At 73.1% G+C, this 225,169-nt stretch carries 221 protein-coding genes and 3 pseudogenes (2 of these 224 only partly in view); 63 read left to right on the top strand and 161 right to left on the bottom strand.

The features are described from left to right. Positions 1-279, top strand: the final stretch of a protein-coding gene (locus tag ACFPGP_RS05060) for a malate dehydrogenase (protein ID WP_378587708.1). The gene continues 705 nt to the left of window position 1, outside the view; only the last 279 of its 984 coding nucleotides appear in the window; its start codon lies beyond the left edge, outside the window; it ends in the stop codon at positions 277-279. A gap of 55 nt (positions 280-334) precedes the next feature. Here ACFPGP_RS05060 and ACFPGP_RS05055 read toward each other — a convergent pair whose 3' ends face one another. The 5 genes from ACFPGP_RS05055 to ACFPGP_RS05035 all read right to left on the bottom strand — a co-directional run bounded on the left by ACFPGP_RS05055 (position 335) and on the right by ACFPGP_RS05035 (position 5,263). Continuing rightward, positions 335-742 (bottom strand): DUF3017 domain-containing protein, encoded by a 408-nt coding sequence (locus ACFPGP_RS05055; protein WP_378587705.1) that lies wholly within the window; start codon positions 740-742, stop codon positions 335-337. Between the two features lie 4 nt (positions 743-746). Further along, positions 747-1,598, bottom strand: a complete 852-nt coding sequence (locus ACFPGP_RS05050) for a bifunctional methylenetetrahydrofolate dehydrogenase/methenyltetrahydrofolate cyclohydrolase (RefSeq protein WP_378587703.1) — start codon at positions 1,596-1,598, stop codon at positions 747-749. A 23-nt stretch (positions 1,599-1,621) separates the two neighbouring features. Beyond that, complete coding sequence (purH, locus tag ACFPGP_RS05045) at positions 1,622-3,175, bottom strand: bifunctional phosphoribosylaminoimidazolecarboxamide formyltransferase/IMP cyclohydrolase (protein WP_378587701.1); 1,554 nt, start codon at positions 3,173-3,175, stop codon at positions 1,622-1,624. Next, a complete protein-coding gene (gene purN / locus ACFPGP_RS05040; protein WP_378587699.1) occupies positions 3,172-3,792 on the bottom strand; it encodes a phosphoribosylglycinamide formyltransferase in 621 nt (206 codons plus the stop codon). The genes purH and purN overlap by 4 nt, the downstream gene beginning before the upstream one ends. Positions 3,793-3,979: 187 nt before the next feature. Beyond that, complete coding sequence (locus ACFPGP_RS05035; protein WP_378587697.1) at positions 3,980-5,263, bottom strand: cell division protein PerM; 1,284 nt, start codon at positions 5,261-5,263, stop codon at positions 3,980-3,982. A gap of 92 nt (positions 5,264-5,355) precedes the next feature. On the opposite strand from ACFPGP_RS05035, the gene ACFPGP_RS05030 reads away from it, so the two are divergent. Further along, positions 5,356-7,200, top strand: a complete 1,845-nt coding sequence (locus ACFPGP_RS05030; RefSeq protein WP_378587694.1) for a hypothetical protein — start codon at positions 5,356-5,358, stop codon at positions 7,198-7,200. Positions 7,201-7,626: 426 nt separating this feature from the next. Here the strand turns inward: ACFPGP_RS05030 and sucD are convergent, their stop codons facing one another. The 3 genes from sucD to ACFPGP_RS05015 all read right to left on the bottom strand — a co-directional run bounded on the left by sucD (position 7,627) and on the right by ACFPGP_RS05015 (position 10,292). Continuing rightward, positions 7,627-8,511 (bottom strand): succinate--CoA ligase subunit alpha, encoded by an 885-nt coding sequence (sucD, locus tag ACFPGP_RS05025; protein ID WP_378587691.1) that lies wholly within the window; start codon positions 8,509-8,511, stop codon positions 7,627-7,629. A gap of 40 nt (positions 8,512-8,551) precedes the next feature. Beyond that, positions 8,552-9,727 carry an ADP-forming succinate--CoA ligase subunit beta gene (gene sucC / locus ACFPGP_RS05020; RefSeq protein WP_378587688.1) on the bottom strand — a complete coding sequence of 392 codons (1,176 nt, stop codon included), beginning with the start codon at positions 9,725-9,727 and terminating at the stop codon, positions 8,552-8,554. A 148-nt stretch (positions 9,728-9,875) separates the two neighbouring features. Next, positions 9,876-10,292, bottom strand: a complete 417-nt coding sequence (locus ACFPGP_RS05015; RefSeq protein WP_378587686.1) for a cobalamin B12-binding domain-containing protein — start codon at positions 10,290-10,292, stop codon at positions 9,876-9,878. 364 nt (positions 10,293-10,656) lie between these two features. On the opposite strand from ACFPGP_RS05015, the gene ACFPGP_RS05010 reads away from it, so the two are divergent. Further along, positions 10,657-11,556 (top strand): M23 family metallopeptidase, encoded by a 900-nt coding sequence (locus tag ACFPGP_RS05010; protein ID WP_378587684.1) that lies wholly within the window; start codon positions 10,657-10,659, stop codon positions 11,554-11,556. A 17-nt stretch (positions 11,557-11,573) separates the two neighbouring features. Here ACFPGP_RS05010 and ACFPGP_RS05005 read toward each other — a convergent pair whose 3' ends face one another. The 9 genes and pseudogenes from ACFPGP_RS05005 to ACFPGP_RS04965 form a co-directional block, all read right to left on the bottom strand. After that, positions 11,574-11,705 carry a hypothetical protein gene (locus tag ACFPGP_RS05005; RefSeq protein ID WP_378587682.1) on the bottom strand — a complete coding sequence of 44 codons (132 nt, stop codon included), beginning with the start codon at positions 11,703-11,705 and terminating at the stop codon, positions 11,574-11,576. A 229-nt stretch (positions 11,706-11,934) separates the two neighbouring features. After that, positions 11,935-12,108 (bottom strand): annotated as a pseudogene (locus ACFPGP_RS05000) (class I SAM-dependent methyltransferase); the annotation flags it as partial. 217 nt (positions 12,109-12,325) lie between these two features. Further along, positions 12,326-14,704: an alkaline phosphatase D family protein gene (locus tag ACFPGP_RS04995; protein ID WP_378587679.1), complete on the bottom strand. Its 2,379-nt coding sequence runs from the start codon at positions 14,702-14,704 to the stop codon at positions 12,326-12,328. A gap of 108 nt (positions 14,705-14,812) precedes the next feature. Next, positions 14,813-17,242, bottom strand: coding sequence for a DNA helicase PcrA (gene pcrA / locus ACFPGP_RS04990; RefSeq protein WP_378587676.1), 2,430 nt, complete (start codon positions 17,240-17,242; stop codon positions 14,813-14,815). 100 nt (positions 17,243-17,342) lie between these two features. Beyond that, positions 17,343-19,022: a formate--tetrahydrofolate ligase gene (locus ACFPGP_RS04985; protein WP_378587674.1), complete on the bottom strand. Its 1,680-nt coding sequence runs from the start codon at positions 19,020-19,022 to the stop codon at positions 17,343-17,345. A gap of 75 nt (positions 19,023-19,097) precedes the next feature. Next, positions 19,098-19,328: a formate dehydrogenase subunit delta gene (locus tag ACFPGP_RS04980; RefSeq protein ID WP_378587672.1), complete on the bottom strand. Its 231-nt coding sequence runs from the start codon at positions 19,326-19,328 to the stop codon at positions 19,098-19,100. After that, positions 19,321-22,149: a formate dehydrogenase subunit alpha gene (gene fdhF / locus ACFPGP_RS04975; RefSeq protein WP_378587670.1), complete on the bottom strand. Its 2,829-nt coding sequence runs from the start codon at positions 22,147-22,149 to the stop codon at positions 19,321-19,323. The genes ACFPGP_RS04980 and fdhF overlap by 8 nt, the downstream gene beginning before the upstream one ends. Beyond that, positions 22,146-23,699: a formate dehydrogenase beta subunit gene (locus tag ACFPGP_RS04970; protein WP_378587667.1), complete on the bottom strand. Its 1,554-nt coding sequence runs from the start codon at positions 23,697-23,699 to the stop codon at positions 22,146-22,148. Before ACFPGP_RS04970 ends, fdhF begins: the two co-directional genes overlap by 4 nt. Next, positions 23,700-24,200: an NADH-quinone oxidoreductase subunit NuoE family protein gene (locus tag ACFPGP_RS04965; RefSeq protein ID WP_378587665.1), complete on the bottom strand. Its 501-nt coding sequence runs from the start codon at positions 24,198-24,200 to the stop codon at positions 23,700-23,702. Between the two features lie 140 nt (positions 24,201-24,340). On the opposite strand from ACFPGP_RS04965, the gene ACFPGP_RS04960 reads away from it, so the two are divergent. Then, entirely contained in the window at positions 24,341-24,871 is a 531-nt protein-coding gene (locus ACFPGP_RS04960) for an XdhC family protein (RefSeq protein WP_378587662.1), read from the top strand. Between the two features lie 26 nt (positions 24,872-24,897). Here the strand turns inward: ACFPGP_RS04960 and ACFPGP_RS04955 are convergent, their stop codons facing one another. The 5 genes from ACFPGP_RS04955 to ACFPGP_RS04935 all read right to left on the bottom strand — a co-directional run bounded on the left by ACFPGP_RS04955 (position 24,898) and on the right by ACFPGP_RS04935 (position 29,048). Continuing rightward, on the bottom strand, positions 24,898-25,257 hold the full coding sequence (locus ACFPGP_RS04955; RefSeq protein ID WP_378587659.1) for a hypothetical protein: 360 nt from the start codon (positions 25,255-25,257) through the stop codon (positions 24,898-24,900). A gap of 81 nt (positions 25,258-25,338) precedes the next feature. After that, complete coding sequence (locus ACFPGP_RS04950; RefSeq protein ID WP_378587656.1) at positions 25,339-26,766, bottom strand: APC family permease; 1,428 nt, start codon at positions 26,764-26,766, stop codon at positions 25,339-25,341. A gap of 74 nt (positions 26,767-26,840) precedes the next feature. Beyond that, positions 26,841-27,065, bottom strand: coding sequence for a hypothetical protein (locus ACFPGP_RS04945; RefSeq protein WP_378587653.1), 225 nt, complete (start codon positions 27,063-27,065; stop codon positions 26,841-26,843). Further along, complete coding sequence (locus ACFPGP_RS04940) at positions 27,062-27,730, bottom strand: LuxR C-terminal-related transcriptional regulator (RefSeq protein WP_378587651.1); 669 nt, start codon at positions 27,728-27,730, stop codon at positions 27,062-27,064. Before ACFPGP_RS04940 ends, ACFPGP_RS04945 begins: the two co-directional genes overlap by 4 nt. Further along, entirely contained in the window at positions 27,723-29,048 is a 1,326-nt protein-coding gene (locus ACFPGP_RS04935; RefSeq protein ID WP_378587649.1) for an ATP-binding protein, read from the bottom strand. Before ACFPGP_RS04935 ends, ACFPGP_RS04940 begins: the two co-directional genes overlap by 8 nt. Positions 29,049-29,191: 143 nt before the next feature. On the opposite strand from ACFPGP_RS04935, the gene ACFPGP_RS04930 reads away from it, so the two are divergent. From ACFPGP_RS04930 to ACFPGP_RS04900, 7 genes are all read left to right on the top strand, one after another. Then, positions 29,192-30,460, top strand: coding sequence for a PspC domain-containing protein (locus tag ACFPGP_RS04930; RefSeq protein WP_378587647.1), 1,269 nt, complete (start codon positions 29,192-29,194; stop codon positions 30,458-30,460). Next, on the top strand, positions 30,457-30,840 hold the full coding sequence (locus ACFPGP_RS04925; RefSeq protein ID WP_378587645.1) for a hypothetical protein: 384 nt from the start codon (positions 30,457-30,459) through the stop codon (positions 30,838-30,840). Before ACFPGP_RS04930 ends, ACFPGP_RS04925 begins: the two co-directional genes overlap by 4 nt. Positions 30,841-30,913: 73 nt before the next feature. After that, positions 30,914-31,456 (top strand): YbaK/EbsC family protein, encoded by a 543-nt coding sequence (locus ACFPGP_RS04920; RefSeq protein WP_465263247.1) that lies wholly within the window; start codon positions 30,914-30,916, stop codon positions 31,454-31,456. Between the two features lie 137 nt (positions 31,457-31,593). Further along, positions 31,594-31,764, top strand: a complete 171-nt coding sequence (locus ACFPGP_RS04915) for a hypothetical protein (protein ID WP_378587640.1) — start codon at positions 31,594-31,596, stop codon at positions 31,762-31,764. Positions 31,765-31,797: 33 nt separating this feature from the next. Next, on the top strand, positions 31,798-32,283 hold the full coding sequence (locus ACFPGP_RS04910) for a DUF6328 family protein (protein WP_378587638.1): 486 nt from the start codon (positions 31,798-31,800) through the stop codon (positions 32,281-32,283). A 53-nt stretch (positions 32,284-32,336) separates the two neighbouring features. Beyond that, positions 32,337-34,052 (top strand): ABC transporter ATP-binding protein, encoded by a 1,716-nt coding sequence (locus ACFPGP_RS04905; protein ID WP_378587636.1) that lies wholly within the window; start codon positions 32,337-32,339, stop codon positions 34,050-34,052. Next, positions 34,049-35,803, top strand: a complete 1,755-nt coding sequence (locus tag ACFPGP_RS04900; RefSeq protein ID WP_378587634.1) for an ABC transporter ATP-binding protein — start codon at positions 34,049-34,051, stop codon at positions 35,801-35,803. Before ACFPGP_RS04905 ends, ACFPGP_RS04900 begins: the two co-directional genes overlap by 4 nt. A gap of 143 nt (positions 35,804-35,946) precedes the next feature. Here ACFPGP_RS04900 and npdG read toward each other — a convergent pair whose 3' ends face one another. Beyond that, positions 35,947-36,624 (bottom strand): NADPH-dependent F420 reductase, encoded by a 678-nt coding sequence (npdG, locus tag ACFPGP_RS04895; protein ID WP_378587631.1) that lies wholly within the window; start codon positions 36,622-36,624, stop codon positions 35,947-35,949. A gap of 100 nt (positions 36,625-36,724) precedes the next feature. On the opposite strand from npdG, the gene ACFPGP_RS04890 reads away from it, so the two are divergent. From ACFPGP_RS04890 to ACFPGP_RS04855, 8 genes are all read left to right on the top strand, one after another. Further along, positions 36,725-37,753: an LLM class F420-dependent oxidoreductase gene (locus ACFPGP_RS04890; RefSeq protein ID WP_378587629.1), complete on the top strand. Its 1,029-nt coding sequence runs from the start codon at positions 36,725-36,727 to the stop codon at positions 37,751-37,753. Next, entirely contained in the window at positions 37,741-38,646 is a 906-nt protein-coding gene (locus ACFPGP_RS04885) for an oxygenase MpaB family protein (RefSeq protein WP_378587627.1), read from the top strand. Before ACFPGP_RS04890 ends, ACFPGP_RS04885 begins: the two co-directional genes overlap by 13 nt. After that, positions 38,643-39,782, top strand: coding sequence for an acyl-CoA dehydrogenase family protein (locus tag ACFPGP_RS04880; RefSeq protein WP_378587624.1), 1,140 nt, complete (start codon positions 38,643-38,645; stop codon positions 39,780-39,782). The genes ACFPGP_RS04885 and ACFPGP_RS04880 overlap by 4 nt, the downstream gene beginning before the upstream one ends. Positions 39,783-39,886: 104 nt before the next feature. Next, complete coding sequence (locus tag ACFPGP_RS04875; protein WP_378587623.1) at positions 39,887-41,740, top strand: AMP-dependent synthetase/ligase; 1,854 nt, start codon at positions 39,887-39,889, stop codon at positions 41,738-41,740. Between the two features lie 151 nt (positions 41,741-41,891). Beyond that, positions 41,892-44,042: an MMPL family transporter gene (locus tag ACFPGP_RS04870; RefSeq protein ID WP_378587621.1), complete on the top strand. Its 2,151-nt coding sequence runs from the start codon at positions 41,892-41,894 to the stop codon at positions 44,040-44,042. A 55-nt stretch (positions 44,043-44,097) separates the two neighbouring features. After that, the gene (locus ACFPGP_RS04865) at positions 44,098-46,641 is read left to right on the top strand and encodes a bifunctional FO biosynthesis protein CofGH (RefSeq protein WP_378587618.1); all 2,544 of its coding nucleotides are present in this window, start codon (positions 44,098-44,100) and stop codon (positions 46,639-46,641) included. 69 nt (positions 46,642-46,710) lie between these two features. Then, positions 46,711-47,979: a glycoside hydrolase family 3 N-terminal domain-containing protein gene (locus ACFPGP_RS04860; protein ID WP_378587615.1), complete on the top strand. Its 1,269-nt coding sequence runs from the start codon at positions 46,711-46,713 to the stop codon at positions 47,977-47,979. A gap of 176 nt (positions 47,980-48,155) precedes the next feature. Beyond that, positions 48,156-49,451 (top strand): PKD domain-containing protein, encoded by a 1,296-nt coding sequence (locus tag ACFPGP_RS04855; protein ID WP_378587613.1) that lies wholly within the window; start codon positions 48,156-48,158, stop codon positions 49,449-49,451. A 42-nt stretch (positions 49,452-49,493) separates the two neighbouring features. On the opposite strand, the gene ACFPGP_RS04850 is transcribed toward ACFPGP_RS04855, so the two are convergent. From ACFPGP_RS04850 to ACFPGP_RS04740, 23 genes are all read right to left on the bottom strand, one after another. Next, on the bottom strand, positions 49,494-49,736 hold the full coding sequence (locus tag ACFPGP_RS04850) for a hypothetical protein (protein ID WP_378587611.1): 243 nt from the start codon (positions 49,734-49,736) through the stop codon (positions 49,494-49,496). Position 49,737: 1 nt separating this feature from the next. After that, complete coding sequence (locus ACFPGP_RS04845) at positions 49,738-50,268, bottom strand: DUF4234 domain-containing protein (RefSeq protein WP_378587609.1); 531 nt, start codon at positions 50,266-50,268, stop codon at positions 49,738-49,740. A gap of 71 nt (positions 50,269-50,339) precedes the next feature. Further along, a complete protein-coding gene (locus tag ACFPGP_RS04840) occupies positions 50,340-51,629 on the bottom strand; it encodes a guanine deaminase (protein ID WP_378587607.1) in 1,290 nt (429 codons plus the stop codon). Next, positions 51,626-52,438 (bottom strand): xanthine dehydrogenase accessory protein XdhC, encoded by an 813-nt coding sequence (gene xdhC / locus ACFPGP_RS04835; protein ID WP_378587604.1) that lies wholly within the window; start codon positions 52,436-52,438, stop codon positions 51,626-51,628. Before xdhC ends, ACFPGP_RS04840 begins: the two co-directional genes overlap by 4 nt. Continuing rightward, the gene (locus ACFPGP_RS04830) at positions 52,435-54,822 is read right to left on the bottom strand and encodes a xanthine dehydrogenase molybdopterin binding subunit (protein ID WP_378587601.1); all 2,388 of its coding nucleotides are present in this window, start codon (positions 54,820-54,822) and stop codon (positions 52,435-52,437) included. Before ACFPGP_RS04830 ends, xdhC begins: the two co-directional genes overlap by 4 nt. Further along, complete coding sequence (locus ACFPGP_RS04825) at positions 54,819-56,246, bottom strand: xanthine dehydrogenase small subunit (protein WP_378587599.1); 1,428 nt, start codon at positions 56,244-56,246, stop codon at positions 54,819-54,821. Before ACFPGP_RS04825 ends, ACFPGP_RS04830 begins: the two co-directional genes overlap by 4 nt. Before the next feature lie 228 nt (positions 56,247-56,474). After that, complete coding sequence (locus ACFPGP_RS04820) at positions 56,475-57,287, bottom strand: bifunctional allantoicase/(S)-ureidoglycine aminohydrolase (protein WP_378587597.1); 813 nt, start codon at positions 57,285-57,287, stop codon at positions 56,475-56,477. Beyond that, the gene (gene allB / locus ACFPGP_RS04815; RefSeq protein WP_378587594.1) at positions 57,284-58,657 is read right to left on the bottom strand and encodes an allantoinase AllB; all 1,374 of its coding nucleotides are present in this window, start codon (positions 58,655-58,657) and stop codon (positions 57,284-57,286) included. The genes ACFPGP_RS04820 and allB overlap by 4 nt, the downstream gene beginning before the upstream one ends. After that, positions 58,647-58,970, bottom strand: a complete 324-nt coding sequence (gene uraH / locus ACFPGP_RS04810) for a hydroxyisourate hydrolase (protein WP_378587591.1) — start codon at positions 58,968-58,970, stop codon at positions 58,647-58,649. The genes allB and uraH overlap by 11 nt, the downstream gene beginning before the upstream one ends. Before the next feature lies 1 nt (position 58,971). Then, positions 58,972-59,505 carry a 2-oxo-4-hydroxy-4-carboxy-5-ureidoimidazoline decarboxylase gene (uraD, locus tag ACFPGP_RS04805; protein WP_378587589.1) on the bottom strand — a complete coding sequence of 178 codons (534 nt, stop codon included), beginning with the start codon at positions 59,503-59,505 and terminating at the stop codon, positions 58,972-58,974. Further along, positions 59,502-60,362 (bottom strand): factor-independent urate hydroxylase, encoded by an 861-nt coding sequence (pucL, locus tag ACFPGP_RS04800; protein ID WP_378587586.1) that lies wholly within the window; start codon positions 60,360-60,362, stop codon positions 59,502-59,504. Before pucL ends, uraD begins: the two co-directional genes overlap by 4 nt. Before the next feature lie 10 nt (positions 60,363-60,372). Next, the gene (locus ACFPGP_RS04795; RefSeq protein WP_378587584.1) at positions 60,373-61,725 is read right to left on the bottom strand and encodes a DUF6986 family protein; all 1,353 of its coding nucleotides are present in this window, start codon (positions 61,723-61,725) and stop codon (positions 60,373-60,375) included. A 78-nt stretch (positions 61,726-61,803) separates the two neighbouring features. Then, positions 61,804-62,184 (bottom strand): VOC family protein, encoded by a 381-nt coding sequence (locus ACFPGP_RS04790; protein ID WP_378587583.1) that lies wholly within the window; start codon positions 62,182-62,184, stop codon positions 61,804-61,806. After that, positions 62,181-62,816 carry a LutC/YkgG family protein gene (locus ACFPGP_RS04785; protein WP_378587581.1) on the bottom strand — a complete coding sequence of 212 codons (636 nt, stop codon included), beginning with the start codon at positions 62,814-62,816 and terminating at the stop codon, positions 62,181-62,183. Before ACFPGP_RS04785 ends, ACFPGP_RS04790 begins: the two co-directional genes overlap by 4 nt. Further along, positions 62,809-64,239: a lactate utilization protein B gene (locus tag ACFPGP_RS04780; RefSeq protein ID WP_378587578.1), complete on the bottom strand. Its 1,431-nt coding sequence runs from the start codon at positions 64,237-64,239 to the stop codon at positions 62,809-62,811. Before ACFPGP_RS04780 ends, ACFPGP_RS04785 begins: the two co-directional genes overlap by 8 nt. Further along, positions 64,236-64,961: a (Fe-S)-binding protein gene (locus ACFPGP_RS04775; protein WP_378588098.1), complete on the bottom strand. Its 726-nt coding sequence runs from the start codon at positions 64,959-64,961 to the stop codon at positions 64,236-64,238. Before ACFPGP_RS04775 ends, ACFPGP_RS04780 begins: the two co-directional genes overlap by 4 nt. Before the next feature lie 113 nt (positions 64,962-65,074). Then, the gene (locus tag ACFPGP_RS04770; protein WP_378587576.1) at positions 65,075-66,259 is read right to left on the bottom strand and encodes a fibronectin type III domain-containing protein; all 1,185 of its coding nucleotides are present in this window, start codon (positions 66,257-66,259) and stop codon (positions 65,075-65,077) included. Positions 66,260-66,577: 318 nt separating this feature from the next. Then, entirely contained in the window at positions 66,578-68,146 is a 1,569-nt protein-coding gene (guaA, locus tag ACFPGP_RS04765) for a glutamine-hydrolyzing GMP synthase (RefSeq protein ID WP_378587573.1), read from the bottom strand. A 62-nt stretch (positions 68,147-68,208) separates the two neighbouring features. Beyond that, positions 68,209-68,790 (bottom strand): hypothetical protein, encoded by a 582-nt coding sequence (locus tag ACFPGP_RS04760; RefSeq protein WP_378587571.1) that lies wholly within the window; start codon positions 68,788-68,790, stop codon positions 68,209-68,211. Positions 68,791-69,126: 336 nt separating this feature from the next. Next, positions 69,127-70,881 (bottom strand): GMC oxidoreductase, encoded by a 1,755-nt coding sequence (locus tag ACFPGP_RS04755; protein WP_378587568.1) that lies wholly within the window; start codon positions 70,879-70,881, stop codon positions 69,127-69,129. Beyond that, a complete protein-coding gene (locus ACFPGP_RS04750) occupies positions 70,881-72,503 on the bottom strand; it encodes a succinic semialdehyde dehydrogenase (protein WP_378587565.1) in 1,623 nt (540 codons plus the stop codon). The genes ACFPGP_RS04755 and ACFPGP_RS04750 overlap by 1 nt, the downstream gene beginning before the upstream one ends. Before the next feature lie 234 nt (positions 72,504-72,737). Beyond that, a complete protein-coding gene (locus ACFPGP_RS04745; RefSeq protein ID WP_378587562.1) occupies positions 72,738-73,610 on the bottom strand; it encodes a hypothetical protein in 873 nt (290 codons plus the stop codon). Between the two features lie 121 nt (positions 73,611-73,731). After that, complete coding sequence (locus ACFPGP_RS04740; RefSeq protein ID WP_378587561.1) at positions 73,732-75,450, bottom strand: glycerol-3-phosphate dehydrogenase/oxidase; 1,719 nt, start codon at positions 75,448-75,450, stop codon at positions 73,732-73,734. Positions 75,451-75,514: 64 nt separating this feature from the next. On the opposite strand from ACFPGP_RS04740, the gene ACFPGP_RS04735 reads away from it, so the two are divergent. After that, complete coding sequence (locus ACFPGP_RS04735) at positions 75,515-75,952, top strand: pilus assembly protein CpaE (RefSeq protein WP_378587558.1); 438 nt, start codon at positions 75,515-75,517, stop codon at positions 75,950-75,952. On the opposite strand, the gene ACFPGP_RS04730 is transcribed toward ACFPGP_RS04735, so the two are convergent. From ACFPGP_RS04730 to guaB, 4 genes are all read right to left on the bottom strand, one after another. Further along, complete coding sequence (locus tag ACFPGP_RS04730) at positions 75,930-78,701, bottom strand: alpha-amylase family glycosyl hydrolase (protein WP_378587555.1); 2,772 nt, start codon at positions 78,699-78,701, stop codon at positions 75,930-75,932. The two genes, ACFPGP_RS04735 and ACFPGP_RS04730, sit on opposite strands and share 23 nt — an antisense overlap. Positions 78,702-78,790: 89 nt before the next feature. Further along, positions 78,791-79,894 carry a GuaB3 family IMP dehydrogenase-related protein gene (locus ACFPGP_RS04725; RefSeq protein ID WP_378587552.1) on the bottom strand — a complete coding sequence of 368 codons (1,104 nt, stop codon included), beginning with the start codon at positions 79,892-79,894 and terminating at the stop codon, positions 78,791-78,793. Between the two features lie 51 nt (positions 79,895-79,945). Further along, positions 79,946-80,530, bottom strand: a complete 585-nt coding sequence (locus tag ACFPGP_RS04720; RefSeq protein WP_378587549.1) for a dihydrofolate reductase family protein — start codon at positions 80,528-80,530, stop codon at positions 79,946-79,948. Between the two features lie 4 nt (positions 80,531-80,534). Further along, the gene (guaB, locus tag ACFPGP_RS04715) at positions 80,535-82,058 is read right to left on the bottom strand and encodes an IMP dehydrogenase (RefSeq protein ID WP_378587546.1); all 1,524 of its coding nucleotides are present in this window, start codon (positions 82,056-82,058) and stop codon (positions 80,535-80,537) included. Between the two features lie 92 nt (positions 82,059-82,150). On the opposite strand from guaB, the gene ACFPGP_RS04710 reads away from it, so the two are divergent. Further along, on the top strand, positions 82,151-83,716 hold the full coding sequence (locus ACFPGP_RS04710) for a hypothetical protein (protein ID WP_378587543.1): 1,566 nt from the start codon (positions 82,151-82,153) through the stop codon (positions 83,714-83,716). Here the strand turns inward: ACFPGP_RS04710 and ACFPGP_RS04705 are convergent. After that, positions 83,641-84,588, bottom strand: coding sequence for a TolB family protein (locus ACFPGP_RS04705; RefSeq protein WP_378587541.1), 948 nt, complete (start codon positions 84,586-84,588; stop codon positions 83,641-83,643). The two genes, ACFPGP_RS04710 and ACFPGP_RS04705, sit on opposite strands and share 76 nt — an antisense overlap. A 326-nt stretch (positions 84,589-84,914) precedes the next feature. On the opposite strand from ACFPGP_RS04705, the gene ACFPGP_RS04700 reads away from it, so the two are divergent. Together ACFPGP_RS04700 and ACFPGP_RS04695 are read left to right on the top strand one after the other, a co-directional pair. After that, entirely contained in the window at positions 84,915-85,490 is a 576-nt protein-coding gene (locus tag ACFPGP_RS04700) for an RNA polymerase sigma factor (protein ID WP_378587538.1), read from the top strand. Then, a complete protein-coding gene (locus ACFPGP_RS04695) occupies positions 85,487-86,317 on the top strand; it encodes a hypothetical protein (RefSeq protein ID WP_378587536.1) in 831 nt (276 codons plus the stop codon). Before ACFPGP_RS04700 ends, ACFPGP_RS04695 begins: the two co-directional genes overlap by 4 nt. Before the next feature lie 342 nt (positions 86,318-86,659). On the opposite strand, the gene groL is transcribed toward ACFPGP_RS04695, so the two are convergent. The 5 genes from groL to ACFPGP_RS04670 form a co-directional block, all read right to left on the bottom strand. Then, on the bottom strand, positions 86,660-88,288 hold the full coding sequence (gene groL / locus ACFPGP_RS04690; protein ID WP_378587533.1) for a chaperonin GroEL: 1,629 nt from the start codon (positions 88,286-88,288) through the stop codon (positions 86,660-86,662). 106 nt (positions 88,289-88,394) lie between these two features. Next, a complete protein-coding gene (gene groES / locus ACFPGP_RS04685) occupies positions 88,395-88,688 on the bottom strand; it encodes a co-chaperone GroES (protein WP_378588095.1) in 294 nt (97 codons plus the stop codon). A gap of 202 nt (positions 88,689-88,890) precedes the next feature. After that, positions 88,891-89,391 carry a GNAT family N-acetyltransferase gene (locus ACFPGP_RS04680; RefSeq protein ID WP_378587531.1) on the bottom strand — a complete coding sequence of 167 codons (501 nt, stop codon included), beginning with the start codon at positions 89,389-89,391 and terminating at the stop codon, positions 88,891-88,893. A 29-nt stretch (positions 89,392-89,420) separates the two neighbouring features. Continuing rightward, entirely contained in the window at positions 89,421-89,966 is a 546-nt protein-coding gene (locus tag ACFPGP_RS04675) for a SigE family RNA polymerase sigma factor (RefSeq protein WP_378587528.1), read from the bottom strand. A 110-nt stretch (positions 89,967-90,076) separates the two neighbouring features. Then, positions 90,077-92,377 (bottom strand): ATP-binding protein, encoded by a 2,301-nt coding sequence (locus ACFPGP_RS04670; RefSeq protein ID WP_378587525.1) that lies wholly within the window; start codon positions 92,375-92,377, stop codon positions 90,077-90,079. A 107-nt stretch (positions 92,378-92,484) separates the two neighbouring features. On the opposite strand from ACFPGP_RS04670, the gene ACFPGP_RS04665 reads away from it, so the two are divergent. Further along, on the top strand, positions 92,485-93,666 hold the full coding sequence (locus ACFPGP_RS04665; RefSeq protein ID WP_378587523.1) for a class I SAM-dependent methyltransferase: 1,182 nt from the start codon (positions 92,485-92,487) through the stop codon (positions 93,664-93,666). 28 nt (positions 93,667-93,694) lie between these two features. On the opposite strand, the gene ACFPGP_RS04660 is transcribed toward ACFPGP_RS04665, so the two are convergent. The 3 genes from ACFPGP_RS04660 to ACFPGP_RS04650 all read right to left on the bottom strand — a co-directional run bounded on the left by ACFPGP_RS04660 (position 93,695) and on the right by ACFPGP_RS04650 (position 96,626). Then, the gene (locus ACFPGP_RS04660; RefSeq protein WP_378587520.1) at positions 93,695-94,723 is read right to left on the bottom strand and encodes a cobalamin B12-binding domain-containing protein; all 1,029 of its coding nucleotides are present in this window, start codon (positions 94,721-94,723) and stop codon (positions 93,695-93,697) included. A gap of 158 nt (positions 94,724-94,881) precedes the next feature. Further along, on the bottom strand, positions 94,882-95,511 hold the full coding sequence (locus ACFPGP_RS04655; RefSeq protein WP_378587518.1) for an MBL fold metallo-hydrolase: 630 nt from the start codon (positions 95,509-95,511) through the stop codon (positions 94,882-94,884). Then, the gene (locus ACFPGP_RS04650) at positions 95,511-96,626 is read right to left on the bottom strand and encodes an S-(hydroxymethyl)mycothiol dehydrogenase (protein WP_378587515.1); all 1,116 of its coding nucleotides are present in this window, start codon (positions 96,624-96,626) and stop codon (positions 95,511-95,513) included. The genes ACFPGP_RS04655 and ACFPGP_RS04650 overlap by 1 nt, the downstream gene beginning before the upstream one ends. A gap of 215 nt (positions 96,627-96,841) precedes the next feature. On the opposite strand from ACFPGP_RS04650, the gene ACFPGP_RS04645 reads away from it, so the two are divergent. Further along, positions 96,842-97,411, top strand: a complete 570-nt coding sequence (locus ACFPGP_RS04645; RefSeq protein WP_378587512.1) for a SigE family RNA polymerase sigma factor — start codon at positions 96,842-96,844, stop codon at positions 97,409-97,411. Then, positions 97,408-98,610: a hypothetical protein gene (locus tag ACFPGP_RS04640; RefSeq protein WP_378587509.1), complete on the top strand. Its 1,203-nt coding sequence runs from the start codon at positions 97,408-97,410 to the stop codon at positions 98,608-98,610. The genes ACFPGP_RS04645 and ACFPGP_RS04640 overlap by 4 nt, the downstream gene beginning before the upstream one ends. A 3-nt stretch (positions 98,611-98,613) precedes the next feature. Here ACFPGP_RS04640 and tsaD read toward each other — a convergent pair whose 3' ends face one another. Next, positions 98,614-99,660 carry a tRNA (adenosine(37)-N6)-threonylcarbamoyltransferase complex transferase subunit TsaD gene (gene tsaD / locus ACFPGP_RS04635; RefSeq protein ID WP_378587507.1) on the bottom strand — a complete coding sequence of 349 codons (1,047 nt, stop codon included), beginning with the start codon at positions 99,658-99,660 and terminating at the stop codon, positions 98,614-98,616. A gap of 104 nt (positions 99,661-99,764) precedes the next feature. Between tsaD and ACFPGP_RS04630 the strand changes: the two genes are divergently transcribed. Next, on the top strand, positions 99,765-101,375 hold the full coding sequence (locus ACFPGP_RS04630; protein WP_378587504.1) for an HAD family acid phosphatase: 1,611 nt from the start codon (positions 99,765-99,767) through the stop codon (positions 101,373-101,375). Between the two features lie 28 nt (positions 101,376-101,403). Beyond that, positions 101,404-102,141, top strand: coding sequence for a GNAT family N-acetyltransferase (locus ACFPGP_RS04625; protein WP_378587501.1), 738 nt, complete (start codon positions 101,404-101,406; stop codon positions 102,139-102,141). Here the strand turns inward: ACFPGP_RS04625 and rimI are convergent. The 7 genes from rimI to ACFPGP_RS04590 form a co-directional block, all read right to left on the bottom strand. Further along, positions 102,138-102,596, bottom strand: coding sequence for a ribosomal protein S18-alanine N-acetyltransferase (rimI, locus tag ACFPGP_RS04620; protein ID WP_378587499.1), 459 nt, complete (start codon positions 102,594-102,596; stop codon positions 102,138-102,140). The genes ACFPGP_RS04625 and rimI overlap by 4 nt on opposite strands. Beyond that, complete coding sequence (tsaB, locus tag ACFPGP_RS04615; RefSeq protein ID WP_378587496.1) at positions 102,593-103,231, bottom strand: tRNA (adenosine(37)-N6)-threonylcarbamoyltransferase complex dimerization subunit type 1 TsaB; 639 nt, start codon at positions 103,229-103,231, stop codon at positions 102,593-102,595. The genes rimI and tsaB overlap by 4 nt, the downstream gene beginning before the upstream one ends. 100 nt (positions 103,232-103,331) lie before the next feature. Continuing rightward, entirely contained in the window at positions 103,332-103,895 is a 564-nt protein-coding gene (locus ACFPGP_RS04610) for an isochorismatase family protein (RefSeq protein ID WP_378587493.1), read from the bottom strand. Continuing rightward, positions 103,892-105,292, bottom strand: coding sequence for a tRNA (adenosine(37)-N6)-threonylcarbamoyltransferase complex ATPase subunit type 1 TsaE (gene tsaE / locus ACFPGP_RS04605; protein WP_378587491.1), 1,401 nt, complete (start codon positions 105,290-105,292; stop codon positions 103,892-103,894). Before tsaE ends, ACFPGP_RS04610 begins: the two co-directional genes overlap by 4 nt. Continuing rightward, positions 105,289-106,413 carry an alpha/beta fold hydrolase gene (locus tag ACFPGP_RS04600; protein WP_378587488.1) on the bottom strand — a complete coding sequence of 375 codons (1,125 nt, stop codon included), beginning with the start codon at positions 106,411-106,413 and terminating at the stop codon, positions 105,289-105,291. The genes tsaE and ACFPGP_RS04600 overlap by 4 nt, the downstream gene beginning before the upstream one ends. After that, entirely contained in the window at positions 106,410-107,573 is a 1,164-nt protein-coding gene (gene alr / locus ACFPGP_RS04595) for an alanine racemase (protein WP_378587485.1), read from the bottom strand. Before alr ends, ACFPGP_RS04600 begins: the two co-directional genes overlap by 4 nt. 43 nt (positions 107,574-107,616) lie before the next feature. Beyond that, complete coding sequence (locus tag ACFPGP_RS04590) at positions 107,617-109,023, bottom strand: NAD(P)H-hydrate dehydratase (protein ID WP_378587483.1); 1,407 nt, start codon at positions 109,021-109,023, stop codon at positions 107,617-107,619. Positions 109,024-109,158: 135 nt separating this feature from the next. Here ACFPGP_RS04590 and ACFPGP_RS04585 point away from each other — a divergent pair, with 135 nt between their 5' ends. Further along, positions 109,159-110,124, top strand: a complete 966-nt coding sequence (locus ACFPGP_RS04585) for a hypothetical protein (RefSeq protein WP_378587480.1) — start codon at positions 109,159-109,161, stop codon at positions 110,122-110,124. Positions 110,125-110,140: 16 nt separating this feature from the next. On the opposite strand, the gene ACFPGP_RS04580 is transcribed toward ACFPGP_RS04585, so the two are convergent. Together ACFPGP_RS04580 and glmS are read right to left on the bottom strand one after the other, a co-directional pair. Beyond that, positions 110,141-110,494 (bottom strand): holo-ACP synthase, encoded by a 354-nt coding sequence (locus ACFPGP_RS04580; RefSeq protein ID WP_378587478.1) that lies wholly within the window; start codon positions 110,492-110,494, stop codon positions 110,141-110,143. 16 nt (positions 110,495-110,510) lie between these two features. Then, entirely contained in the window at positions 110,511-112,355 is a 1,845-nt protein-coding gene (gene glmS, locus ACFPGP_RS04575; RefSeq protein WP_378587476.1) for a glutamine--fructose-6-phosphate transaminase (isomerizing), read from the bottom strand. A 78-nt stretch (positions 112,356-112,433) separates the two neighbouring features. Between glmS and coaA the strand changes: the two genes are divergently transcribed. Next, entirely contained in the window at positions 112,434-113,417 is a 984-nt protein-coding gene (gene coaA, locus ACFPGP_RS04570) for a type I pantothenate kinase (protein ID WP_378587474.1), read from the top strand. Positions 113,418-113,423: 6 nt separating this feature from the next. Here coaA and ACFPGP_RS04565 read toward each other — a convergent pair whose 3' ends face one another. The 6 genes from ACFPGP_RS04565 to rplM all read right to left on the bottom strand — a co-directional run bounded on the left by ACFPGP_RS04565 (position 113,424) and on the right by rplM (position 118,550). After that, positions 113,424-113,939: a glycine cleavage system transcriptional repressor gene (locus ACFPGP_RS04565; protein ID WP_378587471.1), complete on the bottom strand. Its 516-nt coding sequence runs from the start codon at positions 113,937-113,939 to the stop codon at positions 113,424-113,426. A gap of 22 nt (positions 113,940-113,961) precedes the next feature. Next, on the bottom strand, positions 113,962-115,014 hold the full coding sequence (locus ACFPGP_RS04560; RefSeq protein WP_378587468.1) for a GNAT family N-acetyltransferase: 1,053 nt from the start codon (positions 115,012-115,014) through the stop codon (positions 113,962-113,964). A gap of 2 nt (positions 115,015-115,016) precedes the next feature. Then, a complete protein-coding gene (locus ACFPGP_RS04555; protein WP_378587465.1) occupies positions 115,017-116,027 on the bottom strand; it encodes a GNAT family N-acetyltransferase in 1,011 nt (336 codons plus the stop codon). A gap of 167 nt (positions 116,028-116,194) precedes the next feature. Next, entirely contained in the window at positions 116,195-117,541 is a 1,347-nt protein-coding gene (gene glmM / locus ACFPGP_RS04550) for a phosphoglucosamine mutase (RefSeq protein ID WP_378587462.1), read from the bottom strand. Between the two features lie 14 nt (positions 117,542-117,555). Beyond that, positions 117,556-118,077 carry a 30S ribosomal protein S9 gene (rpsI, locus tag ACFPGP_RS04545; RefSeq protein WP_378587459.1) on the bottom strand — a complete coding sequence of 174 codons (522 nt, stop codon included), beginning with the start codon at positions 118,075-118,077 and terminating at the stop codon, positions 117,556-117,558. A 29-nt stretch (positions 118,078-118,106) separates the two neighbouring features. Next, positions 118,107-118,550 carry a 50S ribosomal protein L13 gene (gene rplM, locus ACFPGP_RS04540; RefSeq protein WP_378587457.1) on the bottom strand — a complete coding sequence of 148 codons (444 nt, stop codon included), beginning with the start codon at positions 118,548-118,550 and terminating at the stop codon, positions 118,107-118,109. Between the two features lie 278 nt (positions 118,551-118,828). On the opposite strand from rplM, the pseudogene ACFPGP_RS04535 reads away from it, so the two are divergent. Next, a pseudogene (locus tag ACFPGP_RS04535) lies at positions 118,829-119,569 on the top strand (citrate/2-methylcitrate synthase); the annotation flags it as partial. Positions 119,570-119,639: 70 nt separating this feature from the next. Further along, entirely contained in the window at positions 119,640-119,900 is a 261-nt protein-coding gene (locus ACFPGP_RS04530; RefSeq protein WP_465263249.1) for a phosphatase PAP2 family protein, read from the top strand. Here ACFPGP_RS04530 and ACFPGP_RS04525 read toward each other — a convergent pair. From ACFPGP_RS04525 to truA, 5 genes are read right to left on the bottom strand one after another with little or no spacing between them, the layout of a single operon-like run. Beyond that, the gene (locus ACFPGP_RS04525) at positions 119,887-120,438 is read right to left on the bottom strand and encodes a hypothetical protein (RefSeq protein WP_378587454.1); all 552 of its coding nucleotides are present in this window, start codon (positions 120,436-120,438) and stop codon (positions 119,887-119,889) included. The two genes, ACFPGP_RS04530 and ACFPGP_RS04525, sit on opposite strands and share 14 nt — an antisense overlap. Further along, positions 120,435-121,487 (bottom strand): L-glyceraldehyde 3-phosphate reductase, encoded by a 1,053-nt coding sequence (gene mgrA, locus ACFPGP_RS04520; protein ID WP_378587451.1) that lies wholly within the window; start codon positions 121,485-121,487, stop codon positions 120,435-120,437. The genes ACFPGP_RS04525 and mgrA overlap by 4 nt, the downstream gene beginning before the upstream one ends. 28 nt (positions 121,488-121,515) lie before the next feature. Beyond that, positions 121,516-121,965, bottom strand: a complete 450-nt coding sequence (locus ACFPGP_RS04515) for a Clp protease N-terminal domain-containing protein (RefSeq protein WP_378587448.1) — start codon at positions 121,963-121,965, stop codon at positions 121,516-121,518. A 7-nt stretch (positions 121,966-121,972) separates the two neighbouring features. Further along, a complete protein-coding gene (locus ACFPGP_RS04510) occupies positions 121,973-122,584 on the bottom strand; it encodes a class I SAM-dependent methyltransferase (RefSeq protein WP_378587445.1) in 612 nt (203 codons plus the stop codon). Continuing rightward, the gene (gene truA / locus ACFPGP_RS04505) at positions 122,577-123,431 is read right to left on the bottom strand and encodes a tRNA pseudouridine(38-40) synthase TruA (RefSeq protein ID WP_378587443.1); all 855 of its coding nucleotides are present in this window, start codon (positions 123,429-123,431) and stop codon (positions 122,577-122,579) included. The genes ACFPGP_RS04510 and truA overlap by 8 nt, the downstream gene beginning before the upstream one ends. A 57-nt stretch (positions 123,432-123,488) precedes the next feature. Between truA and ACFPGP_RS04500 the strand changes: the two genes are divergently transcribed. Continuing rightward, positions 123,489-125,153, top strand: a complete 1,665-nt coding sequence (locus ACFPGP_RS04500; RefSeq protein WP_378587442.1) for an NAD(P)/FAD-dependent oxidoreductase — start codon at positions 123,489-123,491, stop codon at positions 125,151-125,153. Positions 125,154-125,221: 68 nt separating this feature from the next. On the opposite strand, the gene ACFPGP_RS04495 is transcribed toward ACFPGP_RS04500, so the two are convergent. Next, a complete protein-coding gene (locus ACFPGP_RS04495; protein WP_378587440.1) occupies positions 125,222-126,142 on the bottom strand; it encodes a PfkB family carbohydrate kinase in 921 nt (306 codons plus the stop codon). Between the two features lie 31 nt (positions 126,143-126,173). Between ACFPGP_RS04495 and ACFPGP_RS04490 the strand changes: the two genes are divergently transcribed. The 3 genes from ACFPGP_RS04490 to ACFPGP_RS04480 are packed head-to-tail and all read left to right on the top strand — an operon-like array spanning position 126,174 to position 128,354. Then, positions 126,174-126,530 carry a GntR family transcriptional regulator gene (locus ACFPGP_RS04490; RefSeq protein ID WP_378587438.1) on the top strand — a complete coding sequence of 119 codons (357 nt, stop codon included), beginning with the start codon at positions 126,174-126,176 and terminating at the stop codon, positions 126,528-126,530. Further along, positions 126,527-127,333, top strand: coding sequence for a ceramidase domain-containing protein (locus ACFPGP_RS04485; protein WP_378587435.1), 807 nt, complete (start codon positions 126,527-126,529; stop codon positions 127,331-127,333). The genes ACFPGP_RS04490 and ACFPGP_RS04485 overlap by 4 nt, the downstream gene beginning before the upstream one ends. 58 nt (positions 127,334-127,391) lie before the next feature. After that, positions 127,392-128,354, top strand: a complete 963-nt coding sequence (locus tag ACFPGP_RS04480) for a ketopantoate reductase family protein (protein WP_378587433.1) — start codon at positions 127,392-127,394, stop codon at positions 128,352-128,354. A gap of 6 nt (positions 128,355-128,360) precedes the next feature. Here ACFPGP_RS04480 and ACFPGP_RS04475 read toward each other — a convergent pair whose 3' ends face one another. From ACFPGP_RS04475 to ACFPGP_RS04420, 12 genes are all read right to left on the bottom strand, one after another. Next, complete coding sequence (locus ACFPGP_RS04475) at positions 128,361-129,860, bottom strand: CoA-acylating methylmalonate-semialdehyde dehydrogenase (RefSeq protein ID WP_378587430.1); 1,500 nt, start codon at positions 129,858-129,860, stop codon at positions 128,361-128,363. Positions 129,861-129,911: 51 nt separating this feature from the next. Continuing rightward, entirely contained in the window at positions 129,912-131,099 is a 1,188-nt protein-coding gene (locus ACFPGP_RS04470) for a Gfo/Idh/MocA family protein (protein ID WP_378587428.1), read from the bottom strand. A gap of 44 nt (positions 131,100-131,143) precedes the next feature. Beyond that, on the bottom strand, positions 131,144-133,048 hold the full coding sequence (gene iolD, locus ACFPGP_RS04465; protein WP_378587425.1) for a 3D-(3,5/4)-trihydroxycyclohexane-1,2-dione acylhydrolase (decyclizing): 1,905 nt from the start codon (positions 133,046-133,048) through the stop codon (positions 131,144-131,146). A 16-nt stretch (positions 133,049-133,064) separates the two neighbouring features. Next, entirely contained in the window at positions 133,065-133,997 is a 933-nt protein-coding gene (iolB, locus tag ACFPGP_RS04460; protein ID WP_378587422.1) for a 5-deoxy-glucuronate isomerase, read from the bottom strand. Further along, positions 133,994-134,914, bottom strand: coding sequence for a Cgl0159 family (beta/alpha)8-fold protein (locus ACFPGP_RS04455; protein WP_378587419.1), 921 nt, complete (start codon positions 134,912-134,914; stop codon positions 133,994-133,996). The genes iolB and ACFPGP_RS04455 overlap by 4 nt, the downstream gene beginning before the upstream one ends. A gap of 24 nt (positions 134,915-134,938) precedes the next feature. Next, positions 134,939-135,919, bottom strand: a complete 981-nt coding sequence (iolC, locus tag ACFPGP_RS04450; protein ID WP_378587416.1) for a 5-dehydro-2-deoxygluconokinase — start codon at positions 135,917-135,919, stop codon at positions 134,939-134,941. Next, on the bottom strand, positions 135,916-136,893 hold the full coding sequence (locus ACFPGP_RS04445; RefSeq protein ID WP_378587414.1) for an SDR family oxidoreductase: 978 nt from the start codon (positions 136,891-136,893) through the stop codon (positions 135,916-135,918). Before ACFPGP_RS04445 ends, iolC begins: the two co-directional genes overlap by 4 nt. Before the next feature lies 1 nt (position 136,894). Then, positions 136,895-137,953, bottom strand: coding sequence for an inositol 2-dehydrogenase (iolG, locus tag ACFPGP_RS04440; protein WP_378587411.1), 1,059 nt, complete (start codon positions 137,951-137,953; stop codon positions 136,895-136,897). Further along, a complete protein-coding gene (locus tag ACFPGP_RS04435; protein WP_378587408.1) occupies positions 137,950-138,807 on the bottom strand; it encodes an ATP-binding cassette domain-containing protein in 858 nt (285 codons plus the stop codon). The genes iolG and ACFPGP_RS04435 overlap by 4 nt, the downstream gene beginning before the upstream one ends. Next, positions 138,804-139,862, bottom strand: coding sequence for an ABC transporter permease (locus ACFPGP_RS04430; protein WP_378587406.1), 1,059 nt, complete (start codon positions 139,860-139,862; stop codon positions 138,804-138,806). Before ACFPGP_RS04430 ends, ACFPGP_RS04435 begins: the two co-directional genes overlap by 4 nt. Before the next feature lie 100 nt (positions 139,863-139,962). Next, positions 139,963-140,937 carry a sugar ABC transporter substrate-binding protein gene (locus tag ACFPGP_RS04425; RefSeq protein WP_378587404.1) on the bottom strand — a complete coding sequence of 325 codons (975 nt, stop codon included), beginning with the start codon at positions 140,935-140,937 and terminating at the stop codon, positions 139,963-139,965. A gap of 43 nt (positions 140,938-140,980) precedes the next feature. Beyond that, the gene (locus ACFPGP_RS04420) at positions 140,981-141,904 is read right to left on the bottom strand and encodes a TIM barrel protein (protein ID WP_378587401.1); all 924 of its coding nucleotides are present in this window, start codon (positions 141,902-141,904) and stop codon (positions 140,981-140,983) included. 140 nt (positions 141,905-142,044) lie between these two features. Between ACFPGP_RS04420 and ACFPGP_RS04415 the strand changes: the two genes are divergently transcribed. Then, positions 142,045-142,833: a GntR family transcriptional regulator gene (locus tag ACFPGP_RS04415; protein WP_378587398.1), complete on the top strand. Its 789-nt coding sequence runs from the start codon at positions 142,045-142,047 to the stop codon at positions 142,831-142,833. Between the two features lie 68 nt (positions 142,834-142,901). Here the strand turns inward: ACFPGP_RS04415 and rplQ are convergent, their stop codons facing one another. From rplQ to rpsJ, 33 genes are all read right to left on the bottom strand, one after another. After that, positions 142,902-143,498, bottom strand: coding sequence for a 50S ribosomal protein L17 (rplQ, locus tag ACFPGP_RS04410; protein ID WP_378587396.1), 597 nt, complete (start codon positions 143,496-143,498; stop codon positions 142,902-142,904). Between the two features lie 54 nt (positions 143,499-143,552). Continuing rightward, on the bottom strand, positions 143,553-144,569 hold the full coding sequence (locus ACFPGP_RS04405) for a DNA-directed RNA polymerase subunit alpha (protein WP_284536116.1): 1,017 nt from the start codon (positions 144,567-144,569) through the stop codon (positions 143,553-143,555). A gap of 101 nt (positions 144,570-144,670) precedes the next feature. Beyond that, entirely contained in the window at positions 144,671-145,279 is a 609-nt protein-coding gene (gene rpsD / locus ACFPGP_RS04400; RefSeq protein ID WP_378587392.1) for a 30S ribosomal protein S4, read from the bottom strand. A gap of 35 nt (positions 145,280-145,314) precedes the next feature. Then, a complete protein-coding gene (gene rpsK, locus ACFPGP_RS04395) occupies positions 145,315-145,722 on the bottom strand; it encodes a 30S ribosomal protein S11 (protein ID WP_378587391.1) in 408 nt (135 codons plus the stop codon). 68 nt (positions 145,723-145,790) lie between these two features. Further along, entirely contained in the window at positions 145,791-146,168 is a 378-nt protein-coding gene (rpsM, locus tag ACFPGP_RS04390; RefSeq protein WP_378587389.1) for a 30S ribosomal protein S13, read from the bottom strand. 155 nt (positions 146,169-146,323) lie between these two features. After that, entirely contained in the window at positions 146,324-146,437 is a 114-nt protein-coding gene (gene rpmJ, locus ACFPGP_RS04385; RefSeq protein ID WP_056862094.1) for a 50S ribosomal protein L36, read from the bottom strand. A gap of 24 nt (positions 146,438-146,461) precedes the next feature. Further along, positions 146,462-146,683 (bottom strand): translation initiation factor IF-1, encoded by a 222-nt coding sequence (gene infA / locus ACFPGP_RS04380; RefSeq protein WP_036490070.1) that lies wholly within the window; start codon positions 146,681-146,683, stop codon positions 146,462-146,464. A gap of 256 nt (positions 146,684-146,939) precedes the next feature. After that, positions 146,940-147,980, bottom strand: a complete 1,041-nt coding sequence (locus ACFPGP_RS04375; RefSeq protein ID WP_378587385.1) for an LLM class flavin-dependent oxidoreductase — start codon at positions 147,978-147,980, stop codon at positions 146,940-146,942. Between the two features lie 61 nt (positions 147,981-148,041). Further along, positions 148,042-149,034, bottom strand: coding sequence for a TerC family protein (locus ACFPGP_RS04370; RefSeq protein WP_378587383.1), 993 nt, complete (start codon positions 149,032-149,034; stop codon positions 148,042-148,044). A 60-nt stretch (positions 149,035-149,094) separates the two neighbouring features. Further along, the gene (gene map, locus ACFPGP_RS04365) at positions 149,095-149,913 is read right to left on the bottom strand and encodes a type I methionyl aminopeptidase (RefSeq protein WP_378587381.1); all 819 of its coding nucleotides are present in this window, start codon (positions 149,911-149,913) and stop codon (positions 149,095-149,097) included. 25 nt (positions 149,914-149,938) lie between these two features. Further along, the gene (locus ACFPGP_RS04360) at positions 149,939-150,514 is read right to left on the bottom strand and encodes an adenylate kinase (RefSeq protein WP_378587378.1); all 576 of its coding nucleotides are present in this window, start codon (positions 150,512-150,514) and stop codon (positions 149,939-149,941) included. Between the two features lie 154 nt (positions 150,515-150,668). Continuing rightward, a complete protein-coding gene (gene secY / locus ACFPGP_RS04355; protein WP_378587375.1) occupies positions 150,669-151,964 on the bottom strand; it encodes a preprotein translocase subunit SecY in 1,296 nt (431 codons plus the stop codon). Positions 151,965-152,139: 175 nt separating this feature from the next. Then, on the bottom strand, positions 152,140-152,580 hold the full coding sequence (rplO, locus tag ACFPGP_RS04350) for a 50S ribosomal protein L15 (RefSeq protein WP_378587372.1): 441 nt from the start codon (positions 152,578-152,580) through the stop codon (positions 152,140-152,142). A gap of 1 nt (position 152,581) precedes the next feature. Beyond that, positions 152,582-152,764, bottom strand: coding sequence for a 50S ribosomal protein L30 (rpmD, locus tag ACFPGP_RS04345; RefSeq protein ID WP_165228353.1), 183 nt, complete (start codon positions 152,762-152,764; stop codon positions 152,582-152,584). After that, the gene (gene rpsE, locus ACFPGP_RS04340; RefSeq protein ID WP_378587368.1) at positions 152,764-153,381 is read right to left on the bottom strand and encodes a 30S ribosomal protein S5; all 618 of its coding nucleotides are present in this window, start codon (positions 153,379-153,381) and stop codon (positions 152,764-152,766) included. The genes rpmD and rpsE overlap by 1 nt, the downstream gene beginning before the upstream one ends. A gap of 34 nt (positions 153,382-153,415) precedes the next feature. Further along, positions 153,416-153,799, bottom strand: a complete 384-nt coding sequence (gene rplR, locus ACFPGP_RS04335) for a 50S ribosomal protein L18 (RefSeq protein ID WP_378587365.1) — start codon at positions 153,797-153,799, stop codon at positions 153,416-153,418. 2 nt (positions 153,800-153,801) lie between these two features. Then, positions 153,802-154,341, bottom strand: a complete 540-nt coding sequence (rplF, locus tag ACFPGP_RS04330) for a 50S ribosomal protein L6 (RefSeq protein WP_378587363.1) — start codon at positions 154,339-154,341, stop codon at positions 153,802-153,804. A 31-nt stretch (positions 154,342-154,372) separates the two neighbouring features. Further along, positions 154,373-154,792 (bottom strand): 30S ribosomal protein S8, encoded by a 420-nt coding sequence (rpsH, locus tag ACFPGP_RS04325; protein ID WP_378587361.1) that lies wholly within the window; start codon positions 154,790-154,792, stop codon positions 154,373-154,375. Between the two features lie 70 nt (positions 154,793-154,862). Then, positions 154,863-155,048: a type Z 30S ribosomal protein S14 gene (locus ACFPGP_RS04320; protein ID WP_011757321.1), complete on the bottom strand. Its 186-nt coding sequence runs from the start codon at positions 155,046-155,048 to the stop codon at positions 154,863-154,865. 1 nt (position 155,049) lies between these two features. Beyond that, positions 155,050-155,619: a 50S ribosomal protein L5 gene (gene rplE / locus ACFPGP_RS04315; protein WP_378587358.1), complete on the bottom strand. Its 570-nt coding sequence runs from the start codon at positions 155,617-155,619 to the stop codon at positions 155,050-155,052. Then, positions 155,619-155,984 carry a 50S ribosomal protein L24 gene (gene rplX, locus ACFPGP_RS04310; protein WP_465263246.1) on the bottom strand — a complete coding sequence of 122 codons (366 nt, stop codon included), beginning with the start codon at positions 155,982-155,984 and terminating at the stop codon, positions 155,619-155,621. Before rplX ends, rplE begins: the two co-directional genes overlap by 1 nt. Beyond that, positions 155,984-156,352 (bottom strand): 50S ribosomal protein L14, encoded by a 369-nt coding sequence (gene rplN, locus ACFPGP_RS04305; RefSeq protein ID WP_378587355.1) that lies wholly within the window; start codon positions 156,350-156,352, stop codon positions 155,984-155,986. Before rplN ends, rplX begins: the two co-directional genes overlap by 1 nt. A gap of 69 nt (positions 156,353-156,421) precedes the next feature. Beyond that, positions 156,422-156,700, bottom strand: coding sequence for a 30S ribosomal protein S17 (gene rpsQ / locus ACFPGP_RS04300; RefSeq protein ID WP_378587352.1), 279 nt, complete (start codon positions 156,698-156,700; stop codon positions 156,422-156,424). Beyond that, positions 156,697-156,936: a 50S ribosomal protein L29 gene (gene rpmC / locus ACFPGP_RS04295; protein ID WP_378587350.1), complete on the bottom strand. Its 240-nt coding sequence runs from the start codon at positions 156,934-156,936 to the stop codon at positions 156,697-156,699. Before rpmC ends, rpsQ begins: the two co-directional genes overlap by 4 nt. Next, complete coding sequence (rplP, locus tag ACFPGP_RS04290) at positions 156,936-157,355, bottom strand: 50S ribosomal protein L16 (protein ID WP_378587349.1); 420 nt, start codon at positions 157,353-157,355, stop codon at positions 156,936-156,938. Before rplP ends, rpmC begins: the two co-directional genes overlap by 1 nt. Before the next feature lie 3 nt (positions 157,356-157,358). Further along, positions 157,359-158,201 carry a 30S ribosomal protein S3 gene (gene rpsC / locus ACFPGP_RS04285; RefSeq protein WP_378587346.1) on the bottom strand — a complete coding sequence of 281 codons (843 nt, stop codon included), beginning with the start codon at positions 158,199-158,201 and terminating at the stop codon, positions 157,359-157,361. Then, positions 158,201-158,626, bottom strand: coding sequence for a 50S ribosomal protein L22 (gene rplV / locus ACFPGP_RS04280; protein WP_378587343.1), 426 nt, complete (start codon positions 158,624-158,626; stop codon positions 158,201-158,203). Before rplV ends, rpsC begins: the two co-directional genes overlap by 1 nt. Further along, the gene (gene rpsS, locus ACFPGP_RS04275; RefSeq protein ID WP_378587340.1) at positions 158,623-158,904 is read right to left on the bottom strand and encodes a 30S ribosomal protein S19; all 282 of its coding nucleotides are present in this window, start codon (positions 158,902-158,904) and stop codon (positions 158,623-158,625) included. Before rpsS ends, rplV begins: the two co-directional genes overlap by 4 nt. 5 nt (positions 158,905-158,909) lie before the next feature. Continuing rightward, on the bottom strand, positions 158,910-159,746 hold the full coding sequence (gene rplB / locus ACFPGP_RS04270) for a 50S ribosomal protein L2 (RefSeq protein WP_378587337.1): 837 nt from the start codon (positions 159,744-159,746) through the stop codon (positions 158,910-158,912). Between the two features lie 23 nt (positions 159,747-159,769). Continuing rightward, positions 159,770-160,075 (bottom strand): 50S ribosomal protein L23, encoded by a 306-nt coding sequence (rplW, locus tag ACFPGP_RS04265; protein WP_378587334.1) that lies wholly within the window; start codon positions 160,073-160,075, stop codon positions 159,770-159,772. After that, positions 160,072-160,863 (bottom strand): 50S ribosomal protein L4, encoded by a 792-nt coding sequence (gene rplD, locus ACFPGP_RS04260; RefSeq protein ID WP_465263245.1) that lies wholly within the window; start codon positions 160,861-160,863, stop codon positions 160,072-160,074. The genes rplW and rplD overlap by 4 nt, the downstream gene beginning before the upstream one ends. Continuing rightward, a complete protein-coding gene (gene rplC / locus ACFPGP_RS04255; protein ID WP_378587331.1) occupies positions 160,860-161,525 on the bottom strand; it encodes a 50S ribosomal protein L3 in 666 nt (221 codons plus the stop codon). The genes rplD and rplC overlap by 4 nt, the downstream gene beginning before the upstream one ends. 11 nt (positions 161,526-161,536) lie before the next feature. After that, complete coding sequence (rpsJ, locus tag ACFPGP_RS04250) at positions 161,537-161,845, bottom strand: 30S ribosomal protein S10 (protein ID WP_008360994.1); 309 nt, start codon at positions 161,843-161,845, stop codon at positions 161,537-161,539. A 459-nt stretch (positions 161,846-162,304) separates the two neighbouring features. Here rpsJ and ACFPGP_RS04245 point away from each other — a divergent pair, with 459 nt between their 5' ends. The 6 genes from ACFPGP_RS04245 (at position 162,305) to ACFPGP_RS04220 (ending at position 168,204) form a co-directional block, all read left to right on the top strand. Further along, on the top strand, positions 162,305-163,030 hold the full coding sequence (locus ACFPGP_RS04245; protein ID WP_378587328.1) for a tetratricopeptide repeat protein: 726 nt from the start codon (positions 162,305-162,307) through the stop codon (positions 163,028-163,030). Positions 163,031-163,112: 82 nt separating this feature from the next. Continuing rightward, a complete protein-coding gene (locus tag ACFPGP_RS04240) occupies positions 163,113-164,198 on the top strand; it encodes a DUF7847 domain-containing protein (RefSeq protein ID WP_378587326.1) in 1,086 nt (361 codons plus the stop codon). Further along, positions 164,195-164,818: a DUF4129 domain-containing protein gene (locus tag ACFPGP_RS04235; protein WP_378587324.1), complete on the top strand. Its 624-nt coding sequence runs from the start codon at positions 164,195-164,197 to the stop codon at positions 164,816-164,818. Before ACFPGP_RS04240 ends, ACFPGP_RS04235 begins: the two co-directional genes overlap by 4 nt. Next, positions 164,815-165,918 (top strand): DUF4350 domain-containing protein, encoded by a 1,104-nt coding sequence (locus ACFPGP_RS04230; RefSeq protein WP_378587321.1) that lies wholly within the window; start codon positions 164,815-164,817, stop codon positions 165,916-165,918. Before ACFPGP_RS04235 ends, ACFPGP_RS04230 begins: the two co-directional genes overlap by 4 nt. Further along, the gene (locus tag ACFPGP_RS04225; RefSeq protein WP_378587318.1) at positions 165,915-166,901 is read left to right on the top strand and encodes an AAA family ATPase; all 987 of its coding nucleotides are present in this window, start codon (positions 165,915-165,917) and stop codon (positions 166,899-166,901) included. The genes ACFPGP_RS04230 and ACFPGP_RS04225 overlap by 4 nt, the downstream gene beginning before the upstream one ends. Positions 166,902-166,911: 10 nt before the next feature. After that, complete coding sequence (locus ACFPGP_RS04220) at positions 166,912-168,204, top strand: DUF58 domain-containing protein (RefSeq protein ID WP_378587315.1); 1,293 nt, start codon at positions 166,912-166,914, stop codon at positions 168,202-168,204. 9 nt (positions 168,205-168,213) lie between these two features. Here ACFPGP_RS04220 and ACFPGP_RS04215 read toward each other — a convergent pair whose 3' ends face one another. After that, on the bottom strand, positions 168,214-169,209 hold the full coding sequence (locus ACFPGP_RS04215) for a stage II sporulation protein M (protein ID WP_378587312.1): 996 nt from the start codon (positions 169,207-169,209) through the stop codon (positions 168,214-168,216). 175 nt (positions 169,210-169,384) lie between these two features. Between ACFPGP_RS04215 and ACFPGP_RS04210 the strand changes: the two genes are divergently transcribed. Together ACFPGP_RS04210 and ACFPGP_RS04205 are read left to right on the top strand one after the other, a co-directional pair. Beyond that, positions 169,385-170,215 carry an alpha/beta fold hydrolase gene (locus ACFPGP_RS04210; protein WP_378587309.1) on the top strand — a complete coding sequence of 277 codons (831 nt, stop codon included), beginning with the start codon at positions 169,385-169,387 and terminating at the stop codon, positions 170,213-170,215. A gap of 4 nt (positions 170,216-170,219) precedes the next feature. Continuing rightward, complete coding sequence (locus ACFPGP_RS04205; RefSeq protein WP_378587306.1) at positions 170,220-171,026, top strand: RDD family protein; 807 nt, start codon at positions 170,220-170,222, stop codon at positions 171,024-171,026. On the opposite strand, the gene ACFPGP_RS04200 is transcribed toward ACFPGP_RS04205, so the two are convergent. The 3 genes from ACFPGP_RS04200 to ACFPGP_RS04190 all read right to left on the bottom strand — a co-directional run bounded on the left by ACFPGP_RS04200 (position 171,010) and on the right by ACFPGP_RS04190 (position 174,069). Continuing rightward, positions 171,010-172,137: a hypothetical protein gene (locus tag ACFPGP_RS04200; RefSeq protein WP_378587303.1), complete on the bottom strand. Its 1,128-nt coding sequence runs from the start codon at positions 172,135-172,137 to the stop codon at positions 171,010-171,012. The two genes, ACFPGP_RS04205 and ACFPGP_RS04200, sit on opposite strands and share 17 nt — an antisense overlap. Then, the gene (locus ACFPGP_RS04195; protein WP_378587301.1) at positions 172,134-172,634 is read right to left on the bottom strand and encodes a SigE family RNA polymerase sigma factor; all 501 of its coding nucleotides are present in this window, start codon (positions 172,632-172,634) and stop codon (positions 172,134-172,136) included. Before ACFPGP_RS04195 ends, ACFPGP_RS04200 begins: the two co-directional genes overlap by 4 nt. Before the next feature lie 91 nt (positions 172,635-172,725). After that, positions 172,726-174,069 (bottom strand): MFS transporter, encoded by a 1,344-nt coding sequence (locus ACFPGP_RS04190; RefSeq protein WP_378587298.1) that lies wholly within the window; start codon positions 174,067-174,069, stop codon positions 172,726-172,728. Positions 174,070-174,163: 94 nt separating this feature from the next. Between ACFPGP_RS04190 and ACFPGP_RS04185 the strand changes: the two genes are divergently transcribed. Next, positions 174,164-174,511, top strand: a complete 348-nt coding sequence (locus ACFPGP_RS04185; RefSeq protein WP_378587295.1) for a hypothetical protein — start codon at positions 174,164-174,166, stop codon at positions 174,509-174,511. A gap of 12 nt (positions 174,512-174,523) precedes the next feature. On the opposite strand, the gene trmB is transcribed toward ACFPGP_RS04185, so the two are convergent. Continuing rightward, the gene (trmB, locus tag ACFPGP_RS04180) at positions 174,524-175,252 is read right to left on the bottom strand and encodes a tRNA (guanine(46)-N(7))-methyltransferase TrmB (protein ID WP_378587292.1); all 729 of its coding nucleotides are present in this window, start codon (positions 175,250-175,252) and stop codon (positions 174,524-174,526) included. Between the two features lie 128 nt (positions 175,253-175,380). Between trmB and ACFPGP_RS04175 the strand changes: the two genes are divergently transcribed. Next, positions 175,381-175,851 (top strand): GyrI-like domain-containing protein, encoded by a 471-nt coding sequence (locus ACFPGP_RS04175; RefSeq protein ID WP_378587289.1) that lies wholly within the window; start codon positions 175,381-175,383, stop codon positions 175,849-175,851. Between the two features lie 87 nt (positions 175,852-175,938). On the opposite strand, the gene tuf is transcribed toward ACFPGP_RS04175, so the two are convergent. The 7 genes and pseudogenes from tuf to ACFPGP_RS04140 all read right to left on the bottom strand — a co-directional run bounded on the left by tuf (position 175,939) and on the right by ACFPGP_RS04140 (position 183,828). Continuing rightward, the gene (tuf, locus tag ACFPGP_RS04170; protein ID WP_378587286.1) at positions 175,939-177,132 is read right to left on the bottom strand and encodes an elongation factor Tu; all 1,194 of its coding nucleotides are present in this window, start codon (positions 177,130-177,132) and stop codon (positions 175,939-175,941) included. Between the two features lie 90 nt (positions 177,133-177,222). Then, a complete protein-coding gene (gene fusA, locus ACFPGP_RS04165) occupies positions 177,223-179,283 on the bottom strand; it encodes an elongation factor G (RefSeq protein ID WP_378588087.1) in 2,061 nt (686 codons plus the stop codon). 132 nt (positions 179,284-179,415) lie between these two features. Beyond that, on the bottom strand, positions 179,416-179,886 hold the full coding sequence (rpsG, locus tag ACFPGP_RS04160) for a 30S ribosomal protein S7 (protein ID WP_378587283.1): 471 nt from the start codon (positions 179,884-179,886) through the stop codon (positions 179,416-179,418). Position 179,887: 1 nt separating this feature from the next. After that, positions 179,888-180,262, bottom strand: coding sequence for a 30S ribosomal protein S12 (gene rpsL, locus ACFPGP_RS04155; protein WP_028636428.1), 375 nt, complete (start codon positions 180,260-180,262; stop codon positions 179,888-179,890). A gap of 204 nt (positions 180,263-180,466) precedes the next feature. Then, positions 180,467-181,738, bottom strand: a pseudogene (locus ACFPGP_RS04150) (MFS transporter); the annotation flags it as partial. Between the two features lie 27 nt (positions 181,739-181,765). Further along, the gene (locus ACFPGP_RS04145) at positions 181,766-182,215 is read right to left on the bottom strand and encodes a MarR family winged helix-turn-helix transcriptional regulator (protein ID WP_378587279.1); all 450 of its coding nucleotides are present in this window, start codon (positions 182,213-182,215) and stop codon (positions 181,766-181,768) included. A gap of 107 nt (positions 182,216-182,322) precedes the next feature. Further along, on the bottom strand, positions 182,323-183,828 hold the full coding sequence (locus ACFPGP_RS04140) for an NCS2 family permease (RefSeq protein WP_378587276.1): 1,506 nt from the start codon (positions 183,826-183,828) through the stop codon (positions 182,323-182,325). A gap of 71 nt (positions 183,829-183,899) precedes the next feature. On the opposite strand from ACFPGP_RS04140, the gene ACFPGP_RS04135 reads away from it, so the two are divergent. Next, positions 183,900-184,226: a DUF2530 domain-containing protein gene (locus ACFPGP_RS04135; protein ID WP_378587273.1), complete on the top strand. Its 327-nt coding sequence runs from the start codon at positions 183,900-183,902 to the stop codon at positions 184,224-184,226. A 10-nt stretch (positions 184,227-184,236) separates the two neighbouring features. Then, complete coding sequence (locus tag ACFPGP_RS04130; protein WP_378587270.1) at positions 184,237-184,869, top strand: class I SAM-dependent methyltransferase; 633 nt, start codon at positions 184,237-184,239, stop codon at positions 184,867-184,869. Here the strand turns inward: ACFPGP_RS04130 and ACFPGP_RS04125 are convergent. Beyond that, on the bottom strand, positions 184,866-185,642 hold the full coding sequence (locus ACFPGP_RS04125; RefSeq protein ID WP_378587267.1) for a DUF3027 domain-containing protein: 777 nt from the start codon (positions 185,640-185,642) through the stop codon (positions 184,866-184,868). The genes ACFPGP_RS04130 and ACFPGP_RS04125 overlap by 4 nt on opposite strands. A 119-nt stretch (positions 185,643-185,761) precedes the next feature. On the opposite strand from ACFPGP_RS04125, the gene ACFPGP_RS04120 reads away from it, so the two are divergent. After that, positions 185,762-187,171, top strand: a complete 1,410-nt coding sequence (locus tag ACFPGP_RS04120; RefSeq protein WP_378587264.1) for an MFS transporter — start codon at positions 185,762-185,764, stop codon at positions 187,169-187,171. Positions 187,172-187,183: 12 nt separating this feature from the next. On the opposite strand, the gene ACFPGP_RS04115 is transcribed toward ACFPGP_RS04120, so the two are convergent. After that, positions 187,184-187,579, bottom strand: coding sequence for a cold-shock protein (locus ACFPGP_RS04115; RefSeq protein WP_378587261.1), 396 nt, complete (start codon positions 187,577-187,579; stop codon positions 187,184-187,186). 66 nt (positions 187,580-187,645) lie between these two features. Further along, positions 187,646-189,097, bottom strand: coding sequence for an ATP-dependent sacrificial sulfur transferase LarE (larE, locus tag ACFPGP_RS04110; protein ID WP_378587258.1), 1,452 nt, complete (start codon positions 189,095-189,097; stop codon positions 187,646-187,648). Positions 189,098-189,249: 152 nt separating this feature from the next. On the opposite strand from larE, the gene ACFPGP_RS04105 reads away from it, so the two are divergent. After that, entirely contained in the window at positions 189,250-191,361 is a 2,112-nt protein-coding gene (locus ACFPGP_RS04105; protein WP_378587255.1) for a S8 family serine peptidase, read from the top strand. Between the two features lie 134 nt (positions 191,362-191,495). On the opposite strand, the gene ACFPGP_RS04100 is transcribed toward ACFPGP_RS04105, so the two are convergent. Beyond that, on the bottom strand, positions 191,496-193,112 hold the full coding sequence (locus tag ACFPGP_RS04100; RefSeq protein ID WP_378587252.1) for an AMP-binding protein: 1,617 nt from the start codon (positions 193,110-193,112) through the stop codon (positions 191,496-191,498). Between the two features lie 40 nt (positions 193,113-193,152). Between ACFPGP_RS04100 and ACFPGP_RS04095 the strand changes: the two genes are divergently transcribed. Then, on the top strand, positions 193,153-193,932 hold the full coding sequence (locus ACFPGP_RS04095) for an inositol monophosphatase family protein (RefSeq protein WP_378587249.1): 780 nt from the start codon (positions 193,153-193,155) through the stop codon (positions 193,930-193,932). A gap of 3 nt (positions 193,933-193,935) precedes the next feature. Here the strand turns inward: ACFPGP_RS04095 and ACFPGP_RS04090 are convergent, their stop codons facing one another. Genes ACFPGP_RS04090 through ACFPGP_RS04080 form a run of 3 tightly spaced genes read right to left on the bottom strand, consistent with a single transcriptional unit; the run spans position 193,936 to position 196,690 of the window. Beyond that, complete coding sequence (locus ACFPGP_RS04090) at positions 193,936-194,865, bottom strand: RDD family protein (protein WP_378587246.1); 930 nt, start codon at positions 194,863-194,865, stop codon at positions 193,936-193,938. Next, on the bottom strand, positions 194,862-195,872 hold the full coding sequence (locus ACFPGP_RS04085; RefSeq protein WP_378587243.1) for an FHA domain-containing protein: 1,011 nt from the start codon (positions 195,870-195,872) through the stop codon (positions 194,862-194,864). Before ACFPGP_RS04085 ends, ACFPGP_RS04090 begins: the two co-directional genes overlap by 4 nt. Continuing rightward, positions 195,869-196,690 carry a PP2C family protein-serine/threonine phosphatase gene (locus ACFPGP_RS04080; protein WP_378587241.1) on the bottom strand — a complete coding sequence of 274 codons (822 nt, stop codon included), beginning with the start codon at positions 196,688-196,690 and terminating at the stop codon, positions 195,869-195,871. The genes ACFPGP_RS04085 and ACFPGP_RS04080 overlap by 4 nt, the downstream gene beginning before the upstream one ends. Before the next feature lie 36 nt (positions 196,691-196,726). On the opposite strand from ACFPGP_RS04080, the gene ACFPGP_RS04075 reads away from it, so the two are divergent. From ACFPGP_RS04075 to ACFPGP_RS04060, 4 genes are read left to right on the top strand one after another with little or no spacing between them, the layout of a single operon-like run. Further along, positions 196,727-199,009: a helicase-associated domain-containing protein gene (locus tag ACFPGP_RS04075; RefSeq protein ID WP_378587238.1), complete on the top strand. Its 2,283-nt coding sequence runs from the start codon at positions 196,727-196,729 to the stop codon at positions 199,007-199,009. Positions 199,010-199,050: 41 nt separating this feature from the next. Beyond that, complete coding sequence (locus tag ACFPGP_RS04070; RefSeq protein ID WP_378588084.1) at positions 199,051-199,569, top strand: CGNR zinc finger domain-containing protein; 519 nt, start codon at positions 199,051-199,053, stop codon at positions 199,567-199,569. Positions 199,570-199,591: 22 nt separating this feature from the next. Further along, positions 199,592-200,359 (top strand): putative protein N(5)-glutamine methyltransferase, encoded by a 768-nt coding sequence (locus tag ACFPGP_RS04065; RefSeq protein ID WP_378587235.1) that lies wholly within the window; start codon positions 199,592-199,594, stop codon positions 200,357-200,359. Between the two features lie 50 nt (positions 200,360-200,409). Further along, positions 200,410-202,053, top strand: coding sequence for a DNA repair helicase XPB (locus ACFPGP_RS04060; protein WP_378587232.1), 1,644 nt, complete (start codon positions 200,410-200,412; stop codon positions 202,051-202,053). A gap of 66 nt (positions 202,054-202,119) precedes the next feature. Here ACFPGP_RS04060 and ACFPGP_RS04055 read toward each other — a convergent pair whose 3' ends face one another. After that, entirely contained in the window at positions 202,120-203,295 is a 1,176-nt protein-coding gene (locus ACFPGP_RS04055; RefSeq protein ID WP_378587229.1) for an MFS transporter, read from the bottom strand. Between the two features lie 89 nt (positions 203,296-203,384). Next, a complete protein-coding gene (locus tag ACFPGP_RS04050; RefSeq protein ID WP_378587227.1) occupies positions 203,385-204,020 on the bottom strand; it encodes a hypothetical protein in 636 nt (211 codons plus the stop codon). A gap of 134 nt (positions 204,021-204,154) precedes the next feature. Between ACFPGP_RS04050 and ACFPGP_RS04045 the strand changes: the two genes are divergently transcribed. From ACFPGP_RS04045 to ACFPGP_RS04035, 3 genes are read left to right on the top strand one after another with little or no spacing between them, the layout of a single operon-like run. Next, positions 204,155-205,042 (top strand): oxygenase MpaB family protein, encoded by an 888-nt coding sequence (locus ACFPGP_RS04045; protein WP_378587225.1) that lies wholly within the window; start codon positions 204,155-204,157, stop codon positions 205,040-205,042. A gap of 60 nt (positions 205,043-205,102) precedes the next feature. Next, a complete protein-coding gene (locus ACFPGP_RS04040) occupies positions 205,103-207,133 on the top strand; it encodes a HelD family protein (RefSeq protein ID WP_378587222.1) in 2,031 nt (676 codons plus the stop codon). Beyond that, positions 207,126-207,731 (top strand): HD domain-containing protein, encoded by a 606-nt coding sequence (locus tag ACFPGP_RS04035; protein ID WP_378587219.1) that lies wholly within the window; start codon positions 207,126-207,128, stop codon positions 207,729-207,731. The genes ACFPGP_RS04040 and ACFPGP_RS04035 overlap by 8 nt, the downstream gene beginning before the upstream one ends. Before the next feature lie 63 nt (positions 207,732-207,794). Here ACFPGP_RS04035 and ACFPGP_RS04030 read toward each other — a convergent pair whose 3' ends face one another. The 5 genes from ACFPGP_RS04030 to ACFPGP_RS04010 form a co-directional block, all read right to left on the bottom strand. Next, complete coding sequence (locus ACFPGP_RS04030; RefSeq protein ID WP_378587216.1) at positions 207,795-208,073, bottom strand: DUF4031 domain-containing protein; 279 nt, start codon at positions 208,071-208,073, stop codon at positions 207,795-207,797. A 4-nt stretch (positions 208,074-208,077) separates the two neighbouring features. Next, entirely contained in the window at positions 208,078-208,800 is a 723-nt protein-coding gene (locus ACFPGP_RS04025; protein WP_378587213.1) for a copper homeostasis protein CutC, read from the bottom strand. A 72-nt stretch (positions 208,801-208,872) separates the two neighbouring features. Continuing rightward, the gene (locus ACFPGP_RS04020) at positions 208,873-209,592 is read right to left on the bottom strand and encodes a GntR family transcriptional regulator (RefSeq protein ID WP_378587211.1); all 720 of its coding nucleotides are present in this window, start codon (positions 209,590-209,592) and stop codon (positions 208,873-208,875) included. Positions 209,593-209,733: 141 nt separating this feature from the next. Then, a complete protein-coding gene (locus ACFPGP_RS04015) occupies positions 209,734-212,265 on the bottom strand; it encodes an ABC transporter permease (RefSeq protein ID WP_378587209.1) in 2,532 nt (843 codons plus the stop codon). A 3-nt stretch (positions 212,266-212,268) separates the two neighbouring features. Then, positions 212,269-213,036: an ABC transporter ATP-binding protein gene (locus ACFPGP_RS04010; protein ID WP_378587206.1), complete on the bottom strand. Its 768-nt coding sequence runs from the start codon at positions 213,034-213,036 to the stop codon at positions 212,269-212,271. A gap of 141 nt (positions 213,037-213,177) precedes the next feature. On the opposite strand from ACFPGP_RS04010, the gene ACFPGP_RS04005 reads away from it, so the two are divergent. After that, a complete protein-coding gene (locus ACFPGP_RS04005) occupies positions 213,178-213,624 on the top strand; it encodes an SRPBCC family protein (protein ID WP_378587203.1) in 447 nt (148 codons plus the stop codon). 76 nt (positions 213,625-213,700) lie between these two features. Continuing rightward, complete coding sequence (locus ACFPGP_RS04000; protein WP_378587201.1) at positions 213,701-214,057, top strand: hypothetical protein; 357 nt, start codon at positions 213,701-213,703, stop codon at positions 214,055-214,057. Between the two features lie 42 nt (positions 214,058-214,099). On the opposite strand, the gene ACFPGP_RS03995 is transcribed toward ACFPGP_RS04000, so the two are convergent. Beyond that, a complete protein-coding gene (locus ACFPGP_RS03995; RefSeq protein ID WP_378587198.1) occupies positions 214,100-214,291 on the bottom strand; it encodes a hypothetical protein in 192 nt (63 codons plus the stop codon). A gap of 102 nt (positions 214,292-214,393) precedes the next feature. Between ACFPGP_RS03995 and ACFPGP_RS03990 the strand changes: the two genes are divergently transcribed. Beyond that, positions 214,394-215,023 (top strand): alpha-ketoglutarate-dependent dioxygenase AlkB, encoded by a 630-nt coding sequence (locus ACFPGP_RS03990; protein WP_378587195.1) that lies wholly within the window; start codon positions 214,394-214,396, stop codon positions 215,021-215,023. Positions 215,024-215,032: 9 nt separating this feature from the next. Here ACFPGP_RS03990 and ACFPGP_RS03985 read toward each other — a convergent pair whose 3' ends face one another. Together ACFPGP_RS03985 and ACFPGP_RS03980 are read right to left on the bottom strand one after the other, a co-directional pair. Further along, a complete protein-coding gene (locus ACFPGP_RS03985; RefSeq protein WP_378587193.1) occupies positions 215,033-215,596 on the bottom strand; it encodes a LemA family protein in 564 nt (187 codons plus the stop codon). A gap of 46 nt (positions 215,597-215,642) precedes the next feature. Next, complete coding sequence (locus ACFPGP_RS03980; protein WP_378587190.1) at positions 215,643-217,400, bottom strand: DUF2207 domain-containing protein; 1,758 nt, start codon at positions 217,398-217,400, stop codon at positions 215,643-215,645. An 89-nt stretch (positions 217,401-217,489) separates the two neighbouring features. Here ACFPGP_RS03980 and ACFPGP_RS03975 point away from each other — a divergent pair, with 89 nt between their 5' ends. Then, positions 217,490-218,788 carry an MFS transporter gene (locus ACFPGP_RS03975; protein ID WP_378587187.1) on the top strand — a complete coding sequence of 433 codons (1,299 nt, stop codon included), beginning with the start codon at positions 217,490-217,492 and terminating at the stop codon, positions 218,786-218,788. Here the strand turns inward: ACFPGP_RS03975 and ACFPGP_RS03970 are convergent. From ACFPGP_RS03970 to ACFPGP_RS03945, 6 genes are all read right to left on the bottom strand, one after another. After that, entirely contained in the window at positions 218,775-219,548 is a 774-nt protein-coding gene (locus ACFPGP_RS03970) for an SRPBCC family protein (RefSeq protein ID WP_378587183.1), read from the bottom strand. The two genes, ACFPGP_RS03975 and ACFPGP_RS03970, sit on opposite strands and share 14 nt — an antisense overlap. Before the next feature lie 7 nt (positions 219,549-219,555). Then, the gene (locus ACFPGP_RS03965) at positions 219,556-220,410 is read right to left on the bottom strand and encodes an FAD binding domain-containing protein (RefSeq protein WP_378587180.1); all 855 of its coding nucleotides are present in this window, start codon (positions 220,408-220,410) and stop codon (positions 219,556-219,558) included. Next, entirely contained in the window at positions 220,407-222,872 is a 2,466-nt protein-coding gene (locus ACFPGP_RS03960) for a xanthine dehydrogenase family protein molybdopterin-binding subunit (RefSeq protein ID WP_378587177.1), read from the bottom strand. The genes ACFPGP_RS03965 and ACFPGP_RS03960 overlap by 4 nt, the downstream gene beginning before the upstream one ends. After that, complete coding sequence (locus ACFPGP_RS03955; protein ID WP_378587174.1) at positions 222,869-223,339, bottom strand: (2Fe-2S)-binding protein; 471 nt, start codon at positions 223,337-223,339, stop codon at positions 222,869-222,871. The genes ACFPGP_RS03960 and ACFPGP_RS03955 overlap by 4 nt, the downstream gene beginning before the upstream one ends. Before the next feature lie 119 nt (positions 223,340-223,458). Next, on the bottom strand, positions 223,459-224,703 hold the full coding sequence (locus ACFPGP_RS03950) for a transcriptional regulator (RefSeq protein ID WP_378587172.1): 1,245 nt from the start codon (positions 224,701-224,703) through the stop codon (positions 223,459-223,461). Between the two features lie 105 nt (positions 224,704-224,808). Further along, positions 224,809-225,169: the final stretch of an XdhC family protein gene (locus tag ACFPGP_RS03945; protein WP_378587169.1), read on the bottom strand. The gene runs 785 nt beyond the window's last position; 361 of the gene's 1,146 nt are visible here — the last part of the coding sequence; its start codon lies beyond the right edge, outside the window; it ends in the stop codon at positions 224,809-224,811.

The raw sequence follows: 225,169 nt of genomic DNA, 5'->3' as shown, positions 1-225,169 counted from the left end.
TCGTCCGCCGCCTCGGCCGCCTCCGCCACGATCGACGCGGCCCGCGACTGGCTGCTCGGCTCCGCCGAGGGCGACTGGGTCTCGATGGCCGTCGTCTCCGACGGCTCGTACGGCGTGCCCGAGGGCCTGATCTCGTCGTTCCCGGTCACCACCTCTGGCGGTGACTGGTCGATCGTCCAGGGCCTCGAGATCGACGACTTCTCCCGCTCCCGGATCGACGCCTCCACCGCCGAGCTGGCCGAGGAGCGCGCCGCCGTGCAGGAGCTCGGCCTCATCTGACGCACCCCCACGCTGACCCGCCGTTGGTTAACGGCGGGTCAGCGTCATTTCGGGGTCAGAGGACCGGGGGCTCGGGGATCGAGCCGGCGAGGAGGATCAGGGCGGCGCCGGTGACGGCGAGCATCCCGACGTCCACGAGGCGGTGGCGGACGGCGAGCATGCCGGCGTCCTGGCGGCGCAGGACCAGGCGGACGCCGGCGGCGAGCAGCAGGGCCATGCCGATCCAGCGGACGCCCTCGCGCCAGTCACCGAGGGCGGAGATGCCGATGCCGACGAAGACGATGCCGAGCACCAGCAGGTAGAACGCGCCGCCGATGGTGGAGGGGTAGCGCCGCGGCTCCCACGAGTCGGCGGCCGGGGGTCCCGGCACGGGCGTGGGGGCCTCCTCGGCCGTGGCCGGGTCCGCGATCGGCACGCCCTCCCCCTCGTCGGGGGGATCCGGGACCGCACGCAGGTGGCTCACGGCGTCAGCCGAGCCGCTGCTCGGCGATCCCCACGATGTTGGACAGCAGCATCGCCCGGGTCATCGGTCCCACGCCACCGGGGTTGGGCGACACCCAGGCCGCGACGTCCCAGACGTCGTCCGCGACGTCGCCGGCCAGCTTGCCGTCGACCCGCGAGACACCCACGTCGAGCACGGCCGCGCCGGGCTTGACCATGGCCCCGGTGATGATGCCGGGCACGCCGGCGGCCGCGACCACGATGTCGGCGCGGCGCACGTGGTCGGCGAGGTCGCGGGTGCCGGTGTGGCAGAGGGTCACGGTGGCGTTCTCGCTGCGCCGCGTGAGCAGCAGCCCCAGCGGGCGGCCGACGGTCACGCCACGGCCGACCACGGCGACGTCGGCGCCGGCGATCTCCACGTCGTGGCGGCGCAGGATCTCCACGATCCCGTTCGGCGTGCACGGCAGCGGCGCCGCCTTGCCCAGCACCAGCCAGCCGAGGTTGGTGGGGTGGAGGCCGTCGGCGTCCTTGGCCGGGTCGATCAGCCCGAGCACGGCGTTCTCGTCGCGGCCCTTGGGCAGCGGCAGCTGCACGATGTAGCCGGTGCAGGCCGGGTCGTCGTTGAGCGCCCGGACGGCGTCCTCGATCTCCTCCTGGGAGGAGTCGGCGGGGAGGTCGATGCGGATCGACTCGATGCCGACCTCGGCACAGTCCTTGTGCTTGCCGTTGACGTACCAGCGCGAGCCAGGGTCGTCGCCGACGAGGATCGTGCCGAGGCCGGGACGGACGCCGGCCTCGTGGAGCGCGGCGACGCGGGACTTGAGCTCGTCCTTGATCGCCGCCGCGGTCGCGGTGCCGTCGAGCCTCTGTGCGGTCATGCGGACATCCTCTCAGCGACGGGTCAGTGGAAGAAGTGGCGCGTGCCCGTGAAGTACATCGTGACCCCGGCCGCCTTCGCGGCCTCGACCGTGAGCTCGTCGCGCACCGAGCCACCGGGCTGAACGATGGCGCGGACCCCGGCGTCGATCAGGATCTGCGGGCCGTCCTCGAAGGGGAAGAACGCGTCGGAGGCCGCCACCGACCCCGCGGCCCGCTCCCCCGCGCGCTCGACGGCCAGGCGGCAGGAGTCCACGCGGTTGACCTGGCCCATGCCGACACCGACCGAGGCGCCGTCGCGGGCCAGCAGGATCGCGTTGGACTTCACGGCGCGGCAGGCGCGCCACGCGAACGCGAGGTCGCGCAGGGTCGCCTCGTCGGCCGCATCTCCGGCGGCCAGCGTCCAGGTGGCCGCGTCGTCGCCCGGCGCGTCGACGTGGTCGACCTGCTGCACGAGCAGGCCGCCGCTGACCTGGCGCTGCTCGGTGCGCGAGGGCTCCTCGTCGAGCGGGCAGACCAGGATCCGGATGTTCTTCTTGGCGGCGAGCACCTCGACCGCGCCGTCGTCGTAGCCCGGCGCCACGACGACCTCGGTGAAGACCTCGGCCACCTGCTCGGCCATCGCGACCGAGACCGGCCGGTTGGTGGCGATCACGCCACCGAACGCCGACACCGGGTCGCACGCGTGCGCCCTGCGGTGTGCCTCGGCCACGTCGGCGCCGACCGCGATGCCGCACGGGTTGGCGTGCTTGATGATCGCGACCGCCGGCTCGTCGAAGTCGAGGGCGGCGCGGCGCGCGGCGTCGGTGTCGACGTAGTTGTTGTACGACATCTCCTTGCCGTGCAGCTGCTCGGCGTGCGCGAGCCCGGACCCCGTGCCGTCGCCGTAGAGCACCGCCGCCTGGTGGGGGTTCTCGCCGTAGCGCAGCGTCGCCAGGCGCTCGTAGGTCGCCCCGGTCGTGGCCGGCCAGCCGTCCTCGGCCGGCACCAGCGTCGTGGCCATCCACTGCGCCACCGCCACGTCGTACGCCGCGGTGTGGGCGAACGCCTCGGCGGCGAGCGCCTGCCGCTCGGCCAGGGTGAAGCCGCCCTCGCGCGTGGCCCGCAGCACGTCGTCGTAGCGCTCCGGGGAGGTGACGATCGCGACCGACGGGTGGTTCTTCGCGGCCGCGCGCACCATCGACGGCCCGCCGATGTCGATCTGCTCGACGCACTCGTCGGGCGACGCGCCCGACGCGACGGTCTGGGTGAAGGGGTAGAGGTTGGAGACCACGAGGTCGAAGGGCTCGACGCCGAGGTCGGCGAGCTGCTGCACGTGGGTCTCGAGGCGGCGGTCGGCGAGGATGCCCGCGTGCACGCGGGGGTGCAGGGTCTTCACGCGCCCGTCGAGGCACTCCGGGAAGCCGGTGAGGTCCTCCACCTTGGTCACGGGCACGCCGAGCGACTCGATCAGGCGCGCCGAGCCGCCGGTCGAGACCAGCGCGACCCCCGCCTCGTTCAGGCCGCGGACGAGGTCCTCCAGCCCGGTCTTGTCGTAGACGGAGACGAGCGCCCGCGCGAGCGGGATCCGGTCGTTCATCGGCCGAACCGCACCTTCCTGTCAGTGATCGTGAAACCTTCTCGGGCCATCCGGCCCACGTTCTCGACGAGCATCGCCCGCTCGGCGGTCTTGATCCGCTCGTGCAGCGAGTCGACGGTGTCGTCGTCGTGCACCTCCACCGCGGCCTGCGCCACGATCGGGCCGGTGTCGACGCCGTCGTCCACCACGAACAGCGTGCACCCCGTGACCTTCACGCCGTACGCCAGGGCGTCGGCGGGGCCGTGCATGCCGGGGAACGACGGCGACAGCGCGGGGTGGGTGTTGAGCACCCGCCCGCCGAAGCGGTCGAGGAAGTCGCGGCCGACGAGCTTCATGAAGCCGGCGCACACCACCAGGTCGGGCTCGTGGGACGCGACGCTGGCGGTCAGCGCGGCGTCCCACGCGGCGCGGTCGGGGTGGTCGGCGAGCCGGTGCACGAACGTCGGGACGCCGGCACGCTCCGCGCGCGCCAAGCCCTCGATCCCGTCGCGGTCCGCACCCACGGCGACCACGGACGCGCCGTACGACGGGTCGGCGCAGGCGTCGAGCAGCGCCTGGAGGTTGGTGCCGGAGCCCGAGACGAGCACCACCAGGCGGGCGGTCGGGGCGGTGGGCACGGGCGGAGTCTAGGACGTGACGCCCGTTGCGGCGGCGTCGGGAGCGGAGTCCTCGCGCCGCATCTGGCAAGGCGGAGGCGCGAAGGCGGGACGGAGTCCCGACGAGTTGCCGACAACGCCGCCAGATCGGATGCGCGGCTCCGCGCACCGGGCGCCGGAGCGGGCGTCGCGTCCTGGGGGCTTCGGGTCACGCGTCGGCCCGGGCGTCACGCAGCGACCGGCGCTGCCACCACACCATCGCGAGGCCGCCCAGCAGGCCGCCGATCCCGAAGGAGGTGATCGCGTGCACGAGCACGTCGCCGACGAAGGGGTGGACGTCGTGCATCCGGCCCGGCCCGACCGAGCCCCCGGCCAGCCGCGACAGCACCGCGAGGAGGACGCCCGCGGCGACCCCGCCCACACAGCCGCGCAGCGCGCCCTCCTCCCAGCGGACGGTCGGGAACCTGCGCTGCACGCGCGCCGCCGCGACGGCCGCGACCAGCACGGGGACGGTGAGCAGCCAGGGCGTCCATGCCGGCGTCTGCCCGTCGTCGGGCAGCGCCGCCAGCAGGGGGAACATCGGCATCGCCCCGAGCACCACCACGGTGGGCGAGACCACCGTGCCGGTGCCGAGGGCGAAGCCGGGGCCGAGCAGGTAGGACCCGGAGAACAGCACCGCGTTGGGCAGCACCAGCCCCGACGCGGCGAGGAACAGCACGGACTCACCGCCGCCGAGCCCCAGCTGGGTCAGCACGTTCGCGGCCGTACCCCAGTCGAGCAGCAGCGCGAGCACCAGGGCCACGACCGAGGCGAGCAGGAAGGTCGTGACGACGGAGAGGCAGGTGCGGGCGGCCACCCGGGCGGAGGGCGGCACCCACGCGGCCCAGATCGCCGCGCGCCCCGAACCCGTCGCGATCGCCGGTGCACCGAAGCACAGCACCAGCAGCGCAGCCCCGAGGAGGGCCCACGCCAGCGACGGCGAGGTCGCCGCGGTCGAGGCCAGGGCGGCGGTCAGCGCCACCACCACGAGGTAGCCGGAGAGGAAGCCGAGCACGGCGACGGGGACGGTCCAGTCGCGCTCGCCGTCGCTGATCGCAGCGGCATCGGGCCCGTGACCGGAGATCGACTCCCCGACGCGGAGGCCGACCCGCCAGGCCGACCAGGCGCAGGCGGCGGTGAGCAGCAGGGGCACCACGGTGATCGAGACCCCGTCGACGTGCACGCCGGACCCGTGGGCGGTCAGCCAGCCGAGCGCGCCCACGCGGAGGCCCTCGCGGGGCTCGCCGTGGCTGCCGGCGTCGCTGAGGAACCACCCGACCACGCCGAGCGCGAGGCAGACCAGCAGCGGGGCGCCCGCAGCGACCACCCCACCACCGGTGGCGACCGCGACCAGCGGCCGCCGGTGACGAGGATCACTCCCGGGGTCGCGCGAGGGCGCCGACCGGCGAGCAGGGTCCTGGGTGAGGCCGAGCGGGGAGAGCAGCGAGGTCATGTCCCGGTCATCATCGCCCGCCCGCGCGGCAGATCCGGGCACCCCACGCCGGTGTGCGTGGAGGCCGCCGCTCCCGTACCGTGGACGACGCGATGAGCAGGACCTCCCCCCGCACGGATCTCGACTTCGAAGCGTTCTACAAGCACGCCCGCGGTCGGCTCCTCCTCCAGACCTACGCGCTCACCGGTGACCTCCCGGCGTCCCGGAGCGCGGTCAAGGACGCCTTCAGCCACGCCTGGCACCACTGGCGCAAGGTCTCGCGGCTCGAGGACCCGGAGGCGTGGGTGCGCCCGCACGCCTGGTCGCACGCCCAGCGGCTGCACACCACCCGGATCTGGCACCGTGACAAGTCGCTCGACCCCGAGCGCCGGGCCACGCTCGAGGCGCTCGCCAAGCTCCCGGTGAGCCAGCGGCGGGTGCTGCTGCTCAACGAGCTCAGCGCCACGTCGCTGCCCGACATGGCCCGCGAGGTCGGGCTGCCCCTGGCCGAGACCGAGCGGCAGCTGCAGGCGGGCACGGCGGCGTTCTCCGTCGAGCGCGACGTTCCCTCGACCGCGATCCGCGGCCTGCTCGAGGACCTCCGCACCCAGACCGAGGACACCTCGTGGCCCCGCGGGTCCATCGTCCGGCGCGCCGGCGACCGGCGCCGGCGCTCCCACACGCTGATCGGCGTCGCCGCCGCGGTGGTCGCGGTGATCGCCAGCGGCGCGGTCGCCACCGACGCGGGTGGCGCCCAGCCCGACATCGACCGCGTGGACCGGTCGGCCGACGACTCCGCGCCAGCCGCCCAGGTCGAGGTGGAGCCGCTGCCCGAGTCGGCGATGCTCGACGCCGACCAGGTCGACGCGCACCTGCCCGGGCGCGGCTGGCAGGTGGTCAGCACCGACGGCAACACCGAGGGCGACGGGCTCGTGATGCCCTGCCAGCAGGAGCGCTTCGCCGACCCGCACGGCGCCGCCGCGCTGGTCCGCACCTTCGAATCGCAGGCGGGCGGCACGACCATGCACGCCGTCCAGTCGACCGAGCTCTCGCGGACCACCACCGGCGCCCAGCGGGCCTACGACGCGTCGCTCGAGTGGTTCGCCGGCTGTGCGGACGGGCGGGCCCACCTGGTCGCGACGTACGACGTCGACAACGTCGGCGACGCCGCGACGGTGATGGTGCTGCGGACCTGGCTCGGCGACACCCGCACGGTCGTCGCCGGCGTGACCCGGAGCGGCCGGATGACCACCACCACCGTGATGACCTCACCCAGCACCGACCCGGTGCCGGCGACCGCTCCCGGCGGGCTCCTGGCCGCGGCGGTCAACACGCTCTGCGGCGAGGACGGCGGCGGGGCCTGCGCCACCGACGTCGAGATGCACACCCGCGCCCCCGTGCCGGTCGGCGTCGCCCCCGGCATGCTCGCCGAGGTGGACCTGCCGCCGGTGACCGGCGTCGACGAGCCGTGGATCGGCACCGAGCCACGGCAGGCGATGACCAACACCGCCGCCACCCAGTGCGACCGCACCGACTTCACCGGGGACGCCGTCTCGCACGCGCTCACCCGGACCTACCTCGTCCCCGAGGCCGACGGCCTGCCCGACTCGTTCGGCGTCACCGAGACCGTCGGCACGCTGGAGGCGTCGCGGGCGCGGGCGTTCGTCGCGGGGGTCCGCGACCGCGTGGACAAGTGCGCCGAGCGCGACCTCGGCACCGAGGTGACCCGGCTCGGCCGTGCGCGCTCGGGCGAGGCCGAGATGGACGTCTGGCGGATGACGACGGAGCTGAGCGACGACCAGAGCGTCGTCTACCTGATGGGCACCGTCCGCCGCGGCACCTCGGTCGCCCAGGTGTGCTTCATCCCGGCACCCGGCGCCACCATGGGCAACGACGCCTTCGTGGCGCTCGTGCGCCGCGCGGGCGAGCGCCTCGGCGCCATGCCGCCGCCCGCCTGATCCACGGCTGGTCCCGGTCCCGGTCCCTCGGTCCCGTCAGGCTGAGGACCTTGGACCCTGCTCCACCTCGACCACCCCGCCTAGCGTGGGACACAGCCGACGACCGATGGGTTCGGAGGTGGGCCCGACAGGGACGCAGGACGACGCCATACGTGGCAGGCAGGGTGCCGACGGCAGCAGCCGGCGGCCCCACGTGCCGGAGGTCCTACCAGTTCCCGAACGTGGTCCGCTCCCGGCGGCAGGCCCACCGGTCGCCGGCTCACCCCGGCTCGCTGCCATGGGCCCTGCGCGACCCCGACCCCGTCGCCGTGCCCGAGGCAGCGGCCAGCCGAGGGCGGCGGATTCGCAGGCAGCGGAAATGCGGACCAGCCGCCCTCGGCCCTTTCCGGGGCCGGGAGCGGCTGGTCGGTCGAGCCCGGCGGCGCGTCAGCGCGACTCGATGATCTCCCGCATCAGCGCGGCGGTCTCGGACGGCGTCTTGCCGACCTTGACGCCGACGGCCTCGAGGGCCTCCTTCTTGGCCTGGGCGGTGCCCGACGAGCCGGAGACGATGGCGCCGGCGTGGCCCATGGTCTTGCCCTCGGGGGCCGTGAAGCCGGCGACGTAGCCGACGACGGGCTTGGTCACGTGCTCGGCGATGTACGCCGCGGCACGCTCCTCGGCGTCGCCGCCGATCTCGCCGATCATCACGATCGCCTCGGTCTCGGGGTCCGCCTCGAACGCCGCGAGGGCGTCGATGTGGGTGGTGCCGATGACCGGGTCACCGCCGATGCCGATGCACGACGAGAAGCCGTAGTCGCGCAGCTCGTACATCATCTGGTAGGTCAGCGTGCCCGACTTCGAGACCAGGCCGACCGGGCCGGCGTGGGTGATCGTGGCCGGGATGATGCCCGCGTTGGACCGACCGGGGCTGATCAGGCCCGGGCAGTTGGGACCGATGATCCGCGTCGTGCCGGAGGCCTCCGCGTGGGCGCGGAACTCGGCGGTGTCGTGCACGGGCACGCCCTCGGTGATCACGACGGCGAGCCCGATCCCGGCGTCGATCGCCTCGAGCGCGGCCGCCTTGGTGAAGGCGGGGGGCACGAACAGCACGGAGACGTCGGCGCCGGTCTTGTCCATCGCCTCGGCGACGGTCCCGAAGACCGGGACGTCGGTCTCCTCGATGGTGACGGTCTCACCCGCCTTGCGCGGGTTCACCCCGCCGACGACCTGGGTGCCGGACGCCAGCATCCGGGTGGTGTGCTTCATGCCCTCGGAGCCGGTCATGCCCTGGACGATGACCTTGCTGTTCTCGGTGAGCCAGATGGCCATGGGTGTTCTCTCTCCTCGGCTTTCGGTGCCCGTCGGGCCGTCAGGCGTTCTGCAGGTCGTGGGCGAGCTCGGCGGCCTTGTCGGCGGCGCCGTCCATGGTGTCCACGAGGGTCACCATCGGGTGGTCGGCCTCGAGGAGGATCCGGCGACCCTCCTCGACGTTGTTGCCGTCGAGCCGCACGACGAGGGGCTTGGTCTCCTCGTCACCGAGCTTCCGCAGGGCGCCGACGATGCCGTTGGCCACCGCGTCGCAGGCGGTGATGCCGCCGAAGACGTTCACGAAGACCGCCTTGACCTGCTCGTCGCTGATGATGATGTGGAGGCCGTCGGCCATCACGTCGGCCGAGGCGCCGCCGCCGATGTCGAGGAAGTTGGCGGGCTTCACGCCACCGTGCTTCTCCCCGGCGTACGCCACGACGTCGAGGGTCGACATGACCAGGCCCGCGCCGTTGCCGATGATGCCGACCGAGCCGTCGAGCTTGACGTAGTTGAGGTCCTTCTCCTTGGCCGCGAGCTCGAGGGGGTCCTCGTCCTCGACGAGCTCGAACGACGCGTGGTCCTCGTGGCGGAACTCGGCGTTGGCGTCGAGCGAGACCTTGCCGTCGAGCGCCTCGAGGGTGCCGTCACCGAGACGGACCAGCGGGTTCACCTCGACCAGCGTGGCGTCCTCCTCCACGAAGACCTGCCAGAGCTGCTGCACGACCCCGACGGCCTGCTCGGCGACCTCGGCCGGGAAGCGGGTGGCCTCGACGATCTCGCGGGCCTTGGCCTCGTCCACCCCGACCTGCGGGTCGATGGCGACCTTGGCGACGGCGTCGGGGTTCTCCTTGGCGGTCACCTCGATCTCCACGCCGCCCTCGATCGAGGCGATGCAGAGGTAGTTGCGGTTCGCGCGGTCGAGGAGGAAGGAGAAGTAGTACTCCTCGGCGATGTCGGCGGCCGGCGCGATCAGGACGCGGCGCACGGTGTGGCCCTTGATGTCCATGCCGAGGATCTCCTCGGCCTTCGCCACGGCGTCCTGCGGGTCCTGGGCGAGCTTGACGCCACCGGCCTTGCCGCGCCCGCCGATCTTCACCTGGGCCTTGACCACGACCCGGCCGCCGTTCTGCTCGGCGGCGGCGGCGGCGTCGGACGCCTCGGTGATCACGGTGCCCAGGGTCACCGGCACGCCATGCTTCGCGAAGAGCTCCTTCGCCTGGTACTCCATCAGGTCCACGAGTGGCCGATCCTTCGATGTCGAGGAATGGGGTGGGGAGGAACCCCCCGGGCACCCTAGTCCGGTGGCGCCGGTCACAGCGAGGTCGGGGAGGCGTGACCTCGGGCACGCGCGACGGGCGGTCGCCGGAGCGGGACGGGCGGTCGCCTCAGCGCTGCGACTCGGCCGCGAACCGCTCGGCCACCCAGCCGGTGATCTCGTGCGTCGAGGCGCCGGGGGTGAACACCCGGGCCACGCCCATCTCCTCGAGCACCGGGATGTCCTCGGCGGGGATGATGCCGCCGCCGAAGACCACGATGTCGGAGGCGTCGCGCTCCGCGAGCAGGTCGAGCAGCGTGCGGAAGAGGGTCATGTGGGCGCCGGAGAGGACGGAGAGCCCGATCAGGTCGGCGTCCTCCTGGATCGCGGTCTCCACGATCTGCTCGGGGGTCTGGTGCAGCCCGGTGTACACGACCTCGTGCCCGGCGTCGCGCAGGGCGCGGGCCACGATCTTCGCGCCGCGGTCGTGCCCGTCGAGGCCGGGCTTGCCGACGACGATGCGGACGCGGGGCGTGGGCGTGACCATGCGCGAAGGGTAACCCTGGTCACCCTTCCGGCCGGACACGGGTGCCGGACCGCGGCCGCCGAGGGCCGTGCCGCACTGGTCCGGACCAGCCGGTGACCCGGACCGGTCTGGACCGGAGCGTGGACGGGAACCGATCGGGGAACAATTTGTCAACGAATCGTCAAGAAATCTGCGAGCCTCGAGGTGGTGGCCCCGAGTTTCCCCGGCCGTTGCGTATCCGTTACAGTCGGCTCTCGTTGCCCCCGTCGTACCCGCAGGTACCCCGAGCAGCGCCCCCGTAATCCTGCACCACCCGCACGACCTCGACCCGCAAGAACGAGTACCACCGAGCGAACCCCCCGAGCCACGGAGCACATCGAATCCCATGGGTGACCACCGAGCGGCCCGCCGCGCCCCGCGCCGGCGACCCTCGACGACGGCTGTCACCCCGGCGCGCCGGGCGGAGACCGCCGCCGAGCTGACGGCGGTCCGGGCCACGGGTCCGGGCAAGCGCAAGGCTTCGCGCCGCGAGGTCGCCAGCAAGCCGCGCCTGCGTCTCCCCTCGCTCCCCGTCGTCGCCGGTGTGGCCGCCCTCGCGATCGCCACCGGCGGCGCCGTCAGCGTCTCGCCCGCCGAGAGCGCCACCGACGGCGGCTTCGTCCGCGCCAGCGCCATGAGCGGCGCCTCGGGCACGGCGTCCGCGAACCTGCTCGAGGACCGCAGCGCGACCGTCAGCCGCGACTCCCGCCGCGACGCCGCCCAGGACGCCGCCGCCGCCGACCTGGTCGCCCAGGCCGAGGCCCAGGCCAAGCAGCGCACCGAGGCCCTGAGCCAGTTCGCCGAGCAGGCCGAGAAGCAGGCGGCCAAGCTCAAGCTCAACGCGTGGGTGCTCCCGGTCGACGTCGTCCAGATCACCGCGGAGTTCGGCGAGTACGGCCTGTGGGCGAGCTACCACACCGGCATCGACTTCAACGGCGAGGTCGGCGACCCGATCTACGCCATCGCCGGTGGCACCGTCACCTCCGCGGCGTACGACGGGTCCTACGGCAACAAGACCGTGATCACGCTCGATGACGGCACCGAGATCTGGTACTGCCACCAGACCTCGTTCCTGGTCTCGCCCGGCGAGACCGTCGCCCCCGGCGAGCAGATCGGCACCGTCGGCGCCACCGGCCACGTGACCGGCTCGCACCTCCACGTCGAGGTGCACCCCGGCGGCGGTGACGCGGTCGACCCCCGCGAGGCCTTCCTCGTGCACGGCATCACCCTGCCGCCGCGTTCCTGACCGGGGCAGCCGGCGCGTCAGCGGTGCGCGGTCATCACGAGCAGGTGCCAGTCGAGCACCACGCGACCTCGGTCGTCGCAGTGCTCCGCAGCGCTGGCGGCGAGCGCGGCGAGCATCTCCCCCACCTCCGCGCGGGTCAGACCCGGCACCGGTCCGAACGCCTGCCGGTAGGCGAGGTAGGCCTCGACCGGAGTCGTGGACGACGCCCAGGCGGACGTCCTCGACGCAGACGTCGCGCCACCCCGTCCTCCCGAGCCGCTCGGTGACGTCGGCCCGCGTCGTCGGCACCCGCGGCGCCGTGCCCGACCTCGCCCGCGCGGCGTTCAACAGGTCGAGCTCTCGGTAGTCGTTCCCCCAGGTGACGGCCACGAGCCGGCCGTCCGGACGCAGCAGGCGCCGTGCTGCAGCAGCACCGCGATCCGTGTCCTGGGACGGCCCGAGCGAGGAGACGACCACGTCGGCTGACTCATGCGGGAGGTCGAGGTGCTCGACGTCGGCCACCTCCCACCGGACGCCTGCTGCCGCCCGGAGGCACGTTCGGGCCTCCAGCACGCGGACCCGCTGCGGTGACGTCCCACGTCCATCATCGGCCGGGACACGTCGGTGGCGAGGTAGCTGGCGCAGCGCGGGGCCAGCAGGGGGTGAGGGCCCCGTGCCCGCCGAGAGCTCGACGACGTCTGCGCAGCCGAGGTCACGGTCGCGCGCCGTCCGGTCACGGACGAGGCGGTCGTACGCCACGGCGACGTCGTCGTCGCTGAGCGTGGCAGCCTCAGAGGTCGTCCACACTCAGCTCCACGGGGAAGCCCGGGTACTGGGCGGCGCCTTCTCGCGCCGGGTCCACGTTCCACGGCCAGCACTCGAGGACGACGGTGCGCGCAGCCGGGTCTATCCGCGCGATGCCGTACCCCTCGCGCTTCAGGTTTCGGTCACCGAGGTCGCTTCCCGGGTACTCGGCGCTGAACGCCGCTCGGCTGACCCTTGGCTGGACGACGGCGAGCACGTCGAGCTCATGGCCGAAGGCGTCCACCCAGCGCCCGGTGTTCGGCTGGCCGTGGCTGCCCGGTAGCGGCCCGGGTTCGAACCAGCGCTGGAACGACGACCCGGCCGCGGGGACGGTGAACTGGTAGGGGCCGGTGAACGGGCCTCCGGGCGGATCGTCCGGACGTTCGTGCCGGGCCAGGCTCCCGGTGTGCTGGTCACCTGAGAGCACGAGGCCACCCGCGGCTGCGATCAGCGTGAGCGCCCGGTCCCGCCCTCCCTGGGGCCAGCCGCCGCTGTCCCGGTCGACCATGGGAGCGCCCTCGAGGTCGGTCTGCAGGCAGGCGAAGGTCGTCTGGCTGAGCACGATCTTCGGTTGCCCCGGGTGCTGGGTCGGCCACGTCTCGAGGAAGAGCTCCTGCCGGTCGCCGAGCAGGTCCCGCTCGGAGTCCGGTCCCGGGCCACCCGGCGCCGACTTGAATTTGCGATCCTCGAGCACGGCGAAGCTGACTCCACCGAAGCTGAAGCTGCCGAAGTACACGGTGATGCCCTGCGCCACCGGGGTGGGGTCGAACGGGTCCGGATCGTGCTGGCACTGGATCCGCTGCATGGTGTTCACCCAGGTCGCCGACATCTGGTAGCCACCGTTGATGACGCCGCGAGTGGCAGGCACTCCGCCGGCTCCCCACAGGTTGGTCTGGTAGACGTCGTGATCGTCGACCAGCACCACGGTGGGCGTCGACCGGGTGAGGCTGCGGAAGGCCAACAGCCACAGCAGGTACTTGCCGAGGGCGTCCAGCTCCGGGTTGTCCGAGTCGAGGGCCTCCGTGGGACTGTTCTGGTAGTACTGGTCGCCGTGCGCGACCAGGAGGTCGGGCTGGTGCGCGCCCACGGCGTCCACGACCTCGCGGAACGGGAAGTACACGTTGCGCTGGGAGTACCGGCCGAGGAACGACTCCCCGGGAAGGCGTGGGGGCCCGATCGCGGGACCGTCCGTGCGCCAGTGCGTCGCCTTGGTGCAGTTGACGGAGGCCACGACGAGCGGACGGCCGGTCGGCTCCCTCGGGATGGTCCCGTGGTACGGCGATGCGGGCCATCCCGCCGCCACCACGCGGTACCTGGTCGATCGACCGGTGTCCCACGGCAGCCGGAACGCGGCCGTCCATCCCGGGCCCACCGGCTCCGTGGCGACCGTGGCCCAGAGGCCCTCCCGGAGGACCTGCAGCCTCACGAACGGTGTCCTGGTCAGGTCGACAGGCATCAGCTGGGCCGTCATCTTGAGCAGGCCGGCAGAGGTGCTGAACAGGGTGCCGACAACCGGCCCGACGCCCCGGTCCACGAAGTGCCGGACACCCGGCCCCCGGAGGTGGCAACCGGAGAACCAGTACCGCGCTTGCGAACCGGCAGCGGCTGACGAGATGAGGCCCACGCCACCCGTCACGGCTGCCCGCTTCACGCCGTCACGGCGAGCCAGGCCGAGCAGCCGCCCGGTCCGCCGGTCCGACGCACGCAGCTCCAGGCGCACCCGGCCATCACCGTCGGGCCGGATCCGGAGGCGCAGGAGGACGTCCTCCCTGGAGTCCCGACGGGCGCCGACCGACCGTCGGGAGGACGCGAGCTCCGCGTAGGCCCGGGGATGGGCGTCATCGGTGTGCTCCCGGAATCGGACCGTGCCGTCGGACTCGAAGACGGCCAGCAGTCCGCCTCCCGTGCCCGAGGAGCTGCCGACGAGCATGCGGACCCGCCAGTCGTCTCCGGCGACACCGGTCCCCACGAGGAAGCCGGAGAAGCCCGGTCCCGCGCGGAGCGTGCCGGTCCGCACCGTGAGGTCCGCGTAAGTCCCGGTGATCTCGGACGTCAGGTGGGCAACGGTCCGGCCCATCCGCTGCCCCTGGGGGGCCACACACTCCAGCCGCGTCCCGCGGCGGACCCAGTCCTGGAACCGGTTGGCCCACCACTCGGGACCCAGCCAGCGGCTCCAACGCTCCGGGGCTGCGACCGCCGTACCGGCACCGTTCACCCCGGCCAGGGCGGAGGCTGCAGCGGCCGCTCCGAAGAGGAACGCCCTGCGGTCGACGCGGGCAAGGCTCTCCAGCCAGGTGCTGGTTGCCTCGTGCTCGCCCATCTCGCCGTCGTCCCGGTCATCGTCCACCAGACGCGTTCGTGCCATCGCCTGCGACCATACGTACCTGTCGAGCCGTGTCGGCAGGGTCAATGGTCACCGGTTCGGGGTACGCCGCGGGGTTCTCGACGGCCGTCGCGGAGGGCGGCGGCCCGGTCAGAGCTTCTCGACCGGGGCGTAGCGCAGCAGGAGGCGCTTGACGCCCTCGGAGCCGAAGTCGATCGAGGCCACCGTCTTGTCCGCGACGCCCTCGATCGCCACGACGGTGCCGAGGCCGAAGGAGTCGTGGACGACGCGGTCGCCGGGCTCGAGCGAGGGGATCTCGCGCGCGGGCTTGGACTTCGCGGCCGCGTCGGCGCGCAGGGCGGCCGAGGAGAAGTTGCGGCGCCCGGCCTCGGTCGGGGTGCCGAGGCGGGCAGCGCTGCCGGAGGCGAGGTCGGGACGGCTCCAGCGCGTCTGCGCGGCCTCGGTGCGCCGCCAGTCGACGAGGTCGACGGGCAGCTCGTCGAGGAACCGGGACGCCGGGTTGTGGGCCGGGGCGCCCCACGCGGAGCGGATCACGGCCCGGGAGACGTAGAGCCGCTGCTGGGCGCGGGTGACGCCGACGTAGGCCAGCCGGCGCTCCTCCTCCAGCTCGGGCTGGTCACCGAGCGAGCGCGAGTGGGGGAAGACGCCGTCCTCGAGGCCGGTGAGGAACACGACCGGGAACTCCAGCCCCTTCGCCGTGTGCAGCGTCATCAGCGTGACCACGCCGCCGTCGTCCTCGTCGGGGGCGTCGGGGACCTGGTCGGCGTCGGCGACCAGGGCGACCCGCTCGAGGAAGTCGGACAGCCCCGGGGCGACCTGGCCGGCGTCGATGTCGGCGGGATCGGCCGACGGGCCGGCCACGGGGTCGTCGGAGAACTCGCGGGCCACGGCCACGAGCTCGGCGAGGTTCTCGAGGCGGGTGGCGTCCTGCGGGTCGTCGGAGGCCTCGAGCTCGACGAGGTAGCCGGAGCGCGCCAGCACCGACTCGAGGATCACGTCGGCCCGCTCCCCCGCGTCGACCATCGACTGCAGCTCCTCGACCAGGCCGACGAAGCCCTCGATCGCCCTCAGCGACCGCGACGCCAGCCCGGGCGCCTCGTCGGCACGGCGCAGCGCCTCCCAGAAGATGATCCGCTCGCGGTCCGCGAGCGCCTGCACGCAGGCCACGGCCCGGTCGCCGATGCCTCGCTTGGGGGTGTTGAGCACCCGGCGCAGCGAGATCTCGTCGGCGGGGTTGACCAGCATCCGCAGGTAGGCCAGGGCGTCGCGCACCTCGCGGCGCTCGTAGAAGCGCACGCCGCCGACGACCTTGTAGGGCATGCCGAGGCGGATGAACACCTCCTCGAACACCCGTGACTGGGCGTTCGTGCGGTAGAAGACGGCCACGTCGCCGGGACGCACCTCGGCGTCGTCGGTGAGCTTGTCGATCTCCTCGGAGACGAAGCGGGCCTCGTCGCGCTCGTCGTCCGCGACGTAGCCGACGATCCGGGCGCCGTCGCCGGCCTGCGACCACAGCCGCTTGGGCTTGCGGCCCTTGTTGTGGCCGATCACGGCGTTCGCGGCGTTCAGGATGGTCTGGGTCGAGCGGTAGTTCTGCTCGAGCAGGATCGACGTCGCGTCGGGGAAGTCCTGCTCGAAGTCGAGGATGTTGCGGATGTTGGCACCGCGGAAGGCGTAGATCGACTGGTCGGCGTCGCCCACGACCATCAGCTCGGCCGGCTCGACCCGCTCGGTCGGCTGACCCTCGACGTCGACGAGCTCGGGGTCGTCGGCGCAGAGCTGGTGGATGAGGGCGTACTGCGCGTGGTTGGTGTCCTGGTACTCGTCGACGAGCACGTGGCGGAACCGGCGCCGGTAGGTCTCGCGCACCTCGGGGAAGGCCTGGAAGAGGTGCACGGTGTGCATGATCAGGTCGTCGAAGTCGAGGGCGTTGGCCTCGCGCAGCCGCCGCTGGTAGAGCGCGTACGCCGCGGCCATCGTCTCCTCGAAGGAGTTGCGGGCGTCCTTGGCCGCCTCCTCGCTGTCGCGCAGCTCGTTCTTCTGGTTGGACATCCAGTGCAGCAGGGCGCCGGGCTGGTAGCGCTTGGGGTCGAGGTCGAGGTCCTTGCACACCAGCGTCATCAGCCGCTTGGAGTCGGCGGCGTCGTAGATCGAGAAGTTGGACTTGTAGCCCAGCTTGTCGATCTCCTTGCGGAGGATCCGCACGCACGCCGAGTGGAACGTCGAGACCCACATGATGCGGGCGCGGCCGCCGACCAGCGCCTCGACGCGCTCCTTCATCTCGGCGGCGGCCTTGTTGGTGAAGGTGATCGCGAGGATCGAGCCGGGGTGGGCCTTGCGCTCGGAGATCAGCCAGGCGATCCGGCGGGTCAGCACCCGGGTCTTGCCCGAGCCCGCGCCCGCGACCACGAGGAGCGGGGCCCCCGCGTGCACCACGGCGGCGCGCTGGGGCTCGTTGAGCCCGTCGAGCAGCTCCTCGGCGGTGGGCCCGCGCCGGGTGGTGCGGGGCTCGGGGGGCGCGAGGCTCTCGAGTCCGGGGAGCGGGGAGGAGGTCGTCATCTCGGCCTCAACCCTACGGGCCCGGACCGACAGACCCGCCCGCCGTCCCGGACGGGGGGCCGGGACGGTGGGCGGGCGGTCTGGCGTGGTGGTCGCGGGATCAGGAGAGCCCGACGATGGTGCCGTCCTCGAGCAGGTCGATCCGGCTCGACGCGGGCACCTTGGGCAGCCCGGGCATCGTCATCACGTCGCCGCAGATCACCACCACGAAGCCGGCGCCGGCCGACAGGCGCACCTCGCGGACGTGCAGCGTGTGCCCGCTCGGGGCGCCGCGCAGGGCCGGATCGGTGGAGAAGGAGTACTGCGTCTTCGCGATGCAGACCGGCAGGTGGCCGTAGCCCTCGGCCTCGATCCGCGCCAGCCGGCGCTCGGCCTTCGCGTCCCAGCTGACGCCCTCGGCGTCGTAGAGCCGGCGGGCCACGGTGGCGACCTTCTCGGCGAGCGGGAGGTCGTCGTCGTAGGTGAAGCCGAACTCGTGCGGGGAGGGCTCGTCGAGCACCGACAGCACGCCCTTGGCCAGCGAGATGGCCCCGTCGCCGCCGTCGGCGAAGTGGGTGGCCGCAAAGGCCTGGACGCCCTCCTCGGCGCAGAGGTCGACGACCTTCTCCATCTCGCTCTCGGTGTCGGCCGGGAACCGGTTCACGGCGACGACCACCGGTACGCCGAACACCTCGCGGATGTTGCGGAGGTGGCGACGGAGGTTCTCCATGCCGCGCTCGACGGCGGCGACGTCCTCCTCGCCGAGGTCGGCGACGGCGACGCCGCCGTGGTACTTCAGCGCCCGCACCGTCGCGACCACGACCGCGGCGTCGGGCCGCAGCCCGGACTTGCGGCACTTGATGTCGACGAACTTCTCGGCGCCGAGGTCGGCCCCGAAGCCGGCCTCGGTGACCACGATGTCGGCAAGCCGCAGTGCCGAGCGCGTGGCGACGACCGAGCTGCAGCCGTGGGCGATGTTGGCGAAGGGGCCGCCGTGCACGAAGGCCGGCGCCCCCTCGAGGGTCTGCACGAGGTTGGGCGCCAGGGCGTCACGGAGCAGCACGGTCATCGCGCCGGCGGCGTCGAGCTCGCGCGCCGTGACCGGCTGCTTGCTGCGGTTGTAGCCGATCACGATGTCGCCGATCCGCTTCTTCAGGTCGGCCCACGACTCGGTGAGGCAGAAGATCGCCATCAGCTCGGAGGCGACCACGATGTCGAAGCCGTCCTGGCGGGGGAACCCGTTGGCCACGCCGCCGAGGCCCACGGTGATGTCGCGCAGGGCGCGGTCGTTGAGGTCGACGACGCGCTTCCAGGTGACCGTGCGCACGTCGATGTCGAGGGCGTTGCCCTGGTGGACGTGGTTGTCGATGAGCGCCGCGAGCAGGTTGTTCGCGGCCGCGATCGCGTTGAAGTCGCCGGTGAAGGCGAGGTTGATGTCGGACATCGGCACCACCTGGGCGTAGCCGCCACCGGCGGCGCCGCCCTTCATGCCGAAGACCGGGCCCATCGAGGGCTCGCGCAGGCAGGCGACGGCCCTGTGGCCGAGTCCGTGCAGGGCGTCGGTGAGGCCGACGGTGGTAGTGGTCTTGCCCTCGCCCGCCGGGGTCGGGCTGATGGCGGTCATCAGGACCAGCTTCCCGAGCGGACGGTCCTCGAGGGTGGCGAGGTAACCGAGGTCGACCTTGGCCTTGTGGTGGCCGTAGGGCACGAGGTGCTCGGGCTCGATGCCGAGGGTCTCGCGGGCGACGTCGGTGATGGGGCGCAGGGTCGCTGCGTTGGCGATCTCGATGTCGGACAGCACAGGGGTTCTTCCTTCTGCTCGGGCTGCTCGGGGCGGCACGGGTGGTGCGGGGTGGTGCGGCAGGTGCGGGGCCGGTCAGGCCGGCGGCGGGTCCAGGGCGGCGAGGACCAGCGGGTCGAGGCGGTCGGGGTCGGTCGCGACCTCCTCGACCAGGGCGGTGCGCATGCGCGGCTCCCAGAACTGGTCGAGGTGGGCGGCCACGGCCCGCGCGGCCTCCGGCGGCGGCAGGTGGGCGAACTGGCGGGCGATGTCGTTGGCGAGCCGGACCACGGGCGGCACCGCGGCGGTCACCTGCGGCTCACCCACGGCCGCTCATGGCAGCGTCGGCCGGCACCGGTGCGGCGTCCTCCTGGTGCTCCTCGCGCTCGGCGGCGCGGGCGGGCGCGACCTGGACGGCGGTCACCTTGTACTCCGGGCAGTTGGTCGCCCAGTCGGAGTTCTCGGTGGTGACCACGTTGGCGCCGCTGACCGGGTGGTGGAAGGTCGTGTAGACGACGCCCACCGGCATCCGGTCGGCCAGCACGGCGCGCATCGTCGTGGCCCCGACCCGGCTGCTCAGCGTCACCACGTCGCCGTCGGAGATGCCGCGCACCTCGGCGTCGTGCGGGTGGATCTCCAGCACGTCCTCGGCGTGCCAGACGACGTTCGCCGTACGCCGGGTCTGGGCGCCGACGTTGTACTGCGAGAGGATCCGGCCGGTCGTGAGGATCAGCGGGTACTTGCGGGTGCTGCGCTCGGTGGTGGCGACGTAGGGCGTGGTGACGAACCGGCCGAGCCCGCGGGCGAAGGTCTCCTCGTGCATGATCGGCGTGCCGGTCGGGTGCTCGGCGTTGCACGGCCACTGCACGCTGCCGACCCGGTCGAGCAGCTCGAAGGAGACGCCCGCGAACGTCGGTGTGGTCGCGGCGATCTCGTCCATGATCTGGCTCGCGTCGTCGTAGTGCATCTCGTGACCCATCGCCTGTGCGATCTCGCAGGCGACCTCCCACTCGTGCTTGCCGGTGCGCGGCGGCATCACCGGGCGCACCCGGTTGATCCGGCGCTCGGCGTTGGTGAAGGTGCCGTCCTTCTCCAGGAACGACGTGCCGGGCAGGAAGACGTGCGCGAACCTCGCCGTCTCGTTGAGGAAGAGGTCCTGGACGACGAGCAGGTCGAGCGCCGAGAGCGCCGCCTGCACGTGGGCGGTGTTGGGGTCGGACTGGGCGAGGTCCTCGCCCTGCACGAACAGCGCGCGGAACGAGCCGTCGAGCGCGGAGTCGAACATGTTCGGGATCCGCAGCCCGGGCTCGGAGAGGATCGTGGAGCCCCAGAGCTGGTCGAAGGTGTTGCGCACGTCGGGGTCGGAGACGTGGCGGTACCCGGGCAGCTCGTGGGGGAAGGAGCCCATGTCGCAGGAGCCCTGCACGTTGTTCTGGCCGCGCAGGGGGTTCACACCCACGCCGCGGCGGCCGATGTTGCCGGTGGCCATCGCGAGGTTGGCCATGCCCATCACCATCGTGGACCCCTGGCTGTGCTCGGTGACGCCGAGGCCGTAGTAGATCGCCGAGTTGGGTCCGGCGGCGTAGAGCCGCGCGGCGGCGCGCACCTCGGCCGCGGGGACGCCGGTGATCTCCTCGAGCGCCTCGGGGCTGTTCTCCTCGAGCGCCACGAAGGCCGCCCACTCGTCGTAGCCCTCGCACCGCGAGGAGACGAACGACTCGTCGGTCAGGCCCTCGGTGACCACCACGTGCGCGAGCGCGTTGACGACCGCGACGTTGGTGCCGGGGTGCAGCTGGAGGTGGTGGTCGGCCTGCACGTGCGGGGTGCGGACCAGGTCGATGCGGCGCGGGTCGATCACGACCAGCTTGGCGCCCTCGCGCAGCCGGCGCTTCATCCGGGAGGCGAAGACCGGGTGGCCGTCGGTGGGGTTCGCGCCGATCACGACCATGACGTCGCAGTCCTCGACCGACTTGAAGTCCTGGGTGCCGGCCGAGGTGCCGAAGGTCTGCTTGAGGCCGTAGCCGGTCGGGCTGTGGCAGACCCGCGCGCAGGTGTCGACGTTGTTGTTGCGGAAGCCGGCGCGCACCAGGCGCTGCACGGCGTACACCTCCTCGTTGGTGGTGCGCGAGGAGGTGATGCCGCCGACGGCGCCGACGCCGTGCTCGGCCTGGATCTCGGTGAAGCGGCGGGCGACGTGGCCGATCGCCTCCTCCCACGAGACCTCGCGCCACTCCTCGTCGATGCTGTCGCGCAGCATCGGGAACAGCACGCGGTCGGGATGGCTGGCGTAGCCGAAGGCGAAGCGGCCCTTGACGCAGGAGTGGCCCTCGTTGGCGCCGCCGTCCTTATGGGGCACCATCCGCACCAGCTCGGTGCCCTTGAGCTCGGCCTTGAACGAGCAGCCCACGCCGCAGTAGGCGCAGGTGGTGAGCACGGTGCGGGTGGGCATGCCGAGCTCGACGACCGCCTTCTCCTGCAGCGTGGACGTCGGGCAGGCCTGCACGCAGGCGCCGCACGAGACGCACTCGGACTCGAGGAAGCTCTCGCCGCCGGCGCTGACCTCGGACTCGAAGCCCCGCCCGGCGATGGTCAGGGCGAACGTGCCCTGCACCTCGCCGCACGCCCGTACGCAGCGCGAGCAGGCGATGCACTTGCTCGGGTCGAAGTCGAAGTAGGGGTTGGAGGTGTCCTTCTCGGCGTCGAGGTGGTTGGCACCCTCGTAGCCGTAACGGACCTCGCGCAGGCCCACCACGCCAGCCATGTCCTGCAGCTCACAGTCGCCGTTGGCCGGGCAGGTCAGGCAGTCGAGCGGGTGGTCGGAGATGTAGAGCTCCATGACGCCGCGGCGCAGTCGCCCCAGCCGGTCACTCTGGGTGCGCACCTTCATGCCGTCGCCGCACGGGGTGGTGCAGGACGCCGGGGTGCCCTTGACGCCGTCGACCTCGACCAGGCAGAGGCGGCAGGAGCCGAACGCCTCGAGCGAGTCGGTGGCGCACAGCTTGGGGACGTCGACGCCCGCGAGGGCCGCGGCCCGCATCACCGACGTGCCCGCGGGCACGGTGACAGCCTTGCCGTCGATCTCGAGCTCGACGGTGGCCTCGCCCGTGCGGGCCGGGGTGCCGAGGTCGGGTTCCTTCAGGATGCTCATGCGCGTGCCTCCGTGTACTCCCCTGTCGGGGTGCGGTGGAAGTCGTCGGGGAAGTGGCGCAGCGCGCTGCGCACCGGCATCGGGGTGAGCCCGCCCATCGCGCAGAGCGAGCCGTCGGTCATCACCTCGCAGAGGTCCTCGAGGACGACGAGGTTGGCGTCGCGGTCGGTGCCGGCGACGATCCGGTCGATCACCTCGACGCCCCGCACCGAGCCCACCCGGCAGGGCGTGCACTTGCCGCAGGACTCCTCGGCGCAGAACTCCATGGCGAAGCGGGCCTGCGCGGCCATGTCGACGGTGTCGTCGAAGACCACGATGCCGCCGTGCCCGACCATCGCACCAACCTCGGCGAAGGCCTCGTAGTCCATCGGCAGGTCGAGCTGCTCGACCGGCAGATAGGCACCGAGCGGGCCGCCGACCTGCACCGCGCGGACCGGCCGGCCGGAGGCGGTCCCGCCGCCCCAGCCCTCGACCAGCTCGCGCAGCGTGACGCCGAACGCGGTCTCGACGATGCCGCCCTGCGCGACGTTGCCGGCGAGCTGGAAGACCTGGGTGCCGCGCGAGCGGCCGACGCCGAGCTCGGCGTACGCCGCCCCGCCGTGGGCCAGGATCATCGGGACGGTGCCCAGCGTCAGCACGTTGTTGACGACGGTGGGCTTGCCGAACAGGCCCTTCAGGGCCGGGATCGGGGGCTTGGCCCGGATCTCGCCGCGCTTGCCCTCGAGGCTCTCGAGCATCGAGGTCTCCTCGCCGCAGATGTAGGCGCCGGCGCCCATCCGCAGGTGGAGGTCGAAGGCGTGGCCCGAGCCGAGCACCGACGCACCGAGCAGGCCGCCGGCGTAGGCCAGGTCGACGGCGGTGCGGAAGGTCGCGGCGGCCGCGGGGTACTCCGAGCGCAGGTAGACGTAGCCCTCGTGGGCGCCGGTCGCGTACGCCGCGATGGCCATGCCCTCGATCAGGGTGAACGGGTCGCCCTCCATCAGCATCCGGTCGGCGAAGGTGCCGGAGTCGCCCTCGTCCGCGTTGCAGGCGACGTACTTGACCGCGCCGGGCGCATCGAGCACCGTCTGCCACTTGATGCCGGCCGGGAAGCCCGCGCCCCCGCGGCCGCGCAGGCCGGAGGCCGTGACCTCGGCGACGACCTCGGCCGGCGACATCGTCAGCGCCCGCTCGAGGCCGGCCAGGCCGCCGTGGGCGCGGTGGTCGTCGAGCGACAGGGGGTCGACCACGCCGACGCGGGCGAAGGTGATCCGCTGCTGGTCGCGCAGCCACGGCAGCTCCTCCGGGGCGCCGTGGCGGAGCGGGTGGTCGCCACCGGTCGTGAGGCCCGCGTCGACGAGGCCGTCGACGTCGGCGGGCGTCACCGGGCCGTAGGCGACGCGGCCCTCTCCGGCGTCGACCTCGACCAGGGGCTCGAGCCAGAGCATGCCGCGCGAGCCGGTGCGCACGATCCGCACGTCGGGCCCGAGCCGCTCGCGGAGGCGGTCGGCGACGGCGTCGGCGCCGACGGACCGGGCGGCGCTGTCGCGCGGGACGTAGACGGTGGTCACTCAGGCGCCTTCGGTCGTGGGGGTCGGGGCGAGGATCGCCACCAGCCGTGCCTCGTCGACCCGGCCGTGCAGGACGCCGTCGACCTCGATCGCCGGCCCGAGGGCGCAGTTGCCGAAGCAGAAGACCTGCTGCACCTCCACGGAGCCGTCGGGAGCGGTGTCACCGACACGCACGCCGAGCCGCTGCTCCACCCGGGCCGCGAGCTCGCGGGCGCCGCGCGCCTGGCAGGCCTCGGCGAGGCAGAGCCGGACCGTCGAGGCAGCCGGGGGGGCGGTGCGGAAGTCCTTGTAGAAGGTGACCACGCCGTGCACCTCGGCCCGCGAGAGGTTCAGCCGCTCGGCCACCAGCCGCGTGGTGAGGGGTGGGAGCCAGCCCAGCTCGGCCTGCACGGTGTGCAGCACCTCCAGCAGCGCGCCGGGCTCGTCGCGGTGGACCGCCACCGCGGCCTCGACCGCGTCGCCGACCGGGCCCGCGTCGAGCGCGGCGGTACCGTCGGGCATTCGCGTGACCCTCCTCACGTCCTCGCGGACCATCGTGCACCCGCACGGGGCCGGACGCCAAACAAATGTTGCAGATCGCGCGTCGCGTTGCGCTCAGCGCAACAATCGGTTGACTGGCGGTTCAGCCTCATACTGGCACCATGACCGACCCCGTGTCTGCCACCCCGTCTCCGGCTGCGGCTCCACCCGCTCCCGTGCACGTGCTGCTGGTCGGCGACGGCCCGGTGACCGCGGCGCTCGCGCCGATGGTGGAGGCGGCGGGGTGGACAGCGACCGTGGCCACCGACCTCGCCGCCGTGGCCGACACGCTGCCCGAGAGCGACGCGGTCGTGGTGCTCAGCCACCACGAGGACGTCGACTCTGCGGCGATCCTGGCCGCCCTCGAGGCGGAGACGCCGTACGTCGGGGCGATGGGGTCACGCCGCACGCAGGAACGGCGACGCGCCTGGCTCGTCGACCAGGGCGTGGGCGAGGACCTCCTGGCCCGCCTGCACGCGCCGGTGGGGCTCGACATCGGTGCCGACGAACCCGGGGAGATCGCGGTGTCGGTGCTCGCGGAGATCGTCGCGGTCAGGCGGGGTGCCGCCGGGCAGGTCGGCTCGATCAGCGACCGCGCGGGGGCCATCCACCCCGACCTCGGGCCGGGCGAGGCCTACTGCCCGGGCGGCTGAGACCTCCAGGCGGGTTCAGGCCCGGGTCAGGCGGAGTGTGCCGGCGACCAGAAGATCGCCACGGCCACGTTCGCGACGCTGAGTGCGAGAAGGGCCCAGTAGAGGCCGTCGGGCAGGCGGGGCTTGCGGATGTTGGCCATCACCAGCACCAGGATCACCAGCGCGATGACGAACTTGACCGCGATCTTGGCGTTGTCGACGGGCACGTCGTCGGCCTCGAGCACGCCCACGAGGAGGAGTCCGGCGACGAAGGCCGTGCCCGCGCCGTCGCGCATCGCGGCGTTGACCTTCTTCTCCGGCTCGCGCGCCTGGACGAGCAGCCCGCCGATGAGGGCGGCGAAGCCGAGGACGTGCAGGAACAGCAGCACCAGACGGAGGGTCTCCACGACCCGAAGGTTAGGGGACGACCCGGCCGCCGCCACGGCCGGGTCGTCCCACCCCGAGAGTGATCGGGGGGTCGGCTGCCGTCAGTCGACGGCGAGCGAGGGGTCGCCGCGCCCGGTGCCCTCGGGGCGGTCGGAGCGGCCGAAGAAGTGCTCGACGACGAACAGCACCACACCCACGGCGACGAGGCCGGCGCACCAGAGCAGCGAGGTCGGGTCGTCGTAGACGGTCCACGCGAGGATCGCGAGGTTGCCGACCAGGCCGAGCACCAGCAGCGCGGTGTTGGCGCGGAAGGCCCGCTCGTCCTCGTCCTGCCCGCGCAGCTTGAGCGCCGAGACGATCACCAGGGCGTAGATGAACAGCAGGAACAGCACGGTCACGGCGGCCAGCCGACCCACGAGGTCGAGCTTGGAGCCGGAGGACGTGAGCGCGGTCCCGATCACGAGGAGCGCCGCGACGACGACGGCGCTGAACAGCAGTCCCACCCAGGGGCTCCTGCGGGTCGCGTGGATCCTGGCGAAGACCCCGGGGACGACGTCCTCGTTGGCCATGCCGTAGAGGATCCGGGGCTGGGTCACCACCGCGACCAGCGTCGTGTTGGTGATCGCCACCATCGCGATCACCGCGAAGAGCGTGGCCATGAAGTCGTCGGAGATCGGCAGCACGCCCGACTTCACCACCTCGAGCAGCGGGACCTCGGACTCGACCAGGCTGTCGGTGTCGACGGTCAGCGCGGCGGCGATCGAGACCAGCACGTAGATCACGCCGGCCACCACCATGCCGCCGATCAGGGAGCGGGGGAACGACCGGTGCGGGTCGACGGTCTCCTCGGCGACGTTGGCGGTGTTCTCGAAGCCGGTCATCGCGAAGAACGACAGCGCCACGCCGGCCAGGATCGCGATCGTCGGGTTCCCCTCGGCCGAGAAGTCACCCAGGACGCCGAAGTCGGCGCTGCCCTCGGCGACGTACCAGGCACCGATCACCATCACGATGACCAGGCCGAGGATCTCCACGAACGCCATCAGCATGTTGATCACGACCGACTCGGTGATCCCGATGAAGTTCACGACCGTGAGCACCGCGACGAAGACCAGGCTGACCAGCAGCGCGGGCGGGCCGGGCCAGATCTCGGCGAAGTACGTCGTGAAGCCGCTCGCCAACGAGCCGGCGGCGGCGAAGCTCGCCGAGAGGAACGAGACCGTGACGAGGAACGTGAGCACCTTGCTGCCGAAGGCCTTGTTCACGTAGAGCGCGGCCCCCGCGGCCCGGGGGTACTTCGTCACCAGCTCGGCGTACGCCGTGCCGGTGATCGCGGCGATCGTGACGCCGACCGCGAAGGCGATCCAGAAGGCGCCGCCGACGGCGGCGGCCACCAGGCCGATGAGCACGTAGATGCCGGAGCCCAGCACGTCACCGAGCGTGTAGAAGAAGAGCTGGCGTCCGGTGATCGAGCGCTTCAGCCCGGTGTCGGACTCCGGTCGGGAATCGACCGTCGTGCTGGCCTCGGCCATCGCGGGCCTCACTTTTCCGGAGGAGGGAGCAGGATTGCCCGACTCCTTACCCCGGCGCCCGCCCGGCGACACCCTCAGTGCGGACGGCGCCGCCCCCACACGAAGTAGCCGACCGGCAGCAGGCCGGCCGAGCTCACGACCGCCAGCGCGGTCGCCCACACCGGCTTCGGGCCGCGCACCTCCTCGGCCGGGCGGCGCCTGAGGTCGACCAGCGCCCCGACGCGCAGCGCGCCGTCCACCACCGCTGCGCAGACCAGCAGCCTGCGCGTGCGCTCGTCCAGGTCGTTCCAGCTGGTCACAGCAACCTCCGGTCGGAAGCCCAGCGGGCGAGCTCGTGGCGCGAGGAGAGCTGGAGCTTGCGCAGCACGCTGGACATGTGGGTCTCGACGGTCTTGATCGAGATGAAGAGCTCGCGGGCGACCTCCTTGTAGGAGTAGCCGCGCGCGATCAGGCGCATCACCTCGCGCTCGCGCTCGGTGAGGCGGTCGAGGTCCTCGTCGACGGCGGCGACGTCGATCGAGCCGGCGAAGGCGTCGAGCACGAAGCCCGCCAGCCGCGGGGAGAAGACCGCGTCGCCGTCGTTGACCCGCCGGATCGCCGCCACGAGCTCGGGGCCGGTGATGGTCTTGGTGACGTAGCCGCGGGCGCCACCGCGGATGGTGCCGATGACGTCCTCGGCGGCGTCGGAGACGCTGAGCGCCAGGAAGCGGGGCGTCTGGTCGGCCAGGCCCGGGGTGGAGGCGACCTTGCGCATCACCTCGACGCCTCCGCCCCCGGGCAGGTGGACGTCGAGCAGCACGACGTCGGGGCGGCTCTCGCGGACCTGCGCCACGGCCTCGCCGACGTCCGCGGCCTCGGCGACGACGTCCACGACGCCCGCCCCGGCGGTGGCCAGCTCGGCCTTCACCCCCGCCCGGAACATCGCGTGGTCGTCGACCACCAGGACCCGGATCGGGTCAGCCATGGGACTCCTCCTGCCTCGGGAGGTGCAGGCGCACCTCGGTGCCCTCGCCCGGGGTGGAGCGGACCTCGGCGGTGCCGCCGTGCCGCTCCATGCGGTCGAGGATGCTGTGGCGCACGCCGTACCGGTCCTCCGGGACGGCGGCGAGGTCGAAGCCGCGACCGCGGTCGCGGACGAAGACGTCGACGGCGCTGTCACCGACCTCGGCGTACACGTCGACGCGCCCGGTGCCCGCGTGGCGTGCGGCGTTCTGCACGGCCTCGCGGGTCGCGTTGACGACCGGCCGCAGGGCCTCGGAGAACGGGCAGTCGCCGACGGTGACCACGTCGACCGTGGCGCCGTGGGCGTCCTCGACGGCAGCCGCCGCGCCGCGCAGCGCGCTGGCGAGGGTGCTCTCGTCGGTGGACTCCCCCGCGTAGAGCCACGAGCGCAGGTCGCGCTCCTGGCTGCGGGCGAGGCGGGCGACGAGCGCGGAGTCGGCGCTGTTCTTCTGGATCAGGGCCAGGGTCTGCAGCACCGAGTCGTGCAGGTGGGCGGCGAGGTCGGCGCGCTCCTGGGTGCGCACCCGCTCGGCCCGCTCCGCCGACAGGTCGGAGGCGAGGCGGAAGACCCAGGGCCCGATCACGATCGCGAGGCCGACGAGCACCAGCCCGCCCGAGACCAGGCCGGCCCGGGCGTCGCTCACCGACGCACCCTCCAGGCCGAAGACGAACACCGCCGACACCACGAGGAGGGTGCCCAGCGCCACGCGGGCGTACGACGCCCAGCCGCCGTTGCCGAACACGATCCGCATCGGGTCGATGCGGCCGCTCTGGTCGTTCCAGCGCTCGCGCTGCGCCTCGTCGGCCTGGCGCCACAGGATGGCGAGGCCGAGCAGGCCGAGGAAGACGGGCCAGAACACGACGCCCCGGCCGAGCACGGCCTCCAGCAGCAGGATCGCCCCGAGCCCGAGCGCGGCCAGGGCGATGGCCGGGCCGACGTCGGTGAGCCGGCGGATCCGTCCGGGACGCATGCCGCGGCGCGAGGCGCTCTCGAGACCCGGTGCGGCGGTCTCGAACCCGGTGTCCGCGGGCAGCACCAGCCACAGGGCCGCGTAGAAGGCGATGCCGAGGCCACCCAGGGCCGCCGTGACGATGAAGGTCGCCCGCACCCACAGCACCGGCAGCCCGAGGTGGCGGGCCAGGCCGGCCGCGACACCGCCGAGGATCGGCTCGCTGGTGTCGCGGTAGGCCTTGCGGGGCTCCCAGGCCGGGGGGTGCGCGCCGGGGCGCGCAGCGACAGGCGCCGCGGTGGCGCCGGCCGGTCCGGGAGCGGTGGTCATGGTGCGTCCAGTCTCCCAGAGCGGGCGGGGCCGGACCATGAGGTCTGACCCCGAGCCGACCCTGAGCCGGACCCCCGTCGGGGAGGGCAGGATCAGGGCTGTCCCCGATGGTGCGCGGGTGCGCACGCGAGCAGGCTGGAGCCATGACCACGACACCTCCCGAAGCCCCCGCCGGTCCGCCACCGGCGGACGGCCCTCCTCCTGGCGGACCCCGCGTCTCCGGCGGCGACATCAAGGACCTCGGCCGACTGCGCCGCAGCGCGACCGACCGCAAGGTCGCCGGTGTCGCCGGCGGCCTCGCCCGACACCTCGACGTCGACCCGATCATCCTGCGGGTGGCGTTCGTGGTGCTGGTCTTCTTCGGCGGCGCCGGCCTCATCCTGTACGGCGCGTGCTGGCTGCTCGTCCCCGACGAGGCCGACGGCAGGGCCGCGGTGACCCTCGACGAGCGGAGCCGCACCGTCGCGCTCCTCGTCGTCGGCGTGCTCGCCGCGCTCGCCCTGGTCGGCGACTCGTGGGGCGTCTTCTGGTTCCCGTGGCCGGTGGCCCTGCTGGCCCTGGTCGTCTGGCTGGTGCTGTCCCGCACGGGCAAGGGGTCCGGCTCGCCGGCCCCGCCGCCGACCTTCGGCCCGACCAGCGCGCCCGTCCCGCAGCCGTACGGCGCGGTGCCGGACGCCCCCGCCCCGTACGGCCCCGCGGGCTCCCCCGCAACCGCCACGCTCCCGGCCGGTCCGGTGACCCCACCCCCGGCCTGGACGCCTCCGCCGGCCGCGAGCGGGACGCCGTACCCGCCGCTCCCGCCGCCCAACCCGCGCAAGAAGGGCCCGGTCCTCTTCTGGTTCACGCTCGCCCTGATCGTCTTCGCCGAGGGCGTGCTGGGCATGGTCGACCTGGCCGGCGCCTCGGTGGCCGACGGTGCCTACCCGGCCCTGGCGGTCGGCATCACCGGCGCGATGCTCGTCGTCGGTGCCTTCTGGGGACGCGCCGGTGGGCTGATCCTGCTCGGGCTGCTGAGCACCATCGGCCTGGTCGGGGCGACCGCCGCCGACGACTACGAGGGCCGCGCCCACACCGCACGTCCCGACACCTCCGCGGAGGTCCGCGACCGCTACAGCTTCGGCGCCGGTGAGTACGTCGTCGACCTGACTGCGGTGCAGGACGTCGCGGCGCTCGATGGCCGCACCATCGAGCTCGAGGGGGGCGTCGGCCGCATCGAGGTCGTGCTGCCCGACAACGTGGACGTCGATGCCCACGCGCAGGTCGGCGGACCCGGCGCGGTCGACCTCTTCGGCGAGGAGACCGGCGGCGTCGCCAACGAGATGTCCCGCACCCAGGACGTCCCCGACGAGGTCGCGACCATCACCATCGACGCCCAGCTGGGCGTCGGCCAGATCGAGGTGAGGACCCGATGAGCACCACGACCACGACCACGACCGACACGTCCGCCACCGGTGGCCGTCACCCCGTCAACGTCGGCCACCTGGTGATGGGCATCGCCTTCCTCGGCCTCGTCGGGATCTGGGCGCTCGTCCAGTCCGACGTGGTCGGGAGCGACGACCTCCGCTGGCTGCTCCCGGTGCCCTGGGTGCTGGCCGGCCTGGCCGGCCTGCTGGCCACGACCCTCTCCTCCCGCAGCAAGTACGAGACCCGGGTGACCGGGTGGGTGCCGGCCGCCGGGAGCGACGAGGAGACCGCGGTCACCGACGACACCGAGGTCACCGACCAGACCGACGACACGGGGGCCGCCGCCGCCCCCGTCGTCACGACGACGGACCCCGACGACCGCGGCTGACAAGCCGCCGCGCCGGCCCGGACCCACGGTGGTCCGGGCCGGCTGCTTGCGCGCGCTGGTGATGATGGGCCCCATGACGCTGCCCGGCCTCGGCTCCCTGACGCCCGTCCCCGCCCTCGAGCGCCCCGACCTGCTGGCCGCCCCGGTCGTCACCGCGCTGGAGGGGTGGTCGGCCGCCGACCGCGTCGGCGTGGTCGAGATCGACCCGGCGCTGGCCGACACCGCCGCCTGCGCGGAGGCCTACGACCTGCCGCTCGACTCGGGCGCCAACTGCGTGCTCGTCGGCGGCCGCCGCGGCGGCGACGAGCGGGTCGCCGCCTGCGTGGTCCGCGCCGACACCCGCGCCGACGTCAACAACGTCGTGCGCCGCCTCCTCGACGTCCGCAAGGCGTCGTTCCTGGCCATGGACCAGGCGGTGACCGAGTCGAGCATGGAGTACGGCGGCATCACGCCGCTGGGGCTGCCCCCGCAGTGGCGGGTGCTGGTCGACGAGGCCGCCACCGGCATCGACGTCGCGGTGATCGGCTCCGGGGTGCGCCACTCCAAGATCCTGCTGCCCGGCTCGCTCCTGGCCGAGCTCCCGGGGTCCGAGGTCGTGCCCGGCCTCGCCCGCTGACCGCCTCGCTCCCACCGCCTCCCGGGTCTTCACCGGGCCGTCACCTCACCGAGCGCCGGCGGACGCCCGTCGTACGGCCTCACCCGGCAGCGTCGGCACCGACAGCCCGACCTACCCGGGAGGAGCCCGCCGTGTCGGTGAGCCGACGTGAGGTCGTCATCTGGGCCACGTTCCTGCTGGCCTTCCCCGCCGCCACCGAGGTCACCGCGCTGGCGGCCTCGGGCGCAGCCGACCAGGAGTCCCGGCCGTTCGTGAGGCACCACCCGGAGGTGGTCCGGCCCGGGGAGGGTTCTGCCGCCTCGCGCTGACTGACCGGGCCGCTGCGTGGGTATCGGTGGCCCATGCCCGACGACGAGCGCCACGAGACAGAGACCGAGAAGCTGGACCGCAAGTGGGGCGACCTGCTGCAGGAGCTCCGGGTCATGCAGACCGGCGCCCAGCTGACGGCCGGCTTCCTGCTGACCCTGCCGTTCCAGACCGAGTTCGCCTCGCTCGACACCTACCAGCGCACGCTCTACCTCGTGCTCGTCGTCGTCGCGGCGGTGACCACGCTGCTCGTCATGTCGGCCGTGGCCGTGCACCGGCGGCTCTCCGGCGAGCACGTCAAGGAGCGGGTCGTCACGACGGCGCACCGGCTCACGATGGCGGTGCTCACCGCCATCGCGGTGCTGGTGACCGGCATGGTGGCGCTGATCTTCGACGTGGTGGTCGACCGCACGGTCGCGCTGGCGTTCGCCGGCGTCATCGCGGGCACCGCGGCGCTGCTGTTGGTGGTGCTCCCGAACGTCGTCCTGGCCAACGGTGCGAGCGGGTCGGCAGACGCGTGACCACGGCGTAATTCGGTCGCTGGCAGGGGGTGCCGGACCGTAGCGTGGGGACGGTGCGCCACCTCCCCCTCGACCACCCCGGGACCGCCGACCACCGGTCCCCCGGGCGCTTCCTGTGGTGGATGGCCCGCGGCCAGTGGCGCACCCTCGTCGTGGGCATGCTCTTCGGCATCGTGTGGATGGGGTCGCAGGCCGTCATGCCCGCGGTGCTCGGCCTCGCGATCGACCGCGGCGTCGCCGCGAAGGACCCTCAGGCACTGCTCGGCTACGCGCTGGTGCTGCTGCTGATCGGCCTCGTGCAGGCCGCCAGCGGGATCATGCGGCACCGGTTCGCGGTCACCAACTGGCTGACCGCCGCCTACCGCGTCGTCCAGCTGGTCGGTCGCCAGACCGTGCACCTCGGCGGCACCCTGCCGCGCAAGGTCTCCACCGGCGAGGTGGTGGCCATCGGCACCAGCGACCTCTCCCACATCGGCCAGGTGATGGACGTCAGCGCCCGCTTCGCCGGCGCCATCGTGTCGTTTCTCATGGTCTCGGTGATCCTGCTCAGCACCTCGGTCGAGCTCGGCCTGCTGGTGCTGATCGGCGTCCCCGTGCTGATGCTGCTCGTGGCGCCGATCCTGCCGCCGCTGCAGCGGCGCGCCGCCCACCAGCGGCACCTGATGGGCGAGCTGTCCAACACCGCGACCGACATCGTGAGCGGGCTGCGGGTGCTGCGCGGCATCGGCGGCGAGCAGGTCTTCCTCGACCGCTACCGCCGCGGCTCGCAGACCACCCGCCGCGCGGGCGTGCGGGTGGGCGCGCTGCAGTCGGTGCTCGACGCCATGGAGATCTTCCTGCCCGGCGTGTTCGTGGTGCTCGTCGTGTGGCTCGGCGCTCGCTCGGCGGTCAACGGCCAGATCACCGCGGGTGAGCTGGTCGCGTTCTACGGCTACTCGACGTTCCTGCTGATCCCGCTGCGCACCGTCACCGAGTACGCCAACAAGCTGATCCGCGGCCGGGTCTCGGCCCGGCGGATCTGCACCGTGCTGGCGCTCGAGCCCGACCACACCGACCCCGTCGACCCGGCACCGTCGCCCGCCCCGCAGTCGGAGCTGTACGACGTGCGGTCGGGCCTGCGGGTCCGGCCCGGGCAGCTGACCGCTCTGGTCTCCGACCAGCCCGACGAGGTCGCCCTGCTGGCCGACCGGCTCGGCATGTGCGCGCCCGAGGTGGACGACGACGTGCGGTTCGGCGGGGTGCCGCTGCCGCTGCTGCGGCGGGCCGAGGTCCGCCGCCGGATCGTGGTCTCCGACACCGCAGCCGCGCTCTTCTCCGGGCGCCTGGGCGACCGGCTCGACGTGACCGGCCACGGCGACGTCGCCCGCGCCCTCGACACGGCCTCGGCCGACGACATCTTCGAGGCGGTGCGCGAGGGGCTCGACGCGGTCGTGACCGAGCGCGGCCGCAGCTTCTCCGGCGGGCAGCGGCAGCGGCTCGTGCTGGCGCGGGCGCTCGCGCTCGACCCCGAGGTGCTGGTGCTGGTGGAGCCGACCTCGGCCGTCGACGCCCACACCGAGGCCCGGATCGCCTCGCGCCTGCGCGGGCACCGGGCCGGCAGCACCACCGTCGTGGTCACCTCGAGCCCGCTGGTGCTCGACGTCGTCGACGAGGTCGCCTTCGTGCGCGACGGCCGCGTCGTGGCGACCGGCCGGCACGCCGACCTGCTCGAGCGCGACCCGGCGTACCGCGCCGTGGTGACCCGCGAGTCCGAGGAGGTCGTCGGATGACCGCGCTGACGACCGGCCTGCCCGTGGCCGACTCGCGAGCCGTGCGGCGCTACGCCGTGCAGATCGCGCGCCGCCACCCGCGTCTGCTCTGGGGCGGACTCGTGCTCAACGTGCTGGCCGCGCTGGCCGGGCTGGCCGCGCCGCGGCTGATCGGCGACCTCGTCGAGGCCGTGCAGCAGGGCACCACCGTCGACCACGTCGACACCATCGCCGTGGCGCTCGCAGGGTTCCTGGTCCTGCAGACGGTCCTGACCCGCTACGCGCGCTACGCCGGCCAGGTGCTCGGCGAGCAGGTGCTCGCCGAGCTGCGCGAGGACTTCGTGGGCAACGCGCTGGCCCTGCCGGTGAGCACCGTCGAGACCGCCGGCGCGGGCGACCTGCTCACCCGCACCAGCCGCGACGTCGACCAGCTCGGCTGGTCGGTGCGCTTCGCGCTGCCGGAGTGGACGATCGCGGTCGTCACCGCCGTCCTCACGTTCGGCGCGGCGCTCACCGTCGGGTGGTGGGTGGCGCTGCCGTGCCTGCTGGGCGTGCCGCCGCTGGTGATCGGCCTGCGCTGGTACCTCGCCCGCGCCAAGGACGGCTACCTGCGCGAGAGCGCGACGTACTCCCAGATCAACGCGACGCTGACCGAGACCGTCGAGGGCGCCCGCACCATCGAGGCGCTCGACCTGGCCGACGAGCGGATCCGGCAGATCGACGACGACATCGCGAAGTCGTTCGCGGCGGAGCGCTACACGCTGTTCCTGCGCACGGTGTTCTTCCCCAACATGGAGATCGCCTACCTGATCCCGACGGTGCTCACGCTGCTGTTCGGCGGCTGGCTCTACACCGAGGGGCACGTCTCGCTGGGCGACGTCACGGCGGCCACGCTCTACGTGCAGATGCTGATCGACCCGGTCGACCGGGTGGTGTCGATCCTCGACGAGCTGCAGGTCGGCGCGGCGTCACTGGCACGGCTGCTCGGCGTGGCCCAGGTGCCCGACGACCGCGAGGTCAGCGGCGCCGAGCCCGAGGACGAGCACCTCCGGGCCAGCGACGTGCGGTTCGCGTACGTCGAGGGGCGCGACGTCCTGCGCGGCGTCGACCTCGACCTGCGCGTGGGCGAGCGGCTGGCGATGGTGGGGCCCTCGGGTGCCGGCAAGTCGACGCTCGGCCGGCTGCTCGCGGGCATCCACCCGCCGCGCACCGGCTCGGTGACGCTGGGCGACGTCCCGCTGGTCGAGCTCCCGCTCGACGACCTGCGCGGCCACGTCGCGCTGGTCACCCAGGAGCACCACGTCTTCGTCGGCACGCTGCGCGAGAACCTCGCGCTCGCCGCTCCCCCGGGCGCCGGCGACGACGAGATCCGCGGGGCGCTCGACGCCGTCGACGCGCTCGAGTGGGTCGACGCGCTGCCCGAGGGCCTCGACACGGTCGTCGGCTCCGGCGGGCGCGCGGTGACCGCGGCCCAGGCCCAGCAGGTGGCGCTGGCCCGGCTGGTGCTCGCCGACCCGCACACCCTGGTGCTCGACGAGGCGACCTCGCTGATCGACCCCCGCGCCGCCCGCCACCTCGAGCGCTCGCTCGCGGCCGTGCTCGAGGGCCGCACGGTGGTCGCGATCGCGCACCGGCTGTTCTCGGCCCACGACGCCGACCGGGTGGCCGTGGTCGAGGACGGCGTGATCTCCGAGCTCGGCTCGCACGACGAGCTCGTCGCCACCGGCGGGTCGTACGCCGCGCTCTGGGACAGCTGGCACGGCCGGACCTGAGGGCGGCAGGCACTGCCTGCCGCCGCGGGTCACAGCAGCCCCACGGGCCACTCGGGCTGGACGGATCTCACGGTTGTGTCGCGAAGGCTTCGCTCGCGAACCGTGAGATTCACCGCCTGGGCGGTGAATCTCACCGAGCCGACCTACAGCCCGGCCACCTTCACGCCGGAGTGCACCTTGTACTTCTTGTTGATCGAGATCAGCACGGCGGTCCACGGCTCCAGCTGACGGGCCAGGCGCAGGCGGCCGGCGTCGACGCCGTCGCGGCCGGTCACGGTCCGGGCGAGCTCGATGGCGACCTGCTTGCCCTCGTCGGAGTCGCCGCAGACCAGGACGTCCTCGTGGTCGAGGTAGTCGCGGTCGCCCCAGAGCACCGGGGCCGAGACGTGGTGGAAGGCGCCGACCACCACGGCGTCCGGCGCGATCCGCTGGGCCGACTCGGCCGCCGAGCCCTCGCCGCCGTCGACCACCCGGCCGTGCGGCCCCTGCTTGTCGAAGGCGAGCGGGTTGACGCAGGAGATCACCGTGCGCCCCGCGAGCGGGAGGGTCGCGACCAGCTCGTCGTGCCCGTCGTACGGCACCGCGAGCAGGACGACGTCGGCGGCCTCGCAGGCCTCGGCGTTGGACGCGCCGGAGGTCTCGACCGACCCCGCGAACCCGTCCGTCCGCAGCCGCTCGTTGACCTCCGCGGCCACGGCGGCGCCCTTCTCGGCCGACCGCGACCCGAAGACGACGGTGTGCCCGTGCCGGGCGAAGCGGTAGCCCAGCCCCCTGCCCTGCGGGCCGGTGCCACCGACCACGGCGATGCGGTACGTCGTCACACCTGCTCCTCGTGAGGGATCCTTGCCATTGTGACAGCGATTCTGTCACAGTGACGAAGGCCTGCCCGACCCCACCGACCGCCGGACGACAGGACGCGACGTGAAGCTCTCCATGCCCCTGGTCTACGCCGGGAACCCGCGCGAGACCGCCGACCAGGTGGCCGGTCTGGAGAAGGCGGGGCTCGACACGATCTGGGTCGCGGAGCCGTACGGCTTCGACGCCCCGACGCTGATGGGCTACCTCGCCGCCCGCACCGAGACGGTCGAGATCGGCGCCGGCATCCTCAACATCTACTCGCGCACCCCCGGCGCCCTCCTGCAGACCGCCGCCGGGCTCGACAACGTCTCCGGCGGGAGGGCCGTGATCGGCCTCGGCGCCTCCGGCCCGCAGGTGATCGAGGGCTTCCACGGGGTCCCCTACGACCGCCCGCTGGGCCGCACCCGCGAGATCATCGACATCCTGCGGCGCGGGCTGCGCCGCGAGGCGGTCACCAGCAACGGCATCTTCCAGATCCCGCTTCCCGCCGACCAGGGTCTCGGCCTCGGCAAGCCGCTCAAGCTGCTCAACAAGCCCGAGCGCCCGTCGATCCCGCTCTGGGTGGCGGCGCTCGGCGACAAGAACGTCGCGATGACCGCCGAGGTCGCCGACGGCTGGCTGCCGTTCCTCTTCCACCCCGGCAAGGCCCACGAGGTGTGGGGCGACGCCCTGGCCCGCGGCACGGCAAAGCGTTCCGCAGAGCTCGGCCCGCTCGAGGTGAGCGCCGGCGGAATGGTCGCGATCGGTGACGACGTGAAGGGGATGCTCGACTTCGCCCGCCCGATGTACGCGCTCTACGTCGGCGGCATGGGCGCGCGCGGCAAGAACTTCTACAACGAGCTCGCCTGCCAGTACGGCTACGAGAAGGAGGCCAAGGAGATCCAGGACCTCTACCTCGACGGCCACAAGCGCGACGCCGAGGCCAAGGTGCCGCTGGAGTGGCTCGAGGCGGGCAACCTGGTCGGCCCCGCGTCCTACGTCCGGGAGCGGATCGACGCCTTCCGCGAGGCCGGCGTGACCAACCTCCAGGTGGTGCCCGCGACCGAGGATCCCGCGGCCACGATCGCGCAGGTCAAGGAATGGGTGTCCTAGCGCGACGCCGGCCGCTGCTCCACTCGCGCGGCCGCTACGACAACCTCGAGGAGATCCGCTCCCTCGACCCCGAGGTCGACTACGACCGGATCACCTGGATCACCTCGCGCCTGGAATTCCCCTGGGACTACGTGCAGGGCACCGGCATCGCCTTCCTGCGCGACTACGGCGTGCCGTCGATCTCACGCCTGCTCGACCGCACCCGCGAGTTCGAGGACCACGGCATCAAGCGCTACGACGACACCCTCCTGATCGGCGAGGAGGCGGGGATCGAGGGCATCGACTCGCCGCGGGCGCACGCGGCGGTGCGTCGGCTCAACCGGATCCACGGTCACTACGACATCCCGAACGACGAGTTCGCCTTCGTGCTGGCCACGACGATCGTCGGGCCGGTCCGCTGGATCGACGCCTACGGCTGGCGCCCGCTCGACCCCCACGAGACCGCCGCGATCGCGAAGGTCACGACCCGCTTCGGTGAGCTGATGGGGATCAGGGGCCTGCCCACGACCTACGACGGCTACCTCGAGCTGCTCACGTCGTACGAGCGGCGGCACTTCGAGCACGACCCGGCCAACACCCGCGTCACCGAGGCCTCGATCGCGATCGCGCGTGCACTCGCCCCGCTGCCGGCGCGATCGCTGGTACGGCGCGTCACGATCGCGCTGATGGACGAGCCGCTGCGGGTCGCGCTCGGCATGCCCGAGCAGCCGGCCTGGTTCGTGCGCGCCGTCCGCGCCGGGCTCCGCCTGCGCGCGCGGCTGCTGCGGCTCGCGCCCCCGCGCCGCGAGGCCTACCACCACCGTCCCTCGACCTACCCCCAGGGCTACCGCCTCGGCGACCTCGGCCCCGCCTCGATGCTCGACGAGCTCAACCAGAAGGAGATCGCCCGATGACCCCGTTCTTCGAGCAGGAGCACGAGGACTTCCGCGCCACGGTGCGCACCTTCCTCGAGCGCGAGGCGGTGCCCCACCAGGCGCAGTGGGAGAAGGACGGGCAGGTCAGCCGCGAGGTGTGGCGCAAGGCCGGTGAGGCCGGGATCCTCTGCTTCGACGTCGACGAGGAGTACGGCGGGCTGGGGCTCAGGGACTTCCGCTACAACATGGTCGTCGCCGAGGAGGTCACCCGGGCCGGGGCCAGCGGCCTCGGCTTCTCGGTCCATTCCGACATCATCGTTCCCTACATCAGCCAGCTCGGCACTCCGGAGCAGAAGCAGCGGTGGCTGCCCGGCCTCGTGAGCGGCGAGCTGGTCTCGGCGATCGCGATGACCGAGCCGGGCGCCGGCTCGGACCTGCAGGGCATCGTCACGACCGCCGTCGACAAGGGCGACCACTACGTCCTCAACGGGTCCAAGACCTTCATCAGCAACGGGATCCTCAGCGACCTGGTGATCGTGGTCTGCCGCACCGACCCCGACGCCGGCCACCAGGGCATCAGCCTGCTCGTGGTCGAGCGAGGGATGCCGGGCTTCGAGCGCGGGCGCAACCTGGAGAAGGTCGGGCTCAAGGCCCAGGACACCGCCGAGCTCTTCTTCGACAACGTGCAGGTGCCCAAGGCCAACCTCCTCGGCGACGAGGGGTCCGGCTTCATCAGCCTGATGGTCAACCTCCCGCAGGAGCGGATCTCGATCGCCGCGATCGCGGTCGCGGCCTGTGAGCACGTGCTCGGCCTGTGCCTCGACTACGCCAAGGAGCGCAAGGCCTTCGGCCGGCCGATCGGCTCCTTCCAGCACAACCGGTTCGTGCTCGCCGAGATGGCGACCGAGGTCCACATCGCACGCGTCTTCGTCAACGACTGCGTGCAGAAGCTCAACGCCGGCGAGGTCGACACGGCCCTGGCGTCGATGGCGAAGTGGTGGACCACCGAGCTGCAGAAGAAGGTGGTCGACCAGGGCGTGCAGCTCTTCGGCGGCTACGGCTACATGCTCGAGTACCCGATCTCCCAGGCCTTCCTCGACAGCCGGATCCAGACCATCTACGGCGGCACGACCGAGATCCAGAAGGAGATCATCGGCCGGACGCTCGGCCTCTGAGGGCGGCCCGTCACGCACGCAGCCGTCCAGACCCTCTGGCCCAGCGACGCCCGCCCCGGCAAGATCGACCCACATCTCGCCGTACCCCACCGCAGGAGGCCCCGATGACCGACGTACTCGCCGAACGCGCCCGGATCGAGGAGCAGGTGGCCGGGAAGACGACGATCGACCTGCTCGCCGCCACCGCGGAGCGTTACGCGGACGAGCCCGGCTACTCCGACAAGAACCACGTGCCCGAGGGCGAGTCGTGGCGCACCCTCACCTGGGGCGAGGTGCGCGAGACCTCGCTCGACGTCGCCGCGGCGCTGATGGGCGCGGGCGTGGGCACCGGCGACAAGGTCGCGATCATGGCCACCAACCGGGTCGAGCACGTGCTGGCCGACTTCGGCGCCGTGCACGCCGCCGCCACCCCGATGTCGATCTACAACACGCTCTCGCAGGAGCAGGTGGCCTTCATCGCCGGCCACGCCGAGCCGACGGTGGCGATCCTCGAGACCGCCGACCACGTCACCCGGTGGGAGGTGGCGCTGGCGGCGACCCCGACCCTGCGCACCGTCGTGGTGATCGAGCCCGAGGCGCGGCGCGACGACCCGCGCTTCACCACCTGGGACGACTTCGTCGCCGGCGGCGCCGCCCGCCGGGCGGCGGACCCCGACGCGGTCACCACCCGCAGCGGCGAGCTGACCCCGGAGGCGCCGGCCACGATCCTCTACACCTCCGGCACGACCGGGAACCCCAAGGGCGTGGTGCTCAGCCACCACAACGTGCTCTACGAGGCCGTGAGCACCCTGGAGGCCGCGGGCCTCGGCGGCCCGCAGCGCCAGATCAGCTACCTGCCGTTCGCCCACATCGCCGAGCGGGTGCTCGGCATCTACGGCCCGCAGCTCGAGGGCGGCCACATCCACTGCCTCGGCGACCCGGCCCAGCTGCTCGGCGCGCTCGGCGAGGTGCACCCCACGGCGTTCTTCGGCGTCCCGCGGGTGTGGGAGAAGATCAAGACCGGCATCTCCGCCAAGCTGGCCGCCGACCCGAACCCCGACAACGTCAAGCTCGTCGAGGACTCCATGAAGGCGGGCCTGGCCTGGGTCTCCGCCCAGGAGGTCGGCGGCACCATGACGCCCGAGATCGAGGAGGCGTACCGGCAGGCCGACGAGGCGATCCTCGGCTTCCTCAAGCTGCTGCTCGGCCTCGACCAGGTGCAGTGGGCGGGCTCGGCGGCGGCGCCGATGCCGATCGAGGTCGCGCGGTTCATGGCCGGCCTCGGCATCACGGTGTACGACGTCTACGGCATGACCGAGACCTGTGGCGCGGTCACCGCCAACAGCCCGACCGGGTTCAAGCTCGGCACGGTCGGCCGGCCCACGCCCGGCATGGAGCTGAGGCTCGCCGACGACGGCGAGGTGCTGATCCGGGGGCCGGTCAACACCTCGGGCTACTACCGCCAGGAGGACGCCAGCCGTCAGCTCATCGACGACGACGGCTGGGTGCACAGCGGGGACATCGGGACCCTCGACGACGACGGCTTCTTCGCGATCGTGGACCGCAAGAAGGAGCTGATCATCACCTCGGCCGGCAAGAACATCGCGCCGTCCAACATCGAGGGCTACCTCAAGGAGTCGCCGATCATCGGGCACGCCATGGCGGTGGGCGACGGGCGGCCGTACGTCGTCGCGGTGCTCACCCTCGACGGCGAGATCGCGCCGCTGGTGGCGGCCAGGATGGGCATCGAGTACACCGACCTCGCCGACCTCGCGCAGAAGCCCGAGATCCTGGCGATGGCCCAGGCCGCCGTCGACGCGGCCAACGAGCGGCTGTCGCGGCCCGAGCAGGTCAAGGCCTTCGAGCTGCTGCCCGTGGAGTGGACCGCGGAGTCGGAGGAGCTGACGCCGACGCTCAAGCTCAAGCGCCGGGTGGTCAACGCGAAGTACTCCGACGTGCTCGAGCGCCTGTACGGCTGACACCCGCTCCACCGGTCTGGACCAGGCAACCCTCGGAGGTCACGAGACGGTCACAGATCGGGGCCCGACCGGTGAAGTCCGGGAGCCGCCCCGGTCGGATCGGGGGAAACCCTGATGCCCCCTGTCCCCGCCCTGTGATGAGGTTTGCCGCATGCATCGCCAGATCGCCGGATCACTCACCGGCCCCGTCACCAAGTGGATCGTGCTCGTTGCCGTGCTCCTGCTCACAGGAGTGCTCGGCTACCTCGGCAGCATGCTCAACGACGTCAAGGACAACGAGCAGTCCTCGTGGGTGCCTGCGTCGGCGGAGTCGACGCGGGTCGCCGACGAGCTGTCCCAGGAGGTGAGCCCCAACGACATCCCGACCCTCGTCGCGTTCCACCGCTCCTCCGGACTCACCGACGAGGACCTCGCGGCGATGGACGAGCAGGCGCAACAGATCGCCGAGATCGACGGCGTGACCTCCGCCGGCGTCCTCACTCCCAACGCGGCCGCCGCGTTGCGCGAGCAGGGCCAACCCGCCCCCGACCTCATGTCGGAGGACGGCGAGGTCGCCTTCATGTACTTCACCTTCAACATGGGCTCCGAGGGCTGGAACAAGATCGCCGAGCCGGTCAAGGAGATCAAGGAGATCACCGCCATCGACGGCGTCGACGTCTACGTCGGCGGGTTCGGTGGTCAGGCATACGACTTCGTCAACTCCTTCGACGGCTCCCACGTGCGGCTGCTGCTGATCACGTTCGGGTGCGTCATCCTGATCCTGCTCTTCACCTACCGCAGCCCGATCCTGTGGATCCTGCCGATCTTCTGCGCGGCCATCGCGAACACGATGGCCGGCGGCGTGGTCTACCTCCTCGCCAAGTACGCCGGCCTGATCGTCAACGACCAGAGCCAGTACATCCTCAGCATCCTCGTGATCGGAGCCGGTACCGACTACGCGCTGCTCCTGGTGGCCCGCTACCGCGAGGAGCTGCGCCGGCACGCCGACCGCCACGAGGCGATGGCGTTCGCGCTGCACCGCGCTGCCCCGGCCATCCTCGCCAGCGCCGCGACCGTCGTGGTCGGGCTGATGTGTCTGACCTTCGCCGACCTGAACTCCACCGCAAGCCTCGGGCCCGTCCTGGCCGTGGGTGTCGCGGTGACGTACCTGGTGATGGTGACACTGCTGCCGGCGCTGCTGGTCATCTGCGGTCGCTGGGTCTTCTGGCCGGTGCGACCGACGTTCGGCAGCGCCGAGCCGACTGAGCGCGGGCTCTGGGCCCGGATCGGCAAGCGCATCTCGGTGCGCCCGCGATCCACGTGGCTGGCGACCGCCGGCGTCCTGCTGGTCGCCTGCCTCGGCCTGTTCCGCCTCGACGCGTCGGGCCTCTCGACCGAGGACAGCTACACCGAGAAGTTCGACTCGATCGTCGCGCAGGAGCTGCTCAACGACCACGGACTGGCCGACAACTCCAACACCGTGCAGGTGGTGACGGCGGACGACGCCCTCCCAGCAGTCCAGGACGCGGTGGCCGGCGTCGACGGCCTCGGCGAGCAGACCGAACCCACCTCGCTGGGGAACGGCCGGTCCTACTTCGAGGCGCCGATCGCGGCCGACATCTCGTCGGAGACGGCGTTCGACATCGTCGAGAGCACCCGCACCGCAGCGCACTCCGTCGATGGCGCCGAGGCCCTGGTCGGTGGTGGGGCTGCGTTCTACCTCGACACCAAGACAGCCTCGTTGCGCGACAACAAGGTGGTCATCCCACTGGTCCTGCTGGTGGTCCTGATCATCCTGATCCTGCTGCTGCGGGCCGTGCTGTCCCCGATCCTCCTGATCGGCACGGTGGTCCTCTCGTTCGGCGCGGCCCTGGGCATCTCGGCGCTGTTCTTCGAGTACGTGTTCGGCTTCGAGGGCAGCGATGCCGGCTTCCCGTTGTTCGCGTTCGTGTTCCTGGTCGCTCTGGGCATCGACTACAACATCTTCCTGATGACCCGGGTCCGCGAGGAGACACAGACCCGCGGCACACGGCCGGGCTCGCTCGTGGCCCTCGCCTCCACCGGTGGGGTGATCACCTCGGCCGGCCTGGTGCTGGCGGCCACGTTCCTGGCGCTGGCCACCCTGCCGTTCGTGTTCCTGGTCGAGCTCGGCTTCACGGTCGCGCTGGGCGTGCTGCTCGACACGATGATCGTGCGGTCGGTACTGGTCACGGCGATCAACCTCGACCTCGGCGGGAAGATCTGGTGGCCGAGCAAGCTCGACCGCGACCCGGTGATCGAGGCGCCCGACGCGGTCGGGAACCGCGAGAAGGTCAGCGTCTGACCGGTGCGTGGGCCGGCCGCTCGGGCCGGCCCACGCACGACGTAGCCTGAACGGGATGACTTCGACCCCCGGGGACGGTGCCGCCCCGACCCCGCAGCAGGTACGCCGGGCGGTGGCGCGCGCCGAGCGCGGCGCGACGCTCGACGTCGCAGAGGCCGCCGCGCTGCTCGCGGCACGGGGCGAGGAGCTGGTGCGGCTGTGCGCCGCTGCGGCCCGCGTGCGCGACGCCGGGCTCGAGGCCGCCGGCCGGGCGGGCGTGGTGACGTTCTCGCCCAAGGTCTTCGTGCCCGTCACGCGGCTCTGCCGCGACCGGTGCCACTACTGCACGTTCGTGGAGACCCCGACCCAGGCCGCGCGCGCCGGCCGCGCGCCGTACCTCTCCCCCGACGAGATCCTCGCGGTCGCCCGGGCGGGCGCGGAGGTGGGCTGCCTCGAGGCGCTGTTCACGCTCGGCGACCGGCCCGAGGAGCGCTGGCCCGAGGCCCGGGCGTGGCTCGACGAGCAGGGCTACGACTCGACGCTGGGCTACGTGCGGGCGATGGCCGTGCGGGTGCTCGAGGAGACCGGGCTGCTGCCCCACCTCAACCCCGGGGTCATGTCGTGGGAGGAGATGACGCGGCTCAAGCCGGTCTCCCCCTCGCTCGGCATGATGCTCGAGACCACGTCGACCCGGCTGTTCGAGACCCGCGGCCTGGCCCACTTCGGCTCGCCCGACAAGGACCCCGCCGTGCGGCTGCGGGTGCTCGAGGACGCCGGGCGCCTCGCGGTCCCGTTCACCTCGGGGCTGCTGGTCGGGATCGGCGAGACGCTGGCCGAGCGCGCCGAGACCGTGTTCGCGCTGCGCCGCGTGCACCGGGCGTACGGCGGGCTGCAGGAGGTGATCGTCCAGAACTTCCGCGCCAAGCCCGACACCGCGATGCGGCACGCCGACGACCTCGGGCTGGACGAGTACCGCGCGGCGATCGCGGTGACCCGGCTGGTGCTCGGTCCGCGCTCCCGGGTGCAGGCGCCGCCGAACCTGGTGGACCTGGCCGAGTGCCGGGCGCTGCTCGACGCGGGCGTCGACGACTGGGGCGGCGTCTCGCCGCTCACCCCCGACCACGTCAACCCCGAGCGCCCGTGGCCCTCGCTCGAGCGCTTGCGGCAGGTGTCGGCCGAGGCCGGCTTCGACCTGCGCGCGCGGCTCACCGTGCACCCCGAGTACGTGCTGCGCGGCGAGCCCTGGCTCGACCCCCGGATCTCGGCACACGTCGCGGCGCTCGCCGGCCCCGACGGCCTCGCCCGCCCCGGCGTGCGGCCCACCGGCCTGCCCTGGCAGGAGCCCGACGGCGGGTTCGGCCGCCACGGCGGCGCCGGGCGCACCGACCTGCACGCGAGCGTGGACACCGAGGGCCGCTCCGCCGACCGGCGCAGCGACTTCGACGAGGTGTACGGCGACTGGGACGAGGTCCGCGACCGCGCGTCGCTGACCGGCGGCGTCGGCGCGGCCCCCGCGGTCCTGCACGCCGACGGGCGCGAGGCGCTGGCCGCCGCGGAGCGCGACCCGGCGAGCCTGACCGACGCCCATGCGCTGACCCTGGTCACGGCCGAGGGGCCGCTGCTCGAGGAGGTGTGCCGGCTCGCCGACGACCTGCGCCGCGAGGTGGTCGGCGACGAGGTCACCTACGTCGTCAACCGCAACATCAACTTCACCAACGTCTGCTACGTCGGGTGCCGGTTCTGCGCGTTCGCCCAGCGGCGCACCGACGCCGACGCCTACTCGCTCTCGCTCGACCAGGTCGCCGACCGCGCCGAGGAGGCGTGGCACCTGGGCGCCACCGAGGTGTGCATGCAGGGCGGGATCGACCCCGAGCTGCCGGGAACGGCTTACTTCGACCTCGCCGCCGCGGTCAAGCGCCGGGTGCCCGGCATGCACGTGCACGCCTTCTCGCCGATGGAGATCGTCAGCGGCGCGAGCCGCGCCGGGCTGTCGGTCGAGGACTTCCTGATCAAGGCGCGCGAGTCGGGGCTCGACACGATCCCCGGCACCGCCGCGGAGATCCTCGACGACGAGGTGCGGTGGGTGCTGACCAAGGGCAAGCTCCCCGCCCGCACCTGGATCGACGTCGTCACCACCGCCCACAAGGTCGGGCTGCGCTCGAGCGCCACCATGATGTACGGCCACGTCGACCACCCCCGCCACTGGGTCGCCCACCTGCGCGTGATCGCCCGGATCCAGGACGAGACCGCGGGCTTCACCGAGTTCGTGCCGCTGCCGTTCGTCCACCACTCCGCACCCATCTACCTCGCCGGCGCCGCCCGCCCGGGCCCCACGCACCGCGACAACCTCGCCGTCCACGCGATGGCCCGGATCCTGCTCCACGACCGGGTCCCGCACGTGCAGACGAGCTGGGTCAAGCTCGGCACCGACGGCACCCGCGCGATGCTCCGCGCCGGCGCCGACGACCTCGGCGGGACGCTGATGGAGGAGACCATCTCGCGCATGGCCGGCTCCGAGCACGGCTCGGCGAAGACCGTCGCCGAGCTCACCGCGATCGCGGAGGGCATCGGCCGCCCGGTCCGCGAGCGCACCACGACGTACGGCGTCCCCACGCGCTGACCGCGGTTGGGCCGGAGGGCGCGGATGTGGCACCGTGGACCGCTGCGCCGGGAGAGGGAGGGTGTGGTCGTGCTGCGCGGGTTCCGTCTGCTCGTCACCGCGGTCGTGGTGACCGCGGTCGTCGCGGCCGTCGGCGTGGCCGTCAGTCCACCCGACACCCTCGAGACGGCTGTGAGCCCCGCGGTGGTGACGACCACGACGATGGCCCTCGCCGACGCCGCCACCGACACGCTGCACCGGGCGGCCCCGCTGTCGCGTGACGACGACCGCGCCGGCCGCGAGCAGCGACGGCCCTCGCCGGCCGAGCGGGTCCTGTCGCGGATGAACCTGCGGCAGCGGGTCGGCCAGCTGTTCATGGTCGGCACCCCGGCGGCGCGCGCCGACGACCGCGTGCTCCGCGCGATCCGGCAGCGCCACCTCGGCAACGTGATGCTCACCGGCCGCAGCCGCGAGGGCGTCCGCCACACCGCCGGCGTCTCCGCGCGGCTGCAGTCGCGCACCACCCTCGCCGCGACCCGGCGGGTCGGGCTGCTGGTCGCCACCGACCAGGAGGGCGGGCTGGTGCAGGTGCTGCAGGGGCCGGGTTTCGACCCGATCCCCACCGCGCTCACCCAGGGCAGCTGGGCCCCCGGCCGGCTGCACGACCGGGCCGCCCACTGGGGCACGCAGCTGCACCGGGCCGGAGTCAGCATGAACCTCGCGCCGGTCGTCGACACCGTGCCCGACCCGCGCGCGGCGCGGGGCAACCCGCCGATCGGGTTCTACGAGCGCGAGTTCGGCTACACCACACGGGTGGTCGCGCGGCACGGCCGGGCGTTCCTGCGCGGGATGCACGGACGCGGGGTGGTCCCCACCGCCAAGCACTTCCCGGGCCTCGGTCGCGTGCACGAGAACACCGACACCACGCAGGGCGTGACCGACACGGTCACCCGGCGCCACGACCCCTACCTGCGGCCGTTCGCGACCGCCGTCCGCGCCGGCGTCCCTGCGGTGATGATGTCGACCGCGATCTACCGCCGCATCGACCGGGGCACGCCGGCCGCCTTCTCGCGCACGATCGTGACGGGGATGCTCCGCGGTGACCTCGGCTTCCGCCGCGTCGTCGTCTCCGACGACCTCGGCCAAGCCGCCCAGGTCTCGCCCTGGAGTCCCGGGGCGCGCGCCGTGAAGTTCCTGCAGGCCGGTGGCGACCTCGTTCTCACCGTCGACCCCGGCACCCTGCCGGCCATGTACGGCGCCGTGCTCGACCGCGCGCAGCGCTCCGACGCCTTCCGCGACCGGGTGCGCGACTCCGCCCTCCGGGTGTTGACGCTCAAGCAGCGCGAGGGCCTGCTCTGACACAAGGCTTCTCGTCTTGACCTTTCCTTGACGAACAGTCTTCGGCGTTTCGTGCGTGGGGCGCCGGGTTTGCCGGTTCACTGGACCAGTCCGGACCCTGGGGGGGAGTTCGGTCGTGCGATCCCTGGTCGGGGGCGTCGCACGCACCCGGCTCAGCAGTGGTTCCAGGAGGGATCATGAACTTCCGTACGCTCCGCGCGCCTGCCGTCGTCGCAGCGGCCGCCGTTCTCCTCACCGCCATCGGCGCCGCACCGGCGGTCGCGAGGCCGGCGCCTGCCCCCACGGGCCTGGCCGCCGACGTGACCGCGCACGAGGACGGCACCTACGACGTCGCCGCCACGTGGAACGCCGTGCCCACCGCCACGTCGTACCGGGTGGCGCTGTCGAAGGGTTCCACGACGCTCGCGTCGACGACGGTGGCCACGGCCGCCTGGTCGCCCACCGTCACCGCAGCACCCGGGAACGCCTCGCTCAGCGTGCGCGCGGTCGTCGGGCGGAAGCCGGGCAAGGCCGCCACGCTGACGGTGCCGCTCGCCGACGTGACCGCTCCTCAGGGGAGCTACTCGTCGAGCTGGGACAACGGCACGGGTCTCGCCACCATCACCCAGGACGCGCTGAGCGACAACGCCGGCCTTCCCGGGATCACCCGCACGGTCGACTGGGGCGACGCGACCATCGTGGACTGGCCCTCGGGCAGCACGATCACGCACACGTACACGCAGCTCGACGCGCGCTACGCGCCGACGGTCACGCTCCAGGATGCGGCCGGCAACGTCCGCGTCGTCGACGTCCCTGCCGTCGACCTCAACGACGTCGGCCCGCCCACCGGCAGCTTCTCCGCCGGGCCGGCCACCGGGTGGGCCGACCTGACCGAGGTGACCGTCACCCAGGCCGACATCAGTGACGACCGGACGCCGCCCGAGCTGATCGCGCGCAGCGTCGACTGGGGCGACGGCACCACGACCGACTGGTCGACCGGCACCACCGTGTCGCACGTCTACGCCACCGCCGGCCAGTTCACCCCGACGGTGACCCTGACCGACGAGGCGGACAACTCCTCCGGCGCCCTGTCGACCTCGGAGGTCGTCGTCACGGCCGACACGACCGGCCCGACCGTGCGCCTGACGCTGCCGAAGTCGAAGCACTCGGTCAAGGCGTGGAAGACCCTGCGCGGCAAGGCCGTCGACAGCGAGACCGGCGTGAAGAAGGTCAGCCTGCGCGCCGTGGAGAAGCGGGGCAGCGCCTGGTACGGCTACAACGCCGGCACGAAGAAGTGGCTGAAGGCCTCGACCCAGGCCAAGGCGTTCGCCCGCAGCAAGGCCTTCGCGCTCAAGACGGACGCCCAGCACCGCTGGTCGGCCACGCTGGCCGGGCTGCGCAAGGGCACCCTGGTCTACAAGGTGCGCGCCAAGGACCGGGTGGGCAACGCGTCCCCGGCACTCACCCACCAGGCGAAGCTGAGCAGGCGCTGACCCGAGGCTGACCGGCTGAGCACCGCCCCCGTCGGCACCGGTTCAGGTGTCGCAGGTGCGGCGACGGAGCTCGGCGACGATCCCCACCAGCAGGCCGACCACGGCCCCGAGGACTGCCGCCGGGATCCCGACCTCGAACACCGCGGCCCAGGCCGTGGCCGGGTGCGCCCGGAGGCCGAGCACCAGGCCGACGACGCCGCCCAGGCAGCCGAGGGCGACAGCACCCGCGAGGGCGTACCGCCGGGGTGCCGGGAGGTCGCGGAGCGTCCGCCCGGCCCGGCCCACCTCAGCTCGCGCCCAGCGACTGCCAGTAGTCGTTGAGCGCCCGGTTGGTCTTGACGAACCAGATGATCGCGCCGACGAAGAAGAACCAGCCGAGCAGCAGGAACCACAGCCCGGTCGTCGCGGACACCGGCTTCGCCTGGCCACGACGCTCGTAGAGCCGGCCCACCTCGTGGGAGTTGAGGAAGGGCATCACGACGCCGACGAGGATCGCGAGCAGCAGCGCGATGCCGCCGCCGATCCCCTCACCGGTGTGCCGCTTCATCTCGTCGTGGGTCTGGTAGTACCAGTACCAGGAGTAGAAGCCGAGCGTGACGAACGTGAGCAGGATGCAGGTCCCCGTGCTGCGCACCTGGCCGACCGGCCCGAGCGTCGCCGACGCGCCGTGGGCGGGCACGCCTCCGGGGGGCGCGTACGGCGTCGGCACCGCGCCGGAGGCCTGGGGCTCCGGAGGCAGCACGGAATCCGCCCCGGGCCGGGTCGGCGGCACGTCGGGCTGGTCGTCGGCCCGGGCCGGCTGGTCGGGGTCGCTCACGGTGGGTCTCCTCGGTCGGGCGGGTGGGGCTGCCACACCGTACTCGACCCCGCGGCTCCTCCTCGGGACGTTCAGGCGATGCGGCGACCGGCGACCCACACGCCGGCGAGGTCGGCGTCGCCGCCGAGGGTGAAGATCCGCGCGAGGACCTCCTCGTGGGTGGCGGCGTGCCGCAGGCCGAGGTGGAGGCGCGAGCCCAGCAGCGGCCGCACCCGGACGGCGTCGAACTCGCGGCCGACCGAGAGGTCGCCGACCACCTCGCCGAGCCCGAGCGCGAGCGCGCCCGCGCGGGTCGCGAGGTGCAGCAGGTGCGTCGCGGTGAGCGGGTCCCCGGCCTCGCCGAGCAGCGACTGCACGAGGTAGGCCTGCAGGCCCTCCGCGAGCAGGGAGAAGCCGGTGCCGGCGCCGACGTCGGACCCGAGCGCCACACGGACGCCGTGCTCGAGGTGGCGCCGCAGCGGGAAGAGCCCACTGCCGAGCGCGGAGTTGCTGGTCGGGCAGTGGGCGACCGAGGTGGCCCGCGCCGCCAGCACCCCGAGCTCGGCGTCGGTGGCGTGCACGTTGTGCGCGAGCACCGCCCGGGCACCGAGCAGCCCGTGCTTGTCGTAGGTGTCGACGTAGTGCTCGGCGTCGGCGAAGAGCCGCTCGACGGCGGCCACCTCCGCGGGGTTCTCGTTGACGTGCGAGGTGAACCAGGCGCCGTCGACGTCCTCGAGCACCGCCGCGCACGCGTCGAGGACCGGGTCGTCGGCGGAGTAGGAGAACCGCGGCGTCGCCGCGTAGCGCGCGTGCCCGGTGCCGTGCCACCGGGTCGCGAGCGCCATCGCGTCGTCGTAGGCCCGCTCGGGCGTGGAGAGCAGCGGCTCGGGCAGCCCGCGGTCGCTGACCACGAGCCCTGAGGTCACCCGCAGGCCGACCCGCGCGGCCTCGGTGAACAGGCAGTCCACGGCCGGGGCGAAGTGCGAGCCGAAGACCAGCGCGGTCGTGGTCCCGGCGGCCACCAGGCCGTCGACGAACTCGCGCGCCACCGCCGCGGCGTACGACGGGTCGGCCAGGCGCTGCTCCTCGGGCAGGGCACAGCGGTCGAGCCACTCCAGCAGCGGCATGCCGAGCGCACCGATGACCCGCACCTGCGGGTAGTGCACGTGGGCGTCGACGAGGCCCGGCAGGAGCCAGCCGTCGCGCAGGTCGACCACGTCGGAGCCGGGGTGCTCGCGGAGCACCGCGGCGAAGTCGCCCCGGGCCGTGATGGTGCCCGCGTCGTCGACGAGGAGCCCGGCGTCGTCGGCGCTGCGCAGGGTGCCGCCGGCGAACGGGTCCTCGGGCGTGTCCAGCACCCGGGCCCGGTAGAGCGTCGTCACCCGACGACCCGGCTGCGGTCGAGCCCGGCCACCAGCTCGGCCGCCACCGCCACCGCGATCACCGCCGGCTCCTTGCCCCGCACGTCGGGCAGGCCGATGGGGGTGCGGATGCGGTCGACCGCGGCCTCGTCGTGCCCCTCGAGCAGCAGGCCGCGGCGGAAACGGGCCCACTTGGTCGCCGAGCCGATCAGCCCGACGGAGCCGAGGTGGCCGCAGCGCAGGGCCGCGTCGCACAGGGCGAAGTCCTCCGCGTGGTCGTGGGTCATCACCAGCACGTCGGTGCCGGGCGGGAGCTCGCCGAGGGCGAGCTCGGGCAGCGGGGCGTGGTGGGGCACGACCTCGGCGACGGCGTCGTCGAGGCACGCCAGGGCGCCCGGGGCGACCCGGCCGGCACGCGAGTCGACGAGGTGCAGGTCGAGGTCGTGACGGGCCAGGATCCGCGCCAGCTCGAGCCCGACGTGCCCGACGCCGAAGACCGCGACCGCCGGCACGACCGGCAGCGGCTCCAGCAGCAGCGTCACCTCGCCACCGCAGCACTGGCGGCCGTGGTCGGTGCGCGCCCGCTCGGAGAGTGGGAGCACCAGCTGCTCGGGCGCGGCGCCGGGGTCGGCCAGCAGCTCGCGCGCCCGCGCCAGCGCGGTCTCCTCGAGGTTGCCGCCGCCGACCGAGCCCCAGGCCTCGTCCGCGGCCACCACGAGCTTGGCGCCGGCCTCGCGGGGCGCGTGACCGCGGACCTCGGCGACGGTGACCAGCACCCCGGCCCGGCGCTCGCGGCGCAGCCGCTCCACGGCGCGCACCCAGCCGGTCATGCCCGGACCTCCGCCGGCACCTCGGCCACCGCCTGCGCCGAGCGCGGGTGCAGCGGCGGGTCGTCCGGGGCCGGCTGGTCGGGCACCAGCCCCGGGAGCCCGGTGACCAGCCCCGGGTCGCCGCGGCCGGCGCGGGCGGCCTCGATGGCCCAGTACACGGCCTCGGGGGTGGCCGGCGCGGCGAGCGCGACGCCGGCGCCGTCGGGCCCGAACGCTGCCGCGGCCGCGCGCAGTGCCTCGCGGACCGCGAAGGCCAGCATCAGGGGCGGCTCGCCCACGGCCTTGGAGCCGTAGACCGCTCCGTCCTCGTGCGCGTGCTCGAGCAGGGAGACGTGCATCTCCTCCGGCAGCTCGGAGAAGCTCGGGAGCTTGTAGGTGCTCGCCGCGTGCGTGAGCAGGCGGCCGCGACCGGCGCCGTCGGAGTCGTCCCAGCGCAGGTCTTCCAGGGTCAGCCAGCCGGCGCCCTGCACGAAGCCACCCTCGATCTGGCCGAGGTCGACCAGCGGCGAGAGCGAGTCGCCGACGTCGTGCACGATGTCGACCCGCCGGGTGCGGTGGGCCCCGGTGAAGCCGTCGACCTCGACCTCGGCCGCGGCCACGCCGTACGCGAAGTACTTGAACGGGTGGCCGCGCATGAGCGCGACGTCCCAGCGCAGGCCCTCGGTGCGGTAGAAGCCGGCGGCCCAGAGCTGCACGCGCGCGAAGTACGCCTGACGCACCAGCTCCTCCCACGCCAGGCCCCGGCCGCCGTCGACCTCCACCAGCCGCGCCCGGATCTGCTCGCAGGCGTGCTTGACCGCGGCGCCGTTGAGGTCGGCACTGGAGCTGGCGGCGGTGGCCGAGGTGTTGGGCACCTTGTCGGTGCGGGTCGGCGCCAGCCGCACGCGGGCCAGCGGCACCCCGAGGGCGGTGGCCGCGACCTGCAGCATCTTGGTGTGCAGGCCCTGGCCCATCTCGGTGCCGCCGTGGTTCACCAGCACCGAGCCGTCCTTGTAGACGTGCACGAGCGCGCCGGCCTGGTTGAAGGCGGTGAAGTTGAAGGAGATCCCGAACTTCGCCGGCGTCACGGCCAGGGCACGCTTGGTGTGCTCGTGCTCGCGGTTGTACGACGCGATCTCGGCGCGCCGCTCGTCGAGCCCGGCCGAGGCGGCCAGCTGCTCCCACGCGGCGGCGAGCCGGTCGGGGTGGCGCACCGGCTGGCCGTACGGCGTCTCCTGCCCCTCGGCGTAGAAGTTGCGGCGGCGCAGCTCGGCCGGGTCGAGGCCGAGCGCGGGCGCGCAGCGGCCGAGCACGTCCTCCACCACGAGCATCCCCTGCGGCCCGCCGAACCCGCGGAAGGCCGTCGACGACGCCTGGTGGGTGCGGGCGATCCGGCCGTGGAGGCGCACGTCGGGGATCCAGTAGGCGTTGTCGACGTGGCACAGTGCGCGCGCCAGCACGGGCTCGGAGAGGTCGAGGCTCCAGCCGCCGTCGGAGGTCAGCGTCGCGTCGAGCGCGAGCAGGTGGCCCTCGTCGTCGAAGCCCGCCCGCCACTGCGCGAGGACGCCGTGCCGCTTGCCGGTCATGGTCATGTCCTGCTGGCGGGTCAGCCGCACCCGCACCGGCCGGCCGGTCAGCACGGCGCCGAGCGCGGCGACCGCGGCGAACCCGTGGGGCTGCATCTCCTTGCCGCCGAAGCCGCCGCCCATGCGCAGGCACTGCACGGTGACCGCGTGGCTGGCGCGGCCGAGCACGTGGGCGACGACCTCCTGGGTCTCGGAGGGGTGCTGGGTGCTGGACTGCACGAACACCTGGCCCGCCTCGTCGACGTGCGCCAGCGCGCACTGGGTCTCGAGGTAGAAGTGCTCCTGCCCCGCCATCTCGGTCTCGCCGGAGAAGACGTGCGCGGCACCGGCGAGCGACGCCTCGACGTCGCCGCGGGCCACGGACGGGTGCCCGCCCTGGAAGCTGCCCTGCGCGATCGCGTCGCGCACCCCGACCACGGCCGGCAGCGGCTCGTACTCGACCTCGACCGCCGCGGCCCCGAGCCGGGCGGCCTCGAGCGTCTCGCCGAGCACCCAGCAGACCGCGTGGCCGTGGAACATCACCTCGTCGGGGAAGAGTGGCTCGTCGTGCTTGACGCCGGCGTCGTTGACGCCGGGCACGTCGTCGCCCGTCAGCACCCGTACCACCCCCGGCACGCTGAGTGCGGCGTCGTGGCGGATCGCGGCCACCCGGGCGTGGGTGTGCGGCGCCTGGACGGGATGGGCGTGCAGCACGTCGCGGGTGCGGTGCACGAGGTCGTCGGTGTAGAGCGCGTGCCCGGTGACGTGCAGGTCGGCGGACTCGTGCGGCAGGACCTCGCCGACGACGGCGCCGTCCGGGCGACGCGAGAGGTCGCTCATCGCGCCACCTCCACGACCTCGCGCTCCGCCCACAGCCGGGGCAGGGCGTTGCCCAGCATCGCGGTGCGGTACGCCGCGCTGGCGCGGTGGTCGTCCATCGGCGTCCCCTCGCCGCGCAGCACGTCCGCGGCCGCGGCGACGGTCGCGGCCGACCACTCCCGGCCCTCGAGCGCGGCCTCGGTGGCGCGGGCCCGCACCGGGGTCGCCGCGACCCCGCCGAGGCCGATCCGGGCGCGGGTGATCACGTGGTCGTCGGCGAGGTGGAGCGCGACGGCCACCGCGACGCCCGAGATGTCGTCGTACCGACGCTTGGCGACCTTCTGGAAGGCGACGACGTCGGGTTGCCGTGCGGGCAACCGCACCGCCACGACCAGCTCGCCCGGGCCGAGGACGGTGGTGCGGTAGCCGGTCCAGAAGTCGGTGAGCGCGACCTCGCGCCGCCCGGCGGCGGAGGCCAGCACCAGCGTCGCGTCGAGCGCGAGGAGGGCCGGCGGCAGGTCGCCGATGGGCGAGGCCGTGGCGAGGTTGCCGCCGAGCGTGGCGCCGTTGCGGATCAGCCGCGAGGCGAACTGCGGCCACACCTCGTCGAGCAGCGGCACCGCTCCGGCCAGGGCCGACTCGGCCTCGCTCAGCGTGAGCGCCGCGCCGATCTCCACCGTCTCGTCGTCGACCGTGAGCCCCCGCAGCTCCGGCAGCCGGTCGACCGCCACGACGTACGCCGCGCGGCGGCCGAGCAGGTTGGCCTCGACGCCCCAGTCGGTGCAGCCGGCGACCACCGTGGCGTCGGGGTGCTCGGCCAGCAGGGCGAGCGCCTCCTCGAGGTCCGCGGGGCGGGCGAACCCGTCGGCGCGGGTCGTCCTGACCGTCGGCGCGGGGGCGGTGGCGCGGCCGGCGAGGGGGTCGGCAGGGTCGGGCGGGCCGAGCGCCCAGGCGGCGTCGCGGATCGGGCGGTAGCCGGTGCAGCGGCACAGGTTGCCGCCGACGGCGTGGAGGTCGAACCCGTTGGGCCCGTGCTCGGCCGTGGGCTCGGCGGTCGGCGCCCGGTCGGGTCGGTAGTACTCGGCGGCCATGCTGCACACGAAGCCCGGCGTGCAGTAGCCGCACTGCGACCCGCCGCGCACGGCCATCTCGTGCTGCACGGGGTGGAGGTCGCCGGGGCCGCCGAGGCCCTCGGCCGTGACCACCTCCTGGCCGTCGAGCGCGAGTGCCGGGACCAGGCAGGCGTTGATCGCCGTCCAGCGGGAGCGGCCCTCGCCGTCGGGGCGCGCGACCAGCACGGCGCAGGCGCCGCACTCCCCCTCGGCACAGCCCTCCTTGGCGCCGGTCAGGCCGAGGCCGCGCAGGAAGTCGAGGGCCGTGGTGTGGGCGGGCATCCCCGTGAGCGGGCGGGACTGCCCGTTGACGGTGACGTCTGGTGCTGGCATCGCACTCCCCATCTCGCCGCGAGCAGGCCGGTCGACCCGCGCATGGTTCCGGGGTGTCGCCGAGGCCGCCGGTTGTCCATGCAGAACGACGACCCTCGTCGCTCACTCTACGTGTCCGCGGTCACTCTGCTCCAGCGTCGCGACCGGTTCGTCCGCCGACGTCATACGGTCTGCCGGTCAGGGCGCACGAACCGTATGACGTCCCGAACGCCCGCGGCGGGATCGCCCTCAGCCCAGCCGCGCGTGCCGGTGCACGTCCTTGTAGAGCAGGTAGCGGAAGGGACCGGGTCCGCCGGCGTAGCAGGCCTGGGGGCAGAAGGCGCGCAGCCACAGGAAGTCGCCCTCCTGCACCTCGACCCAGTCACGGTTGAGCAGGTAGACGCCCTTGCCCTCGAGCACGTAGATCCCGTGCTCCATCACGTGGGTCTCGGGGAAGGGGATCGAGCCGCCGGGCCCGAAGGTGACGATGTTGACCTGGAAGTCGTGCCGCACGTCCTCGGGGTCCACGAAGCGCTGGGTGGCCCACGCGTCCGTGCCCGGCATCGGCTCGCGCGCGACCTGCGACTCGTGGGTGACGAACGCGGCCGGCACGTCGACGCCGTCGGCGGGCTGGTAGGCCTTGCGGATCCAGTGGAACGTCGCGTTGCCCGGGCCGTCGTTGTGCAGCCGCCACGACGCGCCCGGCGGCAGGTAGGCGTAGCTGCCCGGCTCGAGGGCGTGCTCCTCCCCCGCGAGGTGGAGCCGGGCGGTCCCGCCCACCACGAACAGCACGGCCTCCGCGGCCGGGTCGTCCTCGGGCCGGTCGCTGCCGCCGCCGGGCGCGACCTCCACGACGTACCAGCTGAAGGTCTCGGCGAACCCGCTCAGGGGCCGCGCCAGCACCCAGAGCCGCGTCGACCCCCAGTGCGGCAGGCGGCTGGTCACGATGTCGCGCATCGTGCCGCGCGGCAGCACGGCGTACGCGTCGGTGAACACCGCGCGGTCCGTGGTCAGCTCCTCCTGGCCGGGGTGGCCCCCGGTCGGCACGTGGTAGCGGGTCATCGGTCTCCTCTGCGCAGCAGGCGCCCCTGGGGCGGCGCGCCGGGGTCGGTGTCGACCGGTGTGCCGCGCAGCCAGGTCCGGCGGACGGTGCCGGTGAGCGTACGCCCGGCGTACGGCGAGACCGGGTGGCGGTGCGCGAGCCGCGCCGGGTCCACGGTGAACGCCGCGTCGGGCGCGAGCGCGACCAGGTCGGCGTCGGCGCCGACGGCGATCCGTCCCTTGTGCAGCAGCCCGACCCGGTCGGCGGGGGCGGTGGCCATCCAGCGCACCACGTCGGCGAGGCCGTGGCCGCGCGCGCGGGCGGCGGTCCACGTCGCGGCCAGTCCGAGCTGCAGCGAGGCGATGCCACCCCACGCCTGCCCGAAGTCACCTCCGGCGCGGGCCTTCAGCTCCGGCGGGCACGGCGAGTGGTCGGTGACGACGAGGTCGATGTCGCCGGCGGCGAGCCCGGCCCACAGGCGCTCGCGGTTGGCCGCCTCGCGGACCGGGGGGCAGCACTTGTACGCCGTGGCGCCGTCGGGCACCTCCCCCGCCTCGAGCACGAGGTAGTGCGGGCAGGTCTCCACGGAGACGTCGACCCCGGCTGCCCGGGCGGCCCGCAGTGCCGGCAGGGCGGCGGCCGCGCTGAGGTGCACGACGTGGGTGCGGGCGCCGGCGCGTCGGGTCTCCTCGACGAGCAGCTCGATCGCGCGCTGCTCCGACTCCGGGGGCCGCGAGGCCAGGAACCCGGCGTACGACGGGCCGCTCGCGGCCGCCTCGTCGAGCAGGTCGGCGTCCTCGGCGTGCACCACGACCAGCGCCCCCAGGCGCGCGGTCTCGGCCAGCGTGGCGCGCAGGCCGGCCGGGTCGAGCGGCGGGAACTCGGGCACTCCGGAGTCGAGCAGGAAGCACTTGAACCCGAGCACCCCGGCCTCGTGGAGGTCGGCCAGGTCACCGAGGTTGCCGGGCACGGCGCCGCCCCAGAAGCCGACGTCGACCCGCACCGCGCCGTCGGCGGCGGCCCGCTTCTCCTCGAGCGCGGCGACGCTGGTCGTGGGCGGCACGGAGTTGAGCGGCATGTCGACGAGCGTGGTGACACCACCGAGGGCGGCCGCCCGCGTCGCCGTCGCGAACCCCTCCCACTCGGTGCGGCCCGGCTCGTTGACGTGCACGTGGGTGTCGACGAGCCCGGGCAGCAGCACCTCGTCGTCGGCCAGGGTGACCACCTCGGCGGCCGCGACGTCCGCGTCGTACGCCTCGACAGCGGTCACCCGGCCGTCGACGACGACCACGGACGCCGCGGCCTCGCGCCCGTCGACGACCACGGACGCCGCGGCCTCGCGCCCGTCGACGACCGCGCGTCGGGCGCGGACGACCAGGTCAGCTGCCACGGTAGGTGGAGTATCCGAACGGGCTGAGCAGCAGCGGCACGTGGTAGTGCTCGTCGTCCCCGACGGTGAAGGCGATGACGACCTCGGGGTAGAACGCGGTCACGCCGAGCTCGGCGAACCACTCGCCGGTGGCGAAGCAGAGCCGGTGCTCGCCGGGCGACAGCGGACCGGGGCCGAGGTCGGCGACCCGCCCGTCCGCGTCGGTGACCCCGCTGCCGAGCTCGACGCCGTCGGGCGAGAGCAGCGTGACGCCGACGCCCACGGCGGGTCGGCCGCGGCTGGTGTCGAGGACGTGCGTGCTGAGCGTGGCCATGTCAGTCGGCCCCTCCCCCGAGCTCGTCGAGCAGCCGGTCGAGGCGCAGCCGGGCGATCTCCCCCAGCTGCACCACCGTCTCGTCGCGCTCGGTGGTGTCGTCGTTGCCGAGGCGCCGTTCGAGCTCGGCCAGGACCTCCGCCCCGTCACGACCCGCGGCGCGGACCAGGAAGACCCGGTCGAAGCGCTCCTCGTAGGCCCGGTTGCCCGCAGCCAGCCGCTCCTGCAGGTCGGCGTCGTCGCGGTCGACCCCGCCCTGCTCTCGCGCGGAGTGGGCGGCGTCGTGACCGGCGCCGGCGCGCTCCCCGATCCGCGGGTGCCGGGCCAGGGCGGCGGCCAGCTCGTCGTCGTCCACCACGCCGGGTGCGGCGGCCGTCGCGGCCACGTGGTGCAGCGCGTCGCGGTCGGCGTAGGGGCGACCGGCGACCACGGTGTCGACCCAGCGAGCGACGTCGAGGCACTCCGTCAGCCGCCGCCGGGCCTCGGCCTCGGACAGGGCGTCGAAGGCCTCGAGCCCGGGGTCGGTCACGCTCACGTGTCGTCCCGCACGACGGTCGCCTCGATCAGCCCGTAGGGGCGGTCGGCCGCGACGAAGACCTCGCCGTCGTTCTCGATGCCGAAGGGCGCGAGGTCGACGAGGTGGTGGTGCTTGTTCGGCGCCGAGAACGACACCTCGACGATCGCCGGCTCGGCCTCGAGCACCGCCGCGCCCATGGCGAAGAGCGTCTGCTGCAGCGCCTTGCTGTACGACGTCGCAAAGGTGCCCAGCAGGAGCGCGCGCACCCGGTCGTACGCCGCGTCCCAGCCGCCGTCGGGCTCCTCGCCGCCCGTCCAGCGCCAGCCGGCGGTGAGCGAGGTGGCGAGGATCCGGTCGTCGGCCTCGGGCAGCGTCGTGTACTCGTCGACGAGGAAGCCGCGGAACTCCGAGCCGGTCGTCTTCAGCACCACCAGGTCGCGCAGGCCCGAGACGACCGAGGGCCAGTCGTCACCGACCACGACCTCGACCGTGCGCACCCCCTGGCCGCGGCGGACGAAGGCGTGGTCGTGGCCCGTCCCGTCGACGTCGATGCGTTCCCACGCGTGCTCGTCGACCAGCACCCGGGCCGCGGTCGCCGCCGGCGTCGCTGCCAGCAGCCGGTCGCCCAGCGCGAGCGCGTAGTCCTCCGGCGAGGTGACGCCGTGCTCCTTGGCCCAGGCGAACGCGGTGTTCTTCTGGGTGTCGGTCGGCAGCACGTCGCGGTTGTCGCCGTCGGTGTGGGTGGCCGCGAAGTCGCCGGTGAGCAGCGTGGTGACCGTCAGGTCGCGGATCACGTGGCGGGGCGTGTCGCGCACGACCCGCACCACGCGGCTCTCGGCCTTCCCGTAGCGGTTGGCCCCCAGCACGATGCCCATGCCCGGCACCCTAGGGGCTCGACGGTCGTCGGGGCAGCCGGCCGGCCAGCCCCGCCAGCGTGGTCAGGTCGTGGCCGCTCGGGCCGGTCACCTCGGCCGAGGTCAGCGCCCCGCACTCGAACCCGCGCAGCAGGAACCCCGCCAGCGCCCGCACGGTCGCGGGCTCGTCGGCGACCGAGCCGGGCCGGCGCTCGGCGTGGCGCCGCAACCGCGTGGTCGCGTCGGCGCAGCCGGCGCGGAAGAAGCCGAAGGTCGCGGCGTACCGCGTGGGGAGCTGCGCCGGGTGCAGGTCCCAGCCCTGGTAGAAGCCACGCTCGAGCGAGCGGGTGACCAGCCGGTGGTGCAGCTCCCACCCACGGCGCACGTCGGCCTCGTCGCCGACCGGCAGGACGTTGGTCGAGCCGTCGGAGAGCCGGACGCCGGTGCCGGCGACGGCCACCTGCATCACGGCCTTGGCGTGGTCGGCCGCCGGGTGCTCCATGCTCTGCTGGGCGGCGGCGATGCCGAGCGCGGCGCTGTAGTCGTAGGTGCCGAAGTGCAGGCCGGCGCAACGGCCGTCCGCGGCGTGGAGCATCGCGGGCAGGGGCGAGCCGCCTGCGTGGTCGAGCACCGCCTGCGGAGTCTCGACCTGGATCTCGAAGCGCAGCGCGCCCTGGTCGAGGCCGAGCCGCTGCTCGAGGTGCCCGGCGGCCTCGGCCATCGCCTCGACCTGGTCGACCGAGGTGACCTTGGGCAGCGTGAGCACGAAGCCCGGCGGCAGCGGCCCCTCCGCGGTGAGCGTCTGCACGAAAAGCGCGAGGCTGCGCAGCCCGCGGCGGCGCGTGGGGGCCTCGAGGCTCTTGAACCGCAGCCCCACGTGCGGGGGCGCGGTGCCGGCGTCGAGGTCCTCGCGCAGGGCGGCCGCGGCCGCGCGGACGTCGGCGTCCTCGATCTCGTCGCCGCGGTCGCCGTAGCCGTCCTCGACGTCGATGCGCAGGTCTTCCACCGGCTCGCGCTCGAGCTTGAGCAGGACCCGGTTGAGCAGGACCTCGTCGCCGCCGACCACCTCGAGGAACAGGGCGCCGTGCTCGATCACCGCGCGCTCGGCCTGCGAGGCCCAGCGGTGCGCGAGCCCGACCCGGCACCGGTCGGCCGGGACGTAGACCGTGTGCACCGGCTGACGCCCCGGCAGGTCACCCGGGTAGCGCGCCGACAGCCGCTCGTCGGCCTCCGCCAACCGCTCATCGAGCCGCTCCGCGAGGTCGTCGAGCTCCAGCCCGGCCGAACCGTCACTCAGATCCGTCGAACCGTCACTCAGATCGGGCGAACCGTCACTCCGGTCCGTCGCGCCCCCGCCCTCGTCGGTCGAGCCTGTCGAGACCATGTCCCGAACCTAGTACCGCAGCGCCCCGGCTCCGGTCGCACGCGCCGTCCCCCGACCGGACCTTTGGGCCGGCCCGGCTCACCCGCCGACGACGACCTCGACCTCGAAGCCCTCGGAGTTCTCGAGGTAGAGGGCGGTGTGCTGCTCGCCGCCGGCGTGCGGGTAGCGCTCCGCGAACATCTCGTGCCACCCGTGGGCCGACGACTCGGCGCGCAGCCGGTCGAGGTGGGCGCGGTCGTCGCAGGTGAGGGCGAGGTGGTTGACGCCGGCGCGCATCCGGTCGTACGGCGCGTCGACCTGGTCGCGCGACCGCTCGAGGAAGACGTAGGTGCCGTCGGGGTGGGCCCACGAGGACCCGTCCTGCTCCCAGCCCAGCTCGCCGAGCAACCAGCCCCACTCGCCGGTCGCGGTCGCGGGGTCGACGACCCACAGGTCGACGTGGTGCAGGGCGCGGGTCATCGGTCTCCTCCGGGGTCGGCGTCGGGTCCGACGAGCACCACCGTCAGCTGCCGCGGGCCGTGCACGCCCTCGACCCGGTCGAGCTCGATGTCGCTGGTGGCGCTGGGGCCGCTGATCCACGTGGTCGGCCGGCGCGGGTCGAGCGCGGCGACCGCCTCGGGCACGTCGGCGACCACCTGCGCCTCGCGCACCACGCAGACGTGGCAGTCGGGCACGAGCGTCAGGGCGCGGCGGCCCTGGCCGGGGCCGTGGTCGAGCACCACGGTGCCGGTGGTGGCGATCGCGACCCGTGCGTCGGTGACCACGGCGTCGACACGGTCGAGCTCGGCGGCCGGGAGCCCGTCGTCCTCCCGCGCACCCGCCACCGCGACCGAGAGCCCGGCCGGCACGACGACGTCGGCGCCCGCGGGCAGCGCTGCCTCGACGGCGGCCGCGAGGTCGGCCTCGGCGCACCGGACGACGGTGGCGCGGTAGTCGGCGACCCGCTCGGCGAAGAGCGCCGGCAGGTCCCCGGTGGTGGTGGTGGTGGTCGTCGGCGGCAGCGGCACGGGCGTCGCGTCACGGCGTACGCCGCGCAGCGCGGCGCGCACGCGTGCGAGCACCTCGGTGCGTGCTCCGCCCTCGTCAGCCACGCCGCCCTCCGTCGGTGCGCTGCCACCAGGCACGGAAGGACTCCGCGGGCGGGTCGGGCAGGTCGCGCGCCGAGGTCCACGGCCGGAGACCGACGCGCCCGGCCAGCCGGGTACCGACCCCGGCGAGCCGCTCGGCGCGGGCCAGGCGGCCCGCCCGCGCGAACGTCCACGAGGCCGCCCGCATCGCCAGCGACTCGGGCCGGGGCACCGTGTCGGCCCGGTGGGCGTCGACGACCTGCGAGCGCAGGTGCACCAGCACCTCGGGGATGTCGATCCGCACCGGGCAGACCTCGAAGCACGCCCCGCACAGAGACGAGGCGTAGGGCAGCGCGTCGGTCTGGGGGTCGCCCGTGCCCCGGAGCAGCGGGGTGAGGATCGCGCCGATCGGGCCCGGGTAGACCGACCCGTAGGCGTGGCCGCCGACGCGCTCGTACACCGGGCAGACGTTGAGGCACGCCGAGCACCGGATGCACCGCAGCGCCTGGCGACCGACCTCGTCGGCCAGCGCGTTCGTGCGGCCGTTGTCGACCAGGACGACGTGCACCTCCTGCGGGCCATCGCCGGGCGTGACGCCCGACCACGTGGAGGTGTAGGGGTTCATCCGCTCGCCGGTGGACGACCGCGGCAGCAGGCGCAGGAAGACGTCGAGGCTCTCCCAGGTGGGGAGCACCTTCTCGATGCCGACGACCGAGACCAGCACCTCGGGCAGCGTCAGGCACATCCGGCCGTTGCCCTCGGACTCGACGACGACGAGGGTGCCGGAGTCGGCGACCGCGAAGTTGGCGCCGGAGACCCCGACCTTGGCGCGGAGGAACTTCTCACGCAGGTGCGCGCGGGCGGCCGCCGCGAGCACCGCCGGCTCGTCGGTCAGGTCGTCGGGCGCGGGGCGACCGGCGGCGGCCATCCGGGTCAGGAAGATCTCGCGGATCTCGGCGCGGTTGCGGTGGATCGCCGGCACCAGGATGTGGCTCGGCAGGTCGTCGCCGAGCTGCACGATCAGCTCGGCCAGGTCGGTCTCCCAGGCGGCGATGCCCTCGGCGGCCAGCGCCTCGTTGAGCCCGATCTCCTGGGTGGCCATCGACTTGACCTTGACCACCTCCTCGACGCCGTGGGCCTTCGCGACCTCCGCGACGACGGCGCACGCCTCGGCGGCGTCGCGGGCCCAGTGGACGACGGCGCCGTTGGCGGTCAGCGACTCCTCGAGCTGCACGAGCGTGCGCTCGAGGTCGCCGAGGACGCCGTCCTTGACGGCGGCCGCGGCCACGCGCAGCTCCTCCCAGTTGTCGACCTCCCCGACCACCCGCGCGCGCTTGGCGCGGATGGTCGAGGTCGCGTGCGCGAGGTTGTGCCGCAGCTGGCTGTCCGCGAGGGCCGCACGGGCGGCCTCGGGGAAGGCCGGCATGCCGACGAAGGTGCCGGTCATGCGGGCTGCTCCTCGGCCGCGGCGAGCACCTCGGCGAGGTGGAGCGTGCGGATGCCCGACCGCTGGCGCGCCAGCACCCCGCCCACGTGCATGAGGCAGGAGCTGTCGCCCGCGACCAGCACCTCCGCGCCCGTGTCGCGCACGTGCCGCGCCTTGTCGGCGCCCATCGCGATCGAGGTGTCGGCGTTCTTGACCGCGAAGGTGCCACCGAAGCCGCAGCACTCCTCCGCGGCCGGCAGGTCGACCAGCCGCAGCCCCCGCACCGCCTCGAGCAGCCGGCGCGGCCGGTCCCCGACGCCCAGGAGCCGCAACGAGTGGCAGGTCGGGTGGTAGGTCACCGCGTGCGGGAAGTAGGCGCCGACGTCGGTCACGCCGAGCACGTCGACGAGGAACTCGCTGAGCTCGTGCACGCGCGGGGCGGTCCGCTCGACCGCGCGGGCCAGGCCGGGGTCGTGGGAACGGCGTGCGACGAGTGCGTGCTGGTGCCGGGCGGACCCGGCGCACGACCCGGACGGCGCCACGACGGCGTCGTACCCCTCGAAGGCGGCGACGAACGCGCGCACCGCCGGCACGGCCTCGTCGAGGTAGCCGGTGTTGACCATCGGCTGGCCGCAGCAGGTCTGCTCCAGCGGGAAGTCGACGTCCACGTCGAGCCGCCGCAGCAGCCGCACCACCGCCTTCCCCACGTCGGGGAAGAGTGCGTCGTTGAGGCACGTGACCATGAGGGCGACCCGCACGCGCCGACCCTACGCCCCGGGCGCACACCTGCCCGGGCGCGCCGCGAGGCCCCGGCGCTGGGAGCCGGGGCCTCGCGGGTCGGGGGAGCTCGGGTTGCTCAGTTGAACCAGGCGTCAGCGGTGGCCGGATCCATCCGGGAGTCGTACCCGGTCGGTCCGACGCTGCCCCAGTAGGTGGCGAAGGCGAAGTTGCCGGCGTCCAGCACCGACTGGCGCATCTCCTGGGTGTCCGTCACCCGGCTGGCGTAGTCGGACGGGGCACCGGTCTCGGCGAGACCGGTCCTCGTGACGCCCACCGCCGCGGTCGCCGCCTCGATCTTCGTGACCAGGGAGGCCGGGTCCTTGCCGCTGCCGTAGTAGGCGTCGAAGGCGAACACGTCGAAGGTGCCGGCCGGCGGCGTCCAGTCAGCCACGTCGCGACCCGAGTTCGGGTTGAGGGTCCACGCCATGAGGATGTTGGTCGGGATGAAGCCCTCGGCCCGCATCAGCGGGGCCTGCAGCGACCACTGGTGCTTGTACTCCGCCGACCACGCCTGGTAGGTCGCGGATCCCGGGGTGCCGTTGTCGTCCTCGGGCTCGTGGTTGAAGCTGGTGTAGACGTTGAGGCCGTCGGGGATCCCGGCCAGGAAGTTCTGCACCGCGGTCAGGTTGGTCTCCTTCCACGAGATCACGAACGTCGTGACGCCGTCGGCCAGCGCCTCCTTCACGGCACCGTTCTGCGAGAACGACACGCTGTCGAGCTGCTGGAAGAAGATCCGGGCGGCCCGGGCACGACCGCCGTAGACGGTCTCGTCGACACCGCTGGCCGTGGTGTAGTTCGCACCGAACGCGGTCTGCGGAACGGGCTTGAGCGTCGTCACCTGCACCACGGGCGACCAGGTGCCGGCCTTGTACCTGCCGTCGACCTTGGAGACGCGCACGCGCACCCAGCGGCTGGTGCTGGCCGGCAGGTCGGTCAGGGTCAGGCTCGTGCCGATCGTCCACCTCGAGAGGTAGTTCGTCATGCCGGAGTTGTCGGCGTAGTCGATCCGGTACTGCGTGGCGCCGGACACCGCATCCCAGCCGAGGGTGACGCTGGAGGTCGTCGCCTCGGCGAGGTGCACGTTCGCCGGCGCGACCGGCGTGGTGGCCTTGCGCAGGCTGACGACCGGGTCGGGCGCAGCCTGGGCCTGCCCCGTGAGGGCGGGTACGCCCAGCGCGACCACGGCGGTGACGGCGAGGGCTGCAGCGGCACGGGTCCGGCGGTTCCTCGGTGACTTCTGCGGGGGGTGGTTGTTCGTCATGTCGGTCTCTCCCAGTCGGTGGCGGGGGTCGGGGGCCTCCCGCTCACGACCTGATCATTCGACCGATCTGAACGATTTCTTGAGGAAACGTTGGTAAATGGGACGTAGTCCCTTCCCCCGTGGCCCGCGCGGCACCCGCCAGGTGACGAACGCGTGCCGGGCCGGTCTGGTGTGGTCGTACTAGACCGAGGCGTGCACACGTCACCGTTCTGGGAACGGTGTGACGAGAGGGGCCTCAGGTGCGCCGAGAGGGGTCACGCGGGGCCCGCAGCCACCGGCGAGGTGCTGTCCAGACCGCTGGGGGCTCGAGGTGCCCGGTCACTCCCACTCGATGGTGCCGGGCGGCTTGGAGGTGATGTCGACGGTGACCCGGTTGATCTCGCGGACCTCGTTGGTGATCCGGGTCGAGATCCGCTCCAGCACGGCGTAGGGCAGGCGGGCCCAGTCGGCGGTCATCGCGTCCTCGGACGTGACCGGGCGCAGCACGACCGGGTGGCCGTAGGTGCGGTGGTCGCCCTGGACGCCGACCGAGCGCACGTCGGCGAGCAGCACCACGGGGAACTGCCAGATGTCGCGGTCGAGGCCGGCCCGGGTCAGCTCCTCGCGGGCGATCGCATCGGCCTCGCGCAGGATGTCGAGGCGCTCGCGGGTGACCTCGCCGATGATCCGGATGCCCAGGCCGGGGCCCGGGAACGGGTGGCGCCACACCATGGTCGAGGGCAGCCCGAGCTGCTCGCCGACCGCGCGGACCTCGTCCTTGAACAGGGTGCGCAGCGGCTCGACCAGCTCGAACTGCAGGTCGTCGGGCAGCCCGCCCACGTTGTGGTGCGACTTGATGTTGGAGGTGCCGGCCCCGCCGCCGGACTCCACGACGTCGGGGTAGAGGGTGCCCTGCACGAGGTACGCCGTGGCGCCGCCCGCGACGTCGCCGAAGACCCGCACCTCGGCCGCCTCGAAGGTGCGGATGAACTCGCGGCCGATGATCTTGCGCTTCTCCTCGGGGTCGGTGATCCCCTCGAGCGCGCCGAGGAACTGCTCGGAGGCGTCGACGACGTCGAGGGTGTCGAAGACCTCCTCGAAGTCGCGGCGCACCTGCTCGGTCTCACCGAGGCGCATCATCCCGTGGTCGACGTACACGCAGGTCAGGCGGTCACCGATGGCCCGCTGCACGATCGCGGCGGCCACGGCCGAGTCCACGCCGCCGGAGAGCGCGCAGATCGCGCGGCCCTCCCCCACCTGGGCGCGGATCGCCTCGACCTGCTCCTCGACGATGTTGAGCATCGTCCACGTCTGGCGGCAGCCGGCGATGTCGTGCAGGAAGTGCTCGAGCACCTGCTGGCCGTGCTGGGTGTGCAGGACCTCCGGGTGCCACTGGACGCCGGCCAGCCGGCGCTCGACGTCCTCGAACGCCGCGACCGGCGTGACCGCGGTGGAGGCCAGCACCTCGAAGCCCTCGGGCGCGGCCGCGACCGAGTCGCCGTGGGACATCCAGACCGTGTGCTCGGCCGGGACGTCGGCCAGGAGCACGCCCGGCTCGAGCACCGAGACGGAGGTCCGGCCGTACTCGCGCGCGCCGGTGTGGGCGACCTCGCCGCCGAGGCCGCGCGCCATCAGCTGGAAGCCGTAGCACATGCCGAAGACCGGCGTGCCGGCCGTGAAGATCGTGGGGTCGATGCCCGGGGCCCCCTCGGCGTACACGCTCGACGGCCCGCCGGAGAGGATGATCGCCCTCGGCTGCCGCGCGAGCATCTCCTCGACCGGCATCGTGTGCGGCACGATCTCGGAGTAGACGCGCGCCTCGCGCACCCGGCGGGCGATCAGCTGGGCGTACTGCGCCCCGAAGTCGACGACGAGGACCAGGTCGTGATCGTGCTCGGGCACCGCCATGCCCGAACTCTATCCACCGGTGTGGCCGGGTCCGGGCGGTGCCCGACCCGGGCCCCGGCAACCTAGTAGCGCAGCTCCATGCCGACGACCGTCACGTCGCTGCAGGTGTCGAGGGGGTCGCCACCGGCGCGGTCGAGCGCGAACTGCACGAACATGCCCGGCTTCGCCTCGAACGGCCAGCGGAAGACCGCGGTGTGCACGTCACCGGCGCCGGCCGGCACGTCGACCTGCCCGGTGTAGTCGTCGTCGCCCGGCGCCTGCCACCCGCCGTTGTGGACGTTGCTCACGGTGTTGGGCCCGTCCGGACCCTCCAGCCCGGAACCGCTCTCGATCCAGCTGCACGCCCCCGACGAGCTCTCCAGGTAGACGACGCGCATCTTGAGCGGCTTGGTACGGTCGCCCCGGTCGGGCGGGATCACGAAACCGACGCGCAGCCCGTCGTCGGAGCCGGCCCTGAGGTTCGGCCCGTTCGCGGTCATGGCGTCGGCAGACGCTCCCTGCGGCACGATCGAGATGATGCGGGGCGGCGTCGTCGTCGTCCTGGGTGCCGGACCGGTGGCGCCGGGCCCGGACGCCGCGAACGCGACGCCGCCGGCCGTCACCACCATCGTGACGGCGACCGCGGTCGCCCCTCGGGAAACCATCCATGCAGCCATCAGTCCGTTCCTCCCGGGTCGAGTCCTGTACGGATCGACTGTCCGCCGGCTCGGAACCCCTGTCCAGAGCGAGTGCCCCGCGCGCCGCCCAGGTGGCTGGATGACCAGACAGCCGAGGCCCGCCAACGCATCAGGGCCCGGCCGGGGAGGGAGGGTGGCCGGGCCCTGATCGTCCACGCAGCTGCTGGACAGTGCCTGGACCGTGGAACCCGGCCTGGGAGGGAGCAAGGCGCCGGGTTCGATGGGTCAAACGAGGCGCCGAGGGGCGGGTTACGAGGTTCCGCGAAGAGTTTTGCGAGAACTTCCGGCCCACCCCGCCAGGGCTCAGCTGACGCCGACGATCGGCAGTCGCAGCGCCCCCGGAGCCGCCTCCGGGACGGCCGGGGAGACCGGCTTGACGGGCTGGATCCGCTGGTACGACGCACCCAGTGCGGGCCGCGGATCGACCTCGCCCTTGTTGGGCCAGAACGACATCGCCCGCTCCGCCTGCGCGGTGATCGTGAGCGAGGGGTTCACCCCGAGGTTGGCCGAGATCGCCGAGCCGTCGGCGACGTGCAGGCCGGGGTGGCCGAAGACCCGCTGGTACGGGTCGACCACGCCGGTCTCGGGGCTCTCGCCGATCGCGCAGCCGCCGATGAAGTGCGCGGTCAGCGGCATGTTGAAGGGCTCGCCGATGTTGCCGCCGGGGATGCCGCCGAGCATCCGCGCGATCCGGCGGACCGCCTCGTTGCCGACCGGGATCCAGGTCGGGTTGGGGGCGCCGTGGCCCTGCCGCGAGGTCATCCGCCAGCGGCCGGTGAGCTTGCTGCGCTTGCCGAAGGTGGTGATCGAGTTGTCGACGCTCTGCATGACCAGCGCGATCACCGTGCGCTCGGACCAGTGCCGCAGGTCGTAGAGGTCGCGCACGTTCTTCTTCTGCACCCACAGCTCCTTGGCCCACGTCCGCCAGCGCGGCTCGTCGCCGTCGCCGTCGGTGAGCACCGTCTGCAGCATGGCCATCGTGTTGTGGCCCTTGCCGTAGCGGCACGGCTCGATGTGGGTGTGGTCGTCGGGGTGGAAGCTCGAGGTGATCGCGACCCCGTAGGAGTAGTCCGTCGGGTCGTCCGGGGGCGCGATCGCCCCGAGGATCGACTCGGAGTTGGTGCGCGAGAGGTACCCGAGGCGGTCGGAGAGCGCGGGCAGGTGACCCTCGTCCTTCATCCGGTGCAGCAGCTTCTGGGTGCCCAGCGAGGCGGCGGCCAGCACCACCTGGTCGGCGGTGATCGTGCGCGTCGTACGGGCGGTGGCGCGCTTGGCCTTGGTGAACTTGATCGTGACCTCGTAGCCGCCCTCCTCGAGCGGCCGCAGCCGGGTGACCGTGCTCAGCGGCAGCACCCTCGCGCCCTTCTTCTCGGCGAGGTAGAGGTAGTTCTTGACCAGGGTGTTCTTGGCGTTGTGACGGCAGCCGGACATGCACTCGCCGCAGTTGAGGCAGGTACGACGGCTGGGGCCCTCGCCGCCGAAGAACGGGTCGTCGACCTCCTCGCCGGCCGCCTGGCCCGGACCGCCGAAGAAGACACCGACCGGCGTGGGGTGGAAGGTGTCGCCGACGCCCATGTCGTTGGCGACCTTCTCCATCACCTCGTCGGCCGGCGTGTGCACGGGGTTCTGCACGACGCCGAGCATCCGCTTGGCCTGGTCGTAGTAGGGCGCGAGCTCGTCGCGCCAGTCGGTGATGCCCGCCCACTGCGGGTCGTCGTAGAACTGCGCGAGGGGCTCGTAGAGGGTGTTGGCGTAGACGAGCGAGCCACCGCCGACGCCCGCGCCGGCCACGATCATCGTGTCGCGGACGGCGTCGATGCGCTGGATGCCGTAGCAGCCGAGCGCCGGGGCCCACAGGTAGCGCTTGAGGTCGAGCGTGCCCTGCGAGAAGTCGTCGTCCTCGAAGCGTGCGCCGGCCTCGATCACGCCGACGCGGTAGCCCTTCTCGGTCAGGCGCAGCGCCGTGACCGAGCCACCGAAGCCGGACCCGATGACGAGGACGTCGTAGTCGCGCCGACTCTCCTCCGCCTGACCCTGCGTGGTCCGCGCCCGGGCCATCACGGCCTCCCGAGCTTCTTCATCAGGCGCAGCTGCGCGGTCATCATCTTGCCGTAGGCCTCGTCGGACATCCCGAACATCGGGGCGAAGCGGATCAGCCGCTGCGTGGCCACCGACTGCGACTCGGTGTAGCGGTGGATGCCCTCGCTGCCCTGGCGGCGACCCATGCCCGACTCGCGCATGCCGCCCATCGGCGAGTCGATGCTGGCGAAGGTCGCGCCGAAGGCCTCGTTGATGTTCACGGTGCCGCACTTGATCTGGCGCGCGATCGCACGGGCGCGCTCGCCGTCCTGGCTGTAGATCGAGGCGTTGAGGCCGTACTCGCCGGCGTTCGCGCGGGCGACGGCGTCGGCCTCGTCGTGGAACCGGTAGACCGAGACGACCGGCCCGAAGGTCTCGTGGCCGAAGCAGGTCATGTCGGGCGAGACGCCCTCGAGGATGGTCGGCTCGTAGAAGTAGGGGCCGAGGTCCGGGCGGGCCTTGCCGCCGGCCAGGACGCGCGCGCCCTTGGCGACGGCGTCGTCGACGTGGGCGACGACGGTGTCGAGCTGCTCCTGCGAGATCAGCGAGCCCATGTCGTTGCCCCACTCGAGGGTGGCGCCGAGCGTCATCGCCTGCGTGCGAGCGACGAACCGCTCGAGGAAGCGGTCGTAGACCTGGTCGGCGACGAACATCCGCTCCATCGAGACGCACAGCTGCCCGGCGTTGGAGAACGACGCGCGTACGGCGCCCTCGGCGGCCCGCTCGAGGTCGGCGTCGCGGAGCACGAGGATCGGGTTCTTGCCGCCGAGCTCCAGCGAGCACCCGATCAGGCGCTCGGCGCAGCCCTGGGCGACCCGCCTGCCGGTGGCGGTGGAGCCGGTGAAGCAGATGTAGTCGGCCCGCTCGATGATGCGGGTGCCGACGCGCGAGCCGGGTCCGGCCACGACCTGCCAGAGGTCGGCGGGGAAGCCGGCCTGCTCGAGGAGCTCGACCGCGAGCAGCGCGGAGAGCATGGTCTGCGCGTCGGGCTTGGCGACCACCGCGTTGCCGGCCAGGAGCGCGGGGAGGCCGTCGCAGAGCGCCATCGTGAACGGGTAGTTCCAGGGCGAGATGATGCCGACCACGCCCTTGGGGACGCGGTTGACCTCGACCCGGGTCAGGCCCGGGACGACGCCGATCTTGCGCTGGGTGTCGAGGTGCTGGTGCGCCGTACGCGCGTAGTAGCGCGCGGTCAGCGCCACGTGCAGGGGCTCGTCGAAGGCGTGCTTGCGCGCCTTGCCCGACTCCCACACGATCAGGTCGATGATCTCGTCCTGGCGGTCGAGGATCAGGTCGTGCAGCCGCAGCAGCATCGCCGACCGCTCGTCGAGCGGGGTGCGCGCCCAGGCCTCCTGCGCCCGGCGGGCCCGGACGAACGCCTCGGCCACGTCGTCGTCGCTCGACTGCGGGACGTGTGCGAGCGGCTGCCCGGTGAGGGGCGAGCGCACCAGCACGCTCTCCCCCGACGTCGAGAGGATGCGCCGGGTCAGGCCGTCGACGTAGGAGCGGTCGAGGGCGTAGCTCGCGGTGAGGTCGTGCTCGGGGTCGGCCGGGCCGTGCAGCAGCGGGCCGCCGGCCTCTGCGGGGTTCGGGGCGCTCATACCGACCGAGAGTATGTGACGGGCGTCTCCCGATCTACCCTCCAGTAGCCTATTGAGACGCTTGACACATCCAGCCCCTTTGTCAACCGCCTCCCGCCGAGGTGGGAGGAATGGCGACCCGAGGTGGGAGAAAGGGCGACCCGAGGTGGGAGAAAGGGCGACCCGAGGTGGGAGAAAGGGCGACGGCCCCCGCCCGGGAGGGCGAGGGCCGTCGGCTCGTGCTGGTGCGGTGCGTCAGTGCTGCGCGGCCACGGTGGTCTTCGAGACGCCGAACGGCTCGAAGTCGTAGACGTCGTCGTTGATCTGCAGGCCGTCGGCCGCACCGGAGAACGCGTAGTCGCGACCCTTGGTGAGCTGGACGGTGTAGATCGTGGCGTTCGCGTAGTACGACTGCACCTCGGCGAGCGTGCAGTACGCCGCCTGCGTGCAGCCCGAGGCCGTGGCAGCGGCACCGGTGAGGAACCAGCGGTCAGCCGTGGAGGCGTCCTGCTTCGTCCACGCGTTGTCGGGCGCCGCGACGGGCACGTAGACCAGCGAGGAGTAGTTCGGACCGCCGGTGGCCGTGCCGGTCGGGTCGATCTCGAGGTTGAGGCTGATGTTGTTCTCGGCGTAGCGGGCGTTGTTCTCGCCGGTGGTGTAGGCCCAGTAGCTCAGCGTGTCGATGCCGTCGAGCCGGTCGCCGGCGAAGTCCACCTCGTTGCCGAACGACGCCTTGTCCTCGGCGGAGCCGGTGCGCAGCATGAGCGCACCGATGCCGTACGGCGCGCCCGCCGGCCCGGCCTGCAGGTCGGCGTCACCGTTGCCGATGACGTTGCGGTGGACGATCGTCCAGTTCGCGCCCGTGTAGGTCGCCGGGTCACCCTTCGGTCCCTGGGGACCCTGGGGACCCTCGGGGCCCTGGGGGCCGGTGATGCCGTCGAGCACGTTGTCCTTGAGCTTGGACTTGCCCAGCGTGTCGTCGGCGACGTTGCGGCCGGTGATCGTCTCCTTGGCGATGTCGTCGCCGGTGATGAGACGGGCCGCGGCGGCGCCGCCGGCACCCGCCACAACGATCACGATGCCCAGCGCGAGAGCGCCGGAGCGCATGGAGATGGAACGCTTCTTCACAGATTCCCCCACGGAATTTGAGTGGCGCCGCGACGACGTCGCGGCTGAAACCAGGCGCACCGTAACCCATGATGGGCTGTCTGCACCAGTTCAGATGGGCTGTCTGTACTACTTCTGCGCGTCAGACGATGTCGGGGGCGCTGACGCGGGCCTCGTCGGCCTCCTGGTCGGTCGGCATGAGCTGGCTCTGGCGCTCGGCCTCGACGCGTCGCAGGTAGTGGTCGACCTCGTCGGCGGTGCGGGCGGCGTCCCAGCCGAGCTCGGCGGCCATCAGGTCCGCGACCGCTCCGGCGGCGCGGGTGCCGCGGTCGGGGGTCTCGATCGAGAGGTGGGTACGGCGGGCGAGGACGTCGTCGAGGTGCCGCGCGCCCTCGTGGGTGACGGCGTAGACGAACTCGGCGGCGAGGTGGTCGGGCGCGCCCTCGACCGGCTCGGCGAGCTCGGGCCGGGCGGCGCAGAGGTCGAGCAGGTCGTCGACCAGGTCGCCGTAGCGGCCGAGCAGGTGGTCGATCCGCGCCAGCGGCAACCCCGCCCGGCGCGCGAGGAGCGTGCGCTGGTTGCGGCGCACGGCGTACCCCTCGGCCCCGACCAGCGGCACCTTGTCGGTGACCGACGCCGCCGCCGCGGGCGCCCCGCCGGCGACGAGGTCGTCGGCCGCGGCGTCGACCGCGTCGCGCCCCATCACGCGGTAGGTCGTGAGCTTGCCGCCGGCGATCATCACCAGGCCGGGCACGGGGGTGACCACGGTGTGCTCGCGGGAGATCCGCGAGGTCGGCTCGGAGCGGCCCGAGACCAGCGGCCGCAGCCCGGCGTAGACCCCGACCACGTCGTCGTGCGTGAGCGGGTCGCGGACCAGCGTGTTGACGTGCTCGAGCAGGTAGTCGATGTCGGCCCGGCTCGCGGCGGGGTGCGCCTTGTCGAGGTGCCAGGCGGTGTCGGTGGTGCCGATGATCCAGAACTCACCCCACGGGATCAGGAAGAGCACCGACTTCTCGGTCTTGGTGATCACCCCGGCCTGGCAGCGGATCCGCTCGCGCGGCACGACAAGGTGGATGCCCTTGCCCGCCTGCACGTCGAGGCTGCCGTGGCCGCCGGCCATCTCCTGGATCTCGTCGGTCCACACCCCGGCGGCGTTGACCACCACCCGGGCCCGGATCTCGAGGTCGCGGTCGTTCTCGAGGTCTCGTGCCCGTACGCCGACCACCCGCGACCCCTCGCGCAGGAAGCCGGTGACGCGGACGCGGGTCGCCACGTGGGCGCCGTGCCCCGCCGCGGTGCGTGCGACCGAGAGCACCAGCCGGGCGTCGTCGACCTGGCAGTCGTAGTAGCGGATGGCGCCCGTGAGCTCGTCGGTGCGCAGGCCCGGTGCGATCTTCTCGAGGTGGCGGCGGAACAGGTGGCGGTGCCGCGGCACGCCCCGGTCGTAGCGGCCGAGCGCGGCCAGCCCGTCGTACAGCACGAGGCCGGCGCCGACGTAGGCCCGTTCCGCCGTGCGGTGGAGCGGGTAGAGGAACGGGATCGGACGCACCAGGTGCGGCGCGAGGCTGGTGACCAGCAGGCCACGCTCCTCCAGCGCCTCGCGGACCAGGCCGAAGTCGAACATCTCGAGGTAGCGCAGCCCGCCGTGCACCAGCTTGCTGCTGCGGCTGCTGGTGCCCGAGGCGAGGTCGCGCTGCTCGAGGAGGCCGGTGGTCAGGCCCCGGGTGACGGCGTCGAGCGCGGTGCCGGCACCGACGATGCCGCCGCCGACGACCAGCACGTCGAGCTCGCCGATGGGGTCGGTCATCACCGCCAGCGCGTCCGACCGGGCCTGCGGGTTCAGGGCGGTGGACTGCGTCATGCTCCGATCCTCTCAGGCCCGGCGCACCCGTGGGCGGTGCGGTGGTGCGAGGCACACTGACGGGGTGCTCTCCCTCGACCTCGCGCTGGCGCTCCGAGACCGCGGGCTGGTGTGGCAGCCGGTCGCCGGCGACCGGTTCGTCGTCCCCGACCGCGACCTCGACGACCAGGTCTTCCTGGTCAGCCCGATGGTGGTCGAGCTGCGCGAGGTGCCCGACGGCCCGCCGGTGATGGCGTTCAACGGCACCACCGAGTGGGCGCTCGACAGCCTCCAGGTGACCGAGGCGGTCTGGCTACCCCGCGAGGACCAGCTCCGGGCGCTGCTCGGCGAGGCCTTCGTCTCCCTCGAGCGGCTGCCGGGCGAGGCCGTCGGCTACGCCGTCACGCTCGCCCTCGCCGACGTCGACGCCGGCGTGCCGCAGCGGCACGTCGACGTCGACGCCGAGTCGGCCCTCGCGCGGGCCCTGCTCGCGGTCGGCCCTACGGGGCGGGCACCTCGCTGACCGACGGCACGTGGGTCACCTGGTCCCATGCGAACTCGTACGACGCGCCACCCTCGGGGACCGTGAGGCTCAGGTTGGCGCCCCCGGCGGCCCCGCCCACGCCGTAGTTCTCCGTCCAGGAGTCGTTGACGGCGACCTTCCAGTCGTAGGTGCCGGCGGGGAGGGTGAACACCCTGCGCCAGGTGCCGTCGGAGTCGTCGAAGACCAGGTGGGTGGCGGCGCAGTCGGGCTGCCAGTCTCCGCTGCAGCCGAGCTCGCTCTGCAGGCTGCCGGCGACCGTGACCGAGGTGCGCAGCGGCCACGGCCTGGCCGTCGTGACCGTCACCCGGTCCGCGACGCGGGGGGTGCCCGGCTCGACGAGCACCGCCCGGTAGCGCACCTCGGTGCCGATCTCGAGGTCGGAGACGTCGTCGGTCACCGTGTAGACCGGCGAGGAGTGGTCGGTGCCGAGCCCCTCCCACGGACCGCCGGCCACGCTGCGCTCGAACCGCACGGCCTGCGAGGGCCGCTCGGGGTCCACGGTCGCGGTGACGGTGACGGGGTCGAGCCAGCTGACCTCGCCGTCGCGACCCGACGTGGTGAGGTCGACGGTGGGCGCGGCCACCCGGGAGTGCCGGACCCCGCTGAGCCGCGCGTGACCGGCGTTGTCGAGCACCGCGGCGCGGTAGGAGACGTGGGTGCCGGTGGCGAGGTCCGCGGTGTCGTGGAAGACGCGGTAGGGCGCCGAGTCGTCGGTGCCGATGTCGCGCCACCGGCCCCCGGCGACCTTCGCCTGGAAGGTGACCTCGTAGAACGAGTCGCCGGCCACCTTCGCGCCCACCCGCGTGCGGCTCTGCGCGACGGCGGTCGGTGCGGGACGGCGCAGGTCGATCGCCGGAGCCCGGCTCGACGTCGGGATCGCCTTCTCGGAGGCGTAGACGACCGTCGAGAGGCCCGGCACCGTCAGCGAGAGCCGGCGGTCACCGCCGCTGGTCAGCTGGTCGGGCCCGTCGCCGTACACCTTCTCGAAGAGGCCCGACGGCACCCAGGTGGGCACGTCGGCGGTCTGCTCGGAGTCGGCGTTGTTGACGGCGACGACGTACTCGCGCTGCTCGCGACGGTCGATCCGTGAGAAGGCGAGGATGCCCGGGCCGTCCGCGGCGTAGCGGACCTGCTGGGCGCCGCGGCGCAGCGCCCGGTTGTCCTCGACGAGCCCGTCGAGGCCGGCCAGGGCCTGGTAGAGCGGGTGGTCGGTGTCGAAGCTGTCGGTCGCCGGCGTCTCGGTGGAGCCGAGCTGGTCGTCGTCCTGGTAGTCGGGCACCTGGCTGGCGAACATCGTCTGCCGGGCGAGCTGGTCGCCGCCGGTGCCGGTGAAGCCCTGCTCGTCGCCGTAGTAGACGACCGGGTTGCCGCGCGAGAAGTACATGAGCTCGTGGCCGAGCAGGTCGCGCTGCAGCAGCTCGTCGCCGGAGGCGCCGTCGTTGTCCTTGCCGACGAAGTAGCCGAAGCGGCCCATGTCGTGGTTGCCGAGGAACGTCGGCAGCTCCTGGGCGTTGCTGTCACCGTCGGTGTACCAGTCGTCGTCCCGGAAGAACCGGCCGAGCGACTCGGCGCTGCCACCCTTCGACGCGAAGTCGCGGGCCGCCCACTGGAAGGGGAAGTCGAGCACGGCCTTCATGTCGTCGTGGGTCGTGTAGTGCGAGGTGAAGCTCTTCGCCGCCGCGTCCTGGCCGTCGAGGGCGACCTCACCGAACATGAAGAAGTCGGGCTTGCCGTGGCTGCGCGCGTAGTCGAGCAACCCCGGCCCGAACGCCTGCCAGAAGGCGTCGTCGACGTGCTTCATCGTGTCGATGCGGAAGCCGTCGATGCCGAAGTCCTTCACCCACGTGCGGTAGATGTCGAGCATGCCGTCGCGCACCTCGGGCTTCTCGGTGAAGAGGTCGTCGAGGCCGAAGAAGTCGCCGTACTGGCTGTCCTCGCCGGTGAAAGTCGTGTTGCCGCGGTTGTGGTAGTTGCGCGGGTCGTTGAGCCACGCCGGCACCTTGAGGTCCTGCTCGCCCGGGTCGAGCACCGGGTGGTAGGGGAACGACGTGTCGGGGTCGAGCGGCGGGAAGGAGTCGGTGCCGGCGTAGTCGCGGTCGTCGAACACACGCCCCGACGCGGTGCGGTAGGGCTCGCGGTCCTTGGAGACGTACGCCGTGCGGGCGCCCTCGTCGTAGCCGATCACGTCAGCGGTGTGGTTGGTGATGATGTCGAAGAACACCTTGATGCCGCGCGCGTGGGCGGCCTGGGCGAGGTCGGTCAGGTCGGCATTGGTGCCGAGGTGGGGGTCGACCTGCGTGAAGTCGGTGATCCAGTAGCCGTGGTAGCCGGCGCTGGGGCCGTCCTCGGCCTGCACCGCCTTGTTCTCGAAGATCGGCGTGAGCCAGATCGCGTCGGTGCCGAGGCCCTCGATGTAGTCGAGCTGCTCGGTCAGGCCCTGGAGGTCGCCGCCGTTGTAGAAGCCCTTGGCCGTGGGGTCGAAGCCCGAGTCGGGGTAGTCGGTGTCGGGGTCGTCGGCGATCCCTCCGTCGTCGTTGCCGGTGTCGCCGTTGGCGAACCGGTCGCCCATCACGAAGTAGAAGCTGTCGTCGACGTCTCCGGAGCGCAGCGCGTGGCGCGCGACGTCACCGGCGTCGTCCGCGTGCGCGGGCGCCGCGGGCCAGAAGAGTGCCGTGCCGACGCCGAGGGCGACGGTGGCGGCGAAGGTGGACAGGGCAGAGCGATGCACAGCAACCTCCCGAGAACGCTGGCTTGCACCGACTGGTGCGCACGCACCCTAACCCGACCCGCCGACAGACCGGGAGGGCCGCGGTCGGGCTACTGGACGACGACCTCGACCCGCTGGAACTCCTTGAGGTCGGTGTAGCCGGTGGTCGCCAGCGACCGACGCAGCGCGCCGATCAGGTTCATGGTGCCGTCGGCGACCCGGGAGGGGCCGAAGAGGATCTCCTCGAGGGTGCCGATCGTGCCGAACTCGACCCGCTCGCCGCGCGGCAGCTCGGCGTGCGTCGACTCCGCGCCCCAGTGGAAGCCGCGGCCCGGGGCCTCGACGGCACGCGCGAACGGGGAGCCGACCATGACCGCGTCGGAGCCGCAGGCGATCGCCTTGGCGATGTCGCCCGACCGGCCGATCGAGCCGTCGGCGATGACGTGCACGTAGCGGCCGCCGGACTCGTCGAGGTAGTCGCGGCGCGCGGCCGCGACGTCCGCGACGGCACTGGCCATCGGGACCGCCACGCCGAGCACGGTGCGCGTCGTGTGCGCCGCGCCGCCGCCGAAGCCGACCAGGACGCCGGCGGCGCCGGTGCGCATCAGGTGCAGCGCGGCCTGGTAGGTCGCGCAGCCGCCGACGATGACCGGCACGTCGAGCTCGTAGATGAACTCCTTGAGGTTGAGCGGCTCGGCCTTGCTGGAGACGTGCTCGGCGGAGACCGTGGTGCCGCGGATGACGAACATGTCGACGCCCGCGTCCACCACGGTCTTGGCGAACTCCTTGGTGCGCTGCGGCGACAGCGCGCCGGCGACCGTGACGCCGGAGTCGCGGACCTGCCTCAGCCGCGCGGTGATCAGGTCCGGGTCGATCGGCGCGCGGTAGATCTCCTGCATCCGGCGGGTCGCCTCCTCGCCCTGCAGGGCGGCGACCTCCTCCAGCAGCTCGGACGGGTCGTCGTACCGCGTCCAGAGGCCCTCGAGGTTGAGCACCCCGAGCCCGCCGGCCCGGCCGAAGGCGATGGCGGTCTCGGGTGACATCACCGAGTCCATGGGCGCCGCCAGCACCGGCAGCTCGAAGCGGTAGGCGTCGATCTGCCAGGCCAGGCTGACCTCCTCGGGGTCGCGCGTGCGCCGGGAGGGCACGATCGCGACGTCGTCGAAGGAGTACGCCCGGCGTCCGCGCTTGGCGCGGCCGATCTCGATCTCCATGGCCGCGAGCCTAGCGGTGGGTCTTCCGCTGGCGACGCCGGCTGCGCGGGCTCAGGGCCGGGGGTCCCCGGCGACCACCGCGTAGCGCAACCAGACCAGGCCGCGGTCACGCGGCTCGCTGGCGAGGAGCTCGAACCGGAGCCCCTGGGCCCCTCCGGTCCACGGGCCGCCGACGCCCGCTGAGGGGTGCACCACCAGGCTCACCTCGTCGACCAGGCCCAGACGGAGAAGTGCGCCGACCAGCCCGCCGCCGCTGTCGACGCGGACCACTCCGGCGCCCTCGGCCGCCAGCTCCGCGAGGGCGGCGCGCAGGTCGACGCGCTCCTGCCCCTGCCCGCGGAGGGCGCGCACGTCGCGCCAGTACCCGGCGTCGCGCAGGGCGTCCCAGGCCGACACCCGACGCCGCGAGTCGACGACTGCGAGCAGCGGTCCGGCCGGGTTCGGGCCGGGGCCGGGCGCTGCCGAGGCCAGTGACTCCTCCTGCGCGAGGACGGTGTCCGCCCCCACGAGGGTGACGTCCTCATGGAACCTCGCGGCGAGGGCGTAGAAGTCGCCGAGGTCGACCTCGAAGCCGCGCACGGTGGCGTCCAGCCCGGTCGCGACGTGGACGACCACGTGCGGGCGGCCGTCCGGCACGGTCTCAACGACCGGAGTAGTTGGGTGCCTCGACGGTCATCTGCACGCCGTGCGGGTGGCTCTCGGTGAGGGAGGCGGACGTGATGCGGACGAACCTCCCCTTCTCCTGCAGCTCGGGGATGGTGCGCGCGCCGACGTAGAACATCGACTGGTTGAGCCCGCCGATCAGCTGGTGGGCGACGGCGGAGAGGGGGCCGCGGTAGGCGACCTGCCCCTCGATGCCCTCGGGCACGATCTTGTCGTCGCTGTCGACCTCGGCCTGGAAGTAGCGGTCCTTGGAGTAGGACTTCTTGCCGCGGCTCGACATCGCGCCGAGCGAGCCCATGCCGCGGTAGGACTTGTACTGCTTGCCGTTGACGAAGACCAGCTCGCCCGGCGACTCCTCGCACCCCGCGAGCAGGGAGCCGACCATCACCGTGTCGGCGCCGGCCACGATCGCCTTGGCGATCTCGCCGGAGTGCTTGAGGCCGCCGTCGGCGATCACCGGCACGCCGGCGGGCCTGCAGGCCAGCGACGCCTCGTAGACCGCCGTCACCTGGGGTACGCCGACCCCGGTGACCACGCGGGTGGTGCAGATCGAGCCCGGACCGACGCCGACCTTGACCGCGTCGGCGCCCGCGTCGACGAAGGCCTGGGCGCCCTCGCGGGTGGCGACGTTGCCGCCGATCACCTGCACGTGGGCCGTGGCCGGGTCGCTCTTGAGCCGGGCCACCATGTCGAGCAGCATCCGCACGTTGCCGTGGGCGGTGTCGGCGACGAGCACGTCGACGCCGGCGTCGACGAGGGTGGTGGCGCGCTGCCAGGCGTCGCCGAAGTAGCCGATCGCCGCCCCGACCATGAGCCGGCCGTGGGCGTCGTTGGAGGCGTGGGGGAACTGCTCGGACTTCACGAAGTCCTTGACCGTGATCAGTCCGACCAGGCGGCCCTGGTCGTCGACCAGCGGGAGGCGCTCGCGCTTGTGGCGCCGCAGCAGCGTCGTGGCGTCGTCGCGGCTGATGCCGGCGTCGCCGGTGATCAGCGGCATCGGGGTCATCACCTCGTCGACCTTGGTGGTGGCCCACTCGGCGACCGGCGTGAACCGCAGGTCGCGGTTGGTGATGATGCCGAGCAGCCGCTCGTCGGTGTCGACGACCGGGAGGCCGGAGACGCGGTACTCGCCGCAGATCCGGTCGAGGTCCTCGAGCGTCGCGTCGGGCCCGATCGTGACCGGGTTGGAGATGATGCCGGTCTGGGTCCGCTTGACCAGGTCGACCTGGTAGGCCTGGTCGTCGATCGAGAGGTTGCGGTGGAGCACGCCGAGCCCGCCCTGGCGGGCCATGGCGATCGCCATCCGGGCCTCGGTCACGGTGTCCATGGCGGCGCTGACGAGCGGCACCTTGAGCTCGAGCTCGCGGGTGAGCCGGGTCGTCGTGTCGATGTCGGCCGGCGCCAGGTCGGAGTGACCGGGCAGCAGCAGGACGTCGTCGTAGGTGAGGCCGAGGGCGGCGAACTTCTCGGGGACCTCGGGGGTGACGGGACCGTCGGTCATGGGGTCCTCTCGGCTGGCGGCTGCGGTGCTCCATCCTACGGCGGCGGCGCCGGTGCACCCGAACCAGCCACCTCCCTGCGAGGCTGGTGCGCGTGCTGGCCAGGTTGCGCAAGGTCGACCCACGCCTCGTGGTCGCCCTGTCGGCCGTGGCCGCCGTCGTGCTCAGGTTCCCCGGCCTGCTCTACCCCCTGGGCTCCGACGAGGCCGGGTTCACCCTGGTCGCTCGCGAGTGGCACCCCCAGCCGACCAGCCTGTACGGCGCGTACTGGGTCGACCGGCCGCCGCCGCTGATCGCGATGGTCAAGGTCTCCGACGCGATCGGAGGACCGCTGTTCATCCGGCTGGTGGCGGCCCTCGGGGCCGGGGCCCTGGTGGTGGCGGCTGCCGCGACGGCCCGCCAGATGCTGCGGTTCGCGGGCGAGACCGACACGGCGTACGCCGCGCGCACGGGCGCCTGGACGGCGGTGCTCACGGCCGCGCTGACCTCGAGCGCGATGATCGACCCGGTCATGGCCAAGGGCGAGATCCTCGGGATCCCGCTGGTGGTCACGTCGTTCTGGATCGGCCTGCGGGCCCTCAACCGCGCGGTCGAGCACCGGCCCGACCTGCCCGCGCTGGCCCTCGCCGCAGGGGCCGGGCTGCTCGCCGTGCTCGCCCAGGGCCTCAAGCAGAACCTCGTCGCCGGGCTGGTGTTCGGCGCCGCGGTGCTCGTGGGCGCACGGGTCAGGCACCGGATCACCACCACGACGCTCGTGCGGCTGAGCCTCGGCGCCCTGGCCGGCGGGCTCGTGCCGGTGGGGGCGACCGTCGGGTGGGCGCTCTGGAACGGCGTGCTGCTGCACACGCTCTGGTACGCCGTCTACGGCTTCCGCTCCGACGCGCTCGAGGTCATCACCGCGCAGTCGCAGCAGGCCCCGGCGTCGCGAGCGCTGCTCCTGCTCGGGATCGCCGTCGCGAGCGGCGCGGCGTTCATCCTCGCGGGCGTGCTGCTGCACCGTCGTCGGGTGTGGCGCCTCGACCCGGTGCTGACCGTCGCCACGCTCGCGGTGGTGCTGGTCGACACGACGTCGCTGGTGCTGAGCGGCAGCTTCTGGCGTCCCTACCTCTTCGCGCTGGTGCCCGGCGTGGTGCTCTGCGCGGCGCTGCTGCTGGCGGTGCGCGACTACGTCGCGCGCCGCACCGAGCGGCTGGTGGTCGCGGCGGTCGTGGTCTCGCTGGCGGCCACCGCGGTGTGGACGGTGCGGGACTACGCCGGCGTCGCCCCGCCGGACGCGACCCGGACCGGGCTGGCGCTGCACCGCGCGGCCGAGCCCGACGACACGGTGGTGGTGTACGGCGGGCACGCCGAGCTGGTGCTGGCCAGCGGGCTCCGCTCGCCCTACCGCCACCTGTGGACGCTGCCGATGCGCACGCTCGACCCCGACCTCTCCCAGCTCCAGGACCTGCTGGAGGGGCCGGACGCGCCGACCTGGTTCATCCTCTGGGTGCCCGAGTCGTCGTGGGGCGGGCTGGCCGCGCCGATCATGCCGGCGCTCCTCGAGCGCTACGAGCTGCACGGCGAGACGTGCGGCGGTCACCCCGTCTACCTGCTGGAGGGCGAGCAGCGCCCCGAGCTCGACCCGCGCTGCGACGGGCGTGGCTCCCCGCTCCTCGGTTGACGCGGCGCCTCGGTCAGTCCGGGCGGAGGGGCCCCCAGTCCGGGTGGCTGTCGTAGAGCTCGGTGCGGGTCACCAGCCGCTCCCCGGTCCCGTCCGACCGCATTCTGACGACGTCGGCCGTGTTGAGCTCCGGTCCGCCGGTGCTCGGTCGCTTCCCGACGGCGATCCACCGGCCGTCCGGCGAGAAACGACGACCCGAGGTAGCGGGTGAGACCGTCGTCGGCGAACGTGAGCTGGCGCAGCCCCGTGCCGTCGCTGCGGACCGTCCAGAGGTCCGTGTTGCCGTCGGGCCGGTCCCAGTCCTCGTGGAACAGGACCGTCGCGCCGTCAGGCGACCAGTCGGGGGTGTCCCCCGCGCGCAGCCGGTAGGGCGTGATCCGGCGCTCGCGGCCGGTGCGCGGGTCGCGGACCCAGAGCGCCACGCCGTCGCGCGGCCGGGCGGTCCGCACGTTCACCCGCTGGAAGAGCAGCGACCTGCCGTCGGGCGAGAGCTGCGGCTCGGTGTCCTCTCCGGTGCGGCCGGTGGCTGGCGGGTGGCACTGGGTGAGCTGGTGCACGTGGGACCCGTCCGCCCGCATCACGAAGATGGCGACACCCTCGACGAGGTCGTCGACGACGGGCCTGAACGAGCGGGAGAAGACGATGCGCTTCCCGTCCGCAGACCAGGCCGGTGACGTGTTGCACTCGCCGGAGTCGGGCAAGCACGCACCGTCCGGCGCGTCGGTGTTGGTGAGGCGGCGGAGGTCGGTGCCGTCGCTGTCGACGACGAAGATGTCGTCCATGATCGGCCCCGAGCGCTGGAAGACGATCTCCCGGCCGTCCGGAGAGACGTCGGGGTTGCGGTCGACGAACCCCGGGGGCGGGAACGTCAACTGGCGCTCGTGGCTCCCGTCGGGGCGCGCGGTGAACACGGCGCCGGTGGTCTGGCCCGGGTCGAGGAACCTGCGGAAGGCGATCCGCCCGTTCTCTGCCGGGAACGTCGCCTCCGCGTCATGGCGGGGGCGGTCAGGCCGGCAGCGGCGAACAGGCCGATGACGACGAGGTGCGCGGTTCTTCTCATGCTGTCCCTCACTCGGGAGTGGCAGACGGCTCTGCCGCCCTGGGTTGATGACATCGCCTGGCAGGGCTGGGAGGGTTTACCCGGGGTCAGGTGGCGGCGGCGGTCAACCTGTGAGACCTCGCGGAGCGACTACGTGGCATGAAGAGGCAATCGAGCCAGGAACTGGCGCCCGACGTGGCCGTGGCCGGCGTGGACCGTGCCGGCACGGCCTCGCCCGCGCTGGCCGGCGCCGCGACCGAGCCGTTCGACGCGTTCTACCGGCGGGAGTTCACGCACCTGCTGGTGCTGGCCCGGGCGCTGGTCGGCGCGGCGTACGCCGAGGACGTCGCCCAGGAGTCGATGCTGGTGGCCTACCGGCGCTGGTCCACGATCGGCGGACTGCGCTCCCCCGCCGGCTATGTGCGGGGCATCTGCCTGCACAAGGCCGTGTCGGTCGTGCGCCGCAGAAAGGTCGAGCAGCAGGTGCTCGGTCGGCTCGCGCCGAGTGCCCCGCCCACCGACGGCCTGCCACCCGACAGCGAGCGCTTCTGGGCCGAGGTACGGCTGCTGCCCCGCCGGCAGGCCCAGGTCGTTGCCCTCCACTACGCGCTCGACCTGGCGGTGGCCGACGTCGCCGAGGTTCTGGAGTGCGCCGAGGGCACGGTCAAGGTGCACCTGCACCGGGCACGCGCCACGCTGTCCACGCGGCTCCGGGGCGAGGAGGAGGGACGATGAGCATCGACGACCTGGCCCGCGAGGCCTCGCGGGACCTGCGGGACGCGACCCGGCTCGATGTCGGGACGGCCTGGAACGAGCTCGGCCGGGTGGCGCGGAGCCGCCGTCGGGCCAGGGCAGCCGGCGCCGTCGTGGTCGCCGCACTCGTCGTCGCAGCCGCCCTGGGCATCCGCCTGGTGGATCCGACGGACAGCCGCGCCGTGAGCCCCGCAGGCAATCCGCCCTCCAGCGGGCTGCCGGCACCGACGGGACGGGACTGCCAGAACACCCAGATCTCCTGCGGTCCGGACCGGACGGCGACGATCGCGCTACGGGTGCCGTTGCACTGGACCGTGCCGCCCGGCTTCCACTTCCCCGCGTCGGGCAACGGGCCGACCCCGCTGACGGTCGAGTCCTACCGCGACGACGGCACTGAGGGCGTCAGCGTGGTCGAGGCGGCGCAAGCCGCCACGGCGGAGTCCGTCGCCCGTCCGGTGCTCGGTGTCACCTCGGCCCGGTCGCTGGCCCGCTGGATCTCGCAGCGGCCGTTCCTGGCGTCCTCGCCGGTGCGCGAGGAGCGGCTCGACGGCCGGCGCGCCTGGGTCGTCGACGTGCGGCTGCGGCCGGGCGCCGGCCCGGGGCCCGCGACGTGCACCGCCGGGATCCCGTGCCACCCCGTGCTGCTGGCCGAGGGCGACGTGTGGGGCGCCTGGCGCGGCATCGAGAGCCGCTACACCGTCGTCGACCTGCCAGGCGCGGGCACGACGGTCGTGTGGTCGTGGAACCTGACCGGTCACGCACCCGGGCCGACCGCCGACGAACTGGTCGGGAGCATCGGTTTCGGGTGACAGCCGCGCGGTCCGCCTCACGGCGTGCGACGGACCGCGTCGGGTCAACGCCTGGGCAGCACCGTGGTCCAACCGTCCTCGCGCCGGTCGAACCGGGCGGGGGCGCCGGACGCGTCGTCGAGGCCCACCTCGTGGGAGACGATGAACGACGGCTCCGCGCGCCCCTCGATGATCAGGTCGCGCAGCTCGGCGTTGTAGCGCCTGACTGGTGCCCGTGAAGCGACCCGACCCCGCGCGCACCCCGGGCCCCATCCTCGGCATGCGGGTCGTCGTCCACAGGTCTCCTCGCCAAATGACGCTGACCCGCCGTTAGTTAACGGCGGGTCAGTGTGGGGGTGTGGGTCAGTGGCCGTGACCGTGGCCGTGACCGTGACCGGCGCCCGCGGAGTCGTCGTCCTCCTCGGGCTTGTCGACGACGAGGGTCTCGGTCGTCAGCAGCATGCCGGCGATCGAGGTCGCGTTGACCAGCGCGGAGCGGGTGACCTTGACCGGGTCGAGGACGCCCTGGGCGACCAGGTCGCCGTACTCCTCGGTCGCGGCGTTGTAGCCCGTGCCGGGGCCGTTCTCGCGGACCTTGGCGACCACGACGTAGCCGTTGACGCCGCCGTTCTCGGCGATCCAGCGCAGCGGCTCGTCGGCCGCCTTGCGGACGATCCGGACGCCGGCGGCCTCGTCGCCGGTGAGCCCGAGGTCACCGTCGAGCACCGAGACCGCGTGGATGAGCGCGGAGCCACCGCCGGGGACGATGCCCTCCTCGATCGCGGCGCGCGTCGCGGAGACGGCGTCCTCGATGCGGTGCTTCTTCTCCTTGAGCTCCACCTCGGTGGCGGCGCCGACCTTGATCACGCACACGCCGCCGGCCAGCTTGGCGAGGCGCTCCTGGAGCTTCTCGCGGTCCCAGTCGGAGTCGGTGTTCTCGATCTCGGCCTTGATCTGGTTGACGCGGCCCTCGACCTCGGCCTTGTCGCCGGCACCGTCGACGATCGTGGTGTTGTCCTTGGTGATCACGACGCGGCGGGCCTGGCCCAGCACGTCGATACCGACCTGGTCGAGCTTGAGGCCGACCTCGGGGGCGACGACCTGGCCACCGGTGAGGGTGGCGATGTCCTGCATCATCGCCTTGCGGCGGTCACCGAAGGCCGGGCTCTTCACCGCGACGGCGTTGAAGGTGCCGCGGATCTTGTTCACCACGAGGGTGGAGAGCGCCTCGCCCTCGACGTCCTCGGCGAGGATGAAGAGCGGCTTGCCGGCCTGGATGACCTTCTCCAGCAGCGGGAGCAGGTCGGCGATCGCCGAGATCTTGCCCTGGTGCAGGAGGATGTAGGGGTCGTCGAGGACGGCCTCCATGCGCTCGGGGTCGGAGACGAAGTACGCCGAGATGTAGCCCTTGTCGAACTGCATCCCCTCGGTGAACTCCAGCTCGGTGCCCATGGTGTTGGACTCCTCGACGGTGATCACGCCGTCCTTGCCGACCTTGTCGAAGGCCTCGGCGAGCAGCTCGCCGATGTGGGAGTCGCGGCTGGAGATCGTGGCGACGGACGCCATGTCCTCCTTGGAGTCCACCTCGCGGGCCGCCTCGAGCAGGGCGTCGGAGACGGCCTCGGCCGCGGCGTCCATGCCGCGCTTGATGCCCATCGGGTTGATGCCGGCCGCGACCGAGCGCAGGCCCTCGTGCACCATCGCCTGGGCGAGCACGGTGGCCGTGGTGGTCCCGTCGCCGGCGATGTCGTTGGTCTTGGTGGCGACCTCCTTGGTGAGCTGGGCACCGAGGTTCTCGAAGGGGTCGTCGAGCTCGATCTCGCGGGCGACGGTCACACCGTCGTTCGTGATGGTCGGCGCGCCCCACTTCTTGTCGAGGACGACGTAGCGGCCCTTGGGGCCGAGGGTCACCTTGACGGTGTTGGCGAGCGCGTCGACGCCGCGCTCGAGGGAGCGGCGTGCGGACTCGTCGAACTCCAGGATCTTGGGCATGACTCTCCTACTGCAGGCTTACTGCGGGAGTGGCGGGGGAACGGGACCGGGTCGTGTGCCGGACAGCGCGCAGCAGCGCTCCGTCAGGCACACGACCCGGAGGAAATCAGGAGACGACCGCGAGCACGTCGCGGGCGGAGAGGATCAGGTACTCCTCGCCGGCGTACTTGACCTCGGTGCCGCCGTACTTGCTGTAGATGACCTTGTCACCCACCGCGACGTCGAGCGGAACGCGGTTGCCCTTGTCGTCGATGCGGCCCGGGCCGATGGCGAGGACCTCGCCCTCCTGGGGCTTCTCCTTGGCGGTGTCCGGGATGACCAGGCCGGAGGCCGTGGTCTGCTCGGCGTCGAGCGGCTTGACGACCAGGCGGTCCTCGAGGGGCTTGATGTTGACCGACACGATGTCGACCTCCACTTTCTCAACTGGCAGGGGCGGAGGAGCCCGGGCAGCCGGGTCGTCCTCCGGACGTTCGAGCCTGCGGTCGTGGTGTGCCGTCGCGGGGGTCGCACCGCGTCGCAAGCGCTGGCACCCTCGGGGCGAGAGTGCCAGATCAGACGTTAGCACTCGGCCCGAGCGAGTGCCAGCAGGGTCCCGCAGGGGCTCAGCCCAGGGGCGGCAGGGCCCGCCACTGCGCCCAGGTCAGGTCGCGGCCGACGTAGCGCGGGCGCTCCAGCGGCCAGTCGGCGGCGATCCACGCCGGCACGAACGCGTCGAGGGCGCGTTCGAGGTCGGTGCCGACGCACTCGTCGACCACCCACCACGAGATCTCGGCGTCGGCGCCGGCCTTCTCGGGCGGATCGATGTAGACGCAGCCGAGCAGCGCGGTCTCGTCGGCGTCGAGGAGCGCGTAGTTGAACGACTCGTGCGTCTCCATCTCGCGGGCGTGCCGGGCGAGGTCCTCGCGGTCCTGCTCGTGGGTCATCGTCGCCGGCGGCCACCCCCACGCCTCGCCGTAGATGCTCCAGAGGCGCGGCTGGGAGCCCATCACGGCGACCATGTCGAGGTCGGTGTCCTCGGGCCGGATCGGCCGCAGGTGGTGGCCGAACGCGACCGGCACGTGGCGGGGGTGGTCGAAGTCCGGTGGCAGCCAGGGGGTGGTCATGGGAGGAGTCTCCTTCGGGTGGGGCAGGGTCAGGCGACCAGGTCGAGGTCGCGGGCGAGGCCCGCAGCGGCCAGCCGCAGGCGCAGGGTGTCGAGCCCGCGGCTGGTGTTGGACTTGACGGTGCCGGTCGAGCACCCGAGCGCCGCGGCGGTCTCCGCGACCGACAGGCCCTCGTAGAAGCGCAGCACCACCGCTGCCCGCTGCCGGGCGGGGAGGCCGGCGACGAGCGGCCAGAGCGGCACCTCGGCGACGAGGGGCGCCGGGTCCGACCACGGGTCGGGCTCGGGCTCCGGCACCACGGCCGTCGCCCGCTCGTGGCGGTGGGAGGCCCGCCGGTACCAGCTGCGCTGCAGGTTCTCCATGGTCCGGCGGACGTAGGCCTCGGCAGCGCCGTGGTCGCGGATCGACGACCAGCGCGGCAGCACGCGGACCAGGGCGCCGTGGAGGAGGTCCTCGGCCCGATCGGGGTCGCCCGCGATCGCCCGCGCCGCCCGCAGCAGGGCCGGCCGGTGCGCGGTGACCCAGGCCGCGACGTCCACGGCGGCGTCGTACGTCGTGTGCTCAGTGGTGGTCAACGCGCCCTCCGGGGCCGGGGCGGCGAGGGTTCGCCGCAGGTGACCCCACCCTCGGCGGCGGCCGGTGCGGACCACCACCGACAGCCGCGAGTGTGCGGGAGGTGTACGGGTCAGCGTCCGGGCGTGGCCGGGCCCGCGGACGGCACCCGCCCCAGCACCAGCCCGGCGGCCTCCTCGGGCGCCAGCCCGCGCCCCGTGTCGAGCGCGTCGTCGTAGCGGTCGGCACCGAGGTGGCGGCGGGCCTCGGCGGCGGCGGCCGCGCCGGCAGCCGGGTCGGGCCGGTAGTAGCCGTAGCCCCGCGACCCCACCGCCTCGCGGATCGCCTGTGCCGCACCCAGCAGCAGCGGCACCCGGCCGAGCGTGCCCTCCGCGGCCTCGAGCACGGCGGTCGCGTCGAGCAGGTAGGCGAGGTTGGAGTGGTCACCGGTCTCGAGCGAGAGCCGCATGCCCTCCTCGAGGTGCCGGCGGGCCTCGCCCCGCCGTCCGCGTGCCATCTCGACCTGGGAGAGGTTGTAGAGGGCGATGTACGACGTGAGCCGGTCACCCCGGCGGCGTGCGGACGCCAGGCCCCGCTCGATGTGGGCGACCGCGGCGTCGAAGTCGCCCTCCAGCAGGTCGACCGTGCCGCTCCACACCAGCGACAGCGCCCAGGTCCACTCGCCCTCGTCGCCGGCCTCCTCGGCCGGCACCCGGGCCTCGGCGAACCGGGCGCGGGCCGAGACCAGGTCGCCGGTCGCGAGCGCGGCCAGGCCGGTGCCGGCGATGCCGTTGGCGAGGGCGGTCGGGTCGACGGCGTGCTCGACCGCCTGCTCCCACCAGCCCAGCGCGGCCGGTACGTCGTCCATGGCGAAGCGCATGGTGGCGGCCGCCAGCGAGGTGTGCGCCCTGCCCTCGGGCGGGACCCCGTGCGCGAGCACGGCCTCGCTGAGCCGGGCGCCGAGCGCGTGGTGGCCGCGCAGCCACCAGTACATCCACAGCGACCAGCAGAGCCGCCCCGCATCACCCGACTCCCCCAGCGCCAGCGACCGCTCGACGGCCGCGGTCAGGTTGGGGTGCTCGGCGTCGACGCGGCCGAGGGCGTCGACCTGCTCGCCGCCGCAGTAGCGGGGCGCGGCCTCCTCGGCGACGGCGAGGTAGTGCGCCGCGTGGGCGCGCACGGCGGCCTCCCAGTCACCGGCCTCCTCGGCGCGCGCCCGGGCGTACTGCGCCACGGGGTCGAGCAGCCGGTGGCGGGTGCCGTCGGCCCCGCCCTCGCTCACCACGAGCGACTGCTCGGCAAGCGCCTCGAGCCCGAGCAGCACGTCACCGCTGTCGCCGAGCCCGGCCCGGCCGGCGGTGCCCTCGAGGTCGTCGAGCCGGAAGCCCCCGACGAAGGCGGCCAGGTGGCGCAGCATCGCCTGCTCGTCGGCTCCCAGCAGGCCGTAGCTCCAGTCGAGCGTCGCGCGCATCGTGCGCTGGCGGGCAGGCAGGTCGCGCGGCCCCTCGGGCAGGGCGTCGAGACGGGCGAGCAGGCTGGGCGGGTCGAGCAACCGGGCGCGAGCGGCCGCGAGCTCGAGGGCGAGCGGGATCCCGGCCAGCCGGTCGCAGATCGCCTCGACCGCCGCGTCGTCGTGCTCGCCCCGGCCCCAGCCCGGGCTGACGGCCTCGGCGCGCGAGCGCAGCAGCTCGACGGCGGGCGGGCCGGGCAGGGGCTCGACCGCGAGCTCGACCTCGCCGCGCACCCGCAGCGGCGCCCGGCTCGTCGCGAGCAGTGTCAGCCCCGGCGCCGCCTCGACGAGCGACGCCAGCGCCGGGGCGGCGTCGAGGACGTGCTCGAGGTTGTCGAGCACCAGCAGCTGCCGGCTCTCCTGCACGCGCGCGAGGACCGCGGCGTACGCGTCGGGGCCCGGCTCGGCGTCGACGGCGTCGGCCAGCGCCGTCATCACCCCGGCCGCGTCGGCGACCGGTGCGAGGGCGACGAAGCGCGCACCGTCGGCCCAGGCGTCGGCGACGGCCGCCGCGACCGCCAGGGCGAGGCGGGTCTTGCCCACGCCCCCGGTGCCGGTCAGCGTCACCAGGCGGTGCTCGCGCAGCAGCTCGGTCGCGCGGGCGAGCTCGTCGTCGCGCCCGACGAGCGGGGTGGGCGGCACCGGCAGCAGCCCGCGCCGCGCGCCGGGCACGGCGTCGGTGCGGCTCGGCGCCCGCCGAGCGGGGACGGCCGCCACGAGGGCGGCGCGCTCGTCCTCGCTCGCGCCCAGCGCGTCGGCGAGCGCGCGGACGGTGTGGGGGTAGGGGCGGGTCCGCGTGCCGCGCTCGAGCGCGCTCACCGCGTGGCTGCTGAGACCGGCCCGGGACGCGAGCTCCTCCTGCGACAGGCCGGCCCGCTCGCGCAGCGCGCGCAACCGCTCGGCGAGCTCGCCGCGTGCGCTCACACGTGTGCCCCTTCCGCCCCCGACCTGCGACCCCGACCCGGCCGCGAGTGTACGACGAGCGAGCGCCCCGCGGGAGGCCTCACGACGGGCTCTGCGAGGATCGCCGGATGGACCTCGAGGCGTTCCGCTGGCTGCTCACCGACGAGGGTGGCGAGCTCCTCGAGCGGGCCTCCGCCCTGGCGGCCTCCGAGCCCGAGCTCGCCGCGCAGACCGAGCTGCGTCGTACGACGCCCGGCACCGATGACGAGCGGGCCGCGCGGGTGGCCGCCGCACTGACCCAGGTCGAGCTGCGCCGGCGTGCGGAGCCGAAGTTCGGTGACCTCGCGCCCCGGCTGTGGTTCACCCCCGACGGCCTCGAGCAGGCGACCCGACGGCCCGTGGCCGCCCACCGGGCGGCACGGTTCGCGGCCGCCAGCGCGTCCACGGTGATCGACCTCGGCTGCGGCATCGGCGGCGACCTGATGGCGCTCGCGGAGGCCGGGATCACCTGCGCGGGCGTCGACGTCGACCTCCTGCGGGTGGAGGTCGCCCGCGCCAACCTCGCCGCCCTCGGCCTCGCCGGCGCGGTGCAGGCCGCGGACGCGACGCAGGTCGACGTGACGCCGTTCGACGCGGCGTTCGCCGACCCCGCCCGCCGCACCGCGCGCGGCCGCACGTTCTCGGTCGAGGACTGGACGCCCCCGTGGTCGTGGGTCGAGGACCTGCTGCGCCGCGACGCCTGCGTCAAGACCGCACCCGGCATCCCCCACGACCTCGTGCCCACGGGCGTCGAGGCCGAGTGGGTGAGCGTCCACGGCGAGGTCAAGGAGGCCGCGCTGTGGTCCGGCCGCCTCGCCACCACCCGCCACCGGGCGACCGTGCTCGGCAGCACCGGGCTGGCCACCCTCACCAGCGAGGACGACCCGGGCGGCGAGGTGCGCGCGCTCGGTCGCTACCTCTACGAGCCGGACGGTGCGGTGATCCGGGCCGGGCTGGTCACCGCGGTCGCCGCCGGCGTGCACGGCTGGCTGGTCGACGAGCACATCGCGTGGGTCAGCAGCGACGACTCGTTCCGCACGCCCTTCGCCAAGGCCTACCGGGTCGTGGAGCAGCTGCCCTACCGCGAGAAGGCGCTGCGGGCCGCCCTGCGCGACCGCAACATCGGCACGCTGACCATCAAGAAGCGCGGCGTCTCCGTGGTGCCCGAGCAGCTGCGGGCCCGGCTCGGCCTGCGCGGAGACCGCAGCGCGACGCTCGTGATGACCCGGGCTGCCGGGCACGGCATCGCGCTGCTCGTCGAGCCCTTCTGAGCCGGTCGCGATCCCGGGTCGCCCGGTCTCAGACCGACACCTCGGCCATGCCGTCGCCCACGGCCGGGGCCGCGGAGCCGGCGAGGTAGAGGCGGGCCAGCGGGTGCCCGCGCAGCGGCACGGCGAGCTCCTGCCACGTCTCGGCGACCACCGACGGGTCGGCACCGCGCCGGGTCAGCACCTGCTCCATCCAGTCGCGGACCTCGATCATGATCGTCTCGTCGCCGGTCACCAGCGCGGAGGCGAGGCAGCCGAGCACGTGGTCGAGGTGGTCCTCGAACTCACGCCACCAACCGGGCCGCTCGCCGTCGCCGAGGTGCCGCTGGGCGACCGCCCGCCCGACGTACGGCGCGATCTCGTGGCGGTACTCCACGATCCAGGCGGCCTCGACGTCGGCCTCGGTGGCCGGCGGCGGCGTCGACACGGGCATCCGCTCGGGCAGCTCGCGCAGCAGCCGGACGACGTCCTCGACCGACTCGGCGTACGCCGCGGCGCCCAGCGCGCGGGCACGTCGACCGTCCCCGCCGAAGGCCTGGCCGCCGACGACGACGGGGATCCCGATCGCCCCGATGCTGCCGAGCAGCGGCTTCTGGCTGCCCAGCGACGACGTCAGCGAGGCGCTGAACAGGACCGCCCGGGGCTTGAGCAGCAGCACCTGGCGCAGCAGGTCGCCCGGCTCGGGGTCGCCGCCGACGTAGGTGACGCGGTAGCCCGAGGCCGCCAGCCCCTCGGCGATCACGAGGGCCGGCAGGGCGTGCCGCTCCCCCTCGAGGCAGGAGACGACGACCAGCGGCTGGCCCGGCTGCGGCGCCGGCGCGAACGACCCGAGCCAGTGCACGAGGCCCTCGTTGATCGCGGTCGCGGCGTGCTCCTGGGAGACGCTCCACCGGTCGTCGAGCCACAGCTCGCCGATCCGGGCCTGAGCCGGCACGACGAGCTCGTCGATGACCTGGCGCGACGTGACGCCCTCCGCGGTGAGCCGCTTGACCACCTCGAGGGCGGCGTGCCGGTCGGCAGCACAGAGCGCTCGCCAGTACTCGTCCCAGGCTGCGTGCACGTGATCCCCCACGGTCGGTTCCCTCGTGCGGCGGCGGTTTCACCGATCGGGGCTGGCGCCCAGTGAACCAGCCGGTCCCCGGCGACACCAGACCGGCTGTCCACCCCCGGCCCGGCGACCGGCCCGGCGACCGGCCCGGCGACCGGCCCGGCGACGGGTCAGCCGGCGCCGTCGAGCGCCGCTCGCTCGGCGGCGATCGTGGTGTCGTCCCCGTGCCCGGTGTGCACGACCGTCTCGCCCGGCAGGCCGAGCAGGCGCGAGCGGATCGACTCCACGATCAGGTCGGCGTCGCTGAACGACCGCCCCGTCGCACCGGGGCCGCCCTGGAAGAGCGTGTCCCCGGTGAAGACGCAGCCCAGGTCGGGGGCGTGGAAGCACACGGCGCCCGGGGCGTGGCCGGGCGTGTGCAGCACGGTGAGCGTCGTCCCGGCCACCGCGAGGTCCTGGCCGTCGGAGAGGTCGACGTCCCAGAGGTGGTCGGGGTGGGTGAGCTCCCACAGCGGGCGGTCGTCGGGGTGCAGCAGGATCGGCGCGCCCGAGCCGCCGTTGACGCTCTCGCGCAGCGCCGGGGCGACCCGCACGTGGTCGTCGTGCGCGTGGGTGCAGAGGATCGCGCGCACCGTGCGGTCGCCGACGACCTCGAGGATCGCGTCCACGTCGTGGGGCGCGTCGATCACCACGCACTCGTCGTCGTCCCCGACGACCCAGATGTTGTTGTCGACGTCGTAGGTCTCGCCGTCGAGGCTGAAGGTGCCGCTGACGACGGCGTGGTCGATGCGGGCCGCCATCAGAAGACCACGACGGAGCGGAGGACGTCGCCGTGGTGCATCTTGTCGAACGCCGCCTCGACGTCGTCGATGCCGATCTCCTCGGAGACGAAGGCGTCGAGGTCGAGCCGCCCCTGCTGGTAGAGGTCGACCAGCATCGGGAAGTCGCGCGAGGGCAGGCAGTCGCCGTACCAGCTCGACTTCAGCGCGCCGCCGCGGCCGAAGAAGTCGATGAGCGGCAGGTCGGGCACCTTCATGTCGGGCGTGGGGACGCCGACCAGGACCAGCGTGCCGGCCAGGTCGCGGGCGTAGAACGCCTGCTGCCAGGTCTCGGGCCGGCCGACCGCCTCGATCACGACGTCCGCGCCGTCGGCGCCGTCGTAGTACTCCGCCGCGATCTCCTTGATCCGGGCGACGGGGTCCTCCTGCGACGAGTCCACGGTGTGCGTGGCCCCCATCTTCCGCGCGGCCTCGAGCTTCTTGGCGTCGATGTCGACCGCGATGATCGGCGACGCACCGGCCAGCGCGGCGCCGGCGACCGCGGCGACGCCGACACCGCCGCACCCGATGACGGCGGCGGACTTGCCGCGGGTCAGCGCGCCGGTGTTGATCGCGGCGCCGAGGCCGGCCATCACGCCGCAGCCGAGCAGGCCGGCCGCCGCCGCGCGGGCGCTCGGGTCGACCTTGGTGCACTGCCCGGCGGCGACGAGGGTCTTCTCGGCGAAGGCGCCGATGCCAAGGGCCGGGGACAGCTCGGTACCGGCATCCGGCCCGTCGGCGAGCGTCATCTTCTGGGTCGCGTTGTGGGTGGCGAAGCAGTACTGCAGGTCGCCGCGCTTGCACGCCCGGCACTGGCCGCACACCGCGCGCCAGTTGAGCACGACGAAGTCACCCGGCTGCACGCCGGTCACCTCAGGACCCACGGCCTCGACCACGCCGGCCGCCTCGTGGCCGAGCAGGAACGGGAAGTCGTCGTTGATGCCGCCCTCGCGGTAGTGCAGGTCGGTGTGGCACACACCGCAGGCCTGCACCTGCACGAGCGCCTCGCCCGGGCCGGGATCGGGCACGTTGATCGTGACGACCTCGACGGGCGCGCCCTTGCTTCGGGCGACGACGGCACGGACCTGCTGGGGCATGGGGCACTCCTGCTGCTGGGGGCTGGCTCGGGGGTCGCGGCCACCCTAGTGACGTCGTGGCTGCCGCGGGAGGGGCGACGCGCACCCCGCCAGACGGGTCGTGTGCCCGAGAGCACCCCCGGGGGTGGTCACAGGCACACGACCCGTCGGTCGGCGATTGCAACCTTCCCCCGCGCGTCTGCGTCTTGGTCGCGGACGAGCTGGAGGAGGATCCGATGCACGCACTCACCGGAGCGGGGGTGACCATGGCCGGACAGACCCGTGAGGAACGCCGCGACGCCGAGTTCGCGGCGTACATGCAGGCGCGACAGCCCTCGCTGCTGCGCACGGCGTACCTGCTCTCGGGAGACCGGCACACCGCCGAGGACCTCGTGCAGACCGCGCTGGCCAAGCTGTACCTCTCGTGGGACAAGGTGCAGAGCCGCGACTCGGTGGACGGCTACGTCCGCCGGATCCTGGTGAACGAGAACAACTCGCTGTGGCGCCGCGGCTGGAAGCGGCGCGAGCACGCCACCGAGGTCGTGCCCGAGGTGGGGCGGCACGAGGACAGCTACGACGACGGCCGGGGCGCTGCGCTCTGGGACGTCGTGCAGACCCTCCCGCGCAAGGCGCGCGCCGTCGTCGTGCTGCGCTACTACGAGGAGCTCAGCGAGGCCGAGACCGCGGCGGTGCTCGGCATCTCCGTCGGGACCGTGAAGTCCCAGTGCAGCCGCGCGCTCGCCACCCTGCGTGAGCGAGCCCCCCAGACCCTGGACCCCCGCAACCGCGAGGAGGACGTGCGATGAACAGCGCGGACGAGCTCGAGCGCCTGCTCGGGCAGCAGCTCCACCAGCAGGTGGACGGCATGACCGACGCCCCGATCGGGCTCGGCGACGTGAAGGGCCGCGCGGGCCGGATCCGGCGCAACCGCCGGATCGCCGGCGGGGTCGCGGTGGCCGCCGTGCTGGCGGTCGCCGTGCCGACGGCCCTGCTGGTCGCCCCGGGCACGACGAGTGCTGACCGGGTGTCGCCGGCCAACCCCGACAACGGCCCAACGCAGACCGTGCTCACCCTCGACGGTCTCGCGACCGGCGGCTCGCCGCTGATCGAGTACTTCGACGACCAGGGCGTGGTGATCCCCACGCAGGGCCAGGTGCCGCTCGACGAGCCCTACCAGGCGCTGATCGAGGTGCCGGCCGACGGGACGTGGCTGGCCCTGAGCATCAGCACCGACGACCTCGTCTACCTCGACGGCGACTTCCAGCGGCAGACGTCGACGAGGATCACGCAGCGGCTCGTCAGCAACCCCGACCGCTCGGCGGTGGCCTTCGTGGCGCCCGAGGCCGGGGCGCAGACCCTGCTGGTCCGCTCCACCACCGACGTCGAGGGCGGCCAGGCGTGGGACTTCCCCGAGCTCCCGGTCGTCCAGCCCGTGGACTTCGCCGGGAAGGACACCGTGGTGTACCAGAGCACCGACGACCGGGGCCGCCAGGAGATGGGGCTCGCGCTGCCCGACGGGACCACCGAGGACTTCGGCGGAGGCTTCGTGAAGGCGATCTCCGCGAACCCCGGCACCGGCCTCGTCGCGGTCCAGACGAAGGCGAACGACGACGGCAGCGGGTGCTTCGGCGTGGTCGACACCGCCGCCAGCCTGTCGGCAACGGTCTGGGACACCTGCGACTACTCCCTGAGCGCGTTCAGCCCCGACGGCACGTACGTCCTGGCCTCCGACGCCTACCTGTCCGGCGAAGGGCCGACGTCCCTGAGCATCCTGGATGCCCGCGACGGGAGCCTGGTCGCCTCCTTCACTCAGGAGCGTGGCGGACAGCTCGTCCTCGCGCAGGTGGCGTGGGAGACGGACGACACCGTCCTCGCACTGGCGCGGGACGGGGTCGACAACGCGATCATCCGGATGGGCGTCGACGGGAGCATCGAGCAGGCCGTCGCCACCGCGCCCACCCAGGTGGACACGCCCTACTACCTGGGCGCCGACCGGCTCCGGTGAGGCTCAGACCAGCACGGAGGTGACCGGGAGCGACGAGTCGGCCGGCAGGTCGAGCGCCGACGGCGTCCGCCCCCGGGCCACCATCTCGGCCCCGAGGGCGGCGACCATGGCGCCGTTGTCGGTGCACAGCCCCGGTCGCGGCACCCGCACCCGGACGCCGACCTTGCTCCCCCGCTCCTCGGCCATCGCGCGGAGCCGCGAGTTGGCCGCGACGCCGCCGCCGATGAGGAGGTCCTCGATCCCCTGGTCGGCGGCGGCGTCGAGCGCCTTGCGCACGAGCACGTCGCAGACCGCCTCCTGGAACGACGCCGCGACGTCGCCGACCGGCACCGGCTCCCCGGAGCGCTCGCGGGCCTCGACCCAGCGGGCGACGGCGGTCTTGAGCCCGGAGAAGGAGAAGTCGAACCGGTGCCGCTCGAGGTCGCGCCGACTGGTCAGCCCGCGTGGCAGGTCGATCGCCACCCGGTCGCCCTCGCGGGCGGCCCTGTCGATGTGCGGGCCGCCGGGGAACGGCAGGCCCAGCAGCCGCGCCACCTTGTCGAAGGCCTCGCCGGCCGCGTCGTCGATGGTCGCGCCCAGGGGGTCGACTCCGGTGGTGACGTCCTCGACCCGCAGCAGGCTGGAGTGGCCGCCGCTGACCAGCAGGGCCAGCACGGGCTCCGGGAGCGGTCCGTGCTCGAGCTGGTCGACGGCCACGTGCGCGGCGAGGTGGTTCACGCCGTAGAGCGGCTTGCCCAGCCCGATCGCCAGCGCCTTGGCCGCCGCGACCCCGACCAGCAGCGCGCCGGCCAGGCCCGGGCCGCTGGTCACGGCGACCGCGTCGACGTCGTACGGCGCGATGCCGGCGGTCCCGCACGCGCGCTCGATGGTCGGCACCATCGCCTCGAGGTGGGCCCGGCTGGCGACCTCGGGCACGACCCCGCCGAAGCGCGCGTGCTCGTCGACGCTGCTGGCGACGGCGTCCGCGAGCAGCGTCGTACCGCGGACGATCCCGACGCCGGTCTCGTCGCAGGAGGTCTCGATGCCGAGCACCAGGGGGCCGTCGTCCATGACGCCATCATGCCGACCCGGGGCGAGGCATTCACGTGGGGGCCGCCGGGGGTTAGGTTGACCCCGACAACGACCTGTCTAGTCCAACCCCCTTGGAGACACGCATGAGGTTCTCGGGTCACACCCGGTCCGGCGTCGTGGCGGCCAGCGCCGCCGCCGCGCTCGTCCTCGCCCCGGCCACCGCCGGGGCCGCGCCGGCCGACGTGCTCGCGCCGCGCACCCACTTCACGATGGCACCCGACGGCTCCAGCGGCCTGACCGAGGGCGGGGAGGGCATCCCCAACATCGACTCGGTCAAGTCCACGATCCGCACCTACTACCACGCCACCAACGGCATCGCCGACAAGCAGAGCTCGCCGTACATCACCGAGATGCACGCGATCGAGGACGCCCAGTGGGGCTGGCTCTCCGAGGCGTACGACGAGGCGGTCGTCGCCGGCGAGACGCCTGCGATCGTCTTCGACGCCGACGACACCACGCTCTGGACCTACGACATGGAGGACGCGGCGATGCACTTCGTCTTCGACCCGGTGCTCCAGAACACCTGGGTGCAGGAGAAGAAGTTCCCGGCCACGCCCGGCATGGTCGACTTCGTGGAGCAGGCGCAGGACATGGGCTTCGCGATCTACGGCATCACGGGCCGCCGCGCCGCCCAGGAGGCCGCGACCGTCGGCAACCTCGAGGACGTCGGCTACACGGCGTTCGACGGCGACAACTTCTACACCAAGTGGGACGGCGCCGACTCCAACGCGCCTTCCTACGTGCACTGCGACGGCGACGGCAACCCGTCGTGCAGCACGGTGGAGTACAAGGCGTGGACCCGCGCCCACATCGAGCAGGCCGACGACGTCGACATCGTGCTCAACGTCGGCGACCAGTGGTCCGACCTGCAGGGCGGGTACGCCGACCACACCCTGAAGCTGCCCAACCCGACCTACTTCCTGCCGAGCGCCGACCTCGACGGGACCCCCGCCGACGCCGAGTTCTCGCCGCGCACCCACTTCACGATGGCGCCCGACGGCTCCAGCGGCCTGACCGAGGGCGGCGAGGGGATCCCCAACATCGACTCGGTGAAGTCGACGATCCGCACCTACTACCGCGCCCCGAGCGGGATCGCCGACAAGCAGAGCTCGCCCTACATCGACGAGCTGGACGCCGACACGAAGGCCTGGGCGGCCGACGTGCGGCACGACTGCAGCACCTCGTCGTCCAAGCGGCCGGCGGTGGTCTTCGACGCCGACGACACCACGCTGTGGACCTACGACATGGAGGACGCGGCGATGCACTTCGTCTTCGACCCGGCCCTCCAGGACGTGTGGGTGCAGGACGAGCGGTTCCCGGCGACCCCGCACATGGACCGCGTCGTGACGGCCGCGAAGAAGGGCGGCTGCACGATCTTCGGGCTCACCGGGCGCAACGACAACCAGCGCGAGGCGACGCTCGACAACCTGCAGAAGTGGTACCCGGGCGCCTTCAAGGACAAGTACTACTTCACCAAGTGGACCGGCACGGGCAGCAGCCAGCAGCCCGCGTACATCACCTGCGCCGCGGTGAGGTGCACGACGATCGAGTACAAGTCGCAGACGCGCGCTCACATCGAGGACGACCTCGGGTTCCACATCGTCGCCAACTACGGCGACCAGTTCAGCGACCTGATCGGCGGCCACGCCGACCGGGCCGTCAAGCTGCCGAACCCGACGTACTACCTGCCGTGACCCGCCTGGCCGTGACACGCTCCGTGTCATGACGCTCGCGGTCGACCCGGTGGCGGTGACGGCGTACGACGCGCCGTTCCTCCGCCACCAGGTGGATCCGCGGCGGGTGCTGGGGGCCTGGCGGCTGGGCGGTGCGGTGGTGCTCGAGCAGCAGCCGCACCAGCCGGGCGCCGACGGCTGCGTGGTGACCGCGATCGGGCCGCCCGAGGACGTGGCGGAGCTGGCCGTGCAGGTGGCCCCGCTCGTGGCCGCGCCGTGGCGGGTCAGCGTGGAGGAGCCCGCGCTGGCGTCACTGCCGGAGGCCTGGCGCCCGGCCACGGTCGACCGGTGGCACTGGATGCTGGCGCGGGAGCTGCCCGCCTCGTCCGACCCGGGTCTCGGCGTGGTCGAGGTGCACGAGGCGGCGGAGATCGACGCGGTCCTCGACGACGCGCAGCCCACCGCGCACGCGCGGCCGGGCTCGCCGGGCATCGAGTGCTGGCTCGGGGTGCGCGACGGCGGGCGGCTCGTGGCGGTCGGCGCGCTGGTCCGGATGCCCGACCGGACCGGCCACCTGCGCGCGGTCAGCGTGCTGTCGTCGGCGCGCGGTCGCGGGCTGGGACGGGTGGTCTCGGCGGCACTCACCCAGCGGGCGCTGACCGGCGGGAGCGGGGTCGCCACCCTCGGCGTGTACGCCGAGAACGAGGTCGCGATCGGGCTCTACCGGAGCCTGGGCTACGCGGTGGTGCACAGGTTCGCGTCGGGCTCACCCGGGTCCCCTGCCTAGCCGCAGGCGGGCCCCAGGCCGCGGCGCATGACGACCGCCGCACTGCCGTCGCGGTAGTAGCGCGGGCGCCGGTCGATCGCGACGAACCCGCGCTCGGCGTAGAACGAGATCGCGCCGGCGTTGCCCTCGCGGACCTCGAGCAGCAGCCGGTCGGCGCCGCCGTCGCGGGCGAGGCGCTCGACGGCGGCGAGGAGGTCGGAGGCCAGGCCGGCCCGCCGGTGGGCCTCGTCGACCGCGATGCGCTGGAGCTCCGCGACGTCGGGGACCACGCTCGCCACCGCGTGCCCCACGACCCGGCCCTCGACCTCGGCGACGAGGTAGTGGACGGTCGGGATGTCACCGGCAAGGCCGTCGCGCACCAGCGCCTCCGACCACGCGTCGTCGCCGAGGTTGTCGCGCTCGAGACCGACGACGGCCTCGGCGTCGGCGGGCGTCGCCGGCCGGACGGTGCTCACGAGACGGGCTTGCGGGGACCCGGCCGCACGGCGTCGGGCCGGCGGAGGTAGAGCGGCTCGGGGTCGCGCAGCTCGACCAGCTCCTCGGCGACCGCGCGGGCCAGCCAGCCCGCGCTCGGCCGCTCGGGGCCGACGGCGCGCGGGAACGACTCGGGGTAGAGCCGCGACCCCTCCCCCACGACGGGCGCGTCGGTGGCCACATCGGCGGGCCTGGCGACGGTGGGCCCGTCGAGCCGGCGCCCGCCCTCGTCGTAGGACGCGAGGTAGACCTCCTTGCGCCGCGCGTCGGTCGCCACCACGAAGTCGGTCGAGACCGCCCCGGTGCCCACCGCCTCGACGGCGAGGACGTCGAGCGAGCACGCGCCGTACACCGGGATCTCGAGGACGTAGGCCAGCGTGCGGGCGGTCACCAGGCCCACCCGCAGCCCGGTGAACGGCCCCGGCCCGACCCCCACGGCGATCGCGGTGAGGTCCTGCCGCACGATCCCGGCGTCGGTCATCACCTGCTCGACCAGCGGTGCGAGCTGCTCCCCGTGCTGCATCCGCTGCTCCGAGGCGCGCTCGGCCACCACGTCGTCCCCGTCGTGGAGCGCCACGGTGACGAACGGGGTCGCGGTGTCCAGGGCGAGCAGCACGCCCCGAGGCTAACGGGCCGTCGGTCGGAGCGGGCCGGGGAGGTAGTCCCCGACGAGTTGGCCCCCCTACCGGCCAGTAAGGGGGCCAACTCGTCGGGGACTACCGGCTGACGGCCGGGCGGAACGGCACGTCGGCGCCCCGAGCCGGGGTCAGGACGCCGTCGCCGAGCGACCACTCGGCCACGCGGCGGACGTGCTCCGCGGGTACGGCGGGGGCGTCGCCGTCGGCGGGGACGGCGCGGGTGGCGTGGCAGTCGCGGGGCAGCACGACGGTGAGCTCGCGGAGCAGCGCACCCCGGGCGGTCGCTGCCACGCACATCTCCGACTGCTGCCCGCCGATGACGACCGTGCGCACGAGGGACTCGCGCAGCAGGTCGCCGAGCTCCGAGCCCGCGAAGCCGTCACCCTCGGTCTTGCGGACCACTGGCTCCCCCGGCAGCACCTCGAGCACCAGCTGCCGGCCGGGGCTTCCGGGCGGCACCGCCGAGTCGGAGTCGCCGATGTCCTCGACGTGCACGACGAGCGCGCCGGCGGCCCGGGCTGCCGCCAGGGTCGCGCGCAGGGCGTCGAGCAGCGCGTCGGCACCCTCGACCGCGTGCTGACCCTCCAGCCAGCCCTGCTGCACGTCGACGACGACCAGCGCCTCGGCCGCCGGGAGGCTCACGCCTCCCCCACGGCGATCCGCGCCAGGTGGGCGTCGATGGGCGACAGGCCGGGGTGGTCGTCGTGGGTGGGGTCCCACCAGGCGAGGGCGTCGACCTCGTCGTTCACCTCGAAGGGCGGGATCGCCGACAGCGCGGTGCGGTAGACGGCGACGTACTCGATCCGGCGCTCGTGGCCGAGCTGGACGGTGCCCACGCCGACGAACGAGACGTCGGGGCCGGGCGTGCAGCCGGTCTCCTCGCGCAGCTCGCGGCAGGCCGCCTCGCGGGGCGGCTCACCCTCCTCGATCCTCCCCCCGGGCAGCTCCCACTCGTCCTTCCACGTGTCGTGCACCAGCAGCACCCGGCCGTCGTGGACGGCGACCATGAGCGCCAGCGGGAGCGGGATCGTGGGGTCGAGGTCGGCGGGCTCGGTGCCGGCGCCGGGGCGGAAGTCGAGCAGCAGGTCCTCCGTGTGCTTCTCGGCGAGCGGCGCCCGGCGGGTGGGCGGCAGCTCGAGCTCGTGCCAGCGCGGGCCGACCGGCGTCATCAGCACCCGGCGCGGGTCGAGGTCGGCGTGCTCGTCCTGGTGGGCGAGCGCGCGGATGATCCGCACCTCGAGCCGCGACTCCGCGAGCCCCTCCGCGATCCCCTCGCCCCACTCCACGACCGTGACCGCGTCGTCGAGGTCGGCGTCGAGGTCGAGGTCGTCGAGCTCGTCGATGCCGCCGAGGCGGTAGGCGTCGGCGTGCACCAGCGGCGGCCCGCCGACCAGCGAGGGATGCACCCGCGCGATCACGAACGTCGGCGAGGTGACGTCGCCGCGCACCCCGAGGCCGGCGCCGAGGCCCTGGGTGAACGTCGTCTTGCCGGCGCCCAGCTCACCGCTGAGCACGAGCAGGTCCCCGGCGCGCAGCTGGCCGGCGAGCTCGCGGCCGAGCTCGCGCATCGCCTCGGCGTCGGGGACGTTGAAGAGGTGGGTGGTGAGCGGGCGGCGCAGCTCCACGTTCGGTGAGTCGCGCAGGATCTCGCGGAACCCCTGGCGCTCCCAGAAGGCGATGGTGTCGGGCAGCTCCTCGCGGGCGACGACGGTGAGGTCGTCGTACCCCTGCGAAGCGGCGACCGCGGCGTCGATGAGCAGCGCGGCGACGCCGTGGCCGCGGGCGGCGGGGACGACGCCGAAGCGGCGCAGGTACATCGTGGTGCCGACCGGGTCGAGCACCAGCGCCCCCACCGGCTCGTCGTGCAGCAGCGCGAGCAGGCCGCCCCGCACCGAGAGCCGCTCGGCCATGGAGGCGACGGTCTCGGTGAGCGCGGCGGCCGGCGGGTCGACCGGCGGCCGGGCGGCGAACGCCGTCCGGACGACGTCGAGGACGACTTCGGCGTCCGCGGGCCCGACCTCGCGGACGGTGACGGTCACCGGGGTCCCACCCGGTCGGCCGCGGCGGCCAGGAGCTGGTCGAGGGCGGCGTTGACCTGGTCGTGGCGCTCGAGGACCACCAGGTGGCCGGCGCCCTCGCACTCGAGCAGCGTCGACCCCGGGATCACGCTGTGCAGCTTGCGGCTGTGGCCCACCGAGGTGATCCGGTCGCGGGTGCCGCAGATGATCGTGGTCGGGACGGCGCCGAGCGCGTGCACGGTGGCGTACTTGTCGAGCGTCGCGAACTGCGGGAAGAACTCCGCCACCACCTCGAACGGCGTGGCGGAGAGCATGGCGTCGACGAACTCGACGTAGCTGGCCGGCACCTCGTCGCCGAAGGCGAACAGGTCGGTGACGACCGACGCGACGGACTTGCCCGCCTTGCGCAGGCCGTCGACGGTGCGGTGCCCACGGGCCAGCGTCGCGACGAGCCGCTGGGCCAGCTGGCCACCGACCGTCGAGGGCAGCACCGGCACCAGGATGCGGTGCGGGTCGAGGCCGCCGGCGGTGGTCGAGATCAGCGCGACGCCGGCGACCCGCGAGCCGAACAGCTCGGGGTAGTGCTCGGCGAGGGCGATGATGGTCATGCCGCCCATCGAGTGACCCACGAGCACCACCGGCCCGTCGGGACAGGTCGTGTCGAGGACCTGCTTGAGGTCGTGCGCGAGCTGGTCGATGGTCGCGTGGCCGTCGCCCGAGCGGCCCGAGCGGCCGTGGGATCGCTGGTCGTAGAGGACGGTGCGGACCAGGCCGCGGTAGGCGGCACGCTGGAAGTGCCAGCAGTCGAGGTTGAGGGCGTAGCCGTGGGCGAAGACCACGGTCAGCGCCGAGGGGTCGGGGACGGCCTCCGCCCGGGGCGGGCGCCGCTTGCGGGCAGCCCGGGCAGCCTCCTCGGCGGCGGCGCGGTCGCCCTCGAGCTCGTCGATCTCGACGTGCAGGGGGACGCCGTCGTCCGCGACGACCGTGATCGGGTCGGACCGCAGCGAGCCGAAGGCGACGTCCTCGCCCGCGCCGCGCCGGGAGATGACCCGGCGGCGGCGGGCGACCTCGGCGGCGGCGCCGACGACGGCGATGCCGAGGGCACCGGCGACGGCACGTCCGGCGCGACCGCGGACGCTCACGGTGCCTCCTCGCTCGGGGTGTCGGTCGGGGTGTCGGTGTCGACATGGTGGCGCTGCATGCGGCCGCCGATGCGGGTCACGATCTCGTAGCTGATCGTGCCGCACGCCTCGGCCCAGTCCTGCGCCGTCGGCTCGCCGTGGACACCCGGGCCGAAGAGCACGGCCTGCGCGCCGGCGCCGGGTCGGTCGCCGTCGAGGTCGACGACGAGCTGGTCCATGCAGATCCGGCCCCGCACCGGCCGGCGGCGACCGGCCACCAGCACCTCGGCGGTGTTGCCGGCGTGGCGGGGCACGCCGTCGCCGTACCCGACCGGCACCAGGCCCAGCGTGGTCGGGCGCTCGGCGTGCCAGGTGTGCCCGTAGGAGACGCCGGCGCCCGCGTCGACGGCCTTGTCGAGGGCGAGCCGGGCGCGGACGGTCATCGCCGGGCGCAGGCCGAGGTCGGGCGGCGTCTCGCCGGGGGCGGGGTCGAGGCCGTACGACGCGAGCCCGCACCGCACGACGTCGAACCGGGCCCCGGGGCGCAGGATCGCGGCCGCGGAGTTGGCGAGGTGACGGACCTCCGGGCGCAGCCCCGCGGCCTCGGCGGCGGCGAGGGCGTCGAGGAAGGCGGCCTCCTGCGCGTCGTTGGCCGGGTGCGCGGGCTCGTCGCTGCACGCGAAGTGCGACCACACGCCGGTGACCTGCCAGTCGCCGCGCGCCTCGCCCGCGTGGGCCTCGGTGACGAGCGTCGGCCAGTCGGCGACCGTCGACCCGCCGCGGGAGAGGCCGGTGTCGACCTTGAGCTGCAGCCGGGCGGGGCGACCGGCGGCGGCCACACCGTCGCGGATCTCGCCGAGCTCGGCGAGGGTGTAGGCGGTGACGTCGACGTCGGCGGCGACCGCGGCGGCGTAGTCCTCGCCCGGGACGCCGAGCCAGGCGAGCACACGACCGGTGTCGCCGGCCGCCCTGAGCTCGAGTGCCTCGTCGATCGTCGCCACGCCGAGCCACTCGGCGCCACCCTCACGCGCGGCGCGGGCGCTCTCGACCGCCCCGTGGCCGTAGCCGTCGGCCTTGACCACGGTCATCACCGCGGCCGGGGCCACGAGCGCGCGGAGCCGCCGGACGTTGTGCCGGATCGCGGCGAGGTCGACCACGATCTCGGCACGCACGGGGCTCATGGGCGTCGATTGTTCCACTGGCGGGGGCGCGGCCGGGCCGGGGTCAGCGCTCGTCGACGACGGCGCGGAGCAGCACGGGTAGGGCGCGGGCGACCTCGCCTGCCACGAGCGGACCGCCGCGGGCGGCGAGGGTGGCGGCCGCTCCGTGCAGCCAGGAGCCGGCCGACGCGGCGTCCCAGGGGTCGAGGCCGGCGGCCAGCAGCGCGCCGACCAGGCCGGTGAGCACGTCCCCGGCGCCGGCGGTCGCCAGCCAGGGGGTGCCGCTCGTGGTGACCCGGACCTCGCCGTCGCGGCGCGCCACCAGCGTGTGGCGGCCCTTGAGCAGCACGGTGGCGTCGTACTGCTCGGCCGCGGCGCGGGCGTGGTGGAGCGGGCGGGCCTCGATGTCGGCGCGGTCGGCACCGGTCATCGCGGCGAGCTCACCGGCGTGCGGCGTGAGCACGGCGGGCACGGGCAGCGGACCGTCGACGTGGGCGAGGGCGTCGGCGTCGACGACGACAGGCACACCGTCCGCGAGCGCGTCGTCCAGGGCCTCGCCGGCACGCTCACCCCCGCCGGAGCCGACGGCCCAGGCCTGGACCCTGCCCTCCCCGACGACCTCGGGGTGGGTCTGGCGCACGCGGGCCGCGACGTCGTCCTCGCCGACGTAGCGGACCATGCCGACCAGCCCGGTGTCGGCGCCGGCCACGCACAGCAGGGCGGCGCCCGGGTAGCGGCTGGATCCGGCGCGGACGCCGACGACGCCGCGGGTGTACTTGTGCGCAGCCGGCTCGGGTCGCGGCACCAGGGCGGCGACGTCCTCCTGCTGGAGCGCGGTGACCGCGGCGGGTGGGAGGGCGAGCCCGATGTCGACGAGGTGGACGGCACCGGCGGCCGCGGCCGCCGGGTCGACGAGGTGGGCGACCTTGTGGGTGCCGAAGGTGACGGTGACGTCGGCCCGCACGTGCGGCCCGTCGAGCTCTCCGGTGTCGACGTCGACCCCGCTGGGCGTGTCGACCGCGACGAGGGGCACGCCGTCGAGCGCGGCCAGTGCGTCGGGTGCCGGCGAGCGCAGTCCGGGACGACCACCGATGCCGACGATCCCGTCGACGACGACGTCGGGCCGGTGCCGCCCCTGCGTGTCCGGCACGCCGTCGGCGAGCCGGAGGACGCGCCCACCGGCCGCGCGCAGCGCCTGCGTGCCGACGCCGTGCGCCTGCTCGGCGACCAGCCACGCCTCGACCTGCGCGCCGCGCCGGGCCAGCAGCACCCCGGCGTACAACGCGTCGCCGCCGTTGTCACCGGGCCCCACGAGCAGCACGATGCGCCGGCCGTAGGCACCCCCCAGCAGGTCGACCACGGCGTACGCCAGCCCCGCCGCCGCCCGCTGCATCAGCACGCCGTCGGGCAGCGTCGCCATCAGCGCGGCCTCGGCCGCCCGCACCTGCTCGACGGTGTGCGCGTGCCTCATGCCTCCACGCTAGCGGGGCCGGCGGTATGCGGGTCGTGTGCCTGAGACCACCCCAGGGGGTGGCGTGGGGCACACGACCCGTCAGGCTGTGGAGAGCGACCCGCACGAGCCTCGCGATCGGCGCAGAGTCGCCACATGGAGGAGTCGTTCGAGGATCTCGTGCACGAGCAGTCGGGCATGGTCGCGCGCCGCCAGCTCGTGTCGCACAAGGTCCCGTGGAACCAGGTGGACCACCAGGTCAGGGCGCGGCGCTGGGCGGTCAGGACGCCCCGGGTCCTCTCGACGACGACCGGTCCCCTCTCACGCGACCAGACCTTGTGGATGGCGGTCCTGCACGCAGGCCCGCGCAGCATGCTGGGAGGCCTGACCGCCGCCGAGCAGCACGGGCTCACCGGCTGGGAGCGCGAAGACGTCACGGTCCTGGTGGACGACGAGCTCGCCTTCGAGGACGTCCCGGGCGTCCACTTCTTCCGGTCGCGGCGACCCTTCGACCTCATGCGGAGCCCGAAGCCCGGCATCCCCCGGAGCAAGGTGGAGCCGGCGTTGCTGCTGTGGGCGGCGTACGACGCCGCCCCACGGGCGGCCCACGGGGTGCTGGCCGCCTCGGTCCAGCAGCGGCTGACCACTCCGGAGCGGCTGGTCGAGTGGGTCGACCAGCTTCGCCCGCTGCGTCGGGCAAGGCCGTTCAAGCGCACGCTCTCCGACATCGCGGCAGGGGCGCACTCAGCGTTCGAGCTCGACGTGCGGCGGATGTGTCGCCAGCACGGGATGCCCTTGCCGCGCCGCCAGGTGCGCCGGCTCGACCGCACCGGAAGACCCCGCTGGACCGACTGCGAGTGGGACCTGCCCGACGGTGCGGTCGTCGTCCTGGAGATCGACGGCGGGCTGCACCTCGACGCGACGCAGTGGCAGGCCGACCTTCGCCGCGCCCGACGCCTGACGACACCTCACCGCACCGTCGTGAGGTGCGCGGGTGCCGAGCTGCGCCTGGAGCCGGCGGAGGTCGCGCTCGACCTGATCGCCCTCGGAGTTCCGGGTCGTGTGCCTGAGAACACCCCAGGGGGTGGCGACAGGCACACGACCCGACTTCCCGGAACCTGACCCGCCCCGCAGGACGTCACGCCTCGAGGACGACGACGGCAGACGCGATGCCGGCGTCGTGGGAGAGCGAGAGGTGGACCGAGGTGGCGCCGAGCTCGCGGGCCCGGGCCTCGACGGTGCCGCGCAGGAGCAGGCGGGGCTGGCCGGAGTCCTCGGTGACCACCTCGGCGTCGTGCCAGGCCAGGCCGCCGGGGGCGCCGAGGGCCTTGGCGACGGCTTCCTTGGCGGCGAAGCGCGCGGCGAGCGAGGCCGGCTGCAGCGCGGCCTCCGCGGGCGTGAAGAGCCGCTCGCGCAGCCCCGGCGTGCGCACCAGCGACGCCAAGAAGCGCTCGAGGTCGACCACGTCGATACCGAGTCCCACGATCGCCACGCCCGCCGCCCCCGCCCTACTCGACCGTGACCGACTTGGCCAGGTTGCGCGGCTGGTCGACGTCGTGGCCCATCACCGTGGCCAGCTCGCACGCGAACAGCTGCAGCGGCACCACCGCGACCAGCGGCTGGAGCAGCACCGGCACCCGGGGCAGGCGCACCAGCTCGTCGGCGTACGCCGTGATCGACTCGTCGCCCTCCTCGGCCAGGCAGATCGTGTGGGCGCCGCGGGCCCGCACCTCCTGGATGCCGCTGATCATCTTGTCGTGCAGCTGGTCGCGCCCACGCGGAGGTACGACGCACAGCACCGGCATGCCGTCCTCGACCAGCGCGATCGGGCCGTGCTTGAGCTCGCCCGCCGCGAAGCCCTCGGCGTGTAGGTAGGCGAGCTCCTTGAGCTTGAGCGCCCCCTCGAGCGCGACGGGGTAGCCCGCGTGCCGGCCGAGGAAGAGCACCGACCGCGCGCCGACGTGGCGCCGCGCGAGCTCGTAGACGTGCTCGCGCTGCTCGAGCACCCGCTCGAGGTGACCGGGGATCGCCTCGAGCTGGTCGAGCACGTCGGCGATCTCCTCGCCGTACCGCGTCCCCTTCACCTGGGCGAGGTAGAGCGCGAGCAGGTAGCAGGCGACGAGCTGGGTCAGGAAGCCCTTGGTCGACGCCACCCCGATCTCCGGGCCGGCGTGCGTGTAGAGCACCGCGTCGGACTCGCGCGGGATCGTCGACCCGTTGGTGTTGCAGATCGCCAGCACCCACGAGCGCTGTGCCCGCGCGTGCCGGATCGCCTGCAGCGTGTCGGCGGTCTCCCCCGACTGGGAGATCGCCACGACGAGCGTGTACGGCGTCAGGATGGGGTCGCGGTACCGGAACTCCGAGGCGAGCTCGACCTCCACGGGGATCCGGCACCAGTGCTCGATCGCGTACTTCGCGACCATCCCGGCGTAGAACGAGGTGCCGCAGGCGACGATGATCACCTTGTCGATGTCGCGGAGGTCCTCGTCGGAGAGGCGGACCTCGTCGAGCTGCAGCTCGCCGTTGGGCGCGCGCCGCCCGAGCAGGGAGTCGGCTACCGCCCGCGGTTGCTCGTGGATCTCCTTGCGCATGAACCAGTCGTGGCCGTCCTTCTCTGCGGCCGAGAGGTCCCAGTCGACGTGGTAGCGGCGTCCCTCGACCGGCGTGCCGTCGAAGTCGGTGACGGCGACGCCCTTGCGGGTGATCGTGACGACCTGGTCCTGCCCGAGCTCGAGCGCCTCGCGGGTGTGCTCGATGAACGCCGCGACGTCCGAGCCGAGGAAGTTCTCTCCGTCGCCGATCCCCACCACGAGCGGGCTGTTGCGTCGCGCCGCGACCACCCGCGACGGGTCGAGCCCGTCGACGGCCACGAGCGTGAACGCCCCCTCCAGCCGCCGGCACGTCGCCTGCATCGCGGTGGTCAGGTCGCCGCCGGCCAGCAGCTCGAGCTCGAGCAGCCGGGCGGCGACCTCGGTGTCGGTGTCGGACAGCAGCTCGTGGCCGGAGTCCTCCAGCTCGGTGCGCAGCGCGGTGAAGTTCTCGATGATCCCGTTGTGCACCAGCGCCACCCGGCGGGTCGCGCCCAGGTGGGGGTGCGCGTTGGCGTTGGTCGGCGGACCGTGCGTGGCCCAGCGGGTGTGCCCGATGCCCGTGGTCGACTCGGGGAGCGGGTGGTCGGCCAGCTCCTTCTCGAGGTTCGCCAGCTTGCCGGCCTTCTTGGCCGTGGCCACCCGACCGCCGTCGACGAGTGCGATCCCTGCGGAGTCGTAGCCGCGGTACTCGAGACGCCGCAGCCCCTCGACCACCACGGACTGGGCCTGCCTGGGGCCGACGTATCCCACGATCCCGCACATGGCCGATGAGTCTATGCAGCCCCACCCCTGCCCGGTCCGCCCCACCGGGTCCACGGCGGGACTGCAAGAATGCCCGCCATGTCCCAGCGTGCCGGGGCCGGCAACGGCGGCGACGACAACGTTCGTGAGGCGTCGCCGTACGTCGAGCTCGAGCGCGACGCCTGGGCCTCCCTCGCCGAGACGACCGAGGCGCCGCTGAGCCCCGGCGAGATCACCTCGCTCCGCGGGCTCGGCGACGCGCTCGACCTGCACGAGGTCCAGGAGGTCTACCTCCCGGTCTCGCGCCTGCTCAGCCTGTACGTCGCGAGCGCCCGGGCACTGCACCACCAGCAGGAGCAGTTTCTCGGCCGCCCGCAGCCGCCGCACACGCCGTTCGTGATCGGCCTCGCGGGCTCGGTGGCTGTCGGCAAGTCGACCACGGCGCGCGTGCTCCAGCAGATGCTGGCGCACTGGCCCGAGCACCCCCACGTCGCGCTGGTCACCACCGACGGCTTCCTCTACCCCAACGCCGAGCTCGAGCGCCGGGGCCTGCTTCAGCGCAAGGGCTTCCCGGAGTCCTACGACCGCCGCGCCCTGCTGCGCTTTGTGGTCGACATCAAGTCCGGCAAGGAGGAGGTGCTGGCCCCGGTCTACTCACACCTCGTGTACGACGTCGTCCCCGACGAGCACGTCGCGGTGCGACACCCCGACATCCTCATCGTCGAGGGGCTCAACGTGCTCCAGCCCGCCCGCGTCAGGGCTGACGGCCGCGCCGGGCTCACCCTGAGCGACTTCTTCGACTTCAGCGTGTACGTCGACGCCCGCACCTCCGACATCCGGCGCTGGTACGTCGAGCGCTTCCTGCGCCTGCGCGAGACGGCGTTCCGCGACCCCGAGTCCTACTTCGCCAAGTACGCCGGCCTGAGCGCGGACCAGGCCGTCGCCGAGGCCGAGCGGATCTGGGACACCATCAACGGCCCCAACCTCGTGCAGAACGTGCTGCCCACCCGCTCGAGGGCCAGCCTGGTGCTGCGCAAGGACCGCGACCACTCCGTGCGCTACGTCCGCCTCCGCAAGCTCTGAGCCGGCTCACTCGTCGGAGAGCCGGATCTCCACCATCAGCTCGTCGGCGAGCCCCTCCAGCAGGTCGCGCAACGAGTCGGTGCCCAGGTCGGGGTCGGCCCGCAGCACCGCCTGCGCCGCGAAGAGCGTGCCGCCCGCCATCGGGGCCTCACGCACCTCGGTGACGAACTCCTCGATGCTGATCCCGCGGCCGGCCAGCGCGGCGGAGATCTCCGCCACGATGCCCGGGTGGTCGGCGCCGAGCAGGTCGAGGTGGAGCTGCACCGAGGGCGGCTCCGCCACCTCGTCGACGCGCTGGAGCACCATCTGCAGTCCGTCGCCTCCGAGCGCCAGCAGGTCGGCGGCCAGCGCGTCGACCCGGTCGTCGGGCACCGAGACCTGCACGATGCCGGCGCACCGGCCGGCCAGCCGTGACAGCTGGCTGCGCTCCCAGCTCGCGCCGTGCGCGCTGACCGGCTCCGAGACGGCCTGCAGCAGGCCGGGGCGGTCGTCACCGATCATCGTGATCACGAACGTGGCCATCCCCGCAGGCTAGGGCACGTGGCTAGGCCCCGACGAGACCCTTCTGGAACTCACCCAGCCGCTCGACCGCGCGGAACCCGAGCCGCTCGTTCACCGACACCATGTGGGTGTTGATCTCGGCGTTCCACGTGCGCAGCCGCGTCGCGCGCTCCTCGTCGTGGCGCACGGTGTCCTGGTAGAAGCGCAGGTTCACCGCCTTGACGGCGAGCCCCAGCCGGTGCCCGCGGTGCTCGGGCCGCACCAGGGTGCCCCACTGGAAGGCGTTGCCCGGTTCGTGCCGGGTGACCGCCAGGTTGGAGTAGGCCACCGGCCAGCCGTCGGCGTCCAGCGCGACGGTGTTGTACGTCGTGCGTCCCTGCGCCGCGACGAGCGCCTCGTGCCGCCGCATCTCCTCGACGCCCGCCGACTCGCGCTGGCGCTCCATCTCCCCGGTCGGCGCCTCGATCATCAGGTCCGCGAGCAGGTCGGCCCAGCCCACCGCCAGCTCGTCCGGCACCCGTCCCGCCCACGACCGCAGGGTGTACGCCGCGTGGTGCGGCGCCGCCTCGGCAGCGAGCGCGTCGAGCACGGCGTCGTCGACCGGCAGGTCGAGCGTGCGCATCACGTCGCCGATGCCGAACTTGTAGCCGCAGGAGCGCAGGAACTCGCCCGCCGGGGTGCCGGTGCCGTCCGCTGGCGCGTCGTACGGCCAGGCCGCCTCGGCGTTGGCCACCGTGCGGCCGTGGCCGCGCGCGACCTCCTCGAGGTGGGCCAGCATCCGGGTGCCGTGCCCGCGGCGCCGGTGGTCGGGGTGCGCGTACACCGCGAGGTCGGCGTGGTGGGTGCTGTGCCGCAGCGGCATCCCGACCTGCCCGGAGACCACGACCGTGCGGCCGTCCTGGATCCCCGCGAAGACCAGCCGGGTCACGTCGGTCTGCTCGGCGAGCTCCGCTTCCACCTCGGGCAGCTGCCAGGGGGTGGCGTTCTCCTCACGCCCGAAGGTGTCGGCAGCCACCACGGTCGCGTGCCAGGCCGCCAGCGCCGCCCGGTTGGCCGGATCGATCTGCTCGATGTCGACCGTCGTTCCCGCACTCATCCTCAGATCCTCTTCTGCACGTCGAGGCACCGCTCCACCGAGCGGTACCCCAGCTTCTGGTTCACGGCGTTCATCGGCGCGTTCATCCCGGCGTTGCTGGTCTCGACCCAGTGGCAACCGGGCTCCAGCTCCAGCAGGCGCCGGTGGCTCGCCAGCTTGACCGCGAGCCCGAGGCGGTGGCCCCGGTGCTCGGGGAGCACCATCGTCGCGCCGACCGAGGCGTGGCGCGGGTCGGGCCGGTGCAGCCGCAGGTCGGTGAAGCCGCACAGGTGCCCGTCGGGAGCGACGGCAGCCGCCACGACCTGCAGCCGGCCGGCCGCGGCGGCCCGCTCCTCCCCCTCGCGCAGCCGCGCCTCGTCCCAGCGCGCCGGCCGCAGGTCGAGCTCGCCCAGGGGGATCTCGCCGAGCAGCCGGTCGAGCAGCGCGCAGAAGTCGTCGACCCGGACGTCCGGGGTGCGGTCCTCCCACACCTCGACCCGGTAGCCGTCGATCACCGCGGCGACCTCGTCGTCGAGCGGTCCCCAGCCCGGGGCCGAGGCCGGCAGGTCCAGGGCCTTGACCAGCTCGCCGCTGGCGAGGACGTAGCCGTGCCGGGCGGCGAACCCCGACCCGAGGCTGTCGGCCTCCATCGGGGCGTAGACGCTGGAGATCAGCGTGTCCCGCCCGTCGGCGCGCGCCCGGTCCTCGCACGCCGCCAGCAGCGCCGACCCGGTGCCGCGCCGCCGGTGGTCGGGGTGCACCCACACGTCGACCTCGCCGAGGTGGGTGTTGTCCATCCGGAACAGCACCAGCATCGCCGCGCCCACGACCTCGCCGTCGACCTCGGCCACGAGGAGGTCGAGGCGGAGGTCGGTGCGCGCCTGCGGCAGCGCCACCCGCGAGACCTCCCACACCGGCCACGAGTCGAGCGGACGGTCGGCGGTGGCGGCCCGGCCGACCTCCCACCAGGCGCGCAGCAGCCCCTCGTCGCTCGGGTCGACGACGCGGGTGGTCGCGCGGACAGGCGTGGGCACGACCGGGGACGCTACGTCCTCGCCCGCACCCCGGCCCACCGGTTTTCCCGCCGAACCGTCACCCAGATCAGCCGAACCGTCACTCAGATCAGTCGAACCGTCAATGGGAGCGGGACCTGGCCGCCCGAACTGACGGCTCGATGGATCTGAGTGACGGTTCGGCCGGTCTAGCGCGCCAGCTGCTGGCGTACGACGACGGCGAGGCGGTCGGCGATCGCGCCGGCCCGCTCGGCGGACTCGGCCTCGACCATCACCCGCACCATCTCCTCGGTGCCGGAGGGACGCAGCAGGATCCGGCCGGTGTCGCCGAGCTCGGCCTCCTCCTCGGCCAGGGCCGCGGCGAGCACGGCGTCGTCGTCGGCGCGCGACTTGTCGACGCCGGTGACGTTGACGAGGACCTGCGGCAGCCGCGTCATCACGCCCGCGAGGTCGCGGAGGCTCTGGCCGGTGGTGGCCATCCGCTCGAGCAGGTGGAGCGCGGTCAGGATGCCGTCGCCGGTGGTCGCGTGGTCGGTCATGATCACGTGGCCCGACTGCTCGCCGCCGAGGGAGTAGCCCGAGACCCGCATCGCCTCGAGCACGTAGCGGTCACCGACCTTGGTCTGCCGTACGCCGACACCCTCGGCGCGCATCGCCTGCACGAAGCCAAGGTTGCTCATCACGGTGGCCACGACGGTGTCCTTGGCGAGCCGGCCGCGGTCGCGCAGGCCCAGCGCCAGCACGGCGAGGATCTGGTCGCCGTCCACGACCTCGCCGGTGTGGTCGACGGCCAGGCAGCGGTCGGCGTCGCCGTCGAGGGCGAAACCGACGTCGGCCTCGTCCTTGAGCACGGCCGCACGCAGCGACTCGAGGTGGGTCGACCCGCAGCCGTCGTTGATGTTGAGGCCGTCGGGCATCGCGTGGATCGCGGTGACGTCGGCGCCCGCGTCCTTGAGGGCCTGCGGGCCGACGTCGGAGGCGGCACCCTGGGCGCAGTCGAGGACGACGCGCAGCCCGACGAGCGGGTGGTCGATGGTGCGCACGAGGTGGGCGGCGTACTCCGCCACGGCGGTCGGGTGGTCCTCGACGCGGCCGACGGCGGAGCCGGTGGGCCGCTCCCACGGCTCGTGCAGCCGCTCCTCGATCGCGATCTCGGCCGCGTCGTCGAGCTTGTGGCCGCCGCGCGCCAGGAACTTGATCCCGTTGTCGGGCATCGGGTTGTGCGACGCGGAGATCATCACGCCGAGGTCGGCGCCGAGGCGGTCGGTCAGGAAGGCGACGCCGGGCGTCGGCAGCACGCCGAGGCGCAGCACGTCCACACCGGCCGACGCGAGGCCCGCGACGACGGCGGCCTCGAGGAAGTGCCCGGAGATCCGGGTGTCCCGTCCGACGACGGCCACCGGACGGTGCCCCGCGAACTCGCCACGGTCGGCGAGCACGCGGGCAGCGGCGACGGAGAGGTCCAGAGCCAGGTCTGCGGTCAGCTGACCGTTCGCCAGGCCCCGGACCCCGTCCGTGCCGAAGAGACGTCCCACAGGGGAGGCGTCGATCAGCGCTTCGAGAACTGGGGCGCCTTGCGGGCCTTCTTCAGACCGGCCTTCTTGCGCTCGATGACGCGGGCGTCACGGGTGAGCAGGCCGGCGGACTTCAGCGCCGCACGGTTGGCGTCGATGTCCACCGCGTTGAGCGCGCGGGCGACGCCGAGGCGCAGCGCACCGGCCTGGCCGGTGATGCCGCCGCCGTGGATGCGGGCGATGACGTCGAAGCGGCCCTCGAGCTGGGTGGTCACGAAGGGCTCGTTGACGACCTGCTGGTGCAGCTTGTTCGGGAAGTAGGAGTCCAGCGTGCGACCGTTGACGGTCCACTTGCCGGTGCCCGGCACGATGCGCACGCGGGCCACGGCCTCCTTGCGACGGCCGGTGGCCGCCGCGGGGGCGATGGTGGCGGCGCGCAGCGGCGCGTCGGCCGACGGGGCGGACTCGGAGCTGTAGGCGATGCCCTGCTCGTTGGTCTCGTAGGTCTCCTCGGCGTCGGTAGCGGCGCCGGTGGTCTCGTTGGTGGTCTCAGCCACGGTGTTCCTCACTCGTCCTTCGGTGCCGGTTACTGGGAGACCTGGGAGATCTCGAACGGGGTGGCCTGCTGGGCCTGGTGCGGGTGGTGCGGACCCGAGTAGACCTTCAGCTTCTTGATGATCTGCCGGCCCAGCTTGTTCTTGGGGAGCATGCCCCACACGGCCTTCTCGATCGCCTTGCGCGCGTCCTTCTCGAGGAGCTCGCCGATCGGGGTGGCCGAGAGGCCGCCCGGGTAACCGGAGTGGCGGTAGGCCATCTTGGTGGTCTTCTTGGTGCCGGACAGGGCGACCTTCTCCGCGTTCACGATGATCACGAAGTCACCGGTGTCCATGTGCGGGGCAAAGATCGGCTTGTGCTTGCCCCGGAGGAGGTTGGCGGTCTGCACCGCGAGGCGACCGAGGACCACGTCGGTCGCGTCGATCACGTGCCAGTCACGCTGGATGTCGCCCGGCTTCGGGCTGTACGTACGCACGGCTGTGTCGTCTCTCTTCGTTCGTCGGTCCCGACCGGGCGATCCCCGGCGGGTGGTGGAGCAGCGACTTCTGACGAACACGGCCCGGCCCACCGGCGTACGCCGGTCTCCGGGGCTGCACCCCGACCCACAGCACAGGTCGGGACGCGGCAGGAGTCGCGACCGGCAAGTCTAGGTGGGGGCGTCTCCGCAGGTCAAAACGGTGCCCGCGCACCCCGCGTCCGCCCCTCGGCAGGCGGATTGGCCCCTCGCTGGCGCACGGGGCTAGGGTCGGTCGGGTGACCGATTCTCTCACCGTACGCGACAACCGCACCGGTCAGGAGTACGACGTCCCGATCCTCGACGGCACCATCAAGGCCGCGGACCTGGGCGCCATCAGGACCGCCGACGACCAGCCCGGACTGGCGGTCTACGACCCCGGTTTCGTCAACACCGCCTCGTGCCGCAGCGCCGTGACCTACATCGACGGCGAGAAGGGGATCCTCGAGTACCGGGGCTACCCCATCGAGCAGCTGGCCGAGAAGTCCAATTTCCTCGAGGTCGCCTACCTGCTGATCCACGGCTCGCTGCCGACCCGTGACGAGTACGAGTCGTGGGTGCACGAGATCACCTTCCACACGTTCGTCCACGAGAACGTGAAGGAGTTCATGCAGGGGTTCCGCTACGACGCGCACCCCATGGGCATGCTGATGGCCTCGGTGGGCGCGCTGTCGACGTTCTACCCCGACGCCCGCAACATCTCCGACGCCGGCAACCGCCACATGCAGATCGTGCGGATGATCGCGAAGATGCCGACCCTCGGCGCCTGGTCCTACCGCCACGCGCAGGGCAAGCCGTTCGTCTACCCCGACAACGACCTCGGCTACACCGCGAACTTCCTCTCGATGCTGTTCAAGATGAGCGAGCGCAAGTTCGAGGCCGACGAGCGTCTGGTGCGCGCCCTCGACGTCCTGTTCATCCTGCACGCCGACCACGAGCAGAACTGCTCCACCAACGCGGTGCGCTCGGTCGGCTCCTCGCACCGGGCGCGGGTGGGACGACCTGGGCCTCGAGCGGATCAACCTGCTGCTCGCCGGCGTCGGCAACGAGGTGGCCGCGATGCCCTCGCTGCACGCCGGCATCGCCTGCCTGGTCGCGCTGTACGGCGTGCAGCGGCTGCGCTCGCCGTGGCGGTGGCTGCTGCTCGCCTACCCGCTGCTCATGGGGCTGGCGCTGGTCTACGACGGCGAGCACTACGTGGTCGACGTCGTGTGCGGCTACGCGCTGGCCGGCGCGGTGCTGGTGGTGTGCTCGGCGTGGGAGCGGGCCCGCGCGCAGCGCCCGGCGCCGCCCGGGGTCAGCTCCAGCTGACGCCGTCGACCGCGGGGCCGACCACGTCCGCGGCCTGCTCGAGGCTCGAGGCGTCGAGCTCGACACCCACCAGCGCGCTGCGGGCGTCGTCGACGAGCACGACGTAGACCAGGCGTCGCAGGGTGTCGTCCTTGCCGCAGTCGAAGACCAGGTGCGGGTCACCGAGCACGTCGCTGTCGTCGAGGCGCTCGCAGATCACGTGCCGCCGGTTGAGCAGCTCGGTCTCGGTGATCGCCGCCTGCTCGGCGCCCGCGGGCTCGTCGTACACGCTGACGCGGAGGCGTTCGCCCTGCGGGCCGCTGGCGGCGACCACGACCTTCCCGGCCTCGCCCGCGGCCTCCTCGGACCAGCCGCCGGGCAGCGCGACCGAGAGCGCCCGGTCGCGGGCGGTGAGCGTGGTCGCGGGGGGCGTCGGCGCGGCGGAGTCCGAGCCGTCCGTGTCGTCCGTGTCGTCACCACCGCACCCGGTCAGGCCGGCGACCAGAGCGGCCACCAGGGCGGCGGAGGCGGCCCGCCCGGCCGCGCGGCGACGGCTCACTGCTCGGTGGACTTCGCCCAGAGGTTGATCCCTGCGTCGACGGCGTCGGCGTCGATCGCGGCGAGCTCCTCGTCGGTGAACGCGGGGCCGCCGATCGCGTCGAGGTTGGTGTCGAGCTGCTCGACCGAGGAGGCGCCGATGACCGCGGAGGTGACCCGCGGGTCGCGCAGCGCCCACTGCAGAGCCATCTGCGCGAGCTTCTGCCCGCGCCCGGCCGCGATCTCGTGGAGCCGCCGGACGTGGCCCAGCGTCTGGCCGAGGTGGTCACCGGGGATCGTGGAGTCGCTGCGCGCGGCCCGCGAGTCGGCCGGGACGCCGTCGAGGTAGCGGTCGGTGAGCAGGCCCTGCGCCAGCGCCGAGAACACGATGCAGCCCATGCCCTGCTGCTCGAGCTCGTCGAGGAGGTCCTCCTCGATCCAGCGGTTGAGCAGCGAGTAGGACGGCTGGTGGATGAGCAGCGGGGTCCCGAGGTCGCGGGCGATCGCGGCGGCCTCCCGGGTCTTCTCTGCGGAGTACGACGAGATCCCGACGTAGAGCGCCTTGCCCTGGCGCACCGCGTGGTCGAGCGCCGCCATCGTCTCCTCGACCGGCGTCTCGGGGTCGAAGCGGTGGCTGTAGAAGATGTCGACGTACTCCAGCCCCATCCGCGTCAGCGACTGGTCGAGCGAGGCGAGCACGTACTTGCGCGACCCGCCGCCCTGCCCGTAGGGCCCGGGCCACATGTCGTAGCCGGCCTTGGTCGAGATCACGAGCTCGTCGCGGTAGGGCTTGAAGTCGTCGGCGAGGTAGCGGCCGAAGTTCTCCTCCGCACGGCCGTAGGGCGGGCCGTAGTTGTTCGCGAGATCGAAGTGCGTCACGCCCCGGTCGAAGGCGCGGCGCAGGATCGCGCGCTGGGTCTCCTCGGGGCGGTCGTCGCCGAAGTTCTGCCACAGCCCCAGCGAGAGCACGGGCAGCCGGAGCCCGGAGCGTCCGGTGAGGCGGTACTGCATGCCGGCGTCGGTCTCCCCCAGGTACGCGGCGTAGCGGTCGGGTGCGGCGTCGTACGTCATGTCGCCCATCTTGCCGGTCGGCCGGTGGTCACGACCGGCGACCCCGGTGCGCCACGACCACCCGCGCCGGCCGCAGGCGCAGGCCGTGCTCGCGCAGGGTGCCCGCGACCAGGCGGTCGCGCGACCGCAGCAGGCCGAGGAGCAGGTGGCCCGACGTCACGCCGCGGTCGCTGTGCACCGACTCCGCCAGTGCGGCCACGCAGACCTCCTGCGCACCGCGGCTCAGCACCCGTCCCTGCCAGTCGGCCTCCGCGTCGTACGGCGGGTTGAGGACGGTCATGACGGTCGCGACGTCGATGCCGAGCTCGTGGAGCGACTCGACGTCGAAGGCGCGGGTGGCCGCGAGCCGCTTGTGCTCCAGGGTCGTGAGGACGTCGGTGGCGGCCACCCCGAGCTCGGCCAGCACCTCGCGCACCGCGACGTCGTCGAGCACCGCCCGCAGCAGGTGCTCGGGCCGGACCTCCCGTCGGTCACTCACGGCTCCATCATGACGCCGGCGTGGAGACCCCGCGCCGACGCGTCTCCAGCACGCGGAACCCCTTGGCGCTGGCCAGCCGCGTGGTGGGCCAGCCCTGCTCGCCGAGCCAGCGCTGGAGCGAGTCGGCGCCGAGGTTCTTGCCGACGACCATGACCGCCCGGCCGTCCGGGGCCAGACGTGGGAGCCAGGTCAGCAGGAGCCCGTGGAGGGCCTCCTTGCCGATCCGGATCGGCGGGTTCGACCAGATCTCGTCGTACGTCGCGCCGGGCTCGACGCCGTCGGGCGTCACGGCGGTGAAGCGGTCGGTGAGCCCGAGCGCGGCGGCGTTCTCGTTGGCGAGGAGGACCGCGCGCTCGTTGACGTCCACGGCGGTGACCACCGAGCCGGTGGCCGCCAGGGCGAGGCCGATCACGCCGTAACCGCAGCCCAGGTCGAGCACCCGGCCCGAGCGCGGCGGCTCGGTCTCGCGGAAGAGCACCGCCGTGCCGACGTCGAGGCGGCCCTGGGCGAACACGCCGGAGCCGGAGACCAGGTCGAGCTCGAGCCCCCAGACCGACGCGTGCACCGGAGCCCTCCGGAACGGCACCGACGGGTCGGCGGTGAAGTAGTGGTCATCCATCGACCGCTCCATCCACGTCGGCGGCCTCGCGGCGTGCGCGGGTCTGCCCGGCCCGCTCGGCCAGGCCCGCGTCGTCGGGGTAGCCGACCTCCTCGAGCGTGAGCCCGTGGGCGTGCACGACCGTGACGGCCGGGTCGCGCACGGCCGCCACCAGCACCTCGCCGGCCCACGAGGGAGGGCGACGCCCCTCCCCCACGGCCACCAGGCAGCCGACGAGCGCCCGCACCATGCTGTGGCAGAAGGCGTCGGCGCGCACCGTGCCCACGAGCACGCCGGTGGCGTCGCGCTCCCAGGTCAGAGCCTCGAGGGTCCGGATCGAGGTGGCGCCCTCACGCGCCTTGCAGAACGCCGCGAAGTCGTGCCGACCGACCAGCAGCGCCGCGGCCTCGTTCATCGCCGTCTCGTCGAGCGGGCGACCCCAGGCCAGCACCTGGTGACGGGTCAGCGGGTCGAGGGCGTCGGCGCGGTCCGCGATCCGGTAGGCGTAGCGCCGCCACAGCGCGGAGAACCGGGCGTCGAACCCGGGTGCGGCCCCAGCCACCCGTCGTACGCGCACGTCGGCGGGGAGGATGCCGTTGAGCCGCCGCACCAGCGCGACCGGCGGCGCGTCGCCCGAGCGTCCGGCCGCGGCGGCCAGGTCGTCCTCGGCGACGTCGAGGTGCACCACCTGCCCGCGGGCGTGGACTCCGGTGTCGGTGCGCCCGGCGCACACGACGGGCGCCTCCGCGACCCGCAGCGCGGTGGCCAGCGCCGCCTCGAGCGTCCCCTGCACCGTGCGCAGGCCGGGCTGGACGGCCCAACCGTGGAAGTCGGTGCCGTCGTAGGCGAGGTCGATGCGCAGCCGCACAGCGGATCATCCTGCCAGCGGCGGGGCCCGGCTGGACGCCGTGCCTACGATCGGTGCGTGACACCGACGCTCGTGCTGGTCTCCGAGCACCACTCCGACACCCTGCGGGAGGAGTTCGGGCGCTACGCGCGCGACTACGAGCTCCGCACCGCGCGCTCCAGCGCCGAGGCGATCGAGGTCGCCGAGGCGGTGCTCGCCGACGGCGGAACCATCGCGCTCTTCGTCACCGACTCGCGGCTGCCCGACCAGCCGGTGCTGGCGGCGTTCCACGAGTGGCGCCGCCTCGTGCCGACCGCGCGCCGGGTGATCGCCGCGCACTGGGAGCACTTCATCACCGACGCCCCCGGCCTGCGGGTCGGCATGGCCACGGGCAAGTACGACGCCTACCTGCTGATGCCGCGCGGCGTGCGAGACGAGGAGTTCCACAACGCGATCACCGACCTGCTCTCCGACTGGGGGTCGACGGCCGTCGACCCCGAGGTGGTCGCGGTCAAGATCGTGTCGCCGGCGCAGGACGCGCTGACGCTCGGCATCCGCGACTACCTCGACCGGATGGGGATGCCGAGCCGCGTCTACGACCCCGACAGCGAGGGCGGGCGGTTCGTGCGCGAGCTGCTGCCGGACGACGTGTCCTACCCGCTCGTCTACGCGCTCAACCGCCCGCCCATCGAGGCCCGGACGGTGCGCGACGTCGCGGTCGCGATCTACGGAGCGCCCGAGGACTTCAGCATCGACCAGGTCGTGGACGTCGCCGTGGTGGGCGGTGGGCCGGCCGGTCTCGCCACCGCGGTGTACGCCGCGTCGGAGGGCTTGTCGGTCGTGGTGCTGGAGGCCGAGGCGATCGGTGGCCAGGCGGGCACCTCGTCGATGATCCGCAACTACCTCGGCTTCCCGCGCGGCATCTCGGGCATGCGGCTGGCGCAGCGGGCGCGCAACCAGGCGCTGCGGTTCGGCACACAGTTCCTCACCGGCTGGGAGGTGACCTCGCTCGAGCCCGGGCGCGACGGCGCCCCGCACGTCGTACGGACCGAGGGCGGGGCCGTGGCCGCCCGCTCGGTCGTGGTGTCCACGGGCGTCGCCTACCGCAAGCTGCGGGTCGACCCGCTCGAGGCGCTGGTGGGCACCGGCGTCCACTACGGCGCGGCGATGACCGCCGCGCGCGAGATGGAGGGCGCCGACGTCTACGTCGTGGGGGGCGGCAACTCCGCCGGCCAGGCGGCGGTGCACCTCGCGCGGTTCGCCCGCTCGGTGACGATCCTGGTGCGCCGGCCGAGCCTCGCCGAGACCATGTCGCAGTACCTGATCGGCGAGATCGACCACAACCCCCGCATCGAGGTGCGCACCTGCACCGAGGTCGTCGACGGCGGCGGCGAGGGCCGGCTGGAGTGGCTCTGCCTCGAGGACACCCGCTCCGGCGAGCGCGAGCGGGTGGACGCGCAGGGACTCTTCCTGCTGCTCGGCGCCGAGCCCCACTGCGACTGGCTCCCGCCCGACGTCGCCCGCGACGGGCGCGGCTTCGTGCTCACCGGCCGCGACGTCCCCCGCGACCAGTGGCGCGACGGCCTGCCCCCCGACAACCTCGCCACCACCCTCCCCGGCGTCTTCGCCGCCGGCGACATCCGCTCCGGCTCGATGAAGCGGGTGGCCTCCGCCGCCGGCGAGGGCGCCAGCGTCGTCCCCCTCGTGCACGCCTGGCTGGCCCCCGAGGCAGACGGGGCCTGACGGGTAGTCCCCGACGAGATGGCCCCCCACTGGCGAGTAAGGGGGCCGAATTGTCGGGGACTACCGGCTCAGGCGCGCTCGAGCTCGTGGCGGTACGGCGGGTCGGCGCCGGGCCGCGAGACGGTCACGGCAGCCGCGCGGACGGCGCGGGCGAGCACCTCGGCAACGACGTCGCGGGAGATGTCGGCCAGGGCACCGCGTCGGTCGCCGCCGAGCAGGTCGCGCTCCCACAGCCCGTCCACCAGGGCCGCGCCGAAGGTGTCGCCGGCGCCGATCGTGTCGGCCACGACCACCGGCTCGGTCGCGGCCTCCACGACGAGGTCGCGGCCGAACCACGTCGCTCCGCCGGCCCCGCGGGTGACCACGACGGCCGACGGGCCGAGGTCGAGCAGCGCCGTCGCCGCGGTGGCGTGGTCACGGTCGGGCCAGAAGGCCTCGAGGTCCTCGTCGGAGGCCTTGACCACGTCGGCGAGCGCGACGACGCGCTCCACCACCGCCACCACCCCGGCCCCCGTGCCCGTGATCGCCGGTCGGGCGTTGATGTCGTAGGTGATCGTCGCGTCCTCGTGCAGCCGCTCCACCAGCATCAGCACGTCGTCGCACCCCGGCTCGATCACCGCGCCGAGCGAGCAGACGTGCACCGCCAGGGGCGGCTCGGGCTCCTCGACCAGCGGGCCGAGCCGCCACTCGAGGTCGAAGGTGTAGCGCGCGGCACCGTCGGCGCCGATCGTGGCGAGCGCGGTCGAGGTGCGGTCGACCACCAGCGGGTCGGTCGCGAACGACACCCCCGCGCGCTCCATGTGCTCGCGCAGCAGCGCCCCGTGCTCGTCGTCGCTGAAGCTCGTCGCGAACCGCACCGGGCGCCCCAGCCGCGCCAGCGCGACGGCCACGTTCGCGGCGCTGCCGCCGGCGTACTCCCGCGTCGAGCCGTCCGCCGTCCGCACCACGTCGACCAGCGACTCCCCGACCACCAGCACATCTCGGTCCACGACACGTGACTACCACAGGTAGTCTCCGGCCGTGGAGGTCCACCCCCTCGACCCGAGCTCCGACCAGCCGCCCTACGAGCAGCTGCGCCGGCAGATCGCGTCCCGCGCGTCGTCCGGCGGCGACCTCGCGCCGGGCACCCGTCTCCCGACGGTCCGCGGGCTCGCGGCCGAGCTCGGCCTCGCGGTCAACACCGTCGCCAAGTCCTACCGCGCGCTCGAGCACGACGGCGTGATCGTGACCCGCGGTCGCGGGGGCACGTTCGTCGCCTCGGCCCCCGAGGCCGGCAGCGCGGACGCCGAGCAGGCCGCCGCGGCGTACGCCGCCACCGCCCGCCGGCTCGGTCTCGGGCTCGACGACGCGACCCGGCTGCTCGAGCGCTCCTGGTGACCCGGCGCTCGCTGGTCCCGCTCGCCGTGACCGCGGGTGTCGCCGCGGCCTCCACGCTGCTGCTGGTGCTCGCGGTCCGCGGGGGCTGGCTCGGTGCCGACGTCGGCCGCGGCGCGACGTTCTGCGAGGCCGCCCGCGCCGGCCGGGTGCGCCAGCCGGGCAACACGTTCTCCAACGCCGGCTTCGTCGTCGCCGGCCTCGCGGTCGCCTGGCGCGCCGGCCGCCCCGACCTGCTCGGCGACGTCCTGCCCCGGCGTCCCGGCACGGCAACAGCGTGGGCCTGCGTCGTGGTGCTGCTCGGGCCGGCCAGCGCGGCCATGCACGCGACCCAGTCCGCGCGCGGCGGCGACCTCGACCTGTTCAGCATGTACCTGACGAGCTCGTTCGCCGCTGCGTACGCCCTGACCCGCTGGTGGGACCGTGACCGGGTCTTCGCCGCCCAGCTGTTCTCGTTGCTCGTCGCGGCCTGCGTGCTCGTCGGCAGCGTCGGCGGCGACGACGTGCCTGTCGTGCGGTACGCCGGGAACGTCGCCTTCGCCGTCCTCCTGGTGACGACCGTGGTGCTCGAGGTGCGGCTGCACCGGCGCGGCCCCACCCGCACCGACCTGCGCTGGGGTGCCGCCGCCCTCGGCTCGATGGTGGTCGCCTTCGTGGTCTGGAACCTCGGCCAGCACGGCCTGTGCGACCCCGGCTCGCTGGTGCAGGCGCACGGCGTCTGGCACCTGCTCGGCGCCCTCGCCGCCTGGCTGCTGTTCCGGCTGTGGGCCTCGGAGGTGGAGCCCGCCGCTACGGTGGCGACGTGAGCTGGCTCGTCCTCGGCGACGTCCTCCTGGCGCTCGGCACGGCCGACGAGGGCGGCTCGTGACCCGGTACGTCGTGCTCGGCGCCGGGGCCGTCGGTGGTGTCGTCGGCGCCCGGCTCGAGCTCGCCGGCTTCGACGTGTCGCTGGTCGCGCGCGGCGAGCACCTCGCCCGCCTGCGCGCAGACGGCCTCACCCTCGAGACCCCCGTCGGCACCGAGGTGCTCGAGGTGCACGTGGCTGCCCGCCCGGGCGACCTGGCCTGGGCGGGGTCGACGGTCGTCCTGCTCGCCGTGAAGTCGCAGCAGACGGCGGCCGCCCTGGACGACCTGGCCGCCCACGCTCCGCCGGAGACCCCGGTGGTCTGCCTCCAGAACGGCGTCGCCAACGAGGCCGCGGTGCTGCGTCGCTTCGAGAACACCTACGGCATCTGCGTGATGCTCCCCTCGGGGCACCTCGCCCCCGGCCGGGTCGTCCAGCGCTGCCACCCGGTGCCGGGCATCCTCGACGTCGGCCGCTACCCCGGCGGCGTCGACGACACCTGCGAGCAGGTGTCCGAGGACCTGCGCCGCGCCGGCTTCGCGTCGGTGCCGCGGCCCGACATCATGGCCTGGAAGCACCGCAAGCTGCTGATGAACCTCGGCAACGCCGTCCAGGCCACCTTCGCCCCGGGTGACGCGACCGACCGCCTGCTGGAGCTGGTCCGCGACGAGGGCGAGGCGGTGCTCGCGGCTGCCGGCATCCCCGTGGTGAGCGTCGAGCAGGACCGCGAGCGCCGGGGCGACCTCCTGCAGTCCGGCGAGCGACACCCCGACATCCGGGGCGGCTCCACCTGGCAGAGCGTCGCCCGCGGCACCGGTGACGTCGAGACCGACTACCTCACCGGCGAGGTCGTGCTGCTCGGCCGCCTGAACGGCGTACCGACCCCCGCCAACGTCGCGGTCCAGGAGGCCACCCGCCGCCTCGTCGCCGCCCGCGGGCCGGTCGCCAGCCTCGACGCCGCCGAGGTGCTGGCGACCCTCTGACCCGGGCTACCGCGCGGTGGAGCGGAAGTGGAACGTCGCGTCGGAGGCGTCCGCGGGAACCGGCCAGCGGCTGGTCACGACCTTGGCGCGGGTGTAGAACGACACCCCCTCGGGGCCATGCACGTGCTTGTCGCCGAAGAGCGAGTCCTTCCAGCCCCCGAACGAGTAGAAGGCCATCGGCACCGGCACCGGCACGTTGATCCCGATCATCCCGACCTTGACCCCGCGCTGGAACCGCCGGGCGGCCTCGCCGCTGTTGGTGAAGATGGCGGTGCCGTTGCCGTAGGGGTTGGCGTTGATGAACGCGATCGCCTCGTCCACGGTGTCGGCGCGGACCACCGACAGCACGGGCCCGAAGATCTCCTCGCGGTAGACGTCCATCTCGGAGGTCACCCGGTCGACGACGGTCGGACCCACGAAGAAGCCGCCCTCGTGGCCCGGGACGACGTACCCCCGGCCGTCGACCCTCACCTGGGCGCCCTGCTGCTCACCGGCGGTCACGATCGACTCGATCCGCTCCTGCGCGGCGCGGGTGACCACCGGGCCCATCTCGCTCGCGGCGTCGCGCCCGGGGCCGACCCGGACCGCGCGGGCGAGGTCGGAGACCGCCTCGACCACCGCGTCGCCCGCGCCACCCACGGCGACCGCGGCCGAGATGGCCATGCAGCGCTCGCCCGCCGAGCCGAAGGCCGCGGCCGAGAGGTGCTCGGCGGCGAAGCCGATGTCGGCGTCGGGCAGCACGATCGCGTGGTTCTTCGCCCCGCCGAGCGCCTGCACCCGCTTGCCGTTGGCCGTGCCGCGCTCGTGGATGTAGCGCGCGATCGGCGTCGACCCCACGAACGAGACCGCGCTCACCCGGGGGTCGTCGAGCAGGGCGTCCACGGCCTCCTTGTCACCGTGGACCACGTTGAAGACGCCGTCAGGCAGACCGGCACGCTGCCAGAGCTCAGCGACGAGGTTGGAGGCGCTGGGGTCGCGCTCCGACGGCTTGAGCACGAAGGTGTTGCCGCAGGCGATCGCGACCGGGTGCATCCACATCGGGACCATGACCGGGAAGTTGAACGGCGTGATGCCGGCGACGACGCCGAGCGGCTCGCGGAAGGAGAAGCTGTCGATCCCGGTGGAGACCTGGTCGCTGTACTCGCCCTTCACCAGGTGCGGGATCCCGCAGGCGAACTCGATCACCTCCTGGCCGCGGGCGACCTCGCCCAGCGCGTCGGAGAAGACCTTGCCGTGCTCGGCCACGATCAGGGCGGCGAGCTCCTCGGCGTGGGCGTTGACCAGCTCGCGGAAGGCGAACAGGACCTTGGCGCGCCGGGCCAGCGACGTCTGCGACCAGTCCTCGAAGGCCCGATCCGCCGCGCCGACGGCGTCCGCGACGTCGTCGCGGGTGGCGAGCCGCACCTCGCCCTGCTGCTCGCCGGTCGCCGGGTCGAAGACCGGGGCTGTGCGTGCTGACCTGCCGGCGGTGGTGTGTCCGCCGACCCAGTGCTCGATGGTGGTCACGTCGTCCTCTTCCTCTGTGTCGTCTGTCGTCTGTCGCCCGGGTACGTCGGGTCAGGCCGGCACGGGCGAGCGCAGGTCGACCCAGCCCCGGCCGGCTGCGGACCGGACCATCGCGTCCAGCGCCTCTGCGGACGCTACGGCGTCCGCCAGCACCGGGCCCTCGGGGGTGCCGGTCAGCACCGACCGCACGAGCCCGGCCAGCTCGATGACCTTGGTGTCGTCGTAGCTCATGCCGATGCCGGCCCCGGGCTGGAACCTCGCGTAGTCGCCGGCACCGGGCCCGACCAGCAGGCGCTGCGCCGGCTGGTCGGCGTACGCCGTGCCCGAGGAGACCCGCAGCTCGCCGGGGGTTCGGAAGTCCCAGCCGACGACGCCCTCGGTGCCGTGCACCTCGATGCCGTAGCTGTTCTGCTCCCCGGTGGCCACGCGGCTGCACTCCAGCGTGACCAGGGCTCCGGTCGCGGTGCGCAGCAGCGCCGCGACGTAGTCCTCGTTCTCGACGTGCCCGGTCGGCGACGACGCGTCGCCCAGACCGTGCCCGTAGCTGACCGCGCCCTCCTCGAGGACCGGCCGCTGCTCGAGGAACACCGCGGTCTCGGCGACGAGGCGTTCGACGTCCCCGAGCACGAACCGCACGAGGTCGACACCGTGGGAGGCCAGGTCCCCGAGCACGCCGTGCCCGCCGGCGGCGAGGGTGAAGCGCCAGGTGAGCAGCCCGAGCGGGTGGGCGGCGTAGTCGGTCAGCAGCTGGACCCGGGCGTGGGTCGGGCGTCCGATCGCGCCCGAGGCCACGAGCTCCCGCAGGTGGGTCACGGCGGGCACGGCCCGGTAGTTGAACCCCACCGCGCCCTGCACCCCCGCCGCCTCGACGGCGGCCGCGACGGTGCGGGCGTCGTCCGGGGTGAGGCCGACGGGCTTCTCGATCCACAGGTGCTTGCCGGCCTCGGCCACGGCGACGCCCACCTCACGGTGCAGCGCATTGGGGGCGGTGACGCTGACGACGTCCACGTCGGGGTCCTCCAGCAGCTCCCGCCACTCGGCGTACGCGCGCTCGAAGCCGTGCTTGCGCACGGCGAGGTCCCGCGACGCCGCCACGCTGTCCGCCACGGCCGCGAAACGCGGCTGCACCGCGAGCTCCGGGTAGTGGTGCCGCAGCCGGCCCCAGGCACGCGCGTGCACGTCACCCAGCCAGCCCGCGCCGATGACGCCGATCCCGATCGTGCGGTCCTGCTCGTCCACGCCTGTGCTCCTCGTCTGCTCCGCTCCCGCCGGGGCGGGGTCGCTCATCGGGTCTCGGCCAGCCACCGCAGCTGGCGCGTCTTGGCCTCCTCGTAGCCGGCTCGGCCGGACAGGCCGGCCGGCACGCCGACCTCCCACCACGCGCCCGACTCGGTCCAGGACGACGGGTCGGTCCGGCACACCACCACGACCGGACGCCGCTCGGTGCGGGCGGTCTTGCGGGCCCGCTCGTACGCCGTGCGCAGCTCCTCGACGCCGCCGTGCACGTCCTCGACGTGGCAGCCGAGAGCCCGGGCGTGGGCGGCGAAGTCGACCCGCAGGTCGTCCGCCGCCCCGGGCCCGGCACAGTCGGCGAGGAGGTTGTTGAAGCCCTCGGCGCCCTGCCCGACCTGGAGGCGGTGGATCACGGCGTACCCGCCGTTGTCGCACACGACGGCGACGAAGGGGTGGCCGGCGAACGCTGCCGAGTAGAGCTCGCTGTTGAGCATCAGGTACGACCCGTCACCCAGCAGGCTCGTCACCACCCCGTCGGGGTGGGTGGTGGCCCGTCCGATCGCGGCGCCCCAGGCACCGGCGACCTCGTAGCCCATGCACGAGAAGCCGTACTCGAGGTCCATGGTCGAGCCGGAGGTCGGCCGGCTCGTCGGGACACCCGAGCGCCAGCCGCCGTGCAGCTCGCCGGGGACGCCGCCGCTCGACGCGACCACGTAGTCCTCCGGCCCGCTCAGGTCGTTGACGACCCCGACCACCTGGGCGTAGGTCAGCGACCCGTCCGGGGCCGCGCCCGACCGCAGCCGGTCGACGTGCTCGTCCCAGCCGGCCCGTTCCGTGGCGGCGCGGGCGCTCCAGGCGGGGTCGACGCGCCAGTCACCCAGCGCGACCTCGAGGTCCGCGAGGGCGGCGCGCGCGTCGCCGACGACCCCCTGGCCACCGTGCTTGACCGCGTCGAACCGGGCGGCGTTGACGTGGATGACGCTCACCTCGTCGGCGAAGACCGTCCACGAGGCCGTGGTGAAGTCCTGCAGCCGGGTGCCGACCGCGACCACGACGTCGGCCTCGCCGGCCAGGGTGTTGGCGGACGCCGAGCCGATGATGCCGAGCGGCCCGCCGTACAGCGGGTGGTCGTGGGGCAGCAGGGTGCGGCCCGCCGGGGTGTCCACCACGGGGACGCCGTGGCGCTCCGCCAGCTCGACCAGGGTGCGGCCGGCGCCGGAGTAGCGCACCCCGCCGCCTGCAACGAGCAGTGGACGCTCCGCCGCCAGCAGCCGTCGCGCCGCCGCGGCCACGTCGTCCGCGTCGGGACGGGGCCGGGGCGGTCGGTGGCGCCGGGTGGCGAACATCGCGAGCGGGAAGTCGAACTCCTCGGCCTGGACGTCCTGCGGGAGCGCCAGCACGACGGGCCCGGCGTCCGCGGGGTCGGTGAGGACCCGGGCCACCTGCGGCAGCGTGGCGATCAGCTGCTCGGGACGCGTGATCCGGTCGAAGTAGCGGCTCACGGCACGGAACGCGTCGTTCACGCTGGTGCTGGGGTCGCCGTAGTGCTCCACCTGCTGGAGGACCGGGTCGGGCGCGCGGCCGGTGAAGGTGTCGCCGGGCAGCAGCAGGACGGGCAGCCGGTTCGCGTGGGCGGTGCCGGCCGCCGTCACCATGTTGAGCGCGCCCGGCCCGACCGAGGACGTGGCCACCATCACCTGGCGGCGGTCGGTGGCCCGGGCCAGCGCCACGGCCGCAAGGGCCATGCCCTCCTCACTCTGACCGCGCCAGGTCGGCAGCTCGTCGCGGACGGCGTGCAGCGCGCTGCCGAGACCGAGCACGTTGCCGTGCCCGAAGATGCCGAAGACCCCGGCGAAGAGCGGCACCTCGGTGCCGTCGAGGAGCTCGGAGCGCTGGGCGGTCATCCACCGGACCAGGGCCTGGGCCGTGGTCATGCGGACGGTGCTGGAGTTCATCGTGGAGGTCCTCCGGTCAGGGTGCGGTCACCCGGCCGTCGGCCGAGGTCACGGGGCAGCGGGGGTCGGGCGCGGTGCCGGACCACGAGTCACGGACCCAGGTGTGGGCAGGGTCGTCGCAGAACACCATGGCCCGACCGCCGGGTCCGGCCATCACGTTGAGGTAGTACATCGGGTAGCCCGGGGCGGCGATGCAGGGCCCGTGGTAGCCGTGCGGGATCAGCACCACGTCGTGGTCACGCACCTCGGCCAGCAGGTCGACCGGCGCCAGGCCGGCGGCGTCGTGCTCGGGCCCGGTGTAGGTCCGGTGGTAGCCGAATCCCGACCGGTCCGGCGTCACCTGGTCGGCGCCCGCGATCCGGAAGTAGTAGATCTCCTCGTTCACCACCGGGCAGGGCTCGCTGGCGTCGTGCTTGTGCGGCGGGTAGCTCGACCAGTTGCCCGGAGGCGTGACCAGCTCGCAGCAGATCAGCCGCTCGGCGTGGTCCCACACGCCCGGGACGCCGAAGTTGGTCACCTGACGGGTCGCGGGACCGGCGCCCCGCACCTCGACCGGCACCTGCGCGGCGGGCCCGTAGCGCGGCGCGAGCCGCTGCTCGCACCGGGCGGAGGGCACCGCCACCTCGGCACCGTCCTCGCTGAGCAGTCGCACGGTGCTGCCCCGCCCCACGTAGGCGAAGTCGGTGACCCGGGTGAAGACGGAGTCGCGGCCCTCGAGAGCCCACTGCGCCTCGACCACCTCCGGGGAGGCGTCCGCCCTGACCTCGACGTCGAGCGACCCCCGCAGCGGGAGCACGAAGACCTCGCTGGCGCCGGTCTCGAAGGACGTCGGCGTGCCGGGCTCGAGGACGAGGACGCGCAGGCCGGAGTAGTCCCAGCCCGCACCGTCCGGCCCGATGTCGACCGGGTGCTCCGGGTCGCGACCCTCGGCGCTGAGGTGCAGGTTCATGCCACCAGCTCCGGTCCGGCGGACGACTCCAGCACCCGGGCGGCAGCGGCCACGGCGCCGGCCACGTCGCCGTCGGGCGGGTAGAGCAGCGCCCGGCCGACCACGAGCCCGCGGACGACCGGCTGGAGGAGCGTGCGTCCCCACGAGGCGAGATCCGCCGCCGGGTCGGGGCCGGGCACGCCGCCCAGGACGACGCAGGGCAGCGTGGTGGCGCCGAAGACGACCTCGGGGTCGTCGCACGAGGGCATCTTGAGCCAGGTCCGCGAGCTGGTGGTCCCCAGGGCGGAGGCGATGGTCGCCGCCCGGGCAAGGGCGGCGGAGTCCTTGACCAGGGCCCGGGTCCCGTCGGCTCCGGTCGCGTAGGGCAACGGCTCGACCATGGCCATCAGCCCGTGCTCGGCGAGCTCGCTGACGGCGCGGGCGCACGCCTCCAGGGTGGGGGCGGTGCCCGCGTCATCGTCGTCGATCCGGAGCAGCATCTTGCCGCCCTCCAGGCGGTACCTGCGCACGGCCTCGGCGTCGTACCCGGTGAACCGGTCGTCCATGGTCCAGGTCGCCCCGTCGAGGCCGCCCCGGTTCATGGACCCGATCACGACCTTGTCGTCGAGGACACCGAGCAGCAGCAGCTCCTCGATCACGTCGGGCGAGCCGAGGACCCCGTTGACCTGCGGGTTGGCGAGGGCGACCACGAGCCGCTCGAGCAGCGAACGCCGGTCGGCCATGGCCAGCGGGTCGCCGCCGGTCCCGAGCGAGCCGCGCGCCGGGTGGTCGGCCGCCACGAGGAACATCGAGCCCTGCTCGTTGAGCAGCGAGGCCGGGCGCCGGCGATCGGCGTAGGCCTCGATCACGGCTTCCGGGCGGTGCACCCGGGTCGCCAGCAGCGAGCGCCACTGCTCGTCGGTGATCAGCGTGGGCATGGGCTTCCTTCGCTCTCGGGTTGGCTAGGACGACGCCGACGCCAGCAGCGCGTCGAGCTCGTCGGGGGTCGGCATCGCGTCGGCGCACGCGAGCCGGGAGGCGACCAGCGCCCCGGCCGCGTTGGCGCGGCGTGCGGTGGCGACGATGTCGTCGCCGGCCAGGAGGCCGTCGACCAGCGCGGCCCCGAAGGCGTCGCCGGCGCCGAGGCCGCACACGACCTCGACCGGCACCGGCGCGACGGTGGTCGTGCCCTCGCGGGTCGCGACGAGCACGCCCTCGGCGCCCTTCTTCACCAGGGCCACCTCCACGCCGGCGTCGAGCAGCCTCTCGGCCGCCAGTGCGGGGTCGGCGGTGCCGACCGCGACCTCGACCTCGGCCCGGTTGCCGACGACGACGTCGACGTACGGGAGCATCGCGGCCAGCGCACCGCGCGCCTCGTCGGGCGAGGCCCAGAACATCGGGCGCCAGTCGAGGTCGAGCACCGTGTGCCGGCCCGAGCCGGGCGCGGGGCGACCGCGGTGCTCGAGCATCCGCATCTGCGTGGCGCGGGCGAGCGGGACCGAGACCCCGGTGCCGGTGACCCACAGGAGCGGCACGTCGCGGACCAGGTCCCAGGGCACGTCGCGGGTGTCGAGCGTGAGGTCGGGCGCGACCGGCGCCCGGTAGAAGAGCAGGGGCGGGTCGGCCGGCGGGTCCAGCTCGCAGAAGACCACCGGGGTCTGCAGTCCCTGGGCCGTCCCGACGTGGCTGGCGTCGACGCCGAACGCCTCGAGGGCGAGGCGCACGTAGTCGCCGAAGCCGTCCGGCCCCACCTTGGTCAGCACCGCGGCGCGGCGGCCCAGCCGGGCGGCCCCGACCGCGACGTTCGTCGCCGTCCCCCCGAGGGACTTCGCGAACGTCCTGACCTCGGCCAGCGGTCCCTCCTGCTCCGGGTAGAGGTCGACGCCGACCCGACCCACCGTGAGGACCTCGGGGCCGGTCGCGGGGAGCGGGGCGCCGCTCACGTCGCCGCCCCCGCAGGGGTGGTGAGCGGGCAGGGCTCGCCGGTCTCCAGCTCGCGGCGCAGGGCCCCGAGCTGCTCCCGGACGCCGTACGGCGCGATCCCCAGGACCTCGGTCGTGCGCGGCGTGGAGAGGCTCGTGTCGAAGGGCATCGGCGCCGGCAGCCGCTCGTCGTCCGGCACCGGGCCGGTGCCGAGCAGGGCGGGGTCGAGGTCGAAGACCTCGCAGGTGGCCTCGGCGAGCTCGCGGCGGGTCACGGCGTCGGCCCCGACCACGTGCAGCACACCGTCGGCCCGGACCTCGATCGCACGCAGCAGACGCGCGCCGATCTCGGATGCCGTCACGGGGCTGGCGACCCCGTTGATGTCGGGGTCCTCCCAGACGGTGAACCGCTCGCCGCGCGACAGCGCGTCGACCAGCGCGAGGACGAAGTAGCCGAAGCCGCAGTCCTGCTGCCGGGGTGCCGCCGGCTGGGTGAGGTGGCGGCCCTGGACGCCGCCGACCCGCGCGACGAAGCCGGCGTCCGCCCGGTCGAGCACGACCCGCTCGGAGAACGCCTTGAACATGCCGTAGAGGTTGAGCGGGTTGGCGGGCTCGTCCTCGTCGACCTGGTGACCGGTGCCGTCGAAGACCCAGTCGGTGGAGAGGTAGCCCACCAGTGCGCCGTGGGCGTTGGCGGCGTCCACGACGCGGCGCGTCATGCCGACGTAGGCGTCGAAGCCGGCGCGGCGGTCGCGGTAGAGGCCGAGCAGGTCGTTGTCGATCGCCAGGTGGAGCACGGACGTCGCGTCGTGCTCGTGCACCGCGGCCGTCACCTCGGACGGGTCGCCGAGGTCGGTGAGCCGCCAGCGCCACGGGAAGGTCGGGCCCGGGTCACGACGCACCGCGCACAGGACGTCGGCGCCGGCGGCGGTGAGGACCGCAGCCACGTTGCCACCGACGAAGCCGGTGCCGCCCGTCAGGAGGATGCGCTCCACGTCACTGGACCTCGGCGATCGCGACGGGGCGTCCCTCGCGCAGCGAGCGGGTCGCGGCGATGCCGATCAGCACCGGCGCCCGGCCCGCCTCCGGGTCCACCGGGGACGGGCCGCCGTCGCGGAGGTAGGTGACGAACGCCGCCCACTCCTGCCGGTAGGACTCGAGGTAGCGCTCGAGGAAGAACCACGGCAGCGGCTGCGCGGCCGTCGCGGTCGCCGTGCGCACCCACCCGGCGTGGCGGGCAGGGTTGTCCGACACCGCCATGCCGAGGCTGCCGAAGGCCTCGATGCGCTGGTCGAAGCCGTACACGGCCTGGCGGCTGTTGTCGATCGTGGTGAGGGTGCCGTCCTCGTGGGTGAGCACCACCACCGCGGTGTCGACGTCGCCGGCCTCGCCGATGAGCGGGTCCACACGGACGGCGCCCCGGGCGAAGACCTCGACCACCTCGGAGCCGACGACGTGGCGGGCCATGTCGAAGTCGTGGATCGTCATGTCGAGGAAGATGCCGCCGCTCACCGCGACGTACGCCGGGGGCGGCGGCGAGGGGTCGCGACTCGTGATCCGCAGGACGTGGAGCTCACCGATCTGACCGGACCGCACCGCCGAGTGCACCGAGGCGTGGCCGGGGTCGAAGCGCCGGTTGAAGCCCACCATGAACGGGACTCCCGCGGACGCCACGGCCGCCAGGGCCCGGTCGACCTGCGCGAGGTCCAGGCTCACCGGCTTCTCGCAGAAGATGGCCTTGCCCGCCTGGGCCGCCCGGACCACGAGGTCGACGTGGGTGTCGGTGCTGGTGCAGATCGCGACCGCGTCGACCGCGGGCGAGGCGAGGACCTCGTCGATCGTCGCGGCCTCGGCGCCGAGGTCGGCCGCGACCCGCTCGGCGACCGCGGGGACGGCGTCGGCGACGGCCGGGACGGTGGCGCCGTCGATCTCGCGGGCGAGCAGCTGCGCGTGCATCCGTCCGATCCGTCCGGTGCCGATGACGCCGATCCGCACGGGCGGCCGGGCATCGGTCTCGACGATCCCGAAGCCCGCGTCGCGCTGCGTCGCGGTCACGACGGACCAGCCTGCAGGTGGTCGATCTGCTCGCGGGCGGCGTGCTTGACGTCCCCGCCGAGCTCCTCGAGCTCGTGGGCGAGGGCCTCGAGCTCGGCGCCGCCGGCCATGGCCCGCACGAGCGCGTCGAGGCTGACCTCGTCACGGGTCCAGTTCTCCATCATCTTGCCGCGGTTGAGCAGGAAGAAGTGGTCGCCGACCATGTAGGCGTGGTGGGGGTTGTGGGTGATGAAGATGACGGCGACGCCCCGCTCCTTGGCCTGGACGACGTAGCGCAGCACCACACCCGACTGCTTCACGCCGAGCGCGCTCGTCGGCTCGTCGAGGATCAGCACCTTGGCACCGAAGTAGACCGCGCGGGCGATCGCCACGGCCTGGCGCTCGCCACCCGACAACGTGCCGACCGGCTGGTCGACGTCGCGGATGTCGATGCCCATCCGGGCCAGCTCCTCGCGGGCCACCTCCTTGGCCTTGACCACGTCGATCCGGCGCAGCGGACCGACGCCCTTGGTGGGCTCCGAGCCCAGGAAGAAGTTGCGCCACACCGACATCAGCGGCACCGTGGCGAGGTCCTGGTAGACGGTGGCGATGCCCTTGGCGAGGGCGTCGCGGGGCGAGCCGAAGCTGACCTGCTCACCCTCCACCTTGAGGGTCCCCTCGGTCGGCAGGTGCACGCCGCTCAGGGCCTTGATCAGCGTCGACTTGCCCGCACCGTTGTCACCGAGCACGCAGGTGACGGTGCCGGCGTCGACGTGGAGGGAGACGTCGCGCAGCGCGATCACGCTGCCGAAGTGCTTGCTGACGTGGTCCATCTCCAGCATCGGGGCGCCCTGCCCCGCAGTGGTCGTGGTCATCGCCGACCTCCGGCAACTCGTCGCGAGATGAGGGTGTTGACCATGACCGCCATGAAGAGGATCAGGCCGAGGAAGAGGTAGGTCCAGTCGGTGTTCCAGCCGGCGAAGGCGATGCCGATGAACGCCATGCCGATGATCGAGGCACCGATGCTCGCGCCGATCGCCGAGCCGTAACCGCCGGTCAGGAGGCACCCGCCCACGACGGCCGCGATGATGAAGGTGAACTCGGACCCGACGCCCTGACCTGCCTGGACGGACTGGAGACGCAGGGACGTGATCACGCCGACCAGCGCGGCCGACATCGCGGTGTACATGAAGAGCAGGATCTTCGTGCGCGAGACCGGGACGCCGGTGTTGCGCGCCGCGTTCGCGTCGCCGCCGACGGCCGTGATCCAGTTGCCGAACCGGGCGCGGGTCAGGACCCAGGTCGCAACGACGGTCAGCACGACCCACCAGACCACGGCGACGCGGAACTGGTAGGGGTCCCAGAACTGGGCGGCGAACACCTTCTCCGCGCTGGCGAAGCCCGCGCCCTCGTCGATGTCGTCGACCCGCACGGTGCCGGTGATCGCCTTGGTGACGCCGAGGTTGATGCCCTGGAGGGAGAAGAACATCGCCAGCGTGACGATGAAGCTGGGGAGCTTGGTCTTCACGACGAGCCAGCCGTTGAGCGCGCCCACGGCGGCTGCGAAGACGAAGGTCAGGAGGATGGCCGGCCACACCGCCAGGCCCATCTCGGTCACCAGCAGCCCGAGCACCAGGCCGCTGGAGCCGACCATGACTCCGGCCGACAGGTCGAACTCGCCGCCGATCATCAGCAGCGCCACGGCCACCGCGACGATGCCGATCGTCGCTGCCGAGTCGGTCCAGCGGGCCGCTCCCTCGAGCGAGGCGAACTTGCCCGTCTGGTCGACGACGGCGAAGAGGATGAACACACCCAGGGCGCCGAGCAGGGCCCCGAACTCGGGGCGTCGGAAGATGCGGGTGACCGCACCGGTCTTCGCCAGCCGTTCGTCCGCTGCGGGCGGCGCGGCAGGTGCCGTGGTCGTGGACATGCGGGGCTCCTTGGGAGGATTGCAGTTCAGCTCGTGGGGTCGCTCGCGACCCGGGGGTGCCGGCGGACGGACGCACCGTCCGTCCGCCGGCACTCGTGGGTCAGCGCGTACCGGCCTCCGCCAGGTCGGCGACCTGGGCGGCGTTGTCCTTGGTGACGAAGCCGGGGCCGGTCAGGACCGGCTGGCCGCCACCGACGGTGTTGGCGTTCTCGTTGAACAGCGTCAGGAAGACGACGGGCAGGTAGCCCTGCAGGTACTGCTGCTGGTCCACCGCGAACAGGATGTCGCCGTCCTCGATCGCGGAGACGACGTCACCGGACAGGTCGAACGTCGCGATCGTCGCGTCCGAGCCGGCGGTGTCCTTGGCCTCGAGGGCCGCCATCGCGATGTCGGGGTTGAGCGCGAGCACCGAGTCGATGCCGGTGTCGGCCTGCAGCTTGGCCGCGATCTCGTTCGCGGTCTTGCTCGGGTCCTCGGTGCCGGTGACCTGGAAGTTCTCCACCTCGCCGCCGAAGGTCTCGGCCGCGCCGGCGCACCGGTCCTGGAGACCGGTGTTGTTCTGCTCGTGGATCACGCACAGCATCTTGGTGCCGCCGTTCGCCGCGAGCTGCTCGCCCGCGCCCTCGCCGGCGATCTTCTCGTCCTGCCCGACGTGGGTGATGGCCCCGAGGTCCTGCCACACGGTCGAGCCGCTGTTGAGGGTGACGATGGGGATGCCGGCGTCCGTGGCCTGCTGGAGCGCACCCTGGATGGCGTCCGGGTTGGGCACCGACACGGCGATGCCGTCGACGTCGGCGGTGACGGCTGCCTCGATCAGCTGGGCCTGCTTCTCTGGGTCGTTGTTGGACTCCTGGTAGTCGAGGGTCACGCCCATCTTGTCGGCCGCGTCCTCGGCGCCCTTCTTGGCCACCGACCAGAACGAACCGCCGTCACCGTGGGTGATCACGGCAATGGTGAGGTCACCGCTGCTGCTGCTTCCGCTGTCCCCCGAGTCGCCGTCGTCGCTCGAGGACGAGCAGGCGGTCAGCCCCATCACGCCGGCCACGATCAGGGCCGACAGCTTCAATGCCTTCATGGGAGTGGTGTTTCCTTTCTCGGTGGCGCCCACGGTGGGCGACCTAGAGTCCAGGCGCCGCGGGAACCCGCGGTGCCACCTGATGCTGGAGGTAGTCCAGGCACACCCGGACGTCCTCCACCGGCCCGCACCCCTCCGCGGGCAGTCCTTGGGTGAGGGCGCAGTCCTGCTCCAGGACGTACCAGCCCTCGTAGCCACGCTCCTCGAGCGCGACGACCACCTCGTCCACGGCGACCTCGCCGGCACCGAGCGGCCGGAACATCCCGAGCTGCACGCCTTCGACGAGGGTCAGCTCCCGGTCCAGGACCCGCCGGGCCACGGAGGTGTCGACGTCCTTGAGGTGGACGTGGGCGACGCGGTCGCCCGCGCGCCGGGCGAAGTCGACGGGGTCGACGCCGCCGATCTTCAGGTGACCGGTGTCGAGGCACCAGCGCACGTCGGTGTGCTCGAGCGCGAGGTCGACGTCGGCCGCGGTCTCCACGAGCGTGTCCACGTGCGGGTGCAGCGCCTGCACGAGGCCGTGCCCGGCACACAGGTCGTCGACCAGGGCGAGGCCCTCCCCGAGCACCTTCATCCCGTCCGCGTCGAGCGCCGTCGGCCGGGACCATCCGTAGTCCTGCACCACGGCGGTGACGAAGTGCGTGCCGCCCGCCTCGGCGAAGAGCACGGCGGTCTCCTCGGCCAGGCGCAGTGCCTCGGCCCACTGGTCACGGTCGTGGAGCACCAGCGGCACGAAGCCGCCGACCAGGCGCATGCCGTGCCGGCCCAGGACCTCGACGAGCGCGGCCGGCTCGGCCGGCAGGAAGCCGGGAGCGCCCAGCTCGGTGGCGGCCAGCCCGACGGAGCGCATCTCCGGGAGCACCCGCTCGGCCGGGAGCATCGCACCCCACCCGGGGACCTCGCACACGCCCCACGAGATGGGGGCGGCAGCGACCCGTCCGTCGAGCCGGCCGAGTGAGAGGTGCATCGGTCCTCCTGCGGGTGCCACCGGGGCCGTCCCGGGTGCTGCTGTGGGGACGATGCAACAGTGAGGAGCGCCACAAGTCAATACTTTGTCCGTACATTCTTATGTTGGGATGTGTGCAGATCTTGTGCCACAGTGTGCCCATGCCAGCCGGAGATCGAGGCAAGGAGCCGCCCGTCGGTGACGCCACCGGCGTGCTCCTCGACCTCGTCCGCCTCGACCGCAGCAGCCCGGTCCCGCTCTACTTCCAGCTCGCGCAGGGCATCCAGGGCGCGGTCGTCGACGGCCTGCTCCCGCCGGGCAGCCGGATCGACAACGAGATCCTCCTCGCCGAACGGCTGGGGGTCTCCCGCCCGACCGTCCGCCAGGCCATGCAGTACCTCGTCGAGCAGGGCCTCGTCGTACGTCGGCGCGGCATCGGCACGAAGGTCGTCCAGCCCCAGGTCCGTCGGCCGCTGGGCCTCACCAGCCTCTTCGACGACCTGCGCAACGACGGCCAGGAGCCGACGACGGCCGTGCTCACGCTCGTCGTCGTGCCCGCCGAGGCGACGGTGGCCGCGGCGCTGGGCCTCGAGGAGGGCGACGACGTCGTGGAGCTGGTCCGGCTGCGCAGCGCGGGGACCCGACCGATCGCCAAGATGACCAACTACCTGCCCGTCGGCCGCGTCGAGCTGACCCGCGAGGCGATCGAGATGGGCGGGCTCTACGAGCTGATCCGCTCCGCCGGCGTCACGCTCCACGCCGCCACCCAGACCATCGGCGCCCGCACCGCGACCGCGGCCGAGGCCCGGCTCCTCGAGGAGCCTCGCGGCGCCGCGCTGCTGACGATGCAGCGCACGGCGTACGACGACCAGGGCGTGGCCGTGGAGCACGGCAGCCACGTGTACGCAGCCAGCCGCTACAGCTTCCAGGCGCAGCTGCTCTCCCCCTGACCCCGACACGGCACGAGGCCCGCCACCCTCGCGGGTGACGGGCCTCGTCGCGTTGCACGGCGGGCGCCTCAGGCGTCCTTCTTGTCCTCGTCCGTGGACTCCTCGGCGGGGGCCTCCTCGGTCGACTCCTCGGTGGCCTCGGCCTCGGCGGCCGGGGTCTCCTCGGTCGTCTCCTCAGCGGGAGCCTCGTCGGCCGGGGTCTCGTCGACCTCGGCCTCCTCGACCGGAGCGGCCTTCGGCTCGGCCTTCTTCTCGGCCGGCTTCGCCTTGGCCGTCTTCGGCTTCGGGCTGTAGGCCTCGGTCACCAGCTCGATCACGGCCATCGGCGCGTTGTCGCCCTTGCGGGGGCCGATCTTGGTGATCCGGGTGTAGCCGCCGGGCCGCTCGGAGAACGACGGGGCGATCTCGGTGAACAGCGTGTGCACGACCTCCTTGTCGCGGATGGTCTTGAGCACCTCGCGACGCTGGTGGAGCGCGTTCTGGCCGGCGTCGGCCTTCTTGGCCTTGGTGATCAGCTTCTCCGCGACCGGGCGCAGCGCGCGCGCCTTGGCCTCGGTCGTGGTGATCCGGCCGTGCTCGAACAGGGCGGTGGCCAGGTTCGACAGCAGCAGGCGCTGGTGGGCCGGGCTGCCGCCGAGGCGGGGGCCCTTCGTGGGCTTGGGCATGCTTCTCTCATTTCTCCCGGGCCGTACCAGGTACCCGGGTAGACGTGGAACGGATCAGTACTGCTCGTCCTCGACGAACGCGTCGTCGTCGTCGTCGCCGTACGCCGCCAGGGCAGCGTGCGGGTCGAAGCCGGGCGCGCTGTCCTTGAGCGACAGGCCCATCTCGACCAGCTTGGCCTTGACCTCGTCGATCGACTTCGCGCCGAAGTTGCGGATGTCGAGGAGGTCCTGCTCCGAGCGGCTGATGAGCTCACCCACGGTGTGGATGCCCTCGCGCTTGAGGCAGTTGTAGGACCGGACGGTGAGCTGCAGGTCCTCGACCGGGAGGGCGAGGTCGGCAGCGAGCTGCTCGTCGACCGGCGACGGGCCGATGTCGATGCCCTCGGCCTCGACGTTCAGCTCGCGCGCGAGGCCGAACAGCTCGACCAGGGTCTTGCCGGCCGAGGCGATCGCGTCGCGGGGACGGATCGACGGCTTGGTCTCGACGTCGATGACCAGCTTGTCGAAGTCGGTGCGCTGCTCGACACGGGTGGCCTCGACCTTGTAGGTCACCTTGAGCACGGGGCTGTAGATCGAGTCGACCGGCATCCGGCCGATCTCGTTGTCGGCACCCTTGTTCTGCACCGCCGAGACGTAGCCGCGGCCGCGCTCGACGACGAGCTCCATCTCCAGCTTGCCCTTGTCGGACAGCGTGGCGATCTTCAGGTCGGGGTTGTGCACCTCGACACCGGCCGGCGGCGCGATGTCGGCGGCGGTCACGTCACCGGCACCCGACTTGCGCAGGTACATGGTCACGGGCTCGTCGTGCTCGGAGGAGACGACGAGGCCCTTGAGGTTGAGGATGACCTCGGTGACGTCCTCCTTGACGCCCTCGATGGTCGAGAACTCGTGCAGGACGTTGTCGATCTTGATGCTCGTGACCGAGGCACCGGGGATCGAGCTGAGCAGGGTACGACGGAGCGAGTTGCCCAGCGTGTAGCCGAAGCCGGGCTCCAGCGGCTCGATCACGAACCGCGAGCGGAACTCGTCGACGGACTCTTCCGACAGGGTGGGGCGCTGTGCGATGAGCACTTGATTTTTCCTTTCCGGGCCCACCCGCTATTTGACGGGCCCGAACGTGCGTTGACGGAAGGCGGGTGGAGGGTGCCCCGTCGGGACGGGGCACCCGCCGGTCACTTCTTGGAGTAGTACTCCACGATCAGCTGCTCCTGGACCGGGATGTCGATCTGGGCCCGGACGGGGAGCTGGTGCACGAGGATCCGCATGCGACCCGGGATGGCCTCGAGCCAGGCCGGGACGACGCGCTCGCCGTGGGTCTCGCGCGCCACGATGAACGGCGTCATCTCCAGCGACTTCTCGCGGACGTCGATGACGTCGTGCGCGGTCACCTGGAACGACGGGATGTCGACCTTCCGGCCGTTCACGAGGAAGTGGCCGTGGGTGACGAGCTGGCGCGCGTGGCGGCGCGTCCGGGCGAAGCCGGCGCGGTAGACCACGTTGTCGAGGCGGCACTCGAGCAGCTGCAGCAGGTTGTCACCCGTCTTGCCCGAGCGGCGCGAGGCCTCCGTGTAGTAGTTGTGGAACTGCTTCTCCAGCACGCCGTAGGTGAAGCGCGCCTTCTGCTTCTCGCGCAGCTGGAGGAGGTACTCGCTCTCCTTGATCCGACCGCGGCCGTGCTGGCCGGGCGGGTAGGGGCGACGCTCGTACGCCGAGTCGCCGCCCACGAGGTCGACGCCGAGCCGGCGCGACTTCTTGGTCATGGGGCCGGTGTAGCGGGCCATGGTTCAGGTGCTCCTGTCGAGTTCGGGGTCGGCGGTCAGACGCGGCGGCGCTTGGGAGGGCGGCAGCCGTTGTGGGGCGTCGGCGTGACGTCCTGGATGGTGCCGACCTCGAGGCCGATCGCACCCAGGGAGCGGATCGCCGTCTCGCGGCCCGAGCCCGGGCCCTTGACGAAGACGTCGATCTTCTTCATGCCGTGCTCCATCGCCCGACGACCCGCGGCCTCGGCGGCCATCTGCGCGGCGTACGGGGTGGACTTGCGCGAGCCCTTGAAGCCGACGGTGCCGGCCGAGGCCCACGAGATCACCGCACCGGTGGGGTCGGTGATCGTGACGATCGTGTTGTTGAACGTGCTCTTGATGTGGGCTTCGCCCTGAGCGACGTTCTTCTTCTCCTTGCGGCGCACCTTCTTGGCGCCAGCCGCGGTGCGGCTCTTGGGAGGCATGCAGTTACTCCTGGTCTTCGCTGGTCAGTGAGGTCGAGGGGCTCGGTGGCTCGCCGGGGGGCGAGGCGTCACTTGGCCTTCTTCTTGCCGGCAACCGTGCGCTTGGGACCCTTGCGGGTGCGCGCGTTGGTCTTGGTGCGCTGACCGCGGACCGGGAGGCCCTGCCGGTGGCGGCGGCCCTGGTAGCTGCCGATCTCGATCTTGCGCCGGATGTCGGCCTGGACCTCACGACGGAGGTCGCCCTCGATCTTGATGTCGGCGCCGTCGATCGCGTCGCGGAGCTTGACCAGCTCCTCGTCGCCCAGCTCGTGGACACGGAGGTCGGGGTTCACCCCGGTGGCCTCCAGGAGCTTCTGGGCGCGGGTACGGCCGATGCCGTAGATGTAGGTGAGTGCGACCTCGATGCGCTTGTCGCGCGGGAGGTCGACTCCAACAAGGCGTGCCATGTGGTGGCGGTTCCCTTCGGGTTGTTCACGGCGGTGTGGTCGTGACGCGTCCGGTCTGGGCAGACCGGCCCCGGCCATCCGTTCCGGGGGTGGTTCAGCAGCGAGTGCCTAAGCGGTCACGTTCAGTGGTGTTCTTCAGTTGTGGTGCGGGCGAGTCAGCCCTGGCGCTGCTTGTGGCGCGGGTTCTCGCAGATCACCATGACCCGACCGTGGCGACGGATCACCTGGCACTTGTCACAGATCTTCTTGACGCTGGGGTTGACCTTCACGAGGAGGCCCTTTCAGGTAGCGGCTTACTTGTACCGGTAGACGATGCGACCGCGAGTCAGGTCGTACGGCGAGAGCTCGACCACGACCCGGTCCTCGGGGAGGATCCGGATGTAGTGCTGGCGCATCTTGCCGCTGATGTGGGCGAGCACCTTGTGTCCGTTGGTCAGCTCGACCCGGAACATGGCGTTGGGGAGGGCCTCCACGACGGTGCCCTCGATCTCGATCACGCCTTCCTTCTTCGGCATGTCCTCCACAATCCGTTGATGGTCGGTCACCTGCTGGTGACCGTGGTCTACCGTTCGACCCGGGAACCGCCGGAGCGGGTGCTCCGTGGACCTCGTGGGGCGTTGCGTGCGCCTCGTCCCGGGCACGCGCCCGCCCTGCTCGGTGGAGCTGGACGGGTGGTGGTCCGGGCAGCCGCGAGGCACCACGAAACAGACCCACGTTGGGCCGACGAGCCAGTCTAGTGCGAAGCCGTCGCCAAACCCAACTCGGCGCCGCTCAGCCCGCCAGCAGGCGCAGGGTGGCCTCGCGGGCGACCGCTCGCTGGGGGTCGTCGCCGGTCCGGGCGCCCGCCACGGGGTGCACCATCACCTCGTCCACGCCGTACGCCGCGGCGAGCTGCTGCAGCTCGGCCCGGGCGGTGGCGGGGTCGCCGACGACCCAGCGTCCGCGCATCGCCTCGACCAGCCCGTCGTGCTCCGGGGGCAGCTCCACCGCGGCTGCCTCCTCCACCAGGACCTGCGGCGCCAGCGGCCCACCGGTGCGCAGGGCGACCATCGACAGGGCGTGGGGGCGGACCAGCGCCTCGGCCTCCTCGGCCGTGGGTGCCACGACCACGTTGACGGTCAGGAAGGTGCGGGGCTCGGGGCAGTCGGCCGAGGGGCGGAACTGCGAGCGGTAGAGCTCGAGCGCCTCGGCCGTGCCGCGGCCCGAGAAGTGGTGGGCGAAGACGTAGGGCAGGCCGCGCTCGGCGGCGAGGCGGGCGGAGTAGTCGGAGGACCCCAGCAGCCAGACCTGCGGCACGCCGGTCGCCCGCGGCGTCGCCCGCAGCGCATGGGTCCGTCCGCCGACGCCCACCCCGACGCCCTCGGGCGAGAGCATGTCGATCACGTTCGCGACGTGCTCGGGGAAGTGCTCGACCGCGTCGGCGGTCACGCCGCCGGCGCCGTGGCGCAGCGCCCAGGAGGTGACGGGGTCGGTGCCGGGTGCGCGGCCGATGCCGAGGTCGATCCGGCCGGGGAAGGCCGCCTCGAGCAGCGCGAACTGCTCCGCCACGACCAGCGGGGCGTGGTTGGGCAGCATCACGCCGCCCGAGCCGACGCGGATCCGGGTGGTGGCCGAGGCGACCATCGCGATCAGGACCGGCGGGTTGGTCGCGGCGACGGCCGGCATGTTGTGGTGCTCGGCCAGCCAGTAGCGGCGGTAGCCGGCCTCGTCGGCGACACGGGCCAGCGCGAGCGTGGCGGCGACGGCGTCCGCGGACGTCTGGTCGGTGCGCACGGGCACGAGGTCGAGGACGGACAGCGCGGGGGTGCTCACCCTTCGCCCAACCGCCCCGGCCCCCGGGATGTTCCGTGCGGCCCGGTGACCCGGGGCACGGTCAGGTCGTGGCCTTGCGGCTGTCGGCACGGTCCTTGAGCAGGCTGGCCACCGCGGTGACGACCAGCGTCAGCACGATCACCCCGAGCGACACCCAGATCGGGATCTCCGGCGCCCACTCGATCGGCTCGCCGCCGTTGACGAAGGGCAGCTCGTTGGTGTGCAGCGCCTCGACCACGAGCTTCACGCCGATGAAGAACAGCAGGAAGGCCAGGCCGTAGGAGAGGTAGACCAGCCGCTTGAGGAGGTCGCCGATCAGGAAGTAGAGCTGCCGCAGGCCCATCAGCGCGAAGACGTTCGCGGTGAAGACGAGATAGGCCTCCTGGGTCAGCCCGTAGATCGCCGGGATCGAGTCGAGCGCGAACAGCAGGTCGGTCATGCCGAGCGACAGGATGACGATCAGCATCGGAGTCGCCAGGCGCTTGCCGTTCTCGATCGCGAACAGCTTGACGCCGTGCCAGTCGTCGGTGACCGGGAACCGCTTGCGCACCCAGGTGACGACGCGCGGCTCGTCGTACCCGCCGTCCTCGTCGTCGTCCCCGGCCTCACGTGCGAGGTGGACCGCCGTGTAGATGAGGAACGCGCCGAAGATGTAGAAGACCCAGCTGAAGTTGTGGATGGCGGCCGCGCCGACTGCGATGAAGATGCCGCGCAGGATCAGCGCGATCACGATGCCGACCATCAGCGCCGACTGCTGGTACTCGCGCGGCACCGCGAGCTTGCCCATGATCACGATGAAGATGAACAGGTTGTCGATCGACAGCGAGTACTCGGTCAGCCAGCCGGCGAAGAACTCCGCGCCGTACTGCTGACCGGCGAAGTACCAGACACCGACGCCGAAGACCACGGCCAGCCCGATGTAGAAGGCGAGCGCGACGCCCACCTCGCGCATCGAGGGTTCGTGCGGACGACGTCCGATGATGACCACGTCGAAGAGCAGGACGCCGGTGGTCACCCCGATGGTGACCAGCCAGACCCAGAGGTCGATGTCCAACAGGAGTCCTTCGAGATCGGGTGCGCGGCAGCAGGCCGTCGCAGGACGGCGACGTCCAACCTACCGGCCGCCGAAAGGCACTCCGAGGGAGGTCAGGCGCTCCTCGCCTCCGTCGAGGGCGGTGAGCACCCAGGCGCCGTCGGGGGTGAGCGTGAAGGTGTGCTCGTAGTGCGCGGCCCAGCGGCCGTCGTCGGTCACGACCGTCCAGTCGTCCTCGAGGACCGAGGTCTCGCGGGTCCCGAGCGTGATCATCGGCTCGACCGCGAGGGCCAGCCCGCGCTCCAGCTTCGGGCCGCGCCCGGGCCGGCCGAAGTTGGGCACGTTGGGCGGCTGGTGCATGGCGGAGCCGATGCCGTGGCCGGTGTACTCCTCGACGATGCCGTAGTCGCCCTGCGCCCGCACGTGCTGCTCGACGGCGTGGGAGATGTCGGTCACGCGCCCGCCGAGCCGCGCGGCGGCGATGCCGGCCCACATGGCGTCCTCGGTGACCCTCATCAGGGAGGAGACCTCGTCGGGCACCGCGCCGATGGCGACCGAGATCGCGGCGTCGCCGTGCCAGCCGTCGACGATGGCGCCGCAGTCGATCGAGACCAGGTCGCCCTCGGCCAGCACGCGGTCACCCGGGATGCCGTGCACCACCTCGTCGTTCACCGAGGTGCAGATCGACCCGGGGAAGCCGTGGTAGCCCAGGAACGACGGGGTGGCGCCGTTGCTGCGGATGTGGTCCTCCGCGATCGCGTCGAGCTCGCGGGTGGTGATCCCGGCGTGCACCGAGCCGCGCAGCAGCTCGAGCGTGCGGCCCACGACGAGGCCCGCGGCGCGCATGCCGTCGATCTGCTCCGGGGTCTTGATCTCGACCCCACGCTCGCGCCAGCCCATCGCTCGACGGCTCCCGGTCCGCCGGTCAGCTCTCGGGGATGACGTCGAGGGCGTCGAAGATCCGCTTGGTGACCTCGTCGACCTCGCCCATGCCGTCGACCTCGACGAGGAGGCCGCGGGCGCGGTAGACGTCGATGAGGGGCGCGGTCTGCTCCGTGTAGACCTCCTGGCGGCGCCGCACGACGTCCTCGGTGTCGTCGGCACGGCCCTCGACCTGCGCGCGCTGCAGCAGCCGGCCGACCAGCTCGTCCTCGACCACGGTGAGCACGACGACGGCGTCGAGACGGTGGCCGGTGGCGACGATCATGTCGTCGAGCTCCTCGACCTGGGCCAGCGTGCGCGGGTAGCCGTCCAGCAGGAAGCCCGGGGTGGCGTCCGCCTCGCCGATCCGGTTGCGGACCATGCGGTTGGTGACCTCGTCGGGGACGTACTCCCCCGCGTCCATGTAGCGCTTCGCCTCGACCCCGAGCGGCGTGCCCTGGGAGACGTTGGCGCGGAAGATGTCGCCGGTGGAGATCGCCGGGATCCCGAAGTGCTCGGCCACGAACTTGGCCTGGGTCCCCTTGCCGGCCCCGGGCGGGCCCATCATGATCAGGCGCATCGGTAGGGGCTCTCCTTCTGCCTGGCCCGCGGCGGCGCACCAGCCACAGGTCGTCGTCGGTGCCCCGATCCTCGCCCATCCGGGCACCGGGTGGCGAATCGGGGTCCGGGCGCGAGACAGCCGACGACGACGTGCGCCGCCGGCTGTGCGGGCCTCAGCGCAGGAAGCCCTCGTAGTTGCGCTGCTGGAGCTGGCTCTCGATCTGCTTGAGCGTGTCGAGCGCCACACCCACCATGATCAGGATCGAGGTCCCGCCGAACGGGAAGTTCTGGTTGGCCCCGATCAGGACCAGGGCTACCAGCGGGATCATCGAGATCGTCCCGAGGTAGAGCGACCCCGGTGCGGTCAGGCGGGAGAGCACGTAGGAGAGGTAGTCCTCGGTCGGCTTGCCGGCGCGGATGCCCGGGATGAAGCCGCCGTACTTCTTCATGTTGTCCGCGACCTCGGCCGGGTTGAACGTGATCGAGACGTAGAAGTAGCAGAAGAAGATGATCAGCGCGAAGTAGGCGATCATGTAGAGCGGGTGGTCGCCCCGCACGAGGTACTTGCTGATCCACTCCACCCAGACCGCGTCGCTGTTCTGGTTGAACTGCACGGCCATCGCCGGCAGGTAGAGCAGCGAGGACGCGAAGATGACCGGGATGATGCCGGCCTGGTTCACCTTGAGCGGGATGTAGGTCGAGCTGCCGCCGAACATCTTGCGGCCGACCATGCGGCGGGCGTACTGCACCGGGATCCGGCGCTGCGCCTGCTCCATGAAGATGACGGCGGCCACGACCAGCAGGCCGATGCCGATCACGACGGCGAAGATCCACCAGCCCTTGGTCTTCTGGACCTGCCACAGCGTGGCCGGGAAGGTGGCGACCACCTGGGTGAAGATCAGCAGCGACATGCCGTTGCCGATGCCGTGCTCGGTGATCAGCTCGCCGAGCCACATGATCACGGCGGTGCCGGCGGTCATGGTGACGACCATGACCATGAAGGTCGTCGTGCCCTGGCTGACGAGGAGGTTCTCCTCGCAACCGGTGATCAGGTTGCCGGAGCGGGCCAGCGCGACGATGCCGGTGGCCTGCAGGACCGCGAGGCCCAGCGTGAGGTAGCGGGTGTACTGGGTGATCTTCTGCTGGCCGGCCGAGCCCTCCTTCTTCAGCGCCTCGAGCCGTGGGATCACCACGACGAGCAGCTGCAGGATGATGCTGGCGGTGATGTAGGGCATGATCCCGAGCGCGAAGATCGTCAGCTGTAGCAGCGCGCCACCCGAGAACAGGTTGATCAGGCTGTAGATGCCGTCGTTCTGGACGTCGTTCAGGCAGGACTGCACGTTGCCCACGTCGACGCCGGGAGCCGGCACCTGGCTGCCGAGCCGGAAGAGGGTGATGATCAGCAGGACGAACAACAGCTTGCGCCGCAGGTCCGGGGTACGGAAAGCGTTTCCGAACGCGCTCAGCACGACATCCTCTTTCTCCGGGCCTGGATCGGGGCGGGGTGCGGCCCACGCACGTCTCCCGCGAGGACCCGAGGAAGCCTAACAGGCGGCCCCGAGGCCGGTGGGTGTGCGGCGGGGCGCGGCCCGCCCGTCGTACGGACGGGAAGGACGCGCCCCGGCGCCTGGTACATCTGGTCGATCAGGCCACGGTGGCGGAGCCGCCGGCAGCCTCGATCTTCTCCTTGGCGGACGACGAGAACGCCTGCGCGGTCACGTCGACCTTGACGCTGATGTCGCCCTGGCCGAGCACCTTGACCGGGTGGCCGCCGCGGACGGCGCCCTTGGCGACGAGGTCCTCGACGGTGACGGTGCCACCCTCGGGGAACAGGTCGCCCAGCCGGTCGAGGTTCACGACCTGGAACTCGACCTTGAACGGGTTCTTGAAGCCCTTGAGCTTCGGCAGCCGCATGTGGATCGGCATCTGGCCGCCCTCGAAGGACGCGGGCACCTGGTAGCGGGCCTTGGTGCCCTTGGTGCCGCGGCCGGCGGTCTTGCCCTTGGAGCCCTCACCGCGACCCACACGGGTCTTGGCGGTCTTGGCGCCGGGGGCCGGACGCAGGTGGTGGAGCTTGAGCGTCATGTCAGTCGACCTCCTCGACCGTCACCAGGTGACGGACGGTGTGGACCATGCCGCGGATCTCCGGGCGGTCCTCCTTGACGACCACGTCGCCGATCCGCTTGAGACCGAGCGTGCGCAGGGTCTCGCGCTGGTTGGCCTTGCAGCCGATCGTGGACTTCTTCTGCTGGACCTTGAGCTGCGCCATCAGGACTGCACCTCCGCGGTGCCGGCCGGCACCTCGGCGCGCGCCCTGAGCAGCGCCGCCGGGGCGACGTCCTCGACGGGCAGGCCACGACGGGCCGCCACGGCCTCGGGCTGCTCGAGCATCCGCAGCGCCTCGACGGTCGCGTGCACGATGTTGATCTGGTTGGACGACCCGAGCGACTTGCTGAGGACGTCGTGGACGCCGGCGCACTCGAGGACCGCACGCACCGGGCCACCCGCGATCACACCGGTACCAGGAGCGGCGGGACGCAGCAGCACGACGCCTGCGGCCTTCTCGCCCTGGACCGGGTGCGGGATGGTGCCCTGGATGCGCGGGACCTTGAAGAAGTGCTTCTTGGCCTCCTCGACGCCCTTGGCGATCGCGGCCGGCACCTCCTTGGCCTTGCCGTAGCCGACGCCGACCATGCCGTCGCCGTCACCCACGACCACGAGGGCGGTGAAGCTGAAACGACGACCACCCTTCACGACCTTGGCGACACGGTTGATCGCAACGACGCGCTCGATGTAGGCGGTCTTGTCGGACTGGTTGCCGCGACGGTCGTCGCGACGGCCCGACTGGCGCTCGCCACCGCGCTGTCCGCGCTGGGCTCCGCTCATGAGACTTTCCTCTTCCTTTGGTACGGGGTTGCGATCAGAAGGTCAGGCCGCCCTCGCGGGCGCCGTCGGCCAGGGCCGCGACGCGACCGTGGTACTTGTTGCCGGCGCGGTCGAAGACCACGCTGTCGATACCGGCCGACTTGGCGCGCTCGGCGACGAGCTCGCCGACCTTGCGGGCCTTGGCGGTCTTGTCGCCGTCGGTGGCCCGCAGGTCCGCCTCCATCGTCGAGGCGTAGGCCAGGGTCTTGCCGACGTTGTCGTCGACGACCTGCACCGTGATGTGCCTCGACGAACGGGTGACCACCAGACGCGGACGCTCGGCGGTGCCGGCGACCTTCTTGCGCCCACGGACCTGGCGGCGCAGGCGCGACCGGGTGCGAGCGGCGGTGTGCTTGTTGTGGGACAGGGAGATGCCCATGGTCACTTACCAGCCTTTCCGACCTTGCGGCGGATGTGCTCACCCGCGTAGCGAACGCCCTTGCCCTTGTACGGCTCGGGCTTGCGCAGCTTGCGGATGTTCGCGGCGGTCTCGCCGACCAGCTGCTTGTCGATGCCCTGGACGCCGAGCCGGGTGGGCCCGTCGACCGTGAAGGTGATCCCCTCGGGCGCGTTGAACGTGATCGAGTGCGAGTACCCGAGCTGGAACTCCAGCTGGGTCGGGCCCTTCGACAGCACGCGGTAGCCGACGCCGACGATCTCGAGCTTCTTCTCGTAGCCCTCGGTCACGCCGACGACCATGTTGTTGATCAGCGTCCGGGTCAGGCCGTGCAGCGAGCGGGCCTCCCGCTCGTCGTTCGGGCGCTTGACCTCGAGGACACCGTCGTTCTTCTCCACGGTGATCGGGTTTGCCACGGTGTGGGACAGGGTGCCCTTGGGGCCCTTGACCGTCACGAGGCGCTCGTCGATGGCGACGTCGACTCCCGACGGCACCGCGATGGGCAGCTTGCCAATGCGCGACATGCTCGTTCTCTCCTTCGCAGGTGGTCGGGGGTCACCAGACGTAGGCGAGGACTTCCCCACCCACGCCCTTCTGGTTCGCCTGGCGGTCGGTCAGCAGACCCTGGCTGGTCGAGATGATGGCGACGCCGAGGCCGCCGAGCACCTTGGGCAGCCCGGTGCTCTTGGCGTACACGCGCAGACCGGGCTTGCTGATGCGGCGCACGCCCGCGATCGAGCGCTCCCGGTTGCGGCCGTACTTCAGGGTGATGGTCAGCGTCTTGCCGACGGCCGGCGAACCGTCCGCGGCGACGTTGTCCTGCACGTCGTAGGAGGTGATGTAGCCCTCCTGCTTCAGGATGTCGGCCACGCCCTGCTTGAGCTTGCTGTACGGCATCGCCACCGAGTCGTGGTACGCCTGGTTGGCGTTGCGCAGACGGGTGAGCATGTCTGCGATCGGGTCAGTCATCGTCATGATGGGTTTCTTTCTCGTCGTGGTTTCGCCCCGCACCGTGGCCGGGCGACCTGCAACGTGTGTGAGGGGATTACCAGGAGGACTTGGTGACGCCGGGCAGCTCGCCGCGGTGCGCCATCTCCCGCAGGCAGATGCGGCACAGGCCGAACTTGCGGTAGACGGCCTTGGGCCGGCCGCAGCGCTGGCAGCGGGTGTACCCGCGGACAGCGAACTTCGGCTTGCGGGCCGCCTTCACCTTGAGCGCGGTCTTCGCCATGTCAGTTCTCCTTGAAGGGGAAGCCGAGCTGCTTGAGCAGCGCGCGACCCTCGTCGTCGTTGGTGGCGGTGGTCACGACCGTGATGTCCATGCCCCGCTGCCGGTCGACCTTGTCCTGGTTGATCTCGTGGAACATGACCTGCTCGGTCAGGCCGAAGGTGTAGTTGCCGCGGCCGTCGAACTGCCGGGGCGAGAGGCCGCGGAAGTCACGGATGCGCGGCAGCGCCAGCGACAGCAGCCGGTCGAGGAACTCCCACATCCGGTCGCCGCGCAGCGTGACGTGCGCGCCGATCGGCATGCCCTCGCGCAGCTTGAACTGCGCGATGGACTTGCGGGCCTTGGTGACCTGCGGCTTCTGGCCGGTGATCGCGGTCAGGTCGCGGATCGCGCCCTCGATCAGCTTGGAGTCGCGAGCCGCCTCGCCGACGCCCATGTTGACCACGATCTTGGTCAGGCCGGGCACCTGCATGACGTTCTTGATGTCGAACTCGGACTGCAGCGCGGGGATGATCTCCTCGCGGTAGCGCGTCTTGAGCCGAGGGGAGACCTTCTCGGTCGTCGTCTCGGTCATCAGATCTCCTTGCCGGTCTTGCGCGAGATGCGCACGCTGCGGTGCGCGGTGTACGTCGAGCCGTCGGGGCGGCGCTTGGTGACCTCGTCACGGCGGTAGCCGACCCGGGTCACGCCGTCACCGTCGACGAGCATCACGTTGGACACGTGGATCGGCGCCTCGGCGGTGATGATCCCGCCGGTGTTGCCGGCACGGCCACCGGTCTGCACGACCTTGGTGTGCCGCTTGACCCGGTTGACGCCCTCGACGATCACCCGCTGCTCCTCGCGGAGCACCTGGATCACCTTGCCCTCGGCGCCCTTGTCCTTGCCGGAGATCACCTTGACGGTGTCGCCCTTCTTGATCTTCACGAACTTCTTCGGCATCACAGCACCTCGGGAGCGAGAGAGATGATCTTCATGAACTTCTTCTCGCGCAGCTCGCGGCCCACGGGGCCGAAGATGCGCGTGCCGCGCGGCTCGCCGTCGGACTTGAGGATCACCGCGGCGTTCTCGTCGAAGCGGATGTAGGAACCGTCGGGGCGGCGGCGCTCCTTGACGGTGCGCACGACCACGGCCTTGACGACGTCACCCTTCTTGACGTTGGCGCCGGGGATCGCGTCCTTGACGGTGGCGACGATGACGTCGCCGATCCCGGCGTAGCGGCGACCCGAGCCACCGAGAACCCGGATGCAGAGGATCTCCTTCGCACCGGTGTTGTCGGCGACCTTGAGCCGCGACTCCTGCTGAATCATCGATATCTCCTGGTTGTCGAGCCGGTTCTCACCACTCCACGAGTGGGGAGCCTTGCCGAACTGGGTGGATTACTTGGCGCGCTCGAGGACCTTGACGACGCGCCAGCGCTTGGTGGCCGACAGCGGGCGGGTCTCCATGATCAGGACCCGGTCACCGATGCCACAGTCGTTCTGCTCGTCGTGGGCCTTCAGCTTGGACGTACGGCGCAGGACCTTGCCGTACAGCGCGTGCTTGACGCGGTCCTCGACGGAGACGACCACGGTCTTGTCCATCTTGTCGGACACGACCAGGCCCTCACGCACCTTGCGAGCGTTGCGCTCGACCTTCTCGCTGGACTGCTCGCTCATGCGGCACCACCCTCGTTGTTGCTGGAGCCCGGGATGCTGCGGATGCCGAGCTCGCGCTCGCGCACCACGGTGTAGATCCGGGCGATGTCCTTCTTGACCGTGCGGAGCCGGCCGTGGCTCTCCAGCTGGCCGGTGGCCGCCTGGAAGCGGAGGTTGAACAGCTCCTCCTTGGCCTCGCGCAGCTTGGACTCGAGGTCGGTGTCGGTCATCTCGTCGAGCTCGTGAGCGGTTGCCATCAGAATTCACCTGCCTCACGGGAGACGAAGCGGCACTTCATGGGGAGCTTGTGCATCGCGCGGCGCATCGCCTCGCGAGCCACGTCCTCAGAGACGCCGGACAGTTCGAACATGACACGGCCGGGCTTGACGTTGGCCACCCACCACTCGGGGGAGCCCTTGCCGGAGCCCATGCGGGTCTCCGCCGGCTTCTTGGTCAGCGGGCGGTCGGGGTAGATGTTGATCCACACCTTGCCGCCACGCTTGATGTGGCGGGTCATCGCGATACGGGCCGACTCGATCTGGCGGTTGGTCACGTAGTGACCCTCGATCGCCTGGATCCCGAAGTCGCCGAACGCGAGGCGGGTGCCGCCCTTGGCCGCACCGGTCCGCTTGGGGTGGTGCTGCTTGCGGTGCTTGACACGACGGGGCATCAGCATGGGTCAGCCCTCCTTGCCGGACTCGGCGGAGGCGGCCGGAGCAGCAGACTCGGTCTGCGCCGGGGCCTCCGCAGCGGGAGCCTCGGTCGCACGGTCCGCCCGCGTGGGACGGTCGCCGCGCGAGCCGCGGGTCGGGCGGTCGCCACGGCCACCACCCGGCCGGCCGCCGCGACCGGGGACACCGGCGCGGGCAGCAGCCTGGGCCTGGCGCTCGGCACGCGTGCCGGCGACCTCACCCTTGTAGATCCAGACCTTCACGCCGATCCGGCCGAAGGTCGTGCGGGCCTCGTAGAAGCCGTAGTCGATGTCGGCGCGCAGGGTGTGCAGGGGCACGCGGCCCTCGCGGTAGAACTCGGTGCGCGACATCTCGGCGCCGTTGAGGCGGCCGGAGCACTGGATCCGGATGCCCTGGGCACCGGAGCGCATCGAGGTCTGCATCGCCTTGCGCATGGCGCGACGGAACTGCACGCGTCCCGAGAGCTGCTCGGCGACACCCTGGGCGACCAGCTGCGCGTCGATCTCGGGGTTCTTGACCTCGAGGATGTTCAGCTGGACCTGCTTGCCGGTGAGCTTCTCGAGCTCGCCACGGATGCGGTCGGCCTCGGCGCCGCGGCGACCGATGACGATGCCCGGGCGCGCGGTGTGGATGTCGACGCGGACCCGGTCACGGGTGCGCTCGATCTCCACCTTCGAGATGCCGGCCCGCTCCATGCCCTTGGAGAGCAGCTTGCGGATCGCGACGTCCTCGCCGACGTACGACTTGTAGAGCTTGTCGGCGTACCACCGGCTCTTGTGGTCGGTCGAGATGCCGAGGCGGAAGCCGTTCGGGTTGATCTTCTGGCCCATCAGGCCTTCCGTCCCTTCTTCTTGGACGCCACCTCGGCCGGCTGGACGACCAGGGTGATGTGGCTCGTGCGCTTGAGGATCCGCGTCGCGCGGCCCTGGGCGCGGGGGCGCCACCGCTTCATCGTCGGACCCTCGTCGACCTGGGCGACCGAGACCACGAGGTCGTCGGTGGCCAGGCCCTCGGTGGTCTCGGCGTTGGCGACCGCGCTCTCGAGGACCTTGTAGACGGTCTCGGAGGCGGCCTGCGGCGCGAACTGCAGCAGGGCCAGGGCCTCGTCGACCGGCAGGCCGCGGACCATGTCCACGACGCGGCGGGCCTTCATCGGCGTGATCCGGACGTAGCGTGCGCTCGCGAAGGCACCCGGCTGGTCGCCGAGCAGCGACTCGCGGCGGGCGCTGGTGCGCCGGCGCTCGGTGACACTCATCGACGTCGTCCCTTCCGGTCGTCCTTCACGTGCCCGCGGTAGGTGCGGGTGGGGGCGAACTCCCCGAGCTTGTGGCCGACCATCGCGTCGGTCACGAAGACCGGGACGTGCTTGCGGCCGTCGTGCACGGCGATCGTGTGGCCGATCATGGCCGGGACGATCATCGAGCGACGCGACCAGGTCTTGATGACGTTGTGGCTGCCCTTGTCGTTCTCGGCGTCCACCTTCTTCATCAGGTGGTCGTCGACGAAGGGGCCCTTCTTCAGGCTGCGAGGCATGTCGTTTACTTCCTACCCTTGCCGGTCTTGCGGCGACGGATGATCTGGGAGTCGGAGGCCTTGCGCTTGCGCGTGCGGCCCTCGGGCTTGCCCCACGGCGAGACCGGGTGGCGACCACCCGACGTCTTGCCCTCGCCACCGCCGTGCGGGTGGTCGACCGGGTTCATGACGACACCGCGGACGGTCGGGCGCTTGCCCTTCCAGCGCATGCGGCCGGCCTTGCCCCAGTTGATGTTCGACTGCTCGGCGTTGCCGACCTCGCCGATGCTGGCGCGGCAGCGGACGTCGACGAACCGCATCTCGCCGGACGGCATGCGCAGCGTGGCGCGCGAGCCCTCCTTGGCGACGAGCTGGGCGGAGTTGCCGGCCGAGCGGGCGATCTTGGCGCCGCCACCGGGACGCAGCTCCACGCAGTGGATCGTCGTACCGACGGGGATGTTGCGCAGCGGCAGGTTGTTGCCCGGCTTGATGTCGGCACCGGGGCCGGCCTCGACCGGGGTGCCCTGCTCGAGACCCTTCGGCGCGATGATGTAGCGCTTCTCGCCGTCGACGTAGTGCAGCAGCGCGATGCGCGCGGTGCGGTTGGGGTCGTACTCGATGTGCGCGACCTTGGCGGGCACGCCGTCCTTGTCGTAGCGACGGAAGTCGATGATCCGGTACGCCCGCTTGTGGCCGCCGCCCTGGTGCCGGGTGGTGATCCGGCCCTGGTTGTTGCGGCCGCCCTTCTTGGGCAGCGGACGGGTCAGCGACTTCTCCGGCGTGGTCCGGGTGATCTCGACGAAGTCGGCGACGGACGCGCCGCGACGGCCCGGCGTGGTCGGCTTGTACTTGCGAATAGCCATGTCAGTTCCCTGTCAGAGCCCGGTCAGGAGACCGGACCTCCGAAGATGTCGATGCGGTCGCCCTCGGCGAGGCTGACGATCGCCCGCTTGGTGTTGGCGCGCTTGCCGGTGCCGTAGCGGGTGCGGCGCGTCTTGCCCTGGCGGTTGATGGTGTTCACCGAGGTCACCTTGACGTTGAAGATCTTCTCGACCGCGATCTTGATCTCGGTCTTGTTGGCGTCCGGGCGCACGATGAACGTGTACTTGTTGGCGTCGAGGAGGCCGTAGCTCTTCTCGGACACCACCGGCGCGATCAGGATGTCGCGGTGGTCCTTGTGCAGCGTGCTCACTCGGAGGCCTCCTCAGCGGTCTCGGCCTTCTTCGCGGTGGCCTTCTTGGTCGCGGTCTTCTTGGCCGCAGCCTTCTTGACCGGCTTCTCCTCGGCGTCGTCCGAGGACGCGGCCGCCTTCTTGGCCGCGGTCTTCTTCGCCGCCGCCTTCTTGGCCGGCTTCTCCTCGACCTCCGCCTCGGGAGCGGTCAGGCCCTTGCTGCCGAGGAACGCGTCGAACGCGCCCTTGGTGAAGACCACGTCGTCGGAGGCGAGGACGTCGTAGGTGTTGAGCTGGTCGACGGCCACGATGTGCACCTGCGGCGCGTTGCGCAGCGACAGCCAGGTCACGGCGTCGTGGCGCTCGAGCACCAGCAGGTAGCGGTGGCGGTCGGTGAGCCCGGTGAGCGAGGCCAGCGCGGCCTTGGTCGACGGCGTGTCACCGGTGACCAGGCCCTCCACCACGTGCACGCGACCGTTGCGCGCCCGGTCGGTGAGGGCACCGCGGAGGGCGGCGGCCTTCATCTTCTTGGGCGTGCGCTGGGCGTACGAGCGCGGCTGCGGGCCGTGGACGGTGCCACCGCCGGCGAACTGCGGCGCGCGGGTCGAGCCCTGGCGGGCCCGACCGGTGCCCTTCTGCTTGTAGGGCTTGCGGCCACCGCCGCGGACCTCGCCGCGGGTCTTGGTGGCGTGCGTGCCCTGGCGGGCGGCGGCCTGCTGCGCGACCACGACCTGGTGGATCAGCGGAACGCTGACCTCGGCGTCGAAGATCTCGGCGGGCAGGTCGACCTTGAGGGTCTTCACGGTCATCGGGCGACCTCCTGGTTCCGCTTGGCGGCCGAGCGGATCACCACGACCCCGCCCTTGGGGCCGGGAACGGCGCCCTTGAGCAGGATGAGGCCCTTCTCGGTGTCGACGGAGTGGACGGTGACGTTCTGGGTGGTGACGGTGTCGTTGCCCATCCGGCCAGCCATCCGCACGCCCTTGAAGACGCGGCCGGGGGTGGCGCACGCGCCGATCGAGCCCGGCTTGCGGTGGTTGCGGTGGGCACCGTGCGAGGCGCCGACGCCGGAGAAGCCGTGACGCTTCATCGTGCCGGCGAAGCCCTTGCCCTTGCTGGTGCCGGTCACGTCGACCTCGTCGCCCGCGGCGAAGGTGTCGACCGCGATCTCGTCGCCGACGGTGAACTCACCGGCGGCAGAGGTGCGGATCTCGACCAGGTGGCGGCGCGGGGTGGTGCCGGCCTTGGCGAAGTGGCCCGCCTGCGGCTTGGTCACCTTGCGGCCGTCGATCTCGCCGTACCCGACCTGGATGGCCTGGTAGCCGTCGGTCTCGGGCAGGCGGACCTGGGTCACCACGTTGGTCGTGGCGGACACGACGGTCACGGGCACGACGCGGTTGTTCTCGTCCCAGAGCTGGGTCATCCCGAGCTTGGTGCCCAGGATGCCCTTCAGGTTGCGTTCGGTAGTCATGTCTGAAGACCTCAGAGCTTGATCTCGATGTCGACGCCGGCAGGCAGGTCGAGGCGCATGAGCGAGTCGACGGTCTTCGGCGTGGGGTCGATGATGTCGATGAGGCGCTTGTGGGTGCGCATCTCGAAGTGCTCGCGGGAGTCCTTGTACTTGTGGGGCGAGCGGATCACGCAGTACACGTTCTTCTCGGTCGGCAACGGCACCGGGCCGGCGACCTTGGCACCCGTGCGGGTGACCGTGTCCACGATCTTGCGCGCCGAGGTGTCGATCACCTCGTGGTCATAGGCCTTGAGCCTGATGCGGATCTTCTGTCCCGCCATAGGTCTCTCTCGTCCTCTTCGCGTTGGTCTCGCACTGTTCCGTCACCAGGCAGTGCCACGTGCAGGTCCCGTCTCGAGCACCCCCGGGTGAGGGTTCCCGCCTGTTTCTCGCCTCCACCGCCGACCCCCGAGGTCGGGCGTGTCGTGCTGGTTGGGCACAACACGAGGACGGGGGTCCTGCAGTTGTTGGTGGCGCCCGACGGTTCGTCGGGCCGATCGGGTCTCCTGGTGCGGTGCGGCCGCACGCCAGCACTGATCACCTCGAGGAGACGCGATTCAGGATTCAAGCGATGCCGCACCCCGGCAACCCGCCGGAGCAACCGGACCATCTTGGCAGAGGTCGCCGGATACGCCAAATCCGATCGGCACGGGGTGGGACACGCCGTCCGAGGGGCCCCGAACCCGCCTCACCCGTCCCAGGAGTACCACCCGACCCGTGAGCGAGGCAGGATGGGCCGGGTGATCGACCCGCACCCCCTCTGGGACTTCGACGACCCCGCCGGGTCCGAGCAGCGTCTGCGCGAGGCCGCCTCCGCCGCGGCCGGCGGCGACCGCCTCGCCTGGGAGACGCAGGTGGCGCGCGCACTCGGCCTCCAGGAGCGGTACGACGAGGGGCACGCGCTGCTCGACGAGGTCGCGGGCGGCGACGCTACCGGCGAGGTCGCCGTGCGCGTGGCGCTCGAGCGCGGCCGGCTGCACCGCTCCGCCGGCGACCCGGGGACGGCCCGGCCCCTCTTCGACGAGGCGGCGCGGCTGGCGGCCGACGCGGGGCTCGACGAGCTGCACGTCGACGCCCTGCACATGGTCGCGCTGGTGGTGAGCCCGGAGGAGTCCCTCGCGGTGGGACGGCACGCGCTCGACGTGGCGCGCGCCTCGACCGACCCGCGGGCCCGCGACTGGGACGCCTCGCTGCTCAACAACCTCGGGATGACGCACGCCGACGCCGGCGACCACGTCGCCGCGCTCGTCTGCTTCGAGGAGGCCCTCGAGGCCCGGGAGCGGATCGGCGACGTCGGGCGGACCCGCGTGGCCCGCTGGATGGTCGCCTGGTCGCTGCGCCACCTCGGCCGCACCGCCGAGGCGCTCGCGATGCAGCAGGCCCTCCGGGCGGAGCTGGCCGCGGACGGCGAGCACGATCCCTTCGTCGACGAGGAGATCGCGCTCCTCGGGGGCGGCCCGGGCTGACCCGGCGTCGGTCCCGCCACGGACGGCACTGCACCTGACAGGATGTGCGCGTCGCCGACGGAGCGGCAGCGAGGGGGCGTGGATGTCCGGGAACGAGTCGGGCGGGACGTGGTACCCGCCGCCCGGGTACCAGGAGCAGCCACCGCCCGCGTACGCCGCCCCTCCGCCCGGTCCCGCGCAGCCCTACCCGGCACCGCAGTGGTCGCCGCCGCCCGGGATGCTCGGCGCCGCGCACAAGCCCGGCGCGATGCCCCTGCGGCCGCTGGGCCTCGGCGACATCTACGACGCGGCGTTCCGCATCATCCGCTTCAACCCCCGGGCCACTGTGGGCTCGGCGGTGCTGGTGGCCGCCGTGGCGATGACGGTGCCGGTCGTGATCACCTCGGTGCTGACCTGGACCGTCGGGCTGTCGTTCGACGACCCCAACGGCGACTTCACCCAGGCGGAGGGCCTCGCAGCGGTCACCTCGGTCGGCTCGCTGGTGCTGGGCCTCGTGCTGCAGTACCTCGGCACGATCCTGGTGACCGGCATGATCGCCCGGGTGACCGCGGCGGCGGCGGTCGGCCGGCGGCTGTCGCTGGGCGAGGCCTGGGCCGAGACGCGCGGCAAGCGCTGGCGGCTGGTCGGGCTGACCCTGCTCATCGGGCTGGCGTCGTTCGCCCTCTTCGCCGCCTACACGGCCCTCTGGGTCGTCGTGGTCGTGGCCGGTGACGCCACGACGATCGTGGTGTTCGGGCTGGTCACGGTGCCGGCGTTCATCGCGCTCGGGGTCTGGCTGTGGGTGCGGTACGCCTACCTGCCCGTGCCGGCGCTGATGCTCGAGGACGTCGGCGTGGTCGGGGCGCTCGGACGCGCCTACCGGCTCACCGCGCGGCAGTTCTGGCGGACCTTCGGCATCGCGCTGCTGACGATGGTGATCGTGGGTGTCGTGGGCCAGGTCGTCTCGGTGCCGCTCTCGTTGATCGGTCAGGTCGTCTCGCTGGGCCTGGGGCCCGAGTACGAGCTCCTGGGGCTGGTCGTGGTGCAGGCGGCGACCACCGTGCTCGTGGCCGCCTTCGTCACGCCGTTCCAGACGGCCGTGGCGTCGGTGCAGTACCTCGACCAGCGCATGCGCAAGGAGGCCTACGACGTCGAGCTGATGGCACGAGCGGGGATCACCGCGTCGTGAACCCCGCTCTCGGGCCGCTCGCGGCCCGGCTCGTCGACCCCCCGGTGACGCCGTCGCCCGACGAGGCCCGGTCGCAGGTGGGGCGAGAGCTGCTGCGGCCGGAGTACCACGAACAGAACGTCGTCGAGCGGATGATCGTGTGGCTGCAGCGGGTGCTCGACGGCTGGGTGACCGCGGCCGCCGGTGCGCCGCCGCTGGTGACGCTGGCGTGGATGGTGGTGGGGCTGGCCCTCGTCGTGGGCCTGGTGCTGCTGCTCTCACGCGTCCGCCGGCGGCCCACGGCGGCGCAGCCCGCGGGACCGCTCGACGTCGCCGCCACCTCGGCGAGCGAGCTGCGGCGGCGCGCGCAGGAGGCCCTCGACGCCGGGCGGGCGGAGGAGGCGCTGCTCGACGGCTTCCGGGCGCTCGCCGTGCGCCAGGTGGAGCGGCACCGGCTCGACGACGCCCCCGGCGCGACCGCGGACGAAGTGGCCTCGACGCTGGGCTCGACGTACCCCGAACGGCGCGCCGCGCTGGACGACTCGGCGCGGCTGTTCGACCTCGTGCTCTACGGTCACCGGCCGGCGACGCCGGAGCAGGCGGCGGGTGTGCTCGCCCTCGACGACGAGCTCGCGCGATGACCTCGTGGGTCGCGCGGCACCGCGCCGGTGCGCTGGTCGCGCTCGGCGCGGTCGTCGCGGTGGTGGTGGTCGCGCTCGGCGCGGGTGGGGCGCGGACCGGCGGGCGCTACGACCCCGACAACCCCGGGCCGTACGGCGCGCAGGCGGTGGCGCGGGTGCTCGAGCAGCAGGGCGTCGACGTCACCGTGGCCCGCGGGGCCGACGAGCTGGCCGGGGCGCGGCTCGACGCCGACACCACGGTCGTCGTCACCAGCACCGAGGAGCTCGGCCGCCGTACGGGGAAGGACCTGCTCCGGCGCGCCTCCGGCACCCACCGCGTGGTGCTCGTGGAGCCCGGACCGGGCCTGGTCCAGGCGCTCCGCCTCGGGCCGCTGCCCGCGACGGTCACGGTCGGCGGCGGGCGGGACGCTGCCTGCACCGACCCGACGTTCGAGGGCCTGCGGGTCTCCGTCGACACCGCCCTCGCCTTCCCGGGCGAGGGCTGCTTCCCCGGCGACGTCGGCGCGCTGGTGGCCGAGCGTGACGGCGTGACGCTGTTCGGGCCCGGACAGGCGCTGACCAACGACCAGGTGCTGCGCGGCGACAACGCGGCCGCCGCCCTGCGCGTGCTCGGCGGGAGCGACCGGCTGGTCTGGTACGTCCCGAGCGTCGCGGACCTCGGGCCCGGCGACGGCGTCGGCCTCGGCACGCTGCTGCCCGACTGGCTCGGGCCGGCCCTGTGGCTGGTCGCGCTCGCGGCGGTCGGGCTCGTGGTGTGGCGGGCGCGGCGCCTCGGCCCGCTGGCCACCGAGCCCCTGCCCGTCGTGGTCAAGGCGATCGAGACCACGCGCAGCCGCGGCCGGCTCTACCGCAGGTCCCGTGACCGCGCACACGCCGCCGACACGCTCCGCGCCGCCGCCCGCAGGCGCCTGCGGGAGCGCCTGCGCCTCGGCGCCGGTGACGAGATGACGCTGCTGCGCGAGGTGGCGCGTCGTACGGACCGATCGCTCGACGAGGTCGTCGCCCTGCTCGGCCCCGCCCCACCGCCCCCGACCGACAGCGCCCTGGTGGCGCTGGGCATCGACCTGACCGCGCTCGACCAGGAGGTACGACACCCATGACCGACCCCACGACCGAGCGGCCGGCCGGCACGGGCGACCACGCCCGCGAGCGGCTCTCCGCGGTCCGCCACGAGGTGGCCAAGGCCGTCGTCGGCCAGGACGCGGCGGTGTCCGGGCTGCTGGTTGCGCTGCTGTGCGGCGGCCACGTGCTGATGGAAGGTGTGCCCGGGGTCGCCAAGACGCTGCTGGTGCGCAGCCTCGCGGCGGCGCTGTCGGTGGACACGCGGCGGGTGCAGTTCACGCCCGACCTGATGCCCGGCGACATCACCGGCTCGATGGTGATCGACAGCCACCGCGGCGAGCTCAGCTTCCGCGAGGGGCCGCTGTTCACCAACCTGCTCCTGGCCGACGAGATCAACCGGACGCCGCCCAAGACGCAGTCGGCCCTGCTCGAGGCGATGGAGGAGGGGCAGGTCTCGGTCGACGGCGTCTCGCGGCCGCTCCCCCGCCCGTTCCTGGTCGCCGCGACGCAGAACCCGATCGAGTACGAGGGCACCTACCCGCTGCCCGAGGCGCAGCTCGACCGGTTCCTCCTCAAGGTGGTGCTGCCGGTGCCGGGGCGCGACGACGAGCTCGCCGTCGTACGACGGCACGCGGCGGGGTTCGACCCGCGCGACCTCGGCGCCGCGGGCGTGACCGCGGTGGCCGGCGCCGACGACATCCACGACGGTCAGGTCGCGGTGGGCGGGGTGCAGGTCTCCGACGAGGTCGCGGGGTACGTCGTCGACATCGCGCGGGCCACCCGGCAGTCGCCGTCGCTGAGCCTCGGCGTCAGCCCGCGTGGCGCGACCGCCCTGCTGCGCAGCTCGCGCGCCTGGGCCTGGCTCAACGGCCGCGACTTCGTGACGCCCGACGACGTGAAGTCGGTCGCCCACGCCACGCTCGTGCACCGGCTCGGGCTGCGCCCCGAGGCCGAGCTCGAGGGCGTGGACGTCGGGCAGGTGCTGGCCTCCGCGCTCGGCTCGGTGCCGGTGCCGCGGTGAGCGAGGTCTGATGGCGGTCTCCGGGCGGTTCCCGCTCCTGCTCCTGCTGGGGCTGGTGCCGGTCGTGCTGCGCCCGCACGCCTCGACGGTCTGGTTGTGGCTGCTGCTGGTGGCGGTGCTCGCGGTCGCCGACTGGGTGCTCGCCCCGGCGCCGTCCGTGGTCACCGTCGAGCGGGTGCCGACCGGGTCGGTGCGGCTCGGCGACCCGACCTGGAGCGACCTGCGGGTCAGCGTCACCGGCGGCAGGCGCGTGCGCGGCGTGCTGCGCGACGCCTGGCAGCCGTCGGCCGGGGCGACCGGCAACCGGCACCGCCTCGACCTCCGCCCCGGCGACCGCGAGGTGCTGCGCACCCCGCTGCGCACGCGCCGGCGCGGCGACCTGCGCGCGCTCGGCGTGACCGTGCGCACCCGCGGGCCGCTGGGCCTGGTCGCGCGGCAGCGCACACGCGACGTACCGGGCCGGGTGCGGTCGGTGCCGCCGTTCGAGTCGCGCAAGCACCTGCCGAGCCGGCTGGCCCGGCTGCGCGAGCTCGACGGCCGCTCGGCGCTGCGGGTGCGCGGGCAGGGTACGGAGTTCGACTCGCTGCGCGAGTACGTCCGCGGCGACGACGTCCGGTCGATCGACTGGCGCGCGACGGCGCGCAACCGCAACGTCGTGGTGCGCACCTGGCAGCCCGAGCGCGACCGGCGCGTGGTGCTGGTGCTCGACACCTCCCGCACCTCCGCCGGCCGCGTGGACGACGTGCCGCGGCTCGACTCGGCGATGGACGCCGCCCTGCTGCTCGCCGCGCTCGCCGCCCGGGCCGGCGACCGCGTCGACGTCGTCGCCGGCGACCGGCGGGTGCGCACGCGGCTGCGGTCCGCGGGCGGGCGCGACGTCGCTGCCCGCCTGCAGGACGCGATGGCCGACCTCGAGCCCGTGATCGCGGAGGCCGACTGGACGGCGCTGGCCGGCGCGGTCACCGGGCTCGGGCGGCAGCGCGCGCTGGTCGTGCTGCTCACGCCGCTGGAGGCCGCGGCGGTGGAGGAGGGCCTGCTGCCGGTGCTGCCGACGCTGACCCGGCACCACCGGGTGGTCGTCGCCTCGGTGCGCGACCCGGAGCTCGAGCGGCTGGCGCGGACGCGGGGCTCGCTCGACGAGGTGTACGACGCGGCCGCGGCCGAGCAGGCGCTCGAGCGGCGACGTCGTACGGCCGAGCTGCTGCGGGCGCTCGGCGTCGACGTGGTCGACGCCGACGCGGAGCGGCTGCCCCCGGCGCTGGCCGACCACTACCTCGAGCTCAAGGCCTCCGGCCGGCTCTGAGCGGCGGCGTCAGGCCTGGGTCGCGACGCGGTCCTCGAGCAGGGCGTCGTCGAGGTCGCCGGTGGCTCCCCGCGAGACGGCCGCGCGGCCGAGGACGAAGACGTAGGCGAAGAAGCAGAGCTCGGCGGTGACGCCGATGCCGATCCGCGCCCAGGTGGGCAGCGGGGAGGGGGTCACGAACGCCTCGATCAGGCCGCTCACGAACAGCACCGCGACCAGGCCGAGCGCGACCGTGCCCGCCGTACGTCCCTCGTGGGCGAGCGACTGTGAGCGCGTGCGCCCACGGGGCTCGACCCACGCCCAGAACAGCCGCAGCCCGACGCCCGCGGCGACGAACACCGCCGTGAGCTCGAGCAGGCCGTGCGGGAGGATCAGCCCCCAGAACCGCTCGCCGGCTCCCTCGCGGTGCATGATCGAGCCGATGATCGCCAGGTTGGACAGGTTCTGGAACAGCAGCAGCACGATCGGGAAGCCGAGGATCCCGAGGGCGATGCACAGGGCCGCCACCCAGGCGTTGTTCACCCACACCTGCGCGGCGAAGTGGCTCGCGGTGTACTCGCTGTAGTAGCCCTCGAAGTCCTGGCCGACGAGCCGGTCCACCTCACGCGGGGAGAGCATCGACTGCTGGACGTTGGGGTGCTGCAGCAACCAGACCATCATCACCGCGGTCGCGGCGACCGAGGCCGCCATCGTGGCCAGCCACCACCGGCGCAGGCGGTAGAGGGCGGCGGGGAACCGCTCGGTGAAGAACAGCGCCACCCCGCGCCAGGTGCCGACGCGGGCCCCGGCCGCACGGTGGCGGGCGCGCCCGAGCAGGGAGGACAGGTGGGCGACCAAGGTCGGGTCCGCAGCCGAGGTGCGCACGACGGACAGGTGGGTGGCGACCCGCTGGTAGCGCTCGACCAGCTCGTCGCTCTCCGCCCCCGACAGCCGCCGCTGCTTGACCAGCTGCTCGAGCCGCTCCCACTCCGCCCCGTGCGCCTGCACGTACGCGTCGACGTCCACGGCGCCCACCCTACGCACTCCCCCACCCCGCCGAGGTGGGAGAAATGGTCACGCGAGGTGGGAGAAATGGTCACCCGAGGTGGGAGGAATGGTCACCACTTCTCCCACCTGGGACCGCCATTTCTCCCACCTCGCGCCGCCATTTCTCCCACCTCGGCGGCCTAGGGTGTGGGGGGTGGAGCTGAGGCTGGGGGACGGGCGGACCGTGCAGGTGTGGGACGGCGGGTCGCGGGTCGCGGGTGCGCCGGTGGTGGTCTTCTTCCACGGGTGCCCGGACACCCGGTGGGCGGCGATGACGGGGCACCAGGCCGCGGTGAGGGCGGGGGTCCGGCTGGTGTGCGCCAATCGGCCGGGGTACGGCGCGTCGACTGCGGCGGCGACCACCCACACCTCGGTGGCCGACGACGCGCTCGCGGTCGCCGACCTGCTCGGCGCCGGGGAGCTCGCGGTGCTCGGCATGTCGGTGGGCGGGCCCTACGCGCTGGCCACGGCCGCGCGGGCGCCAGGGCGGGTACGGGCCGCGGCCGTGGTGGCCGCGCCCGGCGACCTGCCCGAGCAACGGCAGCCGGGCAGCGCCGAGGAGGTCGTGGAGCGCTCGCGTCCCGAGTACGCCGCGTGGTGCGCGCAGGTGCTCGCCGACGACGCCGACTCCCCGGACGACGCGGCACTCGCCGGCCGGTTCCTCGCGGGTCTGCCCGGGCCCGACGCCGCCCTGCTCGCGGCGTACGGCGACGCGTGGGTGGCGGCGTCGCTGCGCGAGGCGCTCGCCCAGCCCGAGGGCTTCCTCCGCGACGCCGCCGTGACCTTCGGCGTGTGGGACTTCGCAGTCGAGGACGTCACCTGCCCGACCAGCCTCTGGTGCGGCGCGGCCGACACCAACGCCCCGCCCGAGAACGGCGACGCGCTCGCCGCCCGGCTCCCCGACGCCCACCTGCACCTCGGCGCCACGACGCACCTCGCCACGCTGCTGACCCGGTGGGACGAGGTGCTCGAGCACCTACGATGAGCCGGTGCCCGCCGAGTTCGCCACCGTCACCGCCGACGACCTCGTCACCGGCGAGGCCGTGGCGCTCGACCTGCCGCCCGCGGGCCTCGGCACCCGGGCGGCCTCGGGCCTGATCGACGTCGCCGTCACGCTGCTGCTGTTCGTCGGCGTGCTCGTGGTCGCGCTGGTCGCCTCGATCCCGACCGACAAGGCACTCGTCCAGGTCGCCGTGATCGGCAGCACGGTGCTGGTCTTCATCGCCTACCCCACGACCCTCGAGACGCTGACGCACGGCAAGTCGCTGGGCAAGCTCGCGCTCGGCCTGCGCGTGGTGCGCGACGACGCCGGGCCGGTGACGGTGCACCAGTCGTTCGTGCGGGCCCTGATCGGGGTCGTGGAGATCTACCTGCTCACCGGGGCGCCGGCGCTGCTGTCGGCGCTGGTGAGCAGCAAGGGCAAGCGCCTCGGCGACCACGCCGCCGGCACCTACGTCGTGCGCGAGCGGGTGCGCCTCGAGCTGCCGCCACCTCCCTCGATGCCGCCGCCGCTGGCCGCGTGGGCCCGCACCGCCGACATCGCCTCCCTGCCCGCCGGACTCGCGCTGGCGGTGCGCCAGCTGGTCGGACGGTTCCCGACGATCGACCCGGCGACCCGGCGCGCCCTGGCCGACCGGCTCGCCGCCGAGGTCGCGCCGTACGTCGCGCCCGCGCCGCCGCGGGGCACCCCGCCCGAGGCGTTCCTCACCGCGGTCCTCGCGGCGCGGCGCGAGCGGGACACCGCCCGCTTGCGCCGCGAGGACGAGCTGCGGCGCCGGCTCACCCGTCGAAGGTGACCTGCCCGAAGCTGCTCTGGGGCGGCGTCAGGTCGACGCAGGTGCCGTCGGAGACCTCGCAGGCGTAGACCCGGGTCGAGCCGTTCGCCAAGGTCGCCACCAGCGCGGTGTCGTCGTCGGCCCACCCCGCCGCCTGCGGGGTCCCGAGCACGTCGACGTTCTCCAGGCCCTCGGCGGGCGACCAGATGCTGAAGACCGGGGGCTCGGCGTTCAGGTCGAGGACCGTGAGGTACTTGCCGTCCGGCGAGAGGGTCGCAGTGCCCTCGAACGAGCGGAGCTCGGTCTTCTCACCCGGGCCGATCTCGTAGACGACGCTGTCGGTCCAGCCGGCCACCGCGACCCGCGCGCTGGTGGCCGTGGACAGCCAGCCGTCCCCGTCGGCCGGCGGGTCGAACCGGATGTCGCGGTCGGTCGCGCCCAGCGTGAGCCCGTGCTCCTCGGCCACCAGCGGGAAGCCGGTCCCCTGCGCGACGTCGGTGAGGTAGCGGGTCCCGGTGAGCTCGTCGGTGCCCCAGGTGCGCTGGTCCCCGGCCTCGAGGTCGACGACCGTCACCTTCTCATCCAGGTCGACCCAGCCGACCCACCGGCCGTCGGCGGAGAGCGCGGCGCTCTGCACCGGGCCGTCGTGGGGCAGGTCGTCGGAGCGCTCGAACCGCCAGCCGCCCGGACCCTCGCCGCTGGTCGAGGCGTGCCACCGGACCAGGTGGCTGTTGCCGTCGATCGCCCAGATGTCCTCGTTCGTCGCGCCGAGCAGCTCCTCGACCCGGCCGTCGAGCTCGTGGGTCACCCCCGTCGGGTCCACGGCCACGAGCCGTCCGTCCGCGACGAACACCGCGGGCTTGTCGAGCTGGCCGTCGAGCGCGACGGACGGGGACGGTCCCGGTGCGGCGGGGTCGACGGCACCCTGGACGCCCTCGCGCACCTGGGGTACGGCGAGGAAACCGACCGCGGCGACCGCGGCAGCGGCCAGCCCGGCGACCGCGACCCGGCCCGTCGTCCGACGGCGCCGCTGCGAGCGCAGCTCGCGCTCGAAGGCAACCCGATCGATGGCGGGGGCCTGCGTGGCGGCGCCGACCTGGTGCAGCGCCTCGCTGATGTCGGTGATGGTCATGACAGCTCCTCGGTCAGCTCGAGGGAGGGAAGTGCCTGGCGCAGGCGCGCGATGGCGTGGTGGGTGGCGCTCTTGACCACGCCCTCGGAACAGCCGAGCTCGCGCGCGGTCTCGCCCACGGACAGGTCCTCGAAGTAGCGCAGCACGAGCGTGGCCCGCATCTTGGGTGGCAGGCGTCGTACCTCCTGCCACAGCGCGAGGTGGTCCGCGCGCACGCCGATCTGGTCGAAGCCCTCGTCGGGCAGCTCGCCGCGCACGACCTCGCGGTCGCGGCGGCGCCAGTGGCGCTGGGCGTCGTTGAGCATCGCCCGACGCACGTAGGCGTCGGCGGCGCCCTTGTCGCGGATCTTCGACCAGCGCAGGCAGGTGCCTGCCATGGCCGACTGGAGCAGGTCCTCGGCGTCGTGGCGGTTGCCGGTGAGCAGGTACGCCGTGCGGTAGAGCGGCTGCCACCGTGCGGCCATGAACTCCTCGAAGGCGAGCTCCTGGTCGGGCACGTCCGTTCCTCTCCGTTGCGTGGTGGGGGTCACTGGGTAAGGAGCCGCCCGTACCCCGCCAGGTTGCGTGGAGACGCGGATTCGTCCCCTGTCACATCGAGTCGGTGACCGGCTCGTCGAGGTCGTCGCGGGCCGGCACCGAGTCCGGCGCGACCGGCTCGGGCCGTGCGCGCGGGATCAGCAGGCACAGCCCGGCCGCCGCGACGCAGAGCAGGCCGGCGGTGATCCACGCGGCGAAGTAGTCGCCCTGCGCCTGGCGGATCCAGCCGGCGAAGCTCGCGGCCACCCCCGCCCCGACCATGTGGGAGGCGAACACCCAGCCGAAGACGACGCCCGACCGCTCGATGCCGAAGTGCTGGCGGCACAGCGTCACGGTCGGCGGCACGGTGGCCACCCAGTCGAGGCCGTAGAAGAGGATGAACACGAAGAGGCTGGGCTCGACGTGCGGCGACAGCAGGTAGGGGACGACGAGCAGCGACAGCCCGCGCAGGAAGTAGTAGGCGAACAGCAGGTAGCGGCTGTCGACCCGGTCGGTGAGCCAGCCGCTGGCGACGGTCCCGACGATGTCGAAGACCCCGATCAGCGCGAGCAGGCTCGCGCTGGTCGTGGCCGGCATGCCGTGGTCGTGCGCGGCGGGGATGAAGTGGGTGCCGATCAACCCGTTGGTCGACCAGCCGCAGATCCAGAAGGTCGCCATCAGCAGCCAGAAGGTGGGCACGCGGGCGCTCTCGCGCAGCGTGCGCAGGGCCATCCGCGCGGCCCCGGTCCGCACGACCCGCGGCGTCGGCACGGCGGCCGAGTCGTCACCGTACGGCGTCAGGCCGACGTCGGCGGGGACGTCGCGCAGCACCAGCCAGCAGACCGGCACCAGCAACAGCGCGAACGCCGCCACCAGCCCGGCGGCCCACCGCCAGCCCGGGCCGTCGGCGAGGCGGGCGATCAGCGGCAGGAAGACCAGTTGCCCCGTCGAGCTCGCGGCCGAGAAGACGCCGATGACCAGCCCGCGGTGACGCACGAACCAGCGGTTCGCCACGATGGCGCCGAAGACCAGGGCCAGCGAGCCGGTGCCGATGCCGACCGCGAAGCCCCACAGCACCCACAGCTGCCACGGCTGCGTCATCACCAGCGTCAGCCCGGAGCCGAGCGCGACCAGGAGCAGCGACAGCGGCACCACCCGCCGGATCCCGAACCGCTCCATGAGCGCCGCCGCGAACGGCGCCGTGAGCCCGTAGACGACCAGGTTGAGCGAGACTGCGCCGCTCGTGGTGGCCCGCGACCAGCCGAAGTCGGCCTCGAGCGGCTCGAGCAGCGCCCCCGTCGACGAGCGGAAACCGGCCGCCGCCACCAGGGCGGCCATGGTGACTGCGGCGACCCACCACGCCCGGTGGACGGCCCGCCGGCCCGGGTGCGGGGCGGTGCGGACGGCGACGGTCACCACGGGATCCTACGGTCGCGCCACGGGGCGCAGGGCACGCGATCCTGCCGACATTCGGCTTGTGGCTGCCACGTCGCCGACCTACCGTCGAGGCATGGGCTGGCTGCTCGTCGCGGGCGCCGTCGTGCTGGTCGTTCTCACGACGGTCCGCAGCCTGCTCCAGCGTCCGCCGCCGCCACCCGAGCACCGGCCGATCGAGCTGATCGCCACCGACGCCCGGCGCCTCGGCCACCGGTTCCGCAGCCTGCCGCGCGGCGTCTCCTTCGCGAAGTTCGAGGCGATCCGGCGGGCCTACGACGACGTGCTCGCCGAGGGATGCGCGGCGCTCGACCTGCCCGAGCTCCTCGGCGTGCTGCCTGCCGGCGACGAGCTCGACGCCGAGCGGGTGCGGGTCGAGCAGCTGCTGTGCCGGTGGGGGCTCGAGATCGACGACGCGGCCTGACCCCGGCCGGGCTCAGCCGACCCGGCGGTAGGCGAGGTCGGTGATCTCGCGGTCGGCGGCCAGCCCCTTGCGCTCGAACCTCGTGACCGGCCGCTCCTCCCAGCGCGGCACCACGCCCCCCTCGAGCAGCGGCTCGGCGCCGAGCACGGCCTCCATCTGGGCGGCGTAGTCGGCCCAGTCGGTGGCCAGCCTCCACAGCGCACCCGGCGCCAGCCGGGTCGCGGCGAGGTGGGCGAACGGCGCGTCCACCAGGCGGCGCTTGAGGTGCCGCTTCTTGTGCCACGGGTCGGGGAAGAACGTCCACAGCTCGGCCACCTGCCCCTCGCCCAGCAGGTGCTCGAGCACCCACACGGCGTCCACGGAGCAGAACCGCACGTTCGCCGCCCCGGCCTCGGCCACGCGGCCCAGGGCGTCGGCGACGCCGGGCACCCAGACCTCCAGCGCCAGCACGTCGTACGACGGGCGGGTGGCGGCGAGCGCGGCCGTGGCCTCCCCGATGCCGGACCCGATCTCCACGACCAGCGGCGCCTCGCGCCCGAACCACGACGCCAGCGAGAACCCCGGGTCGTCGACCGCCTCGTCGGGGATCACCCAGCGCTCGTGGTGCGCCTCCCACGCCGCGGCCTGGCGCGGGGTGAAGCGACTGCCACGGCGTGAGTACGAGAGCACCTCGCGCATGGGCCGGCCGTCGTCGGTGAGCTTGTGGTGCGGGCGCGCGGGGCGGACGCGGTCCTCGGCCATGCCCCGATCCTCCCGCACCGGGGCCTCCGGCCGGGCCCGGGGTCCTTGGCCTGTGCCCCTCGACCGTCGCGGCGGCCTACCGTCGAGGAGGACCAGGAGCCAGCACGAGGAGGGATGGAGGGATCGTCATGGGACACCAGATCGAGTCGGTGCACGAACCGGAGCGCTGGTTCGCCGCGCAGACCTTCCACAGCGACGCCGAGCACGTCGGCCAGGTGATCGGGCCGGCCTTCGGCGCGGTGGCCGCCTACCTCGGACGCCGGGGAGTGCCCTGCGAGGGACCGGCGGTCTCCCGCTACCGCCCCGAGCCGGGCGGCTTCGAGGTCGCGGCAGGCTTCGCGGTCGACGGCCCGTTCCCGGAGGGTGAGGGCGTGCGGCCGGAGCGGCTGCCGGAGACGGACGCGCTCGCGACCCTGCACACCGGTGCCTACACCGGCCTGCCGGGCGCCTACGCGGACCTCGAGCACGAGGCCCGGGTCCGTGGCGTCGCGCTCGACCCCACGGCGATGTGGGAGGAGTATCTCGACGGACCGGACGTCCCGCCGGAGCAGACGCGCACGCGGATCGTCTGGCCCCTCGTGGAGGCGGGCAGCCACTAGGTCGACGGCACCAGAGCGCGGAACGCAGAACGCCCCCGGACCAGAGGTCCGGGGGCGTTCCGAGGATCAGCTCGGAGGCTGGTCAGATCACTTGGTGATCTTGGTGACCCGGCCGGCGCCGACGGTGCGGCCGCCCTCGCGGATCGCGAAGCGCAGGCCCTCGTCCATGGCGATCGGCTGGATGAGCTCCACCGACATCTCGGTGTTGTCACCCGGCATGACCATCTCGGTGCCCTCGGGCAGCGTGACGACGCCGGTCACGTCCGTGGTCCGGAAGTAGAACTGCGGACGGTAGTTGTTGAAGAACGGCGTGTGACGGCCGCCCTCCTCCTTCGAGAGGATGTAGACCGAGGCCTCGAAGTTGGTGTGCGGGGTGGTGGTGCCCGGCTTGATCACGACCATGCCGCGCTCGACGTCCTCGCGCTTGGTGCCGCGGAGCAGCAGACCGACGTTCTCACCGGCCTGGCCCTCGTCGAGCAGCTTGCGGAACATCTCGACGCCGGTGACCGTCGTCTTCTGCGACTTCTCGCGGATGCCGACGATCTCGACCTCCTCGTTCACCTTCACGATGCCGCGCTCGATGCGGCCCGTGATCACGGTGCCACGACCGGTGATCGTGAAGACGTCCTCGACGGGCATGAGGAACGGCTTGTCGGTCTCGCGCTCCGGGGTCGGGATCGCCTCGTCGACGGCGTCCATGAGCTCCATGATCGAGTCGCCCCACTTGGCGTCGCCCTGCAGCGCCGGGAAGGCGGCCACGCGGACGACCGGGATGTCGTCACCCGGGAACTCGTACTCGGAGAGGAGCTCGCGCACCTCCATCTCGACGAGCTCGATGAGCTCCTCGTCGTCGACCATGTCGCACTTGTTCAGCGCGACGACCAGGGCGGGCACGCCGACCTGGCGGGCGAGCAGCACGTGCTCGCGGGTCTGCGGCATCGGACCGTCGGTCGCGGCCACCACCAGGATCGCGCCGTCCATCTGGGCCGCGCCGGTGATCATGTTCTTGATGTAGTCGGCGTGACCGGGGCAGTCGACGTGCGCGTAGTGACGCTTCTCGGTCTGGTACTCGACGTGAGCGATCGAGATCGTGATGCCGCGCTGGCGCTCCTCAGGAGCCTTGTCGATGTCCTCGAACGCCGAGGCGGCGTTGAGGTCCGGGTGCTTGTCGTGCAGCACCTTGGTGATCGCCGCGGTCAGCGTCGTCTTGCCGTGGTCGATGTGACCGATGGTGCCGATGTTCACGTGCGGCTTGGTCCGCTCGAACTTCGCCTTAGCCACTGGGGGCTCCTCCTGATTGGTGGTGTAACTGACTCGTGGTGTTGCTGTGCAGTGTTGCGTGCCGAGGATCCGAGGTGGTAACCGGGTGGGTTACTCGCCGCGGACCTTCTTGATGATCTCGTCGGCGATGTTCGTGGGAACCTCGGCGTACGAGTCGAACTCCATCGAGTACGACGCCTGACCGGAGGTCTTGGACCTCAGGTCGCCAACGTACCCGAACATCTCGGACAGGGGCACGAGCGCGTTGATGACCATGTCACCGTGACGCTCCTCCTGTGCCTGGATCTGGCCGCGCCGGCTGTTGATGTCGCCGATGACCGTGCCGAGGAACGACTCCGGCGTGGTCACCTCCACGGCGAACATCGGCTCGAGCAGCACGGGCTTGGCCATCCGGGCGGCCTCCTTGAAGGCCTGGTTGCCGGCGATCTTGAACGCGAGCTCCGACGAGTCGACGTCGTGGTAGGCGCCGTCCTCGAGCGTGAACTTCACGTCGACCATGGGGTAGCCGGCGAGCACGCCGAACTCCATGGCCTCCTGACCGCCCTGGTCGACCGAGGGGATGTACTCCTTCGGCACGCGACCACCGGTGACGTTGTTGATGAACTCGTACCCGGCACCGGCACCCGTCTCGGGGTCGATGTTGGGGCCGAGCGAGACGACGACCTTCGCGAACTGGCCGGACCCACCGGTCTGCTTCTTGTGGGTGTAGCTGTGCTTCTGGACCTCCTTGCGGAGGGTCTCGCGATAGGCCACCTGCGGCTTGCCGACGGTCGCCTCCACGCGGAACTCGCGCTTCATGCGGTCGACGAGGATCTCGAGGTGGAGCTCGCCCATGCCGGCGATGATCGTCTGGCCGGTCTCCTCGTCCGCCTTGACGGTGAACGTGGGGTCCTCGTCGGACAGGCGCTGGATCGCGGTGCCCAGCTTCTCCTGGTCACCCTTGGTCTTGGGCTCGATCGCCACCTCGATCACCGGGGCGGGGAACGTCATCGACTCGAGGATGACCTGGTGCTGCGGGTCGCACAGGGTGTGACCGGTCTTGGTGTCCTTCAGACCCATCACGGCCACGATCTGACCGGCACCGACCGACGCGATCTCCTCACGCTTGTTCGCGTGCATCTGGTAGACCTTGCCGATCCGCTCCTTGCGGCCGTTGACCGAGTTCACCACGGTCGAGCCGGCCTCGAGCTTGCCCGAGTAGACGCGGACGTAGATCAGCTTGCCGAGGTGCGGGTCGCTGGCGATCTTGTACGCCAGGCCGGAGAACGGCTCGTCGTCGGAGGGCTTGCGGACGACCTGCTCGTCCTCGTCCTTGACCGAGTGGCCGACGATGCCCTCGATGTCGAGCGGCGACGGGAGGTACTTGACCACGGCGTCGAGCAGGGGCTGCACGCCCTTGTTCTTGAACGCCGTGCCGCACAGCACCGGGTTGACCTTGTCGGCCAGGGTGGCGCGGCGGATCGCGGCCTCGAGCTCCTCGACGGAGAGCTCCTCGCCCTCGAGGTACTTCTCCATCACGTCGTCGTCGGCCTCGGCCAGCGTCTCGAGGAACTTCTCGCGGTACTCGGCGGCCTGCTCGGCCATGTCCGCGGGGATCTCCTCGACCTCGTAGTCCTCACCCATCTTGGTCTCGCCGCGCCAGGTCAGGGCACGCATGCCGACCAGGTCGACGACGCCGAGGAAGTCGCTCTCGGCACCGATGGGCAGCTGGAGCACCAGCGGGGTGGAGTTGAGGCGCTCGACCATCATGTCGACGCAGCGGAAGAAGTCGGCACCGGTGCGGTCGAGCTTGTTGACGAAGCACATGCGCGGCACGGAGTACTTGTTCGCCTGGCGCCACACGGTCATCGTCTGGGGCTCGACACCGGCCACGCCGTCGAAGACGGCGACGGCGCCGTCGAGGACGCGCAGCGAACGCTCCACCTCGGCGGTGAAGTCGACGTGGCCGGGGGTGTCGATGATGTTGATCTGGTGGTTCTTCCACCAGCAGGTCGTCGCGGCGGACGTGATGGTGATGCCGCGCTCCTGCTCCTGCTCCATCCAGTCCATCGTGGCAGCGCCCTCGTGGACCTCACCGATCTTGTAGGTGATGCCGGTGTAGAACAGGATCCGCTCGGTCGTGGTGGTCTTGCCGGCGTCGATGTGCGCCATGATGCCGATGTTGCGGACCTTGTTGAGGTCAGTGGTGATGTCGACGGCCACTGTGGTCGTGTTCCCCTCGGGAGATGTGGGTGACGGTGACGGCGGGGCGGTACGGCGTGTGGGCCGGACCGCCCCCGCGGGTCACCAGCGGTAGTGGGCGAAGGCCTTGTTGGACTCGGCCATCTTGTGCGTGTCCTCGCGCTTCTTCACTGCGGCACCCAGGCCGTTGGAGGCGTCGAGGATCTCGTTCATGAGGCGCTCGGACATCGTCTTCTCGCGACGGTCCTGGGCGTAGCCGACGAGCCAGCGCAGCGCGAGCGTGGTGCCGCGCGTGCCCTTGACCTCGATCGGGACCTGGTAGGTCGCACCGCCGACGCGGCGGGACTTGACCTCGATGGCCGGCTTGACGTTGTCCATCGCACGCTTGAGCGTCACGACGGGGTCGGTGCCGGTCTTCTCGCGGCACCCCTCGAGCGCGGTGTAGACGATCCGCTGGGCGACCTGCTTCTTGCCGTCCTGGAGGACCTTGGAGACCAGCTGGGTCACCAGCTGCGACCCGTAGACGGGGTCGACGACGATCGGCCGCTTCGGGGCCGGACCCTTGCGCGGCATGTCAGCTCTTCTCCTTCTTCGCGCCGTAACGGCTGCGGGCCTGCTTGCGGTTCTTCACGCCCTGGGTGTCGAGCGTGCCGCGGATGATCTTGTAGCGGACACCGGGCAGGTCCTTCACCCGGCCGCCGCGGACGAGCACGATCGAGTGCTCCTGGAGGTTGTGGCCGACGCCCGGGATGTACGCCGTGACCTCGACGCCGCTCGACAGGCGCACGCGGGCGACCTTGCGGAGGGCGGAGTTCGGCTTCTTCGGGGTGGTGGTGTAGACGCGGGTGCAGACGCCTCGGCGCTGCGGAGACCCCTTCAGGGCAGGCGTCTTGTTCTTCGACACCTTGTCCTGGCGGCCCTTGCGGACCAGCTGGTTGATCGTGGGCACCTGGTGGTTCCCCTTCTGTTTCTCTCTCAGCACGCGGCACGGTGCAGCGCGCGATCGTCCTGCTCTGTCCGGGTGGTGCGGCCCCCTCCCGCCGCTTCACCCCCGAGGTCGGGCGTGTCGCCCGATCTCCCTCGGACAGCCGGTACGGACCTGTCTGGCCGGGGGGTTCCTGTGCCGCGGTAGTCGGGTCTTGCTCCCTCTCACCTACGTGCGGGCACGCGCAACGGTCTGGTGGTCCCAGACACGAGGATCGAGATTACTCCGTGCCCCGACACCGGTCAAAACGCGCCGCGACCGCAGGTACCACGCACTTGCGGCCAGCGTGCCCACCGCCGTGAGCAGCCCACCCAGCAGGAGGGTCCACCGGGCGCCCCACGCCTCGCCGACCAGCCCGATCAGCGGGGCACCGAACGGCGTCCCGCCGATGAAGATCATCAGGTAGAGCGCCATCACGCGGCCGCGCATCGACGGGTCGGTGTGCAGCTGCATGTAGGAGTTCGCGGCGGTGATCATGGTCAGCGCGCTGAGGCCCAGCAGCGGGGTGAGCAGGGCGAACGTGAGGTAGGTCGGCATCAGGCCGGAGGTCACCTCGACCACGGCGAAGACCACGGCCGCGGCGATCACCAGCCGCAGCCGCACCGTCTGGCGCCGGGCGGCGACGAGCGACCCGGTGAGCGAGCCGACGGCCATGAACGTGCCGAGCAGGCCGTACTCGGTCGCGCCCTTGTCGAAGACCTGCGTGGCCATCAGCGCCGAGGTCATCTGGAAGTTCAGGCCGAAGGTGCCGGTGAAGAACACCACCGCGAGGATCAGCATCAGGTCGGGTCGGCCCCGGACGTAGGCGACGCCGGCCCGGATCTGCCCGGGCTCGCGCAGCACCGGCTCGGGCGTGCGCAGGGCCGCGGGGTCGAGGGAGCGCAGGGTGAGGATCGGGGCGGCGTAGCTGACGGCGTTCACCAGGATCACCCAGCCGGTGGCGACGGCGCCGCCGCCGAGCCAGGCGATCAGCACGCCGGCGACGGCGGGGCCGACGATGCGGGCGGCGTTGAAGCTGGCGGAGTTGAGGCCCACCGCGTTGGTGAGGTCCTCGGGGTCGACCAGCTCGGAGACGAACGACTGGCGCGCCGGGCCGTCGAAGGCCGCGGCGATGCCGAGCACGAACGCCAGCACGTAGACGTGCCAGGTCTGGGCGGTCCCGGTGACGGCCAGGACGCCGAGGATCGCGGCCGGCACCGCCATGCCGAGGTTGGTCAGCTGGAGCAGGCGCCGCTTGGGCATCCGGTCCGCGACCAGGCCGGCGACCGGCGAGAGCAGCAGGAACGGGAGGAACTGGAGGCCGGTGGTGATGCCGACGGCCGCGCCACCGTTGCCGGAGAGCTGGAGCACCAGCCAGTCCTGGGCGACGCGCTGCATCCAGGTGCCGACGTTGGAGACGACGCCGCCGGCGGCGTAGCGGCGGTAGGTGGGGTTCGCGAGCGAGCGGAACGTGGGACTCGTGGGCTATCAGTCCTTCTGGGCGAGTCGGTCGAGGATCGGGGCGGCCTTGCGCAGGACCGCCCGCTCCTCGGGGGTGAGGTCGGTGAGGCGCCGGGCCAGCCACGCGTCGCGGCGGGCCCGGTCGGCGAGCACGGTGGCCCGGCCCTGCTCGGTGAGCTCGACGACGACCTGGCGGCCGTCGGTCGCGTGCCGTCGACGTACGACGTAGCCGCCGTCGACGAGGCAGTTCACCGTGCGGGTCATGCTCGGCGGCTGGACCATCTCGTGCGCGGCGAGCTCGCCGAGGGTGAGGTCGCCGCAGCGGTGCAGGCACCCGAGCACGGCCATCGCGCCGAGGCTGAGCTCGTTGTCGGGGTGGCGCTCGGTGGCGAGCCGGCGGCGCAGCCGCATCACGGAGAGGCGGAGCTCGGAGGCCAGGCCGGCATCGCTGCGGACGGCGCGCTCGATCGTGGGCATGTCCTTAGTCTAGGTCATTACCCTTGCTAATCAAATCGTCTACCAGATGACGCTGACCCGCCGTCAACCAACGGCGGGTCAGCGTGGGGTTGCTGGCGAGATGGACCTCAGGTCAGCCAGCCGGTGATCGGGCCGATCGCGAACCAGGCGAGGAACAGGGCGGCGACGACCCACATCAGGGTGTGCACCTGGCCGGCCTTGCCGAGCACCACCTTGATCAGCACCCAGGCGAGGAAGCCGGCGCCGATGCCGACGGTGATCGAGTAGGTGAACGGCATCAGCACGATCGTCAGGAAGGCGGGGATCGCGATCTCGAGGTCGTCCCAGTCGATGCCCTTGACCTGCTGCATCATCAGGAAGCCGACCAGGACCAGGGCGGGGACGGCGGCCTCGCTCGGGATGATGTTCACCAGCGGCGCGACGAACATCGCGAGCAGGAAGAGCAGTCCGGTCACCACGCTGGCCAGGCCCGTGCGCGCGCCCTCGCCGACGCCCGAGGCCGACTCGATGTAGGAGGTGTTGCTCGAGACGCCGGCGGCGCCGCCCGCAGCCGCGGCGATCGAGTCGACGACGAGGATGCGCTGGGCGTTCGGCGGGGTGTTCTCCTCGTCGTTGAGGCCGGCCTCGGCGCCGATGGCGGTCATCGTGCCCATGGTGTCGAAGAAGTCGGCGAGCATCAGCGTGAAGACGAGCAGCACCGCGGTCACCGCACCGACCGCCTCGAAGGAGCCGAACAGCGAGAACTCGCCGAGCGTGCCGAAGTCGGGGCGGTCGACCACCTTGTCGGGCATGGACGGGACGTTGAGCCCCCAGCCACCGGTCGGGTTGTCCTGCGACGAGCCGAGGGAGAGCACCTGCTCCATCACGATGGCGATGACGGTGGTGATCGCGATCGAGATCAGGATCGCGCCGCGGACGTGGCGCACCCAGAGCGTGATCACCAGCCCCAGGCCGATGGCGAAGAGCACGACCGGCCAGCCGGAGAGCTGGCCGTCGGGGCCGAGCTGCACGGGCACGGTGGTCTGGAAGGCGTCGGGCACGCGGCGCACGAAGCCGGCGTCGACGAACCCGATCAGCGCGATGAACAGGCCGATGCCGACCGAGATCGCGACCTTGAGCTGTGAGGGGACGGCGTGGAAGACCGCCTTGCGGAAGCCGGTGAGCACCAGGACCAGGATCACGATCCCCTCGAGGACCACCAGCCCCATCGCGTCGGCCCAGGTCATCTGCGAGGCGATGGCGACCGCGACGAAGGCGTTGAGGCCGAGCCCGGTGGCCAGGGCGAGCGGGAAGTTCGCCACGACGCCCATCAGGATCGTCATCACGCCGGCGACCAGCGCGGTGCCGGCCGCGATCGCGGCCAGGTTGGGGGCGTCGCCGCCTCCGAGGAACTGGCCGTCGGCGTCCTTCGCGAAGCCGAGGATCAGGGGGTTGAGCACGATGATGTAGGCCATCGTGAAGAAGGTGACCAGACCGCCGCGGACCTCGTTGCCGACGGTCGAGCCGCGCTCGGTGATCTTGAAGAACCCGTCGAGCCCGCCTCGCGGCGGACCGCTCCGGGCGGAGGTGCGGGAGGTGGACGTGGTGTCGCCGGCCGAGGTCTCGTCGCTCACGGCCCGCAGCATGTCAGAGCGGCGGCGGTCCCGATAGAGGCAGTGACCCCGTGTCGGCTAGCGTGACCCTCGTGGAACTGCGCGACGAGCAGCCGAAGCAGCACGAGATCGGCAGCCGCACCTACATCGTCGCCGACGTCGAGCCGCTGGACGTCGACGGCGTCCGGACCGTCGAGGTCGGGACGGCGGCGTGGCTGATCGGGTTCGTCGCCCTGCTGCCCTTCTACGGGCGGCTCGAGGACGACGGCCGCGTCTGGTGGCTCTGGACCTGCCTCGCGGGGTTCGGGCTCGGCCTCTTCGGCCTCGAGTACTGCCGCCGCCGCAAGCGGGCCCGCGCCGAGGCGCGCGCCGCGCTCACCGACGCCCCGGCGACGGACGCCGCGCCCGACGAGCAGTGACCGGCTCGCCGTGACCGACTCCCCCGACCGGCCGCCCACGCGCTGGGCGCTGGGAGGCACGGCGACGTCGCAGGGGTACGGCCGCCACTTCGCGCGCCTCGTCGACGACGGGGCCGACCTCGAGGGCGAGGCGCGGCTGGCTGACACCCTGGTGCCCCGGCGCGCGACGATCCTCGACGTCGGCGCCGGCATGGGCCGGGTGACGGCAGCCCTCACCGCCCGCGGGCACACGGTCGTGGGCGTCGAGCCGGACGCCGCGCTGGTCGCCCAGGCCCGGGAGACCTACCCGCACGTCGACGTGCTGCACGCCGACGCGCTCGACCTGGCACCGCCGCTGCTCGAGGGGCGCCCGCACGCCTTCGACCTCGTCGTGCTCGTGGGCAACGTGATGGTGTTCCTCGCCGAGGGCACGGAGCGCCTCGTCCTCTCCGCCGTACGACGCGTGCTCGCGCCGGGCGGGCGGGTGCTGGTCGGCTTCCACCCGCACGGGGCGCCGGCGGGGAGCCGGGAGTACCCGCCCGAGGAGTTCGTGGCCGACGCCGGTGCGGCCGGGCTCACGGTGCACCTGCGGGCGGGCAGCTACGAGCTGCACCCGCCGAACGACGACTACGCCGTGTGGGTGCTCGGGACCGAGGACGGCTAGAACAGCTCGATCTCGTCGTCGGTGAGGGTGTCGTGCACGTGGTCGGGCAGCGGCTGCGGCTCGTGCTTCCTGGCCAGCCGCACCTCGGAGTGGGCGCCGCAGCCGTGGTCGTAGGAGACCACGCGGCCGTCGTCGTTGGCGTTGCGGTTGGCGCAGACGCCGAACATGTCGGACAGCGGGCCGGCGATCATCACCAGGAACCCGCAGGTGTCGCAGGTCCCGGGTGCGGCCTCGGCGAGCGGCGAGGCCGGGCCGCCGTCGCCCTCGTACCACCGCTGGGCGGTGTCGTCGCGACCCTCGAGCGAGAGCGTGCGCACCCGGCCGAGGCCGAGGTCGGCGGCGACGGCGCGCACCTGGGCGCGGTCCTGGTCGGAGAGCGGGTCGTCGCCGACGAGGTAGGTCGGCACCAGGCGCGGGTCGTCCTCCTCGACGGGGAGCAGGTCACCGGGCGAGAGGTCGCCGGGCTGGATCCGCTCCTTGTATGGGACCCACGGCGGCGCGACGATCGCCTCGCCCCCCGGCACCAGGACGACCTCGGCGACGGTCACGGTCTTCTGCCGCGGGGCGCGCATGACGGTCACCGACCACTGCCACCCGGCGTACCCGGGCCGGGTGCAGGCGAAGCGGTGCGTGACGACGCGCTCACCCTCGACGTCGTGGCCGAGGTGCTCGCCGACGTCGGCGCTGCCGACGTCGTCCACCAGTGCGGCACGGGCCACGTCGACCGCCTTGACGGCGGCGGCGTCGGGCTTCACGCGGGTGGAGGTGGTCACGGTCCGATCATCGCCCATCGGCGGCGCCGCTGTCAGGTCGGGGCAGGATTCGGGACGACCTCGGGCGGGAGCCGTGTCGATCGGGTTCCACCCGACCGCGGGGCGGGCAGGATGGGCGCATGGCCGAGCAGCGCTGGCGCGACCCCCACCCGGAGGCCGCGCACGCCGACCCCGGCGCCGACCTGCCGCCCCGCGCCTCCGACCGCGCCCGGTCGGTGGGCAGGGGCCTGGGTCGCGGCGCCCGCGGCGCCGCGCGGGCCACGGGACGCTTCGGTCGCTACACCGCGGGCCAGGCGCGACGGGCGGCCCGGGCCGAGGGCGCCGGCGACTCCGGGCTCTCGCGGCTGATCGAGCTGCACGCCTTCAACGCCGCCGGCGACGCGGCCGTGGCGATCTCGCTGGCCGGCACGCTCTTCTTCCAGGTGCCGACGGGCGAGGCCCGGGGCCAGGTCGCGCTCTTCCTGGCGCTGACGATGCTGCCGTTCGTCTTCGTGGCCCCGCTGATCGGCCCGTTCCTCGACCGCTTCAGCCACGGCCGGCGGTGGGCGATCGGCGGGACGATGGCCCTGCGCGGCTTCCTGTGCTGGGTGCTCGGGACCGCGGTGGCGACCGACTCGGTGTGGCTGTTCCCGGCCGCCCTCGGCGTGCTCGTCGCCTCCAAGGCGTACGGCGTGACCCGGGCGGCCGCCGTGCCGCGGCTGCTGCCCGAGGGCCTCACCCTGGTCAAGGCCAACGCCCGCGTCTCGCTGGCCGGCGTCGTCGGCGCGACGCTCTCGGCGCCGCTCGCGGTCGGTGCGTCGGCGATCGGCCCGGAGTGGTCGTTGCGCTACGCCTTCCTGATGTTCGTGCTCGCCACCATCTGGGCGATCCGGCTGCCGGAGCAGGTCGACTCGACCGTCGGCGAGGGCACGATCGTGCTGCGGGGGTCGGCCGAGGGCACGTCCCACGGCCGTGTCCGCGCGCGGATGCCCGCGGCGGTGGCCTTCGCCCTGCGTGCCAACTGCGGCCCGCGGTGGCTGAGCGGCTTCCTCACGATGTTCATGGCGTTCCTGCTGCGCGAGGAGCCGATCGGCGACTCCAGCCCCGAGCTGCTGCTGGCGCTGGTGATCGGCGGCGTCGGGCTCGGCAACACGCTCGGCATCTTCACCGCGTCGCTGCTGCGCCGCCTCAACCCGGCCGTGACCGTGGTGCTCGCGCTGCTCGCCGACACGGCGATGGTGCTGGTGGCCGCACTGTTCTACAGCCTGCCGCCGCTGGTGGTGCTCGGCCTCACGGTCGGCCTGGCGCAGTCGCTGGCCAAGGTCTCGCTCGACGCGACCATCCAGCGCGACGTCGACGAGCGCATGCAGTCGAGCGCCTTCGCCCGCAGCGACACGACGCTGCAGCTCGCGTGGGTCATCGGCGGCTTCGTCGGGATCGCGATGCCGCTGGAGCCCCAGCTCGGCCTGGGCATCGCCGCGGTCGTGCTCGCCGGCTGGGCGGCCTTCGTGATCACCACCCGCCCCGCGGCCCGTCGTACGGCGTCGTAGCGCGGGCCGGCCTCAGAGCTCGAGCTCGTCGGCCAGGGCGCGGAGGAGCTTCGCGACCGGCTTCGCGGTGCGGGCGTCGGGATGGCGGCCGTGGCGGTAGGCCTCGCCGACGCCGTCGAGCACGCGGATCAGGTCCTCGACGATCGGGACCATCGCGTCGGGCGACTTGCGGCGCGCGGCCTGCTGGCTGCGCGAGACCGACGCCGGCGCGTCCAGCACCCGCACCTGCAGCGCCTGGTCACCCCGGCGGCCCTGGGCGATGCCGAACTCGACGCGGGTGCCGGCCTTGAGGGTGGTCACGCCCTCCGGCAGCGCCTCCGAGCGCACGTAGACGTCGGGCCCGTCCTCCTGCGAGAGGAAGCCGAAGCCCTTGTCGGCGTCGAACCACTTGACCTTGCCAGTGGGCACGGGGGGGAACCTTTCGAGCTGCGGGGGACGGCGCGGCACCGGCCGCGACGGGAAAGCCTAACCGGGTCAGGCGGGGCGGGCGCTGAGCGCCTCGTTCATCGAGCCGGAGCGGAAGCCCCGCGGGTCGAGCTCGGCCCGGGGGAAGCCGGCCTCCCGGACGACGGCCAGCACCTCGGCGGCCAGCGGCGAGCTGCCCGCGAGCGGCCCGGCCACCAGCGCGCCGTCGACCTCGACCCTGCCGAGGTCGTCGACGTCGCGGACCCGCAGGTCGCGCGGCGCGAACCCGGCCCCTGAGAGCAGCGCGCGGACGGCGGCCTCGGCCCGCTCGACGCGGGCCAGCCGGTGGGGCGTGACCTCGACGCCGTAGGCGACGCGCGAGGAGAGGCAGGCCGCGGCGGGCTTGTCCCAGGTCGGGAGGCCCCAGCGCCGCGAGGCCTCGCGCACCTGTGCCTTGGTCAGCCCCGCGTCGCGCAGCGGGGCGATCGCCCCGCGCTCGGCGGCGGCGCGGATGCCGGGGCGGAAGCCGGCCACGGCGTCGTCGGCGTTGGTGCCGGTCGCGACGTGGGCGACGCCCTGCTCGGCGGCCAGCGGGGTGAGAACGTCGAGCAGCTCGGCCTTGCAGAAGAAGCAGCGGTCGCCGGCGTTGGCGCGGTAGCCCTCGCGCTCCATCTCGTGGGTGCGCGGGGTGAGCAGGGGAACCCCGAGCGACTCCGCGAAGTCGCGGCCGGGGTCGCGCTCCGACTCCGGGAGCGAGTGGGAGTAGCCGGTCGCGGCCACCACGCGGTCGGGGCCGAGCGCGCGGACGGCAGCGGCCAGCAGGAAGGCGCTGTCGGCCCCGCCGCTGAAGGCCACCATCACCGAGCCGCGCCCGCGCAGGTCGGCCTCGAGGGCGGCGAGTCGCGTGGTCAGCAGGTGCTCCTCGAGCCAGGCGGGGAAGTCGCGCAGGTCGTCGAGGACGACGTGGGTGCCCGCGGCCACGAGCTCCTCGCGGGTGCACCCGCCGGTCAGCACCGAGACGCTGGTGGCGCCCGCGGCGAGCGCGCCCTCGACGTCGTGCACGTGGTCGCCGACGTAGATCGAGACCCCCTCGCGCACGAGCACGTCGGCCTTGCCGACGCCCCACACCTCGCCCTCGAGGTGGTCGAGGTCGATGCCGAGGTGGTCGACGTGGAGCCGCGCGTTGGGGGCGTACTTGCCCGTCACCACCACGACGCGGCCGCGGTGGCGTCGTACCTCCGCGACGGCCTCGGCCGCGCCGGCCAGCAGCGGGGTGCTCACCACGGCGAGGTCGGGGTAGAGCGCGCGGAAGCGGTCGATCGCCGGCTGCACCTGCTCGGCGGGCAGGTGGGGCGCGAGCATGTGGTCGAGGGGCGGACCGAGCTTCGAGATCGCCTGCTCGACGGCGAGGTCGACGCCGAGCTCCTCACCCAGGGCGGTGAGCGTGGCGGCGAAGCCCGGCACGGTGTCGATCAGGGTGAGGTCGAGGTCGAACCCCACGACCAGCTGTTCCGCTCCCATGGCCCCCACCCTAGGGAACTCCCCACAGGAGCGCGGACCCGCGGTGGCGCCCGGGGTCCGCCTGCGTCACACTGGGCGGCTCCGGCTGAGGTGTCAGGAGGCCAGGCATGGGGGCGTGCGCTCGAGGCGCTGCGCGAGGGGTCGTCGCCGCCGTGCTCGCGATCGTCGCGGGCGTGGCGGTGCTCGTCGTGCCCGCCCTCACCCCGGCGACGTCCGCCGCGACCCGCGCCGAGGGCGAGATCGTGCTGGTCGTGCTCCGCGGCGCCGGCACGGCGGGCTACCTCGGGCCGCTGCCGCGTCCGGAGTACCGCGACGTGCTGCTGGCCACCCAGGACGACGTGCTCGAGGGGGTCGACGCGGAGCCGGTGTACCGCTGGACGACGGCGCTCAACGGCTTCGCGGCGAGTCTCACCCCCCAGGAGGTGGAGCTGGTCGAGGCCGACCCGGCCGTCACGGAGGTCGAGCGCAACGTCGTGCTCCCGCTCTCAGCGACGCGTGCGACGTCGCTGGGCGCCGGCCCCGTGGGCCCGGGGTCCCGCGGGCCCGGACGGGGCGGTGCCGGCCAGGTGGTCGGCGTGGTCGACACCGGCATCTGGACCGACAGCCCCGTGTTCGCGCCCGTGCCCGGCCTCGGCCGGGACCCGCAGGACTTCCGGGGCGGGTGCGACCCGGAGGACGCCGGGCTCTGCAGCGACAAGGTGGTCGGCGCGCAGTGGTTCGTCGCCGGGTTCGGTGTCGACGACCGGCGCAGCACCAGTGCCCTCTCGGCGCTCGACGACCACGGGCACGGCACCCAGGTGGCCTCCGTCGCGGCCGGCAACGCCGCGGTCTCCGTGGAGGTGCCGGGCCAGCCCGAGGGGCGCTTCTCCGGCACCGCGCCGCGGGCGCGGATCGCGGCGTACAAGGCGTGCTGGACGGCCCCCGACCCCGACGACGACGGCTGCGCGACGGCCGACCTGGTCTCTGCGGTCGACCGTGCGGTGCACGACCGGGTCGACGTGCTGCTGCTGGCCGTGGCGGGCAACGAGCCCGGGTCGGCGCTCGAGAGCGCACTGCTCGGCGCCGCCGAGGCGGGCGTGGTCGTGGTCGGGGCGGCCGGCAACGACGGCCGCGCGTCGTACGCCGCGCACGCCTCGCCGTGGGTGACCACGGTGGGCGCGACGACCGGCCCGGTGCGCACCGGGCGGCTGGTGCTGCCGGGCGGCCCGACGGTGACCGGTGCGATGGCGGCGACCCGCGGGCGGCACGACGTCCGCCTGGTCGCCGGCGCGGACGCGGTCGCCGAGGGCGCGACCCGGGCGGCGGCGCGGGAGTGCCGCGACGGCGCGCTCGACGCGGCCCGGGTGCGCGGGGCGGTCGTGCTGTGCGAGCGCGGCGGCACCGCGAGGGTGGAGAAGTCGGCCGCGGTGCGCCGCGCCGACGGCGTCGGCATGGTGCTGGTGAACACGCGGCCCGGCGCCGTCGTCGCCGACCTGCACGTCGTCCCCACCCTGCACCTGCGCCACGACGACGGCGCGGCCGTGCGGTCGTGGCTGCGTCGCCACCCGCACGGCCGGGTCGACCTGCTCCCCGACCGCTCGACCCCGACGGGAGCCGGCCGCCCGGCGCGGGTGCCCGCGTGGTCGGAGCCGGGCGACCCCTCGGGCGCGGTGCTCAAGCCCGACCTGGTGGCGACCGGCACCGGCGTGCTCGCGGCGACGCCGCCCTCGGTGCGGGGCCTGCGCTGGGACCTCGTCGGCGGCACCTCGGTCGCCTCCGCCCGCGTCGCCGGGCTCGCCGCGTCGCTGCTCGCCCGCCACGACTGGTCGGCGGCCGAGGTGCGCTCGGCGCTGGCCACGACCGCCGCGCCGGTCGCGGCCTCCTCGCTGCGGGCCGGCGCCGGCCGCCCGGGGCTCGCGCGAGCGGCCGCGCCGGGCCTGGGCTTCCCGGTGGACCGGGGCGCCTACCGGGCGTGGTCCGTCGGCTTCCTGCGCGAGGCCAACACGCCCTCGGTGCTGCTCTCCGGCTCCGCCGACCGCGCCGTGCGCACCGTGGAGAACCTCGGCCCGCGCCGCGCGACCTGGTCGGCCAGGGTGGTCGGCCTCGACAGCCACCGCACGGTGGTGCGGCCGGCGACGTTCACGCTGCGTCCCGGCCAGCGGGTGCAGGTGCACCTCCGGGTGGTGCACCCCGAGGGCGCGGCCCACCCGCTCGACGACGGCTACGTCGTCTGGCGCGGCACCGACGGCTCCGTGGTGCGGGTGCCGGTCGCGCTGGTGCGCTGAGGGCTCGCCGCGTCGTACGTCCCGGGAGTCCCCCAGGTCCCACCGCGTGCGCGAAGCTCACGGTTGTGGGCCGAAGGTTCGCTTCACAACCGTGAGTTTCACCGCCTGGGCGGTGAATCCCACCGACGCCCGACCTATCCCAACCCCAGCTCACGGGTCGAGACCTCGCGCATCTCGACCTTGCGCACCTTGCCGGTGACGGTCATCGGGAACTCCTCGACGACGGTGACGTACCGCGGGATCTTGTAGTGCGCGAGCCTGCCGGTGGCGAACGCGCGGACGGCGTCGGCGTCGAGCGGCGGGCGGCCGGCGCGCACCTTGATCCAGGCGCACAGCTCCTCGCCGTACTTCTCGTCGGGGACGCCGATCACCTGGACGTCCTCGACGTCGGGGTGGGTGTAGAGGAAGTCCTCGACCTCGCGCGGGTAGATGTTCTCGCCACCACGGATGACCATGTCCTTGATCCGCCCGGAGATCACGCAGTAGCCGTCCTCGCGCATCACGGCCAGGTCGCCGGTGTGCATCCAGCCGTCGGCGTCGATCGCCTCCGCGGTCTTCTCCGGCTCCCCCCAGTAACCGAGCATCACCGAGTAGCCGCGTGTGCAGAACTCGCCGGTCTCGCCGCGCTCGACGGTCGCGCCGGTCACGGGGTCGACGACCTTGATCTCCACGTGCGGGTGGACCCGCCCGATGGTCGCCGTACGACGGTCGAGGTCGTCGTCGGCCCGGGTCTGGGTGGACACCGGGCTGGTCTCGGTCATGCCGTAGGCGATGGAGACCTCGGCCATGTGCATGTCGTCGATGCAGCGCCTCATCACCTCGACCGGACACACCGAGCCGGCCATCACGCCGGTGCGCAGGGTCGAGAGGTCGTGCTCGGCGAAGGTGGGGTGGTTGTGCATCGCGATGAACATCGTGGGCACGCCGTACACGCCGGTGCACCGCTCGGCGGCGATCGCACGGAGCGTGGTCTCGGGGTCGAAGCCGGGCGCGGGGATCACCATCGTGGCCCCGTGGGTGGTGCAGCCGAGGTTGCCCATCACCATCCCGAAGCAGTGGTAGAAGGGCACCGGGATGCACAGCCGGTCGTCCGCGGTGAAGTTGATCGTCTCGGTGGTGAAGAAGCCGTTGTTGAGGATGTTGCGGTGGCTCAGCGTCGCGCCCTTGGGGCGGCCGGTGGTGCCGGAGGTGTACTGGATGTTGATCGGGTCGTGGGGGTCGAGGGTCGCCATCCGCCCCGCCACCGCACCGGGGTCGATCGCCTCGCCCTCGGCGAGCAGCGCCGCCCAGTCGTCGGTGCCGAGGTAGACCACGCGCTCGAGGGCGGGGCACTCGTCGCGCGTCGCGTCGACCATCCCGCGGTAGTCGCTGGTCTTGAAGCTCTCCGCGGAGACCAGCAGCCGCATCCCGCTCTGGTTGACCGCGTAGGTGAGCTCGTGGGTGCGGTAGGCGGGGTTGACGTTGACCAGGACGACGCCGAGCTTCGCGGTGGCGTACTGCAGCAGCGTCCACTCCGCGCAGTTGGGCGACCAGATGCCCACCCGGTCGCCCTTCTCCAACCCCGCGGCCAGCAGGCCGCGGGCGAGCGCGTCGACGTCGCGGTCGAGCTCGCCCCAGGTCCAGCGCCGCCCGGACGCGAACTCCACCAGCGCCTCGCGGTCGCGGTGGGCGGCGACGGTCCGCTCGACGTTGGCGCCGATCGTCTCCTCGAGCAGTGCCGGCGCGGTCTCGCCCCGGGCGTAGGACTCCATGGGCGTCAACGTAGCCGCGGGGTTGCGTAGGTTGGAACCCATGGACACCGAGGCCGTGCTGGCCCTGCTGGTCGACGTGGCCGAGGAGGTGATCAACCCGCGGTTCCGCTCGCTCTCGGCGCACGAGGTAGACGAGAAGAACCCCGGCGACCTGGTCACCGTCGCGGACCACGAGTCCGAGCGACTGATCACCGACGCCCTGCGCGGCGCGTACCCGGAGGCGGTGGTGCTGGGCGAGGAGGCGTACGCCGCGGACGCGAGCCTGCTGACGGCCTTCCGGACCGCGGAGCACGCCTTCACCGTGGACCCCGTGGACGGCACCAAGAACTTCGTGCACGGCTCCCCCGACCACGCGGTGATGGTCGGCGAGGTGCGCGCGGGCGAGGTGGTGCGCGGGTGGATCTGGCAGCCGCAGCACCAGACGGCGTACGTCGCGGAGCGTGGCGGCGGCGCGTGGCGGAACGGGGAGCGGCTGGAGCGACCGCCGGTGATCGAGCCGCCGCGCGTGGTCACCTCGCGGCGACGGTGGCTGGGGCGGACGCTCGGGGACCTGCCGCCGATGGAGCTGACCTGGGTGTGCTGCGGCGTCGACTACCCGAAGGTGGTCGAGGGCGCGGCCGACGCGGTGGTCTACGGGCGGGCCAACCCGTGGGACCACGTGCCCGGCTCGCTCCTGCTCAGCGAGGCGGGCGGGTACGTCGGGACGCACGCGGGCCACGCGTACCGGCCCGGCGACGACCTCGAGATCGAGGCCCGTCCGGCCGGACTGGTCGCCGCGGCGGACCGGGCGACGTACGAGCGCGTGGTGCGGCTGCTCTGAGCGTCAATCGTCGACGGAGACCGTGAGGAGCCGGTCGCCGAGGCGGACCCGGTCGCCGGCCAGCAGGGTGGTCGGGCGGCCCACGGGCAGCTCGCGGGTCACGCCCCCGCGGACCAGCACCGTGCCGTTGGTCGAGCCGCGGTCGAGGGCGACCAGCACCCCGTCGGCGGCGACGTGCAGCGCGGCGTGGGTCTTCGACAGCGACATGTCGTGGGAGGGCAGCGCGACGAGGTGGCGCACGTCCTCGCCCGGGCGGGGCTCGGGACGCCGGCCGACGAGCGTCGGACCGTCGACGACCACCGACTCCCCGGAGTCGGCGGTGACCCGCCACCGGGGTGCTGCCCGGCGCAGGTCGACCGGGCGGGCGGGCTCGGCCGGCTGCAGCGGCGGCTCGACGCGGTCGGCCCGGCGGCGGCCCTCGACCGGGACGAGGCGCAGCGCGGTGAGGTTCACGATCGGCTGGGGCGCCTCGACGGCCTCCTCGACCACGTCGGGCTGCGGGCGGACGTCGACCACCACCGACCCGGCGCGCAGGTCGTGCCAGCCGCGACGGCGGCCGGAGCCGTCGGCCAGGGCCGTCCAGGCGAGGCTCGCGGCGCCGAGACCCAGCGTGGGCACGGTGGCCAGTCCGAGCACGACCGAGCGACGCAGGGCCGCGGCCACCCCGATGGGCGCACCGTGGTCCGCCCCGACGACCCGCACGTCGAGCAGGGCCCGGCCGGGCGAGGAGCCGCGCACGCCGAGGAGCGCCGCGAACGCGCCGACCACGGCGAGCACGCCGACCACCGCGACGGTGACGCCGACGGCGGGGCTGCCGCCGGTCCACAGCCGCCAGCCGGCCAGCACCGCCAGTGCCTCCAGCGGCCAGGCGACGGCCCGGTCGACGACGAAGGCGTGGAAGCGCCGGTCGGGCGGCGCCGTCGGGCCGGTCACGGCTGCACCACCGAGATGGTGAGGCCGTCGCCGAGGTCGATCACCGCACCGGGCAGCAGCGCCACGCCCACGCCGGGGCGGAGGTCCTCTGCCGGGAGGCCGGGCTGCACGAGCACGGTGCCGTTGGTCGAGCCGAGGTCGGTCACGACCGCGCTCCCGTGGTCGGCCCCCGAGCCGGGGCGGATCTCGACGTGCATCGAGGAGATCTCCTGCTGGGGGCTGGGCACGGTCACCAGGCGGGGCTGGTCGTCGTGCGGGAACCGACGCGACTCGGGAGCACGGCCGACCACGACCGCGCGGTCGACCTCGACCGACTCGCCGGTGGAGACCAGCAGCCGGGCGACCGGGCGGGTCACCGCCGGAGCCGGCTCCTGGCCGGGGATGCCCGGCGGCGGCGGGCCGGGCGTCCAGCCCCCGGCCTGCGTCAGCCCGTCGTGATCGGCGGTGTCGTGCTCGTCGAGAGGTGCAGCAGGGGCTGCGCGATGCGTGGGGGGTGCGGGCGCGGGCTCCTCCTCCGGCACGGGCTCGTCGGCGACCACCTGCTCCTCGACCCGGGAGACCCGCACCAGCCCGGTGTCCACGCGCAGCTCGGCGGGTAGGTCCGTGGCCTCGCCGTCGTCGGCCACCTCGAGCACGCTCGCGACGACGCCGCTCAGCGAGCGCTCGACCCAGGTGGTCGCCTCGTCGCCCTCGAGGTGCACCTCGCCGTCGGTGGTCGTGAACCGCGCGCGGGCGGCACCGCGCACCACGACCTTGGTGATGGTCCCAGCCTCGCGGGTGGAGCCGGCCGCGGCCTCGCTGACCAGCACGAACCCGGGCAGCTCGCGCAGCCCGCCGGCGATCAGCGCGTCGAGCACCTCGTCGAAGCCGGCGCCCGTGTCGACGAGCTCCCACAGCGAGGCGACGCGATCCTTCTCCGAGGGCGGCAGCAGCACGGTGGCGTGCGTGCCGAGGATCCCGAACCACGGACCCGGACGGTAGGACCGCAGCGGCGGTCGATCGGTCACGGCAGGGCCCCCAGCTTCTCCTCGAGACTCGCCCGCTGCCGCTGGGCGTCGTACTCGTCCTCGGCGTTCCATCCCACCACGTCGACGACGACGGCCGTCGCGTTGTCGCGGCCGCCCGCCTCGACCGCTGCGGCGACCACCTGCCCGGCGGCGTCACGCGGGTCCTCCGCGCCGGTCAGCACGGCCTCGATGGCGGCGTCGTCGAGCATGCCGTTCACCCCGTCGGAGCAGAGCAGCAGCCGCTCGGTCGCGGCCAGCGGCAGGAGGAAGAAGTCCGCGTCGACCCGCCCCGGCCCGCCGAGCGCCCGGGTGATCACGTGCCGATCGGGGTGCACCGCGGCGTCGGCCTCGGTGATCTTGCCGGAGTCGACGAGCTCCTGGACGACGCTGTGGTCGTGGCTGACCTGGTGGAGGCGCCCCTCGGCCACCCGGTAGGCGCGGGAGTCGCCGAGGTTGGCGACGAGCCACTGCGGTGCGCCGTCCTGCTCGACGAGCAGCGCGACCACCGCGGTGGTGCCGGCGTACCACCGCGGGCGTCCGCTGCGCAGCTGCTCCTGGCCGTACGCCGCGATCCGCTGCTGGCAGGCACGGAAGGTGGCCGCGATCGCGGTCGCGCCCCCGTGGGCGTCGTGGGACTGCCCGGCGAGGCGCGCGAACTCCTCGACCACGATGGCGCTGGCGACATCGCCGCCGTCGTGCCCGCCCATGCCGTCGGCGACGACGAAGACCGGCGGCTCGGCGAGGTGGGCGTCCTCGTTGGCCGTGCGGACCCGCCCGACGTCGGTGGCGGCCCCGTGGTGCAGCTCGACCCGCGTCACGCCGGCCTCCGCGGGCGGGCCGGTAGCGTGGGAACGATGTCCGGAGACAGTGAGCAGGGGCGCGGCCACCGCACCCTCGCCGACCAGCTGCGGGGTTGGCCCGACGAGCGCCTGGTGCGCCTGCTCGTCGAGCGACCCGATCTCGCCACGCCTGCCCCTCACGACTCCAGCCAGCTGGCGTCACGTGCCGCCACCCGGACCTCCGTCCTCCGCGCGCTCGACCAGCTCAACCGGCTCGAGCTCACCGTCCTTGATGCCCTCGTGGTCACCGGTCAAACCCCGCGCGGAGCCGTCGCCCCGATCGTGCACGCCTCGGCGCAGCATGTGGAGACCGCACTGGACCGGCTGCTCGACCTCGCGCTGGCCTGGGAGCCCGCCGGCGAGGTGCGCGCGCTGAGCGCGGTGGGTGAGGCGCTGGCTCCCGGGCCGGGCGCCGGCGGCACCGGCGTGCAGCCGAGGTCCTCCGAGCCCCGCGACGCGGCCGAGGTCGAGCGGCAGCTCGGCGAGATCGGCGAGGCGGCGCGGGCCCTGCTCGACCACGTCGACCAGCACGGCGGCACCGCGACGGCCGGCAGCAACCGCACCCAGGTCACCCCCGAGGAGGCCGCGACCCCGGCCGAGGAGCTGCTCGCCCGCCGGCTGCTGGTGCCGCGGACCGGCGGCGTGGTGCACGTGCCCGGCGAGGTCGGCCTCGCGCTCCGCGGCGGCCACACCACCCGGGAGCCCGTCGGCGAGCCGCCGGCGCTGGCCACCTCGGAGCGCCAGGCCACCCTCGTCGACCGGGCCGCGTCCGGCGCGGCCTCGGAGGCGGTACGGCGCGTGGAGCTGCTGCTCGACCACTGGGGCACCGCGCCGCCGGCCGAGCTGCGCAACGGCGGGATCGGCGTGCGCGACCTCAAGGCCGCCGCCGCGCTGCTCCACGTCGGCGAGGCGGAGGCCGCGCTGCTGGTCGAGGTCGCCGCCGCTGCCGGGCTGGCCGCGACCCGCGCCGATGCCGGGGGCGACCCGGTCTGGGTGCCGACCGACGCCTTCGACACCTGGTCGGGCCGGCCGCCTGCCGAGCGCTGGGAGGCGCTCGCCGCGGCGTGGCTCGACCTGCCGCGCGCGCCGAGCCTGGTCGGCACCCGCGACCCGGGCGGCCGGGCCCGCAACGCGCTCGAGTCGGACCTCAGCGTGCCCTCCGCCCCCGAGACGCGTCGTACGACGCTGGCGGCGCTGGCCGCGCTGCCGCCCGGCGAGGTCCTGGCCTCGGGCACCGGCGTGCCGTCGGTGGTGGCGTGGGTGTCGTGGCAGCGACCCCGGCGCCCGCGGAGCCGCGACGAGCTGGTGGCCCAGGTGCTGCGCGAGGCGGCCCACCTCGGCGTCACCGGGCTCGACGGCCTCTCGACGCCGGGCCGCGCGCTGCTCGAGGACCCCACCACCGCCGCGGCCGCGCTGGCGCCGCTGCTGCCCGAGCCGGTCGACCACGTGCTGCTGCAGGCCGACCTCACCGCCGTCGCCCCCGGACCGCTCGAGACCGGGCTGGCCCGCCGGCTGCAGCTGGTGGCCGACGTCGAGTCGCGCGGCGGGGCGACCGTCTACCGCTTCAGCGCCGCGTCGGTGCGACGCGCGCTCGACGTCGGCTGGTCGGCCGCCGAGGTGCACGCCTTCATCGCCTCGGTCTCGCGGACCCCGGTGCCGCAGCCGCTGACCTACCTCGTCGACGACACCGCCCGCACCTTCGGCACGATCCGGGTCGGGCACGCCGAGTCGTTCCTGCGCGCCGACGACGAGGACGCCCTGACCGAGCTGCTCCACCACCCCCGGGCCAGCTCGCTCGGCCTGCGTCGGCTGGCCCCGACGGTCGTCGTGAGCACCACCCCGCTCGACGTGCTGCTCCCCCGGCTGCGCGACCTCGGCCTGGCACCGGTGGTCGAGGCCGAGGACGGCACCGTGCGCGTCGTCCGCCCCGACGTGCTGCGCGCCCGCTCCCCCAAGCCGGGCCGCGGGCCCGGCGTGCGGGCGGCGCGCGAGGCGGCCCGCGTCTCGGCCGTGGTCACCGCCGTCCGCGCCGGCGACCAGGTGCACGCCTCGCGCCCGGCCCCGGCGGCCGCCGAGGTGCTCACCCCCAGCGGATCGCTGGCCGCGCTGCGCGACGCGGTCGAGTCGGGCAGCACGGTGCTGATCGAGTACGTCGACAACCACGGCACGCGTGGCGAGCGCCTGGTCGACCCGGTGCGGCTCGAGGGCGGCCACCTGACCGCGCACGACCACCGCAGCGACGACGTCCGCACCTTCGCGGTGCACCGGATCACCACGGTGCGGCCGGTCCGGGGCTGAGCCCCGGCGCGACGCGTCGCCGTAGACTCACGGGCGTGGACATGGTCCGGTACGCCGAAGGAGCAGCGTCGCTCGTGAACGCCGACCTCGGCGACCGCGACCGCCTGGCCGCCCACCTCGGCGGCCGCGAGTGGCTCAGCGAGCGGTGCTCCGACCGCGACGCCTTCCTGCTGCGCAAGCTCCAGCGCGAGCTGCGCCCGGTCTTCGACACCGCGGCGGCGGGCGACGGCGAGGGTGTGGTCCGTGCCCTCAACGGGCTGCTGGAGCAGTACCCCGTGACCCCACGGATCTCCGGGCACGACGAGCACCTGCACCTCCACGTCGGCTCGACCGCCGAGGGCGTCGCCGACCTGCTCGTCGGTGAGGCTCTGCTCGGGCTGGCCACGCTCGTGTGCGACCTGGGCCCGCGCCGGCTCGGCGTCTGCTCGGCCAAGGGCTGCCGCAACGTCTTCGTCGACATCTCCCCCAACGCCTCGCGCCGCTACTGCTCCGACCGCTGCTCCTCGCGGGCCAACGTCGCGGCCTACCGCGCCCGGCAGCGGGCGGGCTCCCCTGCCTGAGGACTCTCCCGACCCCGCGGTGGTGGCGCGGCTGCGCGCCGCCGGGTGCGTGTGGGCCGAGGAGGAGGCCGCGCTCCTCGCCGGGGCCGCGCGCTTCCCGGAGCACCTCGACGGGCTCGTCGCGGCCCGGGTACGCGGCGTACCCCTCGAGCAGCTGGTGGGCTGGGCGGAGTTCCGGGGCCTGCGGGTCGGGGTGGTGCCGGGGGTCTTCGTGCCGCGGCGGCGCACCGCCCTGCTGGTCGACCTCGCCGGAGACCTGCTCGTAGGCCAGCCCCTCGTCGTCGACCTCTGCTGCGGCACCGGGGCGGTCGGGCTCGCGGTGGTCACCGAGCACCCGGACGTCGAGCTGCACGCGGCGGACGTCGACCCGGTCGCCACGGCGTGCGCTGCGGCGAACCTGGGCGGGCGCGGGCGGGTGCACACCGGGGACCTGTACGACGCGCTGCCGCGCGGGCTCGCGGGCCGGGTCGACGTGCTGCTCTGCAACGCGCCGTACGTCCCGAGCGACGCGGTGTCGACGATGCCGCCCGAGGCGCGCGACCACGAGCCGCGCACCGCCCTCGACGGCGGCGAGGACGGCGTCGACCTGCACCGGCGGGTCGCCGCCGGGGCTCCGGAGTGGCTGGCGCCGGGCGGCGCGCTCGTGGTCGAGACCTCGCGCGTCCAGGCCCCCCTGACGCTCGCCGCCTGCGAGTCCGCCGGCCTGACCGCGCGCGTCGTCACCGACGACGACCTCGACGCCACCGCGGTGGTTGCCACCCGCTCCGTAGACTCGACGAGTTATGCCTGATCACCCCACCCAGCCGCTCGCTGCGCTCCCGCCTGTCCGGGGACCCCGACATGCATGACGGACCCCTGATCGTCCAGAGCGACAAGACGCTCCTCCTCGAGGTCGACCACGAGCGCGCCGACGACTGCCGCAAGGCGATCGCGCCGTTCGCGGAGCTCGAGCGCTCCCCCGAGCACGTCCACACCTACCGGCTCACACCGCTCGGCCTCTGGAACGCCCGCGCCGCCGGCCACGACGCCGAGCAGGTGGTCGACACGCTGCTGGAGTTCAGCCGGTACGCCGTGCCCCACTCGTTGCTCGTCGACGTCGCCGAGACCATGGCCCGCTACGGCCGGCTGCGGCTGGAGAAGCACCCGACCCACGGCCTGGTGCTGATCGCGACCGACCGCGCCGTGCTCGCCGAGGTCGTGCGGGCCAAGCGGATCGCGGGCATGCTCGGCGACCGGATCGACGACGACACCGTCGCCGTCCACCCCTCCGAGCGCGGCAACCTCAAGCAGGCCCTGCTCAAGCTCGGCTGGCCGGCCGAGGACTTCGCCGGCTACGTCGACGGCGAGGCCCACGAGATCGCCCTGGCCGAGGTCGACTGGACGCTGCGCCCCTACCAGCGCGAGGCGGCCGAGTCGTTCTGGCACGGCGGGTCAGGGGTCGTCGTCCTCCCCTGCGGCGCCGGCAAGACGCTCGTGGGCGCGGCCGCGATGGCGCGCGCCAAGGCCACCACGCTGATCCTGGTCACCAACACCGTGAGCGCGCGGCAGTGGAAGGACGAGCTGGTGCGCCGTACCTCGCTGACCGAGGACGAGATCGGCGAGTACTCCGGAGCCGTCAAGGAGGTCCGCCCGGTCACCATCGCCACCTACCAGGTGCTCACCACCAAGCGGAAGGGCGTCTACTCCCACCTCGAGCTGCTCGACGCCCGCGACTGGGGCCTGATCATCTACGACGAGGTGCACCTGCTGCCCGCGCCGATCTTCCGGATGACCGCGAACCTCCAGGCCCGCCGGCGGATCGGGCTCACCGCGACGCTGGTGCGCGAGGACGGCCGCGAGGGCGACGTCTTCTCGCTGATCGGCCCCAAGCGGTACGACGCGCCGTGGAAGGACATCGAGTCCCAGGGCTGGATCGCGCCGGCCGACTGCGTCGAGGTGCGGGTGACCCTGCCGTCGGCCGAGCGCATGGCCTACGCGACGGCCGAGCCCGAGGAGCGGTACCGGCTCGCGTCGTGCACCCACCACAAGGTCGACGTCGTACGTTCGCTCGTCGACCAGCACCCGGGCCAGCCGACGCTGGTGATCGGGCAGTACCTCGACCAGATCGACGAGCTGGCCACGCTGCTCGACGCGCCCTCGATCACCGGCGCGACACCGGTCAAGGAGCGGCAGCGGCTCTTCGAGGCCTTCCGCTCCGGCGAAGTGGGGCTGCTGGTGGTCTCGAAGGTCGCCAACTTCTCCATCGACCTGCCCTCGGCCGAGGTCGCGATCCAGGTCTCGGGGTCGTTCGGCTCGCGCCAGGAGGAGGCCCAGCGCCTCGGGCGCCTCCTGCGGCCCAAGACCGAGGGCCGCACCGCGCACTTCTACACCGTCGTCTCCCGTGACACCGTCGATGCCGAGTTCGCCCAGAACCGCCAGCGCTTCCTCGCCGAGCAGGGCTACGCCTACCGGATCGTGGACGCCGACGACCTCGTCAGCGAGTAGGCCACCCTGACAGTTCGGAGCGGTTCGCCCCGGTTCGACGCCGGAAGCAGGGCGTCTCGCCCCGGACTATCGGGGCACGCGGGCGGGGGAGCTCGCGCGCCGGGCCAGCAGCAGGGTCCAGGCGGCGCCGAGCAGGGCGACGGCCGCGGCGACGACGAAGGCCGCGGGGATCCCGCCGCTGCGCGCGACGAGCCCGAGCAGCACCGGGCCCAGGCCGAGGCCGACGTCCATGGAGGCGCTGGCGGTGCCGGACGCCGCGCCGCGCTCGGACGGGCGGGCGGTGGCGAAGATCGCCGCGAAGAACGCCGGGAAGACGAAGGCGATCGAGACGGCGAGCACCACCGCGCCCACCAGCACGCCGACGGGCGCCTGCCAGGTCGCGAGCACCACGAGCCCGACCGCCAGCCCGGCCAGGGCGGCCGCCGCCAGCGGCAGCGGCGGGACCCGGTCGGGCACGGTCGCGAAGGCGACCCGGCACACGACGACCACCAGGCCGTACACGAACAGGGCCACACCCGCGTCGTCCATCCCGACGTCGCGGGCGTGCAGCGCGGCGAAGGTGAGGAAGGCGCTGACGGCCACCAGTGAGGCCAGCAAGCCCAGCGACAGCGGGACTGCCGGGCGGTGGATCAGCTTCCCGTGCCCCTCCTCCTCGCTCCGTGGGGGCTCGGGGAGCACCAGGACGAGTCCGGCCGCGACGAGGGCCATCAGGGTCGCGCCGGCCCACGCCGCGTCGTACCCGCCCCACCCGAGCAGCGCCTCGCCCAGCAGCGGGCCGAGCGCGAGGCCGAGGTAGAGGCCCAGCGAGTTGATGCTCAGCGCCTCGCCCATGCGCTCGGGCGGGGCAAGGTCGGCGATCATCGCGAAGCCGGCCACGAAGAACGCCGCCTCCGCCACGCCGAGGAGCAGCCGCAGCGCCACGACCACGGCCAGCGACTCGGCCAGCGCGGTCAGGCCGACCCCCACGGCGCACAGCAGGGCGCCGCCGAGCATCAGCGGCCGGCGTCCGACCCGGTCCGACCACCGCCCCACGAAGGGCCGGCAGACGAGTGCCGTGATGGCGAACGACCCGACCGCCAGGCCCGCCCCCGCCTCGTCGGAGCCGATCGGGCCGGTGACGTAGAGCGGCAGTGCCAGCAGGGTCACCCCGACGCAGGTGAAGTACGCCAGGTCCGCCAGCCCGAGCAGCACGAACGCCGGCGTCAGGAGCCGCCCCACGACGGGTTCGGGCATCCCGCTCATGGCAGGAACCTAGACCCGCCGCGGGTACTTCGAAGCGAGAGGCCCCACCGCGAGTACCGCGGTGGGGCCTTCTGCTCCGAGCTGTCGCGTCAGTTGGCGACGGTCGCGCAGATGACGTGCGGGCGCACGATCAGGTCGGTGGTGCCGGTGTTGAAGCCCTCGACCAGCCAGGCGTTGGGGACGAACGAGCCGTCGACGTCACCGGCGATGGGCTCGTAGACGACGGCGCCGTCCTTGATCTGGGTCGGCTGCGAGGTGACGATCTGGAGCCCCTTGAACGCCGCCGGGCCCTCGTCGGCGCGGGAGAAGCCGCCGCCGAGGGCGGTCTTGCCGGTGGGGCACGCGACCCACGCGGTCTGCAGCACGTCCGGCTGGCCGGCCACGAACTTCTCGGTGGAGTTGTCGCCGTCCTGGAGGTGGGTGGCGCCCGGGTAGGGGCCGTCCGACTCGAGGTTTGCGACGCCGTCCTTGCCGTCCTTGCCGTCCTTGCCGTCGGTGCCGTCGGTGCCGGCCGGACCCTCGGGACCGGTGATGCCGGCCAGGACGCCGTCCTTGAGCTGCGGCTTGCCGACGCTGTCGTCCGCCATGTTGCGCTGGGTGATGGTGTTGCGGGCGATGTCGTCGCCGGTGATCAGCCTGGCGGCGATCGCGCTGCTGGTGCCGCCGATGGCGATCGCGGCCGCCGCGACGAGGACGACGGAGCCGGTCTTGAGGTTGCGGTTCATCTGCTGGGGACCCCCTGCTCATGTGGACCGGCACGCCTCGTGGCGCGCCGGCGACACTGGAACGGCGCGGCGCGGGGTCCATGACGCCGGTCCGGGCCACGAGTTTCCTTGGCGCGCCCGCCTACGCTGACCGGGTGATCAGCAGCGTGCGCGAGCGTCTCGGCGAGGTGCTCTTCCAGCGCGTGGCCGGGCCCGACGGCGCCGTCCACCGCGAGCGGATCCACGGCACGCCGGGGCCGCGCTGGTTCGACCCCGCCAGCCCGATCGGCCGCGTGCACGGCGACGCGTCGATGTTCGTCGGCGGACTCCGGGCGGTGCTGCTCCAGACCCTGCACCCCGCCGCGATGACGGCGGTCTCCGAGCACAGCGGCTACCGCGGCGACATGTGGGGGCGGGTGGCCCGCACCAGCCGGTTCCTCGCCGTCACCACCTTCGGTCCGGCCGACGACGCCCAGCAGGCGGTCGACATCGTGCGCTCCATCCACGACCGGATCACCGGGGTCGTCGACGACGGCACGCCGTACGCCGCGTCCGACCCCCACCTGCTGCTCTGGGTGCACGTGGCCGAGGTCGACAGCTTCCTCACCGCCCACCAGGAGTACGGCGCACGGCCGCTCACCGACGCCGAGTGCGACGAGTACGTCGCGCAGACCGCCGAGGTCGCGCGGCGCCTCGGCGTCGTCGACCCGCCGGAGACCCGGGCCGAGCTCGAGGCCGTGATCGAGGCCTTCCGCCCCGAGCTGCGCGTCACCGACCACGCCCGCGAGGCCGTGTCCTACCTGATCTGGCATCCGCCGCTGCCCCTGGCAGCGCGCCCGGCGTACGGCGTGCTGGTCGCGGCCGCGATCGGGCTGATGCCGCCGTGGTCGCGTCGCCCGCTCGGCCTCCCCTCCCACCCGGTCGCGGACCGGACCGTCGTGCGGGCCCTGGGCTCGCTCGCCACGCGCACCATCCGCTGGGCCCTCGCGCCCGGCCGCGAGAGCGCCGACGACCTCCACCGGACGCACGCACAAACCGGGTGACGCCCGGGGCCGGCGCGGGTTATCGTCACCGGCCCACCCGAGCACGGAGGCCACCTCGGCATGCCCACGACCACGCCCTCCCCCGACACCGAGCTCGCCAGCGAGCAGGAGCACCTCGCCGAGTCGCGCCGCCAGCTGGCCCGGATGCGCGAGCGCACGGCCGCGCTCGACGCCGGCGCCGCCGCGGACTGGGTCAGCCGCGAGTTCCTGGAGTCCACGTTCGCGCTGCGGATGAAGCAGCTCGCCGACGACCCGACGGTGCCGCTGTTCTTCGGCCGGGTCGACGACGAGTCGGGCGAGCGGTTCCACATCGGCCGCCGCCACGTCTCCGACCCGCAGGGCGAGCCGCTGGTCGTGGACTGGAGGGCGCCGGTGAGCCTGCCGTTCTACCGCGCCAGCCGCGCGGAGCCGATGGGCACCGTGCTGCGGCGCCGCTACGGCTTCGAGCGCGGCCGGCTCACCGCCTTCGAGGACGAGCACCTCACCGCCGGTGAGCAGACCGAGCACTCCGCGATCCTCGAGGCCGAGATCGAGCGGCCGCGCGTCGGCCCGATGCGCGACATCGTCGCCACCATCCAGCCTGAGCAGGACGTCATCGTCCGCTCCGAGCTCGCGCGCTCTGTCTGCGTGCAGGGCGCTCCCGGCACCGGCAAGACGGCCGTCGGCCTGCACCGCGCGGCGTACCTCCTCTACGCGCACCGCGAGCAGCTCACGCGCCAGGGCGTGCTCGTCGTGGGGCCCAACGCCAGCTTCCTGCGCTACATCCGCGACGTGCTGCCGGCGCTCGGCGAGATCGAGGCGACCCAGACCACGATCGAGGAGCTCGCCACGAAGACGCTCCGGTCGGTCGCCCCGAAGCAGGAGGTGCGCGGCCACGACGACGCCACCGTCGCCACGCTCAAGGGCGACGCCCGTCTCGCCGAGGTGCTGCGCCGCGCCCTCTGGGCACACGTCGTCGCGCCGACGGAGGGCCTGGTGGTGCCGCGCGGGGCGAGCCGCTGGCGGGTCGCGTCGTACGAGGTCGAGGAGGTGCTCGACGGGCTCCGCTCACGCGGGGTCCGGTACGGCGCGGCGCGGGCGATGCTGCCCCAGGCCCTCGCGCACCGGGTGCTGGTGCGGATGGAGCTCGCCGGCGACTCACCCGACGACCGCGTGCAGGACGCGGTGGCCCGCAGCGCGCCGGTGATGAAGTACGCCGCGGAGATCTGGCCCGCGGTCGACCCCGCGAAGCTGCTGTGGCGGCTGCTCTCCGAACCCGAGGCGCTGGCGGCGGCCGCCGACGGCCTCCTCGACCCCGACGAGCAGGCCGCGCTGCTGTGGGCGAAGCCGCCTCGCTCGGCCGGCACCGCGCGCTGGAGCCTCGCCGACGCCGTCCTGCTCGACGAGGCGGTCGACCTCGTCGAGCGCACCCCGTCGCTGGGCCACATCGTGGCCGACGAGGCGCAGGACCTCTCCCCGATGATGCTGCGGATGCTGGGTCGCCGCTCCTCCACGGGCTCGCTGACGGTGCTCGGTGACCTCGCCCAGGCCACGACCCCGTGGGCCACGCGCTCGTGGGCCGAGGCGCTGGCTCACCTCGGCAAGCCGGACGCGCACGTGGAGGAGCTCACCCGCGGCTTCCGGGTGCCCGGCGAGGTGATCGAGTTCGCCGCACGGCTGCTGCCCCACGTCGCCCCCGACCTCGCACCGCCGACGTCGGTGCGGCGTACCCGCGGCGAGCTGACCGTCACCGGCGGCGACGTCGTCGACCACGTCCGCGACGCCGTCGCCCGCGAGGGATCGGTCGGCGTGATCGTCCCCGACGCGCTGGTGCCGGTCACCGCCGCCGACCTGCGCGCGGCCGGCATCGAGCACGCGGTGCTCGGCGAGCGCGAGGACGACGTCGACCAGCACCTCGACCTGGTACGTGCCTCGCTGGCCAAGGGCCTCGAGTTCGACCACGTCGTGCTGGTGGAGCCGGCCGCGATCGTGGCCGCCGAGCCCGACCGGGTCACCGGCCTGCGCCGGCTCTACGTCTGCCTGACCCGCGCGGTCACCTCGCTCGTCGTCGTCCACGAGCACCCGCTGCCCGAGGAGCTGGTGGTTGGATGAGGCGGTGCACCTCCCCGACCGCTGGCCGCTCGCCGGGGCGACCGACCTGCGCGACGCGCTGCTGGCGGCGTACGCGGATCCGGCGCGCGGCTACCACGACACACGACACCTGACCGAGGTGCTCGACCGGCTCGACGAGCTCGGCGGGCCGGCCACCGCGCTGCCGGTGGTGCTGGCGGCGTGGTTCCACGACGCGGTGTACGACGGGCGGCCCGGCGCCGAGGACCGCTCGGCCGCGTGGGCCGAGCGCGACCTCCCGGGGGCCGGCGTCGACGCCGAGACCGTCACCGAGGTCGCCCGGCTGGTGCGGCTGACCGAGCACCACCGCCCCGCCGACGGGGACGTCGCGGGCGGACTTCTCAGCGACGCCGACCTCGCGATCCTCGCCGCGGGTGACGAGCGCTACGCGTCGTACGTCGCCGACGTCCGCCGGGAGTACGCCGAGGTGCCCGACGAGCTGTTCGCCCTCGGCCGGGCCGCGGTGCTGCGCGACCTGCTCGACAAGCCCCACCTCTTCCACAGCCCGACAGCCCGGGCCCGCTGGGAGGGCCGCGCGCGGGCCAACCTCACCCACGAGCTCGCCGCCCTCACCCGCTGACCCGCCGTTAGTTGACGGCGGGTCGACTATCGGACAGGTGACCCGCCGTCAACTAACGGCGGGTCAGCGTGAGGTCGCGTCGCCGGGGCGCTTGCGGCGCCGGAGGCCGGCGGCGTGGAGGCGGGCGACGAGCTCGCGCGACGAGACGGGCTCGGCACCGAGGGCGACCACCTGGTCGTAGTACTCCGACGGCACGTCGTAGTGGTCGCCGTCGAAACCGCGGGCCGGGATGCCGAGCTCGCGGGCGAAGACGTGCAGCTCCTCGAAGGAGGTGTCGCTGGCGAGGTGGGACCACCGCCGGCCGTGCCGGGAGACGTGGGGCGGGTCGATCAGGAAGGCCACGGGGTCAGGCGGTCCCGGCCCAGCCGGCGGCCTGCTCGGCCTCGTGGTCGAGCATCAGCCGCCACGAGCGCACGTGGCCCGCGTCGACGTAGGACCGGTGGGTGCCTCCCGGGCGCACCTGCGTGTCGACGTGGAACTGGCTGACGCCGGCGCGCAGGAACCACGGCACGTGCTCGGCGAGCAGCCCGCCGCCGGGCATCAGCAGGGCGGCGATCCGGGGGTCGGCGGTGGCGGTGGCCAACAGGTCGTCGTACCCGACGCCGAGACCGCGGGGCGAGCCGGACGAGCGGACGGCGACCAGCCCGGGCAGCGTGAGCAGGTCGCGCCAGGCGTGCCGGGCCTCGAGCACGTCGTCGACGGCCGGCGGGAAGGTCCACGGGACGCCGGGCAGCGCGGCGGCGAGGTGGGCGCAGACGAGGGTGTCGACCTGGAGGTCGGCGTCGAGGAACCCGAAGGAGAGGCCGTGGGCGCCGCACCCGAGGAAGTCCTCGCCCAGGCCGACGAGCCGGGTCAGCTCACCACCGGTGGTGGTCCACGAGTCGTTGAGCCGCAGCGTCACCACGACGGGGAGCTCGGTCTCGCGGCAGACCGCCGAGACCACCGAGGGTTCCGGGGACAGGCCGGCGGCGGTGACCAGGTGCAGGCGGTCGGCTCCGCCCTCCTCGGCACCCGCGACGTCGCGCGGGCCGAGGACAGTCACCTCGAGGAGCGCCGTGCTCGGGCCCATGGCAGCACTCTAGGCAGCCGTGGGGGCGCGGCGTGGGACGCGGGGACCGGGCGGGCGGGTGTCGCGGAGCGGTCAGCCCGGCGAGCCGAGCTGGACCCAGAGGGTGAACCGGTCGGCGCGGTAGACCGAGCGGGAGACCTCGACGACCTTCTCGCCGGCGAGCGCGCGGCGCGACTGCCGGAGCACGGCGGCACCCGGGTCGATCTCGAGGTGGCCGGCCTCCTCCTCGGAGGCGACGTCGGCGGTGATGGAGTCCTCGGCCCAGGTGGGACGCAGCCCGCGCGAGTCGAGCGCGTCGTACAGGCTGGTGGGCATCCCGCTCTGCAGGAAGCCGGGGATCAGGATCTCGTTGAGGTAGGCGTCCTCGATGCACATCGGGACGCCGTCGGCGCGACGCAGGCGCTTCCAGTGGATGACCGCGTCACCCTCGGTGATGCTCAGCGCCCGGGCGACGCCCGGACCGGCCTGCTCGCGGCGGGCCAGCAGCGTCTGCGACTCCCCGAGCAGCCCGCGGCGGGTCATCTCCTCGGTGTAGCCGAGCAGCCGACCGACCTCGCGGCGCGGACGGGCCACGAACGTGCCGCGTCCGGGGATCCGCTCGAGCAGCCCCTCGACGACGAGCGCGTCCATCGCCTGACGCACGGTCATGCGGGCCACGCCGAAGCGGTGCACCAGCTCACGCTCCGACGGAGCAGGGGAACCGGGGGCAGCGTCCTTCACCAAGGACCGCACGTACTCCCGGACTTGCACGTGCTTGAGCGCCCGGCCTTCGCCGACCAGCAACTCGTTCACATGGCCAGACTAGGCCAGACCAGCACCTTCGTCCTAGGGATGCACAACTCCTTCACGTTGCAGAGGTCACAGGCGCACCCCTCGCGCGGCCGGGCGGCGTCGCGGTACGGTGCCCGGCTTTGCGCAGGTCAGGCGCGGTTTTCACTCGGTGTAGATCGCGCGGAGGACGTCGAGCCGGGCCGCCCGGCGCGCCGGGAAGACCGCGGCCAGCACGCCGACGAGCACCGACAGGCCGAGGAAGAGGCCCAGCTGCACCCACGGCACGCTGATCACCTCGAGCCCCTCGTCGCGCAGCGAGTACATCAGCGCCACCCCGAAGCCGACGCCCAGCACGACCCCCAGCAGCGCGCCGAGCAGGGAGATCACCACCGACTCGAGCGTGACCATCCCCCACAGCTGACGCCTGCTCACGCCGATCGCGCGCAGCAGCCCGACCTCGCGGGTCCGCTCGATGATCGACAGCGCGAGCGTGTTGACGATGCCGAGCACCGCGATCACCAGCGCCAGGCCGAGCAGCGCGAAGATCACCCGCACCAGCTGGTCGATGGGTCCGCGGCGCTCCTCGGCGAAGGCGTCCTGGTCCTTGACCGTGACGACCGGGTTGTCGGCGACCACCGCGTCGAGGTCGGACTGCAGCCCGGGCCGGTCGTCGGTGAAGAGGATCAGGGCGTTGTCACCCGGCGTGAACTTCGAGGTGTCCAGGGTCTGGATCGTGGTCAGCACCGGGTAGAAGACGAGCGGGTTCTCCTCGTACGTCGCGACCACCCGCCAGCTCACCGGGCCGGTCGGCACGTTCCAGCGCATCGTGTCGCCGACCTGCAGGTCGTTGTCGTCGGCGTACCCACTGTCGAGGGCGACGGTGCCGTCGGCGAGCTCGGCGAGCGAGCCGTCCACCGCCCGCAGCTCGAGGTCACCGGTCGCCTCGGGGTCGATCGCGGAGAGGCCCTCGGTGTCGCCGTCGTGGTCGGCCATCACGAAGCGCTCCCGCACCACCCGCTCCACGCCGTCGACGGCGGCCATCTGGTCGGCGACCTGCGGGGAGAACGGCTGGGCGAAGACGTTGCTCACCACGAAGTCGCCGACGAAGTTCTCCGCGATCGACTGGTCGACGCTCGACTTCGCCGAGTCGCCGACGATCGCCATCGTGGTGCCGAGCGCGAGGCCGATCATCAGCGCGGACGCGGTGGCCGTCGTACGGCGCGGGTTGCGCAGCGAGTTCTCGCCGGCGAGGTTGCCGATGCTGCCGAAGAGCCGGGCGTAGAGGGCGCTGGCACCGAGGAGGAACGGGTGGCTGATCACCGGCGCCGCAGACGCGACGCCGAGCAGGATCGCCAGCACCCCGGCGCCGACGAACCAGCCGGCGTGCGGCACGCCCGCGAACAGGCCCAGGCCGAGCAGGCTGGCGCCGAGGAGCATCAGCACGACGCCGGCCACCACCCGCCGGTGCACGGCCGTCTCCGGCATCGCGATGTCGTCGCGCAGCGCCTGGATCGGCGCGATCCGGGCGGTGTGCCAGGCCGGCAGCCACGCGGCCGCCATCGTCACCAGGATGCCGACGACGTACGCCGCGACCACGGTGCGCGGCTCGAAGACCAGCGAACCCGTCAGGTCGAGACCGAAGCGGGAGAACAGGGCGCGGATCGCCAGGGCGAGCACGGCGCCGAGGCCGAGGCCGATGGTCGAGCCGATCACGCCGAGCACGAACGCCTCGAGGAGCACCGAGCGGGTCACCTGCCGCTTCGAGGCGCCGAGGGCGCGCAGCAGCGCGAGCTCGCGGCTGCGCTGGGCGACGAGGATCGAGAAGGTGTTGACGATCAGGAAGCCGCCCACCACCAGCGAGATCCCGGCGAAGATCAGCAGGAAGGTGCGGATGAACGACAGCGCCTGCAGCAGGCTGTCGGCCTGCTCCTCGGCGAGGTCGTCGCCGGTGATCGCCTCGAACCCGTCAGGCAGGCGCTGGGCGACCGCGTCGCGGAGCTCCTCCTGGCTGACGCCGTCGTCGGCGGTGACCCAGACGTCGGTGTAGGCGTCCTTGCCCTGGAGGAAGAGGTCCTGCGCGGTCTGGGTGTCGAACGCCGAGAGCGTGGCGCCGTTGAGCGAACCGCCGTCCGCGAAGTCGGCGAGGCCGACGAGGGTCGGGCGCAGCACCTCCTGCGTGCCGGCGGTGACGATGTGGACCTCGTCGCCGACGGAGTAGCCGCCGCGCTCGGCGGTGCGCTCGTCGAGCACCACCTCGTCGGGACCCTGCGGCTCGTGGCCCTCGGTGATGGTGAGGCCCTCGAGCCCGTGGCCGGCCGGCGCGTCGGTCCAGTTGCCGCCCAGCGCCGGCGGGCCGAACCCGCCGACCGCCTTGTCGTCGGTGCCGATCACGTAGACGCCGATGGCCGAGACGTTGCCGTCCACCCGGGCCGCGCCCGGCACCGACGTGAGCTGCTCGGCCGTCCGGGCGGGGACCGTGCGCGCCGTCGGACCGCCGTCCTCGGCCTGGCCGCCGACGGGGCGGACGACGACGTCACCGACCGAGGAGGCGAAAATCGCGGTGAAGCTGCGGTCGAGGGTGTCGGAGAAGATCAGCGAGCCCGCGACGAAGGCGACACCGAGCACGATCGCGAACGTGCTCATCAGCAGGCGCAGCTTGCGCCCGAGCAGGCTCTTGAGGGCGGCCTTCCACACGGCTCAGGCGCCCGTCTCGCCGGCGCTGATCCTCGCCATCTCCTCGAGCACCTGCTCGCGGTCGGGGCGGCGGAGCTCGCTGACGACGCGACCGTCGCCGAGGAAGACCACGCGGTCGGTCCACGCGGCGGCCACCGGGTCGTGGGTGACCATCACGATCGTCTGGCCGTGCTCGTCGACGCTCCGGCGCAGCAGCTCGAGCACCTCGGCGCCGGAGCGGGAGTCGAGGTTGCCGGTCGGCTCGTCGGCGAAGACGATCCGCGGCCGGCTCACCAGCGCCCGGGCGACCGCCACGCGCTGCTGCTGGCCGCCGGAGAGCTCGTTGGGCTTGTGGCTCAACCGCCCGCCGAGCTGCACGGTCTCGATCACCGCGGCGTACCACTCCGCGTCGGGCTTGCGCCCCGCGATCGCGAGCGGCAGCAGGATGTTCTCCTCCGCGGTGAGCGTCGGGACCAGGTTGTAGGACTGGAAGACGAAGCCGATCTCGTCGCGCCGGAGCCGGGTGAGCTCCTTGTCGCGCAGGCCGGTCAGCTCGCGGTCGCCGATCCACACCTCGCCGCTGTCGGCGGTGTCGAGCGCCGCGCAGCAGTGCATGAGGGTCGACTTGCCGGAGCCGCTGGGGCCCATGATGGCGGTGAACTCGTGGGCCGCGAGGTCGAGGCTGACCTCGTCGAGCGCGCGCACGAGCGCGTCGCCGCTGCCGTAGGTCTTGGTGACGTTCACGGTGCGCGCGGCGGGGCCTCCCGGCTCCGCCGCAGGGGTCTGCGTCATGGCCCCATCCTCCGGTGTCCCCGCAAGCGCCCACCACCGGGACCGTCCCGGGTCGGCCCCTGAGGGTCGCCCGGGGTCGCGTCGGGGTCGGCCCCGAGCCGGCTCCGGGGCGGGTCTGGGTCGGGTCCGTACCGTAGAGGCATGCACGTCGAACGCACCTTCACCGTCCCCCGCCCGGTCGACGCGGTCTTCGACTACCTGAGCGACTTCACCTCGACCAACGACTGGGACCCCGGCACCGTGGAGACCCGCCGCACGGCGGGCGACGGCGGCCTGGGCACGACGTACCGCAACATCTCGGAGTTCATGGGCCGCCGCACCGAGCTGCAGTACGAGACGGTCGCGCACGAGCGACCGACCACCGTGCAGTTCCGCGGTCGCAACAAGCAGGCCACGACGCGCGACACGCTGACCTTCGCGCCGTCGGCGTCCGGCTCGGGGACCACGGTCCACTACCGCGCCGACTTCGACTTCGGCACGCTCGGCAACCTGGTCGCGCCGATCCTCCTGCGGCGCAAGCTGGAGAAGCTCGCCGACGAGGTGCAGGCCGAGATGGAGCGGGTCATCCCCGAGAAGGTCGACGCGTAGCACCCGCGGTCGCACCTCGGTCGAGCCTGTCGAGACCACGTCGCCCGCCCCCTCCCCCGCACGTAGCCTCCGCAGCATGACCCACCGCAGGATCGCCGACGCCCTGGCGACGGGCGTCGCAGGCGCGCTGCTCGTCACCCTCCCCGCCGCGCCCGCGTCCGCCGCCCGCACCACCCTGCGGGGGTCGGTGCACGACGACTTCGACTCGCTCCGGGTCGGCGACCGGACCGTCACCCACGGGCGCTACCGGATCGTGGTCCGCGACGCGAGCACCATGCACAACTGGCACATCTCCGGGGAGGGCGTCGACAAGAGGACGACGGTCGGCGGCACCGGACGGTGGGTGTGGAAGGTGCGGCTGCGGCCGGGCACCTACAAGATCGTCTGCGACCCCCACCACCAGCAGATGAAGCTCCGGCTCACCGTGACCTGAGGCCGCAGCACCGACGACCAAGAACGGCGGGAGCCTGCTCACCTACCCGGAGTCGATGGTCGAGGACTGCCCGGCCCCGAGCCGGATGATCCACCACCCGGAGGCGAACGCGGCGACGGCCGCCAGTGCCTCGACGTGGTGCTCGGTCAGCGCGAGTGCCACGGTCACGAGGAGCGCCAGGTCGCCCCAGGCGTGCCTGGCCGCCGCCTCCAGGGGCGCTGCTTCTGGGACCACGACCACCTCCAGTTGAGTTTGTAGATTATGTAACTAGAGATTACCTCACGGCGCCTGCTCAGACATCGAACAGGTGTTCGATCCTGTGCTACCGTGCTGCGGGTGGACTTCCAGGGCACCCTCTTCGACGGCGGCCCGGCCACCCTGCCCGCACCCGGCGAGCAGCTGGCCGAGGGCCTCACCCGCACGCCGCTCTCCCGCGGCGCGTGGATCGACGTGTGCCGCAACTGGCTCCCCGACGCCGACGACGTCTTCGCCACGCTCGTGGCCGACGTCCCGTGGCGGGCCGAGCGGCGCCAGATGTACGACCGGGTGGTCGACGTGCCGCGGCTCGTGCACACCTACGCGGTGGGCGAGCCGCTGCCGCACGCGCTGCTGGTCGAGGCCCGTGACGCGCTGTCCGCGCACTACCTGCCCGAGCTGGGCGAGCCCTTCGTGACCGCCGGGTGCTGCTACTACCGCGACGGCCGCGACAGCGTGGCCTGGCACGGCGACACGATCGGCCGCGGGCGCAGCCAGGACACCATGGTCGCCATCGTCTCCCTCGGCGACCCGCGCCGGCTCTGCCTGCGCCCCCGCGGGGGTGGCGAGTCGGTCGCGGTCGAGATGGGCCACGGCGACCTGGTGGTCATGGGCGGCAGCTGCCAGCGCACCTGGGAGCACGCCGTGCCGAAGGTCGCGCACGCCGGCCCCCGGATCTCGGTGCAGTTCCGGCCGCTCAACGTGTTCTAGCGGCCCCGGTCAGAACTGCACCTTCGGCACCGTCTCGTTGCCCTCGGGGGCGTCGTAGAACTCCCGCTCGTGCACGTTCGCGATGCCGGTGAGGAACATCCACGGGATGGTCTGGGTGACCTTGTTGAGCGTGGCGACGGCGTCGTTGTAGTACTGCCGGGCGAAGGAGATCTGGTTCTCGGTCTCGTTGAGCTGCTTCTGCAGGTCGAGGAAGCCGGCGTTCGCCTTGAGGTCGGGGTAGGCCTCGGCGACGGCGTTGAGCCGCACCAGCGCCTGCTGCATCTCCGCGTCGGCGGCGGCCTTGGCGGCCACGTCGTCCCCGGCGGCGGCCGACTGGAGGTGCGCGCGGGCCGCCGTGACCTGCTCGAGGGTGTCCTTCTCGTGGGCGGCGTAGCCCTTGACCGTCTCCACGAGGTTGGGGATCAGGTCGGCGCGCCGGGTGAGCTGCACGTCGATGCCGCCGAGCGCCTCCTGCGCGCCGATGTCGGTGGTGCGCAGCTTGTTGAAGCCGATCACGACGAAGGCGATCACGGCGACGACGAGGACGCCGATCACGATCAGGGCAGTGGTCACGGAGCTACCTCTTCTCGGGAGTGCTGGAACATCATGCGCGAGCGGCTCACCAGGAGCCACCCCCTCCGCCGCCGCCACCGCCACCGCCGGAGAAGCCGCCCCCACCGCCGCTGCTCGAGGAGCGCTGCGTGGCCTCGTAGGAGGAGATCGCCGAGTCGACCGTGTGGGAGAAGCTGTCGACCATGCTCGAGGTCGGGTCGCCGTGGGTCCACGAGCCACCGACGGGGAAGTAGGTGGGGACGGGCGGCTCCGTGCCGGTCTCGGTGCGGTACTTCGCGGCCCACACGTCGGCGCAGCCGAACGCCACCGCCCACGGGATGTACGCCGTGTACAGCTCCTGGCGGCCCGAGAAGTCGAAGCGGTTCTCGCTCGACGGCGTCGAGAGCACGCGGTGGAAGCCGCCGACACGCGACCAGAGGTCGCGCCCCGTCGCCGTACGACGGGTGCCCGCGCCGGGGCGCAGCAGCGAGATCGCGCCCAGCCCGAACGCGGCGGGCACCAGCGCGGTCATCGTCATGTCGAGCGGGTTCCAGGTCAGCGCCAGGACCATCGCCACGAGCGCCAGCAGCACCAGCAGCCCGCCGAGGCCGCCGAGCCCGCTCGGCACGAGCAGGTTGTTGCTGCGGGCCCAGGTCTTCAGCTCGCGCTCGAAGGTGTCGACCCGGCTCTTCAGCTTCTTCCCCGCGCTCACGCTGGACGGGTCGGCGGTGAAGGTGTCCCCCGGCCCGTCGAGCAGCCGGGCGACGGTGCCGGTGACCGGGTCCACCGGCCGCCAGCCCGCGGGGCCGGCCTTGTCGGTGAGCGACCAGCGGTCGCCGTCGTGGCCGAGGGTGACCGCACCCTTCTCGGCCGCCTGGAGGATCGAGGCGACGAACGCCTCCCGCTTGATGCCCTCGGTGAGGATGTACTGCCCCTGCGCCGGGCCGATGTCGTCGGGCGGGGCGTACTGCAGCGGGAAGCCGGGCTTCGGCTCCCGCGACCGGGCCCCCAGCACGGAGCCCCAGACCCCCAGCAGCAGGGCCAGCAGCAGCACGGCCCCCAGGGCGACCGGGCCGGGCCCGAGCACGCGGTCCCAGCGCGCGCTCCACGGGCGCTGCTCGCCCTGCACCGGCGGCACGGGCACGTCCTGGGTGGTGAGCACGGTGACCGGCGTGCGGGGGGCGAGCCCCTTGGCCTTCACCACGAGCGTCTGCGTGCCCTCGCCGGCGACGTCGCAGCCCGTGGTCGAGTCCCAGCCGACGCCGCACTGCACGTCCTCGGCCGGGGCGGGCAGGTGCACGGTCAGCAGCGCTCGGTCGATCGGCTGCTGCCAGCCGCCCGGGACCAGGTTCCAGTAGAGCTCGGAGGCGCTCGCGTCGTCGGGGTCGGGGATCAGCACGTCGTCCACGCTGTAGCTGATCTCGTAGGTGTGCAGGCCGGGGTCGAGCGTCACGTACTGCGAGCCGAACCTGGCGACCTCGTAGCGCCCGCGGTCCTCCTCGAGCTGCTCCCACTCCTCGGGTTGGCCGTCGCGGGTCACCTCGATGTCCTCGGGGACCCGGCGCAGGGTCGGCGCGTTCTCGTCGGCGACGTCCCAGAACCGGAAGATGCCGTGCTTGCCGGAGGAGGGGAAGTCGACCGTGAGCGTCTCGGTGACGTCCATCCGGCCGTTCTCGCCGACGGTGAACTCCGCGTCGTACTTGCGGATCGTCGTCTCCTCGTAGGACTGGTCGGAGGAGAAGGTGACGTTCCAGAACAGTGCCGGGAGGCACGCCAGTGCGGCCACGACGGCGAGGCCGAGCACCATGCCCAGGGCGCGCTTCACAGCAGGCAGCGTAGGGCCTCACGGTCAGGAGCACCCTCGATCGGAAAACCCGGTGCCCCGTGTCGGTGGCACTTGCAAGACTCGGCGTGATGAGTGATCTGGACCAGCGCCCCGGCCTGACGTCGTTCTGGCACGACCTGCCCCGCGAGGGCAGGTTGCTGCTGTCCGTCGTCGTCTTCGAATTCCTCGGCACCGGCCTGGTGCTGCCGTTCCACGTCGTCTACCTCAACGACGTGCGCGGCTTCGACCTCGGCACCGTCGGCCTGCTGCTCGGGGTGCCGCCGCTCGTCGGCTTCCTCGTCGTCGGGCCCGGTGGCGCGGTGATCGACAGGATCGGCGCCCGGCCGGTGCAGATCCTGGCGCTGACGCTGCTGGTGCTGGGCGACCTGGTGATGGTGGTGGCCACGGAGCCGTGGGTGGCGGCGGTCGCCCTGACGCTGTCGGGCATCGCCTTCGGCGTCTCGTGGCCGGCCTGGCAGAGCCTGGTCGCCAACGTGATCCCGACCGAGCTGCGCCAGCGCTACTTCGGGGTCAACTTCGCGCTGCTCAACCTCGGCATCGGGATCGGCGGCATCATCGGCGGCTTCCTCGCCGACGTCGACGACCCGCGCACCTTCCAGGCCCTCTACCTCGTCGACGCGCTCAGCTTCACGCCCGCGCTGGTGCTGCTGCTGTGGCCGCTGCGCCACGTCGCCGGGCGACCGGTGCACGACGGGGAGGTGGCGGCGGAGCAGGTCGGCTACCTCGCGCTGCTGCGCCGGCCCGCGGTCGCCTCGCTCGCGCTGCTGAGCTTCGTGTCGTCGTTCGTCGGCTACTCCCAGCTCAACGCCGGCATGCCGGCCTACGCCACCGACGTCGGGGAGATCTCGACGCGCGGGCTCGGCTTCGCCTTCGCGGCCAACACGGTCGTCATCGTGATCCTGCAGCTCGCCGTGCTCAAGCGGATCGAGGGCCGGCGCCGCACCCGGATCATCGGCGTGATGGGCGTGGTGTGGGCCGGGGCGTGGCTGCTGCTCGGGCTCTCCGGGCTGGTGCCGGGCACCCTGGGCGCCACCCTGCTGGTGGCCGCCTGTGCGTCGGTCTTCGCGCTCGGGGAGACGATGCTGCAGCCGACGATCCCGGCGCTGGTCAACGACCTCGCGCCCGACCACCTGCGGGGCCGCTACAACGCGCTGTCGTCCGCGGCCTTCCAGCTCGCGGCCGTGATCGCACCGCCGATCGCCGGGCTGCTGATCGGGCACGGCCTCGGCACGGCGTACATCGGGGTGCTCGTCGTCGGGTCGGTGCTGTGCGGTGCGTACGCCGTGGCGCGGGTCGAGCCGCGGATCACCCCCGAGGTGAACGGGGTGCGACCCGCGGCCCGGCCTGCGATGGTCAGTCCCTCGTGACCCACCAGATGATCAGCGCCACCACCGCGACGACCGCGGCGGCCTGCTTCCAGTAGGTCTTCGCCAGGATCGGCAGCACGGTCGCCCCCAGGTCGAGCGCGTCGTCCTGCGGCGGCGCGGCGGTGCGGGCGGCGCGCGAGCCACCTGCCGACCGCGACTCCGCCGCGGGGACCGGCGGAGCCACCGGGGTGACCGGCGCGGGCCCGGCTGCGGGCTCGACGGGCTCCGCGGCCTCCTCCGGCCCGGCCGGCGCGGCGGCCCCCTCCACGGGGGCTGCCCCCGGCCGGCCAGACTCGCCGGGGGTCTCGTCCGTCCCCCCGGCGAGCCGGGTCTCGAGGCAGGCCACGAACTGGCCCAGCAGCTTGTCGGAGACGTCCTGCATCACGCCCCGGCCGAATTGCGCCGGCTTGCCGGTGATGGCGAGGTCGGTGAGCACCTCGACGTCCGTGCTGTCGCCGTCGCCCGCCATGGTCAGGGTCACCTTGGCGCCGGCGGTGCCGTTGCCGCGCTTGTCCTTGCCGTGGGCGTCGACGACGAAGCGGTGGGCCGCGTCGTCCTTCTCCACGAAGGTGCCCGAGCCGTTGTAGACGAGCGCGATCGGGCCGAGCTTCACCTTGCACGAGCCGTGGAAGGTGCCGCTCTCGTCGACGTCGTTCACGGTGGCGCCGGGGAAGCACTCCGCGACCTCGGCGATGTTGGCGAAGTGCGCCCAGGTCTCCTCGACGCCGGTCGGGACGGTGAAGCGGTGGGTCAGCTCCATCAGGCGATCAGCCCCCGGCCGCCGCGAGCACGGCCCGGCGCGTGAGCACGCCGGCGAGGTGCCTGCGGTAGTCGCTGTCGCCGTTGAGGTCGGAGGGAGGGTTGGTGCCGTCGGCGGCCTTCTCCGCCGCCGCCCGCACGCCGTCCTCCGTCACCGGCTGGCCGACGAGCGCCTCCTCGACCCCGCGGGCCCGGATCGGCGTCGACCCCATGTTGGTCAGCCCGATCCGCGCCTCGGAGATGGTGCCGCCGTCCGCCTTGACCGCCGCCGCGACGGCGACGATCGGCCACTGGTGGGCCACCCTCACGAACTTCTCGTAGTGCGCGCCCCAGCCGGTGTGCTTCGGGATGCGCACCTCGGTGAGGATCTCGTCCTCGCCGATCGCGGTCTCGAAGAGGTCGACGAAGAAGTCGTCGGCCGCCACCGTGCGGGTGCCGCCCGAGCCGGCGATCACGAACTGGGCGCCCAGCGCGAGCGTCGGGGCCCCCAGGTCGCCCGCGGGGTCGGCGTGCGCCAGCGCGCCGCCGAAGGTGCCGCGGTGGCGGATCTGGGCGTCGGCGAGGTGCTCGACGGCCTTGCTGACCAGCGCGGCGTGCTCGGCGACGAGCGCGTCGGAGCCGACCTCGTGGTGCGGCGTCATCGCGCCGATCACGATCGCGTCGCCGTCGTCGCGGATGCCGCGCAGGGTGTCGATCCGGCCGAGGTCGATGAGCACCTCGGGGGCGTTGAGCCGCATCCGGAGCACCGGGAGCAGGCTCTGGCCACCGGCGATGATCTTGGCGTCGTCACCGTGCTCGGCGAGCGCGGCGAGCGCCTCGTCGACCGAGGTCGGGGCGAGGTAGTCGAACGGTGCGGGGATCACGCGCCGGCTCCTTCCGTGCTGTCGGTGCCGGGTTCGGAGGCGTCGAAGTGCGGCATCGCCGCCCCCTCGGTGGACCCGCCGGACCCGGCCTGGTTGATCGCCTTCCACACCCGCTCGGGCGTGCAGGGCATGACGATGTCGTTCACGCCGAGGTGGCGCACCGCGTCGATGACCGCGTTCACGACCGCCGGCGTCGAGGCGATGGTGCCGGCCTCGCCGACCCCCTTCGCGCCCAGCGAGTTGGTCGTCGACGGGCTCGTCGTGTGGTCGATCTCGTAGCTGATCGTGTCGGCCGACGTCGGCAGCAGGTAGTCGACGAACGACCCGGACACCAGCGTGCCGTTGTCGTCGTAGACCGCCTCCTCCCACAGCGCCTGGGCGATGCCCTGGGTCACCCCGCCGTGGACCTGTCCCGCGACGATGAGCGGGTTCATGATGTTGCCGATGTCGTCGCAGCAGACGTAGCGGCGCATCGTGACGCCGCCGGTCTCCGTGTCGACCTCCATCGCACACAGGTGGGTGCCGTGCGGGTAGTTGAAGTCGATCGGGTCGTAGGTGGACTCCGCGTCGATGTAGGGCTCGATCCCCTCGGGGTAGTTGTGCGCCGCGAAGGTGGCCAGGGCGACCTCCTGGATCGTCAGGCCCTGGTCGGTGCCGCGGACGCTGAAGCGTCCACCCCCGAAGTCGAGGTCGTCGACGCTGGCCTCGAGCAGGTGCGCCGCGATCGGCTTGGCCTTCTCGATCACCTTCTCCGCGGCGCGCACCACCGCCTCGCCTCCGACCACCAACGACCGGGAACCGTAGGTGTCCATGCCCTTGTGGGCGACCTGGGTGTCACCGTGGAGCACCTCGACGTCCTCGAACGGGACCCCGAGCCGGTCCGCCACGATCTGGCTGAAGACCGTCTCGTGCCCCTGGCCGTGGGCGCTCGCGCCGGTCACGAGCTCGACCTTGCCGGTGGCGAGCATCCGCACGCTGGCGTGCTCCCACCCGCCGGCGCCGTAGTCCAGCGTGCCGAGCACGCGGCTCGGTGCGAGGCCGCACATCTCGGTGAACGTCGAGACGCCGATGCCGAGCTGCACGCGGTCACCGGACTCGCGGCGACGCTTCTGCTCGGCCCGGAGCTCGTCGTACCCGAGCATCTCCTTGGCGCGCGCGGTCGCGGCCTCGTAGTTGCCCGAGTCGTAGGTCAGCCCGCACACGCTGGTGAACGGGAACTCCTCGTGCTTGATCCAGTTCTTCTCCCGGATCTCGAGGGGGTCGACCCCGAGCTCGGCCGCGAGCTCGTCCATGGTGCGCTCGATGGCGAACGTCGCCTCCGGACGGCCGGCGCCGCGGTAGGCGTCGGTCCAGGTCTTGTTCGTGAGCACTGTCTGGACGTTGAACTGGTAGGCCTGGAACTTGTAGATCGCGTTGAACATGAAGGCCCCGAGCACGGGCGTGCCGCCGCCGAGCAGCGCGTTGTACGAGCCGAGGTCGGTGAGCAGCTCCACCTTGAGACCGGTCACCGTGCCGTCCGCCTTCGCGGCGAGCGTGATCTTCTGCCACTGGTCGCGACCGTGGTGGCAGGCGAGCAGCGACTCCGAGCGGGTCTCGGTGTACTTGACCGGCTTGCCGAGCCGCCGCGCCACCGCGAAGGTGATGAACTCCTCGGGCGTCGTCTGCAGCTTGCCGCCGAACCCACCACCCACGTCGGGGGCGATCACGCGGATCTTCGACTCCGGGACGCCGGTGGTCGCCGCGAGGGCGAACCGCAGGACGTGCGGGATCTGCGTCGCCGACCACATCGTGATCTGCTCGCCGGTCGGGTCCACCACGGTCGAGCGCGGCTCCATGAAGGCCGGGATCAGCCGCTGCTGGCGGTACTCGCGCTCGATCACGATGCCCCCGTCGCGGGCCTCGGCGATCGCCTCCTCGACGTTGCCGCCCGTGCCGGCCTCGGCAGAGTCGAACTTCCAGGTGGCCGACCTGTTGGTGCCGAGGTCGGGGTGCGCGAGCACCGCGTCGGTCGCCGCCTCCTTGAGGTCCAGCGCCGCGGGGAGCACGTCGTACTCCACGTCGACGAGCTCGGCGGCGTCCCGCGCCTCGGCGACCGTGCGCGCCACGACGACGGCGACGATCTCGCCCGCGAAGCTCACCCGGTCCGCGGGCATCGGCAGGTGCGTCGGCGACACCTGGTCGGGGCTGATCGGCCAGGCGTTGATGATGACGCCCTGGGTGTCGGCCAGGTCGGCGCCGGTGAGCACGGCGACGACGTTGGGAGACGCCTCGGCCGCCGACGTGTCGATGCTCGAGATGGTGGCGTGGGCGAAGGGGCTGCGCACCATCGCGAGGTGCAGCATCCCGTTGAGGGTGATGTTGTCGGTCCACCGGGTGCGGCCGGTGATCAGGCGCTGGTCCTCCTTGCGGCGCCGGTCGCGGCCGATCTCGGGCCGGGTGTCACGCTCGTCGACGGCGGTCACTGGGCACCTCCCTGCGCGGAGGCGTGCTGCACGGCCTTGACGATGTTGTGGTAGCCGGTGCATCGGCACAGGTTGCCCTCGAGCCCGAGTCGGATCTCCTCCTCGGTGGGGCTGGGATTCTCGTTGAGCAGGTCGATGCTCTGCATGATCATGCCCGGCGTGCAGAACCCGCACTGGAGGCCGTGGCACTCGCGGAAGGCCTCCTGCACCGGGTGCAGCTCGCCGTCGGTGACCAGGCCCTCGATCGTGAGGACCTCGGCCCCGTCGGCCTGCACCGCCAGCACGTTGCACGACTTCACGCTGCGGCCGTTGAGGTGGACGGTGCAGGCACCGCAGTTGCTGGTGTCGCAACCGATCACGGTGCCGGTCTTCCCGAGCTTCTCGCGGAGGTACTGCACCAGCAGCATCCGGGGTTCGACGTCGTCGGAGACCAAGCTCCCGTCGACGGTCAGGCTGATCCTCGTCATGGACTCTCCCTAGTGGACCCGTGCGGGCGCGCGCCCGTGGTGACCGGCGTCACGTTAGGCACCCCCGGTTGGCGAATGGTTGGTCACCCGTCGAACCGTCAGCTGGATCAGTCGAACGGTCAGCGGTGGGCCACGGCGAGGCGGCCCTTGAGGAGGGGCTTGGCGGGGTGGTCGCGCGGGCCGAGGGCGGCGAGGGCGACCTCGAGCACCTGGACGTCGTACGGCGCGAGCTCGCTGTAGCGCAGGACGGCCGCCGGGTCGGGGCGGGCCAGGAGGGCCTCGCGCACCGAGACGGCGAGGAACTCGGCGAGCTCGACGAGCGCGGGGGCGTTGGTGCCGGGCAGCAGGTCGCCGCGGTACGCCGAGACGGCCGCGCGCACCGCGCCCCGGCGCAGCAGGGCCAGCACCTCGTCGACGTCGGTGCGCACCGGCAGCATGAGGCGGTAGGGGCGCGACGCGAGGGCGCCCCCGAGGGCAGCGCGCAGGTGGGAGACCTCCGCCTTGAGCGTGGAGAGGGTGACCGCCTGGTCGCCGTACACCGCGGCGTGCAGCTGCTCGACCGAGAGCCCCTCGGGGTGCATGGTCAGCAGGGCCAGGATCTCGGTCTGCCGGCGGTTGAGCAGCAGCCGCTGCCCGTCGAGCCATGCCTCGGCGGTGCCGAGCAGGCTGAGGGTGAGGCCGGGCTCGTCGGGCGGCACCGGCGCGCGGCTCGCGTCGGCCCACTGCCGCGTGCGGGGCATCGCGGTCTCGATCAGCCGGGCCATCACGCGGGCGGTGGCCAGCCCGATCGGGTGGGTGCGGTCCCACGTCGTCGACAGGTCGATCACGCCGATCTGCTCCCCCGAGACCGGGTCGTGCAGCGGCGCGGCCCAGCACACCCAGTTGTGCACCATCGAGGCGTAGTGCTCGGCGCTGAAGACCATCGACGGGTCGCCGGTGCGGTTGGTGATCGCCAGGGCGTTGGTGCCGACGCTGCTCTCGTCCCAGCGGCCGCCCGGCACGAAGTTCACGGACTCGGCCTTGCGCCGCATCACCCGGCCGCCGTAGGTCCACAGGATCCGTGTCTCCGCGTCGGTCACCGCGATCACGAGGTCGCCGTCCTCCGCCGTGCGGCGCAGCTCGGACTCGACGTTGCCCACGGCGACGGCGAGCGGCGTGTCGAGCCAGTACGCCGCGGTGTCGCCCTCGTCGTCGAGCGGGGCCTCGGCGACGTCGTACGTGATCGCGGAGCCGGAGAGCTCCCAGCTGCGCCGGATCTCCGGGCGCACGGCCGCCTCGGCGTCGTCGCCGAGCTCCACGAACCGCGTCCACGCGCGCACGGCGTCGAGACGGCGCGCCTGCAGCTCGTCGCGGACATCGGTCATGGAGCACCTCGGGACTCGGGTGCCCTCCAAAGTACTGTGCCGCCGGTCACAGCGAAACGGCTCGGGCGGGTGGTCAGGTCAGGGCCGAGGCACCGGGGCCCGGATTCAGACCTCCGCGCCCAGCCGCGGGCGCGGGTGATGGATCCGGCCGGAGGTGGCGCCGAGGGGCTCACCGGAGCCGCCCCAGCGGCCGGCGACGATCTCGGCGGCGATGCTGATCGCGGTCTCCTCGGGCGTGCGGGCCCCGAGGTCGAGGCCGATCGGGCTGGAGAGCCGAGCGATCTCGTCGTCGGTGAGGCCGGCCTCCTTGAGGCGGGTGATCCGGTCCTCGTGCGTACGACGCGACCCCATCGCGCCGATGTAGGCGACGTCGTCGAGCCGCAGCGCGACCTCGAGCAGGGGCACGTCGAACTTCGGGTCGTGGGTGAGCACGCACAGCACCGTGCGGGAGTCGATCCGCCCGGCC

The organism is Nocardioides taihuensis, from assembly GCF_042657275.1.
Taxonomy (GTDB): domain Bacteria; phylum Actinomycetota; class Actinomycetes; order Propionibacteriales; family Nocardioidaceae; genus Nocardioides; species Nocardioides taihuensis.
Note: the sequence above shows the minus strand (reverse complement) of the source record. Positions and strands in the feature narration are given on the sequence as shown.

Excerpts from the sequence above, each read along its gene's own strand:
- rpsK (WP_378587391.1), bottom strand. The coding sequence starts at position 145,722 with ATGCCTCCCAAGAGCCGCACCGCGGCTGGCGCCAAGAAGGTGCGCCGC.
- rpsD (WP_378587392.1), bottom strand. The coding sequence starts at position 145,279 with ATGGCCCGCTACACCGGCCCCATGACCAAGAAGTCGCGCCGGCTCGGC.
- ACFPGP_RS04925 (WP_378587645.1), top strand. The coding sequence starts at position 30,457 with ATGAGCACCACGACCACGACCACGACCGACACGTCCGCCACCGGTGGC.
- ACFPGP_RS03975 (WP_378587187.1), top strand. The coding sequence starts at position 217,490 with ATGAGTGATCTGGACCAGCGCCCCGGCCTGACGTCGTTCTGGCACGAC.
- groL (WP_378587533.1), bottom strand. The coding sequence starts at position 88,288 with ATGCCCAAGATCCTGGAGTTCGACGAGTCCGCACGCCGCTCCCTCGAG.
- rplV (WP_378587343.1), bottom strand. The coding sequence starts at position 158,626 with ATGAGTGTCACCGAGCGCCGGCGCACCAGCGCCCGCCGCGAGTCGCTG.
- rpsC (WP_378587346.1), bottom strand. The coding sequence starts at position 158,201 with ATGGGCCAGAAGATCAACCCGAACGGCTTCCGCCTCGGCATCTCGACC.
- ACFPGP_RS04855 (WP_378587613.1), top strand. The coding sequence starts at position 48,156 with ATGAACTTCCGTACGCTCCGCGCGCCTGCCGTCGTCGCAGCGGCCGCC.
- ACFPGP_RS04630 (WP_378587504.1), top strand. The coding sequence starts at position 99,765 with ATGAGGTTCTCGGGTCACACCCGGTCCGGCGTCGTGGCGGCCAGCGCC.
- trmB (WP_378587292.1), bottom strand. The coding sequence starts at position 175,252 with ATGGCCGAGGACCGCGTCCGCCCCGCGCGCCCGCACCACAAGCTCACC.
- ACFPGP_RS04760 (WP_378587571.1), bottom strand. The coding sequence starts at position 68,790 with ATGGTTTCCCGAGGGGCGACCGCGGTCGCCGTCACGATGGTGGTGACG.
- rpmD (WP_165228353.1), bottom strand. The coding sequence starts at position 152,764 with ATGGCGCAGCTCAAGGTCCAGCAGAAGAAGTCCACGATCGGCTGCAAG.
- rpsH (WP_378587361.1), bottom strand. The coding sequence starts at position 154,792 with ATGACGATGACTGACCCGATCGCAGACATGCTCACCCGTCTGCGCAAC.
- ACFPGP_RS04870 (WP_378587621.1), top strand. The coding sequence starts at position 41,892 with ATGCATCGCCAGATCGCCGGATCACTCACCGGCCCCGTCACCAAGTGG.
- ACFPGP_RS04240 (WP_378587326.1), top strand. The coding sequence starts at position 163,113 with ATGTCCGGGAACGAGTCGGGCGGGACGTGGTACCCGCCGCCCGGGTAC.
- ACFPGP_RS04510 (WP_378587445.1), bottom strand. The coding sequence starts at position 122,584 with ATGGATGACCACTACTTCACCGCCGACCCGTCGGTGCCGTTCCGGAGG.
- ACFPGP_RS04420 (WP_378587401.1), bottom strand. The coding sequence starts at position 141,904 with ATGCACCTCTCACTCGGCCGGCTCGACGGACGGGTCGCTGCCGCCCCC.
- ACFPGP_RS04560 (WP_378587468.1), bottom strand. The coding sequence starts at position 115,014 with ATGAGTGCGGGAACGACGGTCGACATCGAGCAGATCGATCCGGCCAAC.
- ACFPGP_RS04640 (WP_378587509.1), top strand. The coding sequence starts at position 97,408 with ATGAACAGCGCGGACGAGCTCGAGCGCCTGCTCGGGCAGCAGCTCCAC.
- ACFPGP_RS04360 (WP_378587378.1), bottom strand. The coding sequence starts at position 150,514 with ATGCGCCTGATCATGATGGGCCCGCCCGGGGCCGGCAAGGGGACCCAG.
- rpmC (WP_378587350.1), bottom strand. The coding sequence starts at position 156,936 with ATGGCAACCGCTCACGAGCTCGACGAGATGACCGACACCGACCTCGAG.
- ACFPGP_RS04120 (WP_378587264.1), top strand. The coding sequence starts at position 185,762 with ATGGCCGAGCAGCGCTGGCGCGACCCCCACCCGGAGGCCGCGCACGCC.
- rplN (WP_378587355.1), bottom strand. The coding sequence starts at position 156,352 with ATGATTCAGCAGGAGTCGCGGCTCAAGGTCGCCGACAACACCGGTGCG.
- ACFPGP_RS04755 (WP_378587568.1), bottom strand. The coding sequence starts at position 70,881 with ATGGCCCGGGCGCGGACCACGCAGGGTCAGGCGGAGGAGAGTCGGCGC.
- ACFPGP_RS05015 (WP_378587686.1), bottom strand. The coding sequence starts at position 10,292 with ATGGTCACGCCCACGCCCCGCGTCCGCATCGTCGTCGGCAAGCCCGGC.
- ACFPGP_RS04700 (WP_378587538.1), top strand. The coding sequence starts at position 84,915 with ATGAAGAGGCAATCGAGCCAGGAACTGGCGCCCGACGTGGCCGTGGCC.
- ACFPGP_RS04645 (WP_378587512.1), top strand. The coding sequence starts at position 96,842 with ATGCACGCACTCACCGGAGCGGGGGTGACCATGGCCGGACAGACCCGT.
- ACFPGP_RS04060 (WP_378587232.1), top strand. The coding sequence starts at position 200,410 with ATGCATGACGGACCCCTGATCGTCCAGAGCGACAAGACGCTCCTCCTC.
- ACFPGP_RS04075 (WP_378587238.1), top strand. The coding sequence starts at position 196,727 with ATGTCCGGAGACAGTGAGCAGGGGCGCGGCCACCGCACCCTCGCCGAC.
- coaA (WP_378587474.1), top strand. The coding sequence starts at position 112,434 with ATGTCCCAGCGTGCCGGGGCCGGCAACGGCGGCGACGACAACGTTCGT.
- rplP (WP_378587349.1), bottom strand. The coding sequence starts at position 157,355 with ATGCTGATGCCCCGTCGTGTCAAGCACCGCAAGCAGCACCACCCCAAG.
- ACFPGP_RS04435 (WP_378587408.1), bottom strand. The coding sequence starts at position 138,807 with ATGACCACGACCACTGCGGGGCAGGGCGCCCCGATGCTGGAGATGGAC.
- ACFPGP_RS04695 (WP_378587536.1), top strand. The coding sequence starts at position 85,487 with ATGAGCATCGACGACCTGGCCCGCGAGGCCTCGCGGGACCTGCGGGAC.
- ACFPGP_RS04040 (WP_378587222.1), top strand. The coding sequence starts at position 205,103 with ATGCCCACGACCACGCCCTCCCCCGACACCGAGCTCGCCAGCGAGCAG.
- ACFPGP_RS04025 (WP_378587213.1), bottom strand. The coding sequence starts at position 208,800 with ATGGGCCCGAGCACGGCGCTCCTCGAGGTGACTGTCCTCGGCCCGCGC.
- fdhF (WP_378587670.1), bottom strand. The coding sequence starts at position 22,149 with ATGAGCATCCTGAAGGAACCCGACCTCGGCACCCCGGCCCGCACGGGC.
- ACFPGP_RS04095 (WP_378587249.1), top strand. The coding sequence starts at position 193,153 with ATGGACACCGAGGCCGTGCTGGCCCTGCTGGTCGACGTGGCCGAGGAG.
- pucL (WP_378587586.1), bottom strand. The coding sequence starts at position 60,362 with ATGGGCATCGTGCTGGGGGCCAACCGCTACGGGAAGGCCGAGAGCCGC.
- guaA (WP_378587573.1), bottom strand. The coding sequence starts at position 68,146 with ATGGCGGTGCCCGAGCACGATCACGACCTGGTCCTCGTCGTCGACTTC.
- ACFPGP_RS04000 (WP_378587201.1), top strand. The coding sequence starts at position 213,701 with ATGACCCACCGCAGGATCGCCGACGCCCTGGCGACGGGCGTCGCAGGC.
- ACFPGP_RS04960 (WP_378587662.1), top strand. The coding sequence starts at position 24,341 with ATGACCGACCCCGTGTCTGCCACCCCGTCTCCGGCTGCGGCTCCACCC.
- ACFPGP_RS04740 (WP_378587561.1), bottom strand. The coding sequence starts at position 75,450 with ATGACGCAGTCCACCGCCCTGAACCCGCAGGCCCGGTCGGACGCGCTG.
- ACFPGP_RS04940 (WP_378587651.1), bottom strand. The coding sequence starts at position 27,730 with ATGGCTGACCCGATCCGGGTCCTGGTGGTCGACGACCACGCGATGTTC.
- ACFPGP_RS04830 (WP_378587601.1), bottom strand. The coding sequence starts at position 54,822 with ATGAGCGACCTCTCGCGTCGCCCGGACGGCGCCGTCGTCGGCGAGGTC.
- rpsS (WP_378587340.1), bottom strand. The coding sequence starts at position 158,904 with ATGCCTCGCAGCCTGAAGAAGGGCCCCTTCGTCGACGACCACCTGATG.
- ACFPGP_RS04185 (WP_378587295.1), top strand. The coding sequence starts at position 174,164 with ATGGGCTGGCTGCTCGTCGCGGGCGCCGTCGTGCTGGTCGTTCTCACG.
- rplQ (WP_378587396.1), bottom strand. The coding sequence starts at position 143,498 with ATGCCCAAGCCCACGAAGGGCCCCCGCCTCGGCGGCAGCCCGGCCCAC.
- ACFPGP_RS05050 (WP_378587703.1), bottom strand. The coding sequence starts at position 1,598 with ATGACCGCACAGAGGCTCGACGGCACCGCGACCGCGGCGGCGATCAAG.
- ACFPGP_RS04795 (WP_378587584.1), bottom strand. The coding sequence starts at position 61,725 with ATGGTCTCGACAGGCTCGACCGACGAGGGCGGGGGCGCGACGGACCGG.
- ACFPGP_RS04665 (WP_378587523.1), top strand. The coding sequence starts at position 92,485 with ATGGACCTCGAGGCGTTCCGCTGGCTGCTCACCGACGAGGGTGGCGAG.
- xdhC (WP_378587604.1), bottom strand. The coding sequence starts at position 52,438 with ATGACCGGCTGGGTGCGCGCCGTGGAGCGGCTGCGCCGCGAGCGCCGG.
- uraH (WP_378587591.1), bottom strand. The coding sequence starts at position 58,970 with ATGGCCACGCTCAGCACGCACGTCCTCGACACCAGCCGCGGCCGACCC.
- ACFPGP_RS04415 (WP_378587398.1), top strand. The coding sequence starts at position 142,045 with ATGCCAGCCGGAGATCGAGGCAAGGAGCCGCCCGTCGGTGACGCCACC.
- alr (WP_378587485.1), bottom strand. The coding sequence starts at position 107,573 with ATGAGCCCCGTGCGTGCCGAGATCGTGGTCGACCTCGCCGCGATCCGG.
- ACFPGP_RS05010 (WP_378587684.1), top strand. The coding sequence starts at position 10,657 with ATGGGTGACCACCGAGCGGCCCGCCGCGCCCCGCGCCGGCGACCCTCG.
- ACFPGP_RS04995 (WP_378587679.1), bottom strand. The coding sequence starts at position 14,704 with ATGGCACGAACGCGTCTGGTGGACGATGACCGGGACGACGGCGAGATG.
- rplO (WP_378587372.1), bottom strand. The coding sequence starts at position 152,580 with ATGACGCTCAAGCTCCACCACCTGCGTCCGGCCCCCGGCGCCAAGACC.
- ACFPGP_RS04900 (WP_378587634.1), top strand. The coding sequence starts at position 34,049 with ATGACCGCGCTGACGACCGGCCTGCCCGTGGCCGACTCGCGAGCCGTG.
- ACFPGP_RS04865 (WP_378587618.1), top strand. The coding sequence starts at position 44,098 with ATGACTTCGACCCCCGGGGACGGTGCCGCCCCGACCCCGCAGCAGGTA.
- rplX (WP_465263246.1), bottom strand. The coding sequence starts at position 155,984 with ATGCCGAAGAAGTTCGTGAAGATCAAGAAGGGCGACACCGTCAAGGTG.
- ACFPGP_RS05035 (WP_378587697.1), bottom strand. The coding sequence starts at position 5,263 with ATGACCTCGCTGCTCTCCCCGCTCGGCCTCACCCAGGACCCTGCTCGC.
- rplB (WP_378587337.1), bottom strand. The coding sequence starts at position 159,746 with ATGGCTATTCGCAAGTACAAGCCGACCACGCCGGGCCGTCGCGGCGCG.
- guaB (WP_378587546.1), bottom strand. The coding sequence starts at position 82,058 with ATGACCGACGGTCCCGTCACCCCCGAGGTCCCCGAGAAGTTCGCCGCC.
- rpsQ (WP_378587352.1), bottom strand. The coding sequence starts at position 156,700 with ATGAGCGAGCAGTCCAGCGAGAAGGTCGAGCGCAACGCTCGCAAGGTG.
- rplC (WP_378587331.1), bottom strand. The coding sequence starts at position 161,525 with ATGACTACCGAACGCAACCTGAAGGGCATCCTGGGCACCAAGCTCGGG.
- fusA (WP_378588087.1), bottom strand. The coding sequence starts at position 179,283 with ATGGCGCACATCGACGCCGGCAAGACCACCACGACCGAGCGGATCCTG.
- ACFPGP_RS04100 (WP_378587252.1), bottom strand. The coding sequence starts at position 193,112 with ATGGAGTCCTACGCCCGGGGCGAGACCGCGCCGGCACTGCTCGAGGAG.
- ACFPGP_RS04425 (WP_378587404.1), bottom strand. The coding sequence starts at position 140,937 with ATGAAGGCATTGAAGCTGTCGGCCCTGATCGTGGCCGGCGTGATGGGG.
- ACFPGP_RS04875 (WP_378587623.1), top strand. The coding sequence starts at position 39,887 with ATGACCGACGTACTCGCCGAACGCGCCCGGATCGAGGAGCAGGTGGCC.
- ACFPGP_RS04885 (WP_378587627.1), top strand. The coding sequence starts at position 37,741 with ATGGGTGTCCTAGCGCGACGCCGGCCGCTGCTCCACTCGCGCGGCCGC.
- ACFPGP_RS04790 (WP_378587583.1), bottom strand. The coding sequence starts at position 62,184 with ATGACCCGCGCCCTGCACCACGTCGACCTGTGGGTCGTCGACCCCGCG.
- rpsM (WP_378587389.1), bottom strand. The coding sequence starts at position 146,168 with ATGGCACGCCTTGTTGGAGTCGACCTCCCGCGCGACAAGCGCATCGAG.
- rpsJ (WP_008360994.1), bottom strand. The coding sequence starts at position 161,845 with ATGGCGGGACAGAAGATCCGCATCAGGCTCAAGGCCTATGACCACGAG.
- ACFPGP_RS03970 (WP_378587183.1), bottom strand. The coding sequence starts at position 219,548 with ATGGAGCTGACCCACCGCTTCACCGTCCCGACCGGCGTCGAGGAGACC.
- ACFPGP_RS04950 (WP_378587656.1), bottom strand. The coding sequence starts at position 26,766 with ATGGCCGAGGCCAGCACGACGGTCGATTCCCGACCGGAGTCCGACACC.
- ACFPGP_RS04725 (WP_378587552.1), bottom strand. The coding sequence starts at position 79,894 with ATGGAGATCGAGATCGGCCGCGCCAAGCGCGGACGCCGGGCGTACTCC.
- ACFPGP_RS04230 (WP_378587321.1), top strand. The coding sequence starts at position 164,815 with ATGACCTCGTGGGTCGCGCGGCACCGCGCCGGTGCGCTGGTCGCGCTC.
- ACFPGP_RS04220 (WP_378587315.1), top strand. The coding sequence starts at position 166,912 with ATGGCGGTCTCCGGGCGGTTCCCGCTCCTGCTCCTGCTGGGGCTGGTG.
- ACFPGP_RS04430 (WP_378587406.1), bottom strand. The coding sequence starts at position 139,862 with ATGTCCACGACCACGGCACCTGCCGCGCCGCCCGCAGCGGACGAACGG.
- ACFPGP_RS04455 (WP_378587419.1), bottom strand. The coding sequence starts at position 134,914 with ATGCCCACGCTGATCACCGACGAGCAGTGGCGCTCGCTGCTGGCGACC.
- ACFPGP_RS03950 (WP_378587172.1), bottom strand. The coding sequence starts at position 224,703 with ATGACCGATGTCCGCGACGAGCTGCAGGCGCGCCGTCTCGACGCCGTG.
- ACFPGP_RS04625 (WP_378587501.1), top strand. The coding sequence starts at position 101,404 with ATGACGCTCGCGGTCGACCCGGTGGCGGTGACGGCGTACGACGCGCCG.
- ACFPGP_RS04780 (WP_378587578.1), bottom strand. The coding sequence starts at position 64,239 with ATGACCGGCACCTTCGTCGGCATGCCGGCCTTCCCCGAGGCCGCCCGT.
- mgrA (WP_378587451.1), bottom strand. The coding sequence starts at position 121,487 with ATGACGTACGACGCCGCACCCGACCGCTACGCCGCGTACCTGGGGGAG.
- ACFPGP_RS04050 (WP_378587227.1), bottom strand. The coding sequence starts at position 204,020 with ATGAACCGCAACCTCAAGACCGGCTCCGTCGTCCTCGTCGCGGCGGCC.
- ACFPGP_RS04070 (WP_378588084.1), top strand. The coding sequence starts at position 199,051 with ATGGTCCGGTACGCCGAAGGAGCAGCGTCGCTCGTGAACGCCGACCTC.
- rplE (WP_378587358.1), bottom strand. The coding sequence starts at position 155,619 with ATGACCGAGACGACGACCGAGAAGGTCTCCCCTCGGCTCAAGACGCGC.
- ACFPGP_RS04775 (WP_378588098.1), bottom strand. The coding sequence starts at position 64,961 with ATGGTCACGTGCCTCAACGACGCACTCTTCCCCGACGTGGGGAAGGCG.
- ACFPGP_RS04820 (WP_378587597.1), bottom strand. The coding sequence starts at position 57,287 with ATGACCCGCTACCACGTGCCGACCGGGGGCCACCCCGGCCAGGAGGAG.
- ACFPGP_RS04010 (WP_378587206.1), bottom strand. The coding sequence starts at position 213,036 with ATGACGCAGACCCCTGCGGCGGAGCCGGGAGGCCCCGCCGCGCGCACC.
- rplR (WP_378587365.1), bottom strand. The coding sequence starts at position 153,799 with ATGGGCATCTCCCTGTCCCACAACAAGCACACCGCCGCTCGCACCCGG.
- glmS (WP_378587476.1), bottom strand. The coding sequence starts at position 112,355 with ATGTGCGGGATCGTGGGATACGTCGGCCCCAGGCAGGCCCAGTCCGTG.
- ACFPGP_RS04965 (WP_378587665.1), bottom strand. The coding sequence starts at position 24,200 with ATGCCCGACGGTACCGCCGCGCTCGACGCGGGCCCGGTCGGCGACGCG.
- larE (WP_378587258.1), bottom strand. The coding sequence starts at position 189,097 with ATGGGAGCGGAACAGCTGGTCGTGGGGTTCGACCTCGACCTCACCCTG.
- iolD (WP_378587425.1), bottom strand. The coding sequence starts at position 133,048 with ATGAACTCCAGCACCGTCCGCATGACCACGGCCCAGGCCCTGGTCCGG.
- ACFPGP_RS04055 (WP_378587229.1), bottom strand. The coding sequence starts at position 203,295 with ATGAGCGGGATGCCCGAACCCGTCGTGGGGCGGCTCCTGACGCCGGCG.
- tsaD (WP_378587507.1), bottom strand. The coding sequence starts at position 99,660 with ATGGACGACGGCCCCCTGGTGCTCGGCATCGAGACCTCCTGCGACGAG.
- iolB (WP_378587422.1), bottom strand. The coding sequence starts at position 133,997 with ATGAACCTGCACCTCAGCGCCGAGGGTCGCGACCCGGAGCACCCGGTC.
- ACFPGP_RS04585 (WP_378587480.1), top strand. The coding sequence starts at position 109,159 with ATGGAGGAGTCGTTCGAGGATCTCGTGCACGAGCAGTCGGGCATGGTC.
- purH (WP_378587701.1), bottom strand. The coding sequence starts at position 3,175 with ATGAACGACCGGATCCCGCTCGCGCGGGCGCTCGTCTCCGTCTACGAC.
- ACFPGP_RS04930 (WP_378587647.1), top strand. The coding sequence starts at position 29,192 with ATGACCACGACACCTCCCGAAGCCCCCGCCGGTCCGCCACCGGCGGAC.
- ACFPGP_RS04225 (WP_378587318.1), top strand. The coding sequence starts at position 165,915 with ATGACCGACCCCACGACCGAGCGGCCGGCCGGCACGGGCGACCACGCC.
- ACFPGP_RS04770 (WP_378587576.1), bottom strand. The coding sequence starts at position 66,259 with ATGACGAACAACCACCCCCCGCAGAAGTCACCGAGGAACCGCCGGACC.
- pcrA (WP_378587676.1), bottom strand. The coding sequence starts at position 17,242 with ATGACGACCTCCTCCCCGCTCCCCGGACTCGAGAGCCTCGCGCCCCCC.
- ACFPGP_RS03955 (WP_378587174.1), bottom strand. The coding sequence starts at position 223,339 with ATGACGAGGATCAGCCTGACCGTCGACGGGAGCTTGGTCTCCGACGAC.
- ACFPGP_RS04825 (WP_378587599.1), bottom strand. The coding sequence starts at position 56,246 with ATGCCAGCACCAGACGTCACCGTCAACGGGCAGTCCCGCCCGCTCACG.
- rplD (WP_465263245.1), bottom strand. The coding sequence starts at position 160,863 with ATGACCGTGAAGACCCTCAAGGTCGACCTGCCCGCCGAGATCTTCGAC.
- ACFPGP_RS04650 (WP_378587515.1), bottom strand. The coding sequence starts at position 96,626 with ATGCCCCAGCAGGTCCGTGCCGTCGTCGCCCGAAGCAAGGGCGCGCCC.
- map (WP_378587381.1), bottom strand. The coding sequence starts at position 149,913 with ATGGGCTGGCGCGAGCGTGGGGTCGAGATCAAGACCCCGGAGCAGATC.
- ACFPGP_RS04680 (WP_378587531.1), bottom strand. The coding sequence starts at position 89,391 with ATGACCACCCCCTGGCTGCCACCGGACTTCGACCACCCCCGCCACGTG.
- rpsE (WP_378587368.1), bottom strand. The coding sequence starts at position 153,381 with ATGAGCGGAGCCCAGCGCGGACAGCGCGGTGGCGAGCGCCAGTCGGGC.
- ACFPGP_RS04200 (WP_378587303.1), bottom strand. The coding sequence starts at position 172,137 with ATGACCATCACCGACATCAGCGAGGCGCTGCACCAGGTCGGCGCCGCC.
- ACFPGP_RS04320 (WP_011757321.1), bottom strand. The coding sequence starts at position 155,048 with ATGGCGAAGACCGCGCTCAAGGTGAAGGCGGCCCGCAAGCCGAAGTTC.
- ACFPGP_RS04910 (WP_378587638.1), top strand. The coding sequence starts at position 31,798 with ATGCCCGACGACGAGCGCCACGAGACAGAGACCGAGAAGCTGGACCGC.
- rpsG (WP_378587283.1), bottom strand. The coding sequence starts at position 179,886 with ATGCCGCGCAAGGGTCCGGCCCCGAAGCGGCCGATCGTCGTCGACCCC.
- ACFPGP_RS04145 (WP_378587279.1), bottom strand. The coding sequence starts at position 182,215 with ATGCCCACGATCGAGCGCGCCGTCCGCAGCGATGCCGGCCTGGCCTCC.
- ACFPGP_RS04920 (WP_465263247.1), top strand. The coding sequence starts at position 30,914 with ATGACGCTGCCCGGCCTCGGCTCCCTGACGCCCGTCCCCGCCCTCGAG.
- ACFPGP_RS04655 (WP_378587518.1), bottom strand. The coding sequence starts at position 95,511 with ATGGCGGCCCGCATCGACCACGCCGTCGTCAGCGGCACCTTCAGCCTC.
- ACFPGP_RS04750 (WP_378587565.1), bottom strand. The coding sequence starts at position 72,503 with ATGAGCGCCCCGAACCCCGCAGAGGCCGGCGGCCCGCTGCTGCACGGC.
- ACFPGP_RS04565 (WP_378587471.1), bottom strand. The coding sequence starts at position 113,939 with ATGGCCACGTTCGTGATCACGATGATCGGTGACGACCGCCCCGGCCTG.
- infA (WP_036490070.1), bottom strand. The coding sequence starts at position 146,683 with ATGCCGAAGAAGGAAGGCGTGATCGAGATCGAGGGCACCGTCGTGGAG.
- ACFPGP_RS05030 (WP_378587694.1), top strand. The coding sequence starts at position 5,356 with ATGAGCAGGACCTCCCCCCGCACGGATCTCGACTTCGAAGCGTTCTAC.
- ACFPGP_RS04590 (WP_378587483.1), bottom strand. The coding sequence starts at position 109,023 with ATGAGGCACGCGCACACCGTCGAGCAGGTGCGGGCGGCCGAGGCCGCG.
- ACFPGP_RS04175 (WP_378587289.1), top strand. The coding sequence starts at position 175,381 with ATGGGACACCAGATCGAGTCGGTGCACGAACCGGAGCGCTGGTTCGCC.
- rplF (WP_378587363.1), bottom strand. The coding sequence starts at position 154,341 with ATGTCGCGCATTGGCAAGCTGCCCATCGCGGTGCCGTCGGGAGTCGAC.
- ACFPGP_RS04935 (WP_378587649.1), bottom strand. The coding sequence starts at position 29,048 with ATGACCACCGCTCCCGGACCGGCCGGCGCCACCGCGGCGCCTGTCGCT.
- ACFPGP_RS04005 (WP_378587203.1), top strand. The coding sequence starts at position 213,178 with ATGCACGTCGAACGCACCTTCACCGTCCCCCGCCCGGTCGACGCGGTC.
- sucD (WP_378587691.1), bottom strand. The coding sequence starts at position 8,511 with ATGGCCATCTGGCTCACCGAGAACAGCAAGGTCATCGTCCAGGGCATG.
- ACFPGP_RS04880 (WP_378587624.1), top strand. The coding sequence starts at position 38,643 with ATGACCCCGTTCTTCGAGCAGGAGCACGAGGACTTCCGCGCCACGGTG.